Source organism: Bradyrhizobium guangzhouense (genome assembly GCF_004114955.1).
GTDB lineage: Bacteria > Pseudomonadota > Alphaproteobacteria > Rhizobiales > Xanthobacteraceae > Bradyrhizobium > Bradyrhizobium guangzhouense.
On the sequence record NZ_CP030053.1, the window covers coordinates 341,351 to 566,275 of the forward strand.

Annotated in this window: 218 protein-coding genes and 2 tRNA genes (2 of these 220 only partly in view); 111 read left to right on the top strand and 109 right to left on the bottom strand. The window is 63.4% G+C overall.

Going from position 1 to position 224,925, the window contains the following annotated elements:
- Together XH91_RS01670 and XH91_RS01675 are read left to right on the top strand one after the other, a co-directional pair.
- Positions 1 to 320 carry the final stretch of a hypothetical protein gene (locus tag XH91_RS01670; RefSeq protein WP_206736849.1) on the top strand. Its footprint begins 670 nt before the window's first position, so only the last 320 of its 990 coding nucleotides appear in the window; its start codon lies beyond the left edge, outside the window; its stop codon occupies positions 318 to 320.
- A gap of 173 nt (positions 321 to 493) precedes the next feature.
- Positions 494 to 4,936 (top strand): NACHT domain-containing protein, encoded by a 4,443-nt coding sequence (locus XH91_RS01675; protein WP_128948978.1) that lies wholly within the window; start codon positions 494 to 496, stop codon positions 4,934 to 4,936.
- A 40-nt stretch (positions 4,937 to 4,976) separates the two neighbouring features.
- Here the strand turns inward: XH91_RS01675 and XH91_RS01680 are convergent, their stop codons facing one another.
- The 3 genes from XH91_RS01680 to XH91_RS01690 form a co-directional block, all read right to left on the bottom strand.
- Positions 4,977 to 5,255 carry a hypothetical protein gene (locus XH91_RS01680; RefSeq protein WP_128948979.1) on the bottom strand — a complete coding sequence of 93 codons (279 nt, stop codon included), beginning with the start codon at positions 5,253 to 5,255 and terminating at the stop codon, positions 4,977 to 4,979.
- An 82-nt stretch (positions 5,256 to 5,337) separates the two neighbouring features.
- On the bottom strand, positions 5,338 to 6,216 hold the full coding sequence (locus XH91_RS01685; RefSeq protein ID WP_206736850.1) for an SDH family Clp fold serine proteinase: 879 nt from the start codon (positions 6,214 to 6,216) through the stop codon (positions 5,338 to 5,340).
- Positions 6,217 to 6,244: 28 nt separating this feature from the next.
- Positions 6,245 to 6,445, bottom strand: a complete 201-nt coding sequence (locus XH91_RS01690; protein ID WP_128948981.1) for a hypothetical protein — start codon at positions 6,443 to 6,445, stop codon at positions 6,245 to 6,247.
- A gap of 684 nt (positions 6,446 to 7,129) precedes the next feature.
- On the opposite strand from XH91_RS01690, the gene XH91_RS01695 reads away from it, so the two are divergent.
- Complete coding sequence (locus XH91_RS01695; protein ID WP_128948982.1) at positions 7,130 to 7,981, top strand: hypothetical protein; 852 nt, start codon at positions 7,130 to 7,132, stop codon at positions 7,979 to 7,981.
- A 259-nt stretch (positions 7,982 to 8,240) separates the two neighbouring features.
- On the opposite strand, the gene XH91_RS01700 is transcribed toward XH91_RS01695, so the two are convergent.
- The 4 genes from XH91_RS01700 to XH91_RS01720 all read right to left on the bottom strand — a co-directional run bounded on the left by XH91_RS01700 (position 8,241) and on the right by XH91_RS01720 (position 12,832).
- Positions 8,241 to 8,813 (bottom strand): hypothetical protein, encoded by a 573-nt coding sequence (locus tag XH91_RS01700; protein ID WP_128948983.1) that lies wholly within the window; start codon positions 8,811 to 8,813, stop codon positions 8,241 to 8,243.
- Between the two features lie 40 nt (positions 8,814 to 8,853).
- Positions 8,854 to 9,747 (bottom strand): DUF4238 domain-containing protein, encoded by an 894-nt coding sequence (locus XH91_RS01705; RefSeq protein WP_128948984.1) that lies wholly within the window; start codon positions 9,745 to 9,747, stop codon positions 8,854 to 8,856.
- A 1,510-nt stretch (positions 9,748 to 11,257) separates the two neighbouring features.
- Entirely contained in the window at positions 11,258 to 11,935 is a 678-nt protein-coding gene (locus tag XH91_RS01715; RefSeq protein ID WP_128948986.1) for a MarR family winged helix-turn-helix transcriptional regulator, read from the bottom strand.
- A 225-nt stretch (positions 11,936 to 12,160) separates the two neighbouring features.
- The gene (locus tag XH91_RS01720; RefSeq protein WP_164938239.1) at positions 12,161 to 12,832 is read right to left on the bottom strand and encodes a DUF2303 family protein; all 672 of its coding nucleotides are present in this window, start codon (positions 12,830 to 12,832) and stop codon (positions 12,161 to 12,163) included.
- Positions 12,833 to 12,913: 81 nt separating this feature from the next.
- On the opposite strand from XH91_RS01720, the gene XH91_RS40070 reads away from it, so the two are divergent.
- The 4 genes from XH91_RS40070 to XH91_RS38645 all read left to right on the top strand — a co-directional run bounded on the left by XH91_RS40070 (position 12,914) and on the right by XH91_RS38645 (position 16,063).
- A complete protein-coding gene (locus tag XH91_RS40070; RefSeq protein ID WP_128948988.1) occupies positions 12,914 to 13,105 on the top strand; it encodes a ribbon-helix-helix domain-containing protein in 192 nt (63 codons plus the stop codon).
- Positions 13,102 to 13,731, top strand: a complete 630-nt coding sequence (locus XH91_RS01730; RefSeq protein WP_128948989.1) for a hypothetical protein — start codon at positions 13,102 to 13,104, stop codon at positions 13,729 to 13,731. The genes XH91_RS40070 and XH91_RS01730 overlap by 4 nt, the downstream gene beginning before the upstream one ends.
- A 1,029-nt stretch (positions 13,732 to 14,760) precedes the next feature.
- Complete coding sequence (locus tag XH91_RS01735; RefSeq protein WP_128948990.1) at positions 14,761 to 15,054, top strand: hypothetical protein; 294 nt, start codon at positions 14,761 to 14,763, stop codon at positions 15,052 to 15,054.
- A gap of 847 nt (positions 15,055 to 15,901) precedes the next feature.
- Positions 15,902 to 16,063: a hypothetical protein gene (locus tag XH91_RS38645; protein ID WP_164938240.1), complete on the top strand. Its 162-nt coding sequence runs from the start codon at positions 15,902 to 15,904 to the stop codon at positions 16,061 to 16,063.
- Between the two features lie 576 nt (positions 16,064 to 16,639).
- Here the strand turns inward: XH91_RS38645 and XH91_RS01740 are convergent.
- The gene (locus tag XH91_RS01740; RefSeq protein ID WP_128948991.1) at positions 16,640 to 17,215 is read right to left on the bottom strand and encodes a DUF2939 domain-containing protein; all 576 of its coding nucleotides are present in this window, start codon (positions 17,213 to 17,215) and stop codon (positions 16,640 to 16,642) included.
- Positions 17,216 to 17,792: 577 nt separating this feature from the next.
- Here XH91_RS01740 and XH91_RS01745 point away from each other — a divergent pair.
- Positions 17,793 to 18,464 (top strand): hypothetical protein, encoded by a 672-nt coding sequence (locus tag XH91_RS01745; RefSeq protein ID WP_128948992.1) that lies wholly within the window; start codon positions 17,793 to 17,795, stop codon positions 18,462 to 18,464.
- A gap of 175 nt (positions 18,465 to 18,639) precedes the next feature.
- On the opposite strand, the gene XH91_RS01750 is transcribed toward XH91_RS01745, so the two are convergent.
- The 3 genes from XH91_RS01750 to XH91_RS01760 all read right to left on the bottom strand — a co-directional run bounded on the left by XH91_RS01750 (position 18,640) and on the right by XH91_RS01760 (position 20,602).
- Entirely contained in the window at positions 18,640 to 18,909 is a 270-nt protein-coding gene (locus XH91_RS01750; protein WP_128948993.1) for a hypothetical protein, read from the bottom strand.
- A gap of 90 nt (positions 18,910 to 18,999) precedes the next feature.
- Complete coding sequence (locus XH91_RS01755) at positions 19,000 to 20,025, bottom strand: tail fiber protein (protein ID WP_164938241.1); 1,026 nt, start codon at positions 20,023 to 20,025, stop codon at positions 19,000 to 19,002.
- Positions 20,026 to 20,425: 400 nt separating this feature from the next.
- Positions 20,426 to 20,602, bottom strand: coding sequence for a helix-turn-helix domain-containing protein (locus XH91_RS01760; RefSeq protein WP_206736867.1), 177 nt, complete (start codon positions 20,600 to 20,602; stop codon positions 20,426 to 20,428).
- Between the two features lie 818 nt (positions 20,603 to 21,420).
- Here XH91_RS01760 and XH91_RS01765 point away from each other — a divergent pair.
- Complete coding sequence (locus tag XH91_RS01765) at positions 21,421 to 21,693, top strand: hypothetical protein (RefSeq protein WP_128948996.1); 273 nt, start codon at positions 21,421 to 21,423, stop codon at positions 21,691 to 21,693.
- A gap of 314 nt (positions 21,694 to 22,007) precedes the next feature.
- The gene (locus tag XH91_RS01770; protein WP_128948997.1) at positions 22,008 to 22,367 is read left to right on the top strand and encodes a hypothetical protein; all 360 of its coding nucleotides are present in this window, start codon (positions 22,008 to 22,010) and stop codon (positions 22,365 to 22,367) included.
- Positions 22,368 to 22,441: 74 nt separating this feature from the next.
- On the opposite strand, the gene XH91_RS01775 is transcribed toward XH91_RS01770, so the two are convergent.
- A complete protein-coding gene (locus XH91_RS01775; protein ID WP_128948998.1) occupies positions 22,442 to 23,509 on the bottom strand; it encodes a polysaccharide deacetylase family protein in 1,068 nt (355 codons plus the stop codon).
- A gap of 253 nt (positions 23,510 to 23,762) precedes the next feature.
- On the opposite strand from XH91_RS01775, the gene XH91_RS01780 reads away from it, so the two are divergent.
- Together XH91_RS01780 and XH91_RS01785 are read left to right on the top strand one after the other, a co-directional pair.
- Positions 23,763 to 24,056, top strand: coding sequence for a hypothetical protein (locus XH91_RS01780; RefSeq protein WP_128954679.1), 294 nt, complete (start codon positions 23,763 to 23,765; stop codon positions 24,054 to 24,056).
- A gap of 196 nt (positions 24,057 to 24,252) precedes the next feature.
- Positions 24,253 to 24,468: a hypothetical protein gene (locus XH91_RS01785; RefSeq protein WP_128948999.1), complete on the top strand. Its 216-nt coding sequence runs from the start codon at positions 24,253 to 24,255 to the stop codon at positions 24,466 to 24,468.
- A gap of 137 nt (positions 24,469 to 24,605) precedes the next feature.
- On the opposite strand, the gene XH91_RS01790 is transcribed toward XH91_RS01785, so the two are convergent.
- The gene (locus XH91_RS01790; protein WP_128949000.1) at positions 24,606 to 26,294 is read right to left on the bottom strand and encodes an MFS transporter; all 1,689 of its coding nucleotides are present in this window, start codon (positions 26,292 to 26,294) and stop codon (positions 24,606 to 24,608) included.
- Between the two features lie 149 nt (positions 26,295 to 26,443).
- On the opposite strand from XH91_RS01790, the gene XH91_RS01795 reads away from it, so the two are divergent.
- The 7 genes from XH91_RS01795 to XH91_RS01830 all read left to right on the top strand — a co-directional run bounded on the left by XH91_RS01795 (position 26,444) and on the right by XH91_RS01830 (position 34,307).
- Positions 26,444 to 27,814 (top strand): hydrolase, encoded by a 1,371-nt coding sequence (locus tag XH91_RS01795; RefSeq protein WP_128949001.1) that lies wholly within the window; start codon positions 26,444 to 26,446, stop codon positions 27,812 to 27,814.
- Between the two features lie 35 nt (positions 27,815 to 27,849).
- Complete coding sequence (locus tag XH91_RS01800) at positions 27,850 to 29,217, top strand: cytochrome P450 (RefSeq protein WP_128949002.1); 1,368 nt, start codon at positions 27,850 to 27,852, stop codon at positions 29,215 to 29,217.
- Between the two features lie 52 nt (positions 29,218 to 29,269).
- On the top strand, positions 29,270 to 30,679 hold the full coding sequence (locus XH91_RS01805; protein ID WP_128949003.1) for an adenylate/guanylate cyclase domain-containing protein: 1,410 nt from the start codon (positions 29,270 to 29,272) through the stop codon (positions 30,677 to 30,679).
- Positions 30,680 to 30,975: 296 nt separating this feature from the next.
- On the top strand, positions 30,976 to 31,464 hold the full coding sequence (locus XH91_RS01815) for a tellurite resistance TerB family protein (RefSeq protein ID WP_128949004.1): 489 nt from the start codon (positions 30,976 to 30,978) through the stop codon (positions 31,462 to 31,464).
- A 229-nt stretch (positions 31,465 to 31,693) separates the two neighbouring features.
- The gene (locus tag XH91_RS01820; protein WP_128949005.1) at positions 31,694 to 32,473 is read left to right on the top strand and encodes an SDR family NAD(P)-dependent oxidoreductase; all 780 of its coding nucleotides are present in this window, start codon (positions 31,694 to 31,696) and stop codon (positions 32,471 to 32,473) included.
- 127 nt (positions 32,474 to 32,600) lie between these two features.
- Positions 32,601 to 33,395 (top strand): glutamine amidotransferase, encoded by a 795-nt coding sequence (locus tag XH91_RS01825; RefSeq protein WP_128949006.1) that lies wholly within the window; start codon positions 32,601 to 32,603, stop codon positions 33,393 to 33,395.
- A gap of 99 nt (positions 33,396 to 33,494) precedes the next feature.
- The gene (locus XH91_RS01830) at positions 33,495 to 34,307 is read left to right on the top strand and encodes an enoyl-CoA hydratase (protein ID WP_128949007.1); all 813 of its coding nucleotides are present in this window, start codon (positions 33,495 to 33,497) and stop codon (positions 34,305 to 34,307) included.
- Positions 34,308 to 34,420: 113 nt separating this feature from the next.
- On the opposite strand, the gene XH91_RS01835 is transcribed toward XH91_RS01830, so the two are convergent.
- Positions 34,421 to 34,496, bottom strand: a tRNA-Ala gene (locus XH91_RS01835).
- Between the two features lie 186 nt (positions 34,497 to 34,682).
- Between XH91_RS01835 and XH91_RS01840 the strand changes: the two genes are divergently transcribed.
- Genes XH91_RS01840 through folD form a run of 3 tightly spaced genes read left to right on the top strand, consistent with a single transcriptional unit; the run spans position 34,683 to position 36,199 of the window.
- Positions 34,683 to 34,973, top strand: coding sequence for a YggT family protein (locus XH91_RS01840; RefSeq protein ID WP_128949008.1), 291 nt, complete (start codon positions 34,683 to 34,685; stop codon positions 34,971 to 34,973).
- 6 nt (positions 34,974 to 34,979) lie between these two features.
- Positions 34,980 to 35,318: a DUF167 domain-containing protein gene (locus tag XH91_RS01845; protein WP_128949009.1), complete on the top strand. Its 339-nt coding sequence runs from the start codon at positions 34,980 to 34,982 to the stop codon at positions 35,316 to 35,318.
- Complete coding sequence (gene folD / locus XH91_RS01850) at positions 35,315 to 36,199, top strand: bifunctional methylenetetrahydrofolate dehydrogenase/methenyltetrahydrofolate cyclohydrolase FolD (RefSeq protein ID WP_128949010.1); 885 nt, start codon at positions 35,315 to 35,317, stop codon at positions 36,197 to 36,199. The genes XH91_RS01845 and folD overlap by 4 nt, the downstream gene beginning before the upstream one ends.
- A 144-nt stretch (positions 36,200 to 36,343) precedes the next feature.
- Here the strand turns inward: folD and ppa are convergent, their stop codons facing one another.
- Positions 36,344 to 36,880 (bottom strand): inorganic diphosphatase, encoded by a 537-nt coding sequence (gene ppa, locus XH91_RS01855; protein ID WP_128949011.1) that lies wholly within the window; start codon positions 36,878 to 36,880, stop codon positions 36,344 to 36,346.
- Positions 36,881 to 37,091: 211 nt separating this feature from the next.
- Complete coding sequence (locus tag XH91_RS01860; protein WP_128949012.1) at positions 37,092 to 37,601, bottom strand: GNAT family N-acetyltransferase; 510 nt, start codon at positions 37,599 to 37,601, stop codon at positions 37,092 to 37,094.
- A 265-nt stretch (positions 37,602 to 37,866) separates the two neighbouring features.
- Between XH91_RS01860 and XH91_RS01865 the strand changes: the two genes are divergently transcribed.
- Genes XH91_RS01865 through XH91_RS01880 form a run of 4 tightly spaced genes read left to right on the top strand, consistent with a single transcriptional unit; the run spans position 37,867 to position 40,956 of the window.
- A complete protein-coding gene (locus XH91_RS01865) occupies positions 37,867 to 38,757 on the top strand; it encodes a dienelactone hydrolase family protein (protein WP_128949013.1) in 891 nt (296 codons plus the stop codon).
- The gene (locus XH91_RS01870) at positions 38,754 to 39,221 is read left to right on the top strand and encodes a DUF2269 family protein (protein ID WP_128949014.1); all 468 of its coding nucleotides are present in this window, start codon (positions 38,754 to 38,756) and stop codon (positions 39,219 to 39,221) included. Before XH91_RS01865 ends, XH91_RS01870 begins: the two co-directional genes overlap by 4 nt.
- 8 nt (positions 39,222 to 39,229) lie before the next feature.
- Positions 39,230 to 40,549: an SDR family oxidoreductase gene (locus XH91_RS01875; protein ID WP_128949015.1), complete on the top strand. Its 1,320-nt coding sequence runs from the start codon at positions 39,230 to 39,232 to the stop codon at positions 40,547 to 40,549.
- Positions 40,549 to 40,956 (top strand): thiol-disulfide oxidoreductase DCC family protein, encoded by a 408-nt coding sequence (locus XH91_RS01880; RefSeq protein ID WP_128949016.1) that lies wholly within the window; start codon positions 40,549 to 40,551, stop codon positions 40,954 to 40,956. Before XH91_RS01875 ends, XH91_RS01880 begins: the two co-directional genes overlap by 1 nt.
- Before the next feature lie 153 nt (positions 40,957 to 41,109).
- Here the strand turns inward: XH91_RS01880 and XH91_RS01885 are convergent, their stop codons facing one another.
- The 3 genes from XH91_RS01885 to XH91_RS01895 all read right to left on the bottom strand — a co-directional run bounded on the left by XH91_RS01885 (position 41,110) and on the right by XH91_RS01895 (position 45,419).
- A complete protein-coding gene (locus XH91_RS01885) occupies positions 41,110 to 42,354 on the bottom strand; it encodes a flavin monoamine oxidase family protein (protein ID WP_128949017.1) in 1,245 nt (414 codons plus the stop codon).
- Between the two features lie 174 nt (positions 42,355 to 42,528).
- A complete protein-coding gene (gene typA, locus XH91_RS01890) occupies positions 42,529 to 44,355 on the bottom strand; it encodes a translational GTPase TypA (protein ID WP_128949018.1) in 1,827 nt (608 codons plus the stop codon).
- 293 nt (positions 44,356 to 44,648) lie between these two features.
- Positions 44,649 to 45,419 (bottom strand): Crp/Fnr family transcriptional regulator, encoded by a 771-nt coding sequence (locus XH91_RS01895; RefSeq protein WP_128949019.1) that lies wholly within the window; start codon positions 45,417 to 45,419, stop codon positions 44,649 to 44,651.
- A 186-nt stretch (positions 45,420 to 45,605) separates the two neighbouring features.
- On the opposite strand from XH91_RS01895, the gene XH91_RS01900 reads away from it, so the two are divergent.
- Positions 45,606 to 45,989, top strand: coding sequence for a response regulator (locus tag XH91_RS01900; protein ID WP_245470679.1), 384 nt, complete (start codon positions 45,606 to 45,608; stop codon positions 45,987 to 45,989).
- 7 nt (positions 45,990 to 45,996) lie between these two features.
- On the opposite strand, the gene XH91_RS01905 is transcribed toward XH91_RS01900, so the two are convergent.
- Positions 45,997 to 47,544 (bottom strand): alkaline phosphatase D family protein, encoded by a 1,548-nt coding sequence (locus tag XH91_RS01905; protein ID WP_128949021.1) that lies wholly within the window; start codon positions 47,542 to 47,544, stop codon positions 45,997 to 45,999.
- A gap of 103 nt (positions 47,545 to 47,647) precedes the next feature.
- On the bottom strand, positions 47,648 to 49,093 hold the full coding sequence (locus tag XH91_RS01910) for a TAXI family TRAP transporter solute-binding subunit (protein WP_128949022.1): 1,446 nt from the start codon (positions 49,091 to 49,093) through the stop codon (positions 47,648 to 47,650).
- A gap of 151 nt (positions 49,094 to 49,244) precedes the next feature.
- Between XH91_RS01910 and XH91_RS01915 the strand changes: the two genes are divergently transcribed.
- Positions 49,245 to 49,547 (top strand): 4a-hydroxytetrahydrobiopterin dehydratase, encoded by a 303-nt coding sequence (locus XH91_RS01915; RefSeq protein WP_128949023.1) that lies wholly within the window; start codon positions 49,245 to 49,247, stop codon positions 49,545 to 49,547.
- An 89-nt stretch (positions 49,548 to 49,636) separates the two neighbouring features.
- Positions 49,637 to 50,029, top strand: a complete 393-nt coding sequence (locus tag XH91_RS01920) for a YkvA family protein (RefSeq protein WP_128949024.1) — start codon at positions 49,637 to 49,639, stop codon at positions 50,027 to 50,029.
- 161 nt (positions 50,030 to 50,190) lie between these two features.
- Here XH91_RS01920 and XH91_RS01925 read toward each other — a convergent pair whose 3' ends face one another.
- Positions 50,191 to 51,165 (bottom strand): NADPH:quinone oxidoreductase family protein, encoded by a 975-nt coding sequence (locus XH91_RS01925; RefSeq protein ID WP_128949025.1) that lies wholly within the window; start codon positions 51,163 to 51,165, stop codon positions 50,191 to 50,193.
- A 211-nt stretch (positions 51,166 to 51,376) separates the two neighbouring features.
- On the opposite strand from XH91_RS01925, the gene XH91_RS01930 reads away from it, so the two are divergent.
- The 6 genes from XH91_RS01930 to argG all read left to right on the top strand — a co-directional run bounded on the left by XH91_RS01930 (position 51,377) and on the right by argG (position 57,444).
- A complete protein-coding gene (locus XH91_RS01930; RefSeq protein WP_128949026.1) occupies positions 51,377 to 52,216 on the top strand; it encodes an SDR family oxidoreductase in 840 nt (279 codons plus the stop codon).
- A 114-nt stretch (positions 52,217 to 52,330) separates the two neighbouring features.
- The gene (locus XH91_RS01935; protein ID WP_128949027.1) at positions 52,331 to 52,990 is read left to right on the top strand and encodes an invasion associated locus B family protein; all 660 of its coding nucleotides are present in this window, start codon (positions 52,331 to 52,333) and stop codon (positions 52,988 to 52,990) included.
- 173 nt (positions 52,991 to 53,163) lie between these two features.
- Positions 53,164 to 54,366: a dual-specificity RNA methyltransferase RlmN gene (gene rlmN, locus XH91_RS01940; protein WP_057740555.1), complete on the top strand. Its 1,203-nt coding sequence runs from the start codon at positions 53,164 to 53,166 to the stop codon at positions 54,364 to 54,366.
- A gap of 131 nt (positions 54,367 to 54,497) precedes the next feature.
- Positions 54,498 to 54,992: a hypothetical protein gene (locus XH91_RS01945; protein ID WP_128949028.1), complete on the top strand. Its 495-nt coding sequence runs from the start codon at positions 54,498 to 54,500 to the stop codon at positions 54,990 to 54,992.
- A 243-nt stretch (positions 54,993 to 55,235) separates the two neighbouring features.
- Positions 55,236 to 56,021: a phosphatase PAP2 family protein gene (locus XH91_RS01950; RefSeq protein WP_128949029.1), complete on the top strand. Its 786-nt coding sequence runs from the start codon at positions 55,236 to 55,238 to the stop codon at positions 56,019 to 56,021.
- 85 nt (positions 56,022 to 56,106) lie between these two features.
- Complete coding sequence (gene argG / locus XH91_RS01955; RefSeq protein ID WP_128949030.1) at positions 56,107 to 57,444, top strand: argininosuccinate synthase; 1,338 nt, start codon at positions 56,107 to 56,109, stop codon at positions 57,442 to 57,444.
- Positions 57,445 to 57,539: 95 nt separating this feature from the next.
- On the opposite strand, the gene XH91_RS01960 is transcribed toward argG, so the two are convergent.
- From XH91_RS01960 to sdhC, 10 genes are all read right to left on the bottom strand, one after another.
- Positions 57,540 to 59,645, bottom strand: coding sequence for an OmpA family protein (locus XH91_RS01960; protein ID WP_128949031.1), 2,106 nt, complete (start codon positions 59,643 to 59,645; stop codon positions 57,540 to 57,542).
- 188 nt (positions 59,646 to 59,833) lie between these two features.
- Positions 59,834 to 60,082: a hypothetical protein gene (locus XH91_RS01965; RefSeq protein WP_164934268.1), complete on the bottom strand. Its 249-nt coding sequence runs from the start codon at positions 60,080 to 60,082 to the stop codon at positions 59,834 to 59,836.
- A gap of 72 nt (positions 60,083 to 60,154) precedes the next feature.
- Positions 60,155 to 60,541, bottom strand: coding sequence for a VOC family protein (locus XH91_RS01970; protein ID WP_128949033.1), 387 nt, complete (start codon positions 60,539 to 60,541; stop codon positions 60,155 to 60,157).
- Positions 60,542 to 60,556: 15 nt separating this feature from the next.
- Complete coding sequence (locus XH91_RS01975; RefSeq protein WP_128949034.1) at positions 60,557 to 61,414, bottom strand: FkbM family methyltransferase; 858 nt, start codon at positions 61,412 to 61,414, stop codon at positions 60,557 to 60,559.
- Positions 61,415 to 61,456: 42 nt separating this feature from the next.
- On the bottom strand, positions 61,457 to 63,415 hold the full coding sequence (locus tag XH91_RS01980; protein ID WP_128949035.1) for an ABC transporter ATP-binding protein/permease: 1,959 nt from the start codon (positions 63,413 to 63,415) through the stop codon (positions 61,457 to 61,459).
- Between the two features lie 39 nt (positions 63,416 to 63,454).
- Entirely contained in the window at positions 63,455 to 65,608 is a 2,154-nt protein-coding gene (locus XH91_RS01985) for a hybrid sensor histidine kinase/response regulator (protein ID WP_128949036.1), read from the bottom strand.
- A 193-nt stretch (positions 65,609 to 65,801) separates the two neighbouring features.
- Positions 65,802 to 66,584 carry a succinate dehydrogenase iron-sulfur subunit gene (locus XH91_RS01990; protein WP_128949037.1) on the bottom strand — a complete coding sequence of 261 codons (783 nt, stop codon included), beginning with the start codon at positions 66,582 to 66,584 and terminating at the stop codon, positions 65,802 to 65,804.
- A 24-nt stretch (positions 66,585 to 66,608) separates the two neighbouring features.
- Complete coding sequence (gene sdhA, locus XH91_RS01995; protein ID WP_128949038.1) at positions 66,609 to 68,444, bottom strand: succinate dehydrogenase flavoprotein subunit; 1,836 nt, start codon at positions 68,442 to 68,444, stop codon at positions 66,609 to 66,611.
- Between the two features lie 3 nt (positions 68,445 to 68,447).
- On the bottom strand, positions 68,448 to 68,852 hold the full coding sequence (gene sdhD, locus XH91_RS02000; RefSeq protein ID WP_128949039.1) for a succinate dehydrogenase, hydrophobic membrane anchor protein: 405 nt from the start codon (positions 68,850 to 68,852) through the stop codon (positions 68,448 to 68,450).
- On the bottom strand, positions 68,849 to 69,247 hold the full coding sequence (sdhC, locus tag XH91_RS02005; protein ID WP_128949040.1) for a succinate dehydrogenase, cytochrome b556 subunit: 399 nt from the start codon (positions 69,245 to 69,247) through the stop codon (positions 68,849 to 68,851). The genes sdhD and sdhC overlap by 4 nt, the downstream gene beginning before the upstream one ends.
- A gap of 518 nt (positions 69,248 to 69,765) precedes the next feature.
- Here sdhC and XH91_RS02010 point away from each other — a divergent pair.
- On the top strand, positions 69,766 to 70,626 hold the full coding sequence (locus tag XH91_RS02010; RefSeq protein WP_164934270.1) for a sulfite exporter TauE/SafE family protein: 861 nt from the start codon (positions 69,766 to 69,768) through the stop codon (positions 70,624 to 70,626).
- A gap of 127 nt (positions 70,627 to 70,753) precedes the next feature.
- On the opposite strand, the gene XH91_RS02015 is transcribed toward XH91_RS02010, so the two are convergent.
- Positions 70,754 to 71,263, bottom strand: a complete 510-nt coding sequence (locus XH91_RS02015) for a hypothetical protein (RefSeq protein WP_128949041.1) — start codon at positions 71,261 to 71,263, stop codon at positions 70,754 to 70,756.
- 29 nt (positions 71,264 to 71,292) lie between these two features.
- Positions 71,293 to 72,822 carry a malonate--CoA ligase gene (locus XH91_RS02020; RefSeq protein WP_128949042.1) on the bottom strand — a complete coding sequence of 510 codons (1,530 nt, stop codon included), beginning with the start codon at positions 72,820 to 72,822 and terminating at the stop codon, positions 71,293 to 71,295.
- 96 nt (positions 72,823 to 72,918) lie between these two features.
- On the opposite strand from XH91_RS02020, the gene XH91_RS02025 reads away from it, so the two are divergent.
- The 4 genes from XH91_RS02025 to XH91_RS02040 all read left to right on the top strand — a co-directional run bounded on the left by XH91_RS02025 (position 72,919) and on the right by XH91_RS02040 (position 76,201).
- The gene (locus XH91_RS02025) at positions 72,919 to 73,680 is read left to right on the top strand and encodes an SDR family oxidoreductase (RefSeq protein ID WP_128949043.1); all 762 of its coding nucleotides are present in this window, start codon (positions 72,919 to 72,921) and stop codon (positions 73,678 to 73,680) included.
- 307 nt (positions 73,681 to 73,987) lie between these two features.
- On the top strand, positions 73,988 to 74,542 hold the full coding sequence (locus XH91_RS02030; RefSeq protein ID WP_128949044.1) for a fasciclin domain-containing protein: 555 nt from the start codon (positions 73,988 to 73,990) through the stop codon (positions 74,540 to 74,542).
- Positions 74,543 to 74,717: 175 nt separating this feature from the next.
- Positions 74,718 to 75,347, top strand: coding sequence for a cytochrome b/b6 domain-containing protein (locus tag XH91_RS02035; RefSeq protein ID WP_128949045.1), 630 nt, complete (start codon positions 74,718 to 74,720; stop codon positions 75,345 to 75,347).
- 71 nt (positions 75,348 to 75,418) lie between these two features.
- Complete coding sequence (locus XH91_RS02040) at positions 75,419 to 76,201, top strand: molybdopterin-binding protein (RefSeq protein WP_128949046.1); 783 nt, start codon at positions 75,419 to 75,421, stop codon at positions 76,199 to 76,201.
- A gap of 95 nt (positions 76,202 to 76,296) precedes the next feature.
- On the opposite strand, the gene XH91_RS02045 is transcribed toward XH91_RS02040, so the two are convergent.
- Complete coding sequence (locus XH91_RS02045) at positions 76,297 to 77,490, bottom strand: YbfB/YjiJ family MFS transporter (protein WP_128949047.1); 1,194 nt, start codon at positions 77,488 to 77,490, stop codon at positions 76,297 to 76,299.
- A gap of 241 nt (positions 77,491 to 77,731) precedes the next feature.
- Between XH91_RS02045 and leuB the strand changes: the two genes are divergently transcribed.
- Together leuB and XH91_RS02055 are read left to right on the top strand one after the other, a co-directional pair.
- Positions 77,732 to 78,844, top strand: coding sequence for a 3-isopropylmalate dehydrogenase (leuB, locus tag XH91_RS02050; protein WP_128949048.1), 1,113 nt, complete (start codon positions 77,732 to 77,734; stop codon positions 78,842 to 78,844).
- Positions 78,845 to 78,999: 155 nt separating this feature from the next.
- Complete coding sequence (locus XH91_RS02055; protein ID WP_128949049.1) at positions 79,000 to 79,638, top strand: DapH/DapD/GlmU-related protein; 639 nt, start codon at positions 79,000 to 79,002, stop codon at positions 79,636 to 79,638.
- 75 nt (positions 79,639 to 79,713) lie between these two features.
- Here XH91_RS02055 and XH91_RS02060 read toward each other — a convergent pair whose 3' ends face one another.
- Together XH91_RS02060 and XH91_RS02065 are read right to left on the bottom strand one after the other, a co-directional pair.
- Entirely contained in the window at positions 79,714 to 80,094 is a 381-nt protein-coding gene (locus XH91_RS02060) for a hypothetical protein (RefSeq protein WP_164934271.1), read from the bottom strand.
- A gap of 155 nt (positions 80,095 to 80,249) precedes the next feature.
- Positions 80,250 to 81,038, bottom strand: a complete 789-nt coding sequence (locus XH91_RS02065; protein WP_128949051.1) for a hypothetical protein — start codon at positions 81,036 to 81,038, stop codon at positions 80,250 to 80,252.
- A 116-nt stretch (positions 81,039 to 81,154) separates the two neighbouring features.
- Between XH91_RS02065 and XH91_RS02070 the strand changes: the two genes are divergently transcribed.
- Positions 81,155 to 82,189, top strand: coding sequence for an aspartate-semialdehyde dehydrogenase (locus XH91_RS02070; RefSeq protein WP_128949052.1), 1,035 nt, complete (start codon positions 81,155 to 81,157; stop codon positions 82,187 to 82,189).
- 123 nt (positions 82,190 to 82,312) lie between these two features.
- On the opposite strand, the gene XH91_RS02075 is transcribed toward XH91_RS02070, so the two are convergent.
- Positions 82,313 to 82,957 carry a carbonic anhydrase gene (locus XH91_RS02075; protein WP_128949053.1) on the bottom strand — a complete coding sequence of 215 codons (645 nt, stop codon included), beginning with the start codon at positions 82,955 to 82,957 and terminating at the stop codon, positions 82,313 to 82,315.
- Positions 82,958 to 83,067: 110 nt separating this feature from the next.
- Here XH91_RS02075 and XH91_RS02080 point away from each other — a divergent pair, with 110 nt between their 5' ends.
- The gene (locus tag XH91_RS02080; protein WP_128949054.1) at positions 83,068 to 83,949 is read left to right on the top strand and encodes an HpcH/HpaI aldolase/citrate lyase family protein; all 882 of its coding nucleotides are present in this window, start codon (positions 83,068 to 83,070) and stop codon (positions 83,947 to 83,949) included.
- Between the two features lie 231 nt (positions 83,950 to 84,180).
- A complete protein-coding gene (locus XH91_RS02085; protein ID WP_128949055.1) occupies positions 84,181 to 84,933 on the top strand; it encodes a hypothetical protein in 753 nt (250 codons plus the stop codon).
- Between the two features lie 23 nt (positions 84,934 to 84,956).
- Here the strand turns inward: XH91_RS02085 and XH91_RS02090 are convergent, their stop codons facing one another.
- The gene (locus XH91_RS02090) at positions 84,957 to 85,370 is read right to left on the bottom strand and encodes a CopD family protein (protein WP_128949056.1); all 414 of its coding nucleotides are present in this window, start codon (positions 85,368 to 85,370) and stop codon (positions 84,957 to 84,959) included.
- A complete protein-coding gene (locus XH91_RS02095) occupies positions 85,367 to 85,840 on the bottom strand; it encodes a DUF3817 domain-containing protein (protein WP_347338612.1) in 474 nt (157 codons plus the stop codon). The genes XH91_RS02090 and XH91_RS02095 overlap by 4 nt, the downstream gene beginning before the upstream one ends.
- Before the next feature lie 42 nt (positions 85,841 to 85,882).
- Here XH91_RS02095 and XH91_RS02100 point away from each other — a divergent pair, with 42 nt between their 5' ends.
- A complete protein-coding gene (locus XH91_RS02100; RefSeq protein ID WP_245477375.1) occupies positions 85,883 to 86,803 on the top strand; it encodes a helix-turn-helix domain-containing protein in 921 nt (306 codons plus the stop codon).
- A 16-nt stretch (positions 86,804 to 86,819) separates the two neighbouring features.
- Here the strand turns inward: XH91_RS02100 and XH91_RS02105 are convergent, their stop codons facing one another.
- From XH91_RS02105 to XH91_RS02120, 4 genes are all read right to left on the bottom strand, one after another.
- Positions 86,820 to 87,239, bottom strand: a complete 420-nt coding sequence (locus XH91_RS02105; protein ID WP_128949058.1) for a DUF6455 family protein — start codon at positions 87,237 to 87,239, stop codon at positions 86,820 to 86,822.
- Positions 87,240 to 87,564: 325 nt separating this feature from the next.
- On the bottom strand, positions 87,565 to 88,350 hold the full coding sequence (locus tag XH91_RS02110; RefSeq protein ID WP_128949059.1) for a glycosyltransferase family 32 protein: 786 nt from the start codon (positions 88,348 to 88,350) through the stop codon (positions 87,565 to 87,567).
- A gap of 138 nt (positions 88,351 to 88,488) precedes the next feature.
- Positions 88,489 to 89,094 (bottom strand): 3-isopropylmalate dehydratase small subunit, encoded by a 606-nt coding sequence (gene leuD, locus XH91_RS02115; protein WP_084808657.1) that lies wholly within the window; start codon positions 89,092 to 89,094, stop codon positions 88,489 to 88,491.
- 87 nt (positions 89,095 to 89,181) lie between these two features.
- Positions 89,182 to 89,751 (bottom strand): pyridoxamine 5'-phosphate oxidase family protein, encoded by a 570-nt coding sequence (locus XH91_RS02120; RefSeq protein WP_128949060.1) that lies wholly within the window; start codon positions 89,749 to 89,751, stop codon positions 89,182 to 89,184.
- A gap of 100 nt (positions 89,752 to 89,851) precedes the next feature.
- Here XH91_RS02120 and XH91_RS02125 point away from each other — a divergent pair, with 100 nt between their 5' ends.
- Positions 89,852 to 90,655: a helix-turn-helix transcriptional regulator gene (locus XH91_RS02125; RefSeq protein WP_164934272.1), complete on the top strand. Its 804-nt coding sequence runs from the start codon at positions 89,852 to 89,854 to the stop codon at positions 90,653 to 90,655.
- Positions 90,656 to 90,659: 4 nt separating this feature from the next.
- Here XH91_RS02125 and XH91_RS02130 read toward each other — a convergent pair whose 3' ends face one another.
- Complete coding sequence (locus tag XH91_RS02130) at positions 90,660 to 91,058, bottom strand: metallopeptidase family protein (protein ID WP_128949062.1); 399 nt, start codon at positions 91,056 to 91,058, stop codon at positions 90,660 to 90,662.
- A 156-nt stretch (positions 91,059 to 91,214) separates the two neighbouring features.
- Here XH91_RS02130 and XH91_RS02135 point away from each other — a divergent pair, with 156 nt between their 5' ends.
- From XH91_RS02135 to XH91_RS02145, 3 genes are all read left to right on the top strand, one after another.
- Entirely contained in the window at positions 91,215 to 91,508 is a 294-nt protein-coding gene (locus tag XH91_RS02135) for a hypothetical protein (protein ID WP_164934273.1), read from the top strand.
- A gap of 32 nt (positions 91,509 to 91,540) precedes the next feature.
- A complete protein-coding gene (locus XH91_RS02140; protein ID WP_128949063.1) occupies positions 91,541 to 91,801 on the top strand; it encodes a hypothetical protein in 261 nt (86 codons plus the stop codon).
- 146 nt (positions 91,802 to 91,947) lie between these two features.
- The gene (locus XH91_RS02145) at positions 91,948 to 92,448 is read left to right on the top strand and encodes a hypothetical protein (protein WP_128949064.1); all 501 of its coding nucleotides are present in this window, start codon (positions 91,948 to 91,950) and stop codon (positions 92,446 to 92,448) included.
- Between the two features lie 62 nt (positions 92,449 to 92,510).
- On the opposite strand, the gene XH91_RS02150 is transcribed toward XH91_RS02145, so the two are convergent.
- The 7 genes from XH91_RS02150 to ffh form a co-directional block, all read right to left on the bottom strand.
- A complete protein-coding gene (locus tag XH91_RS02150) occupies positions 92,511 to 92,720 on the bottom strand; it encodes a hypothetical protein (RefSeq protein ID WP_128949065.1) in 210 nt (69 codons plus the stop codon).
- Between the two features lie 92 nt (positions 92,721 to 92,812).
- Positions 92,813 to 94,219 carry a 3-isopropylmalate dehydratase large subunit gene (leuC, locus tag XH91_RS02155; protein WP_128949066.1) on the bottom strand — a complete coding sequence of 469 codons (1,407 nt, stop codon included), beginning with the start codon at positions 94,217 to 94,219 and terminating at the stop codon, positions 92,813 to 92,815.
- 426 nt (positions 94,220 to 94,645) lie between these two features.
- Positions 94,646 to 95,026 (bottom strand): 50S ribosomal protein L19, encoded by a 381-nt coding sequence (gene rplS, locus XH91_RS02160; protein ID WP_092233923.1) that lies wholly within the window; start codon positions 95,024 to 95,026, stop codon positions 94,646 to 94,648.
- 111 nt (positions 95,027 to 95,137) lie between these two features.
- Positions 95,138 to 95,893: a tRNA (guanosine(37)-N1)-methyltransferase TrmD gene (gene trmD, locus XH91_RS02165; protein ID WP_128949067.1), complete on the bottom strand. Its 756-nt coding sequence runs from the start codon at positions 95,891 to 95,893 to the stop codon at positions 95,138 to 95,140.
- A gap of 126 nt (positions 95,894 to 96,019) precedes the next feature.
- Positions 96,020 to 96,574, bottom strand: a complete 555-nt coding sequence (gene rimM / locus XH91_RS02170) for a ribosome maturation factor RimM (RefSeq protein ID WP_128949068.1) — start codon at positions 96,572 to 96,574, stop codon at positions 96,020 to 96,022.
- Positions 96,575 to 96,584: 10 nt separating this feature from the next.
- A complete protein-coding gene (rpsP, locus tag XH91_RS02175) occupies positions 96,585 to 96,917 on the bottom strand; it encodes a 30S ribosomal protein S16 (RefSeq protein ID WP_014438992.1) in 333 nt (110 codons plus the stop codon).
- A gap of 85 nt (positions 96,918 to 97,002) precedes the next feature.
- The gene (gene ffh / locus XH91_RS02180) at positions 97,003 to 98,550 is read right to left on the bottom strand and encodes a signal recognition particle protein (RefSeq protein ID WP_128949069.1); all 1,548 of its coding nucleotides are present in this window, start codon (positions 98,548 to 98,550) and stop codon (positions 97,003 to 97,005) included.
- A gap of 392 nt (positions 98,551 to 98,942) precedes the next feature.
- Here ffh and XH91_RS02185 point away from each other — a divergent pair, with 392 nt between their 5' ends.
- Positions 98,943 to 99,935 (top strand): MBL fold metallo-hydrolase, encoded by a 993-nt coding sequence (locus tag XH91_RS02185; protein ID WP_128954683.1) that lies wholly within the window; start codon positions 98,943 to 98,945, stop codon positions 99,933 to 99,935.
- 164 nt (positions 99,936 to 100,099) lie between these two features.
- Here the strand turns inward: XH91_RS02185 and XH91_RS02190 are convergent, their stop codons facing one another.
- Positions 100,100 to 100,813 (bottom strand): SIMPL domain-containing protein, encoded by a 714-nt coding sequence (locus XH91_RS02190; RefSeq protein WP_164934274.1) that lies wholly within the window; start codon positions 100,811 to 100,813, stop codon positions 100,100 to 100,102.
- 5 nt (positions 100,814 to 100,818) lie between these two features.
- Positions 100,819 to 101,580, bottom strand: a complete 762-nt coding sequence (locus XH91_RS02195) for a GyrI-like domain-containing protein (protein ID WP_128949071.1) — start codon at positions 101,578 to 101,580, stop codon at positions 100,819 to 100,821.
- A gap of 205 nt (positions 101,581 to 101,785) precedes the next feature.
- Here XH91_RS02195 and dapF point away from each other — a divergent pair, with 205 nt between their 5' ends.
- Together dapF and mtaB are read left to right on the top strand one after the other, a co-directional pair.
- A complete protein-coding gene (dapF, locus tag XH91_RS02200; protein ID WP_128949072.1) occupies positions 101,786 to 102,661 on the top strand; it encodes a diaminopimelate epimerase in 876 nt (291 codons plus the stop codon).
- The gene (gene mtaB / locus XH91_RS02205) at positions 102,661 to 103,914 is read left to right on the top strand and encodes a tRNA (N(6)-L-threonylcarbamoyladenosine(37)-C(2))-methylthiotransferase MtaB (protein WP_128949073.1); all 1,254 of its coding nucleotides are present in this window, start codon (positions 102,661 to 102,663) and stop codon (positions 103,912 to 103,914) included. Before dapF ends, mtaB begins: the two co-directional genes overlap by 1 nt.
- Before the next feature lie 128 nt (positions 103,915 to 104,042).
- Here the strand turns inward: mtaB and XH91_RS02210 are convergent, their stop codons facing one another.
- Together XH91_RS02210 and XH91_RS02215 are read right to left on the bottom strand one after the other, a co-directional pair.
- Positions 104,043 to 105,152: a DUF2336 domain-containing protein gene (locus XH91_RS02210; protein ID WP_128949074.1), complete on the bottom strand. Its 1,110-nt coding sequence runs from the start codon at positions 105,150 to 105,152 to the stop codon at positions 104,043 to 104,045.
- A gap of 102 nt (positions 105,153 to 105,254) precedes the next feature.
- Positions 105,255 to 105,956 (bottom strand): RluA family pseudouridine synthase, encoded by a 702-nt coding sequence (locus XH91_RS02215; RefSeq protein WP_164934306.1) that lies wholly within the window; start codon positions 105,954 to 105,956, stop codon positions 105,255 to 105,257.
- Positions 105,957 to 106,016: 60 nt separating this feature from the next.
- Between XH91_RS02215 and ftsY the strand changes: the two genes are divergently transcribed.
- Together ftsY and XH91_RS02230 are read left to right on the top strand one after the other, a co-directional pair.
- On the top strand, positions 106,017 to 106,961 hold the full coding sequence (ftsY, locus tag XH91_RS02220; protein WP_128949075.1) for a signal recognition particle-docking protein FtsY: 945 nt from the start codon (positions 106,017 to 106,019) through the stop codon (positions 106,959 to 106,961).
- A gap of 127 nt (positions 106,962 to 107,088) precedes the next feature.
- Entirely contained in the window at positions 107,089 to 107,691 is a 603-nt protein-coding gene (locus XH91_RS02230) for a septation protein A (RefSeq protein ID WP_128949076.1), read from the top strand.
- Positions 107,692 to 107,891: 200 nt separating this feature from the next.
- Here XH91_RS02230 and XH91_RS02235 read toward each other — a convergent pair whose 3' ends face one another.
- From XH91_RS02235 to ccmA, 5 genes are all read right to left on the bottom strand, one after another.
- Positions 107,892 to 108,485, bottom strand: coding sequence for a DsbE family thiol:disulfide interchange protein (locus XH91_RS02235; protein ID WP_128949077.1), 594 nt, complete (start codon positions 108,483 to 108,485; stop codon positions 107,892 to 107,894).
- Positions 108,482 to 108,679, bottom strand: a complete 198-nt coding sequence (gene ccmD / locus XH91_RS02240; RefSeq protein WP_128949078.1) for a heme exporter protein CcmD — start codon at positions 108,677 to 108,679, stop codon at positions 108,482 to 108,484. The genes XH91_RS02235 and ccmD overlap by 4 nt, the downstream gene beginning before the upstream one ends.
- Positions 108,676 to 109,461, bottom strand: coding sequence for a heme ABC transporter permease (locus XH91_RS02245; RefSeq protein WP_128949079.1), 786 nt, complete (start codon positions 109,459 to 109,461; stop codon positions 108,676 to 108,678). The genes ccmD and XH91_RS02245 overlap by 4 nt, the downstream gene beginning before the upstream one ends.
- Before the next feature lie 76 nt (positions 109,462 to 109,537).
- The gene (gene ccmB / locus XH91_RS02250) at positions 109,538 to 110,206 is read right to left on the bottom strand and encodes a heme exporter protein CcmB (protein WP_128949080.1); all 669 of its coding nucleotides are present in this window, start codon (positions 110,204 to 110,206) and stop codon (positions 109,538 to 109,540) included.
- Positions 110,207 to 110,438: 232 nt separating this feature from the next.
- Positions 110,439 to 111,041 carry a heme ABC exporter ATP-binding protein CcmA gene (ccmA, locus tag XH91_RS02255; protein WP_128949081.1) on the bottom strand — a complete coding sequence of 201 codons (603 nt, stop codon included), beginning with the start codon at positions 111,039 to 111,041 and terminating at the stop codon, positions 110,439 to 110,441.
- Between the two features lie 241 nt (positions 111,042 to 111,282).
- Here ccmA and acnA point away from each other — a divergent pair, with 241 nt between their 5' ends.
- The 3 genes from acnA to XH91_RS02270 all read left to right on the top strand — a co-directional run bounded on the left by acnA (position 111,283) and on the right by XH91_RS02270 (position 116,054).
- A complete protein-coding gene (gene acnA, locus XH91_RS02260) occupies positions 111,283 to 114,003 on the top strand; it encodes an aconitate hydratase AcnA (protein WP_128949082.1) in 2,721 nt (906 codons plus the stop codon).
- Positions 114,004 to 114,324: 321 nt separating this feature from the next.
- Positions 114,325 to 115,104, top strand: a complete 780-nt coding sequence (locus tag XH91_RS02265; protein WP_128949083.1) for a DUF1223 domain-containing protein — start codon at positions 114,325 to 114,327, stop codon at positions 115,102 to 115,104.
- Between the two features lie 578 nt (positions 115,105 to 115,682).
- Entirely contained in the window at positions 115,683 to 116,054 is a 372-nt protein-coding gene (locus XH91_RS02270; protein WP_128949084.1) for a DUF2794 domain-containing protein, read from the top strand.
- An 87-nt stretch (positions 116,055 to 116,141) separates the two neighbouring features.
- Here the strand turns inward: XH91_RS02270 and XH91_RS02275 are convergent, their stop codons facing one another.
- From XH91_RS02275 to XH91_RS02290, 4 genes are all read right to left on the bottom strand, one after another.
- Positions 116,142 to 116,672, bottom strand: a complete 531-nt coding sequence (locus tag XH91_RS02275; protein WP_128949085.1) for a GNAT family N-acetyltransferase — start codon at positions 116,670 to 116,672, stop codon at positions 116,142 to 116,144.
- 119 nt (positions 116,673 to 116,791) lie between these two features.
- Positions 116,792 to 117,583, bottom strand: coding sequence for a Bax inhibitor-1/YccA family protein (locus XH91_RS02280; protein ID WP_164934304.1), 792 nt, complete (start codon positions 117,581 to 117,583; stop codon positions 116,792 to 116,794).
- A 282-nt stretch (positions 117,584 to 117,865) separates the two neighbouring features.
- A complete protein-coding gene (locus XH91_RS02285; RefSeq protein ID WP_128949087.1) occupies positions 117,866 to 120,436 on the bottom strand; it encodes an ABC transporter permease in 2,571 nt (856 codons plus the stop codon).
- The gene (locus tag XH91_RS02290; protein ID WP_128949088.1) at positions 120,433 to 121,155 is read right to left on the bottom strand and encodes an ABC transporter ATP-binding protein; all 723 of its coding nucleotides are present in this window, start codon (positions 121,153 to 121,155) and stop codon (positions 120,433 to 120,435) included. Before XH91_RS02290 ends, XH91_RS02285 begins: the two co-directional genes overlap by 4 nt.
- Positions 121,156 to 121,210: 55 nt before the next feature.
- Between XH91_RS02290 and XH91_RS02295 the strand changes: the two genes are divergently transcribed.
- Together XH91_RS02295 and thpR are read left to right on the top strand one after the other, a co-directional pair.
- Positions 121,211 to 121,846: an arylesterase gene (locus tag XH91_RS02295; protein WP_164934305.1), complete on the top strand. Its 636-nt coding sequence runs from the start codon at positions 121,211 to 121,213 to the stop codon at positions 121,844 to 121,846.
- A gap of 174 nt (positions 121,847 to 122,020) precedes the next feature.
- The gene (gene thpR / locus XH91_RS02300; RefSeq protein ID WP_128949089.1) at positions 122,021 to 122,557 is read left to right on the top strand and encodes an RNA 2',3'-cyclic phosphodiesterase; all 537 of its coding nucleotides are present in this window, start codon (positions 122,021 to 122,023) and stop codon (positions 122,555 to 122,557) included.
- 18 nt (positions 122,558 to 122,575) lie between these two features.
- Here the strand turns inward: thpR and XH91_RS02305 are convergent, their stop codons facing one another.
- Both XH91_RS02305 and XH91_RS02310 read right to left on the bottom strand, forming a co-directional pair.
- On the bottom strand, positions 122,576 to 122,980 hold the full coding sequence (locus XH91_RS02305) for a type II toxin-antitoxin system VapC family toxin (protein WP_128949090.1): 405 nt from the start codon (positions 122,978 to 122,980) through the stop codon (positions 122,576 to 122,578).
- Positions 122,980 to 123,234, bottom strand: coding sequence for a type II toxin-antitoxin system VapB family antitoxin (locus XH91_RS02310; protein ID WP_128949091.1), 255 nt, complete (start codon positions 123,232 to 123,234; stop codon positions 122,980 to 122,982). The genes XH91_RS02305 and XH91_RS02310 overlap by 1 nt, the downstream gene beginning before the upstream one ends.
- A gap of 195 nt (positions 123,235 to 123,429) precedes the next feature.
- Between XH91_RS02310 and zapE the strand changes: the two genes are divergently transcribed.
- The 10 genes from zapE (at position 123,430) to XH91_RS02360 (ending at position 135,998) form a co-directional block, all read left to right on the top strand.
- Complete coding sequence (gene zapE, locus XH91_RS02315; protein ID WP_128949092.1) at positions 123,430 to 124,617, top strand: cell division protein ZapE; 1,188 nt, start codon at positions 123,430 to 123,432, stop codon at positions 124,615 to 124,617.
- A 262-nt stretch (positions 124,618 to 124,879) separates the two neighbouring features.
- A complete protein-coding gene (mdh, locus tag XH91_RS02320; RefSeq protein ID WP_128949093.1) occupies positions 124,880 to 125,848 on the top strand; it encodes a malate dehydrogenase in 969 nt (322 codons plus the stop codon).
- 214 nt (positions 125,849 to 126,062) lie between these two features.
- The gene (sucC, locus tag XH91_RS02325) at positions 126,063 to 127,259 is read left to right on the top strand and encodes an ADP-forming succinate--CoA ligase subunit beta (RefSeq protein WP_128949094.1); all 1,197 of its coding nucleotides are present in this window, start codon (positions 126,063 to 126,065) and stop codon (positions 127,257 to 127,259) included.
- A gap of 4 nt (positions 127,260 to 127,263) precedes the next feature.
- Positions 127,264 to 127,743 carry a DUF1579 family protein gene (locus tag XH91_RS02330; protein WP_128949095.1) on the top strand — a complete coding sequence of 160 codons (480 nt, stop codon included), beginning with the start codon at positions 127,264 to 127,266 and terminating at the stop codon, positions 127,741 to 127,743.
- 36 nt (positions 127,744 to 127,779) lie between these two features.
- Entirely contained in the window at positions 127,780 to 128,664 is an 885-nt protein-coding gene (gene sucD, locus XH91_RS02335; RefSeq protein ID WP_092234007.1) for a succinate--CoA ligase subunit alpha, read from the top strand.
- A gap of 136 nt (positions 128,665 to 128,800) precedes the next feature.
- Complete coding sequence (locus XH91_RS02340; RefSeq protein WP_128949096.1) at positions 128,801 to 131,758, top strand: 2-oxoglutarate dehydrogenase E1 component; 2,958 nt, start codon at positions 128,801 to 128,803, stop codon at positions 131,756 to 131,758.
- A 158-nt stretch (positions 131,759 to 131,916) separates the two neighbouring features.
- Positions 131,917 to 133,158, top strand: a complete 1,242-nt coding sequence (odhB, locus tag XH91_RS02345; protein ID WP_128949097.1) for a 2-oxoglutarate dehydrogenase complex dihydrolipoyllysine-residue succinyltransferase — start codon at positions 131,917 to 131,919, stop codon at positions 133,156 to 133,158.
- A gap of 55 nt (positions 133,159 to 133,213) precedes the next feature.
- A complete protein-coding gene (locus tag XH91_RS02350; protein ID WP_128954686.1) occupies positions 133,214 to 133,975 on the top strand; it encodes an SDR family oxidoreductase in 762 nt (253 codons plus the stop codon).
- Positions 133,976 to 134,032: 57 nt separating this feature from the next.
- Entirely contained in the window at positions 134,033 to 135,433 is a 1,401-nt protein-coding gene (gene lpdA / locus XH91_RS02355) for a dihydrolipoyl dehydrogenase (RefSeq protein WP_128949098.1), read from the top strand.
- Between the two features lie 34 nt (positions 135,434 to 135,467).
- Positions 135,468 to 135,998: a hypothetical protein gene (locus XH91_RS02360; protein WP_128949099.1), complete on the top strand. Its 531-nt coding sequence runs from the start codon at positions 135,468 to 135,470 to the stop codon at positions 135,996 to 135,998.
- 147 nt (positions 135,999 to 136,145) lie between these two features.
- Here the strand turns inward: XH91_RS02360 and XH91_RS02365 are convergent, their stop codons facing one another.
- On the bottom strand, positions 136,146 to 136,739 hold the full coding sequence (locus XH91_RS02365; protein WP_128949100.1) for a DUF4337 domain-containing protein: 594 nt from the start codon (positions 136,737 to 136,739) through the stop codon (positions 136,146 to 136,148).
- 114 nt (positions 136,740 to 136,853) lie between these two features.
- Positions 136,854 to 137,819: a tyrosine recombinase XerC gene (locus tag XH91_RS02370; protein WP_128949101.1), complete on the bottom strand. Its 966-nt coding sequence runs from the start codon at positions 137,817 to 137,819 to the stop codon at positions 136,854 to 136,856.
- A gap of 122 nt (positions 137,820 to 137,941) precedes the next feature.
- Here XH91_RS02370 and XH91_RS02375 point away from each other — a divergent pair, with 122 nt between their 5' ends.
- Positions 137,942 to 140,152 (top strand): primosomal protein N', encoded by a 2,211-nt coding sequence (locus XH91_RS02375; RefSeq protein WP_128949102.1) that lies wholly within the window; start codon positions 137,942 to 137,944, stop codon positions 140,150 to 140,152.
- A gap of 248 nt (positions 140,153 to 140,400) precedes the next feature.
- Here XH91_RS02375 and XH91_RS02380 read toward each other — a convergent pair whose 3' ends face one another.
- Positions 140,401 to 140,910, bottom strand: a complete 510-nt coding sequence (locus XH91_RS02380) for a septal ring lytic transglycosylase RlpA family protein (RefSeq protein ID WP_128949103.1) — start codon at positions 140,908 to 140,910, stop codon at positions 140,401 to 140,403.
- Between the two features lie 647 nt (positions 140,911 to 141,557).
- Between XH91_RS02380 and XH91_RS02385 the strand changes: the two genes are divergently transcribed.
- From XH91_RS02385 to XH91_RS02410, 6 genes are all read left to right on the top strand, one after another.
- Entirely contained in the window at positions 141,558 to 142,118 is a 561-nt protein-coding gene (locus tag XH91_RS02385; RefSeq protein ID WP_128949104.1) for a F0F1 ATP synthase subunit delta, read from the top strand.
- On the top strand, positions 142,118 to 143,647 hold the full coding sequence (atpA, locus tag XH91_RS02390) for a F0F1 ATP synthase subunit alpha (RefSeq protein ID WP_128949105.1): 1,530 nt from the start codon (positions 142,118 to 142,120) through the stop codon (positions 143,645 to 143,647). Before XH91_RS02385 ends, atpA begins: the two co-directional genes overlap by 1 nt.
- 146 nt (positions 143,648 to 143,793) lie before the next feature.
- A complete protein-coding gene (locus XH91_RS02395; protein ID WP_128949106.1) occupies positions 143,794 to 144,666 on the top strand; it encodes a F0F1 ATP synthase subunit gamma in 873 nt (290 codons plus the stop codon).
- An 81-nt stretch (positions 144,667 to 144,747) separates the two neighbouring features.
- Complete coding sequence (gene atpD, locus XH91_RS02400) at positions 144,748 to 146,181, top strand: F0F1 ATP synthase subunit beta (protein WP_025032831.1); 1,434 nt, start codon at positions 144,748 to 144,750, stop codon at positions 146,179 to 146,181.
- A gap of 88 nt (positions 146,182 to 146,269) precedes the next feature.
- The gene (locus tag XH91_RS02405; RefSeq protein WP_128949107.1) at positions 146,270 to 146,677 is read left to right on the top strand and encodes a F0F1 ATP synthase subunit epsilon; all 408 of its coding nucleotides are present in this window, start codon (positions 146,270 to 146,272) and stop codon (positions 146,675 to 146,677) included.
- A gap of 225 nt (positions 146,678 to 146,902) precedes the next feature.
- Positions 146,903 to 148,573, top strand: a complete 1,671-nt coding sequence (locus XH91_RS02410; RefSeq protein WP_128949108.1) for an adenylate/guanylate cyclase domain-containing protein — start codon at positions 146,903 to 146,905, stop codon at positions 148,571 to 148,573.
- A gap of 111 nt (positions 148,574 to 148,684) precedes the next feature.
- Here the strand turns inward: XH91_RS02410 and XH91_RS02415 are convergent, their stop codons facing one another.
- The 9 genes from XH91_RS02415 to XH91_RS02455 form a co-directional block, all read right to left on the bottom strand.
- On the bottom strand, positions 148,685 to 149,185 hold the full coding sequence (locus tag XH91_RS02415; protein ID WP_128949109.1) for an RNA pyrophosphohydrolase: 501 nt from the start codon (positions 149,183 to 149,185) through the stop codon (positions 148,685 to 148,687).
- 167 nt (positions 149,186 to 149,352) lie between these two features.
- Positions 149,353 to 149,859, bottom strand: coding sequence for an RNA pyrophosphohydrolase (locus XH91_RS02420; RefSeq protein ID WP_128949110.1), 507 nt, complete (start codon positions 149,857 to 149,859; stop codon positions 149,353 to 149,355).
- A 64-nt stretch (positions 149,860 to 149,923) separates the two neighbouring features.
- Entirely contained in the window at positions 149,924 to 151,156 is a 1,233-nt protein-coding gene (locus tag XH91_RS02425) for a divergent polysaccharide deacetylase family protein (RefSeq protein ID WP_128949111.1), read from the bottom strand.
- 157 nt (positions 151,157 to 151,313) lie between these two features.
- Positions 151,314 to 152,675, bottom strand: a complete 1,362-nt coding sequence (locus tag XH91_RS02430; RefSeq protein ID WP_128949112.1) for a S41 family peptidase — start codon at positions 152,673 to 152,675, stop codon at positions 151,314 to 151,316.
- Complete coding sequence (locus XH91_RS02435) at positions 152,672 to 154,039, bottom strand: murein hydrolase activator EnvC family protein (protein ID WP_128949113.1); 1,368 nt, start codon at positions 154,037 to 154,039, stop codon at positions 152,672 to 152,674. The genes XH91_RS02430 and XH91_RS02435 overlap by 4 nt, the downstream gene beginning before the upstream one ends.
- Positions 154,040 to 154,071: 32 nt before the next feature.
- Entirely contained in the window at positions 154,072 to 154,554 is a 483-nt protein-coding gene (rlmH, locus tag XH91_RS02440) for a 23S rRNA (pseudouridine(1915)-N(3))-methyltransferase RlmH (protein ID WP_128949114.1), read from the bottom strand.
- 112 nt (positions 154,555 to 154,666) lie between these two features.
- Complete coding sequence (rsfS, locus tag XH91_RS02445) at positions 154,667 to 155,023, bottom strand: ribosome silencing factor (protein ID WP_128949115.1); 357 nt, start codon at positions 155,021 to 155,023, stop codon at positions 154,667 to 154,669.
- 213 nt (positions 155,024 to 155,236) lie between these two features.
- Positions 155,237 to 155,881: a nicotinate-nucleotide adenylyltransferase gene (locus XH91_RS02450; RefSeq protein WP_164934279.1), complete on the bottom strand. Its 645-nt coding sequence runs from the start codon at positions 155,879 to 155,881 to the stop codon at positions 155,237 to 155,239.
- A 23-nt stretch (positions 155,882 to 155,904) separates the two neighbouring features.
- The gene (locus tag XH91_RS02455) at positions 155,905 to 157,200 is read right to left on the bottom strand and encodes a glutamate-5-semialdehyde dehydrogenase (RefSeq protein ID WP_128949116.1); all 1,296 of its coding nucleotides are present in this window, start codon (positions 157,198 to 157,200) and stop codon (positions 155,905 to 155,907) included.
- A 179-nt stretch (positions 157,201 to 157,379) separates the two neighbouring features.
- On the opposite strand from XH91_RS02455, the gene XH91_RS39855 reads away from it, so the two are divergent.
- Positions 157,380 to 157,511: a hypothetical protein gene (locus XH91_RS39855; RefSeq protein WP_283813049.1), complete on the top strand. Its 132-nt coding sequence runs from the start codon at positions 157,380 to 157,382 to the stop codon at positions 157,509 to 157,511.
- A gap of 50 nt (positions 157,512 to 157,561) precedes the next feature.
- On the opposite strand, the gene proB is transcribed toward XH91_RS39855, so the two are convergent.
- Positions 157,562 to 158,683, bottom strand: coding sequence for a glutamate 5-kinase (proB, locus tag XH91_RS02465; RefSeq protein WP_128949117.1), 1,122 nt, complete (start codon positions 158,681 to 158,683; stop codon positions 157,562 to 157,564).
- Positions 158,684 to 158,881: 198 nt separating this feature from the next.
- Here proB and XH91_RS02470 point away from each other — a divergent pair, with 198 nt between their 5' ends.
- Positions 158,882 to 159,847 (top strand): Bug family tripartite tricarboxylate transporter substrate binding protein, encoded by a 966-nt coding sequence (locus tag XH91_RS02470; protein ID WP_164934278.1) that lies wholly within the window; start codon positions 158,882 to 158,884, stop codon positions 159,845 to 159,847.
- A 147-nt stretch (positions 159,848 to 159,994) separates the two neighbouring features.
- On the opposite strand, the gene XH91_RS02475 is transcribed toward XH91_RS02470, so the two are convergent.
- The 3 genes from XH91_RS02475 to XH91_RS02485 form a co-directional block, all read right to left on the bottom strand.
- A complete protein-coding gene (locus XH91_RS02475; protein ID WP_128949119.1) occupies positions 159,995 to 161,629 on the bottom strand; it encodes an alkaline phosphatase family protein in 1,635 nt (544 codons plus the stop codon).
- A gap of 239 nt (positions 161,630 to 161,868) precedes the next feature.
- The gene (gene obgE / locus XH91_RS02480) at positions 161,869 to 162,909 is read right to left on the bottom strand and encodes a GTPase ObgE (RefSeq protein ID WP_128949120.1); all 1,041 of its coding nucleotides are present in this window, start codon (positions 162,907 to 162,909) and stop codon (positions 161,869 to 161,871) included.
- 86 nt (positions 162,910 to 162,995) lie between these two features.
- Entirely contained in the window at positions 162,996 to 163,478 is a 483-nt protein-coding gene (locus XH91_RS02485; protein WP_164934277.1) for a MaoC family dehydratase, read from the bottom strand.
- 287 nt (positions 163,479 to 163,765) lie between these two features.
- Here XH91_RS02485 and XH91_RS02490 point away from each other — a divergent pair, with 287 nt between their 5' ends.
- Complete coding sequence (locus tag XH91_RS02490; RefSeq protein ID WP_128949122.1) at positions 163,766 to 164,680, top strand: DMT family transporter; 915 nt, start codon at positions 163,766 to 163,768, stop codon at positions 164,678 to 164,680.
- 174 nt (positions 164,681 to 164,854) lie between these two features.
- Here XH91_RS02490 and XH91_RS02495 read toward each other — a convergent pair whose 3' ends face one another.
- From XH91_RS02495 to rplU, 3 genes are all read right to left on the bottom strand, one after another.
- Positions 164,855 to 165,448 carry a GNAT family N-acetyltransferase gene (locus XH91_RS02495; RefSeq protein ID WP_164934276.1) on the bottom strand — a complete coding sequence of 198 codons (594 nt, stop codon included), beginning with the start codon at positions 165,446 to 165,448 and terminating at the stop codon, positions 164,855 to 164,857.
- 156 nt (positions 165,449 to 165,604) lie between these two features.
- Positions 165,605 to 165,874: a 50S ribosomal protein L27 gene (gene rpmA / locus XH91_RS02500; RefSeq protein ID WP_092234086.1), complete on the bottom strand. Its 270-nt coding sequence runs from the start codon at positions 165,872 to 165,874 to the stop codon at positions 165,605 to 165,607.
- A 103-nt stretch (positions 165,875 to 165,977) separates the two neighbouring features.
- On the bottom strand, positions 165,978 to 166,364 hold the full coding sequence (gene rplU, locus XH91_RS02505) for a 50S ribosomal protein L21 (RefSeq protein ID WP_128949123.1): 387 nt from the start codon (positions 166,362 to 166,364) through the stop codon (positions 165,978 to 165,980).
- A 331-nt stretch (positions 166,365 to 166,695) separates the two neighbouring features.
- On the opposite strand from rplU, the gene XH91_RS02510 reads away from it, so the two are divergent.
- The 3 genes from XH91_RS02510 to XH91_RS02525 all read left to right on the top strand — a co-directional run bounded on the left by XH91_RS02510 (position 166,696) and on the right by XH91_RS02525 (position 170,537).
- Entirely contained in the window at positions 166,696 to 167,808 is a 1,113-nt protein-coding gene (locus XH91_RS02510; protein WP_128949124.1) for an ROK family protein, read from the top strand.
- A 644-nt stretch (positions 167,809 to 168,452) separates the two neighbouring features.
- Positions 168,453 to 168,542 (top strand) — tRNA-Ser (locus tag XH91_RS02520).
- A 279-nt stretch (positions 168,543 to 168,821) separates the two neighbouring features.
- On the top strand, positions 168,822 to 170,537 hold the full coding sequence (locus XH91_RS02525; protein ID WP_128949126.1) for a site-specific integrase: 1,716 nt from the start codon (positions 168,822 to 168,824) through the stop codon (positions 170,535 to 170,537).
- Between the two features lie 412 nt (positions 170,538 to 170,949).
- Here the strand turns inward: XH91_RS02525 and XH91_RS02530 are convergent, their stop codons facing one another.
- The 13 genes from XH91_RS02530 to XH91_RS02595 form a co-directional block, all read right to left on the bottom strand.
- Positions 170,950 to 171,999 (bottom strand): coiled-coil domain-containing protein, encoded by a 1,050-nt coding sequence (locus tag XH91_RS02530; protein WP_128949127.1) that lies wholly within the window; start codon positions 171,997 to 171,999, stop codon positions 170,950 to 170,952.
- Positions 172,000 to 172,053: 54 nt separating this feature from the next.
- Entirely contained in the window at positions 172,054 to 172,575 is a 522-nt protein-coding gene (locus tag XH91_RS02535) for an ATP-binding protein (protein WP_128949128.1), read from the bottom strand.
- Between the two features lie 119 nt (positions 172,576 to 172,694).
- On the bottom strand, positions 172,695 to 173,786 hold the full coding sequence (locus tag XH91_RS02540; RefSeq protein WP_128949129.1) for a dsDNA nuclease domain-containing protein: 1,092 nt from the start codon (positions 173,784 to 173,786) through the stop codon (positions 172,695 to 172,697).
- 294 nt (positions 173,787 to 174,080) lie between these two features.
- Entirely contained in the window at positions 174,081 to 175,355 is a 1,275-nt protein-coding gene (locus XH91_RS02545; RefSeq protein ID WP_128949130.1) for a DUF2130 domain-containing protein, read from the bottom strand.
- A gap of 151 nt (positions 175,356 to 175,506) precedes the next feature.
- Positions 175,507 to 177,075 carry an AAA family ATPase gene (locus XH91_RS02550; protein WP_128949131.1) on the bottom strand — a complete coding sequence of 523 codons (1,569 nt, stop codon included), beginning with the start codon at positions 177,073 to 177,075 and terminating at the stop codon, positions 175,507 to 175,509.
- Positions 177,072 to 177,338, bottom strand: a complete 267-nt coding sequence (locus XH91_RS02555; protein WP_128949132.1) for a hypothetical protein — start codon at positions 177,336 to 177,338, stop codon at positions 177,072 to 177,074. The genes XH91_RS02550 and XH91_RS02555 overlap by 4 nt, the downstream gene beginning before the upstream one ends.
- A complete protein-coding gene (locus tag XH91_RS02560; RefSeq protein WP_128949133.1) occupies positions 177,338 to 177,985 on the bottom strand; it encodes a hypothetical protein in 648 nt (215 codons plus the stop codon). Before XH91_RS02560 ends, XH91_RS02555 begins: the two co-directional genes overlap by 1 nt.
- A gap of 31 nt (positions 177,986 to 178,016) precedes the next feature.
- Positions 178,017 to 178,976 carry a DUF4357 domain-containing protein gene (locus tag XH91_RS02565; RefSeq protein WP_128949134.1) on the bottom strand — a complete coding sequence of 320 codons (960 nt, stop codon included), beginning with the start codon at positions 178,974 to 178,976 and terminating at the stop codon, positions 178,017 to 178,019.
- A gap of 179 nt (positions 178,977 to 179,155) precedes the next feature.
- Positions 179,156 to 179,341, bottom strand: coding sequence for a hypothetical protein (locus XH91_RS02570; RefSeq protein ID WP_128949135.1), 186 nt, complete (start codon positions 179,339 to 179,341; stop codon positions 179,156 to 179,158).
- A gap of 424 nt (positions 179,342 to 179,765) precedes the next feature.
- Positions 179,766 to 180,098, bottom strand: a complete 333-nt coding sequence (locus XH91_RS02575; protein WP_245470888.1) for a response regulator — start codon at positions 180,096 to 180,098, stop codon at positions 179,766 to 179,768.
- Positions 180,099 to 180,156: 58 nt separating this feature from the next.
- The gene (locus XH91_RS02580; protein ID WP_128949137.1) at positions 180,157 to 180,555 is read right to left on the bottom strand and encodes a response regulator; all 399 of its coding nucleotides are present in this window, start codon (positions 180,553 to 180,555) and stop codon (positions 180,157 to 180,159) included.
- 476 nt (positions 180,556 to 181,031) lie between these two features.
- Positions 181,032 to 181,637: a glutathione S-transferase family protein gene (locus XH91_RS02590; protein WP_128949138.1), complete on the bottom strand. Its 606-nt coding sequence runs from the start codon at positions 181,635 to 181,637 to the stop codon at positions 181,032 to 181,034.
- Positions 181,638 to 181,689: 52 nt separating this feature from the next.
- Complete coding sequence (locus tag XH91_RS02595; protein ID WP_128954689.1) at positions 181,690 to 183,009, bottom strand: DUF3422 family protein; 1,320 nt, start codon at positions 183,007 to 183,009, stop codon at positions 181,690 to 181,692.
- Positions 183,010 to 183,271: 262 nt separating this feature from the next.
- Here XH91_RS02595 and bchI point away from each other — a divergent pair, with 262 nt between their 5' ends.
- From bchI to XH91_RS38650, 7 genes are all read left to right on the top strand, one after another.
- Positions 183,272 to 184,252 (top strand): magnesium chelatase ATPase subunit I, encoded by a 981-nt coding sequence (gene bchI, locus XH91_RS02600; RefSeq protein WP_206733213.1) that lies wholly within the window; start codon positions 183,272 to 183,274, stop codon positions 184,250 to 184,252.
- The gene (locus tag XH91_RS02605; RefSeq protein ID WP_430648530.1) at positions 184,237 to 185,982 is read left to right on the top strand and encodes a magnesium chelatase subunit D; all 1,746 of its coding nucleotides are present in this window, start codon (positions 184,237 to 184,239) and stop codon (positions 185,980 to 185,982) included. Before bchI ends, XH91_RS02605 begins: the two co-directional genes overlap by 16 nt.
- A gap of 152 nt (positions 185,983 to 186,134) precedes the next feature.
- On the top strand, positions 186,135 to 187,097 hold the full coding sequence (locus tag XH91_RS02610) for an alpha/beta fold hydrolase (RefSeq protein WP_128949139.1): 963 nt from the start codon (positions 186,135 to 186,137) through the stop codon (positions 187,095 to 187,097).
- Between the two features lie 54 nt (positions 187,098 to 187,151).
- Positions 187,152 to 188,051, top strand: a complete 900-nt coding sequence (gene bchO, locus XH91_RS02615) for an alpha/beta fold hydrolase BchO (RefSeq protein ID WP_128949140.1) — start codon at positions 187,152 to 187,154, stop codon at positions 188,049 to 188,051.
- A gap of 55 nt (positions 188,052 to 188,106) precedes the next feature.
- Positions 188,107 to 189,648 carry a phytoene desaturase gene (locus XH91_RS02620; RefSeq protein ID WP_128954692.1) on the top strand — a complete coding sequence of 514 codons (1,542 nt, stop codon included), beginning with the start codon at positions 188,107 to 188,109 and terminating at the stop codon, positions 189,646 to 189,648.
- Positions 189,645 to 190,679 carry a phytoene/squalene synthase family protein gene (locus XH91_RS02625; protein ID WP_128949141.1) on the top strand — a complete coding sequence of 345 codons (1,035 nt, stop codon included), beginning with the start codon at positions 189,645 to 189,647 and terminating at the stop codon, positions 190,677 to 190,679. The genes XH91_RS02620 and XH91_RS02625 overlap by 4 nt, the downstream gene beginning before the upstream one ends.
- Positions 190,676 to 190,819 carry a hypothetical protein gene (locus XH91_RS38650; protein ID WP_164934045.1) on the top strand — a complete coding sequence of 48 codons (144 nt, stop codon included), beginning with the start codon at positions 190,676 to 190,678 and terminating at the stop codon, positions 190,817 to 190,819. Before XH91_RS02625 ends, XH91_RS38650 begins: the two co-directional genes overlap by 4 nt.
- Here the strand turns inward: XH91_RS38650 and XH91_RS02630 are convergent.
- Together XH91_RS02630 and crtD are read right to left on the bottom strand one after the other, a co-directional pair.
- A complete protein-coding gene (locus XH91_RS02630) occupies positions 190,816 to 191,655 on the bottom strand; it encodes a hydratase (protein ID WP_245470887.1) in 840 nt (279 codons plus the stop codon). The genes XH91_RS38650 and XH91_RS02630 overlap by 4 nt on opposite strands.
- Positions 191,656 to 191,681: 26 nt before the next feature.
- On the bottom strand, positions 191,682 to 193,211 hold the full coding sequence (gene crtD / locus XH91_RS02635) for a 1-hydroxycarotenoid 3,4-desaturase CrtD (protein ID WP_128949142.1): 1,530 nt from the start codon (positions 193,209 to 193,211) through the stop codon (positions 191,682 to 191,684).
- Positions 193,212 to 193,325: 114 nt separating this feature from the next.
- Between crtD and XH91_RS02640 the strand changes: the two genes are divergently transcribed.
- The 12 genes from XH91_RS02640 to XH91_RS02695 all read left to right on the top strand — a co-directional run bounded on the left by XH91_RS02640 (position 193,326) and on the right by XH91_RS02695 (position 203,804).
- Positions 193,326 to 194,195 (top strand): polyprenyl synthetase family protein, encoded by an 870-nt coding sequence (locus XH91_RS02640; RefSeq protein ID WP_128949143.1) that lies wholly within the window; start codon positions 193,326 to 193,328, stop codon positions 194,193 to 194,195.
- Between the two features lie 18 nt (positions 194,196 to 194,213).
- Complete coding sequence (locus XH91_RS02645) at positions 194,214 to 195,350, top strand: methyltransferase (protein ID WP_128949144.1); 1,137 nt, start codon at positions 194,214 to 194,216, stop codon at positions 195,348 to 195,350.
- 84 nt (positions 195,351 to 195,434) lie between these two features.
- Positions 195,435 to 196,373 (top strand): chlorophyll synthesis pathway protein BchC, encoded by a 939-nt coding sequence (bchC, locus tag XH91_RS02650; protein WP_128949145.1) that lies wholly within the window; start codon positions 195,435 to 195,437, stop codon positions 196,371 to 196,373.
- Positions 196,370 to 197,368, top strand: coding sequence for a chlorophyllide a reductase iron protein subunit X (locus tag XH91_RS02655; RefSeq protein WP_128949146.1), 999 nt, complete (start codon positions 196,370 to 196,372; stop codon positions 197,366 to 197,368). The genes bchC and XH91_RS02655 overlap by 4 nt, the downstream gene beginning before the upstream one ends.
- A 14-nt stretch (positions 197,369 to 197,382) precedes the next feature.
- On the top strand, positions 197,383 to 198,966 hold the full coding sequence (bchY, locus tag XH91_RS02660) for a chlorophyllide a reductase subunit Y (protein WP_128949147.1): 1,584 nt from the start codon (positions 197,383 to 197,385) through the stop codon (positions 198,964 to 198,966).
- Positions 198,966 to 200,414 carry a chlorophyllide a reductase subunit Z gene (bchZ, locus tag XH91_RS02665; RefSeq protein ID WP_128949148.1) on the top strand — a complete coding sequence of 483 codons (1,449 nt, stop codon included), beginning with the start codon at positions 198,966 to 198,968 and terminating at the stop codon, positions 200,412 to 200,414. Before bchY ends, bchZ begins: the two co-directional genes overlap by 1 nt.
- Positions 200,415 to 200,450: 36 nt before the next feature.
- Positions 200,451 to 200,675 (top strand): hypothetical protein, encoded by a 225-nt coding sequence (locus XH91_RS02670; protein ID WP_128949149.1) that lies wholly within the window; start codon positions 200,451 to 200,453, stop codon positions 200,673 to 200,675.
- A gap of 115 nt (positions 200,676 to 200,790) precedes the next feature.
- Positions 200,791 to 201,021: a light-harvesting antenna LH1, beta subunit gene (gene pufB / locus XH91_RS02675; protein WP_128949150.1), complete on the top strand. Its 231-nt coding sequence runs from the start codon at positions 200,791 to 200,793 to the stop codon at positions 201,019 to 201,021.
- A 14-nt stretch (positions 201,022 to 201,035) separates the two neighbouring features.
- Positions 201,036 to 201,224 (top strand): light-harvesting antenna LH1, alpha subunit, encoded by a 189-nt coding sequence (gene pufA, locus XH91_RS02680; protein WP_128949151.1) that lies wholly within the window; start codon positions 201,036 to 201,038, stop codon positions 201,222 to 201,224.
- Positions 201,225 to 201,325: 101 nt separating this feature from the next.
- Positions 201,326 to 202,171 carry a photosynthetic reaction center subunit L gene (pufL, locus tag XH91_RS02685; protein ID WP_128949152.1) on the top strand — a complete coding sequence of 282 codons (846 nt, stop codon included), beginning with the start codon at positions 201,326 to 201,328 and terminating at the stop codon, positions 202,169 to 202,171.
- A gap of 12 nt (positions 202,172 to 202,183) precedes the next feature.
- Positions 202,184 to 203,110, top strand: coding sequence for a photosynthetic reaction center subunit M (gene pufM, locus XH91_RS02690; RefSeq protein WP_128949153.1), 927 nt, complete (start codon positions 202,184 to 202,186; stop codon positions 203,108 to 203,110).
- A gap of 55 nt (positions 203,111 to 203,165) precedes the next feature.
- Positions 203,166 to 203,804 (top strand): biliverdin-producing heme oxygenase, encoded by a 639-nt coding sequence (locus XH91_RS02695; protein ID WP_245477267.1) that lies wholly within the window; start codon positions 203,166 to 203,168, stop codon positions 203,802 to 203,804.
- On the opposite strand, the gene XH91_RS02700 is transcribed toward XH91_RS02695, so the two are convergent.
- Positions 203,805 to 205,982, bottom strand: a complete 2,178-nt coding sequence (locus XH91_RS02700; RefSeq protein ID WP_128949155.1) for a GAF domain-containing protein — start codon at positions 205,980 to 205,982, stop codon at positions 203,805 to 203,807. It lies immediately after the preceding gene.
- 23 nt (positions 205,983 to 206,005) lie between these two features.
- Positions 206,006 to 207,361, bottom strand: coding sequence for a transcriptional regulator PpsR (gene ppsR / locus XH91_RS02705; protein WP_128949156.1), 1,356 nt, complete (start codon positions 207,359 to 207,361; stop codon positions 206,006 to 206,008).
- A 304-nt stretch (positions 207,362 to 207,665) separates the two neighbouring features.
- Between ppsR (XH91_RS02705) and XH91_RS02710 the strand changes: the two genes are divergently transcribed.
- Positions 207,666 to 208,124 carry a c-type cytochrome gene (locus tag XH91_RS02710; RefSeq protein ID WP_128949157.1) on the top strand — a complete coding sequence of 153 codons (459 nt, stop codon included), beginning with the start codon at positions 207,666 to 207,668 and terminating at the stop codon, positions 208,122 to 208,124.
- 9 nt (positions 208,125 to 208,133) lie between these two features.
- On the opposite strand, the gene XH91_RS02715 is transcribed toward XH91_RS02710, so the two are convergent.
- From XH91_RS02715 to XH91_RS02740, 6 genes are all read right to left on the bottom strand, one after another.
- Positions 208,134 to 208,412, bottom strand: coding sequence for a hypothetical protein (locus tag XH91_RS02715; RefSeq protein WP_245477268.1), 279 nt, complete (start codon positions 208,410 to 208,412; stop codon positions 208,134 to 208,136).
- A 2-nt stretch (positions 208,413 to 208,414) separates the two neighbouring features.
- Positions 208,415 to 209,617 carry a geranylgeranyl diphosphate reductase gene (locus tag XH91_RS02720; protein ID WP_128949158.1) on the bottom strand — a complete coding sequence of 401 codons (1,203 nt, stop codon included), beginning with the start codon at positions 209,615 to 209,617 and terminating at the stop codon, positions 208,415 to 208,417.
- Positions 209,614 to 210,957 (bottom strand): BCD family MFS transporter, encoded by a 1,344-nt coding sequence (locus XH91_RS02725; protein WP_128954694.1) that lies wholly within the window; start codon positions 210,955 to 210,957, stop codon positions 209,614 to 209,616. The genes XH91_RS02720 and XH91_RS02725 overlap by 4 nt, the downstream gene beginning before the upstream one ends.
- Positions 210,957 to 211,859 (bottom strand): chlorophyll synthase ChlG, encoded by a 903-nt coding sequence (gene chlG / locus XH91_RS02730; RefSeq protein ID WP_128949159.1) that lies wholly within the window; start codon positions 211,857 to 211,859, stop codon positions 210,957 to 210,959. The genes XH91_RS02725 and chlG overlap by 1 nt, the downstream gene beginning before the upstream one ends.
- A gap of 6 nt (positions 211,860 to 211,865) precedes the next feature.
- Positions 211,866 to 213,308 (bottom strand): transcriptional regulator PpsR, encoded by a 1,443-nt coding sequence (ppsR, locus tag XH91_RS02735; protein ID WP_245477269.1) that lies wholly within the window; start codon positions 213,306 to 213,308, stop codon positions 211,866 to 211,868.
- A 61-nt stretch (positions 213,309 to 213,369) separates the two neighbouring features.
- On the bottom strand, positions 213,370 to 214,269 hold the full coding sequence (locus XH91_RS02740; protein ID WP_128949160.1) for a cobalamin B12-binding domain-containing protein: 900 nt from the start codon (positions 214,267 to 214,269) through the stop codon (positions 213,370 to 213,372).
- A 368-nt stretch (positions 214,270 to 214,637) separates the two neighbouring features.
- Here XH91_RS02740 and bchF point away from each other — a divergent pair, with 368 nt between their 5' ends.
- The 8 genes in view from bchF to puhA are tightly spaced (at most 18 nt apart) and all read left to right on the top strand, a layout consistent with a single transcriptional unit that may run on beyond the window.
- Positions 214,638 to 215,111, top strand: coding sequence for a 2-vinyl bacteriochlorophyllide hydratase (bchF, locus tag XH91_RS02745; RefSeq protein WP_430644595.1), 474 nt, complete (start codon positions 214,638 to 214,640; stop codon positions 215,109 to 215,111).
- The gene (locus XH91_RS02750) at positions 215,108 to 216,379 is read left to right on the top strand and encodes a ferredoxin:protochlorophyllide reductase (ATP-dependent) subunit N (RefSeq protein WP_128949161.1); all 1,272 of its coding nucleotides are present in this window, start codon (positions 215,108 to 215,110) and stop codon (positions 216,377 to 216,379) included. The genes bchF and XH91_RS02750 overlap by 4 nt, the downstream gene beginning before the upstream one ends.
- Positions 216,380 to 217,936, top strand: a complete 1,557-nt coding sequence (bchB, locus tag XH91_RS02755; protein ID WP_128949162.1) for a ferredoxin:protochlorophyllide reductase (ATP-dependent) subunit B — start codon at positions 216,380 to 216,382, stop codon at positions 217,934 to 217,936.
- On the top strand, positions 217,911 to 221,498 hold the full coding sequence (locus tag XH91_RS02760) for a magnesium chelatase subunit H (protein WP_128949163.1): 3,588 nt from the start codon (positions 217,911 to 217,913) through the stop codon (positions 221,496 to 221,498). The genes bchB and XH91_RS02760 overlap by 26 nt, the downstream gene beginning before the upstream one ends.
- The gene (gene bchL / locus XH91_RS02765) at positions 221,495 to 222,403 is read left to right on the top strand and encodes a ferredoxin:protochlorophyllide reductase (ATP-dependent) iron-sulfur ATP-binding protein (protein ID WP_128949164.1); all 909 of its coding nucleotides are present in this window, start codon (positions 221,495 to 221,497) and stop codon (positions 222,401 to 222,403) included. Before XH91_RS02760 ends, bchL begins: the two co-directional genes overlap by 4 nt.
- Positions 222,403 to 223,104: a magnesium protoporphyrin IX methyltransferase gene (bchM, locus tag XH91_RS02770; RefSeq protein ID WP_128949165.1), complete on the top strand. Its 702-nt coding sequence runs from the start codon at positions 222,403 to 222,405 to the stop codon at positions 223,102 to 223,104. Before bchL ends, bchM begins: the two co-directional genes overlap by 1 nt.
- Entirely contained in the window at positions 223,101 to 224,531 is a 1,431-nt protein-coding gene (locus XH91_RS02775; protein ID WP_128949166.1) for a BCD family MFS transporter, read from the top strand. The genes bchM and XH91_RS02775 overlap by 4 nt, the downstream gene beginning before the upstream one ends.
- Before the next feature lie 18 nt (positions 224,532 to 224,549).
- Positions 224,550 to 224,925, top strand: partial view of a photosynthetic reaction center subunit H gene (gene puhA, locus XH91_RS02780; RefSeq protein WP_128949167.1) — the start only. The gene runs 401 nt beyond the window's last position; 376 of the gene's 777 nt are visible here — the first part of the coding sequence; the start codon lies at positions 224,550 to 224,552; its stop codon lies beyond the right edge, outside the window.

The following is a 224,925-nucleotide window of genomic DNA, read 5'->3' on the forward strand; positions in this document are numbered from 1 at the left end:
GCGGCGTTGGCAGGTTCTGCCGGGAGCGTGAAGCGGCTGTCACGGAGCGCCGCCAGATCCTCGACGCCGAAATGGCGTCTGTCGGGCGAGTGGCGGACCCTCAAACCGAGGCAGCCATCAGGCTCGTCGCCTGGAGCACCCGCGGCGGGCTGCGGCCGGCGCCCGAAGACTTCGCCATGGTCAGGCTCATCCTATTGGCCCTGCTGCCGCAGGTCGGCGGGATACTGATGATGGTCGGGTGCAATTCCCGTCCCACTTTGTCGCGCAAAAATCTCGCGGGGGCCAAACCCCTTGCGCGAAGAAATTCTGAATGCAGTTAGGACTTCCCTGACCCCGCTTCGGGCGTTATTCGTCTCGCTGAAGAATGTTGCGGCGGAGCGGGACGCCCGCGGGTGCTGTCCTATGGACATTGCCCGGCCGGGGTCTCTCCGTGCTGTCACCTTTGCCGCCGTGCGGGGGGCAAAAAGGTTTTCGCCCCTCTCGGTGCAATTAGATGACCAGGCGCGACGAATTTCTTGCTGCAACGATCCGAACGCTGGCTAACCGGGCGGGTCACCGGTGCTCCAATCCCGACTGCCCGCGTCCCACTTCCGGTCCCGCATTGGAGGAAGACAAGTCCGTCAGCGTCGGGCAAGCGGCGCACATCACTGCGGCGGCACCGGGCGGCAAGAGGTATGATGCTTCCCTGAAGCCGGAGGAGCGGCGCGCAGCAAACAATGGCATCTGGCTGTGCCAACTCTGCGCCAAGCTGATTGACACCGATGAGGCTCGCTTCACGGTCGAGCTTCTGCACAAATGGAAGCGTGACGCGGAAGAGCGCGCGTTTCGGGACATCGCAACAACGGCGCCGGGAGGCTATCGGCGATCGGCGCTCGTGGTGGAACTTGACGATGAAGACCGCGCCTTCCTCCTCTCGCTGGCCCTGCCGCAGGAAGACCAGCTCGACGCAGTGGTCTCGCGCATGCTGCCGGCGGCCCAGCGCGATATTGCCACCTTCCGGAACGCGAAGGAGTGGCCATCCCATGCCGTGGCTCTCAACCTGACGCTTCGCGGGAGCGGAGGCAACGGACACGCGGTGACGATCGAAGGCTTGGCCAATGGCCTCGATGCCGCCGAAACGCTGAATATCGTAGCACCACCCGGCACCGGTAAGACGACGACGCTTGTCCAACTCGCTGAAACGCTGGTGCAAGCTGGCAAAGTGGTTGCGGGATTCGTGCCGTTGGGCGAATGGTCCGATCATCGCGAGGATTTCTTCACCTTCCTGACGCGACGCAATGCTTTTGGAACCTTCCGAACGCAGCATTTCATGCAGCTGGCCTATCACGGACGCTTTGTGCTGCTGCTGGACGGGTGGAACGAACTCGATCCGACGGCGCGGGTCGCGGCGACACGATTGTTGAAGGCGCTTCGGCGCGACTTTCCGCTGCTCGGCATCGTGATCGGGACGCGGCGCCATCTCCTGCCTATCTCCGGCGCGGTCGTGGAAGTTGAGCCGCTTTCGGAGAGCCAGCAGCACGAGCTCGCGCGGACATTGCGGGGGAGCGAAGGCGAAGCGCTGGTCGATCAGGCATGGCGCACGCCGGGCGTGCGCGATCTTGTGGCCATCCCGCTCTATCTCACGGCCCTTCTTCGCAGCACGCGGGGCGCGAGATTCCCGCAAACAAAAGAAGAGGTCTTGCGGCTCTTCGTCACGCAGCACGAAGAGGAGCCCGAAAAGGCGGCGATCCTGCTAAAGGAACTGCTCGGGTTCCACGAGAACATGCTGACGGGCCTTGGCATCGAGGCAAACCGCGTCGCGAACACGGTGCTCTCGAATACGTCCGCAAACCGTGTCATCGCGAACGTCGCAGCGCAACTATCCGCCCAAGGGCAGCTCTCAAGCCCCCTGCAGCCAGCCGCCGCGATCGATATTCTCGTGAGCAGCCATCTTTTGATCCGTGCCTCGTCCGGCGGCATCTCGTTCCAGCATCAACAATTCCAGGAATGGTACGCGTCGCTCGACGTCGGCGGAATTATGCGAGAGGCAGCGGATGGCACCGCGGAAGCGCGAACAAGGCTTCGGACCGAGATCCTGAACTGGCCCGCCTGGGAGGAATCGGTCCTGTTTGCGTGCGAGCGCTTGTCGCGCGAGAACGCTGGCGGCGCACAAGCGATCGCGGGCGCTATACGCGAGACGCTTGGGATTGATCCGATGTTGGCCGCCGAAATGATCTTTCGCTCGGCGCCAGAGGTTTGGACGCTAATCGGTGCCGAAATCACTGCCTTCGCGGCGCGCTGGCACACGGCCGGCAAGGTTGATCGCGCAGCGCGCTTCATGATGACAACCGGTCGGCCAGAGTTCGCGCCGCAAGTCTGGCCGCTGGTTTCCAATCCCGACCAACAGGTCTATCTCGCTGCCGTGCGGTCGCCCCCGCGCTTCCGGCCGTCGGTCTTGGGCGACGGTGCCGAGCAAAAGCTTGCGGCCTTGCCGGTGGAAATGCGCAAACATGTCGTGGCGGAAATCGCGAGCTACGGCGGTTTCGATGGCATGGAGCTGGCCGTGCGTGTGGCGAAAGCCGACCCCAGCGCGGATGCGGTGCTCGAAGTGCTCCAGGCGCTGCAATTCCGGCGCGCCGACCAGATGGTGAAGGATATTCTGCAAACCGCGTCCGATGAAGTCTGGCAGCTTGCGGCCCTCGCCAGTTATCCCGACGAGCTTGCCGATCCGGAGCAGAACGAGAAGCTCGCCGAGCTTCGGCGGACACACGCCGAAGCGGAGAGCAATCCCGTGAAGAGCCTGAAGAGCCTTGCAGCGCGTCAGGCCAAAAACGCGGAAACCGAAACTCGGATCGAGGAGCTGATCGCGGCAACGAGCTTTCCCGCAAGGAGCGATGGGGCGGCGCATGCACTTCAGGAGGCGCAGGCGACCTACCCCGGACCTGTACGGAAGGGGATGCAGCGGCGCATCGCGGCGCGCTTGGAATTGCCATTCCGCGCCCGCGACCTCCTGATTGGAGGCGACGCCCTTGACGATGGTCCTGTCGTGGAAGCACTGCTAGATTCAGGGACGTCAGAATCCGTCGCGCGGGCCGGCTTCGTGGTCGTCGGCCCCAAAACGGTCGGAGTGGTGATCGACCGGCTGTTCGAGCTGCATGTGGCCCATCGGCGCGACAGCAATGCTTGGGGACGCCCGGAACATGAGGCCGAACGCCAGGAATGGGGCCGCTTGCGGACCGCCATCGAGGCGTCGCGCGAAGACTCATTCCTGACAGCACTCTTGGAGCGCGCAGAGACCGACGATCCGTCCCATATCGAGTTTATGGCCGATCTCCTGCGTTGGCACGGCCGGCCTGAAAAGGCCCAAGAGCCCTCCGGCGTTGGACATGAGCTACGTTTCGCGGTGGTTGGGACCCTTCAGCGTTGGATGAATGCATTGCTGGAATCGCCACAGGCCAACCGGCATCAACTCGCCGCGGTGGCCGGCGCAATGGCGCGCTTTCCCACTCCACAATTTGTTCCCGGATTGCGGCAGATGCTAGCGCGAGACCTCGCGGATTGGGCGCGGGCACGCGAAGAATACGCAAAGGCGATCAATCGCAGTCCTATCTCACCGGACGTGAATTACGACCACACTCTCGAATACCAGAGAGCCTTCGCCGCGATTGGAAACGATGCTGCGGTCGCCCTGAAGGAGCATCTGCCGGATCCGCGCTTCGGCGTGCGGGCGGCTGGCGCTCTTTTGGAGATCTGGAACCGTGACCATCCGTCGGGAAAAGCGCCGATTGCTGCGTTCGGGCAGGACTATTCCCGCGCGAAGCAGCTCGAGAAGCAACGACGCGAGACCCCTGAAACGCTCGCGACCTGTGATTATGCGGAAGCGATTTTCGAGGTCGTCAGATCCATCGGGACTAGCGCGGCGGAATCTGGCACTCAACAGCATGCTATCGCCCTCGCGGTCATGGGCCTCGGTATGCCGCACGGCTCAAAGCGCGCCGAGATCGACAGTCTACTCGCGCTCTCGGTGCCCTCCGCGGGTAAGCAACGACTGCTCATCGGGAGCGCAATGGCCGGAGAGGTTCTTCGTTCCGATATGCTCGTCGCGGGATTCGACGAACTGCTCGAAGCCGGCAAGACGGAGCCGTGGCGGCTGGAGGAAAAGCGCGGCGAGCTTATGAATTGGGTTGAGCTGTTCGCATTCTCTGACCATCCCGACGCCGTGCTCGCCGTGATTGACCGGCTGCCCGAGGAATACGGCTATCCAAGCTCGCTGGATCGCCTACTGTCGGCGCTCGCGAAGAGCCCGCATGAAGGCGCCCTCGATCTGCTCCAGGCGCTCGCGCGCCGCGATCCACGGCTCTTGGCCCAGCACGATTGGGCGCAGGCCGTCATCAAGGTCGGCACGGAAAAATCCGGCCAAACCCTTCTCGCGCTGGTCTGCGATGGCGAGCTCGGCAACGCGGGCGGCGCCGATACATTTCACCTGTCGAGACAGCTTGCTCACCTCGGTGAGGAGTTCCCGGCGCTCAAGGGAGACATGCTGCAACGCTATCAGCGCCTGAATAGGGGACGCGCGAAATCCACCCTCGAATCGGCGCTCATCGATCTCGCCGACGCGCCGGTTATCCGCACGCTGGTTCGCGGGTATGCGGCGGACCACCGATCTTACGACGGGGGCCTTGCGCAGGCCTTGCGCAACGCTGCGCTCGGGCGACGACCAGTCGAAGGCTGGATCGCAAATGCCTACGAGGAGTTCAGCGTATCGCTCGCTGAACTTCGCCGGGAGCTGTTCGGGCTGGCTTTAGCTAGCGATGCGCAATCGCCGTTGGCCAAAAGCTGTCTTATCGAGATCGAGGAGCTGCGGGACGAGCATGGCCGCGTGGATGACGAGCCGCGACATCCTGATATTTCCTTGGGCCGATCCTGGCCCATAATCGATCCGCGGAGTGGCGGCTGAACGGCAATTCAAGCTCCGCGCTGTTAATCGCGGCAGCCGCTCACGAGCCATGCTGCTTACGCTCGTGCAAGTACGAACGAACAGCGGCCAGAACGATGAGCACGCTCGTCGCCATAGCGCTGGTGATCACCAGGAGCGGCTCGGCAGGGCCCTCAGCGAGTGATCGAGCAAAATCGAAAACGTGCTGTGCGATCTCCATGACAAATTCTGAACGTGACATGGCTTTTCCCTTTTTGATCCCTGCTGTCCGGTATGGCAGCGCTGGCGTCGCGTCAGGAAAAGACGTCGGGCGGCAACTGTCGAGAACTTCGCTGCGCATTGTCGAAAATTAAAAATCGGTTGACGTCGCGCTGCGGGTCTTGCGGCTTGCCAAGGGCGCCCATCAGCGTCCCTGCGCACGGCTAAGCCATCCGCATTCCTTGCGTCGGCATTAGCATCGGTTGCAACGCGTTTATCGAGGCAACACCCTGATCATTCTCAATGATCTTGATAGCAGGCGTCATGCCAAGACTGATGATACAGGCGTGGTGCACAGAAAGAACAGCATCTTGAAGAGCTTGATCGGCTTCTAGCTCCACGATCTTAAGGCCAAGATCCTTCGCAGCCTTCATCGATATGTGCCGCGCGTGCGATTTCGTGATCGCATGATCACCAAGTTCTTGAACGACCCTTTCAGCTTTCGCGACAGCATCAGGATCCCCGGCGAACATGCCGTCGATCAACCACTGACGCGTCATCTGATCGGCCCAGCTTATGACCTTGATGCTCTCACTGATCTGCGATGCGCCGTATTTCGAGAGAACAACCTGCCAAATCGGCGCGGTCGACGGCGCAGCCTGGACTTCCTGCAAGGCACGCTCAAATTCTTCCTTGATCGCGTGAGCCGCAACACCGGCAAACTGAGGATCAATTGGGCCCAAATTGGAGTGCTTGCCCATAACGATCTCTTTGCAGGCAAGCGCGATCATGGTGCCACCCGACATCGCGATCTGCGGGACGAAGGCGCGGATATCGGTGCCGAACATTTGACGAAGGTAATCGACTAGCGACTCCGTCGCGGCCATATCTCCGCCAGGCGTGTGAAGAAGGATATCAAGCCCCTTCGCGCGATCCATCTGGTGGATCGTCGCCATCAATCCATTTTTGTCGGCGTCATTCAGCATGAACTCCCACGTCTGCTGACGGAAGAGTTCTGATTTCTGAAGCCAGCCGGAGTAGTAGACGATGACGTTGCGCTTTGTTTTCGCCGCCAACTTCTTCAAGTAGCGACGGCGCACCATGTCATGCGTACTACCCGAACGAGTCGTCTCAGCGAGGATATCGTTCCAATTCGGCATGCTGGCTGGAATCGCCTATCGTGACTCGGAAATTCATCGACGGCTTGTCAGCCGAATGCGAAATGTCTTGCTGAAATGGTATCGACGTCGGAAGCTGCGGTTGGGCCTGCCCGACACCGATCAGCCTCAACGCGTCGGCGACACGTTGATCAATCTGATCATTCAAGGTCATGGTCATCTCCGGCAAATAATCCGGGGAACCTTGCACTATTCGACCCGCTTCGCAACCCTTAGGTGCGTTTGGTGAACAAAAAGTTAACGCAGGCTGCAATGCACCGCAAAGATCCGACGGGCCTCGTCAACCGCCGCCCCCGGACCTGCGCTGGCCATCCGCCACATAGCGCGCGACGGGCCCGAAACTTCTCGGCCAGTTCGACCATCTTGGCACTGAGATCAGTCCCATTCCGCTCTCCAGTGACCTGAGAAAAGCTCAGGCCAAAAGCGTTCGGTAGGCAGAGGGACTGCACGACACCTTCTTTGAGCAGTCCAAACGGAGCGCCGCCGAGGCTAGGATCCGCGAAGCCGACAGATTGGATGAAGCCTAAAATGCGGTGACGGGGGCGTGGACCACAGCAGAGATGAGGCCAGTAATTGACGATCAGCCGTCGGCGGGCAAGGCCAGCGACGGGAAACGGCGAAAACCATGACGAGATTCAGCCCAGCTCGATTTTGCAATATAGATGGTTTTTGCCATTCTGCATTGCCCTGCCAGTGGCGAACACGCCGAGCCTTGCTACCGGCTGCTCCTGTCGTGATGCAATTCCAGCGGATCCATCGGGCAATGCTACGCGCCGACGAAGCCGCGCAAACCGTCTTTGTCTACAGCCGTAACGATACGCTGGCCTCGGACTGACGCATGCGTTTAACCGACGAAGGAAAGCTTGGTATAGTTCTCGGCCTGCTCGGCGTCGGGGGAAGCGGCCTGATAATGGTCGCTCCAGAATATCTTTCGATCGGCTGGACTTTCGTTGCAACGGCGGCGGCTGGATTTGTGGCGCTGCTCGCTCATGAGTGCTTCCCTAGATTCCGCGATAGGAGGGGCTTTATGCTTGTGCTCGTTGGCATCAGTTTCGTGACGTTTGGCTCGATTATCGGTTTGGTGGGTGCCTTTCAAATGGATGCGAAGAAACCATCTCCGCCACCAGACCTCTCCAAGAACGAAGGAGTCCTCGTACCTGCGGAGCAACAGATGCCGCCATTGCCTCCACACTGTGATCTGCCACAAGGCGCGGTCGCGGTCTTTCTCGGCACCGATGTGGCATGGGCGACGAGATTCCCCTATGTCGCGCTCCAGGCCGCTAAAGACGAGATGCTTACCATTGAGAAGGATCCGGCTAGCGGCGAAATTTCAATCGCCACGCTTAGAATTTACGGAGCGGACAATAAGGTCATTGCAAGCATTAGAGATGGAGAGTTTTGGGTTTCTGGCGCTGTGCGGAAAAAGAGGCCCGATGCCAGTACACTGATCGTCTATGACGAAAAAGACGCGGAGGTTTTGCGGGTAGTGTATTTGAACCGTCGTGCCATTGTTGTTACGGGAATATTTAGGCATCCGGACATCTCGCCAAGAACCTACGTCGTTACAAGAGAGGGCACGAAGATACTGCCAGGTCAGGGAGAGGTGGGCGGAAATTGTCTCGGAAACGGCAGCTTTCTATTGGATAGAAATGCTTTTGGTATTGGAATCGTCCAACCGCGAAAAGGCTAAGCTTAGTCCGTTAAGCCCGTCTGCTCTTGCGCTGCTCTCCTGGCGGATTACGTTCGGCGAGACGCGCTGCGTGGTGTCTTGGTCTGCTGCCATTGCGGGCATCATGTTGCCCTGGATCCCGATCGCTCACTCACCATAAGCAGCATCGCGACCATCTCTGTGACCCTCGCGCGAGGAGCGAGCGGAGCCGGCCAGCATGAACCGGCGGTGTCCGCGCTCTAGTTGGACCGTATCTATCGGAACTCGCGCTCCGCACGAGCTACGTCCTCCTATGCGTGAGCTGGTAGTCTGGCGCGGACAATCCCAATGGCGTGTACAGATAGCTAACCACTAGAGACGGCACTCCTCGACTTGCAATCTCAATTAGGCGCCCGTGCTCAGGATTGTCCAATAAGTCCTCTGTTACGTGAGCAATACCCTTGTTCGTGATCTGGAAGACGGCGAGCAGGGCTTTTTCAGCTTCCTCTTTACCCCCGTCGTATCGGGTAAGTGCGGCCTCGGGGCGGACCATCGAGAGTCTACCGCTCGCATTTGAGAAATTCTCAATTCCAATGTCGGTGGGGCGGCGTCGATCGACGTTGACGATGCGACCATGGCGATTCGCGCTCAGGCCGAGAAATTCCAGCAGCGCGCGACAGTGAACCAAGCCCGCCTCGATAGCGGGATTGGTAAAAGCAAACAGATTTCCTTCAATGCGCAATTTGCCATCGATATAGATCTGAATTGCTTTTGGCTTGTCCACGTCCGCTCCCAGGCTAGTTGCCAAGTTGAGCGCGCTGACTGCGGACATTCGATAGGGGATGATTTCTTTCAATAATCTGTCGAGATCCATTGCTGTTTTCTCCTGAGATGTCGCGGAACGACTGGCCGCACTATAAGCTGGGAAAAAGCGGCGACGGTTCCAAGGCGATCCCGAAGTACTTTTCGATGAGCTTTGCGTTTGCTTCCCGCGATTGCGTGTAGACGTATCGCCGGGCCTGAGCGGCGATCCGCTTATTCACCTCAGAGACGACCCTCGTTGGATTAACGTGCAGCAAGTCATTCAGGACTCGAGGACTGTTGGCGGCAACAAACAATTTGCGTGGGGCAATGGGAAGCGAGATGAAGCCGTGCTCCTCTCTCAGGCAGTAGTAGTGAACAGGTCGATCGGATGTTATCAAGTCGTGCCTTGAGCCCTTCACCTCAAAAACGCGCCAATGCATTCCGTTGATGTGTGTTCCGATCTCGACATTTTCTATGGCTCGCATGATCATATTGACGCTCACCTTGTCCATGACGTGAGGATCGCGGCGGGCAATAAATTCTTCGAATGTCCCGGGATCATCAGGCTTGCGCAGCCGCTCGTATCCTGCTTGCGAAGCAGCACTCCCTCGGTTCCACGCGGTGGGGATGGCCGCTTTCAATTCGTTCATCGCATCAGGATGTCGAAGCCTGACGCTCAAGAGGAATCGCGACCAGCCGCTGCGATGTTCAGGAGTCCATGGATTCGGATCACGTTCCAGCAGGCGATGCAGAGCAATTGCGCCTTCATCGTCAACAAGCTTGAAGAATCGGTTTTCAAGGTACTGGTCGTAGCCTGCCGAGCCCAGGGTGGGGAAAGCATACAGATCGCGCTGGAAACCGGTCGCGGTCGCGCTTACTTCCTTCTGCGCAATCCGGCCGTCGTAAACGCGCTTGTGCTCAAAGAGCTTCTTATTCCCGTTGTGCCATTGGCGGAGATAGAACACCGGTACAAAATGGTGATCTCGAGGCTTTCCGTCAGACATGCCGACCTAATCTCGTGCTTTACTATTCTCCGTCCGGCTTCAGAAACTGTACCGATGACGAACAGTTTTCGCGCTTTGCGGATGCGCAGATTTGTCGAGCCGATTCCAATTGATTCCGTCCCGACGTGATCATGCCGTAAAGAGCCGGCGGAGCGCGAGTCGCAGCAGTCGGGCTGCCTCGCGGAATTACCGCGAAAGCGGTAGATCCCAGTTCGCGTAAGCGTTGGTCGGCCTTGAATTTGACTCCCGGATTAAGCCAGCATCCAGCCCGGCGAACTACTGATTCGCCACCCCTGACCTGGACCCAAGCGACCGGAACGCCCTGATAGCCGCGGGGTGCGAAGGCGCCCCGGGAAAGGGGGTGATGAATATGTTTCATTCGCCCACTCTAACCGGCGAGAAAACCGTCTACGTGCGGGACTATCGCCGGTTCAGAAACGGCAAATGGGAGCACGTATGCTCCCATTTCCGTCGACCACCTGTCCGTGGCTGAAAAATTGCTCAGTAAACTCGGCCCCCTCGGGGGCCGCTTTTTTGCGCTTTCGCACAATGCGTAATGCATACAACCGCCAGGGGGTCTGAGCAACCAACTCGCGCTAGAGTTAAGTCGTCGGAATCGTCGAGGTTGCATTAGAATCATTCGGGCGGGGGATCAGTCCAGATACGATTCTGAGTCACCGACATCCAGCAAGATGGGCCGCGCGGCGGAATGTCACTTGGACCGCCTGCGATTCTCCACCTCTAAGGCGTTTTTTATCCCTCTCATGTACGGATCGGCATCCTCTTCCGCCGTTCCGCCCAAGGAGGCAAGGGCTTGTTCCACCGCAGTCCATGACCACCGGACGCAGCCGGCGGATAGCTTGAGGGGTTTTGGCAGAACGCCTCTGCGTACCATCTCGTCGACGGTGCTCTCGGCCATGTCGAGCTCATGCGCCAGGCTTTTCTTGCTGAGATAGGAAGGTCTAGTCATCCGCAACGCCACTCCCCAACCTAGTGGCGTCGCTCGATTTATTGCCCAAGTTCTTCGTGGCGTCCGTGCCGTTCGATGCACTTTTCGATGCTGCGCCTCTGTTCTTCCGCGACGGAGCGCCTAGGAGTTCCGCTAGTTCTTTCAGGCCTGAGCCCGAAGTATCTGCCTCACGCGGAGATGCAAGTACGCGGGTAGCTCCCATGCCTCTCGAGTTAGGACCCGACCTTTTTGAGGTGTTCAAGAGCGACGGATCGTTTGTGAGTTCCGCTGCTAACCTCCACTCGGACTCCGAGGTACATTCCACGGATTTCGTAGTTCGGCGTTTTGCCGGCGCGCGAAGGTGAAAATTGGAGCGTCTCTTCAACTCCTCGCGAAGGTGGGCTTCGATCCGGGCAATGTCGGTTGAGCTCAAGATCTTATCCCGCCCGGCTGGAGTGAAGAATGGTTCACCTTTCGCATCCACCGGGTGAGATCTAAGCCACTCGTTGAGCCATCGCTTCGTCTTGCGTAATTCCTTAGCCGCTTCTTCGATGGTGAATCTCATGATGCGGGTCCCTTGTGCTCCGCTCCGCCCGTCAGTCGGAGCCACTCTGCTTCGCCAGCCGGCGTGATGCCATAATACGGTTCTCGTCCATCTTCGCGGGTTTGAACAACTTGGACAAATCCTCGGGCCTCCAATCGCTCAATGGTACGAGGGCCCGCACCTCTCTCGTAACTGATCGTTCCTTTCCTCTCGAAATAGGCCTCGAGTGCAGCGCGCTCTAACCTGTTGAGTGGTTGGCTTCGGACAATCGCTTCCCATTCCCCCACGGCATATATGCGCATGCCATTGGGATAGCGGCCAGGCGGAAGCTGATCGAACGTGATCTCACCACGCATAAATCGGTCGTATGCAGCGACAAGCGGATCGGAGACAGGATCTGTCTGCTGGCGCTGTTCATCTTGCCGCTTTGGTGCATCGCGCCCGCTCGCTCGTTTGTCGTCCCATTTGGAGGCAGGAGCATCTTCAAAATCATCCCATGATGCCGCTCCGCCGGCCTCGACGCCGTCAACGGCGGCGATTCTCTGGGGGGCGGCAAAAGTGCTGATGTCGAGCGGCTTGTCTCCAATAATCAGGGTTCCATCAAAGCGCGCGCCGATCACAAATTTGCCAGCGCTCTCAATCCCCCTAATCAATCGACGGATCGAATGCTCGGTGAATGGAAGCTTCTTGCTCATATCGATCATCCGGCGCGGGCATTGATCCTCAGCTAGAGTGAGGCTTTCGAATCGCGCACTTGCGAAGACCTGTTACGATGGAGTCCCCGCTATACCCGTAGTTCACCGTCACGAAGCCAGGCGAGCAGCTCGACGCCGTTGCCAGCTCCATGGCGAATAGTGCCCCCGTCCGGAGCTCGGCGGGGCACTTTGTGCTCTCCACCGTGCTGCGAAACTGATTGCTGTCTAATCCCTAACTGATCCGAGGATTACCGGGACAGAGGTTGCCGACGCGACGATGTTGGCAATGCGAGCCATCTCAGCCTCAACGATGATGCGCGCGCGCACCAACTCAAGACCGACGGTGGTCTTGCCCATTCCACCGGCCTGCGTATCGGTGATTGCCTTAACGTCCACTTTGGGTTCTCCCGCAAACACGGGAATGGTCAACGTCACCAGAGGAGGCAGCGCGGTAGCGTCCGAGCCAAGACGGACGATAGCCTCTCGCAGCACCGAAACTAACGGCGAAGCGATGTCCTCCGCGTTGAAGTCGATGATGCGGGCGAACGCCTTCGGGTCAAACATGTGGCCGGAGATCGCATTCCACGTATCCCACTCATGGGAATGTGCGAGGGTGAGCACCGCGCGGTGCTCGGCCAAACCGCGCTTTGCGCTGCCGGCGGGATGGTAGTCGATCACGGCATGCACTTCGAGCTCATCGACGTCCGCGAAGATCACGGTGTCGGCGGTTTTGAAACGATTGACGTAGGCGACTAGCGAAGCTGTCTGGTCGATATTGACGAGCTGATCGATGAAGGCGGGCTTCGCAGCGATCTCCCTGATCGGCTTCACCGTGAAGCGCTTATGATAATGAACGAAGGGGAAAGGTGTGATAGTTGCACTGGTAGCCTGGTCCATGGAGCACTCCATTGGCTTGGGTTAGAGCCGGGGCGGAAGTAGCAGCTTCCCTCCGGCTTGCATTTTAGGTATACCTATTTCATGGCGAAGTCAATTAAGGTGCACCCAAAAAAACGGAGAGGCCGTCCTGCCACTGGGAAGGACCCGCTAGTCAGCGCTCGGCTTCCTCAAGAGCTCGTCGAGAGCGTGGAGGCTTGGGCCACTGAAAACGGTGTGTCGCGCTCCGAAGCTGTGCGCCAGTTAATCGAGATAGGATTGAAGGCGAAGGGATGACTGGCCGTGCGGAAGCCAAGCTGCTGAATAGCGCTCGCACCAATCCGATTTTGGCTAGGCATCTGACGCGTCGGCTTGAGAAAGAATCCAAGTTCGTGGAGGCATTGCGGACCTCGGCCGAGGCGCTCTTGGTGGAGGCCATGAACGATACGGAATGGGCTCCGGGGCTTTTGCGAAAGCTCGCGACACTACCCGACGTCCCCGATTCCTCCCGCGCTATGATGCTGTCTGCATGGATCCGTTGGGGTGATAGTTGGCGAAACAATGTGAACAACGACGTGTTGCTGATTGATACGCTCCGCAATCTACTCCCTCCCTATCGCGGAGGTGAAGTCCGCTTGTTCAGGGGCGATAGCGCGTTCAATCGGCGTCGCCGGACCTACGGCATGTCTTGGACCGTCGACCGGATCGTCGCGGAGTCTTTCGCCGAGGGCAACGCCTCGATGTACGACGGCGGAACGGTTGTCTTGGAGACACTGGCACCGTCGACGGCGATCATTTGCGTCCCGCACGATCACATCGAGCATGCATACGCTGGGGAAGTGGAGTATCTTGTCGACCGACGCCGGCTTGGCGATGTCAATCTCGTCAAGCGCTACGGGGCTCCGGCCGCTCTCGCTCAATAGACCCCTCGCAGCAGCTCCTTGGCTGGCTCGTTACCATCGGCATCGGCGTTCGCGCTTTCGTGTTGACTCAACTTCAAATCAGGCTTGGAGCCGAGCAGATTGCGTTTCAACAGCAGCAAATTGACGATGCGAGACTCCAGCTTCGTGAAAACACGTATGAGCGGCTAGCGGCGGCTACAACTCAAGCTGTACGAAGTTGAAAAGCTTCAACGTGCCCAAGCCTACCTAAGTCAATTCTAGCGGCTGTTTCGGTGCTGTCCTAATTCGGAGAGTCGCAAAGTTAATCTAGGACACCTTACATATGTTAGCGCGCGGGATGAATCCGAAGACGGAGGATGTCCATGAGCGCTCAGCGTTGAGTCGGTGCGCTCGCGGTCCCGTCGCCCTCCTCACAAGACAGCCCCGGAGGCGTTCGGGGCCGCTCCCAATCGTTGTTTGCAAATAGGACAGTGAAACTATCCTATCGCGCCCCGTATCTGGCCGTGACGGCTGCAACCAAAATCGCAAATCCGCAGCAGCCGTCCGGTCCCGGCGTTTACTCGCGTGCGCCGGGACCGTTATTTGCACCCGCAGAGGCGGATTAGGACACTGAATGAAGATGGGGCGAAGTCTCTCACCTCCGTCCCATCGGAAAACTCTAGCCAGCCCTTTGAACCTTTAAGCGGCCTTAAGCGTCCGCGACAGCAGCAGGTGCGGCCGGCGTCTTCGACCAATCAGCTCCACGTGGCCCGGCTGTTTCCTTTTGCCACTTTTCGTGAGTTGCCTACACTGGCGTCCGCAGAGATACTGATCCAGCTATGGTGGTGTTGTGGATCACGGGCAGTATCGGCGTCTTGGCTATCGGTGCCACATTCGCGGTAATCACGTATCTTGATGCTCGCGCCGAACGCAGACGACAACGGTAGAGGCCGGTCAGGGCCCGCGCGCGATCTCTTTGTGCCCACCCACGACACCCAGTGGCTCGCGCGCGCATTGAGACACCAGTAATCGACAATTTGACTCTCGCAGGCGCCGAGTTTCGATGGCGCCATGACTCGCCAGCAACGCAAAGACCGCACTGAGCCTGACGGCCGTCCGCTCAAGATCATGCTGGGCGATCTGCGGTCGACGGGCGTGCGTGATCTCATCGTGTTCTGCCAGGACTATCGCTGCAGCCATAACGTGAAGCTCTCAGCCGAGTATGTCGACCGATGGCCTGACGACATCAGGATCTCGCAGCTTGAGCCGCGGTTCGTCTGCACGGCATGCGGCATGCGCGGGTCCTGCATTGTCGCTGGCAGCAACGGCAACGAAATGGCCATCATGCCGCGAAAGGTGCGCTGACGCGGCGGAATTGGCACTCGGGCTGCAACCGTCGTCGTTCCGCCGTGTTGTCATCTCATGGGACCTAACGTTTGGTATCAAAGAACTAAGTTCGGCCGAAGGTTCAAAGGATAGCGAATTTGGTGGACACCGGGTGGCTACTGCTTTCAGCGTTGAAGTTACCGCATTGGCTGATGATTGCCGGAGGCTTGCTTGTCATCGTCGGCTGTCTAGGCATGCTGCTTGGGGGTAGGAAGGAAGAGGATGTCAACGCTCCCGAGCGGCCAATCGAACCTCTTCCCAAGCAAATGCCACCCCTACCGAAACTCCTTAGCTCTCAAAAGAAAGCTCGGACCTCGGACTCGCGACGGTGAGCCGCTGAACTAAGAAGTCTCGCTGGCTGGCCGCCAGCTGGCGGAGCGGGCCCCGGCCGATCTCCCCCGCGCCCCTACGAGCCGGGGCCGTCTCTCCGCCCTGCCGGCTCTCTCGTGGGAGTGGTCGCGCCCACCACGCAGCACGGGAAGGATCAACCGCCGAGAGCGAGCAAAACCGGCCAGAGTTTCGCGAGGAGCCAGAGCATCAGGGCGAAAGACGCCCAAATGCCCATCAAAGTTAATACGGCCCGAGGATTCCGGAATATCATCACAGTGCCAGCTTAGCACTCGTCGAAGATCTCCGCACCGAGCTAATGGCCCGCCAGCCTGAACCGACGGTCCGTAGATGCCTGGCAGGGAGAGAGCATTAACCTAAGGTCGTAGTCTCGAAAGCCCCCCACCAACGAATGATGTGGCGGGAGCTTCTAGTAATCGTATATACTGGAAGTTGAGCAACTGCATTTGCTGTCGTTGTCTTGGGAATGGGGAAAGCATTGAGCCGCGAACTACGGGAATTTCGTAGGCTGGAGCGCGTTTGCCGCGAATCCGCAGCGGTTTCTACATTGGCGATCGAAAGAGAAGCTCTTCTCTCGGTGGTCGATGATTTGCGTAAGGCCATCGAGGCCCGCGAGCACGCCCAGCAGCGCGACGCCTAGGTGGGCCACCCGTAAAATTCCCAATGATCGCCCGTCTCGCCCCGCTACTCGGCTTGCTCTTGGCAGCGTGTTCAAGTTTTGGTTTGTGGCCAGACACTTCTTCGACTCCGCCGCCCGGTCCGCCGCCAGCGGCGGGACCACCAAGCCAAGACGCAGTGCAACGGGGTATCGAAAAGGTTATGTCGGATGCAAAGCTGACCAAGCCTGTAGAGATATCGGCACTTCGTACAGCCGAGCACGGCCCCGCTGTTTACTTTTTGTGCCTTAGAGAAGCTAATCCGCCTCCGGACCAAACACGCCGTATATATTCGGTTTTCTTCAATTCCGCCTACGCGGACTCCCGGCTGTCAGTCATCCTCGAAGAATGTGAGCAGCAGCGATACACGTTGATGAACTGAGACGGACAAAGATGCGGAGCACCGAAGTTTTGAGGCCCGCCAGCCTGAACCGGCGGGCCTGGGCCGTCTCAGCGCCGCAACCGCCGACGGTGCATCGTGAGCCGCTGCCGGTCGCGCTCTCTGTGGATTGGCTGCTCCCAGCTCGCGCAATGCCCCGCGTTGGTGCCCGCACTTCCTGTCATTTCGCCGGAAGCGATGCGGCTAATTGGCGAACGACGCTTCTTGGGAGATCGATGCCGGATAGCTTCCAGCTCGAACCTTCAAAATGAAAGCTGACGGCCGAGTAATTGTCCCGATCGGCTGTTTGGCTCGTGCGAACCGCAAACTCCACGGGCTTCACCCACCTTACCCGGCCGAGCAATTCCGCAATGTTCGACGTATTGATCGACAAAACATTTGGGACAATCGACGTTGGAACGTTGGGGCCAGCTACAGTTCCTGTCTGAAGCAGCTTAGTCAGATTATCTGCAGTGAGCATCTTTTGCAGCATCGCATCAGCGATCGACGCTCCGTAGGTCTGCGCCAGTAACCGCCCCAATGGCTTATCCTTCCTTCCGGTTCGTTCGAGATAGGCCGAAATGATCTGGTCGACGAGCGATCGGCGCAGCCGCTCCATGTTGGTACGTTCGAGAACTTCAGCAGCATTTCCGACCCTTGCTGCCTGCACCAATCGCTCAATCGAGATCACAGCCGATGTCAGATAGAGAGCGCTCGCGACAACAACGGCGAGCAAAATTCCGACACCCCAGCGCATCCATACCTCCGCAGTTCGCGTGAAGCTAATTTCGTTGGAGTACCGGTGGGATGTTACGGTGCACTATCCTCACAGGTTGGTGAGACCTGGATTTGAGAGCGGGGCGCGGGGATCAAAACCCCGCACCCCTGTGGTCAACGCCCCCTTCAATTGGCGAACTGCTGCCGCAACGGTTCGCCCGGATCTCCGCCGACAGACTCGATCAGCAGTCTTCGGGCATTTCGACATCCCGACGCGCAGCAGCCTGGGCCGCGGGTCCCGTCGCATCGGTAATCGACAATTTGCGAGACGCGCGGGATGCCGCTTTGATCGCGGCATGACTGTCCGCCTCGTCAAGCACAAAGCCGTGCCCGGTACACTCCAAATACCCCCAGCCGGCCTTGGGGTGCCGCTCACAGAAGCGGAGGATAATTACGGCGCGCAATTGACGAGCAGCGTATCCGCCCCACCCCAGACGCGGGACCACTTTAAGGGTAGGCGCGCCGTTTCTTTGATGGCGAGGGTTTTAGCTAATTCCGCAAGGCTACTTTTGTCGTCATGACCTAGGATCCCGGAAATTGAGCTTCGGGAGACTTCCATGGCCACCGTTCTGAGCTTCCTGTCTTTCTTCGGCATCCTGATCGGATTAACGTCGGTCGTCTTTCCGCTGCGTTTTCTGTACATCCGCAACCGCAAGGCAGGGTCTATAGTGCTGGCCGTCTCTGTCGTGACGTTCCTACCGGCGGCTGCCATCGACGGCGCAAGACAACAGGCCGCTGCACTTCAGGAGCAGACGACGCCTGTCCCGACGCCGAAATCGCCAGCCGAATTGGCCGGGGAGCTCTGCAAGGCTTCCGGAGCCATTCCCAACTGTAGAGAAGTCCTCACTAGGCAAATCGCTGAGGACAGGGCGCATCCCAAGTCACCGGAGGTGGCCGCGACGGTGGTTACGCCCAGCGGTTCTTGTAAGACCGATTGGCGCCGCTGCTCCAGCAACGCTGAACTCGTTAACAGTTTCGACGATATTGGATACGGTTCCGTATCATGCTTATACGCGGCAAAGAAGCTCGCAAAATACGGCACGCCGTCATTTCCATTTCTTTCATTTAGCGACTTCCGCAGCGATAGCGACTTTGTCAGAACCGGAGTGGCGACGCTCGTCGAGCCGAACGCTGAGTTTCAGAACGGCTTCGGTGCAATGGCACACACCATCGTCACCTGCAAATATGATCTGGCTAGCCATCGGGTTGTGGACCTAAGCATCGACTGACTTTGTCTTGCGGTCCACCGCCGTGGGGCAGCCGATGAGAGGAGCCGACGATGCTTGCCCGTATCGGCGTCGTGCGAGCGCTGCGGCGTCACAGGAGCGTGAGCAATCGTGCGTTGATCGGTCTCACTTGACATTGACCGCGAGCCCCGTCGGGCAGAGTTTATGGGAACGCACATCAAAATTTCCCGACCCGGATGGAGGCAAGGTTTTCCGAGAGGTCGCTCAGCAATTCATCGAGATAGGCCTCTCCGGCTCTAAGCACCTCGGCTTCGTGGATCGTGCCGGACATGCGTCTCTTGGCGACTGACCTGATGGTGTCCATGGCCGAAATCGCCATTCGGTTATTTGGGTCACTGCTGGCAGTGATAGCGAAAACGATTGCCAATGTGTTCATGGCCACCACCTCAAGCACTGCGAGTTTGGCCTTCATCTCGACGTCGTTCATGACTAGTCTCCAAAAGTCGTGGAGCCCGCGGCAGCGGAAACGCACTCCACTTGCACGCGGTCGATTGTGAGCTCGCTGAGCCCCGGCATGCTAGTAACGGATGCCGAAGAGGACCACCGCAGATTCCGGTCGAGCTTCGCTGCCGCCCTGCGAGGCGATGATCTGAGCACCCGCTATTCCAGAGACGCTGTGCGTGTGTGTGCCAGCGCTATTTATTGTGGTGGAAATAACGGCTGTTGCCGACAAGCTATTGGCAGAATTTAACTGACCACCATTATTCGAGCCCTGAGAGACGGTTGTAGTAACGCCCGATCCGTTGTTAGCAAAGCCCTGTACAGGCAGTGCGTGAGAGTGACCCGAATCCGTTGATGTCGCGGAGTGAGTATGAGATCCTTGACTATCAGTCGCTCCTGTTACGGATGAAGAGGACGCCGTATGCGTGTGCGAAGCATTTTGGTTTGACTGGTACGTCCCAACAGACAGCGAACCGGACGAAGATCGCAGATAGCGAGCGGTGTCTGTGAGGTCCGGCACCGCGAAATGCAGGCTGTCAGCGCTACCCCAGGTCGTACCGATCGCGTTGAACAGGTCGGGATATTCGGCGCGAAGCAGCGAAGCGCCGTTGCAGGCAAGGGTGCCAGCCGGCACATTCTGGCCAGCGTGATGCACGATGTTTCCGACATTGGCACGATCCTGCCGGAAAAGAGTTCCTGCCCCGTTGCACATCACGAGGATGGCCGTTCCCTGCGGGATCTGAATAAGACCGCCGCCGCCGGAAGTGCCCCCTGGCACCTTGACGAACATGCTCTGGCTGCCCGACGTAATGTTCGCAAACCACCACGTTTTGCTGATGTTCGGGACAATGACAGTGAGATCGCTGACCAGCGTTCCCGTGAAATATTGGATATGGTCGATGTCCTGACGCAACCCAGCAGGCGGTACGGTGCCCGATAGATCGATGGTACCGCCGGTCGAACTCTGAATGTTCGCGCCTGCGATCGCCCGATCGGTCGGCGCGAATACGAAATTGTTCGCGTTGGTGCCCCAGGTATTGTTGTTGTTGCCGGTCCCCATCAGCAGGAGACCGAGGTTGCTCGAGTAGGTGTCAGCGGTCACGTTGGTAGGCCCTTCCGGTGGGCCCAGCGTTGCGTGCGACGTCGAAGCCGCGGTAGATCGGGTCGCATCTCGCCGAGCGAGTTCATTGCGCCAGGGCGTTCGCAGTTCGACCACGCGCCCATTGAGCCTGAGCCGCGGCTCAAGCACCTTCACAAACAGAAACCGATTTGCGGGCTGAGGACGAGCGTCGAGATACAGACGGTAGGGACATTTCCACTGTCTCAGGTGTCTCATGTTTCGTTTCATAGAATCACGAAATAGATTCCAGCGTGAAACACGCGAGGCGAAACACCCCCTCAAGCAATGAGGCGCTGCTGCGAGGAAGCGGTTTCATGTGAAACCGCCCGTGAGAATACGGAAGTTGGTCCCTAGGAAGCACGAAGAAGCGCGCTTGACTCAGCTAGTCTTGAAACAACGCAGTGACGGGCACGCGCAGTCCTTTGGCAATACGCGCGATGTTGTCTATCGATACGTTGCGCTCCGAGCGCTCGACGCCGCTCAGGTAAGTTCGGTTGATCCCACATTCATGAGCCAAGGCCTCCTGGCTGAGTCCACGGGCAGCCCGAAGACGGCGCATGTTTCGCGCCAGAACGTCTCGCAACGGCCCCTTGTGTGTCTTCTTCACAGGGCCATTTCGGCCACCTGTCGCTTTTAAGGCGACCGCTTTTAAGTTACATTCGGCTCAGCCGGGCAGAAGCTCTCTGGTTGGGGCCATGAGGTGACCATGAAAGGCAACCTATTCGGGGCGCTCGTAGCTTTGGCTACCGCTGGAGGGGCAGCCGCACAGGATCTCTCGTCATTCGGCACCCCTGTTGAAACGACGGGCCCGGCGCATCCAGCTGTCCGATCGAAAGTACACGCGAACAAGCTTTGGTCGGCCGAGGTCTGTGCCGAGATACAACGGATCGAGAACGTTGTTACGTCGGGTCCTCTACGGCCGGCCGATCGAGGGATGGCGCGCGGCGGCCTACTGCTGCTGGAGCAGCTTCATTGCGGTATCGACGTCAGCGGGAAATTCGCGGCCGATCAAGCCGTCCTAGAAGACGAGGAACGGGCGGCCCAGCGCGCCTATCAAGAGAACATGGAGGCGGCCGTGCGGGCGGCGGAGCGCGCGGCGTCTGCACCTCGAGAGCCAATCATCGTACAGGTCCCCCAAGCCTCTCCTGCTCCCTCGCTTCCCGATCCGCCGCGCCCTCTGAACTGCTTTACCACTCGTTTGGGAGGCGGCATGTCGAGCACTAGCTGCCGATAGACGTCTCCCGCGGTGGGCACGCGAATTGTTGGGGAGCGCTTCCCCACCACTTCCCGCCCAGCGCCGAACTGGTTCTCCTCTGTGTGAGAGCTCGGGGTTCGTGTACAGTGAATGCCTGCCCACGATCACGATGAGCATTTGCTATGACGATTGATCGCGACCGCGCTTTCCTGACCGAGATGCGTGCCATCACGACCGACGCAGACGGCCGGGAAGTTCTGGTCGGCCTCTCGGCAGACGAAACCGATTGGTATTTCGCCTATAGCGCTCGACGACTGTCCGGCGAGCCCAGAGGGCCAAATCACTCCGCGGACCGTGAGCGATATCTCGCCCTTCACGACAGGCATGAGCGAACACGTCTTGAGGTGCTCGGCGCCGAGATACAGCAGCGAACCGATAAGCCAACAGCTCACTAATGACCGATGCCGCCGGGCGGCTTGCAGCGCAATTGCGTGGTGCTTTTAGTGGTCTCTTTGAAAAATCGCGCAAAAAAACTATAATTTGTTCAATGTGATGCGACCATAGTGCGACGCCCTCTTGCGCACCAGCCTTCGCAGGCTGCGCCTGCTTCGGCTCGGCAAGCCGCTTCGAAGCGACGGCGGGCTCCCCCATTTTTGTCGATTGGTACATGCCAGCTTCAAGGCCGCGCCTGCGCTTACGTGATTTTTCTCACATAAGCACGCGCGTCTCTCCTCTAGTGTCGCCTCACGCAAACACGGGGAGATTTCACATGCGCAAGATCATTCTGGTTGCCGCCATGGTTCTGGTCTCTGCATCGGCCCAGGCGGGCGGCGCGCGCAGCCTCTCGCTGGCAGCAGTCAACGATCAGGCTCCGACATCGCAAGCCTCTGTCGCGCCGGCGACGACCACGCAGGTGAGCGAAGTCGCTCCAGTCGCTACGACTCCGGTCTATGTCGATCGACCGGCGGCGGTTTCGACCACCGCGCCAGCTGCGACCGCGCCAATATCAACGCCTGCTGCGGCCCAGCCTGCGCCGAAGACGGCGGCGAAGGCGGACAAGCCCAGGCACAAGACCTGGACCGAAGGCCGTATCATCAGCGAACTGCATCGCCACGGCATTTACTGGTAAGCAGCGGCGCTCTTCCCAAAGCAAAATGGCCGGGCTGAGCCCGGCCATCGCATTCTTACCGTGCCTCAAGACGCCTAGCGCTGCGAGACGGTCTGCACCACGCTCGAGACCGGGCGCGCATTGGTCGCGCTGCTGGAGGCCGGCACTTTCAGCTCCTTGAGGATGGCTTCGTCATACTCCGGCAGCGATTCGAACGTCGTCTTCGCCTTGATCTGCACGACCTTGTAGCCACCGGCCTTGAGGCGCGCGAGCAGCGTCGGCAGTGCTTCGCCGGTGCGCTTCTGGAAGTCGTGCATCAGGATGATGCCCTTGCCGAGCTTGTCGAGCTTGGTCATCACGTTGCTGATGATCTTGTCCGGCGTGCTCTCCTTGCGGAAGTCGAAGGAGTCGAGGTCGGTCGAGAAGATCCCGATATTGCGGCTGCCGAGATAGCTCACCAGCGCCGGATTTTGCGACAGCTGAGGGAAACGGAAGAACGGCGACGGATTGGTGCCGAGCGCCCATTTCACGGCGCTGAAGCCCTTCTCGATCTCGTCCCTCGCCTGCTGCTCCGTCATCTTCTTGCCGGCAAGATTGACGTGCGACCAGGTGTGCGTGCCCACCGTGTGGCCCTGGGCCAGAACCTGGCGCAGGATTTCCGGATGCCAGCTGGCATGCTTGCCGACCGAGAAGAACAGGCCCTTGGTGCATTCATCGGCCAGGGCCTTCAGCACCGCCGGCGTATTGTGCGGCCAGGGGCTGTCGTCGAAGGTCAGCACGACCTCCTTGTCGGCGAGGAAGTCGAACTGCTTGTACTGCTCGAAGCCGAAGCCCGGACCGCCGGTTGTGTCGATCTCGACCACGCGCGAGACGCCGAGCGCATTCGGGTTGGTGCAGGTCGTGTCCTGAACCGGTGCCACCGCCGGTGCCGGCGCGGGAGCAGGTGCTGCGGCAGGAGCGGCGGGCTTGCCCGCAATCGCCGCAGTGGTCTCGACCTCGTCATTGGCGGCAAGCTTGGCCTGCGCCGGCAAAGGATCGGCGGCACTGGCGGCTGTTGTCTTGGGGGCGCCCTGGTCGGCGCGCGCGGAATAAAAGTACCAACCTCCGGCGATCACGATCGCCGCAACCACACTGGCCAGCATCAGGCCCAACGCATTACGCATCGCTACTCTTTCCAAATACGCAACCAAACCAGCGGAATTTCCCGCGTCGCGAGCCATTAATGCGAAGGAACAGTTAACGTGACACCAACACGACGGCGGTTGCGGAGGAATTTCAGGCGGGTGCGCCAAAGTGACCGAGGTCACAGTGGGTGGGGTGCCCGTGACCATCATCACAGTGGAAACGGTTTTGCTGGAGCATGGTCATTCCCATCAACAACGGGCCCCGCTGCGGCGGCGCCAATGGGAGCTGCAAATGACCAAGTCGTTCACTGCCAATATCCGCGACACCAGCCTGGCTCTGGGCTTTGCCGCCATCGTCTCGATCGTCTCGACGACCTCGAGCTTCGCCTTCTCGGCCGAGGCACAGCAGATGTGCACTGGCGACGCCTTCCGCCTGTGCTCGTCAGAAATCCCGAACATTCCGAAAATCACGGCTTGCATGATACAGCACCGCTCAGACCTGAGCGCCGGCTGCCGCGCGGTGATGGACAAGGACCTCGCCAAAGGCGCGTCACGCAAGGTTGCTGACGCCCGGGACGGTCAGTAAGAGACCGCCAGCAAGCGCGCGGCGATCTCGATTGCTGCGTCGCCGAGCTCCCTTCGCGATGTGCCCCGGCGCCATGCCGGGGCCGCGCGGCGGTGCCAGTCAACCTGCACCGCATGTCTCCCAATAAAGCCGTTGCGGCCTTGGGATCGTCGCACTAGCTTCGCCCGCACATCTTGAGGGTATGAGGCATTCGGCGATGACCAGATTTCTTTTCGTCATTCCTTTGATTCTGTGCGCATCAGGCGCCTCGGCGCAGCAGCAGCCCGGTCACGATGCCTGCGCGCGCGACGTCACGCGCCATTGCCGCGCCGTGATGAGTAACGGCGATAGCGCCGTGCTCGCCTGTTTGAAAGAGCACCGCGCACGCCTCAGCAAGGCCTGCGACAAGGTGCTGACGGAGCACGGACAGTGACCGTCATTCCGGGGCGCGCGAAGCGCGAACCCGGAATCCGCCGAGCAGCATACGCCTGGAGCAATGGATTCTCAGGTGCGCAATTGCGCACCATAGTTCGCGCCTGACGGCGCGCCCCGGAATGACGGGGTGAGCACCTACGTGCTGCTTCCCGCAGCTGTCGCGACAACGGGCAGCACTTCGCTTGCCGCGCGATCCGGCGTCTCTTCCTTCCAGCGCACCGAGCCGAAGGGCCGCTCCAGCATGCGGCGGATCCGCACCGGATCAGGACCGATGTGGAAATCGATCGCCTGCTGGTGCAGCGCGCGTTCGGACTGGGTCGAACGGTTGCGCTGGCGCAGATAATCGAACCAGGTCGGGCAGTGATAGCGCTCGGTCCACAATTCCGGATCGGCAATGTCGCGGGCGATCGACCAGCCATAGGCGCCGTTGCGCTGCCGGGAGAGCTGCACGTCCTGCATCACGTTGTGAAAGGCGCGCGCGTTCTCCTGGGCAACGCGATATTCGATCTCGACCACCAGCGGGCCGCTGCGCCCGGTCAGCGACAGCTTGACTTCAGGGTCGGCCAGCACGTCGGCATCCTCGTTGCGGGCGCCGACGCGCGGCATTGCAAGCCAGATCCCCAGCAGCGGTGAGACCAGCATCAGGCCGGCGGCCGTGAGCAACGCGACCTCGACGCCGGCATAGTCGGTGAGATGGCCCCAGCCCCAGGCGCCGATCGCGATGCCGCCGGAAATGGAGGCCTGGAACGCGGCGAGCGATCGACCGGCGACCCAGCGCGGCGCCGAGAGTTGCACGCCGATGTTGAACAGCGCCACCGCCGCCATCCAGACCGCGCCGGCCAGCACCAGCGCGGCCGCGGTCAGCACCGGCTCGGTGCTCAAGGCAATCGCGGCCATCGCAAACGCCATGGAGATGGTGCAGGCGCGGATCGCGGCCTCGCCGCTCATGCGCTTGCGCAGCTCATGGATGTTGAGCGCGCCGACCACCGCGCCCATGCCGAACGCGCCCAGCATGATGCCGTAGGTTTGCGCGCCGCCATGCAGCAGGTCACGCGCGACCAGCGGCATCAGCGCCATGATCGCGCCGCCGATCAGGCCCATCACCAGCGTGCGCAACAGCACGATCTTGATCGGCGGTGAGTTGGTGATGTAGCGAAAGCCCGAGACCATGGCGCGGTTGAGCTTCTCCCGCGGCAGCCGCGACGGCTCGACCACGCGCCGCCAGAGCAGCAGCACGACCAGAAGCGGAAGATAGAGGATCGCGTTGCAGGCGAATGCCGCGACCGCGCCGGCTGCGGCGACGATGACGCCGCCGACCGCGGGTCCGAAGCTGCGCGCGATGTTGTAGCTGATGCCGTTCAGCGCCACCGCCGAGGGTAGCGCGTCCGGCGGCACCTGCTCGCTGACCGAGGATTGCCAGGCCGGGCCGAACAGCGCATTGCCGCTGCCGACCACGAAGCAGAAGGCGAGCAGCGATTCCGGGGCAATGAGCTTGAGGCCGGCCAGGATCGTGAGAGCGGACGCGCCGCTCAGGGCGATCATGAGAGCCACCAGCGTCACGATGCGGCGGTCATACATGTCCGCAATGGCGCCGGCCGGCATCGAGATCAGCATGATCGGCAGCATCAGGGCGGTCTGCACCAGTGCCACCTTGTCGGCAGAGGCGGCCATCTGCGTCATCGCCCAGGCCGCACCCACGCCCTGGATCAGGAGGCCGAGATTGGAGAGCAGGCTTGCGAGCCAGATGCGCCGGAATATGGTGTACCGCAGGGGGGCGGTGATGCCGTCGGCGGAACGTCTCTGACGGTTCGTCTGCTCGGTCATATACCCTTCCAAGTCGTCTGGCAGAAATGGCTTGAATAATTCCGGCAGACTTAGTGATGCCCGCGAAAGTCCTTCGCTGTCCAGTGGTTAGGCCGCTATAAGCGGTGCAAAGACATAGGTTTTAATTGGGTTTTATCGGGGAGGATCGGATGAGACTGTCACGACGGACAATTCTGCAGGGTGCAGCTAGCCTGCCTTTCGCGGTTGCGAGCTTGCGGATGGAGGCGCTGGCGCAAACCGCGTCCGCGGCCAGCAGTTCCGAGGTGCCGCCGATCCTGTTCGTCCACGGCAATGGCGACTATGATGCGCTCTGGATCACAACGCTGTGGCGGATGGAATCCAACGGCATCGCGCGCGATCGCATGATGGCGATCAATTTCACCAATCCCAGTGCGCGGACCGACGACGCGGTCGAGCAGGCCAGCCGGTCCTCGACCGAGGACCAGCGCCGCGAGCTCGCTGCTGCCATCGCTGAACTGAAACGTCGCACCGGCGCGGCGCGCGTGGCGCTGGTCGGCAATTCGCGCGGCGGCAATTCGATCCGCAACGTCATCAAGAATGGCGGCGTCGGCGATGTCAGCCACGCGGTGCTGTGCGGCACGCCCAATCACGGCGTGTTTGCGCTCGATGCCCTGCTCGGCAGCGAGTTCAACGGACGCGGGGCCTTCCTGCGCGGTTTGAACGCAGGCGACAGCGAGGTGACGCCGGGTGTCGCCTTCCTCACCTTGCGCAGCGACGGCATGGACAAATATGCGCAGCCCGACGGCCGCTTCATGGGCAAGCCGGGCGTGCCGACCAACGTCACTGCCGAGGGGCCCGAGCTGAAGGGCGCGACCAACCTCGTGCTCGGCGCGATCGATCATCGCGAGACGGCGTATCATCCGCGGGCGTTTCGCGAGATCTACAAATTCATCGCCGGCCGCGAGCCCGCGCGCATCGCTATCACGCCGGAGCGGACGGTCCGAATCAGTGGACTGGTCACGGGCACCGCGGATGGCGTGCCGACCAATCGCCCCGTGGCCGGCGCCACGGTCGAGATCTACCATGTCGACCGCGAGAGCGGGGAGCGCAAAGGCGAATTGACATATCGCTTGACCACTGCGGCCGACGGACGCTGGGGGCCGGCCGAGGTCGATCCCGCCTCGCCGCTCGAGATCGTCCTGACCTCGCCGGACGCCCCGACGACGCACTTCTACCGCTCGCCCTTCCCGCGCTCCTCCAATGTCGTGCATTTGCGCGCTGCGCGGCCTTTCCTTCCGGCAGAAAAGGATGCAGGTGCAGTCGTGATCATGTCGCGCCCGCGCGGCTATTTCGGGCTGCCGCGCGACACCGTGCTGCTCGATGGCCGCGAGCCTACCGACGTGACGCCGGGAGTGCCCACGGATGCGACAGCAACCCTGCGCCTTCCGGCCAGCGAGGTCGGACGCAGCGTCGTGGCCGAGTTCAACGAAGAGCGAATTGTGGCGCGCGCCTGGCCCGCCTCCGAGAACAGGATTGCGGTTGCCGAGCTGACTTACTAGCTATTGGCCTGCGTGAGGTCTCACGGGAGAGAGCCATGAACATCGCCAGTGTGCGCCGGCCCATCATCCCGCCGACCCCGCCGCGCGCGCCCGACGACATGTCGTTCTTCGGCCGTATCGCGGTGATCAAGCAGAACATGATCGCGACCTGGGGGCAGCGCGCCTATGAGGAAGAGGTCATCCAGGGCCGCTTCTTCCTGCACAAGAGTTTCATCCTGAACCAGCCGGACGCGATCCGGCACGTGCTGCTCAGCAACTACCAGAATTACATGCGAACCCCGGCGGGCATCCGCATGCTGCGTCCGGTGCTCGGCGAGGGTCTCCTGCTCGCCGAAGGCCACGCCTGGACATTTCAACGGCGTACGCTGTCGCCGGCTTTCACGCCGCGTGCCACCGCCAATCTCGTGCCGCACATGACGGCGGTGCTCGACGAGACCATCGCGAAGCTGGAGACGCGAACAGGCGAGCCGGTCGATCTGCGCGAGATCATGCAGCGCATGACGCTCGAGATCGCCGGACGGACGATGTTCTCGTTCGGGATGGACCGGCATGGTCCGACCTTGCGCAACTTCGTCATGGAATATGGCGAGCGGCTCGGGCGGGCCCACTTCCTCGACATGGCGCTGCCGGTGTCGTGGCCGACGCCGATGGATCGGGCCCGCGCCCGCTTCCGCAAGCGCTGGGTCGAATTCGTCGCGATGCTGATCGCCGAACGGCGTGCGGTGGGCAAGAAGGACGGCGCGCCGCCGCGCGATCTGTTCGATCTCATGGACGAGGCGCGCGATCCTGAAACGGGCAAGGGCTTTTCCGACGAGCAGCTCGTCGACGAGGTCGCGACCATGATCCTGGCGGGCCATGAGACCACCGCGACCGCCCTGTTCTGGGCGCTCTATCTGCTGGCGCTCGATCCTGACACGCAGGAGGAGGTTGCTTCCGAGACGAGAGGCGAGCATCTCGACAGCATGGCCGATATCGACCGGCAAAAATTCACCCGCGCCGTGATCGACGAGACCATGCGGCTCTATCCGCCGGCCTTCCTCATTGCGCGCGCCGCGCGTGACAAGGACGTCGTGGCCGGAGCCGAGGTCAACAAGGGCGACATCCTCATGATCGCCCCCTGGCTGCTGCACCGGCACGAGAAGCTGTGGGATCAGCCGAACGCCTTCATCCCGAAACGCTTCATGTCGAAGGAGCCGCCCGATCGCTTCGCTTATCTGCCGTTCGGTGCCGGCCCGCGCGTCTGCATCGGCGCACCGTTCGCGCAGGCCGAATCCGTGCTGGCGCTGGCGCGATTGATCGGCGCGTTCCGCGTCGAGCTGGCGGACACAGCGCCGGTCATTCCATTTGGCGTCGTCACGACCCAGCCGGACCACTCACCCATGTTCCGCATCACGCGCCGGTGACAGGCCGTCAGCCTGGACGCCGGCGTGATTCCACCCCAAATAGAGTTGCGCCATGAGCGACATCCAGGCCCAGTTTTCCGTTCTGAAGCAGACTGCCGACACCAAGGTGGCCGATGCGATCGCGTCTCTCATTGAAGACGGTGAGGATCACGAACTCAACCGCGTCAATGTGCTCGACTTTGCCAGGCAGCATGGCGTCGACGAAGAGCGCGCGATTTCCGCTTTCCTGCACTCGGCACGGCTCGGGCTGTTCGATCTCGGCTGGAACGTGCTGTGCCCCGGCTGTGGCGGTGTGCTCGGTGCTCATACGACGCTGAAGGCGCTCAAGCCGGACGACTACCATTGCGCGCTCTGCGCCTGCGGCTACAAGGCCTCCGTTGACGATCAGGTCGAGGTCTCCTTCACGGTGAATCCGCGCGTCCGGCGGATCGCCGCGCACGATCCCGACACGCTTCCGGTGTGGGAGTATTTCAAGCAGGTGTTCTGGAGCTCCGGCGTCGACTTCAATAAGGAATCCTTTGCGACGCTCGCCAATGAGGTGACTCTCGATACGATGGAGCTGCCAGCCGGCGAGAAGGCGACCATGTCGCTGCAACTGCCGAATGACTTCATCATCATCTTCGAGCCCGTGACCCACGCCGCCCATTTCATCGACGTCCAGGGCGAGCCGACCAAGGAGCGCCAGCAGCTCGCCATCATGTACAACAAGGTGCAGGCCCCGACGGGAACTACGACGATGCGGCCGGGGCCGCTGCGGTTGTCGCTGGAGAACCAGGCCGGCGTGCGGGTGCTGCCGTCGGTGTTCATCGCGGCCGAGGCGCTCCATCACCTGATCGGCCAGCGCAAGCCGTTCCTCACCGCCAAGCGCATGCTGTCGAACCAGACGTTTCGCGATGTCTTCAAGGCGGACAATCTCAGCCTCGACCAGCGGCTCCAGATCACCTCGCTGACCTTCCTGTTCACCGACCTGAAGGGCTCGACCGCGCTTTATGAGCGTGTCGGCGATCTTGCCGCCTTCGATCTGGTGCGCGCGCATTTCCGTGCGCTGCTGGAGATCATCTCGTCCGAAAAGGGCGCGGTGGTGAAGACCATCGGCGATGCCGTGATGGCGACCTTCATCCGTCCCGAGCATGCTATCGTCGCGGGCCTGCGGATGCGGGCGGCGATGGACGAGCTCAACAAGCAGCGCGGCACGGACGATCTGATCGTCAAGATCGGCATCCATGAAGGTCCATGCCTTGCAGTGATGCTCAACGAGCGGCAGGACTATTTCGGCCAGACTGTCAACATCGCCGCCCGCGTGCAGAGCCTGTCGACCGCACAGGAGATCCACATCACCGGTCCGGTGCTGGACGCGCCGGCGGTGGCCGAGATCCTCGAGCGGCGCGAGATCAAGCCGATCCAGAAGCAGGCGGCCCTGCGCGGCATCGCCGACAAGATGGTGGTTTACGAGATACCGTGAGGGAGGCGATGGTGCATCCTCATCGTCGTCCTGGCGAAAGCCGGGACCCATACCGCGGAACCTAGCGATCATCGGCGGTGGGCGTACCGAACGACGAGTCTTAGCCAAATTGCTCCCTGGGGTCATGGGTCCTGGCTTTCGCCAGGACGACACCGAGGGTGCGACGAGAATCAGATTGCCGAAACGTAATGCAGCGCGCGGAACGGATGCACGTTGCGCCGGTTGGGTTTCCCGCTCATATAAGTCTGGTAGCGGCCGCGCTTCCCCCGTGGCGTCATCGATTCCGGTAGGACCTTATGCTCGACGGCCTGCGTCAATTCATCGCCGACATTGTTGCCCCCCAGGCCCAGGACCGCGCCTTCGGCGACAGCGACTACCGCTTGGCGGCAACCGCGCTGCTGGTCCACGTGGTTTCGCTGGACGGCCAGCCGACGCAGGCCGAGCAGCACAAGCTGCACAGTCTGATCGAAAGCCATTTCAAGCTGGACCGCGGCACTGCTGACCGGCTGATCGCGGATGCCACCCAGGTCGAGGGCGAAGCGGTCGATCTCTACCACTTCACCAGCGTGATCATGCGTTCGCTCGATGAAGCGGGCCGCAAGCGCATCGTCCAGATGATGTGGGAGCTGGTCTATGCCGACGGTCAGGTCACCGAGTTCGAGGACAATGTCGTCTGGCGCGCCTCCGACCTGCTCGGGATTTCGCAGCGCGACCGGATCGACCTGAAGCACGCGGTTGCCGAGCGTGCCGGCGGTGAGGTCAAGGACGATGCGCTCGGCGGCTGAGCCACCGCAGGCCCGGCGTGATTGCTGGTTGTATCGACCACATGACGAAACTTTAATGTAGCCGCCGGAACGTTCCGGTTCCGGACTTCCCTGTAAATTCGCGGTTTTCTCGCCTTCCCTGTTGCCCGCTCAGGCCGCCATGCAGCCGGCGCCGCTTGCTTGTCGCGCGCGGCCTATGCTCAGTTCCGCTGTTCCGGGGCCAAAAAACTTACATCAAGAGACTGCGATCGTGACTGAGCGGGTAACGTTGATCACCGGTGCTTCGGCGGGCATCGGCACGGAGCTGGCGCGTGTGTTTGCCGCGAACGGGCACCGCCTCGCGCTGACGGCGCGACGTGCGGACCGGCTCGAGGCGCTCGCGAACGAGCTCGCTGCGACATGCGGCAAGAAGCCGATCGTGATCGCCTGCGATCTCCAGCAAGCCGCTGCCGGCGAAAGGATCGCCGCCGCGCTTGCTGCGGAAGAAGTCGAGCTCGACAACCTCGTCAACAATGCCGGTTTCGGCGTGTTCGGTGATGCGATCGAACGCGACCGCGACGAGCAGGTCGGCATCGTCGATGTCAACGTCCGCGCACTGACCGATCTGTCGCTGCGCTTCGCCGACCAGCTCATCAGGAACAAGGGCGGCCTTCTCAATGTCGGATCGGTCGCGGGCTTCCTGCCCGGTCCCGGCATGGCCGTCTATTACGCATCCAAGGCTTATGTGATTTCGCTCACCGAGGCGTTGCGGGCGGAGCTCGCGCCGCGCGGCGTGCGCGTGACCGTGCTGTGCCCGGGTCCGGTGCAAACCGAATTCCAGGGGCGTGCCGGCGTTGGCGACGGGCACGATACGGCCCTTCTCAACGTCTCGGCCGCCGACGTTGCGCGGCAGGCTTATCGTGGGTTGATGGCGAATAAACGGGCAGTGCTGCCGGGTCTCGGCATCAAGATTGTTCCGTTCGCGCTCCGCTTCTTCCCGCGCGGCTTCATCCTGTCCGCCACCAGCCGGTTTCAGCGGCGGCGGCACTGAAGCAAGCCCAATGCACCCGTAGTGGCCCGGAGCTTGCTTCAGCACGGGCGTGTGTGCGCAAACTCACACGATGTTAACCTTCGCTTAGCTATGCTGGCGGCTTGAACCGATAGCACTCGCAGAGGCCATGTCGTTTCGGACGGACAGGTTTGGTAGCGCAGAATTGGTGCCCTTCCGGAGGAGGACGCCGCGCGCGGCCGCCTCCGAACCGCGTCTTCCGGTTCTGATCGTTCTTCATCAGGAATCCTCGACACCCGGCCGCGTCGGCAATGCGCTGCGCGCGCTCGGCCATCGTCTCGACATCCGGCGTCCGCGATACGGCGATCCCCTCCCTGATACGCTCGACCAGCATGCTGGCGCCGTCGTCTTCGGCGGCCCGATGAGCGCCAATGATTCGGACGACTACGTCAGGCGCGAGATCGACTGGATCGAAGTTCCGCTGCGCGAGCAGCGGCCGTTCCTCGGCATCTGCCTGGGCGCTCAGATGCTGGCCATGCAGCTTGGCGCGCGCGTCGCGCCGCATGCGCAGGCGCTGACACAGATCGGCTATTACCCGATCCGCCCGACCGCGGCAGGCCGCGCGCTCTGTCCGGACTGGCCGGCGCAGGTCTATCACTGGCATCGCGAGGGTTTTGAGCTGCCTGACGGCACCGAATTGCTGGCGGAAGGCGATGATTTCCCCAACCAGGCATTCCGTGCCGGCAATGCCTTCGGCGTGCAGTTTCATCCTGACGTGACCTACGCGATGATGCATTGCTGGACCACGCGCGGCTATGACGGTCTCAGCGCACCCGGCGCCCGCGAGCGGCACCATCATTTCGCAGATCGTGCCGTTTACGATGCCGCGGAGCGTGCCTGGCTCGATCATTTCATCGACGGCTGGCTGGCGCGCCGGCCGCTACTGGCGCAAGCCGCCGAGTAATCGCGCCTTCACGCAAGCCCTCGCCCCATCCCTGACTATGCTAGGCTCGCTGCCGTTGAGCGCGCGCGAACGCGTGCCGGCGAGCAAAGGGAGAGCGCGATGGCCTATGAGCACATTCTCTATGAGGTGAGCGATGGAATCGCGACCATTACGCTCAATCGCCCCGACCGCATGAATGCGTGGACGCCCGTCATGGAGCGCGACGTGCGGCATGCGATGGAAACCTCAAATGCCGATGACAATGTCCGCGTCATCGTGCTGACCGGCGCGGGCCGGGCGTTCTGCGCCGGCGCCGACATGGATGCGCTGAAAGGGCTCGATCCCAACGACGTCAGGCGCGCCTCGAACCTGCCGCCCTTCGACATGAACCGCCGGCCCGACTGGCAGACGCGCTATGGTTTCTATCCGTCGATCGGCAAGCCTGTCATCGCCATGCTCAACGGCGCGACCGCCGGCATCGGCCTCGTGCATGCACTGTATTGCGACCTGCGCTTTGCCGCCGACAACACCGTGTTCACGACGGCCTTCGCACGGCGCGGCCTGATCGCCGAGCACGGCATCAGCTGGATGCTGCCGCGCATCGTCGGCCACGCCAACGCGATGGATCTCTTGCTCTCGGCCCGTCGCGTTGGAAGCGAGGAGGCGCTGCGGATCGGCCTGGTCAACCGGCTCTGCCCGCCCGAAAAGCTGCGCGAGGAAACCTACGCCTATGCGCGCGATCTCGCCGATTTCGTCTCGCCGAGCGCGATGGCCGTGATCAAGCGGCAACTCTACGAAGTGCCGTTCCAGACGTTGGCCGAGGCGACGATCGAGGCCAACAGGGAAATGATGGTGGCGCTGAACGGCAGCGATTTCCGGGAGGGCGTTGCGAGCTTCATGGAGAAGCGACCGCCAAGGTTTACGGGGAAGTAGGGGTGAACTCGGGGTATCTAAGTCCGTCTTCGCCCTTTGGGCTTTGCCGGACACCACGCTTCACCCTTTGGGCTCCTCGTGGCTGCGCCACGCGTAGCCCAAAGGGCGAAGCGTGGTGGAGCCAGGCGGGATCGAACCGCCGACCTCGTCATTGCGAACGACGCGCTCTCCCAGCTGAGCTATGGCCCCTTTGCTGGCCGCTCTGGTAAAAACGCGGCCGACAACCGGGCGCCATTTAAGTCCCCGCCAAGGTCAAGTCAAGGACGGGTGTAACGGGGTTTTCGCCATCCGGGCATCGACTTCCCTTGTTTGGGCCCGGGGGAACCGATATCTAGCGAAAGCGATACACAGCGCCATCGGAGACGAGCCCACTTCATGAAGCCCATCGTCTATGTGCTGATTCAAATCATCAGCCTTTACAGGTATATACTGATCATTGCGGCAATCTTCTCCTGGTTGGTTGCGTTCAATGTCGTGAACACGCGCAATCAGTTCATCTCCGCCGTCGCTGAATTCCTCTACCGGATCACCGAACCGCTCCTGGGCCCGATTCGCCGTCGCTTGCCTAATTTCGGCGGATTGGACATCTCGCCCATTATTCTCTTCTTCCTGTTGTTGCTGATTGAGATCTATCTGTCGGATTACGTCTATCCGTACGTGCCGTAGAGGCTGATGGAGCCCTGGCGCAACTCGGCCGACGGGATCAGCATCGCGCTGCGGGTGACGCCGCGCGGCGGGCGTGACGGCATCGATGGGATCGAGCAGCTTTCCGACGGTCGCTGCGTGCTGAAGCTGCGGGTGCGGGCCGTCGCCGATGGCGGTGAGGCCAATCGCGCTGTCCTGGCGTTGCTGGCGAAATCGCTTGGCGTGCCCAAGGCCAGCGTCAGCCTCCTGTCGGGAGCGACGTCCCGGCTGAAGCACGTCGCCATCGCGGGCGATCCGGCACGGCTCGCTGACGCGTTGCGTGGGCTCGCGCCAGTCAAATCGATAGACCAGGGGAAACTGACATGACGGCCAAGATCATCGATGGAAAAATCATCGCGGCGGACCTTCGCGCTCGCGTTGCCGACGAGGTCGCCCGCGTCAAGCGCGAGCACAATCTGGTGCCGGGCCTTGCTGTCGTCCTGGTCGGCAACGATCCCGCCAGCGAAGTCTATGTCCGCTCCAAGCATACGCAGACCCAGGCCGCGGGCATGGCTTCGTTCGAGCACAAGCTACCGGCAGATGTTTCGCAGGCCGAGCTGATGGCGGTCGTCGCCAGGCTCAACCGCGACCCCGCCGTGCACGGCATTCTCGTGCAATTGCCGCTGCCGAAGGGGCTGAACACCGAGGCCGTGATCAACGCCATCGATCCCGCCAAGGACGTCGACGGGCTGCATCCGAACAATGCCGGCCGGCTCGCCGGCGGCTTCGAGGCGCTGTCGCCCTGCACGCCGCTCGGCTGCATCATCCTGACCAAGAGCGTGCATCCCTCCCTCGAAGGCATGAACGCCGTCGTGATCGGCCGCTCCAATCTGGTCGGTCGCCCGCTGGTGCAATTGCTGCTGAACGAGAACGCGACGGTGACGATCGCCCATTCGCGCTCGCGTGATTTGCCCGGGATCGTGAAGCAGGCCGATCTCGTCTATGCCGCGGTCGGCAGGCCCGAGATGGTGCGCGGCGATTGGCTGAAGCCGGGTGCGACCGTGATCGACATCGGCATCAACCGCATTCCGAAGGACGACGGCAAGACCCGTCTCGTCGGCGATGTCGCCTATCAGGAAGCGCTTGGTGTCGCCGGCGCGATCACGCCGGTGCCTGGCGGCGTCGGCCAGATGACGGTCGCCTGCCTGCTCGTGAATACGCTCCGCGCGGCGTGTGCGATCGCAGGCTTGCCGAAGCCGGCGGTCTAACGCGGGCTCTCGTGCCCCGGACGCCACCGGCGCGTTTACGCGCGTCTTCGACGCGCTATGGCAGCGCTTCTTCAGCGTCGCGTCACACCGGACGATGCTAAGCATCGCCGGGACATGCCGCGCCGCATCCGGGACACGGATTCCTCAGCCCCTCTTTTTCTTCTCGCGCTCGATGCCTTCGAGGATCAGCTTCGCGGCTTCCTCGGGGCCGCCCCAGCGCAGGATCTTCACCCACTTGCCCTTCTCGAGATCCTTGTAGTGCTCGAAGAAGTGCTGGATCTGCTGAAGCGTGATGTCGGGCAGGTCGGAATACGATTTCACCTTGTCGTAGCGCTGCGTCAGCTTCGACGACGGCACTGCAAGGATCTTCTCGTCGCCGCCGGCCTCGTCTTCCATGAACAGCACGCCGACCGGGCGCACGCTCATGACGGCGCCGGGAATGATGGCACGGGTGTTGACGATCAGCACGTCGCAGGGGTCGCCGTCGTCGGACAAAGTGTGCGGAATGAAACCGTAATTACCGGGATAGCGCATCGGCGTGTAGAGGAAGCGATCGACGACGAGCGTGCCGGCCTCCTTGTCCATCTCGTATTTGATCGGCTCGCCGCCCACGGGGACTTCGATGACGACGTTGACGTCGTGGGGGACGTTTTTTCCGATCGAGATAGCATCGATACGCATTAGAAAGGCTCCGTTGTTGCCGAGGTTAAATCGCGCCCGGCAGCGATTTTGGCGCTGTCATACGCGCGCTTGGCCCCTCGATCCATCGTGTTTTTGCGAAATAATGAATCCCGCGATCACCGGCTCAAACGCTGGCGGTATCGACGGGTGGAAAGGCTGCCGGCTAAGATTTCAGCAGCTTAATTGGCCCAAATCTTAGTTGGTCCAAACCTTAATTGGTCCAGGCGAAGGCAACCTTGTCGAGCGCCTTGGGTCCGAATCGCTCCGAGGAGCGCGCCACCATGCGGCCGCCCAAGGCCCGATAGAACTCGGTCGCCGGGTCGTTGTCCGAGAGCGCCCACACCACCATGCTCTTCAGATTGCTCTGCATGAGATCGCGGCGGGCGGCGGCAAACAGGCGGCGGCCGAAGCCGAGGCCTTGAAACTCGGGACGCAGGTACAGCTCGTAGATCTCGCCGTCGAAATGCAGGCTGCGGGCGCGGTTGCGGCCGTAGTTCGCATAACCCGCGATCTTGTCGCCGAACACGAGCACGCTGACGCGGCTGCCCTTGCGGATTGCGCTGTCCCACCATTGCGGGCCGCGGCGGTTGATCAGCTTCTCCAGCTCAGCGCCGGGAATGATGCCCTGATAGGCGGAACGCCAGGCTTCGTCATGGGTGGACGCCACCGCAGTTGCATCTGCAGCTTTGGCCGGCCGAACCTCGATCAGGGTTGTGCTCATGAACGCGATCAAACCAAGTCGCCGCGCCGGCGGCAAGACCTATCGTTAATTATCGGTTAACCTGTGGACTTTCTGCATCAGTATTTTAACCATGTTGTACCGAAAAAAGACAAGCGGCCGTTTCGAACGGCACCTGCGTGCCATCTGTCGGTGCAAAAGTGCTTGCGGCAACGAATGAACGGCAATGGCAGCGCAGAAAGTCCGCCCCAAATGATTCGTTCCTACTAGTGTGGCCGTCGCCGTCCGTGCTCGCTCCCGGCAACTCATGCGACTGTTCAACGTCTCTGCACTCCTGGTTCTGCTGACTGCGTCGCCTGCGTGCGCGCAGGTCACGTTTGGGGCATCGGGACCGAAGGGCGAGCCGTTTCGCCGGCAGGAATGGCGCGTGCCGTCACCGGATACCGATATTGCCGCGCGCGCCCTGCTGTTTCGTCCCTCGGGCCCCGGTCCATTCCGGCTTGCGGTGATTGCACATGCCTCGACGCAGAATGTGCTCCGTCGCGCGCAAATGCCGCAGCCGGAATATCGCGCGCTCGCAGCGTTTCTCGTCGCGCGCGGGTTTGCCGTGCTGGTGCCGGAGCGGCTCGGCCATGGCGCGACCGGGGGCCGCTATGTCGAGGATCAGGGCGGCTGCGACGAAGCGGATTATGCGCGCTCCGGCCGCGCCACCGCGGAGGAAATTTCCCTCGCGCTGGACTATCTGCAAAAGCAGGATTTTATTCGCAGGGATGCCGCGGTCGTGATCGGGCATTCCGCCGGCGGCTGGGGCGCGCTGGCGCTCGCGAATGCCGATCCGAAAGCGATTGCCGCGATCATCGCCTTTGCACCCGGGCGCGGCGGTCATGCCAATGACGAGCCGAACAAGATCTGCGCGCCGCACACGCTGGTCGCTGCCGCGGCTGAATTCGGCAAAGGGGCGCGCATTCCCGTGACCTCACTGGTTGCAGCCAATGACAGCTATTTCGCGCCGGCATTTTCGAAGGCTTTGGCCGATGCATTTCGCAGCGGCGGCGGCAAGGACGATGTTCGTACGCTGCCGGCCGTCGGGAGCGAGGGTCACTGGATGATCGAGCTCGATGCCGGCGTCCAGGCTGCAAGCAGCGAGCTCGCGCGCGCCCTGAACCTGCCGAAACCCGTGGCGACCAAGAAACCATGACGCTGTATTTTCTGGTCAAATATCTGCACGTGCTCGGCGCCATCGTCATCCTCGGCACCGGAACCGGCATCGCCTTCTTCATGCTGATGGCGCATCGCACCGACAATGCCGAGTTCATCGCGCGCACGGCGTCGGTGGTGGTGATTGCGGATGCGATCTTCACGCTGTCGGCCGTGATCCTGCAGCCGGTCACCGGCGGCCTGCTGATGATGCTTTCGGCGACGGCGATCACCGAACGCTGGATCCTCGCCTCGCTCGCGCTCTATGCCATCGCAGGCCTGTTCTGGATTCCCGTCGTCTTCATGCAGATCGAGATGCGCGATCTCGCGCGCGAGGCCGCCGAGCAGCACGTCGCGCTGCCGGAGCGTTATTTCGTCCTGTTTCGCCGCTGGTTCGCGTTCGGCTTTCCCGGCTTCGGCGCGACGATGGCGATCCTTTGGTTGATGATTGCAAAGCCGTTTTGAAAGCAACGATGAACCGTCGAACGATCCTGGTGCTCGGCGCCTCCGGCCTGATCGGTCGCTTTGTCACCGATGATCTGCGCGCAGGAGGATTTCGCGCGGTCGGCGTCGCGCGAAGCCTGTCGCCGGCCCAGACGATGAGCGCGCTCGACATCGAGCTGCCGATCCTCTCGCTCGACGCGGCTGCGCTGACGCGCCTGCTGAGCGAGCATGAAGTCGACGTCGTCGTGAACTGCCTCGGCGTGCTCCAGGATGGCCCCGGCAGCGACACCAACGCCGTGCATCGCGATTTCGTCGCGCGCCTGCTTCAGGCGATTGCCGATAGCGGTCGTGCGATCCGGCTGGTGCACATTTCGATTCCCGGCAGCGCTGAAGCCGATCGCACCGCCTTTGCCACGACCAAGCGCGAGGCCGAGCGGCTGATTGCGGCTTCCGCCATTCCTCACGCCATCCTGCGGCCCGGCTTTGTGGTCGCGCCGTCGGCCTATGGCGGCAGCGCCATGCTGCGCGCACTCGCAGCCCTTCCGCTGGATCTTCCGGCCAAGGAGATGGCGACACCATTTCAGCCCGTCGCAGTCGAGGATATCTCGGCGACCATCGCCTGGCTGACCGCGCGTGAGATCGACGATGCCTCCGTCAGGGCGGTGAGCTGGGATCTCATGCAATCCGAGCCTGTCGCGATGACCGGCGTCATCAAGCAGTTCCGGCTCGCCTTCGGCACGGCGGGGTGGCCGCATCTCGCGATGCCGCCCTTCATGCTCGATCTCGGTGCAAGACTGGGAGATTTCGCCAACATGCTCGGCTGGATGCCGCCGATGCGCTCCACCGCCATCGCCGAGCTGCGCCGCGGTGTCACCGGCGATCCCTCGGCGTGGAGCGCCGCGACCGGCATCGCGCCGAAGACGCTGACGGAAGCGATCGGACGTCATCCCGCCACCATTCAGGACGTCTGGTTCGCCCGGCTGTTCCTGATCAAGGCGCTGATCATTGCCAGCCTGGTCGTGTTTTGGCTTGTCTCCGGTTTCATCGCGCTGTTCGTGTCCTATCGCGCCGCCGCCGCCATCCTGACCGCCCACAACTTTCCGCCCGCCCTGGTCGATCCCGTCACGACAGCCACCAGCCTGATGGACATGAGCATCGGCGTGCTGATCGCCTTCCGCCGCACCGCTGCGATCGGACTGGTTGCAGGCATCGTCGCCTCGCTCGGCTATATGTTCGGCGCCGCGATCCTGACGCCCGACCTCTGGATCGAGCCGCTCGGCGCGCTCGTAAAAACGGGGCCCGCGATCGTTCTGATGCTGGTCGCGCTACTCATGTTGGACAATCGCTGATGCCAACATGGCCCGACGACGATGTGATCCTGTTCGACGGCATCTGCATCTTCTGCTCGCGCTGGGTGAGGTTCGTCGCGGCGCGCGACACCGCGAAGCGGTTTCGCTTCACACCGATCCAGTCGGATTATGGTGCGAAGCTGGCGCGCACGTTCGGGATCAATCCGGACGACCCTGACACCAACGCCGTCGTCCATGGCGGCGAAGCGCTTATGAAGTCGGATGCGGCGCTGACCGTGCTGTCGCAGCTTCCGGGCTGGGGCTGGGTGCGGATACTGTTCGCTGTGCCGAAGCCGCTCCGCGACCCCTTCTATAGCTTTATCGCGCGCAACCGCTACCGCATCTTCGGCAAGTATGAATCGTGCTTCGTGCCAGATAGGGACTTGAGAGCACGGGTGATCGAGTGAGTTGAGTTGGACAACTCTCTCACGACCGTCATTGCGAGGAGCCCGCGACAAAATTGCGAAGCAATTTTGTGCTGGTGCGACGAAGCAATCCATAATCCTTCTGCGGAAAGATTCTGGATTGCTTCGCTGCGCTCGCAATGACGGAGTTTGCCGCTAGGGCCTGCTCATAACCGCCAAAACTTCCTTGGCCGCCCGCTCCCCACTATCCCTTGCACCATGCGCCGTCGTGAAGAAATTCGGCGACGTCGCTTCACCCGCAAAGAACAGCCGTCCATCCACCGGCGCAGCCAGCACCGCGCGATCGCCGGCATGCCCGGGCAGTGCGTGCGAATAAGAACCGCGCGCAAACGGATCATGCCCCCAGCGCGACTCGCACAGCGGCTTCAACTTGCGGCGGATGTCGTTGCCGAGGAAGCCTGATATCTCGTCGATGCCGTGCGCCGCGATGGCGCCGTCGCCGGCATCCTCCAGCGCGCGGGCAAAACTGCCGCCGAAAAAACCTTCGATGCAGGGCTGGCCGAACGGGCGGATGTGATAGGTGCCCATCTCGGTCCGCATCGTGGCGCCGCGCAAGTTTCCTTCCCTGGGAAAGGCTTCAGCCCCGTCGAGCGCGAGCGTCACCTTGTCGTCGATGCCGAGCGGCAGGCCGGCTGCGGCATCGAGCTTGGTCGGCAGCGGCGGCGAGAAGCGGATCGCTTCATCCGCGATGAGATTGGTCGGCACGGTGACGATCACCTTGTCCGCGGTCAGCGTGCCCCTTGATGTCTCGATGCGGACGCGCTTGTCCGCATGATCAATCAGCGTGACATTGCAGTCCAGCGCCACCGGGCAGGGCGCGCCATAGGCCGCGATCAGCGCGCCATAGCCGCGGCGGACGCGCCAGTTGAGTTCGCTGTCCTCATAGGCATCCCAGTCGAGCGTCGACATGTCCTCGAGTTCGCAGCCGTTGATATAGGTCGAGATCGCGTCGATCATGGCATTCCAGCGATTGCCGGGCTCGAGGCTCAGGCTGGCGGGCTCGTCCTTACCCTTTTGCGCGGCCTGCCAGAGCCGATCATAGAATGCGTCCATCGCGCGCATGAATTCGTCGCGCTCGGCTTGCGGAAACGCATTGCCGTAGGCGCGCTCTCGCCAGGGCGGCAGGTCCTTGTTGAGCTCGAAACCGAGCCCACGTGCGATCGGGACGAAAGAGTTTCTGTCCGCCGAGTGCAGCCAGCCGCAGCCGACGTCGAAGGTCACCTCGGGCGAGGCCTGCACGGTCCAGGCGCGGCCGCCGAGCCTGTTACGCGCTTCCAGCACGATCACGGAGAGGCCAGAGCCGTGCAGCGCATGCGCCGCGCCAAGGCCGGCGGCACCGGCCCCGATGATGGCGACGTCGACGGAGGAGGGGAGGGACATGGGTGGGCTCTAGCACGTCTCTGATACGCGCTAAAGGCACCACAATGTGAGCTATCATCGCCCGCGCAGGCGGGCGATCCAGTATTCCAGACGCAGCTGTTGTAGAGCCGAGAGGCCGCGGCGTACTGGATTCCCTGCCTTCGCGGAGAATGACAGCGAGCGAGTCCGGCAGCCTTACGCCACCGCTTCCTTGGCCTTTTCCGCGCGCTTGCGCTCGTTCGGGTCGAGATGCTTCTTGCGCAGCCGGATCGACTTCGGGGTGACCTCGACCAGCTCGTCGTCCTCGATATAAGCGAGCGCCTTTTCCAGCGTCATGCGGATCGGCGGGGTCAGGCGCACGGCTTCGTCCTTCGAGGTCGTGCGGATGTTGGTGAGCTGCTTGCCCTTGAGCACGTTGATCTCGAGATCGTTGTCGCGGGTGTGCTCGCCGACGATCATGCCCTTGTAGACCTTCCAGCCGGGCTCGATCATCATCGGGCCGCGGTCCTCCAGCTTGAACATGGCGTAGGCCACCGCTTCGCCCTGGTCGTTGGAGATCAGCACGCCGTTGCGGCGGCCCTGGATCTCGCCCTTGTACGGGGCATAGCCGTGGAACAGGCGGTTCATGATCGCGGTGCCGCGGGTGTCGGTGAGCAGCTCGCCCTGATAGCCGATCAGGCCGCGGGTCGGCGCGTAGAACACCAGGCGCAAGCGGTTGCCGCCCGAGGGCTTCATCTCGACCAGCTCGGACTTGCGCTCGCTCATCTTCTGCACGACGACGCCGGAGTGCTCCTCGTCGACGTCGATCACGACCTCCTCGATCGGCTCCAAGGCGCCGCCGGTGGCTTCGTCCTTCTGGAATACCACGCGCGGACGCGACACCGAGAGTTCGAAACCCTCGCGGCGCATGGTCTCGATCAGGATCGCGAGCTGCAATTCGCCGCGGCCCGAGACTTCCATCGCGTCCTTGTCGGCGGCCTCGACGACGCGGAGCGCAACGTTGCCCTCGGCTTCGCGCAGCAGACGATCGCGGATCATGCGGCTCGTCACCTTGTCGCCTTCGGTGCCGGCGAGCGGGGAGTTGTTGACGATGAACGACATCGACACGGTCGGCGGATCGATCGGCTGGGCCGGCAGCGGCACCTCGACGGTCGGATCGCAGAAGGTGTCGGCGACGGTGCCCTTGGTCAGGCCCGCAATCGCGACGATGTCGCCGGCTTCGGCTTCCTCGAGCGGCGTGCGCTCGAGACCGCGAAACGCCAGGATCTTGGTGATGCGCCCGGTCTCGACCAGCTTGCCGTCGGCATGCAGCACCTTGACCTGCTGGTTCGGCTTGAGCACGCCCGACGAGATGCGGCCGGTGATGATGCGGCCAAGATAGGGGTTGGCCTCGAGGATGGTGCCGATCATGCGGAACGGACCTTCCTCGACCTTCGGCGGCGCGACGTGGCGCAGCACCAGGTCGAACAGCGGCTCCATGCCCTTGTCCTGCGGACCCTCGGGGCTCTCGGCCATCCAGCCCTGCTTGGCCGACCCGTACAGGATCGGGAAGTCGAGCTGCTCCTCGCTGGCATCGAGCGCCGCGAACAAGTCGAACACCTCGTTGATGACTTCGGTCGGGCGCGCGTCGGGGCGGTCGACCTTGTTGATGACGACGATCGGCTTGAGGCCGACCTTGAGCGCCTTGGAGACCACGAACTTGGTCTGCGGCAGCGGGCCTTCGGCGGCGTCGACCAGCACCAGGGCGCCGTCGACCATGTTCAGGATGCGCTCGACCTCGCCGCCGAAATCAGCGTGGCCTGGCGTGTCGACGATGTTGATGCGGGTGTCTTTCCACTGCACCGAGGCCGCCTTGGCCAGAATGGTGATGCCACGCTCGCGCTCCAGATCGTTGGAGTCCATGGCGCGATCCGTCACCTTCTGGTTCTCGCGGAACGTGCCGGACTGCTGGAGGAGCTTGTCGACGAGGGTCGTCTTGCCGTGGTCGACGTGGGCGATGATGGCGACGTTGCGGAGATTCATGAGTGAGCTTCTTTGCGGTCGGACAATGGGTTAAGCGCGATCTCGCCGGTCGAGCCGGGACCTCTTCACGGACAACGCTGGAAACGTGGAAAACGGGGCCTGCTACGCCCAAAAAGGAAACCCGGCCATATCGACCGGGTAGCCTATGCGTTTGCGCCGCAATATAGGCAAAAAACGCCAAAAAACAATGCGTTCTTTCGGGGTTGGTTGATTGAATTTTGCCCGGGAATCCCCGGGGCTTAGGGGTATCCAGGGCCAAACCGGCCCGATGTCCGCGAACCCGGCGGTCCCGATCAGCTTGCGCGGATCTCGGGCTCCTCGGTCGGATAGACGCCGCGCAGCACCTCCTCGAAATGCTGCTTCACGGCGTCGTTGCAGAGGCAGGCGCGCAGGCGCAAGCCGTCATGGTTGCGGACCAGGATCGCGCCGCGCCGCGTGTCGAGCACGCCCTCGGCCTTGAACGATTGCAGCACGCGGCTGGCATAGCTGCGCCCGACGCCAAGCAAGGTGGCGAGCTGCTCATGCGTCAGCGGCACGCTGTGCGCGTCGCCGGTCCGCTCCATCGCCGCCACGATCCACTTCGCCGTGCGCTGCTCGATCGAGTGGATCGCGTTGCAGGCTGTTGACTGGAAGATCTGCGCCAGCATGCAGTCGGCATAGCGGGCGAAGATGTTGCGCAGCGACGGCGAGCGCGCTTTGGCCGCCTCGACCTTGCCGACGTGAATGCGCGCGAATGGTCCGCCGAATTTCACGCAGATGCGGGTATAGGCCGGCAGAAATCCTTCGCTGACGATGCCGCCGACGGCGCCTTCGCGGCCGACCAGAATAGTCTCGACGTCGCGGCCGTCTTCGTTCGGAACGAGGAAGGTCGCGAGCGATGGTCCGCAGGGAAAGTGCACGACCTGGACATCGTCGCCGGGGCTGTAGAGCAGATGGTTCGGGCCGACCTCGTCAACGGTGACATGGGGGGCGAGCAGCGCGTAATCGGCCGCGTTCAAGCGCCGCAGCAGATTGTTGGCGGGGCGGCTGTCGATCTCGCTCGTCTTGCTGATGTGTGCATCCATCGTGAAATCCCCTGTCCTCCCCTCCACACTAGCGATCTCCGTCCACGGCCTGTGTGCACATGTGGACAGACGTCAAAACTGTTCTGTGGTGAGTTTCGTTCCGGGAACCCTCCGATGCGCTGGGCGCAGGTGTCGGGAGAGGCTGTCCTGCCCGGTGACAACATACAGCCCTCGATAACCCGCATCATGATACCTGCCTCCCCGGACGGCGCGGCCGACATCCCTGCCGATGTGCTGATCGTCGAGGACGATCCGATCATCGCGATCGACTTCGAGGATCGCCTGCTCGGATTCGGCGTGAAGAGCGTGCGCACCGTGGGTTCGGTGGCGCAGGCGCTGAACGCGATCGATGCACGCGCGCCGGATTTCGCGCTGCTCGATGTCGAATTGATCCGCGAGAAGAGCTTTGCGATCGCCGAGCGGCTCGCCGCGCTCGGCATTCCCTTTGTCTTCGTCACCGGCTATGGCGCGGAGACCGGCATTCCGCCGGCGTTTGCGACACGGCCGCGGCTGCAAAAGCCGTGCTCCAGCGATGCTCTGGAGGCGGCATTGCAGGCGCGCGGCGGCTAAATCAGCTTCAGGCGAGCTTCGGATCGAGCGTGGTCGACCACAGCGCGACGTCGGCGCGGTCGCGCAACGTCACCGTCATCTGGCCGGAGGCGCCGTCGATCTTGACGTGACCGAAGAATTGCATGCCCGCCGACGGCGGCAGGTTCTGCTTGTCGAGGCCCGGCGCCTTGACGAAGCGCACCTCGGGACCAAACGTGTTGTCGAGCTCGTTCGGGCCGAACGTTCCTGCATGCAGCGGACCCGAGACGAATTCCCAGAATGGCTCGAACTCCTGGAATTGCGCCTTGTCCGGATTGTAGTAGTGCGCGGCGGCGTAATGCACGTCGGCGGTCAGCCACACCGTGTTGCTGATCGGCGCCATCTTGATGAAGCGGAGGATGTCGGCGATCTCGAGTTCGCGGCCGCGCACCGGACCGTCGCCCTGCGCGAAGGCCTCCGAGCCTTTCTTGTTGGCGGCATCGTCGTAGACGATCAGGCTGAGCGGCATGTCGGAGGCGATCACCTTCCATGTCGCGCGCGAATTGAGCAGGCCGCGCTTCAGCCAGGCCATTTGCTCGGGTCCGAGGAAGTAGCTGGCAGGGCCATATTCCGTCTCGAGATTGGCACCGTTCGGGCCGCGATAACTGCGCTCGTCGAGCACGAACACGTCGAGATGCGGGCCGTAGCAGATCTTGCGATAGACCCGGCCCGGCTCATTGATGCTCTCGCGCATCGGATACATCTCGTGGAAGGCGCGGCCCGCGCGCGCCGCGAGCAGCGCGATGTCGCGCACCTTGTAGGTCGCCGGCAGATCCTTCGACAGCGACCAGTTGTTGGTCACTTCGTGATCGTCCCACTGCACGAAAACAGGCACCTCGGCATTGAAGGCGCGGACATTGTCGTCGGTGAAATTGTATTTGTGCGCGGCGCGGAACTCGTCCAGCGTCTCCGCGACCTTGGCCTTCTCGGGGATGGTGACGTTCTTCCAGATCTTGCCGTCGGCAAGCTTGACCTCGGAGGGGATCACGCCGTCGGCATAGATGGTGTCGCCGGAATGCAGCAGGAAGTCCGGGCGGTGCTTGCGCATCGTCGAGAAGGTGAGCATGCCGCCGTCGTCGGGATTGATGCCCCAGCCCTGCCCCGCGACGTCGCCGCCCCACACGAAGCTGACGTCACGGCGATCGGCCGGCGCGGTCCGGAAGCGGCCGACCACCGGCTCTCCTTCGATCGCGGTGTGCGAGAGATCGCGGAAGCGGACGCGGTAGAAGATGTCCTGTCCGCCGGGCAGATTGTCCACCAGCATCTTCGCGGTGAAATCGCTTTCCGGCAGCGCCGCGATCGGCGGCAGCGCGCGGGCGTCCTTGAAGGTATCCGTCGTCGCCACCTCGACCAGCATCTGCGAGGGCCGGTCGGACCGCGCCCAGACCACGCCGCCGTCGACGGTGACGTCGCCGGACTGCACGCCGTGGGTGATCGCGGGCCTGTCGGCCGCGCGCGACAGACGCGGCATCGCGATCGCGCCGAGCGCGCCGGCACTGGTGGTGAGGAAACGACGGCGGGAGAATTTGACCTTCATGGCGATGCTCTCGATATCGCGCGGCGCCCGCCGAGGCGGCGGTCGCGGGGATGAAGTCAGGGATATTGAGACAATGTGACGCGACAATTACGAGCGCAGGCGCTTATGCGTTGCCAGCGGCCCGGAATTGCGCGCCGGCGCGTTGCAGGTTTTGCGGCAGGCTGGAGAGTACGGCTTTGCGATCGGCGACCGCGGTGTGGAATTGGTCGAGCGCGATGTTGAAGGCGGTCAGCGCGCCCTCTTCGATGGCGCCGTGATCGTAGCAGCGCAAGGTGTCGCGCAGGATCTCGTCGGCCTCGGCCTGCATCTGATCAAGTTCGTCGATCGTCTCGCTCTTGCGGGCCGTGGTGAGCATGTCGAGCAGGCGTTCGCGCAAATGGCTGTTGTTGTCACGCTCGTCCTTCTTCAGATAGCCCGCAAACCAGGCGCCGATCGAGCCCGTGGCCGAGAGCGCCATCAGGCTCCACCAGATGTAATCGCTGTATTTGTCGAGGAAGGTCTTCTCCTCGCCGTCGACGAAGGCGGCGGCGCCCGGATGCGCGGGGATCACCGCGTCCTTGTCGGTGTCGGGCGTCTCGATCTTCGCGGCCTGCGGGAAATCGGTCAGCAATTGCTGCCGCACGGCGAAGAGCTGCCGGGTGAAGGCCGCAACCGTGGTATCGGACAGGCCTTTGCGCGCCACGATGTGGTGCGAGAAGCTGATGGTCTTGACCTCGTCCTCCGGTCGATCGGGCGAGCCGCCATAAGTGCCGGCGGGGATTTCCGAGGCTTCATAGACCGGATGGTTCTGCGCGATGGCGTCCGCCGAATCGATCGCTAGGAAGGTCGGCGAGCCGCCATCCTTGGCGGAGGCGGCAATCGCATCCGCGGTGATCTTGCTGTTGACCGGGCCGGCCGCGAGATAGACGTCCGCCTTCTGGGCCTTGATCGCCTCTGCGACTTCGCTTGCCGGGAATTGCACGATCTCGACCTTGGCAGGGTCGACGCCGTATTGCTGCAGGATCACCTTGAGCAAATTGACGTTGGCCGCCGTACGGCCGACCACGCCGACGCGGCGACCGGCGAGCTGCGAGATCTTGGTGATCTTCGCGCCCTTCTTCTTGCCCTTGCCGGGCACCGACCACAGCACCACGACGTTCTTTCGCAGCGTTGCGACGGCTTGCGCATTCTTGGGGACATCGAGGTCGCCGCGGACGATGGCGAGATCGGCTTTGCCCTCGGCGAGCTGATCCGCACTGGCAGTGGCACCGTCGGTCTGGATCGGGCGCAGCCGCACAAAGCCTTTGCTCTGTGCGAAGGCCTGGGTCAGGGCCTGCACCACCTTGACGTCGTCGCTGTTGGCGGGACCGACCGCGATCTTCAAGGTCACCGGTCGCATCGCGAAATAATAGCCGCCGGCGAGCGCACCGACGATGGCGAGCACCAGCGCCAGAGACACGAGCGCGGTCTTCCGCGCCGCGGATCGCGGCGAAGGCGGAGGGGGCGCTTCGGCCAGGTTTGGATCCCCGGTCATCGATCTCCCAAACAGGCGCTTCAGGCTCAGTTTCATCTCGGCCGGCGATTTACCCCCGCAATTGTAGCAAATTTCTTGTCCGCCGGGGTTACATCTCCGTCATGGTTAGCGGACCGGCGAAATCCGAGGGTGAACCCGGACCGTAAGCACGGTGTTAGGGTAAAGTTCCCCTGAAACGGAGGTCATCATGGCAGAACGACTATCGGCGGACGCACGCAGGCAGGCGCTGGGCTCCCTCCCGGGCTGGACCGAGGTCCAGGGCCGTGACGCCATCGCCAAGACCTTCGTCTTCAAGGATTTCAACGAGGCCTTCGGATTCATGACCCGGGCGGCGCTGGTCGCCGAGAAAATGGATCACCACCCGGAATGGCGTAATGTCTACAAGACGGTGGAGGTGGTTCTGTCGACCCACGATGCCGGCGGCCTCACCAAGCTCGACATCGAGCTTGCCACCACGATGAACGCGATTGCCAAGCTGACGCAGGCCTGACGTCTTGCGGGTCCGGACCGCATCCCCATCTTGTGATCGTGGCTGGATGCGGCCTTCTGCCGCGCCGCCTTGAGCAGGAGCTTTGAGAGATGGCTGCCGAACAGAGCGTCGGCTTCGAGCCGGCCGATCGGCTCGCGGAAGATCGTGACAGCGTGCGCCGCCGATTCTGGCGCAAGCTGAAGCGCGTCGCCGCGCATCTGCCGTTCACGGAGGATCTGCTCGCGGCCTATTACTGCGCGTTCGACCGGCAAACGCCGCGCCACGTCCAGGCGTCGCTCTTGGGCGCGATCGCCTATTTCATCCTGCCGTTCGACTTCATTCCTGACGTGATGCCGGTGCTCGGCTTCACCGATGACGCCGCCATTCTGGCCACTGCGATCCGCATGGTCGCCAGCCACATCACGCCAGAACATCGCGAAGCCGCGCGCGCCGCGCTGAAGCGCGGCGTGGAGGAGGCGGAGGAGAAGGCGGAAGCGGCGTAGGGTACTTACCACGCATTCCGCTGTCATGCCCCGGCTTGACCGGGGCAACCAGTACGCCGCGGCCTCTCGGTTCTATCGCTGTCGTCTCTGGAATACTGGGTCGCCCGGTCGAGCCGGGCGACGACAGTTGAGTGTGTGGCGCAGGTCGCGACGCTCCACACTCACGGATGCAGGATCACCTTGCCCATGGCCTGACGTCCGGCCAGCACCTTCAGCGCGTCCGCGGTCTGCGCCAGCGGGAAGGTGCGGTCGACATGGGATGAGATCTTTCCTTCGGCCGTCCACTTCACCAGCTTCTCGAGATTGGCGCGGTTCTTTTCCGGATTCTGTCGGGTCCAGGCGCCCCAGAACACGCCTCTGATGTCGCAGCCTTTCAGCAGCGCCAGATTCAGCGGCATCTTCGGAATGTCGCCGGCGGCAAAGCCGATGACGAGGAAGCGGCCTTCCCAGGCGATCGAGCGCAACGCCTGTTCGGCATAGGCACCGCCCACGGGATCGAAGATGATGTCGACGCCCTTGCCGCCGGTGAGCTTGCGCAGGCCTTCCTTCAGATCTTCCTTGGCGTAGTTCAGCGTCAGCTCGGCACCGTGCGCTCTGGCGAATGCGAGCTTCTCCTCGGACGAAGCGCAGGCGATCACCTTCAGGCCCATCAGCTTGCCGAGCTCGCACGCGGCAAGACCGGTGCCGCCGGCAGCGCCGAGCACCGCGAGCGTCTCGCCCGGCTTCGGGCTGGCGCGATCCTCCAGCGCATGCAGCGCCGTGCCGTAGATGATGATGATTCCGGCTGCGCGATCGTAATCGAGATTATCGGGAATCTTCACGATCCCTGCCGCCGGCAGCGCGATCTTTTCGCGCGCGCCATTGTGGCCGCAGGATGCGACCACGCGATCGCCGACCTTCAGATCGGTGACACCAGGACCGATGCTCTCGATCACGCCGGCGACTTCGGCGGCCGGCGAGAACGGGAACGGCGGCTTGATCTGGTACTTGCCCTGGATCATCAGGATGTCGAAGAAGTTCAGCGCCGCCGCCTTGATCGCGATCACGGCTTCGCCGGGACCCGCCACCGGATCCGGCACATCGGCGAGCACGAGATCGTCGGGCTGGCAATATTGCGAGCAGAGGATGGCTTTCATGGCGACACCTTGGGGCGTTTCGAGTGGCGTTATCGTTGGGTCGGTTTTGCCGGATTTAGCGTGACCCTACAATCAGGATTCTTTGTCTGAGGAGCGCACTGTCCTATCCTCGTCATTGCGAGCGCAGCGAAGCAATCCAGACTATTTCCGCGGTGCGGACTCTGGATTGTTTCGCTGCGCTCGAAATGACGAAGAACGGAGGATTCAAACGATGTTTGAAACGGGTCTGCTCAGGGACAAGCGTATCCTCGTCACCGGCGGCGGCTCGGGCCTTGGTGCGGCGATGGGACGCCGCTTCCTCACGCTCGGCGCTGAGCTCGTGATCTGCGGCCGCAAGCTTGACCGGCTCGAAGCAACGGCGAGCGAGATGCGCAGAGAGACCGGCGGCAAGGTCACGACATCAGCATGCGATGTCCGCGATGGTGCCGCTGTCGACGCGATGATGGACACGATCTGGCGCGAGGCACCGCTCGACATCCTCGTCAACAACGCCGCCGCGACGTTCATCGCCCAGAGCGAGCATCTGTCGTTCCGCGCGGCCGATGCGATCCTCGCGCCGACACTGCATGGCGCGATGTACTGCACGCTCGCGGCCGGCAAGCGCTGGATCGACGGCAAACACAATGGCGTCGTGCTCTCGATTCTCTCGACCTCGACCATCACCGGCCGTGCCTTCACCGTCCCTTCCGCGATGGCGAAATCGGCGGTGCTGGCGATGACCAAAAGCCTCGCCGTGGAATGGGGCCCGAAGGGCATCCGCACGGTGGCGATCGCGCCCGGGCCGTTCCCCACATCAGGCGCCTCGGGGCAGCTCCGTCCCGAGGGCCGCGACGAAGGCTGGACCACCCGCAACCCAATGGGGCGCGTCGGTGAGCATAGCGAGCTTGCGGACCTCGCCAGCTTCCTGGTCTCGGACCGCGCTGCCTACATCAACGGTGAGATGGTGGTGATCGATGGCGGCGCGCATCTGCGCAGTTCCGGCGCCGAAGATCTGTTGCGATGGACCGACGCGCAATGGGTCGAGCAGCGCGCCGCGCGGTCCAAAAGCTGACCGTCTGATCCCGCTAACTGCCTTCCCAAACTGGACTTTCCCGGTTATCCCTGCACGAAGACAAATCGCCGCCGGGCCATCTTCCAGTCACAATATTGAGGGAACCACTCCAGCATGTGGCGGGCGCTCTTTTTGGCTTTGATGACTGGCGTGGTGGCGTGGGGATGGAGTGATTCCGCGCGCGCCCAGACGGCGCAACCGGCGCCAAAGGCGGCGGCAAAGCCGGCCGCGACTGCTGCAAAGACAGCGGCCAAGACGGCAGCCAAGACGGCAGCCAAGCCCGAGAGCAAGCAGGCTGCCCCTGCCGCGGCGGTTGCGGGCGGCGCTGAGCCGACCTTGATCGGCCAATTCGGCACCTGGGGCGCCTATACGGCGACACCGAACGGCAAGAAGGTCTGCTTTGCGCTGGCAAAGCCCTCCTCGTCGAAGACCAATCCGCCGAACCGGCCGCGCGATCCCGCCTATGCCTTCGTCTCGACCCGGCCGGCTGAAAAGGTGAACAACGAAGTTTCGGTCATGATCGGCTACGCGCTGAAGCCGGGCTCGGAATCGACCGTCGAGGTCGGCGGCGCTTCCTTCGCGATGTACACGCAGGGCGACGGCCTCTGGATCAAGAATGCGGCCGAGGAGGAGCGCATGGTGGAAGCCATGCGCAAATCCGCCGATCTCGTGGTCAAGGGCACCTCGGCCAAGGGCACGGAAACCACCGACACGTTTTCGCTGAAGGGTCTCGCCCAGGCCCTGGACAAGATCGCGCAGGATTGCCGGCGGTAAGGCTAAGTAATGGCCACGGTCGCAATCGGCGGTCCCGGTTGCTATATAGGGCCGGTTCCAGATTTCCTCCGTCATTCCGGGGCGATGCGCAGCATTGAACCCGGAATCTCGAGGTTCCGGGTTCAGCTCTTCGAGCTGCCCCGGAACGACGACAACAAATTCCAGGCCCATAGATGCAACCGACGACCGAGCCGCACAACGCAATCCTGGTGGAGAAGACACCGCTCGAAACCTATGTGCCGCCGGCAAAGCCGTCGCTGATCGGTCTGTCGCGCACCGAACTTGCCGATCGTCTCGGCGAGATCGGCGTCGCGCCCGCACAGCGCAAGATGCGCGTGCAGCAACTGTGGCACTGGCTCTATTTCCGCGGTGCCCAGAGCTTCGACGACATGACCTCGATCTCGAAGGGCATTCGCGCCGAGCTCGCCCAGCATTTCACCGTCGACCGCCCCGAAGTCGTGGCCGAGCAGATCTCCAACGACGGCACCCGCAAATGGCTGCTGCGTCTGCCGAGCGGCGACGTCGTCCAGAAGGCGCATGAAGTGGAGTGCGTCTACATCCCCGAGACCGATCGCGGCACGCTCTGCGTCTCCTCGCAGGTCGGCTGCACGCTGAATTGCTCCTTCTGCCACACCGGCACGCAACGCCTGGTGCGCAACCTCACCGCCGGCGAGATCGTGGGCCAGATCATGGTCGCGCGCGACCGCCTGAACGACTGGGCCGATCGCGAGGACGGAACGCGCCGCGTCACCAACATCGTGATGATGGGCATGGGCGAGCCGCTCTACAATTTCGACGCGGTGCGCGACGCACTGCTCATCGTCGGCGACAATGAAGGCATCGGCATCTCCCGCCGCCGCATTACGCTGTCGACCTCGGGCGTGGTGCCGAACATCGTGCGCGCCGGCGAGGAGATCGGCGTCATGCTCGCGATCTCGCTGCATGCGGTGCGCGACGAGCTGCGCAACGAGCTGGTGCCGCTCAACCGCAAATATCCGATCAAGGAGCTGCTGCAGGCTTGCCGCGACTATCCCGGCGCCTCGAATGCGCGCCGCATCACCTTCGAATATGTGATGCTCAAGGGCGTCAACGATTCGCTCGACGATGCCAAGCTGCTGGTGAAGCTGCTCAAGGGCATTCACGCCAAGATCAACCTGATCCCGTTCAATCCCTGGCCTGGCACGGCCTATGAGTGTTCGGACTGGGACCAGATCGAAAAATTCTCCGAATACATTTTCAACGCCGGCTATTCCTCGCCGGTTCGCACCCCGCGCGGCCGCGACATCCTCGCTGCCTGCGGCCAGCTCAAGTCGGAGACTGAAAAGCTCAGCGCCCGGGAACGCCAGGCGCTGCGTGCCATGGCGATGACGGATTAGCTAACGATGTGCGCGCTCTCGCCTCCTCGTCATTGCGAGGAGCGCAGCGACGAAGCAATCCAGACTGTTTCCGCAGACGCATTTCTGGATTGCTTCGCTTCGCCCGCAATGACGACCACGGTGACTTTCGCATGTCCCTGATCGGCCGCCTGATCGTCATCTTCTTCGGCTTTCTTGCCGCCTGCTTCGTCGGCGGCATGATCGTCGTCGGTGCGCTGCTGTTTCTGGAGTTTTCCGATCTTGGCGCAGGTCCGGTCGATCAGGGCACGATCGACATCCTGCTTGGCTTCGGCTTCATCTTCGTCTCGGGCTTTGCCTTGGTGCCGGCGGCAGTGATCGTGGCGATCACCGAGGCGCTCTATATCCGCAGCGCGCTGGCCTATGCTACCGGTGGCGGCCTTGTCGGGCTTGCCTGCTATCTCGGTCTCATCCCGTTCCACCCCGACACGTTTCAGTTCGAAGGCATCGTGCGCCGGCATCTGGAGATCATGACCGGTGCCGGCATCGTTGCCGGTGTCGTCTATTGGCTGATCGCCGGCCGCAATGCCGGCGCCTGGCGCATCCCGCCGGCCCCGCGCAGGCCACCTCCGCCGCTGCCGTCGCATTCAAGGCCGGATGTACCGTGACGGCACCGCATACCCGGTGTCGTCCCGGCGAAGGCCGGGACCCATACCGCGGAATCCATCCATGGCTAGCGGTAGGTATACCGAACGACGAGTCTTCGCCAAACTCCTCCCTGGGGTTATGGGTCCCGGCCTTCGCCGGGACGACTGTGTGGAGGCATTGCGTTTCGACAACATCGTGATCGCCCGCGTCCGCGGCCGAATCCTGGGTTCCCATCCCCGTCCCACTCCGCTAAACCGCGCGCCATGAACCGGACTGGACTCTTCATCGCCCTGGCGCTGTGGCTCGTGATCGGCGTCGTTTTCGGCCTCTACCCCGAGCTCGATCTCAAGCTCGCTGCGCTGTTCTTCGATCCCCAGACCAAGACCTTTCCGCTCAAATCGAGCGACTGGGCCGGCTTCGCACGCGACGCTGCGATGTGGGTCTCGTGGGCCTTTGTGCTGCCGTCGCTCGTTGCGCTCGTGGTCAAGATGATCAGGCCCGATCGTCCCCTGATGGTGTCGGGGCGCGCGATCGTGTTCCTGCTGGTCACGATCATCCTGTCGGCCGGCATTCTCACCAACCTCACCTTCAAGACCTATTGGGGCCGGCCGCGGCCGGTGGTGGTGACCGAGTTTGCCGGCGATCAGCAGTTCGTGGCGTGGTGGGATCCGCGTGGTGGTTGCGCACGCAATTGCTCGTTCTTTTCGGGCGAGGGTGCGACGGCGTTCTGGACCCTGGCGCCTGCTGCCCTGGCACCGCCGGCGTGGCGACCGCTTGCCTATGCGGGTGCGGTGGTGTTCGGCGCCGTGACCAGCGGGCTCCGCATGGCCTTCGGTGGCCACTTCTTCACCGACGTCGCGACTGCCGGCCTCGTCACCTTCGTCGTGATCTGGTTCGCTTACGCGCTGATCTACCGCTGGCCGCGGACCCGGTTCTCGGATGAGGCGGTCGATGCCGCCCTGACCCGGCTGAACATGCCCGCCTACCGGCTCCGCAAGCGCCTGTTCGGCGGCAAGACGGGGCCCGGCAGCGTCGATTTGAGCCATTAAATGGGTGCCGAGCCTCACGAAATTTGATATTCGCGCGGTCAGGTTCACCCTCATATCAGCCCCTTGAGACCCGATTGGAAGCCCCATGACCACGATCCTGAAAAGCCTGCCCAAGGGTGAGAAAGTCGGCATCGCTTTTTCGGGCGGTCTCGACACGTCGGCGGCGCTGCTCTGGATGAAGCAGAAGGGCGCGCGCTGCTACGCCTATACGGCCAATCTCGGTCAGCCCGACGAGGCCGACTACAACGAGATCCCGCGCAAGGCGGAAGCATTCGGCGCCGAGAAGGCCGTGCTGGTCGATTGCCGCACGCAGCTGGTGCACGAGGGCATCGCCGCGATTCAATCCGGCGCGTTCCACATCTCCACCGGCGGCATCACCTATTTCAACACCACGCCGCTCGGGCGCGCCGTGACAGGCACGATGCTGGTGGCGGCCATGAAGGAAGACGGCGTCAACATCTGGGGCGACGGCTCGACCTTCAAGGGCAACGACATCGAGCGCTTCTACCGCTACGGCCTGCTCACCAATCCGTCCTTGCGCATCTACAAGCCCTGGCTCGACCAGCAGTTCATCGACGAGCTCGGCGGCCGTGCCGAGATGTCGGCGTTCATGACCGCGCAGGGCTTTGCCTACAAGATGAGCGCCGAGAAGGCGTATTCGACCGACAGCAATCTGCTCGGTGCCACGCACGAAGCCAAGGATCTCGAAAGCCTCGACAGCGGCATCAAGATCGTCAACCCGATCATGGGCGTGCCGTTCTGGCGCGAGGACTGCGCCGTGAAGGCCGAGAAGGTCGTGGTGCGTTTCGAGGAAGGCCAGCCCACCGCGCTGAACGGCAAGACTTTCTCTGATCCCGTCGCGCTGTTCCTCGAAGCCAATGCGATCGGCGGCCGCCATGGCCTCGGCATGAGCGACCAGATCGAGAACCGCATCATCGAGGCCAAGAGCCGCGGCATCTACGAAGCGCCGGGCATGGCGCTGTTGCACATTGCCTATGAGCGTCTCGTCACCGGCATCCACAACGAGGACACGATCGAGCAGTACCGCATCAGCGGCATGCGCCTCGGCCGCCTGCTTTATCAGGGCCGCTGGTTCGACTCGCAGGCCTTGATGCTGCGTGAGACCGCGCAGCGTTGGGTGGCGCGCGCCGTCACCGGCGAGGTCACGCTGGAGCTGCGCCGCGGCAACGACTACTCCATCCTCAACACCGAGAGCCCGAACCTCACTTATGCGCCCGAAAGGCTCAGCATGGAGAAGGTCGAGGACGCCGCCTTCACGCCCGCCGACCGCATCGGCCAGCTCACCATGCGCAATCTCGACATCGCGGACACACGCACCAAGCTCGGTCTCTATTCGAAGACGGGTCTGCTGTCGGGCAGCGAAGGCTCGCAGATTTTCAAGCTCGAGAGCGACAAGGGCTGAGATCGTAAGGTGGGTTACGCCTTCGGCTAACTCACCTGCGAGAAAACTAAAATGGCCGGGATCGCTCCCGGCCATTTTGCTTTGTGGCTATCGCCTCAGCGCGGCGGCGTGACGCCGGGCGGGGGTGGCGGCAGCGAGGCCTGCCCGCCGTTGAGCAGCGGCGTGATGCGACGGATGGTGACGCGCCGGTTGATGCGGCTCGGACCGTCGGTCTGCTCCTTCAGGTACTGCTTGCCGTAACCCTGCGACGTCAGGTTCTCGGCGGGAACGCCGAACTGCTGAGTCAGCAATTCGGCCGCCGACTGCGCACGGCGGTCCGACAGCGACAGATTGTCGACGTCGTTGCCGACCGCATCGGTGTGTCCTTCGATCAGGAACACCTCGCGGGGGTTGCGCTGGATCGCGCGGTTGAGACCGTCGGCGATCACCTGCAGCCGCGCTGCCTGGTCCGGCGGAATGGTCCACGATCCCGTCTCGAAGTTGATCGTGTTGACGTCGATGCTCGGCATCGTCATGCGGACGTTCGGCGAGTAGCGGATCTCGTCGAGCGAGTAGCGCCGCTCGATCCGCTGCACCGGCGGTGCCTCCATGGTCTCGTAGATCACGTCCGGCGAGGCTTCCTGTGCGTCGACGATGTAGCGATCGTAGGGGATGTTCACGACCGGCGGCGGCACGTCGACATAGAAGCCGCCGACTGCGCGCGGATCGCGGTAGGTGTTGTCGATGATGATGATCTCGCGCCCGCCGGGGTCTCTGCGGATACGGCGCAGCAGCGAACCATCAGGACCGACCACGGTGATGATCTCGCTGCCGTCGGGACGGATCACGACCGTGCGGGTTTCGCCGCCGACAGTCTCGGTGCGGATATCGCGGGCGCCGTAACGGAAGCGATAGAGATCGTTGCCGCGGACATATTCCTGCCCGCTGGGGTCGCGGATGATGATGCGGTCCGGCTCGGTATAGATGGTACGGCCACCTTCGACGACCTCCTGCCGCTGGTTGCGATAGTCGGCGATGGTGGCGCCGATCACGGCACCGGCCACCACGCCCGCGCCGAAGGCAAGCGGCGTCAGGTCACGCTGCGGCGGACGCGGCGGCGGCGGCAGCGGAGCGGCCACTGTCGGCGCGGCGCGGAATGCCGGCGCAACTGTCGGCGGCGCGTACTGAGCCTTGTTGGGCGGCGGTGCTGCGGCCGGCGTGGCAGGAACGACCGTCGGAGCTGCGACGCCGGGCGGAGGAGGCGGGGGACGCTGCACGGCGCCCGCTTGCGGTGCCGCCGGTGGCGTTCCGGCAGCAGGCGCACCCGCGGACGACGTTCCACCCTGACGTCCGGGAGGCGTCGTCGCGCCACCGGGCGCCGGCGTTGCCGCCGGAGCGGGGGTTGTGCCCGGAGCCGTTGTTCCTGCGGCCGGCGGAACGCCGGGACGTCCGGGCGGCGTCGTGCCAGGTGTTGGCGTTGCTGTCGGGGTCGGAGACGGCGTCGGTCGACCCGCCGGGGCGGCGGGCGTCGGCGAGGCTGTCGGGGTTGGAGACGGCATCGGCCGGCCGGCCGGCACTGCAGGCGTTGGCGTTGGCACGGGCGTAGCCGCGGGCCGGGCCGCGGACGGCGGCGTGGCTGTGGGCGGCGGCGCAGTCACAGCCGGATGAGCCGGTGTTGCGGTCGGCGCCGGGAGTGGCGCGGCGGGAGCGTGCTGCTGCGGAGCCGCAGCCGGCGGCGTCGGAGCGTGCTGCGGCGGAGGAGGTGGCGGCGGCGTCGGGGCGTGCTGCTGCGGAGGTGGAGGCGGCGGTGTTGGCGCATGCTGCTGCGGGGCCGGAGGCGGCGTCGGCGGCTTGGGTGCGGCTGGGGGCGGCGGAGGAGCCTGATGGGTTGCGGGCGGCGGGGGCGGCGGCGTCGGGCGCACCGGCGCGGCAGCCGGCGGAGGTGCAGCTGGCAGGTGCGGCGGTGCGGCCGCCGGCGGCGGCGCGGCCGGGGGCTTGGGCGCAGCTGGCGGCGCGGGAGGCGGCGCTGCCGGGCGCGCAGCGGGCGGTGGTCCCTTTGGCGCTTCCTTCGGAGGCTGCTTCGGTTTTCCGTCAGGGCCCGTCTCTTCTTTCTGGGCCTGTGCGACCACGAGCGGCGCGCTTTGCGCATGAGCTGCGGAGCCTGCAAATTGCATCGCGGTCAGGGCCGTCGTGGCGAGCAGCACGAAACGAAGGTTGGTCATGTGGTTGAACTTCCCCGGAAGGTTCTTTGACGATGTGAAGTCGGGTGATGAACAGCTACGCGTTAGGCCGGATTGTGGCGGGCGAAGACATTGCGTCGCGATTTATTTCTGCATGCAAATCATGTCACTAGAACAACGTTCATTACGCATTCAGGCGTGAGTCGCAATCGCCTCGCATGTGATTGCTCTCATCGCACGTCCGACCCCTGCGGCGAATTGGCATCCGTCGCGGGATTGGGTGTCAGCGGACCGTTCGGCCCGCGCGACGGAATCTCCTCGGGCACGCGACCGGGCAATTCATCGGGCTGCGGTGATTCGCCGGGCTCATGCACAGGCGGTGCGATTTCAGGCTGCGGATTGCCTGCGGGAATGCCGGGCGGCGGCTCGGTCGGCGTGCCCGGTGTCGATGGCGGTATCTCGGGCGGTTCGATCGGCATCGGCATCATCAAGATCCGTTGTGAAGAGAACGACAACGATGATGCCGCGCCGATGTTCCCCGTTGCGCCGCGCTATTCCGGCGCGTGGCAGACCGCCTCGATGTTGTGGCCATCGGGGTCGAGCACAAAGGCACCATAGTAATTCGCGTGATAGTGCGGGCGCAGGCCGGGCGACCCGTTGTCGCGGCCGCCTGCCGCCATCGCGGCCTTGTAGAATGCGTCGACCGTGGCGCGGTCTCTCGCTGCTATCGCGACATGCACCGGCTTGTTCATCGCACCTTCGCCGCTGATCCAGAAATCCGGCTTGCCGTCGGCGCCGAATCCGGCTGCCGCGGCGTGGCCGGTCTGCTCTTCCGTCACTTCCATGATCAGGCCGTAATCGAGCGGCGCCAGCGCCTTGCTGTAAAACGTTTTCGCCGCCTCATAGTCGGAGACGGAGAGGCCAAGGTGATCGATCATCGCAACCTCCGTGGTTCAGCGTGACAGGAACGTATTGCTGCGCGTCTTGCGCGCGACGGTAAAGCCGCGCGCGAGCATGTCAGCGATACAATCTTGCTGCCATTCGTTTTGTGACAGATGCTCGATCACGACCGCACGTGGCCATAGCGATGGCGGCGCGTCGCGGAAGAAGCCGATCAGCACGCGGTCCTCGAAACCCTCGACGTCGATCTTGAGCGAATCGACCTGGGTCACGCCCGCCTCGTCCAGAATGCGCGCGAGCCGCAGCGACGGCACCTTGATGGCTTCCGCGCTGGCCGCGCCGGTGACGACATGCGTGGCGCCGAGATTGCCGCCGCCGCTCTCGATCATCAGCTCGCCGTCAACATCGCCCGCGGCGGCTTGCACCAGGCGAACCTGCGTCGCTTTCGAAGCGGCATGGTTGAACGAGAGCCGCCCGAACGTGAGCGGATGCGGCTCGATCGCGACAACCTTGCCCGAGGGGCCGACCTGCCGCGCCATCACCAAGGCAAAGGTGCCGACATTGGCGCCGACGTCGACGAACGTGCCGCCGCCAGGCGTGTGCTGGCGCAGGAAGTCGAGCTCGTCGATGTTATAGTCGGGGTTGAACAGCGCGCCGCGCTCGGTGGCGCTGCCCTGGTGGTAGAAGCGAAACGAAGCGCCCTGATATTGCACGTCGACCGGCCCGTCGCGCAGCAGATTGACCAGTCGCGACATCCAGGGCCGGAACGCGCCGCGCTTCAGCCTCGACCCTTGCACGAGGCGGATAATCGCGGCCTGCGATGCATTCGGTGCAAACGCGCCGAATGGGGCGGTCGAAAGGGAATTGTCGGGCGTCAAGCAGGCGGTCCTCGTTGCAGGCGGCGCATGCATAGCCGGTTTTGGTGGGGACTCCAATGTTGCGGGCTACGAATCTCACGCCGCCTTCTTCGGCGGCGCCTTCCGCTGTCGCAGGAATCGCCCGAGCAGCTTGCGCTTGCCCTTGCGCGGGATCAGATCGATGTCGCTGACGAGCTTGGCGCCGTCCTTGTGGCGCTCCAGCACGATCTTGCGGCTGTGGAAGGCCTCCAGCTCGACGCGATGCGCGACGCTGACGACGGTCGCCTGCGGCAGCTCGTCGGTGACCATCTGCATCATCTTGTCCTGGCTCTTCTCGTCGAGCGCCGAGGTCGCTTCATCCAGCACGACGATATCGGGAGAGTGCAGCAGCAGCCGCGCGAAGGCAAGGCGCTGCTTCTCGCCGCCCGACAGCGTCTGGTCCCACGGTCCCTCTTCCGCGATCTTCTCCTTGAGATGGTCGAGGCCGACCTTGTGCAGGGCCTCGCCGATCTGCTCGACAGTCCAGGCCTCCTCGGCGCCGGGATAGGCGACCGCGCGGCGCAGACTGCCCGAGGGCACGTAGGGCCGCTGCGGCAGCATGAACAGCCGCCGGTCGGGATGGAAGTTGACGCTGCCGCCGCCCCAGGGCCACAGGCCTGCGATCGCGCGCACCAGCGTGCTCTTGCCGGTGCCGGATTCGCCGGCGACCAAAAGCCGCTCGCCCGGCTCGATCACGACTTCGGTCTCGCCGACCACGGCGGTGCCGTCGTCGAGCGTGACGGAGAGATCGCGCAGCTCCAGCATCGCATCGTTGCTGGTCTCGCCGCGCTTGATGCGGCCGAGGCCGTCGCCCTGCTCGGCGCGCTCGAGCCCGTCGAGCGACATCATCAGCGAGGCGATGCGCCGTGCGCAGGCGTTCCAGTCGGCGAGCCGCGGATAATTGTCGACCAGCCAGCCGAACGCGCTCTGCACGATGGTGAAGGCTGAGGCCGCCTGCATCACCTGTCCGAGGCTCATGCTGCCGTCGAGGAATTTCGGCGCGCAGAGCAACAGCGGCACGACCGGCGCGACCAGGCTCGAGCCCTGCGATACCAGCGTGGTCCGCATGTGCTGTCCTGCGAGCCGCGCCCATTGCCTGAGCACGCTAGTAAAATTGCGGTCGATGCCGCCGCGTTCTTCCTCCTCGCCGCCGAGCAGCGCGATGCTCTCGCCGTTCTCGCGCACGCGCGTCAGGGTGTAGCGGAAGTCCGCCTCGGCCTGGTTCTTGTCCTCGGAGACCTGCACGAATTGGCGGCCGATCACCAGGATCGAGCCCGAGGCGATCGCGGCATAGAGCATCGCGGCGATCACGAGGAAGCCGGGAATGGTGATGGCGGAGCCACCCAGCGTGACCGTCAGCGCGCCGCCGATGGTCCAGAGCACGACGATGAAGGTTGCGGCCGACAGCAGCGCCGAGGTCACGCCGGCGAGAAAATCGACCGGCGAGTCGGTCGCGATGCGCAAATCCTCGGCGATCCGGTATTCCGGATTGTTGTGATCGCCGCCGACGAGGTTGAGCTGGTAGTAGCGCCCGTTCGCGAGCCAGCGTGTCAGCACGCTATTGGTGAGCCAGGCGCGCCAGCGCCGCTGGATGCCCATCCGCGCAAACACCTGGACGACACCGAGCCCGATGCTGCCGATGGCAAGCGGGAAGAACACAGCAGTGAGGTGGAAGACGGTGGTCGCGTCGCGCTTCTCGATGGCATCGAAGATTGCCCTGTTCCAGACGTTGATGCCGTATTGGAAGCCGACGGCCAGGACGATCAGCACGACGAGGCCGATCGAAAACGGCCAGGCGAGGCGGTCGCCCTTGCGGCTCCAGAAGCCCCGCGCGCTGATCCAGAAGCGCGTCAGCAGATAATCCTTGCGCGCCTGCTCGATCTCTTCGGGCGAAAGCCCGGGATCGGGCTCGAGCACTTCCGGCGGCGGCGGCGCGACTTCATCCCCGGTCTCGCCGGTGATCTTCACGATGGGCGGCGTCTTGCCCTGCTCATTTTTCCGGAGTGGCTTCTGCATGAGGCGACAACGCGACCGGGTTCCCTCGGGTTCCCGCTCTCACTCGGCGGCGCCGTCCCGCACCCGTTTCAGCCGCGCGGCGCGATGCAGCACCCGCGACAGCTCTTCGATCGAATAGGGCTTTTGCACCAGCTCGAAGCCGGCGACACCGTCCTGGGACAACGCTTGGCTGTAGCCCGTGGTCAACACCATGGGAACGCTGATGCAGCGATCGCGCATCGCCTGCGCCAGATCGAGCCCGGTCATCCCGGGCATGACGACATCGGAGAACACGACGTCGAAGCGATCGGCGTCGCCCACCAGTTCAGTGAGCGCGTCGGCGGCGTTGTCGACCAGCGTGATGCTGTAGCCGAGCTCGGTCAGCCCGTCGGCGGCAAAATTGCCGAGCTCGATATTGTCTTCGACCACCAGCACCGACATGCCGCTGCCGGCGACAGCCGGGGCCGTGGTCGGCGCCTGGCTCCGCGGCAACAGATCGGCCGGCACGCGCGGCAGATAGAGCGAGAAGGTGCTGCCCTGGCCGACTTCGCTGACGACGGTCACTTCGCCGCCGGATTGCCGGGCGAAGCCGAACACCTGCGACAGGCCAAGGCCGGTGCCCTGGCCGACCTGCTTGGTGGTGAAGAACGGCTCGAAGATGCGGCCCAGTTGGGCAGCGGGAATGCCGACGCCGCTATCGCTGACGGTGACGCAGACGAATCCCGGATTTTTCAAGGTCTGGCTGCCGGGGAGATGCGCGAGCATATCGGGCACGGATGTCGCCGCGTGCACCGTGAAGACGATCCGGCCCTTGCCCTGCATGGCGTCGCGCGCATTGGTCGCCATGTTGATCATGGCCGTCTCGAACTGGCCGGCATCGGCGCTGACGAGGCAGGGCTCGGTCGGCAGCTGGGTGACGATCTCGATCGCAGGTCCAAGCAGCGTGGCGAGCATGTCGCGCAGCGATCGCATCCGGTCGCCGACGTCGAACACTTCGGGCTTCAAGGTCTGGCGCCGCGCAAAGGCCAGCAGTTGCGAGGTCAGCTTGGCGGCGCGCGCGACGGCTTCCGCGATCGCCGTGATGTAGCGCTGCCGCCGCTCCTCGCTCAGTTGCGGGCGGTTCAACAGATCGACCGACGCGCGGATCACGGTGAGCAGATTGTTGAAATCATGCGCGACGCCGCCGGTGAGCTGGCCCAGCGCCTCCAGCCGCTGGCTGTGCTTGAGCGCCTCCTCGACCTCGCGCCGCTTGGCGGCCTCGATCTGGAGATGCTGGGTGCGCCGGAAGGCGAACACGAGCAGGATGAACAGCAGCGCGGTGGCGGGCACGCCGAACACCAGATGCTGGCTGATGGTCGCGAGCCAGCGTGCGCGGATCGCCGAGGTCTCGAGGCCGGCGCTGACATAGATCGGATATTCGGCGACGCGCCGGTAGCCGATGCGCCGCTCGATTCCGTCCGTCGGCCAGGCGATCGTCATCAGCCCATGATCGGGATGGGTTGCGATGCTGTGGCCGATCGGGCCGTTCGGATCGAGCCGGACATCGCGATCGAGCCGCGGGAAATGCGCCAGCAGCACGCCGTCGGCGCGGCCCATGGCGAAGAAGCTGCCCGGATCGGTGCCGATCCTGGCGTAAAAGCTCTCGAAATACTCGGGCAGAACGGACGCCTGGATCACGCCGACGAAGCTGCCGTCCTCGGACGAGCGGCGGCGGCTGACGCCGAAGAAGCGCGCACCCTGGTAGGGCGGGCGCGGCGTCAAGGTGGCGCCGATGAAGCTGCCGATGCTCTGATCGACCTGGGCATAGAAATAGTCGCGGTCGGCAAAGCTCTGATCCGGCGGCGGCGAGGCCAGGCTGTTGACCAGCGCCTTTCCGTTGGCATCGAAGATCCAGACCGATTTGAGCTGCGGCAGCGATTCGGTAAGCTGCTTGAGGCGCTTGTGCAGCGCGCCTTCCCGCGACCGGATCTGGTCGTCGGACAGGCCGCGCACGACCTCGTTGAGCTCGGCCAGGCTCCGGTCGATGGTCTCGAACACCTTGAGCGCGTGCTCATGCGCGACATCGAGCGTCCGCTCGATCTCGCGGTCAGCGGTATCGAGCGTCGAATTGTAGGAAATCACGGAAACAATGACGAACAGCGCAATGGGCAGCGCCAGGGATGCCGCCATCATCCACTGCAACAGTCTCAGCGAGTTGCGTTGTGCGCCCTGCACGGTCGCTCCGGTCCCCCGACCGGAGAGCTTACTTGAATCTCGCGTCGGGAAGGAAGCGGCTTGTGACGGGAACCGGAGGTTGTGGGCCGTCGATTCGCCCGCGACACGCGATGAAGCGAATTTAGCCGAAATTGTTCCGGTCGCAGATGGCCCCGGCCGCTCGGGCCGGGGGCAGAGCGAGTCTCAATGAGGCCTAGATCTGGCGCTCGACCATCTTGAGCTTGAGCTCGGCGATGGCCTCGGCCGGGTTCAGGCCCTTCGGGCAGGCCTTGGCGCAGTTCATGATGGTGTGGCAGCGATACAGGCGGAACGGGTCTTCGAGATTGTCGAGCCGCTCGCCGGTGGCCTCGTCGCGCGAATCGGACACCCAGCGGTTGGCCTGGAGCAGCGCGGCCGGGCCGAGATAGCGGTCGCTGTTCCACCAATAGCTCGGGCAGGAGGTCGAGCAGCAGGCGCACAGGATGCACTCGTAGAGGCCGTCGAGCTTCTCGCGGTCCTCGTGGCTCTGGCGCCATTCCTTCTGCGGCGTCGGCGAGGTCGTCTTCAGCCACGGCTCGACGGAGGCGTATTGTGCGTAGAAATTGGTGAGGTCGGGAACGAGGTCCTTTACCACGGGCTGGTGCGGCAGCGGGTTGATCTTCACCGCGCCCTCCTTCACGTCGTGCATCGAGCGAGTACAGGCCAGCGTGTTCTGGCCGTCGATGTTCATGGCGCAGGAGCCGCAGACGCCTTCGCGGCAGGAGCGGCGGAAGGTCAGCGACGGGTCGATGTGGTTCTTGATCCAGATCAGGCCGTCCAGCACCATCGGACCGCAATCATTGACGTCGACGTAATAGGTGTCGACGCTCGGATTCTTGCCGTCATCGGGATTCCAGCGATAGACGCGAAACTCGCGCGTCTCGGTCGCGCCCGCGGGCTTCGGCCAGGTCTTGCCGCCTGAAATCTTCGAGTTCTTGGGAAGTGCGAATTCAACCATTTCGATAAAGCTTTCGCTGTTCGCTCAATACACGCGCGCTTTCGGCGGGATGTACTGCACGTCGTTGGTCATGGTGTAGTCGTGAACCGGGCGATACTCGATCTTGACCTTGCCCTTGTCGTCGAGCCAGGCCAGCGTGTGCTTCATCCAGTTCTGGTCGTCGCGCGCGGAGAAGTCCTCGCGCGCATGGGCGCCGCGGCTCTCGGTGCGGTTCGCGGCGGAATTCATCGTCACCACCGCCTGCGAGATCAGATTGTCGAATTCCAGCGTTTCGACGAGATCCGAATTCCACACCAGCGAGCGGTCGGACACGGCGATGTCGGTGATGCCGCTGTGGACCTTCTCGATCAGGTTCTGGCCTTCGCTCAGCACGTCGCCGGTGCGGAACACGGCGCAATTGCTCTGCATCACGTGCTGCATGCCTTCGCGCAGCTTCGCGGTCGGCGTGCCGCCCGAGGCGTAGCGATAATGGTCGAGACGGCCGAGCGCGAGTTCGGCCGAGTTGGCCGGCAGCTCCGGCTGCTTCGCGTTCGGCGTCAGCTTCTCGGCCAGACGCAGCGCCGCGGCACGGCCGAACACGACGAGGTCGATCAGCGAGTTCGAGCCGAGGCGGTTGGCGCCGTGCACGGAGACGCAGGCCGCTTCGCCGATCGCCATCAGGCCGGGGATGATGGCGTTGTCGTCGCCGTCCCGCTTGGTCAGCACTTCGCCGTGATAGTTCGTGGGGATGCCGCCCATGTTGTAGTGCACGGTCGGCACGATCGGGATCGGCTCGCGCGTCACGTCGACATTGGCGAAGATCTTGGCGGATTCGGAGATGCCCGGCAGGCGCTCGGCGAGCACGGCGGGATCGAGATGGTCCAGATGAAGGAAGATGTGATCCTTCTTCTTGCCGACGCCGCGCCCCTCGCGGATCTCGATGGTCATCGCGCGCGAGACGACGTCGCGCGAGGCGAGGTCCTTTGCCGACGGTGCGTAGCGCTCCATGAAGCGCTCGCCCTCGGAGTTGACGAGATAGCCGCCTTCGCCGCGCGCGCCTTCGGTGACGAGACAGCCCGAGCCGTAGATGCCGGTCGGGTGGAATTGCACGAACTCCATGTCCTGGAGCGGCAGGCCGGCGCGCAGCACCATGCCGCCGCCATCACCGGTGCAGGTGTGCGCCGAGGTGCAGGAGGCATAAGCGCGGCCGTAGCCACCGGTGGCGAGGATCACGGTCTGGGCGCGGAAGCGGTGCAGCGTGCCGTCGTCGAGCTTGAGCGCGATGACGCCGCGGCAGGTGCCCTGGTCGTCCATGATCAAATCGATGGCGAAGAACTCGATGAAGAACTCGGCCGCATGGCGCAGCGACTGGCCATACATCGTGTGCAGCATGGCGTGGCCGGTACGGTCGGCAGCGGCGCAGGTGCGCTGCGCCTGGCCCTTGCCGTAGTCCATGGTCATGCCGCCGAACGGGCGCTGGTAGATCTTGCCGTCCTCGGTCCGCGAGAACGGAACGCCCCAATGCTCGAGCTCGTAGACCGCGTCGGGCGCGTTGCGCACCATGTACTCGATCGCGTCCTGGTCCCCGAGCCAGTCCGACCCCTTCACGGTGTCGTACATGTGCCAGCGCCAGTCGTCCTTGTGCATGTTGCCGAGCGACGCCGAGATGCCGCCTTGCGCCGCGACCGTGTGCGAGCGGGTCGGAAACACCTTGGTGATGCAGGCCGTCTTCAGGCCGGCCTCGCTGCAGCCGACCACGGCGCGCAGGCCGGCGCCGCCGGCGCCGACCACGACGACGTCATAGGTGTGGTCTTCGATCGGATAGGCTTTGCCGTTGGTGGCGGGAGCGCCGTTGCCCTTGCCATTCGTCTCGTTGGCCATGGCTTACACTCCGGAAGAAAGCTTGAGGATCGCGTAGGTCGAGGCGAGCGCCACGGCGATCGAGAAGAAGTTGTTGAGCATGACCGAGACGAGCTTCAGCTTCTCGTTATGGACATAGTCCTCGATCACGACCTGCATGCCGATCTTCATGTGCCAGGCGCTGGCGAAGATGAACAGCAGCAGGATCACGGCGATCGGCAGCGAGCCGAGGATCTGCGCGGCGCCGGCCTGGTTGCGGCCGAGCAGCATCATGATGATCACGATGACAGGGATCATCAGCAGCGTCATGGCGACGGCGGTGAGGCGCTGGCGCCAGAAGTCGGACGTGCCGGAATGGGCGGCGCCGAGATTACGGACGCGGCCGAGCGGGGTGCGCATGCTGCGCTTCGGCGTATCTGACGCGCTCATCGTCCACCTCCGATCGCGTAGGCGATGATCCAGATCAGCACCGTCAGGGCGATGCCGCCGATCGCGGCGCCCCAGGTCAGCGCCTCGCGCTCATTGGCCTTGAAGCCGTAGCCGAGATCCCACACGAAGTGCCGGATGCCGCTCAGCATATGGTGCATCAGCGCCCAAGTGTAGCCGAACACGATCAGCCGGCCGATGATGCTGCCGGTGAAGGCCTGCACGTTGGCGTAGGCGGCGGGGCCGGAGGCCGCTGCAACCAGCCACCAGACCAGCAGCAGGGTCCCGACATAAAGGGCGATGCCGGTGGCGCGATGGACGATGGACAGCGCCATCGTCAACGTCCAGCGGTAGATTTGCATGTGTGGTGAAAGCGGTCGTTCGATCCGTGCGGTCATGGGCTTTTGATGTTTATGGCGGCCCAGCGGGGCGCGCGCGGGGATCGCGAAAGGTCGGCTCTATTTACGGAGTCGATTTCACCTGCGCAATCACCAAATCGCCATAAATCGAACCGGCATTCAGCTCTACGACATTGATGCAACAGGCCAATCAGGGGCTTGGTATACCAGACTGATGGTGCACCGACGAAGAAGAGAACATTAATTCATCTTTTGTGATGACCGTCGAGGCGCATTGAAATTGCTATTGGAACGGCTCTAAGCCGCTGACTGGCGGCCTTGGTTCGAACCAGTCAGTTCATGGCGCGGAGCATGCTTGAGCAAGCTCGCGTGCCGCCGCCTCTTTCCGCGGGACGCATCGATTTTCCACGCGACGGCGGATATGCGCCATCTGCAATCCACCCAAGACGGCCACCGCAGCGTGTCGACCGCACAAACCGGATCGCCTACAGCTTCGCGCGTAGCTCGTCTGGTCGTGCGGATCGAACAAGTTGCGGCAAGCTGCGGGGCAGGTCCTGATGATCGCAGGTCTTGATATCAAGGAGCTCGTCGAGCTCGCGCTGCTGCTGATCGCGGTCGGTGCGCTCTCCGGCTTTCTCGCCGGCGTGTTCGGCATCGGCGGCGGCGCGATTCTCGTGCCGGTGTTTTACGAATGCTTCCGCATCGCCGGCGTGCCGCTCGAGGTGCGCATGCCGCTCTGCGTCGGCACCTCGCTCGCGGTGATCATTCCGACCTCGATCCGTTCGTTCCAGGCGCATTACAAACGCGGCGCGGTCGACATGTCGATCCTGCGCGTCTGGTGGCTGCCGATCGTCGTCGGCGTCGTCGCGGGAAGCGTCGTCGCGCGCTACGCGCCGGAGCGCCTGTTCAAGATCGTCTTCGTCGCCGTCGCCTATTCCGCTTCAGCGCGCCTCATCTTCGGACGCGAGAGCTGGAAGCTCGGCGATGACCTGCCGAAGGGCCCGTTGATGCGCGTCTACGGCTTTTGCGTCGGCATCCTGTCGACGCTGATGGGCATCGGCGGCGGTCTGTTTTCCAACCTGCTGATGACGTTCTACGGCCGACCAATCCATCAGGCCGTCGCGACCTCATCGGCGCTCGCCGTGCTGATCTCGATCCCCGGCGCACTCGGCTACGTCTATGCCGGCTGGCCGGCGGCCGCGACGTATCCGTCCGTTGTGGCCCTGCAAATCCCGTTCGCACTCGGCTACGTCTCGCTGATCGGCGCCGTGCTGGTGATGCCGATGAGCCTCGTCACCGCACCGCTCGGCGTGCGCGCCGCGCATGCGATGTCGAAGCGCACGCTGGAGGTCGCGTTCGGGTGCTATCTGTTTATCGTCGGAAGCCGATTTGTGATGAGCCTGGTCGGCGGGCAGTAAGTTTGGCTGCGTAGGGTGGGTTAGCTCGCGGTCGCGCGATGCGCGATCCGCAGGCGTAACCCACCGCTTCTGTCACCGCGCAAACCAAAGCGGCGGGTTACGCCTTCGGCTAACCCACCTACGAACGTTAATTGACGGAACGATCCTTCAGTCTCACCTCACTGTGGCCCCACATTTGAAGGTTGCCTTGCGCTTCCAGGAGATCGACGTCGACCAAAACCTGAATGCGGGCTGCAAAGACCTCAAAATCGACTGGGGCTGCCAGTGCTTTTTCTTCCTCGACCTTCTCAACCGCGCTGTGCAGGATCATCGCGAGCTTCCGCCATTGTGGCTTCACGACAGAAAAAATCACGCGATCCAGATCGGCCGCCAGCACTGACGATGGGAGTGAGACATCTTCCCATCGAAGTGTGCTGCTGATCGTGGGAGGCGGACCCGGCGGCTCGAGATCTGGAAATCGCTTGTAGATCAGCCGCAGAAGCTTGAAGTGCAGTTGGAAAACAGCCGTTACGAGTGGTTCTGCAAACAGCTTTCTGCCATCGTCGCCAACCTCGACGATTGCGGCCTCCGCTTTCCGGTATGCCTTCGCAGCTTCGAGCAAGTGCTTCTGGATTTTCTTCGCCTGCTCTCGATTCACGCCCCAATCCTCCCCCGGAGCATACGCCCCTATTTCTTCGCGTAAATATCCTTATACGTGTCCCGCAGCACGTTCTTCTGCACCTTGCCCATCGTGTTCCGCGGCAGTTCGTCGACCACGAACACCCGCTTGGGCATTTTGAATTTTGCGATGCGGCCGTCGAGCGCCTTCAGCACCGCCGCTTCGGTCACGTCGGCGCCCTTGTTGCAGACCAGCACGGCCGTGACGCCCTCGCCGAAATCGGCATGCGGCACGCCGATCACGGCGGATTCGATCACGCCGGGCATGGCGTCGATCTCGGTCTCGATTTCCTTGGGGTAAACGTTGAAGCCGCCTGAGATCACCAGGTCCTTGCCGCGGCCGAGAATGTGGACGTAGCCCTTGTCGTCGATCTTGCCGAGATCGCCGGTGATGAAGAAGCCGTCGGGCCGAAATTCCGACTTGGTCTTTTCGGGCATGCGCCAGTAGCCTTTGAAGACGTTCGGGCCCTTCACTTCGATCATGCCGACTTCCTCACGCTGCAATTCCTTGCCCGTCTCGGGCTCGGTCACGCGCACGGAGACGCCGGGCAGCGGGAAGCCGACCGCGCCGGGGACGCGCTCGCCGTCATAGGGGTTCGACGTGTTCATGTTGGTTTCGGTCATGCCGTAGCGCTCGAGCACGGCGTGCCCGGTGCGTGCGGACCATTCGCGGTGGGTTTCAGCCAGGAGAGGCGCCGAGCCGGAGATGAACAGCCGCATGTGCCTGGTCGTCTCCTTCGAGAGCGAAGGATTCTGCAGCAGACGCGTGTAGAAGGTCGGCACGCCCATCAGCACGGTCGCGCGCGCCATCAGCTTGATGATCAATTCCGGATCGAGCTTCGGCAGGAAGATCATCGAGGCCCGCGCAAACAGCGTGACGTTGGTCGCCACGAACAGGCCGTGGGTGTGATAGATCGGCAGCGCGTGGATCAGCACGTCCTTGTCGGTGAAGCGCCAATAGCCGACGAGCGAGAGCGAGTTCGACGCGAGATTGTCGTGACTGAGCATCGCGCCCTTGGAGCGGCCTGTCGTCCCTGATGTGTAGAGGATCGCTGCGAGGTCGTCGTTTTCGCGCGGCACGGTGGCAAAGTCGCTGCTCGCCTTGGCGGCAGCGTCGGTCAGCGAGCCCCTGCCGTCAGCGCCGAGCGTCTCGACCCTGGCCTTCACCTTGGCGGCGACAGGGGCGAGCCCTTCGGCCTTGGAGGGATCGCAGACCACCAGCGCCGGCTCGGCATCGCCGATGAAGTAGTCGAGCTCGTTCAGCGTATAGGCGGTGTTCAGCGGCAGATAGACCGCGCCGGCCCTGACCGTGCCGAGATAGAGCACGATGTTGGCGACCGACTTCTCGACCTGCACCGCGACGCGATCGCCGGGCTTCACGCCGCGCGCGACCAGCACATTCGCCATTTGGCCCGCCCGCGCAATCAGATCGCCATAGCTGATATGGGCGCCGTCCTGGGTCTCGATCGCAAGACGTTTGGGATCGTCGAGGCCGTCGAACAGGCGGGAAAACAGATTGGCGTTGGCTGCGTGGTTCATGCAAGATTTCCTCGACCGCAGGACTGACAAGGCCGGTCAAAACCGAGGGCTGGATTAGCAAAAACCGCCCCGATGAAGCAACGGAGACAGTTCGCAATGGCAAAAAACGGGAAACGCGTGGCCTGGGTGACGGGCGCAGGCAGCGGGATCGGGGAGGCCGGCGCCGAGGCGCTGGCGGCCGACGGCTGGATCGTGGTGGCCTCGGGCCGCCGCAAGGACGCCCTGGAGGCCGTGGTGGCCAAGATCACCAAGGCTGGCGGGACGGCCGAGGCCATTGCGCTCGACGTGTCCAACGCGGCTGCGGCCCAGAAGGCCGCCGATCAGATCGTCGCCAAGCATGGTCGGATCGACCTGCTGGTGAACAATGCCGGCATCAATGTCCCGAAGCGGAGCTGGAAGGACATGGAACTGGAGGGCTGGGACAAGCTGGTCCAGGTCAATCTCAACGGCGTGCTCTATTGCATGCGCGCGGTGCTGCCGACGATGCGCAAGCAGCAGGACGGCTCGATCATCAACGTCTCGTCCTGGGCCGGCCGTCACGTCTCGAAAATGCCGGGCCCGGCCTACACGACCACCAAGCACGCGGTGCTGGCGCTGACCCATTCCTTCAACATGGACGAATGCGTCAATGGCCTGCGCGCCTGCTGCCTGATGCCGGGCGAGGTGGCCACCCCGATCCTGAAGCTGCGCCCGGTGGTGCCGAGCGAGGAAGAGCAGGCGAAGATGCTGCAACCCGAAGATCTCGGCCGCACCATCGCGTTCATCGCGTCGATGCCGCCGCGCGTCTGCATCAACGAGCTCCTGATCAGCCCGACGCATAATCGCGGATTCATTCAGACACCGTTGAGCAGGGATTGAAGCGAAGTCGCAGCCGAGAATTCGTCATTGCGAGCGTAGCGAAGCAATCCAGAAATGTATCCGCGGAGATAGTCTGGATTGCTTCGTCGCAAGGGCTCCTCGCAATGACGGTGGGGCTGCCACACGGCCACGTCGCACCATAGTTTCACGCATCACAAAGAATTTTTGTTCGAAACCGCCTCGCGAACCCTCCCGTAGTTCGGCCAACGACGCGCTGCTGCCTCACGTCAAACTGTCGCAGACGCCGTTGTTGCCCCAACGCAAAGGCCGGTCATCGCCGGTCATCATCGAAATCGGGAGTTTCTCCATGTCGAAGCGCATTGCCTATCTCACCGCTGCTGCCTTCAGCGCGCTGGCCATCACCGCATCAGTCATCGCGCCCGCTCGCGCCGAAGAAAAGACCGTCATGGTCGGCGGCGCCGCGATGTTCCCGTCGAAGAACATCGTCCAGAACGCCGTCAATTCGAAGGACCACACCACGCTGGTGGCGGCCGTGAAGGCGGCCGGCCTGGTGCCGACCTTGGAAGGCAAGGGCCCGTTCACGGTGTTCGCGCCGACCAACGCCGCCTTCAGCAAGCTGCCGGCCGGCACCGTCGACACCCTGGTCAAGCCCGAGAACAAGGCAACCCTGACCAAGATCCTCACCTACCATGTGGTGCCGGGCAAGCTCGAGGCCTCCGACCTCACCGACGGCAAGAAGCTGAAGACCGTCGAGGGCGAGGAACTCACCGTCAAGAAGCAGGACGGCAAGGTCTGGATCGTCGACGCCAAGGGCGGCACCTCGATGGTGACGATCTCCAACGTCAACCAGTCGAACGGCGTGATCCATGTGGTCGACACCGTGCTGATGCCGGCGACGTAACACCTGATACCCCCCGGTTTCATCCCCGGAGGATGCAGCGAAACAGCGAGCCGGGGCGACCCGGCTCGCTTTATTGTGACCGCCAGGGCCCGCGATTCGGTTTCCGGTCCGGCGTAACGAAAGCGGGCGGACCGGCGTATAATCGGTGATATCAGACGTTCAGGACGGAACCATCATGTCGAGCCTTACCGTGACCGACGAGCAGATCAGCGCCAGCAGGCCCAAGGTGATCCAGCCGGCCTGGGTCCGTGTCATGCACTGGACCAATGCGGTCGCGATGATCCTGATGATCCTGTCGGGCTGGCAGATCTACAATGCCTCGCCGCTGTTCGGCTTCAGTTTTCCGCGCGACTATACGCTGGGCGGCTGGCTCGGCGGCGCGCTGCTCTGGCACTTTGCAGCGATGTGGCTGTTGATGGTTAACGGCCTCGCCTATCTCATCACGGGTCTCGCATCCGGCCGCTTCCGGAAAAAGCTGCTGCCGATCACGCCTTCAGGCGTGCTCCACGACGTCAGGGCGGCGCTCACCTTCAAGCTCGCGCATGACGATCTCACCGTCTACAATTACGTGCAGCGCCTGCTCTATGCCGGCATCATCGTCGTCGGCGTGCTGATCGTGCTGTCGGGCCTGTCGATCTGGAAGCCGGTGCAGCTGTATTATCTGGTCAAGCTGTTCGGCGATTATCCGACCGCGCGCTACGTGCATTTCTTCTGCATGGCCGCGATCTGCGCGTTCCTCGTCATTCACGTGCTGCTTGCGCTGCTGGTACCGAAGAGCCTGCGCGCGATGATCATCGGTCGCTGAGCATGATCCGGAAAAGTCGGTACCGGTTTTCCGACAAAGATCATGCTCAAAACAAATAAGTGAGAATAGCGATGGCCAAGCGTTCATTTCTGATCCCCGGCGTCGACAAGCGTCTGCTGATCAAGGACTCCCTCAAGGTGATGCCCGATCTCACCCGCCGCCGCTTCATCGCCGGCGGCGCCAGCCTCGGCGCGCTGACCTTGCTCACCGGCTGCGATGTGGTCGATTCCTCCTCGGCGGATGCGTTGCTCGCGAGGGTCTCGAAATTCAACGACGCCGTGCAGGACTTCATCTTCAATCCCGACGCGCTGGCGCCGACGTTTCCCGAGAGCGCGATTACAAAGCCGTTCCCGTTCAATGCCTATTACGATCTCGACGATGCGCCCGATGTCTCGGCCGCGGATTGGAAGCTCGAGGTGCGCGGCCTGGTCGACAACAAGAAGTCATGGACGCTGGACGAGCTCTACAAGCTGCCGCAGTTCACGCAAATCACCCGCCACATCTGCGTCGAAGGCTGGAGCGCGATCGGCAGCTGGACCGGCACGCCCTTGCGCGATTTCCTCAAGCTCGTCGGCGCCGACACGCGCGCCAAATACGTCTGGTTCCAGTGCGCCGACAAGGACGGCTACAATTCGCCCCTGGACATGCGCACCGCGCTGCATCCGCAGACGCAGATGACGTTCAAATATGCCAACGAGATCCTGCCGCGCGCCTACGGCTTCCCGATGAAAATTCGCGTGCCGACCAAGCTCGGCTTCAAGAACCCGAAATACGTGGTCTCGATGGAAGTCACCAACGACTACAAGGGCGGCTATTGGGAAGACCAGGGCTACAATTCGTTTAGCGGGAGCTAGCCCCGCTGCCGTAGGGTGGATTAGCGAAGCGTAATCCACCATGCGTCCGCGTTTGCCGAACGAAGTTGGTGGATTACGCCTTCGGCTAATCCACCCTACGGCACCGAACTCTTCGGCACCTTCCGCTGCAGCAACGCCAGCACCGCCCCCAGCGCCAGCAGCGCCGCCGAGACATTGAGCGCGTAGCTCAGGCTCCCCAGCGCATCGGTGATCGCGCCGACCACGATCGGCCCCAGCGTCTGGCCGACGCCGAACGAGATCGTCATCGCCGCGATCGCGGTCGGCCACATCTCCGGCGGATAGTTGAAGCGCACGAAGGCGGTGGTCGAGCCGACCACGGCGAAGAAGGCGACGCCGAACACCACCGCCGAGATTCCGAGCCAGGCCGGCGAATGGCCGAGGATCGGCAAGGCCGCACCGAGCGCGTTGGTACCGAGGATGATCGCGGTGGCGAGACCGCCGCGGTCGAGCGCCAGCACGCGGCGCCAGGCCCACGGCGTGACGAAGGCGCTCATGCCGATCAGGCCCCAGAATGCGGCCTGCGCCGCGGCTCCGCCGCCACCGTCGCGCACATAGGCGATCATGAACGTCATGTAGGCGATGTAGCCGGCGCCGAACAGGAAGTAGGCGGCGAGATAGATCAGCACGGGAAGAATCGCGAAGGCGCCGTGGCTGCCTTCGGAAAACCGCGCGCCGCTCTCGATGCGGACCATGAACAGCGGCACGGTCATCGCCGCCGACAACAGTGTCATCGCCCACCACACGATCCACCATGAGCCCGGGCCGAAATGCTGCAGCGTGAATGGCGCGATCAGCCCGGAGGCGAGAATGCCGATGCCGGGTCCGGCATAGAAGAGACTCAGCAGGAAATTGGCCCGTTCGGGGCGCGACTGCGCGATGGTCGCCGCCAGCGCGCCGCCGGCAACGAAGCCGGCTGCCGCGCCCAGGCCCAGCACGAGGCGGGCGAGGCTCAGCGCGATGAAATTCCCCGTCAGTGCGCAGGTGGCAAGCGCGGCGACGCAGGCGACGGTTCCACCGCGGATCGCGGCCGACCAGCCGACGCGCTGGATCAGCCGCGACGCCAGCAGGGCGCCGACGAGGTAGCCGACGGCGTTGATGGTGTTCATGAAACCCGCCGCCGAGTAGGTCCAGCCGAGGTCCTCCCGCATATCGGGCAGCACCAGCGCATAGGCAAAGCGGCCGATGCCGAGCCCGACGGTTGCGGCCAGCGACAGGGTCAGGATCAGCCGCGCGGGCTGCGCGACGGGTGGGCGGTCAGGGGCGAGCAAGGGGTACTCCGGCGTCGCCAGTGTGGCAGGCCCCGCCCCCCTTGCACACCCGCGGCGCGGCAATGGTGTCTTGCCAAGCGCGCAACGCCGCTCTAGCACTCCGGCCGACCGTCATTCCGGGGCGCGCAAAGCGCGAGCCCGGAATCCATTTCCCCGCTTGCGCTGTGGCCCGATGGAGTCCGGGCTCGCTCGCTTTGCTCGCGCCCCGGAATGACGAGAGAGGATCTAAGAGGAAACGGATATGGCGACCCACAAATTGCTGCTGCTCCCCGGCGACGGTATCGGCCCCGAGGTGATGGGCGAGGTGAAGCGGCTGATCGATTGGCTCAATAGCGCGGGAATCGCCAAATTCGAGACCGATACCGGCCTGGTCGGCGGCTCCGCCTATGACGCCCACAAGGTGTCGATCTCCGAGGGCGACATGGCCAAGGCGATGGCTGCCGACGCCATCATCTTCGGCGCGGTCGGCGGCCCGAAATGGGACGCGGTGCCTTACGAGGTGCGCCCCGAAGCCGGCCTCCTGCGCCTGCGCAAGGATCTCGCTTTGTTCGCCAACCTTCGCCCCGCCGTCTGCTATCCCGCGCTGGCCGATGCCTCGAGCCTGAAGCGCGAGGCGGTCGAGGGCCTCGACATCGTCATCGTGCGCGAGCTCACCGGCGGCGTCTATTTCGGCGAGCCCAAGACCATCACCGATCTCGGCAACGGCCAGAAGCGCGCCATCGATACCCAGGTCTACGACAGCTATGAGATCGAGCGCATCGGCCGCGTCGCCTTCGAGCTTGCCCGGAAGCGCAAGAACAAGGTGACGTCGATGGAGAAGCGCAACGTGATGAAGTCGGGCGTGCTCTGGAACGAGGTCATGACCGCGGTCCACAAGCGCGAATATCCTGATGTCACGCTCGAGCATCAGCTCGCCGATTCCGGCGGTATGATGCTGGTGAAGGCGCCGAAGCAGTTCGACGTCATCGTCACCGACAATCTGTTCGGCGACATGCTGTCCGACATCGCGGCGATGCTCACCGGCTCGCTCGGCATGCTGCCTTCGGCCTCGCTCGGCGAAGTCGACGTCAAGAGCAAGAAGCGCAAGGCCTTGTACGAGCCCGTGCACGGCTCGGCGCCCGACATTGCAGGCCAAGGCCTCGCCAATCCGATCGCGATGATCTCGTCCTTCGGCATGGCGCTGCGCTATTCCTTCGACATGGGCGCGCTCGCCGACAAGGTCGACGCCGCGATCGCGGCGGTGCTCGCCAGCGGTCTGCGCACCGCCGACATCAAGTCGGAAGGCACCACCGCCGCCTCGACCACGCAGATGGGCGAAGCGATTCTGAAGGAATTGCAGAAGCTGCACGCGTAACCGCAAGCATCGAATCGTAGGGTGGGTTAGCCGAAGGCGTAACCCACCTCTCCTGTCTCCGCGGAAACCAAGGTGGTGGGTCACGCCGCACGACGGCGCTTCGCGCAGCCGCGTGGCTAACCCACCCAACGGCACCTGCTCTCGGAGTTACATTCATGGATGCATCGCCCCGCCCCAAGATCGCGGAAACCTTCATCCATGAAACGGTGCGCCAGCGCGAGGCGCGGATCGGGCGGCGCTGCGAGATCCTCGGCCATACCCGCATCGAATATGCCTCGCTCGGCGATTACTCCTATCTCGGCGAAAACTGCGACGTCGCCGACGCCGTGATCGGCAAGTTCACCGCCATCGCCAATTCGGTACGGATCGGCGCGCCCAATCATCCGATGGGCCGCGCCTCGCAGCATCGCTTCACCTATGTCCCCGAATATTACGAGGCGAGCGCGAGCCGCGACCGCGACTTCTTCGCCGATCGCCGCGGCGACCGCGTCATCGTCGGCAATGACGTCTGGATCGGCCACGCCGCGATCCTGCTGCCCGGCGTCACGGTCGGCGATGGTGCGGTGATCGGCGCCGGCGCGGTCGTCAGCCGCGATGTCGCGCCCTACACCATCGTCGGTGGCGTTCCCGCGCGCCCCATCCGCAAGCGCTTCGATGATTCGGTTGCCGCAAGCCTGCAGCGGATCGCCTGGTGGGAGTGGCCGGACGAGCTCATCTTCGAGCGCCTGGCCGATTTTCGCGCCGAAGCGATCGAGGAGTTTTGCCGGCGATATGACCCGGCCGCGAATGCGTAATCCACCCAACGGCACCTGCTGAAAAAAAGGCCGGGCGTGAAGCCCGGCCTTTTTGATTCGGAAGATGTATCGCGTTCAGTACAGCGGGAAAGCCCGCGGATAGCCGCCGACATCGGCCGGGGTCGCCAGCGGCTGGCGATCGATCGGGCGGTTGAGGTTTTCGCGCGCAAAGGAGGGATAGCCGACGTCCGGCGGGAAGGCGTAGTCGCTGAACTTGCGGTCGCCCGGATTGACCTCGGTGCCGCCGTCGAGCCAGGAGCGCTTGCTCACATAGATGCGGGTGCGCCCCTGCTGGTAGACGGTATTGGGTCCGTTCGGGCCGTAATAGTGCCGGCCGCGATCGTCAAAGCGCTGCTTGGTCCTGGTATCGGCCGACGCCGGCGCAGCGAAGGCCACAGCGACAACAGCGCCAGCCGCAAGCCAGGCCGCCAGTTTGGCAGAGAAATTCAAGCTCATCACGTCCCCTTCAGGCGGCAAGCCGCCGGTCGATTTCATCCCATATTAGCCCGGCCGGGGGGACCGGAACTAGGTCTATTCAGTCACACCGCGCCGGAATAATCGTGCTCGCCAGCAAAAGTTGCATGGATACAGCGGCTTGGGCTTGATGCGGCTCAAAGCGTCCCGCGCAATTGCGCATTCGCTGCGCCCAGCAACCAGTCGGCCGAGCCCTGCGGCTCACAGGAGCGGCGCTTGAGCTCCGCATGGGCGAACATCTCCGCCAGCTTCGGCTCGTTGCCCGAGGCGAGCTGCGTCAGCCGGTTCAAGGTGCAGGCGATCGCGGCGCGCCGGGCCGGCATTGTATCGCCCTGGCAGGAGAAGCCGGAGATCTGCAGCGCCGGCTCCTCGTTGCGCTTGAGGTAGCCAAGGCACGCGGCCGACCCATCCGCCGTGCCCGATGGGCGGTACAGGGCGACGGGGCCGAATTTGGTGTCGATCAGGCCGGCCTGCTCCAGCGCGGTCGCCGCATCCAGGCCCATCCGGGCGGCGAGGCCTGACGTCGCTGGCTGCGTCACGTCGAATTCGCCGCCTTCCCGGTAGATTTCGAGCTCGGCCACCAGCTTGTCGGCGTCGCCAGCCCAGCGCATCACGTCGCGCCGGCCGCCCTCGGGATGCCGGAATATGGTGTAAGAGGCTGTTTTCTCTGATGGATCGAGCCGGCTGAGGGCGAAGGCCGGGTGCGAACGGTCCGCGATCGCCCAGCCGGGCTTTGCGGCAGGCTCGTCGTCGCGCAGATCGGGCAGCTGGCCGAGGCCGGCGAGCCCCAGGATGGCAAACAGGGCCAGTGCCCCCACATAGGCCAACAGGCGCGCCAGCGTGCCGACGACCTCGTCGGCGAAAGTGGCGAGCGCCAGATGGATCTGGGTGGGGTTTACGGCCGTGCCGGCCTCAGGCGACTGCATCCACGTCCCAAAGGCATGGTCGAACGTTGTCTTGGGGCCGGTTCTCGCATAGAAGCGCTGCTCTTCCTGTTTAAGCGTCAGCTTCAGGAACGGGCTTTTTCATCGGAGAGTGAACGATGGGTTACAAAGTCGCAGTCGTCGGCGCGACCGGCAATGTCGGACGGGAAATGCTCAACATCCTGGATGAGCGCAAATTTCCCGCGGACGAGGTCGTGGCCCTGGCGTCACGCCGCAGCGTCGGCGTCGAGGTCTCCTATGGCGACCGCACCCTGAAGGTCAAGGCGCTCGAGCACTACGACTTCTCCGACGTCGATATCTGCCTGATGTCGGCGGGCGGCTCGGTGTCGAAGGAATGGTCGCCGAAGATCGGCGCCGCCGGCGCCGTTGTGATCGACAATTCCTCGGCCTGGCGCATGGATCCGGACGTGCCGCTGATCGTGCCCGAGGTCAACGCGGCCGCGACCGAAGGCTTCAAGAAGAAGAACATCATCGCCAACCCGAACTGCTCGACCGCGCAGCTCGTGGTCGCGCTCAAGCCGCTGCACGACAAGGCCACCATCAAGCGCGTCGTGGTCTCGACCTATCAATCGGTGTCGGGCGCCGGCAAGGATGCGATGGACGAGTTGTTCTCGCAGACCAAGGCCGTCTACACCAACAGCGAGTTGATCGCGAACAAGTTCCCCAAGCGCATCGCCTTCAACGTCATCCCCCACATCGACGTCTTCATGGAGGACGGCTACACCAAGGAAGAGTGGAAGATGATGGCGGAGACCAAGAAGATCCTTGATCCCAAGATCAAGCTCACCGCCACCTGCGTGCGCGTGCCCGTCTTCGTCGGCCACTCCGAGGCCGTCAACATCGAGTTCGAGAATCCGATCAGCGCCGATGAAGCGCGCAACATCCTGCGCGTGGCGCCCGGCTGTCTCGTCATCGACAAGCAGGAGCCCGGCGGCTACGCCACGCCGTATGAGGCGGCCGGTGAGGACGCGACCTATATCAGCCGCATCCGCGAGGACGCGACGGTGGAGAACGGCCTCGTGCTGTGGTGCGTGTCCGACAACCTGCGCAAGGGCGCCGCGCTGAACGCGATCCAGATCGCGGAAGTCCTGATCAACCGCAAGCTGATCAGCGCGAAGAAGCAGGCGGCGTAAGCCGAGCTGCCGTAGGGTGGGTTGGCCGAAGGCGTAACCCACCTCTTTCGTTTCCGCGGTGGCAGAAGTGGTGGGTTACGCTTCGCTAACCCACCCTACGAATTCACGGCCAAGCCGCGAGAGTTACACCACGCTCCGCGCGCTCTTGAATTCCTTGCTCGCCTTGTCCAGCACGAACAGCGTTCCCTCGGCGACGCCGAAATAGGCGCCGTGCAGCTGCATCTGGCCGCTCTCGACGGCCTTGCGCACGAACGGGAACGTCATCAGGTTTTCGAGGCTGCGGAACACCGCGGCCTTCTCGATACGCTCGACGAACTGCGCCATGGTCTCGTGGTCGCGCTGCTCGACCACCTCGCCCGGCTTGATGAACATCTGCATCCATTTGCCGATGAAGTCGCCCGGCGTGAGCGGCTCGATCTTGTCGATGAAGGCGCGGATGCCGCCGCATTGCGCATGGCCGAGGATCACGATGTGCTTCACCTTCAGCACCGTGACGGCATATTCCAGCGCGGCCGAGACGCCGTGCGCATTCGCATCGGGCTGATAGGTCGGCACCAGATTGGCGATGTTGCGGACGACGAACAATTCGCCCGGACCGACATCGAAGATCGCCTCGGGCGCGACGCGGCTGTCGCAACAGCCGATCACCATCACTTCGGGCGACTGTCCCTTCACCGACAGTTCGCGATAGCGGTTCTGCTCGGCCGGCAACCGGTTGGTGGCGAAGGCGTTGTAGCCTGCTAGCAAGGACTTCGGGAATGTGATCATGGCCTATGCCTAATCATAGACCGGTAGGCTGAACAAGCCTTTCGAATAGGCAGGCCAGATGCTATCGCCTCCAGCTGGAACAAGTCCGAGCCGTCAGGAAGGAAGGCAGCATGACCCGCCCGCGCCGCAGCCATCTGTTCATGCCCGGCTCCAACCCTCGCGCCCTTGAAAAGGCAAGGAATCTCGCCGCCGATGGCCTGATCCTCGACCTCGAGGATTCCGTTGCTCCGGATGCCAAGGCGGTGGCGCGTGACGGCATCGCCGCCGCGATCGCTGCCAAAGGGTTCGGCCAACGCGAGGTCCTGATCCGGACCAACGCCCTCGACACGCAATGGTGGGCCGAGGACGTCACGATGGCCGCCAAGGCCTCGCCCGACGGCATCCTGGTTCCAAAAGTTTCAAGCATCGAAGATCTCAAGACCATCGGCCGCGATCTCGCCCATCTCGGCGCCGCGCCATCCGTGAAGGTCTGGGCGATGATCGAAACCGCGCGCGCGGTGCTGCACGCAGAGGAACTGGCCGAGGCCGGTCGCGATCCATCGTGCCGCCTCGCCGGCTTCGTGTTCGGCCCGAACGACATCTCGCGCGAGACGCGGATCAAGATGTTGCCCGGCCGCGCGGCGATGATCCCGATGATCACGCATTGCATCCTGGCGACGCGCGCCGCCGGCCTCGAGATCCTCGATGGCCCCTATAGCGACATCGCCAATCCTGATGGCTTCGCCACCGAATGCGCGCAAGGGCGCGATCTCGGCTTCGACGGCAAAACGCTGATCCACCCCTCGCAGATCGAAGCCTGCAACGCGATCTTCACGCCACCCGAAGAGGACATCGCGCGCGCGCGAAAAATCATCGCGGCGTTCGAGCTGCCGGAAAACGTCTCGCGCGGCGCGATCCGTCTCGACGGCGCCATGGTGGAACGCCTGCACGCCGACATGGCGCGCCGCACCATCGAGATCGCGGACGCGATCGCCGCGATGAGCAAGGGCTAAGGGCTGAGCCTGCTCCGCCAACAGCCGCAAGTGACGGAACACGGATCATTTTCGCGGCTGGAAAGTCGCTTATGCATTAAATTGCCCAACGCCGCAGCGCCGAGCGGTTTCCGATCACGACCGCGCGAAAATTCCCCGCGGTCGCTGCCGTTGACTTGCACGAGGTCCACGTCGCAAGGTAATGCCAGCAACAATTGAAATATTGGGCCCAACCTGGTGTGAGGTATCCTCATGACGGCTCTTGCAGAAGTGGCTGCTCCGGCCAATCTCGTCGACGAACTCACTGGACATGCGGTGCGCAGCATCGAGGCCGCTGAGCACTCGGCGTCACCATTTCCCCACATCGTCTTTCGCGATTTCTTCCCGTCGGATTTCTACCGGGACATGATCCGCAGCGTGCCGACCCAGGGCTACGATCCGATCACCGGTACGGGGACACGGATGGCGCTGCGCCTCTACGGAGAAAATGTCGACAAGATCGAGCCGTCGCTGCGCCCCGCGTGGGCTGCCGTCTCGGCCATGCTGACGTCCAAGCCCGTCGAGCAGGCGATACGGAACCGGCTGTATGACGGGCTCGAGATTCGCGCCCGCGGCGACAAGGTGGCCAAGCCTGAGGATCTGACGCTGGTCGCAAAGCCGGTCGTGTATGTCGACAGGGACGGCTATCAGATCAAGCCGCATCCGGACACGCGCAAGAAGGTCGTGACGATGCAGCTGTATTGTCCTGCCGACGACAGCCAGGAAGCGCTGGGAACGACGCTCTACAAGGCCTCGTTCAAGGGCCTGTTTCACGTCGGCTCGTACTGTCTCGAGCCCGTGAAGACGATCCCGTTCCTGCCCAATGTCGGCTACGCCTTCGTGGTCCTGAAGGCCTATCACACCCTGACCAGGATGAGCTGGCACGGCCGTCCGCAGATCCATACCGATCGTGACAGGGTCACCATTCTCAACACGTTCTACGTGAACGAGAAGGTCGGCTTCTAAAGCTTGGGCTGAAGCCGTCGTGCTCACGGCTTCGCAACGGCAAGGAATGCGATCGCGACCGCGGCGAACAGAACGAGCGGCAGCGATCGCGCCGTTGCTGGGGCCGCGCCGGCCTCGATCCTCCGCAGGCGACCGCTCTGGAGTCCGTGCAGGGCTGATATCAGCACAACGAAGCCAAGCTTGATGGTCAGCCAGCCCTGGCCGAACCAGGAGCCGGATATGGCAAGCCGCGTTCCGAGCAGCCAGACCGCGACCATCGCCGGAACCGTCACCCATCGATCGTAACGGCGCACGCCCGCGACAAATCGTTCGTGGCCGCGAGGCAGCCTCGCTAGCAAGGCAAGCGTCAACGAGGTCGCGACAACGCCGCTGACAAACAGCAAGGCCGCGGCGACGTGAAGGGCCTTCAGCCAGACATAAGCGTCAGCGAAGCTCATCTCGCGGACGATTCCCGCGGCAGGGCCTCGATGCGTCGCTGGATGTGACGCGACGCGAAGAATCCGGCGAACGGCACGAAAGCCGAAGCGGCGAGCAAGGCGGTCTGACGCCGCTGCCAGAGTCCGGCGCCGGCGGCCTGCAACAGCGTCCAGCCATAGAACAGGAAGGCAAGGCCGTGCACCGGGCCCATCGCGCGCACGCCTGTGGGCCAGCCCCAGAGATGCCTGAGGGGGACCGCAATGCAGACCAGCAGGGCCAGCGTGGACGCCTCGATGATGGAGGCGAGCTTGAGCCGGCTGAGCAGGGAGATGTCGAGCTTGAATTCATTGTCCATGGCCTGACCGCTTATGGCACGCAGCAAGCGCGCCGATGCTGGATAGCGGATCCGGCCCGCGATCCATGAGTGGCGCTCCTGCCTATATCCGCTCGATTCCTGCCAAAGCATGCTATTGCCCGTCCGAAGGCTCATCGGGAACGAGACGTCATGGTTCACAGGGTTTGCATTGTCGCGATGGATCAGGTGATCGCGTACGATTTGACGCTTGCCTATGAGGTGTTCGCGCGTCTCAGGGACGATCGAGGCAAGCCGTTCTACGACGTCCGCGTGTGTGCCGAGACAGCGCGCGTCGATGCCGGCGCGTTCGGCCTGGTGGTGCCGTTCGGGCTCGAAATTCTCGCCCGTGCGCACACCATCATCGTGCCCGGCATCGAAAATCCCCTCACGATGCGATCGAAGGTCGTGCTCCGCGCGTTACAAAGAGCCTACCGCCGCGGCGCGAGGCTCGCCTCGGTCTGCTCCGGTGCCTTCGTCCTCGCCGAGGCCGGTCTCCTCGACGGGCGGCGGGCGACCACCCATTGGCTGGGTGCGGATCGGCTCGCCAGCCTCTATCCGCAGGTGAAGGTCGATCCGAACGTTCTCTACGTGGACGACGGACAGATCGTGACATCGGCGGGTGCGTCTGCGGGAATGGACATGTGCCTTCATCTGGTCAGGCGCGATTTCGGTCAGGCCGTGGCAGCGCATGCCGCGCGGCTGGCCGTTGCGCCCATCAATCGGGAAGGCGGTCAGGCGCAATTCATCCGGCGCGATCCACCGCGCTCAAACGGTTCGCTCGCACCGCATCTCGAATGGGTTGCGGCCCATTTGGGAAAGCCGCTCACGGTCGCACGCATGGCGGCTCAGGCTCGCATGAGCGAAAGGAGCTTTGCGCGCCATTTCCGTCAGCAGATGGGGGTCACGCCGATGCAATGGCTGCTGAACGCGCGGATCCGCCGGGCGCAGGAGCTGCTGGAGAGCAGCACGGCCTATGTGGACCAGATCGCTGAAGCCTGCGGCTTTCAATCGACCGTCACGTTTCGGATGAGCTTTCGCCGGATCGCCGGGATCAGCCCCGGCGACTATCGGCGCCGATTCAACGACGCCCGATCATAGCAGATATCCGGGCGCATCAGTGCGACGCGACCTCATTGCGATCGAGCGATTCCAGCGTCGCGGCGTTGCCGCAATAGCCGTGATATTTCTCAGCCGCGGTGCCGTCCGCAAGATCGCGGTCGCACTGGCCCTTGTGACCGCAGAGCGAGCAGACCCGCTCCATGTCGCGCAGCAGCAGTGGCTGTGCGCGCCCGAGCGCCTCCGCGTCGATGCCGAGCTGCTCCATCATCTTCGGGAGTTCGTCGGCGGCATGCTTGCCGTGGCGAACCAGCTCTTCCAGATCGTCGGGCGCGATCCTGAGATCGTTCGCGATCCGGTCGAAGTCGGAGCGATCGAGCTGCCGCATCTCGGCCATCTCGCGACGATGCTTCAGCCAGCTCGCAAAGGACTCGATGAGGTCCTGGACGATGGGATAAGGCCTGCTTGCGGTGCTCATGAAAAGCTCCCTTCGAACGTCGGAACTGGAGCGACACTAGGCACAATGATGCAGGAGCGCGTTGCGCTGGATCAAATTGGGAATGAATGGAGGCGGCGGCCTCCATGGCACCTCTCCCGCGCAAAGGCAGGGTGATCGCAATATGGATTTCACGAGGATTGTCTGCGGGCTTGCTCCGCCTCTCCCGCTTGCGGGAGAGGCCGCCACGCTCGCAGAGCGTGGCGGGTGAGGGTTCTTTCCTCTTGGGGATTGTCCCGACGCGGAGACACCCTCTCCCCAACCCTCTCCCGCAAGCGGGAGAGGGAGTGCACCGCCTGCGCGGCGGCTAGCGAAACCGCTCCACCGCCCAGGCGAACAAGCTGCCCGGAATCGGCGGTTGCAGCGAGCGGCCCTTGCCGGAGATGTGCAGGCCGAGCACATCAGGGTCGCTGACGATGCCGAGATAGCTCGAGGGATCGAAGAACAGTTTTGGCTCGGAATGCACCGCGTAGAAGGATTTCTTCGGCAGCGCCTTTTGAAGATCGCCCGAGCGCTTGGCGAGGATGGTGAGGGCCGGTGGGCCAAAGATGGCGATGCGCAGGTCGGACAGGCGCTGCGAGCCGCCGCTGAGGCGCTTGATCGCAAAGCTCAGGCGATGGCTCAGCGACAGCCATTCCGGCGTCAGCTCCTCCTGCTCCATGAGGTCCTCGAACGCGCGAACGATCTGATGGTCCTGTGGCAGATAGAGCACGGAGTTGCCGAGCCGGCGGGATCGCTCCCAGGCAAAATAAGGTTTTGCCGGATCGATCGCGACGGGCTTGAGCAGCAGCACGTCGGCGTCGAGCCAGAGGCCGAGATTCCTGGCCATCAGCTTCATGCGGAAGAAGTCGCTGAACTGCAGCGTGGTCCAGTCGCGCCAGCTGCCGTCCGGCTGCGGCGGCCGCAGGCGTTCGGAGAAGGCGTGCGGCAGGATCGCTTCGGCGTCCGCATTCTCGATACCGGCCGGAAGACCCGGAATGGTGTCGAAACTATAGACCGTGACCTTGTGGCCGGCCGCCAGCTGCGAGCGCAGGCAGGTCTGGCGCAGCGCGTCCATCGGGCCATGCCAGAAGGTGACGATCTCGGGAAGCATGAGGCGAGCTTAGAGCACGATCCGGAAAAGTGTGCAGCGGTTTTCCGAGAAGATCATGCTCAAAAAAATAGAGGGAAAACGAGGGCAAAGAAAAAGCCCCGGCGCTGATAGCACCGGGGCTCGAAAGATATTCCGAGATCAGGCCCAGGCGCGTTCGCGCTTGAGCTTCTCTTCATAGGTGTCGATCGAGGACTTCTTCTCCATCGTCAGGCCGATGTCGTCGAGGCCGTTGATCAGGCAGTGCTTGCGGAACGGGTCGATCTCGAACTTGACCTTGCCGCCGTCGGGGCCGCGGATCTCCTGGTTCGGCAGGTCGATCGTCAGCGTCGCGTTGGCGCCGCGCTCGGCGTCGTCGAACAGCTTGTCGAGGTCTTCCTGGGAAACGCGGATCGGCAGAATGCCGTTCTTGAAGCAGTTGTTGTAGAAGATGTCGCCGAACGAGGTCGAGATCACGCAGCGGATGCCAAAATCGAGCAACGCCCAGGGCGCGTGCTCGCGGCTCGAGCCGCAGCCGAAATTGTCGCCGGCGACCAGCACCTTCGTATTGCGATAGGCGGGCTGGTTGAGGACGAAATCCGGGTTCTCGCTGCCGTCGTCCTTGTAGCGCTGCTCGGAGAAGAGCCCCTTGCCAAGGCCGGTGCGCTTGATGGTCTTGAGGTACTGCTTCGGAATGATCATGTCGGTGTCGACATTGATGATCTTCAGCGGCGCCGCGACGCCTTCCAGCGTGGTGAACTTGTCCATTTCAAGCTTCCCGGTTTGCAGTCAGGGGAGGTCTGTTTAGCCCGGTTGGAATACAAATCCTAGGCCGGATTCGGCAATCTTGCTCTGTCAGCTTGGCGGAGCCATGCTGTCGGGGACGAAGCCGGTCGGCAGGCCGTCGATGCTCTTGTTGTTCTTCAGGCCCCAGTATTTTCGCAAATTACCAATGCCCTGCGCCGTCCAGTAGCGGATGAGGCTGCCGCGCTCTTGCTTGTAGTCGAACAGGGGCACGCCCATCCCGCATGAGGTCTGCACGAGGTCGACCGAGAGGCGCACGATCTGGCGGGCACCGGCCATGTCCTCGAACCCGGAGGCGAGCTCGGCGTAGTCAGGCGTGCCGCGCATCAGCGACCGCCCCTGGCCGTAGAGCCGCAGGATCATCGGAGGGCCCTCGAACGCGCAGAACATGATGGTCAGGCGCTTGTCGTCGGAGGCCATCAGGTGCGCGCGGGTCTCGCTGCCGCTGCCGGTGCAATCGAGATAGGCGACGTCGTTCTCTCCGAGCACCCGGAATGAGGACATTCCCTTGGGCGACACATTGATGCGTCCCTTCGGCGGCGCGCTCGCGACGAAGAAGATGTTCTGCCGCTCGATGAAAGCCCGGTGCTCGGGTTCGATCCCAGTGAATTGCTTGCCCATGTCCGTGCGATCCTCGCCTCGGCAAGGAGCCGAGGTCAAAACGCTAGCACACCCATGGTACCGGTTTAAGAACACAAGATATGCTGGTATAAAAACTACCATGAAAGGAACTCATCCGATCGCTCCAGCGCTCTCCCTCAGCGCCTTCCTGCGGGCGCTCCGGGAGCGCCAATCTCCGGCAGACTTCGGCCTCGCCGCGGGACCGCGGCGGCGCACGCCCGGCCTCCGGCGCGAGGAGGTCGCCCAGCTCTGTGGATTGAGCGTCACCTGGTACACTTGGATCGAGCAGGGGCGCGATGTGTCCGTCTCAGCGTCGGCACTGGCGCGCCTCGCCCGCGGATTGCGGCTGTCGTCCGCCGAGCGCGGTTATCTGTTCGAAGTCGCGGGCAGGCGCGATCCCGAGCGGCCGGGCCACAGGGACGATCCGCCCGAGGAGATCCTGGCCTGCGTCGATGCGATCGATGGTCCCGCCTACATCCTCGATCGCACATGGAGCGCGCGCCGCTGGAATGCGAAAGCGTCGCTTCTGTTTGCAGGATGGCTCGACGATGACGGCGAAAAGAATCTTCTGCGCTATATCTTCGTCAGGCCCGAGGCGCGAAGCCTGATCCTCGACTGGAGCTCGCGTGCGCAGCGCGTCGTCGCCGAGTTCCGTGCGGCGGTGACGGCCTATTCCGACGATCCGGACATTCGCCGGCTGGTGGAGGAACTGAGACTGGGAAGCTCCGACTTCGAGCGCTGCTGGGAGACGCAGGGGGTTCTGGCGCGCGAAGGCGGCGAACGCGCGTTCAATCATCCGACCGTGGGACTGCTGCATTATCAGCAGGTGTCGCTATCGCTCGCGGGCTGGCCCGACTATCGGCTGACGATGCTTCTGCCAGCGCCCTCGCTCCGCGATCGATGACGTCCTACTCGGCCTGAGCCTCGATCGCTTCCATGTCGTCGTCCGAGAGGCCGAAATGGTGGCCGATCTCGTGAATCAGGACATGGCGGACGATATGGCCGAGGCTTTCGTCGTGCTCGGCCCAATAATCCAGGATCGGGCGGCGGTAGAGCCAGACCATGTTGGGCAGCCGGGCCACGTCGCCAAGGCTCTGCTGCGGCAGGCCGACGCCCTGGAACAAGCCGAGCAGGTCGAACTCGCTCTCGCAGTCCATCTCGTCGAGCACCTCCTCGGTCGGGAAGTCGTCGACGCGGATGATCAGGCCCTCGCACAGCCCGCGAAATTCCGCCGGCAGGCGCTCGAATATCTCGTGCGCCGTCACCTCCATCTCGGCCAGCGAGGGCGCTTTCAGGTCCGTCCACATGGGCCTGTCTTAGCGCGGGTTTCGTAGCGATGCATCCGGCTTTATAAGCGCGCGAGGTTGACGGGCGCCGCCAAAACGGGGAGCGTGGGGCTCAGGTCGAGGGTGATCCAGGTGGGCGATAAAATGCGAGCAAAAACAGCGGCGGCTCTACTGTGCATGGGGTTGTTTTCGCAAGTTGGCATGAGCGCCCAGGCGCAGACCGCAGCCCACACGGCTGGCGCTGTCGTCCGTATCGCCCAGGCAGTGTCGCCCGACGACGTGCCGCCGCCACGCAGGCGGCCGCAGACGCGCCTGCGCGTCACGCCCTATTACAGCCCCGACGGCGTCTATCCGCGCTACAACCCGGGTCCCGACGCGGTGCGCGAGTGCAGCGTTGCCTATGTGCAGGAACACAGGCCCAGCGGCACCGTGATCACACCGCATATGAGCTGCTACTGGCGTCGCGGCTGATAAGGCTCCCCGATGCTGCGGCGGAGGTCGTCATGACGAGATGGATCGCATTGGCCGTCGCTGTCGGGCTTGCCGCGACCACGTCAAGCGCGTCGGCCGCGCAGAGAGTGACGAAGCTGCCGGATGCCTCTGCCGGGCGCGCGGTGTTCGATGGGCGACGGCACGTGCGATATGATGCGACGCGCTACGTTCGGCGTCCCGATCCGCATTATGACGCGCGGCCGGTCTATTATCGCCCCTATCCTTACGGCGTGCCCGCGCCATTCGTGCTCGGCTACGGTCCGTTCTGGTGATGCGCTAGCCTGGGCGCGCGCGGAGCGTCGTTCATTCATGGTGGGTTCACGCCACTGTCTCTAGCTTCATCTCGGGAGCGACTGCAAATGGACGGCGCGGGACGACTACGCCGCAACGACGCTGTCCAGACTCAGGGAGACATTCGATGCTGAGGATAATGCGTCCCAGGACAAGCGCGCTGCGCCTGCTCGGACTCGCCGCTGTTGCCGTTCTGATGTTGTCATCGGGAAGCGCGCGCCGCGCTGAAGCGATGACGCCGGTCAATCCGACCGCGCTGCCCGCTGCGAAGGCTGCAAGCGACGACATGATGATCCAGGTCCACGGCGGTGGACATGGCGGTTTCCACGGCGGCGGCGGACATTTCGGCGGCTTCCATGGTGGTGGAGGCCACTTCGGTGGCTTCCATGGTGGCGGTTATCACTATGGCGGCTTCCACCGCTTTGGCGGATATGGCGGCTATCATCGCCACTGGGGCGGCTACTATCGCCCCTATTACGGCTATCGCCACTTTCACCGGCGCTATTATTACGGCGGCTATTATCCCGCCTATCACTATCCGCGCCGCTGCCGGATCATCTGGACCTATTACGGCCCGCGCCGCATCTGCCACTGGCACCGCTGGCACTATCCGTACCGCTATTGGTAAGTCGAGCCGCACTGGCTGACATGAAAAGGGCGCCTCGAAGGCGCCCTTTGCTTGTCGCTGGCTCACAGCCAGTCTTTCAGTTTCAACGACGCCGATTTCCACCGCATCAGCGTCTCGACCTTCCACTGCTTGAGCATCGCCGGCGGCCAGCGGCTGAGCTTGGAGGTCTCCTCGACCTCCGGCTTGGCGACGATGCGCAAGCGTGGCGCGCGCCGCCGGTGCTGGCGCGTCGCCTCGCTGATCAGATCGACATAGTCAGGCTTGTTGGCCATGAGGGGTGTCCCCGCGAGGTCGTCGCGAGGACACTGTCGGCGCTGCGGCTTAACGGCGGTTTGCCGCGTTCGTTCAAATTGCAGGAAGCGGCTTAGCGCCAGTCCCTGACATCGACGAAGTGGCCCGCGATCGCCGCTGCTGCCGCCATTGCCGGCGACACCAGATGCGTGCGGCCCTTGAAACCCTGGCGGCCTTCGAAGTTACGGTTCGAAGTCGAAGCGCAGCGCTCTTCCGGCTTCAGCTTGTCCGGGTTCATGGCGAGGCACATCGAGCAGCCCGGCTCGCGCCATTCGAAGCCGGCCTTGATGAAGATCTTGTCCAGACCCTCGGCTTCGGCCTGCTCCTTGACGATGCCCGAGCCCGGCACGACCATCGCGTTGACGCTGGCCGACACCTGCTTGCCTTCCGCGATCTTGGCGGCGGCGCGCAAGTCCTCGATGCGACCGTTGGTGCAGGAGCCGATGAAGACGCGGTCGAGCTTGATGTCGGTGATCTTCGTGCCCGCCGTCAGGCCCATGTATTTGAGCGCGCGATGCTTGGAGAGGCGCTTGGCCTCGTCCGCGATCTTGTCAGGATCGGGCACGATGCCGGTCACCGAGATCACGTCCTCGGGGCTGGTGCCCCAGGTCACGATCGGCGGCAGTTTTGCGGCATCGAGGCGCAGCTCGTGGTCGAAATGCGCGCCGTCGTCGGAGCGCAACTTCTCCCAATAGCGCATCGCCGCATCCCAGTCCGCGCCCTTCGGCGACTTCGGACGATCGCGCAGGAAGTCGTAGGCCTTCTGGTCGGGCGCGACGAGGCCGGCGCGCGCGCCGCCTTCGATCGACATGTTGCAGACCGTCATGCGGCCTTCCATCGAGAGCGCGCGGATCGCATCGCCGGCATATTCGAGCACGTAGCCGGTGCCGCCGGCGGTGCCGATCTCGCCGATGATGGCCAGGATGATATCCTTGCCGGTCACCCCGTCAGGCAGTCTGCCGTCGACGGTGACACGCATGTTCTTCGCCTTCTTCTGGATCAGCGTCTGCGTCGCCAGCACGTGCTCGACCTCTGACGTGCCGATACCGTGCGCGAGCGCGCCGAATGCGCCATGCGTCGAGGTGTGGCTGTCACCGCAAACGATGGTGGTGCCGGGCAGCGTAAAACCCTGCTCGGGGCCGATGACGTGGACGATGCCCTGGCGCTTGTCGAACTCGTTGTAATACTCGATGCCGAATTCCTTGGCGTTCTCGGCGAGCGCCTTGATCTGCTCGATGCTCTCGGGATCCGGGTTCGGCTTGGTGCGGTCGGTGGTCGGCACGTTGTGGTCGACGACGGCGAGGGTCTTCTCGGGTGCATGGACCTTGCGGCCGGTGGCGCGCAGGCCTTCGAATGCCTGCGGCGAGGTCACCTCGTGCACCAGATGGCGGTCGATATAGAGCAGGCAGGTGCCGTCGTCGGCCTCGTGCACCAGATGGTCGTTCCAGATCTTGTCGTACAAAGTGGTCGGCTTGGACATGAGCTTGAGCTCCGAGGGAATGTTTGAAGCAGGTGAGCGCGGCTTGCGCGGGGGGCAACGAAATCGTCAGCGCAGCTTTTAGGCTGCGCGGGTAAGCTCTGACGTTGCCGAGGTCGCGAAGCGTCCGAAGAACCGGCCAGGCAGCCGCGAGCGATCGTCGATGACGACGCGCTGGGGGCTTACGAAGCTGGTCAGATCTGGAAACATTCTAGAGGCTATATAGCACGCGGGAGTTAAAGCGCGAGAGCCTAGCGGCATCGTCATTGCGAGGAGCCCTTGCGACGAAGCAATCCAGACTATCTCCGCGGAAAGACCCTGGATTGCTTCGCTGCGCTCGCAATGACGAGATCGGGGAGGGCACCTGGGCCAAACAAAAAGCGCGGGGTTTTGCCCCGCGCTTCTCGAAACTGGTCTGGTCGCGAAAGCTTACTCGTTGACGGCCTTGGCGTGCTCAGTCTTCTCGACGATGCGGGCCGACTTGCCGCGCAGGTTGCGGAGGTAATAGAGCTTGGCACGACGCACCTTGCCGCGACGCACCACCTTGATCGAGTCGATCATCGGCGACATCACCGGGAACACGCGCTCGACGCCTTCGCCGTAGGAGATCTTGCGGACGGTGAAGCTCTCATTGAGGCCACCGCCGGAACGGCCGATGCAAACGCCCTCATAGGCCTGCACGCGGGTGCGGTCGCCTTCGACGACCTTCACGTTGACGATCACGGTGTCGCCGGGACCGAATTCCGGAATGTCCTTGCCGGCGGACAGCTTGTCGAATTGCTCTTGCTCGAGCTGCTTGATCAGGTTCATGGGTAAATCTCCATCGGCGCGCCCAGCCTTCGAGAAACGGGGGCTGCGCGAAATTCGTCTATCCAGCCATTGCGGATGTGGGCGCTCCTATAAGGCAAGCCGGAGCGTTTGTCACCCGTCTGTCTTGTTTTTTGGCGTTTTTTGGCGGCCGGGCCGATTCGGGGTTTTGGGTGGGATTTGGGCCCACAAATCAGGCCGCCGCGCCGCCGTGAGAGCCTCGGATTGCGCCCGCCGCCAGGCGGCGACCTTGGCATGATCGCCGGAGGTCAGGATCTCCGGGATCGGAACCCCTTCGAACAGCTGCGGGCGGGTGTATTGGGGATATTCGAGCAGGCCGTCCGAAAAGCTCTCCTCGGTTCCCGAGGCTTCCTTGCCCATGACCCCGGGCAGCAGCCGGACGCAGGCGTCAATGAGGGCCATCGCGGCGATTTCGCCCCCTGAGAGCACGTAATCGCCGATCGAGACCTCCTCCAGGCCGCGGGCGTCGATCACCCGCTGGTCGATCCCCTCGAACCGCCCGCAGACGATCAGGGGGCCGGGGCCCTGGGCGAGCTCCACCACGCGGGCCTGGGTCAGTGGCCGACCCCGCGGGCTCATGAGCAGGCGAGGCCGCTCGGGACCGATCTCGGCGGCATCGATCGCTGCCGCCAGCACGTCGGCGCGCAGCACCATGCCCGGCCCGCCACCGGCCGGGGTGTCGTCGACGCTGCGATGGCGATCGGTGGCGGAGGCCCTGATATCCCGCGCCTCGATCTGCCAGAGGCCGGAGGCCAGGGCCCGGCCGGCGAGGCTCACGCCGAGCGGCCCCGGAAACATCTCCGGAAACAGCGTCAGCACCGTTGTGCGCCAGGGTGAGGGATGGGTCATTCGATCTCAGTTATCCGTCGTCCCGGACAAGCGCGCCTCAAGCGCGCGTAGATCCAGGACCCATACCACCGCAACCAGTCTTGCGATGGCTGGAGCGACTAGCTTAGCCAAAACCACGTCCTGTGGTTATGGGTCCCGGCCTTCGCCGGGACGACTCGTCGAAGGAGCGTCGCGACTGTCCGCCTCGACCTCCTGCGGCAGCGCGATCACGACGCGGCCGCCTTTGAGATCGACCTCCGGCACCACGGCATTCGAGAACGGCAGCAGCATCGTCGCGCCCTTGAGCGGGGCGATCTCGATGATGTCGCCGGCGCCGAAATTATGGATCGCGAGCACGCGGCCGAGCGCATCGCCGTCAGTGGTGACGGCGTCGAGCCCGATCAGGTCGGCGTGATAATATTCGTCCTCATCGGTCGCGGGCAGCTTTTCGCGCGCGACATAGAGATCGATGCCGTTGAGGCGCTCGGCCTCATCGCGAGTCGCGATGCCCTTGAAGGTCGCGACCAGATGGTCTTTCGCCTCGCGGACCTGCGCCAGTTCGAACTGGCGCTTGCCGTCCTTGGAGAGAAGCGGACCGTAGCGCTTCACGGCAAAGGGATCTTCAGTGAAGGTCCACAATTTCACCGCACCGCGCACACCATGCGCGGCGCCGATCCGCGCGACGCAGATCAGCGCCGACATGATCTAGCCCTTAGCCCTTCGCAGCGGCTTCGGCCTGCGCCTTGCGCTCCTTGCGCGGCACGGCCTTCTCGGGGTTGTTGCGCGCTTCGCGCTTCTTGACGCCGGCGGCATCGAGGAAGCGGGACACGCGGTCCGACGGCTGCGCGCCCTTGGCGAGCCAGGCCTTCACCTTGTCCATGTCGAGCTTCAGGCGGGTCTCGTTGTCCTTCGGCAGCAGCGGGTTGAAATAGCCGAGACGCTCGATGAAGCGGCCATCGCGGGGGAAACGCGAATCGGCGACGACGACGTGATAGACGGGACGCTTCTTGGTGCCTGCGCGGGCGAGGCGGATAACGACGGACATCTAGTTCTCCTTCAAAGTACGTTTTGTTCGGTTGATTGGTATTCCGCGTCACGCGAGATCGATGCGATCCCTCGCGACGAATTCCTCATTTCTTCTTGCCCGGGAAGCCGCCGAGGCCCGGCAGCGTCGGCTTGCCGCTCAGCCCGGTCAGTCCAGGCAGGTTCGGCAGGCCGCCGCGAAGACCAGCCGGCAAATCCTTCGGCAGGCTCGGCAGACCCTGTCCGCCGCCGCCCTGCATCTTCTCCTGCATCGCCTTCATCTCTTCCGGCGAAGGCATCTTCATGCCGCCGCCAAAGCCCATCGCCTGCGCGATGCCGGCGAGCGGACCGCGCTTGCCCGACCCCATGGCCTTCATCACGTCGGCCATGTTCCGGTGCATCTTCAGGAGCTTGTTGACGTGCTCGACGCTCTGGCCGCTGCCGGCGGCGATGCGCTTCTTGCGGCTGGCTTTCAGCAGATCCGGATGACGGCGCTCGTCGCGCGTCATGGAATCGATGATCGCGACCTGGCGCTTCAGGATCTTGTCGTCGATCCCGGCGGCGGCGATCTGGTTCTTCATCTTGGAGATGCCGGGCATCATGCCCATCAAGCCGCTGATGCCGCCCATGTTCGACATCTGCAACAGCTGCTCGCGCATGTCGTTGAGGTCGAACTGACCCTTGCGCATGCGCTCGGCGGTGCGCGCGGCCTTCTCGGCGTCAATGTTCGCCGCGGCACGCTCGACCAGCGACACCACGTCGCCCATGCCGAGGATGCGGCCGGCGATACGGTCGGGGTGGAAATCTTCCAGCGCGTCGGTCTTTTCGCCAGTGCCGATCAGCTTGATCGGCTTGCCGGTGACCGCGCGCATCGACAGCGCCGCGCCGCCGCGGCCGTCGCCGTCGACACGCGTCAGCACGATGCCGGTGAGCCCGACGCGCTGATCGAACGAACGCGCGAGATTCACCGCGTCCTGGCCGGTGAGGCTGTCCGCGACCAACAGCACTTCATGCGGATTGGCGGCGGCCTTGATGCTAGCTGCTTCCGCCATCATCTCTTCGTCGAGCGTGGTGCGGCCGGCAGTGTCGAGCAGCACGATGTCGTAGCCGCCGAGCTTGCCGGCTTCCAGCGCGCGTTTCGCGATCTGCGGCGGCTGCTGACCGGCGACGATCGGCAGCGTCGGAATGTCGAGGTCGCGGCCAAGCACGGCCAGCTGCTCCATCGCCGCCGGGCGATAGACGTCGAGCGAGGCCATCAGCACCTTGCGCTTGTCGCGCTGGACCAGGCGGCGGGCGAGCTTGGCGGTGGTGGTGGTCTTGCCTGAGCCTTGCAGGCCGACCATCATGATCGGCACCGGCGGCACGGAATTGACGTCGATGGTCTGGCTTTCGGCGCCAAGCGTATTGATCAGCTCGTCATGGACGATCTTGACCACCATCTGGCCCGGCGTGACCGACTTGACGACGGTGGCGCCAATCGCCTGCTCGCGCACGCGCTCGGTGAAGCTGCGCACGACTTCGAGCGCAACGTCGGCTTCGAGCAGCGCGCGGCGCACCTCGCGCATCGCGGCATCGACGTCCTTTTCGGTCAGCGCACCGCGCCCCGTCAGACGATCGAGAATGCCACCAAGCCGTTCCGACAGATTGTCGAACAATGAAGTTGTCCTGTTGCTGTCTTCCCGATGGGAAGAACGCTCCGCTACTCCTACCGCTGTCATGCCCCGCCTTCGCGGGGGATGACCGCACTCTCGAACGCGACCTTCCAAACACCTTTACGCCCGAGGGCGCATCGCGCTGTCGGGCGTTGACCTCCGGCCTCCAAGGGCCGGTCGGCGGGTCGAAAAGAAAGCCTTTCCGAGAAAGTGGCGGGGTTAAACGCCGCTCACGCCCAAAAGTCAAGGAAAGTTAGGGTGCGAGGACGCTTTTTCCAGGATAAGCCCTTGAAAGCAGACGCTTTTCGCCGACGGGTTCCTTTTTCGGCCGTCCTGCCCATATAGCCGGTGATGTCTTACCGCCGCAACCAGCCCTGAGCCCCGTCGTGCCGATCATCCGCCGCCGCCTGAAAACCCATGACGGCCCCGTCTCCGACCATTTCAACGGTCTGCATTTCTTCGATCCGGACGGCTCGCCGCCAAGATCGCTCCGCGAGGTGTTGCGCTGGCAATTCAGCGGCGGGCGGGAGCGGGCCAAATGGCCTGTGTGGGCGCCGAGCCCTCATGCCGATACACCGCCCGAGCGGGTCGACGGCGAAAAGGTGCGGCTCTCCTTCGTTGGCCATGCGAGCTGGCTGATCCAGGCCGGCGGCCTCAACATTCTCGTCGATCCGGTCTGGTCCTCGCGGGTCTCGCCGGTCAGCTTTGCGGGGCCGAAGCGGCACAACGATCCCGGCATCGCTTTCGAGAAGCTGCCTGACATCGACGTCGTGCTGGTCTCGCATGGCCATTACGATCATCTCGACATGGCGACGCTGTCGCGGCTTGCCAAGAACTTTGCCCCGCGCGTGGTGACCCCGCTCGGCAATGACGTGACGATGCGCCGCGCCGATGCCACGATCAAGGTGGAGGCCTTCGACTGGCACGATCGCGTCGAGCTCGGCGGCGGCATCGCCGCACATCTGGTGCCGACACGGCACTGGACCGCGCGCGGCATGTTCGACCGCAACAAGGCGCTGTGGGCGAGCTTCGTGCTGGAGACGCCGGCCGGAAAAATCTACGTGGTCTGCGATTCCGGTTATGGCGATGGCCGGCATTTTCGTCGCGTCGCCGAGAAGCACGGGCCGCTGCGCCTGGCGATCCTCCCCATCGGCGCCTACGAGCCGCGCTGGTTCATGCGCGACCAGCACATGAATCCGGAAGATGCGGTGAAGGCGCTGGGCGATTGCGGGGCCGAGCAAGCGCTCGGGCATCATCACGGCACGTTCCAGCTGACCGACGAGGCGATCGATGCGCCGGCCAAGGCGCTGGTGGAAGCGCTCGATGCGGCCAAGATTCCGCAGGAGCGGTTCGTGGCGATGAAGCCCGGGCAGGTGGTGGAGATTTAGCCACCGCAGCCTGCACCAATATTGCTCGTCGTCCCGGACAAGCGCGCCTTAAGCGCGCGCCGATCCGGGACCCATAACCACTCCCTGTGGTTATGGGTCCCGGCCCTCGCCGGGACGACGCCATTATTGGCGTGGCAGCGTGCGTGCTACGATGCGACCGAGACCTACTGCGCCGGCTTGATCGCCCAGCTCACGTTCACCGTCACCGAAAGCGTTTCCTCGCCCGGCGCAACCGCAGCCGGCGCGGCCATCGGGGCTGCGGTCATTCGCGCCTTGAACAGCGGCATTGGCGCGCCGCCTTCGGAGACGCTGAGGGGCGCACCCAACGTGACGCCGGTAGCCTTGGCGTAGATCTCGGCCTTGCGGCGGGCATCGGCCACCGCCTGCTCGCGCGCGTCGTCGAGCAGCTTGGAGGCCTGCGTCACCTCGAAGGAGATGTTGCCGATGTCGTTCGCGCCGGCGCTGACCAGTGTGTCGATGACGCCCGCCACCTTGGTCACGTCGCGAATCTTCACCGTGACGCGGTTGGAGGCGCGGAAGCCGACCACGGGGTTGGCGCCGGTTGAGCGGTTCGGCGCATATTGCGGTTGCAGCGACAGGCGCGAGGTCTGGTAATCCTTCTCCGGGATGCCGGCGCCCTTCAGCGCCAGCAGCACCTTGCCCATCGCCGCGTTGTTGGCATCGGACGCTTCCTTCGCAGACTTGGCATCATTGGCGACGCCGGCATCGATCTGCGCGAGGTCAGGTGCGGCCGAGACGGTCGCCTCGCCGCTCACGGAGATGGCGGACGGGAAATCATCGGCAAGCGCGGGCATTGTCAGCATCACGGCCGCGGAAATTGCGGCGAGCGAGGCAGCGACGGCGGCAGGTTTTTTCATCGGTCTCACTTCAGCGGTACGAACACATTGATCACGAGCTTGTCCTCGGCCGTCTTGAGCGGATCGGTGACGTACTCCTCGATGAAAGTGTCCTTGGCTTCCAGCTTCTTGTCGTCGAGGTGATTGGTGATCGCCTCATAGGTGTTGTCCATGTTGTCGTAGGAGCCGCGATGGACGAATTTCAGCGCCTTGCCTTCCGGCGATTTGCCGATGCTCATGTCCTTGGGCAGGTTCTTCGGATCCTGGTCGACAGGGATTTCGGCGAAGAAGGTGAAGCCGGTGTCGTCGGTCGAGGTGTAGACGATCATCGCATTGCCGGCGTGCTTGATGCCCTGCTTGTCGAGCACCGCATTCAGCGCCTTGAAGGCGTCGATCAGCGTGTCGAAGGCCGAGTCCCAATTGGCGGTGCCCTTGACCATCAAAACCTTCCTGGCCTCGAGCGTGGTCTCCAGGCCGAAGGGATCGGCGGTCTGAACCGGGGCGGGCGTGGCGGCGGCAGCGGGCGGCGGTGCCGCCGGGCTCGGTGAGGCGCTGGCCGCAGGGGTCGGTGTTGCCGCGGGCGCAGGCGAGGCGCTGGCCGCCGGCGACGGCGTTGCTTCGGGCGAAGCGCTTGCGGCCGGAGATGGCGAGGCCGACGGGGCCGGTGAGGGGCTGGCAGATGCGGCGGGCGCCGGGCTCGGGGTCTGCGCGAGGGCATCTGCCAGCCCAAGCGACACGGCCGCTGCCGGGATCAGCGCGGCGAGAGCGAGACGACGAAACCCAATCATTCTATTCTCCCCAAGGCCTTAATGACGAAGGCCAAATCCGATCGCGCGTCCCTCTTCGCGCGAACTTTCGCCGTTCTAACACGCGAGCGCCGAATTCGTCCCATGACGTCTGCGTCATGGCAGGCGCCCCGGCCCCGCGGGGCGCAAATCACTGGCCAAGCCGGCAATGATCGCCATATAAGACAGGCGAAATTCAGGAATTTTCATGAGCGCCCTCGCCAACCACGCATTTGCCAAGATGAACGGCATCGGCAACGAGATCGTCGTTGTCGACATGCGCGATTCCGCGGGCCGCATCACGCCTGATGATGCCCGCGCCGTGGCGTCCGCGCAGGGTGGTGTCCCCTATGACCAGCTCATGGTGCTGCAGAAGCCGCGGCTTGACGGCACCGAAGCCTTCATCAGCATCTACAATAATGACGGCTCCGAAGCCGGCGCCTGCGGCAATGGTATGCGCTGCGTGGTGCGCCGCATCTTCGAGAAGAGCGGGCAGACCACGGCGACCTTCCAGACCGCGGCTGGCCTGCTCAACGCCTGGCAAGGCCCGGCGCCCGACCTTTACACTGTGGACATGGGCGCGCCGAAGTTTGGCTGGCAGGACATTCCGCTGGCGGAGGAGTTTCGCGACACCCGCTACATCGAATTGCAGATCGGGCCGATCGACAATCCGATCCTGCATTCGCCCTCCGTGGTCAGCATGGGCAATCCGCACGCGATCTTCTGGGTCGATGACGTCAACGCCTATGATCTCGAGCGCTTCGGTCCGCTGCTGGAAAATCACCCCATTTTCCCCGATCGCGCCAACATCACGCTCGCCCATATCGTCGATCGCGAGCACATCACGATGCGCACCTGGGAGCGGGGCGCGGGGCTGACCCGCGCCTGCGGCTCGGCCGCCTGCGCGACCGCCGTTGCGGCGGCGCGGCTGAAGCGCACCGAGCGCAAGGTCGAGATGACGCTGCCCGGCGGCAAGCTCGGCATCGAATGGCGCGAGCGCGACGACCACGTGCTGATGACGGGCACGGCGACCTTCGAATATGAAGGCAATTTCGATCCGGCGCTGTTCGCGCCGGTCGGCTGATGTCCGTCGACGTCGTCACCTTCGGCTGCCGCCTCAACGCGTTCGAGGCCGAGGTAATCCGCGGCAAAGCCGAGGGCGCCGGTCTTTCCGACACCATCGTCATCAACAGCTGCGCCGTCACCAATGAGGCGGTGACGCAGGCGCGCCAGTCGATCCGCAAATTGAAGCGTGAGCGGCCCAGTGCACGCATCGTCGTCACCGGCTGCGCAGCGCAGACGCAAAGTGCGATGTTCGCCGAGATGGCCGAGGTCGACCGCGTCGTCGGCAATGACGACAAGATGCGAAGCGAAGCCTGGCGCGCGGCGCGCGATGCTTTCGATCTCGGCGACAGCGAGAAGATCGCCGTCAGTGACATCATGGCCGTGAAGGAGATGGCGCCGCATCTGATCGACGGCCGTGCGAGCGGCCTGCCACGGGTGTTCGTGGAGGTGCAGAACGGTTGCGATCATCGTTGCACCTTCTGCATCATCCCCTATGGCCGCGGCAATTCGCGTTCGGTGCCGATGGGTGCGGTGGTCGATCAGGTGCGCACTTTGGTGGAACGTGGTCATGCCGAGATCGTGCTGACTGGCGTCGATCTCACCAGCTATGGCGCGGATCTTCCGGGCGCGCCGAAGCTCGGCATGCTGACAAAGCAGATCCTGCGGCATGTGCCGCAGTTGAGGCGCCTGCGCATCTCCTCGATCGATTCGATCGAAGCAGATAGCGATCTGCTCGATGCCATCGCCGACGACGTCAGGCTGATGCCGCATCTGCATCTGTCGCTCCAGTCGGGCGACGACATGATCCTGAAACGCATGAAGCGGCGGCATTCGCGGCAAGATGCGATCGCGTTCTGCGATCAGGTCCGCCGCCTGCGGCCGGATGTCGTGTTCGGCGCCGACATCATCGCGGGCTTTCCGACCGAGACCGAGGAAATGTTTGCGCGTTCGCTCGATCTGGTCGAGGCGTGCGGCCTGACGTTCCTGCATGTCTTCCCCTATTCGCCACGCCCCGGCACGCCCGCGGCGCGGATGCCGCAGGTCGCGGGCGGCGCGATCAAGGAGCGCGCGAAGCGGTTGCGTGCGGCGGGTGAAGTGGCATTGCGGCAGCGGCTGCAGGCCGAGATCGGCGCAACGCGCGAGGTGCTGATCGAGAGCGAGGGCCAGGGGCGGACCGAGCATTATCTGCCGGTGGCGATTGCGGGCGAGCGTGTGGGGAGTGTTGTGCCGCGAATGATCATTGGCAGCGATGGCGAGCGGCTCGCCACCTAGTCAGTGTCGTCGCCCGGCTGGACCGGGCGACCCAGTACGCCGCGGCTTTTCCGTATCCCACAACCGTCTCTGGAATACTGGATCCCCCGCTTTCGCGGGGGATGACACCGTTTGGCGAACAGCGCGCTCTACGACGCCCGCACCTGCCAGAACCTGAGCGTGCGCCGCGCATTCTCCGCCGTCATGCGCGCGAAATTGCTCTTCGCCCTCGCAACATCCGCCGGCTTCATCGCGCCGGTGGCAAAGCGGCTCTCGAGCACGGCGACCGTCGTTTCCCAGCTCAGCTGCGCCGCCTTGCAGGGCACCAGCAGGCCGTCCTCGCGCAGGCTCTGCATCAGCGGACGGATCACCTCGATGGTCGATCCAGACAGTGCCGCCAGCGCGGCCACGGCTTCCTCGTAGCGCCGCTGTCGCGCGAAGTTCAGCAGTGTCGCCTCGTTGAGCTGGCCGGACGCCTTGAGATTTCCGACCGCGCGCTTGGCGCCCTCGAAATCGCGGACAGCGGACATCTCGCGCTCGACGCCGACAGTGACGGCGGCGATCGCGCTCTGGATCTCCTCGAACAGATCGGGCGGCGCACGTGACAGCAGACGGGTGCGAACGGCGTCAGTTGCGGAACGCAGCAATCGCCGACGCAGGTCCGACGGCAGGTCGACGCGGATGCCGATGCTCACTGCGAGCTCGGGATCGAGCTCGGCCTGTCCGACGATGACAGTGAATCCCTTTCCGGACATGCGCGCGCCGGGATTAGCGGCGAGACGCCTGCTGACGCTCGGATAGCGCCGCGCCAGCAGCGCGTCGGTGACGATCTCTTTCAACCACCAGCGGCCGGCGACCGCGAGCAGATGCGGCTCGCCTTTGCTGGAGGCGATCTCCACCAGCTCGCCATCGTCAAGACGCGCCGATTCCTGCAGCACGGGACCGGCGATACGGATCTCGTCATTGTTGGCGAGGCGGCGGATCACCGAGGGCGGCGCCTGCGCGATCGGCGCCAGCTGGGCGCTGATCTCGGCGAGCGCGACGCGCGCGCCCAGATCGGCGATGGCGCGCAGCTCGATGGTGCCGATCAGGCGCTCGAGCACGTCGTCGAACAGCGCGATCTGCTCGTCGTTGAAGCTTCCGGCGGAGGAGAGGAACAAGTCAGTGACGCGCCGGGCAGTCTCCAGGCCCTTTTCCGCCGAGCCGGTCCGGATCGCGGATTCGACCTCGTCGATGATCGATAGCTGGGCCGTGGACATGACGCGTTGCTCGTCCTGAGCGGATGGGAGGCTTGTTCTAAGCAACCGCCATCATGACCGACGAGCACTGAACGTTTCGTAAACCATGCCTCCGGGCCGCCACTATTCCCCGTTCCAGCCGCAGGCGCGGAGCTTGTCTTGCATGTGGGGCGGGGCCGGTGCGACCACGCGGACCGGCTCCTTGTTCCGGGAGATCGGCACCACGATCTCGCGGGAATGCAGATGCAGCTTCGGCTCGCCGAAGCGCGGGCCGTTGCCATAAATATTATCGCCGAAGATCGGCCAGCCGGTCGCCGACGAATGCACCCGTAATTGATGGGTGCGCCCCGTGACCGGTTCCATGGCGATCCAGGTAAAGCCATCGCCCCGGCCCATCACTTTCCAGTTGGTGATGGCCTTCTGGCCCTCCGGATCGGGCTTCTGCCACCAGCCGCGCTCGGCGTTCAGCCGGCCGAGCGGCATGTCGATGGTGCCCTCGTCCTCGGCCGGGCCGCCCTCGACCACGGTCCAGTAGGTCTTGCCGATCTTGCCATGCTTGAACAAAAGGCCGAGCGAGGCGGTGGCCTTGCGATGACGGCCGAGCACGAGGCAGCCGGAGGTGTCCTTGTCCAGCCGGTGGGCCAGCACCGGCGGCCGCGGCAGGCCGAACCGAAGCGCGTCGAAGGAGTCCTCCAGATTGGGCCCGCCCTTGGGGCCGCGATGCACCGGCAGCCCGGCCGGCTTGTCGATCACCAGCATCAAGCCGTCGCGGTGGAGCACGCGGCCCAGGATCTCCTCAGCGGTCAATTCGGGAACATCGAGCAATTGCGAGACTTTCGGACAAGACTTTCGTTTGACCGCGGGAACGGCTAACACACCGCCACCATGAACGATACCACTGACACCCCCAAGCTGAGCTGGTGGCGCCGCCTGTCCAACGGGCTGAAGCGCACCTCGTCCTCGCTCGGGACCGCGGTCGCCGATCTCGTCACCAAGCGCAAGCTCGACCGCGCCATGCTCGACGACATCGAGGACGTGCTGCTGCGCGCCGACCTCGGGACGTCAGTCGCAGCGCGGATCGCCGACGCCGTCGGCACCGGGCGTTACGACAAGGCGATTTCGGCCGACGAGGTCAAGGACGTGGTCGCGACCGAGGTCGAGAAGGTGCTGGCGCCGGTGGCCAAGCCGCTCGAGATCGATGCGGCCAGGAAGCCGTTCGTCATCCTCGTGGTCGGCGTCAACGGCTCCGGCAAGACCACGACGATTGGAAAACTCTCGCAGAAATTCGCATCCGAAGGCCGCAAGGTGATGCTGGCCGCCGGCGACACGTTTCGTGCAGCGGCCATCGAGCAGCTCAAGGTCTGGGGCGAACGGACCAGGACGCCTGTCGTCGCCGGCGCGCAGGGCTCGGATTCGGCGAGTCTCGCCTTCAACGCGCTGACGGCGGCGAAAGAGCAGGGCATCGACGTGCTGCTGATCGACACCGCCGGTCGCCTGCAGAACAAGGCCGAGCTGATGAACGAGCTCGAAAAGGTCGTGCGCGTCATCCGGAAGGTGGATGCTTCGGCGCCGCACGCGGTGCTGCTCGTGCTGGATGCGACCGTCGGCCAGAACGCGCTGTCGCAGGTCGAGGCCTTCCATCGCACCGCAGGCGTCACCGGCCTCGTGATGACCAAGCTCGACGGCACCGCACGCGGCGGCATCCTGGTGGCGCTTGCAGAAAAGTTCAAATTGCCGGTGCATTTCATCGGCGTCGGCGAAGGCGTCGACGATCTCGCGCCGTTCACCGCGCGCGATTTCGCCCGCGCCATCGCCGGAATCGAAACGTAGGTCCCTTTCGTCATCCCCCGCGAAAGCGGGGGATCCAGTATTCCGAGGCGCCTGTGGTCTACAACCAGCGGCGCGGCGTACTGGATGCCCCGCCTGCGCGGGGCATGACAACAACAAAGGTCAGGTAATGGACAAGACCCAGCCGCATCCGCTGTTCAAGCTTGCGACCGAGCTTGGTCCGCTGCTCGTGTTCTTCTTCGTCAATGCGAAGTTCAATCTGTTCGCCGCCACCGGCGCCTTCATGGTCGCGATCGTGGCGGCAATGGCCGCCTCCTATGTGGTGACGCGTCACGTCCCGATCATGGCGATCGTGACGGGCGTGATCGTGCTGGTGTTCGGCACGCTGACGCTGGTGCTGCACGACGAGACCTTCATCAAGGTCAAGCCGACCATCATCTACGGCCTGTTCGCCGCGATCCTCGGCGGCGGCCTGTTGTTCGGTCGCTCCTTCATCGCCGTGATGTTCGACCAGATGTTCAATCTGACGCCGCGGGGCTGGCGGATCCTGACGTTGCGTTGGGCGCTGTTCTTCGCCGGCATGGCGGTGCTCAACGAGATCGTCTGGCGCACCCAGAGCACCGACTTCTGGGTGAACTTCAAGGTGTTCGGGGTCACGCCCATCACCATGATCTTCGCCATCGCGCAGATGCCGCTGACCAAGCGCTATGGGGTCGAGCCGGTGTCGCTGGAGACCAGCGAGGCCGAGGCGGGGGACGTGCGGAAAGGGTAAGCTCTCTCAGTTCGTCATTGCGGCTGACGCGCATCCACATACTCAACTGTCATCGCCCGGCTTGACCGGGCGATCTAGTATTCCGGAGACAGTCGTGAGATGCGGAGAGGCCCCGGCGTACTGGATGCCCAGGTCAAGTCAGGTCAAGCCGGGGCATGAGAGCCGTGTGGAGGCGCTTCTCCGCTTACATGGGCCCGGCGTCAGCTCCCTGCCTTCAACGCCTTTTCCATCTGCGGCAGCAACACCGTCCGGAAATTCTCCGGCGTGATCGGGCCAACCAGCTTGTAGACGATGGTGCCCTCGCGGCCGACGACGAATGTCTCCGGCACACCATAGACGCCCCATTCGATTGAGGCGCGGCCGTTGGCGTCGGCGCCGACACGGCCGAACGGGTTGCCGTAGCGGCCGAGGAAGCGACGGGCGTTGTCGGGCGTATCCTTGTAGTTGATGCCGACGAGCTGGAAGCGCTTGTCCTTGGCAAGTTCGGTCAGGAGCGGGGCTTCATCATGACAAGGCACGCACCAGGACGCCCAGACATTGACAAGGCTGACCTTGCCCTTGAACGCGGCGGGGTCGAGCCCGGGCACCTGCGCGTTGTCGGCCTGCAGTCCCTCCAGCGGCGGCAGCGTGGTCTGCGGTGCGGGGTGGCCGATCAGCGCGGACGGAATCCGCGAGGGATCACCGCTGCCGAGCCGAAACCAGAACAGCACCGCAAGTCCGATGAAGGCGAGCAGCGGCAGCACCATCAGGAAAGTGCGGCGCTGCGGTGGTGCCGAGGTCGTTTGATCGCTCATGTCGTTGTTCTTGGCGTGCCCGTCGCGGTGCGGCCCGAGCGGCGCGTGACGCCGCTACGCTCGAGCTCGCGCAGGCGTCCGGTTTGATTGCGGTAGTCGATGATGACCCAACCGATCAGGAGTGCGACCACGATGCCTGCGGCAGCATAGGACGTCACGATGAAGGACGCATAAGGGCCAAGCGACATCGTCATGCAACCCCTTTCGATGCGTTTTCTTGCCGAGAACCGCTTCCTGCCTCGCTCGAAAACGCGACGCGGCTCGCCTGCATCATCTGCAAGGAGCGCACGCGCCGGCGCAAGATCTCATTGCGCATCGCCGCCACATGCAGCGTGACGAACAGCAGCGTGAACGCGACCGCCATCACCAGCAGCGGAACCAGAAACGCCTTGTCAAGCGTCGAGCCGCCCATGCGCATCACCGAGGCCGGCTGGTGCAGCGTGTTCCACCAATCGACGGAGAATTTGATGATGGGAAGATTGAGCGCGCCGACCAGCGTCAGCACCGCCGCGGCACGCGCCGCGCGCGAGGGATCTTCCACCGCGCGCCACAGCGCCATCAGGCCGAGATACATCAGGAACAGGATCAGGACGGAGGTCAGGCGCGCATCCCATTCCCAATAGGTGCCCCACATCGGCCGGCCCCATAGCGAGCCCGTCAGCAGCGCGAGGAACGTGAAGCTGGCGCCGATGGGAGCTGCAGCTTTCGCCGCGACGTCGGCGAGCGGATGCCGCCACACCAGCGTGCCCAATGACGCGACGCTCATCACGCCCCAGACGAACATCGACAGCCACGCATTGGGCACGTGAATGAACATGATCTTCACGGTCGCGCCCTGCTGATAATCGTCGGGCGCAAGGGCGGATTGATAGAGGCCGATCGTGAGCAGGATGATGGTCGCGGCCGCAAGCCACGGCAGAACCCGCGCCGAGAGCGCGAGGAACCGTGTGGGGTTGGCGAGGTCGATCAGCGACATGGTATTCTGATAATCACAGGGAGACGCTCACGCAATCAGCATGAAAGCGCGCAGCGAAAGTTGATCGGGGTCAAGGTCAATCCAGCCCATGCTTCAGGCTCGCCGCCGCCGCGAACGGGCCGATCACGAGGCTGACCAGCGACAGGGCGCAGAGGATCGAGAAGGGCGCGCCGAACGACGATGGCCCCGTGATGGCGGCCTGCGAGGCGGCAACCCCGAAGATCAGCACGGGGATCGACAGCGGCAGCACCAGCACGGCCATCAACAGTCCGCCCCGATGCAGCGTCACCGCCAGCGCCGCACCGATCATGCCGGTGAAGGTCAGGGCAGGCGTGCCGGCCAGCAGCGTCAAAGCCACCGCGCCGGTGGCGACCATGTCGAGGTTGAGCAGCAGCCCGAGCACGGGGGTTGCGACGATCAGCGGCAGGCCGGCGGCCAGCCAATGCGCCAGCGCCTTGGCGGCGCAGGCCAGTTCCAGCGGCGTCCGGCTCATCGTGATCAAATCGAGCGAGCCGTCCTCATGATCGGCCATGAACAGCCGGTCCAGCGTCAGCAGGCTTGCCAGCAGCGCCCCGAGCCACAGGATCGCCGGCCCCAGCCGCGACAGCTGCGCCAGGTCCGGGCCCACGGCGAACGGCATCAGGACGACGACGGTCAGGAAGAACAGCACGCCGATCAGCGCCCCGCCGCCGACGCGGAGCGCGATCTTGATGTCCCGGCGGATCAGGGCGGCGAGGGCGGTCATAGGGGCCTCCCGACATGCCCAGCGGGCGGTGTGCTCCCTCCCCCGCTTGCGGGGGAGGGTTGGGGAGAGGGTATCTCGGCAACGACGACTCCCCCAGAGGAGAGAACCCTCACCCGGCGCTGCGCGCCGACCTCTCCCGCAAGCGGGAGAGGCGAGGGAGCCCGTGGCCACGGCTGCGCCCAAGGCGCCACAGCGCCGCCTGGCCGCTTGAAAAGCTGAGGGTCCCTCCGCTTCACGCCACACCCCCGATCCGCAACTCCCGCGAATCGATCCCCAGCGGTCCATGGGTCGCCGCGATGATCATTCCGCCCCTTGCGAGATGCTCCCGCATCAGCCCGCCAAACATGTCCTGGCCGGCCGCATCCAGCGCGTTGGTCGGCTCATCCAGCAGCCAGATCGGCCGTCGGACCGTCAGCAGCCGGGCCAGCGACAGCCGGCGGCGCTGTCCCGCCGACAGGAAGCCCGCAGGCAAATGGGTGGCATGGTCGAGGCCGACGGTGGCGAGGCTTTCAGCCGCGTCACTGCGCTCGCCGCCCAAGAATTCGGCCCAGAATGACAGATTTTCCGTCACGCTCAGCGCCGGCTTCAGCGCATCGCGATGGCCGAGATAGTGGCACTGCTCGGGCAACGTCATGTCGGTGTCGCCCCCGTCCAGTACGATCGTGCCGCCAGCCGGAATGAGCAAGCCCGCGATGAGCCTGAGCAGCGAGGTCTTGCCTGATCCGTTACGGCCGACGACTGCCACGGCCTCGCCCGAGGCCGCCTCGAAATCGAGCCCGGAAAACACCTCGCGGCCGCCGCGCACGCAGGTGATCCCGCGTCCGGCCAGCTGCATCTTGACTGGTACTAACCCGTTCACAGCCGGGCCTCAGGAAATCTTGGGGTAGCGCATCAGAATTTTTGGCTCGCGACTTGCTCGGTATTGTTGTGGCTGTGGCGGCGCGGTTAGAAAGCTTCTATAAGCCCGGAACTACTTGATGCAGCAACTCAACCTGCCCCTGCAAGCGACCCAGCCCTGCTACGCTGACGGTGTTAAAATACCCTGCCGGGTATAACTAACAATTGGGATTTCCTACATGACCTCGCTCGACAGCTTCAAATGCAAAAAGACCCTCAAGGTCGGCGCCAAGACCTATGTCTATTACAGCCTGCCCACGGCCGAGAAGAATGGTCTGAAGGGAATTTCGAAACTTCCCTATTCGATGAAGGTCCTGCTCGAGAACCTGCTGCGCAACGAGGACGGGCGCTCGGTCAAGAAAGAGGACATCGTCGCGGTCTCGAAATGGCTGCGCAAGAAGTCGCTGGAGCATGAGATCGCGTTCCGCCCCGCCCGCGTGCTGATGCAGGATTTCACCGGCGTTCCGGCCGTGGTCGACCTCGCTGCGATGCGCAACGCGATGCAGAAGCTCGGTGGTGATGCCGAGAAGATCAACCCGCTGGTGCCGGTCGACCTCGTCATCGACCATTCCGTGATCGTGAACTTCTTCGGCGACAACAAGGCTTTCGCCAAGAATGTCGCGGAAGAGTACAAGCAGAACCAGGAGCGCTACGAGTTCCTGAAGTGGGGCCAGAAGGCATTCTCGAACTTCTCGGTCGTGCCGCCCGGCACCGGCATCTGCCACCAGGTCAATCTCGAATATCTCTCCCAGACGGTCTGGACCAAGAAGGAGAAGATGACGGTCGGCAAGAAGACCGGCACCTTCGAGGTCGCCTATCCCGACTCGCTGGTCGGCACCGATTCCCACACCACCATGGTCAATGGTCTGGCCGTGCTCGGCTGGGGCGTCGGCGGCATCGAGGCGGAAGCCTGCATGCTCGGCCAGCCGCTGTCGATGCTGCTGCCCAACGTCGTCGGCTTCAAGCTGAAGGGCGCGATGAAGGAAGGCGTCACCGCGACCGACCTCGTGCTGACCGTGACGCAGATGCTGCGCAAGCTCGGCGTCGTCGGCAAGTTCGTCGAGTTCTTCGGCCCGGGCCTCGACAACCTCTCCGTCGCCGACAAGGCGACCATCGCCAACATGGCGCCCGAGTATGGCGCGACCTGCGGCTTCTTCCCTGTCGACGCCGCTGCGATCGACTACCTCAAGACGTCGGGGCGTGCCGCGCCGCGCGTCGCGCTGGTGCAAGCCTATGCCAAGGCGCAAGGGCTGTTCCGCACCGCCAAGTCGGCCGATCCGGTGTTCACGGAAACGCTGACGCTCGACCTCGCAGACGTCGTGCCGTCGATGGCCGGCCCGAAGCGTCCCGAAGGCCGCATCGCGCTGCCGTCGGTTGCCGAAGGTTTTTCGCTCGCGCTCGGCACCGAGTACAAGAAGGCCGAGGAGCCCAACAAGCGTTTTGCCGTCGAAGGCAAGAACTACGAGATCGGCCATGGCGACGTCGTCATCGCCGCCATCACGTCCTGCACCAACACCTCGAATCCGAGCGTGCTGATCGGTGCAGGCTTGCTTGCACGCAATGCCGCCGCCAAAGGCCTGAAGGCAAAGCCGTGGGTGAAGACCTCGCTGGCTCCGGGCAGCCAGGTGGTCGCGGGCTATCTCGCCGATTCCGGTCTGCAGGCCGATCTCGACAAGGTCGGCTTCAACCTGGTCGGCTTCGGCTGCACCACCTGCATCGGCAATTCCGGTCCGCTGCCGGAGGAGATCTCGAAGTCGATCAACGACAACGGCATCGTCGCCGCCGCCGTGCTCTCGGGTAACCGCAATTTCGAAGGCCGCGTCTCGCCTGACGTGCAGGCGAACTATCTGGCCTCGCCGCCGCTGGTCGTCGCGCACGCGCTCGCCGGCAGCGTCACCAAGAACCTCGCGGTCGAGCCGCTCGGCGAAGGCAAGGACGGCAAGCCGGTGTATCTGAAGGACATCTGGCCGACGACGAAGGAGATCAACGCCTTCATGAAGAAGTTCGTGACCGCGTCGATCTTCAAGAAGAAGTATGCCGACGTGTTCAAGGGCGATACCAACTGGCGCAAGATCAAGACGGTCGAGAGCGAGACCTATCGCTGGAACATGTCGTCGACCTACGTGCAGAACCCGCCCTATTTCGAAGGCATGAAAAAGGAGCCGGAGCCGGTCACCGATATCGTCGAGGCGCGCATCCTCGCCATGTTCGGCGACAAGATCACCACCGACCACATTTCGCCGGCCGGTTCGATCAAGCTCACCTCGCCCGCCGGCAAATACCTCAGCGAGCACCAGGTGCGTCCCGCCGACTTCAACCAGTACGGCACGCGCCGCGGCAACCATGAAGTCATGATGCGCGGCACCTTCGCCAACATCCGCATCAAGAACTTCATGCTGAAGGGTGCGGACGGAAACATCCCGGAAGGCGGTCTGACCAAGCACTGGCCGGACGGCGAGCAGATGTCGATCTACGACGCCGCGATGAAGTACCAGCAGGAGCAGGTGCCGCTCGTCGTGTTCGCCGGTGCCGAATATGGCAACGGCTCCTCGCGCGACTGGGCTGCGAAGGGCACGCGTCTGCTCGGTGTTCGCGCCGTGATCTGCCAGAGCTTCGAGCGCATCCATCGTTCGAACCTGGTCGGCATGGGCGTGCTGCCGCTGACCTTCGAGGACGGCACCTCCTGGTCGTCGCTCGGCCTCAAGGGCGACGAGAAGGTCACGCTGCGTGGCCTGGTCGGCGACCTCAAGCCGCGCCAGAAGCTGACCGCGGAGATCGTGTCCGGCGACGGTTCGCTGCAGCGCGTTTCGCTGCTCTGCCGCATCGATACGCTGGACGAACTCGATTACTACCGCAACGGCGGCATCCTGCACTACGTGCTGCGCAAGCTCGCGGCCTAGAGCATGATCCGGACCCGAAGGCCGCGTTAGCGCAAATTGTGCAGCGGTTTTCCGGAAAGATCATGCTCCAACAACAATCTAAAGTGCGCTCGGCGCACTTTAGCGCGCGAATTTGTGAACGGTGGCTCACCGCGACGTGAGTAGAAGGAAAAACGAAGGCGGCCTATCAAAAGGCCGCCTTCGTACGTTTGCGGTATGTTTCGGATGGGCCCGGCCGGCAAAATCCTGCTCTGGACGGTTGAATGTACTGCGCCCGTAAGACTACGGTGACCATCAGGCGATAAGATCTTCCCGCAACGAGCTACCTGTGTGACGTTCAACATGACTGGTATGATGGCTTCTAATTTCGTTTCGCGATGGTCCGGAGCATTCTGGTCAGGAGCACTCGGCATCTGCGCCATCGTCGCCGTCATCCGCCCCGCCCAGGCCGATCCCCGCGCCGTGGTCGAGCTCTTCACCTCCCAGGGCTGCTCCTCCTGCCCGCCTGCCGACAAGGTCATCGGCGATCTCGCCAAGGACCCCTCGATCATCGCGCTGAGCATGCCGATCGACTATTGGGATTATCTCGGCTGGAAAGACACGCTGGCGGATTCACGTTTCTCGGCGCGGCAGCGCGCCTATTCGCGCATGCGCGGTGACCGCGAGGTCTACACGCCGCAGGTCGTGGTCAACGGCGCCGCGCATGTCATCGGCAGCGACCGCTCCGGCATCGAGAACGCGATCGACAAGACCGACACGAGCGCGGGCATCATGAGCGTGCCGGTGACGATGTCGCTCGCGGGCAAGCAGATCAACGTGTCGGTCGCCGCGAGCAAGGAGCCGACGGTCTCGCATGGCGAGGTCTGGATCTGCTCGATCATGAAATCGGTGCCGATCGAAATCGGCCGCGGTGAGAATCGCGGGCAGCAGATCACCTACCACAACGTCGTACGCAATCTGCTCAAGGTCGGCGACTGGCACGGACATCCGGAAAGTTGGGCCGTCCCGATCGAGAATTTGACGTCGCGCGACAGCGTCGACGGCGCGGTGGTCTACGTCCAGGACGGCAGCCGCGATAAGCCCGGTCCGATGCTCGGCGCGGCGTACACGTCGCTGCACTAGACGCAAGCCTGGATCGTCTCCGCAAAATCAGTCTTCGTCATTCCGGGGCGCGCCTCCTGGCGCGAACCCGGAATCCATCGATCCACGATCCGAGCTGAGAAATGGATTCCGGGCTCGCGCTTCGCGCGCCCCGGAATGACGGAAAGAGCGGAAACATCCCGCCACAAACAAAAAAGGACCAACTCGCGTTGGCCCTCCTTGTCGCGCGTACAGACCCGATCCTGTTCGACCCCGGGGGGCTGGGGGCTGAGGAATCCGGAACCGAAAGGACCGGGTCAACGCACACTCATCTTTTCGCAATGCAGGGCGGCAGGCGGTGGGCGGAAAAGCGGCGATCCTGTGATTCCTGCTAACGATCCCGTGACGGTTTGCCGCTGAGAAGTTCCACCGTTGCGTGTGTCATGATTCGCTGCCGCTCAGTGAGGTGAACCCAGGTCCGCAGGGGGCGCGCTTCAGGAGTCCCTTGCAAGAGCCCCTTGCGGCGGGGAACAGTTGGCGCAATCATGCAGGTGTCATGATCCGCGGCTCCGGGGACGGTCTTCGCGGAGGCGGTCATGCTGACGCGATGGAGGCGCCCCATGAGTTTGACGTCGGAGGATGCCGATCCGAGCGAGCAGCGCGCAGTGGCGCGCCCCGCCGCTGCGAATGCCCAACCCGGCCGGGTGACGTTCAACCGGCTCGAGCTGCACCGAATTCTCAATCTCTATGGCCGCATGGTCGCCGACGGCGAGTGGCGCGACTATGCGATCGACTTCCTGAAAGACCGCGCGGTGTTCTCGGTCTATCGCCGCGCCTCCGAAGTGCCGATCTACCGCATCGAGAAAGATCCGCGGCTCGCGCGCAAGCAGGGCATGTACAGCGTGATCTCGGCGACCGGCCTGATCCTGCGCCGCGGCCACGAGCTCGAGCGCGTGCTGCTGGCGATCGATCGGAAATTGGCGGTGGTGTAGCGGCACAGATAGTGCCGCAAGGTGGGTTACGCCTGACGGTTTGCGCTTTGCGCAATCCGCGAGGCTAATCCACCCTACGAGACCGGATTACTTTTCCGGCACCGTCTCCGCGCCCTGGCCGAGATCGCGCTGCATCATCACCGTATCCAGCCAGCGGCCGAACTTCAGGCCGACATTGGGATGCGTGCCGATCATCTTGAAGCCGCCCCTGGTGTGCACGCCGATCGAACCGGCATTGGCGGAATCGCCGATCACGGCGATCATCTGGCGAAAGCCCCGCGCCTCGCATTCGCGGATCAGCCGCTCCAGGAGCAGTGAGCCGATGCCGCGGCGGTGGAAGGCGGGATCGAGATAGATCGAGTTCTCGACCGTGAAGCGATAGGCCGGGCGCGGCCGGTAGGCGCCGGCATAGGCATAGCCGGCGAGGCGGCTGTCGATGGTGGCTACGAAATAGGGATAGCCCCCGTCGACCAGCGCGCGATAGCGGCGCGTCATCTCGGCGAGATCAGGCGGATCAAGCTCGAACGTCGCGGTGCCCTCGCGGACAGCCTGCTGGTAGATGGCGGTGATGGCGGGGAGGTCGGCCTCGACAGTGGGCCTGATTTCAGGTGTGGACATGGAGGCGAGATTAGCAGGGGCTTTGGTGCGAGCAACGGCATTTCCGCATGGCGAGATGCCGCAAACAAAAACCCCGGCCTTTCGGCCGGGGCTCGTGTCCGTTCCCTCGGGTCTATCGCTTAGTCGCGCTGGCCGAGGAGCTGCAGCAGCAGCGTGAACAGGTTGATGAAGTTCAAGTACAGCGACAGCGCACCAGAGATCGCCGCGCGCTCGGCGATGTCGCCGCCGGCCGAGGCGTAGCCGTAGATGTAGTCGTTCTTCAGCCGCTGGGTGTCCCAGGCGGTGAGGCCCGCGAACACCAGGACGCCGACCACCGACACGATGAACTGCAGCGCCGTGCTGGCCAGGAACAGGTTCACCAAGCTCGCGATGATGATGCCGATCAGGCCCATGAACAGGAACGAGCCCATGCCGGTCATGTCACGCTTGGTGGTGTAGCCATAGAGGCTCAGCGCGCCGAACGTCGCCGCGGTGATGAAGAACACCCGCACGATCGAGGTGTGGGTGTACACCAGGAAGATCGAGGACAGCGAGATACCCATCAGCGCCGAGAACACCCAGAACAGGATCTGGGCGGTCGAGGGAGCCAGGCGGTTGATGCCGGCCGAGATCACGAACACCATGGCGAGCGGCGCCAGCATGAACAGATATTTCAGCGGGCTCACGAACATCGCGTAGCCGAACGGCGTCAGGAACAGCTTGCCGACACGGACGGCTTCCGGGGTCGGAACGTCGGTGACGGCAGCCATGTAAACTCCGAGCGCGGCGAGGCCGGTGATGGCGAGGCCAATGCTCATGTAATTGTAGATGCGCAGCATGTAGGCGCGCAGACCGGCATCGACCGTCGCGGCGTCAACACGCCCGGCGGCCCGGCCGAAAGGAGAAGCGTAATTGCGGTCTAGGTCCGACATGGTCGAATTCCCGTTGGTTGCCCGGTCTGGCATGGGGGTCGCCATGCCGCCGGTTCGTCAAATTCTATCTCGGATACCGATGCCTGCCGACATTAAATTTGGCTAACAATCGGGGCTCCGAACCCATCCGATATGTGGGAAACTAACACATCCGCTGCAACGGTCCACGCGCGGCCGAATGTCGCCCTTCCCGCGCAATCCTGACGTGAGCCTGACAAGCAAACGTGGTTAACCGCGGGAATCGCGCGATTCCGCTCCCGTGCGGCTGGTCGCTACCTTTTGTCACAAATTCCGCAACACCGTGGCGGGCTTTTTGTTCAACGCCAGCAGCGTTCCCGCAAGGCCGAGCCCGACGGTGACGACCAGGGCGGCGGCCACCACGCCGGCGGCGCTTGCGGCCTGCCAGACGAAAGTCAGCGTCATCAGCCGCGTCACGATCAACCAGGCCGCGATGCTGCCGGCGATCACGCCGAACACGGCAGTGGCGAACCCGATCAGCAGATATTCGAGCGCATAGGCGCCGAGCAGCCGCAACCGCGTCGCGCCCAGCGTCTTCAGGATCACCGCATCATAGACGCGGTGGCGATGGCCGGCGGCGAGTGCGCCGCCCAGCACCAGGATCGCCGAGATCAGCGTCACGGCGCTGGCGCCGCGGATCGCGAGCGCGAGATTAGTCACGACCGCGCCGACCGTCTCCATCACCTCGCGCACGCGAACGCTCGTCACCATCGGGTAAGCATCCGCGACCTGCTTGATGATCTTGCCGTCGCCGGTCGCATTGCCGCCGGCTTCGGTCAGTGTCGCGATGTGGGTATGCGGCGCGCCTTTGAAGGCATTGGGCGAGAACACCAGCACGAAATTGATGCCGAGTCCTTGCCAGTCGATGGTCCTGAGATTGCCGATTTTCGCCGGGATGTCGCGGCCGAGCACGTTGACGACGATTTCGTCGCCAAGCTTCAGGGAGAGCCCGTCGGCGATCCTCTTTTCCATCGAGACCAACGGCGGGCCGGAATAGTCGGCGCCCCACCATTCGCCCTCGACCACCTTGGAGCCCTTCGGCAACTCGCCGGTATAGGTCAGGCCGCGGTCGCTCTGCAGCACCCATTCGGAGTCCGTGGTGGGCTTGAGGTCCTCGGCACGGACGCCGCGGGCGGCGACGATGCGTCCGCGCAGCATCGGCACATCCTCGACCTTCGCGCCCGGCGCGATCTGGCGCAGATAATCGTCGAACGGGCCGGCCTGCGTGCTCGGAATGTCGATGAAGTAGAACGACGGCGCGCGGTCTGGCAGCGCGGCGAGGAACTGCCGGCGCAGATTGCCGTCGATCTGGGTGATGGTGACGAGCACGGCGAGGCCGAGGCCGAGCGACAGCACGACGGACGGCGTCAGCGCGCCCGGCCGATGAATGTTGGCGATCGCCAGCCGCAGCATGGTGAAGCGCGTGCGCGGCAGTTTTCGCGCGATTGCCATCAGCAGCGCGGCAACCGCGCGCAGCACCGCGAACACGACGACCGAGGAGACCACGAACACCGCAGCGATGCGCTTGTCGAAGGACAGGCCGATCACCACGGCAACCAGCAGCGCGACGACGACACCCATGAACACGAGATAGCCCAGCCGCGGCCGGTGCCATTCGGCGGCGATGGTGTCGCGGAACAGCGCCGCCACGGGCACGTCGTGGACGCGTCCGAGCGGCCACAGGCCGAAGGCGAGCGCGGTCAAAAGACCATAGACGAAGGCCAGCGCGAGCTCGTTCGCATGCACGGCCGGCACCACCGGCAGCGGCAGCAGCTTCCCGAACAGGCCGACGATGGCGAAAGGCATCGCAGCACCCAGCGCGAGGCCGATCACCGAGCCGATCGCGGCGAGCAGAACGACTTGCGCGAGATAGATGCCGAACACGTCCCGCCCCGTGGCGCCGACGGCCTTGAAGGCCGCGATCACCTCGAGCCGGCGGTCGATGTGGCTCTTCACGGCGTTGGCGACGCCGACGCTGCCGACCAAAAGCGCGGCGAGGCCGACCAGGGTCAGGAACTGCGTGAAGCGGCTGATATTGCGTTCGAGCTGCGGCGATGCATTGGAACGGCTGCGCACCTCCCAGCCGGCCTCCGGCGCGGCGTTGCGCGCGTCCGCGATGAAGGCGTCGGTGGCGCGGTCGCTGTTGGCGGTGTCAGGCAGTTTTACACGGTAGACCCAACGCACCAGGCTGCCGGGCTGGATCAGACCGGTGGCGCGCAGGGCGGCCTCGCTGATCAGGAAGCGCGGACCGAAGCCGATGCCCCCGGCGAGCTTGTCGGGCTCGGCCTCGACGGCGCTGCGGATCTGGAAGGTGGCCGAGCCGATGGTGACGCGGTCGCCGATCTTGAGCGACAGCCGCGCCAGCAGCGTCGGATCGGCGGCCGCTCCGAACGCGCCGTCCCTCTCCGCGAGCAGGTCGTTCAGCGGCAGCTGTGGCGCCAGCGTCAATTGGCCGAGCATCGGATAGGTGTCGTCGACGGCCTTCATCTCGACCAGCGCCAGCTTGCCGTCGGCCGAGCGCGCCATGCCGCGCAAGGTCGCGGCCACGGAGACGGTGCCGCGCGAACGCAGGAAGGCGACTTCTTCGGGTTTCGCTTCGCGTTGGAACAGCACGAACGACACATCGCCGCCGAGCAAGGTGCGGCCCTCGCCGGCGAGACCATCGCTGAGGCTCGCCGACACCGAGCCGACGCCCGATATCGCCATCACGCCGAGCGCGATGCAGGCGATGAAGACGTAAAAGCCGCGCAAGCCGCCGCGCAATTCGCGCAAGGCATAACGCAGCGACAGCGCGACGCCGTTCGGCTTCGCAAACGGTTCGATGGCGACGCTCATGCGTTGGTCGTCTGCGTGTCGATGCGGCCCGAGCGCAGGCGGATGACGCGATCGCAGCGATGCGCCAGCGAGGAATCGTGCGTGACCAGCACCAGGGTCATGCCGCGCTCCGCGTGCTTGGTGAAGAGCAGATCGACGATCTGTTTTCCCGTGGCTTCGTCGAGATTGCCGGTCGGCTCGTCCGCGACGAGGATGGCGGGATCGGGCGCCAGCGCGCGCGCCAGCGCCACGCGCTGCTGCTCGCCGCCCGAGAGCTGCGTCGGATAATGATGCAGGCGATCACCGAGCCCGACCGATTGCAGCTCTTCGGCCGCGCGCTTGTTGGCATCAGGGTTGCCGGCGAGCTCGAGCGGCACCGCGACGTTCTCCAGCGCCGTCATGGTCGGGATCAGATGGAAGGACTGGAAGACGATGCCGACCTGGCGGCCGCGGAAGCGGGCCAGCGCGTCCTCGTCGAGGGCATTGAAAGGCGTGCCTGACACCACCACCTCTCCACTATCAGGACGCTCCAGCCCCGCCATCACCATCAGCAGCGTGGATTTGCCCGAGCCTGACGGGCCGATCAGGCCGATCGTCTCCCCCGAGCCGACGCGCAAGCTGATATCCTTGAGGATGTGAACGCGAGCTGCCCCCGACCCCAATGAGAGGTTGACGTTGGAGATGGCGATGGTGTCCGCGGTCGTCGCGGCAAGCGAAGAAGGAGAGATGTGAGTGTCCATGGTCCGGTCATATGGCAAGTCCGATAGCGCGGTCGAGAGGCGTTACGGATTGTTCATGCACATAGCCGTGTTGATGCTCGCTTTGATGACGCTCGCCGATCCGGCCCGGGCCGACGTGGCAAAACCGATCAAGCTTGTCGTTCTCGGCGATTCCTTGAGTGCCGGTCTTGGCCTGCCGGGCCAGGACGCGTTTCCCGCCAAGCTGCAAAAAGCCTTGCAGGCCAAGGGCATAGTGGTCGACATGACCAATGCCGGTGTGTCGGGCGACACCGCGTCCGGCGGCCGCGACCGGCTCGACTGGTCAGTGCCCGAGGGAACCGAGGGTGTGATCGTCGAGCTCGGCGCCAACGATGCGATGCGCGGCATCGACCCTGACTTGACGCGGGCGGCGTTGACCGACATCGTTCAGCGTCTCAAGGCGCGCAAGATCGCCGTGATGTTGTGTGGCATGCTGGCGCCGCCGAATTTCGGCGCGGACTACGGCGCGCGCTTCAATTCGATTTATCCGGAACTGGCGAAACAGTTCGACGTGCCGCTCTATCCGTTTTTCCTCGACGGCGTCGCGGCAGATGCCAAGCTCAATCAGGCCGACGGCATTCATCCGACCGCTGAAGGCGTCGACATCGTCGTCGACAAGATGCTGCCCACCGTGGAGGCATTCGTGCGCACGATCGGCGAGCAACGCCGTTGAAAAGCAGGCAATGCTAACCCTAACACCCGGGGTTTTCCCGGTGTAGCCTTGGCAACACTTCGCAGAGTCACACAACTGCGATAGGAATCAGGGTACCGGTGATTCGTCGCCGGCTCTAATTTGGATAGGGTCCTTTCCCAGAGGACTGTACCCAAGCATCGGGAGTACGAAACGATGCCGCGTTTGTTCACTGGTCTGGAAATTCCGGCCGAGATCGGCCAGTCGCTTTCCAACTTGCGAGGTGGCCTCCCCGGCGCCCGGTGGATCGATCCCGAAAATTATCACGTCACTCTGCGCTTCATCGGCGATATCGATGGCGCCTCCGCCAACGAGATCGCGTCGATGTTGTTTCGCGTCGATCGCAAGCCCTTCGAAGTGAAGGTGCAGGGCTTGCAGAGCTTCGGCGGCCGCAAGCCGCGCGCGGTGGTCGCCACCATCGCACCGAGCAAGCCGCTGATGGATCTGCAGGCCGAGCTCGAACGCATGATGCAGCGGATCGGTCTCGATCCGGAAGGGCGCAAATTCATTCCGCATGTCACGCTGGCCCGGTTGCACGACGCCACCGACCGCGACGTCGCCGACTATCTCTCGATCCGCGGCTACTTCCCGAGCAAGGCCTTCATGGCGGAGCGTTTCGTGCTGTTCTCCTCGCGCGCATCGACCGGCGGCGGCCCGTATGTGGTCGAGGACGCTTACGAGCTGTGTGAGTGAGCTCTTTATCTCGGCCCACTAGCGCCGTGGCGCCACGCTCGATCGGCTGACGTCGGTCTTCGCAAAGTCCGCGCCTTTGAACAGCAGCGGTTCGCTGCGCGTCACAGCCAGCGCGTAAGAGAAGCAATCCCCATAGTTGAGCGATGCAACATGTCGCCCTTTCCCGTAGCGCCGCCAAGCTCGCCGTGCTGCATCGGCCTGGCCGGCATCGACTGCCACGATCTCGGCGCCGACCTTGACGAGCCACAGATCGAACTCGCGCCCGCCCGCATCACCTAGCCGAGTCTCGATCACCATCGTTGCTTCAAGCACCGTTGCTGCAGAGATCAGGCGGACCGGATCGTCCACGATCAGTCGCTCCATATCCGCTGCATCGTCTTCGTTGAACGCGATTGCCACGATCGCCGACGTATCGATTACCATCAGCGCGGCAATCCATTCTCATCGTATCCGACGATCTCCTCAGACGTGCGGTCATCCAGGACGCGCATTTCGCTCCAGCGCTTCCTGATTTCGGCCATGTCTTGAAGCAGCGCGTCTTTGTGAGTTTGACCGCCGAGCCGACGCAACCGCTCCTCGATGGCCCGCTTGGTCGCTGTCGTGATGTTCTCGCCGGTCAATTGCGCCAGACTCCGCGCCAACTGCTCCGTTTCAGGGTCCTTGATGCTAAGCGCCATGAGAGGTTCCTTGGTTCCTTAATAGGTATATTCTACCCAAGCTAAGCGCAAGAATTGATCCGTCGGCCGGACCTCGTGATGCACCCGCGCGAGGCTTCGCATCCATGCAGGATCTGTCCGCTGAGGGCAGGTGCGCATGAGCCGTTGCGCCAATACACTGTTGCAATTTCCGCCGGTCTCTGGCGGTAAAGGGCGATGCTCTCCACCCCAGACTCCTCCTTCAGCGAAGCTTATCAGGCCCAGATCGCGTCCGGAGCGATCGAGGCCGATGCCGCGCAGGCCGAAGTCGCCGAAGCCTATACGGCGCTCGACCTGCGGCTCGCGAACTACAGCCCCAAGCGCAAGCAGGGCCTGCTCGCCCGCCTGTTCAGCGGCGGCGATAAGGACGAGGCGCCGCGCGGGCTCTACATCCATGGCGAGGTCGGACGCGGCAAGACCATGCTGATGGACCTGTTCTTCCAGCACTCGAATGTCGAGCACAAGCGGCGCGCGCATTTCCACGAATTCATGGCCGACGTGCACGAGCGCATCTACGACTACCGCCAGAGTATCGCGCGCGGGCAGATCCCCGATGGCGACGTCATCGCGCTGACGGCGCAAGCGATCTTCGAGGAGAGCTGGCTGCTCTGCTTCGACGAATTCCACGTCACCGACATCGCGGACGCGATGATCCTGGGGCGCCTGTTCGCAAAACTGTTCGAGCTCGGCACCGTCGTTGTCGCAACCTCCAACGTCGCGCCCGATGATCTCTACAAGGGCGGTCTCAACCGCGCGCTGTTCCTGCCCTTCATCAAGCAGATCACCGACCACATGGACGTCTCGCGGCTCGACGCGCGCACCGACTTCCGGCTGGAGAAACTGCAGGGCGTGCCGATGTGGCTGACGCCTGCCGATGGCGATGCCGACGCCGCGCTCAATCGTGCCTGGGCGAAAATGACGGGCAATGCCAAATGCAAGTCACGCGACATCCAGATCAAGGGCCGCATCCTGCACGTGCCGTGTTCGGCCCATGGCGTGGCGCGCTTTGCCTTCGCCGATCTCTGCGAGAAGCCGCTGGGCGCATCCGACTACCTCAGGCTGGCGCACGACTATCACACCATCCTGGTCGACCATATTCCAGTGATGGACTTCTCCCAGCGCAACGCCGCCAAGCGTTTCATCACGCTGATCGACACGCTCTATGACAATGCCGTGAAGCTGATGGCCTCTGCCGATGCGAACCCGATCTCGCTGTATCTCGCCCATGAAGGCACCGAGGCCATGGAGTTCAAGCGGACGTCGTCGCGCCTGATCGAGATGAGCTCTGAATCCTATCTGGCGCTGCCTCACGGCCGCAAGGATTCCACCGCCAGCGGCTCCACCAAGGGCCTGGTCGAGACTTAAGTCCTATTCTCGCCGAAGGTACCGCTGTCATTCCGGGGCGCGACGAAGTCGCGAGCCCGGAATCCATCGCGCCACAAACTCTGCCGCCCGATGGATCCCGGGCCTGCGCCTGTCGGCGCATCCCGGAATGACGGAGCGGGTATGCTGCTCGCGATCTCGCCAAGCCCGACAATTGGGCATTGGGCGACTTGAACGGGGGAGGCGAAAGGGATAACCACCCATTCAGTTTTTCCCTCCTCACGTGTCTAAAGGACAGGTTCACATGGCGCGCGACAAGATTGCTTTGATTGGCTCCGGCCAGATCGGCGGAACGCTGGCTCACCTCATCGGCCTGAAAGAACTGGGCGACGTCGTGATGTTCGACATCGCCGAGGGCGTGCCGCAGGGCAAGGCGCTCGACATCGCGCAGTCCTCGCCGGTCGACGGTTTTGACGCGCACTACACCGGCGCGAATTCCTACGAAGCCCTCGACAACGCCAAGGTCTGCATCGTCACCGCCGGCGTGCCGCGCAAGCCGGGCATGAGCCGCGACGACCTCCTCTCCATCAACCTGAAGGTCATGGAGCAGGTCGGTGCCGGCATCAAGAAGTACGCTCCCGACGCATTCGTCATCTGCATCACCAACCCGCTCGACGCGATGGTCTGGGCGCTGCAGAAGGCATCGGGCCTGCCGCACAAGAAGGTTGTCGGCATGGCCGGCGTGCTCGACTCCGCGCGCTTCCGCTACTTCCTCGCCGACGAATTCAACGTCTCCGTCGAAGACGTCACCGCCTTCGTGCTCGGCGGCCATGGCGACACCATGGTGCCGCTGGTGAAGTACTCGACCGTCGCCGGCATTCCGCTGCCCGACCTCGTCAAGATGGGCTGGACCTCGCAGGCGCGCCTCGACGAGATCGTCGATCGCACCCGCAACGGCGGCGCCGAGATCGTCAACCTGCTCAAGACCGGTTCGGCCTTCTACGCCCCGGCCGCCTCGGCCATCGCGATGGCCGAGAGCTATCTGCGCGACAAGAAGCGCGTGCTGCCCTGCGCCGCCTATCTCAACGGCGAGTACAGCGTGAAGGACATGTATGTCGGCGTGCCCGTCGTGATCGGCTCCAAGGGCGTCGAGCGCGTCGTCGAGATCGAGCTCGCAGGCAAGGACCGCGAGGCCTTCGACAAGTCGGTCGGCGCGGTGCAGGGCTTGGTCGATGCCTGCAAGAAGATCGCGCCCGATCTTCTCGGCCGCTAAGACGCAAACAATCCCGCCGAAGACCGAAGTCAGGTCTTCGGCGGTTTCACTTCCGGACCCGGCTGCAACCCTTGCTGAAGGCTGGGCGGGTTCCGGACCCGAGATTTCCGATGTCAAAGAATCCAGGTTGCAGTTCCTGTGGTATATGGTATGCCAGCCACAAGACTGAGGTGGGCCCATGGGGTCACCGCCCGCGGGTTCAGGGAGCGACCATATGAATATTCATGAATATCAGGCCAAGGCGCTGCTGGGTGAGTTCGGCGTACCGATCTCCAAGGGCGTTCCGGTTCTCAAGGCTGCTGACGCGGAAGCCGCCGCGAAGGCGCTGCCCGGTCCGGTCTATGTGGTGAAGAGCCAGATCCATGCGGGCGGTCGCGGCAAGGGCAAATTCAAGGAAGCCTCGGCTGGCGACAAGGGCGGCGTCCGCATCGCCAAGTCGGCCGCCGAGGTCTCCGAATTCGCCAAGCAGATGCTGGGCGCGACTCTCGTGACCGTGCAGACCGGCCCCGCCGGCAAGCAGGTCAATCGCCTCTACATCGAGGACGGCTCGGACATCGACAAGGAATTCTATCTCTCGATCCTGGTCGACCGCGAGACCTCGCGCGTCTCCTTCGTCGTCTCGACCGAAGGCGGCGTCAACATCGAGGACGTCGCGCACAACACCCCCGAGAAGATCGTGACCTTCTCGGTCGATCCCGCCACGGGCATCATGGGCCATCACGGCCGCACCGTCGCCAACGCGCTGAAGCTGTCGGGCGATCTCGCCAAGCAGGCGGAAAAGCTCACCGCGCAGCTCTATGCGGCCTTCGTCGCCAAGGACATGTCGATGCTGGAAATCAACCCGCTGGTCGTGACCAAGCAGGGCCAGCTCCGCGTGCTCGACGCCAAGGTGTCGTTCGACGACAACGCGCTGTTCCGTCATCCCGAAGTGCTCGCGCTGCGCGACGAGACCGAGGAAGACGCCAAGGAAATCGAGGCGTCCAAGTACGACCTCAACTACGTCACCCTCGACGGCAATATCGGCTGCATGGTCAACGGCGCCGGTCTTGCCATGGCGACGATGGACATCATCAAGCTCTACGGCATGGCGCCGGCGAACTTCCTCGACGTCGGCGGCAGCGCCAGCAAGGAGAAGGTCGCGGCCGCGTTCAAGATCATCACCGCCGATCCCAACGTGAAGGGCATCCTGGTCAACATCTTCGGCGGCATCATGAAGTGCGACGTGATCGCCGAGGGCGTCACGGCTGCGGTTCGTGAAGTCGGCCTCAGCGTGCCGCTGGTGGTTCGCCTCGAAGGCACCAATGTCGAGCTCGGCAAGAAGATCATCCGCGAATCCGGCCTGAACGTGGTGCCGGCGGACAATCTCGACGACGCCGCGCAGAAGATCGTGAAGGCCGTCAAGGGAGGCTAAGGCCATGGCCCAGGACCATCTTTCCGCATCATCCCCACTTGCAGAGCATGCGCGTCTCGCCGCGTTCGCCGGCGAATGGAATGGCGAAGAGATGGTCTTCCCGTCGCGCTGGACTGCGGGCGGGCCGGCCACTTCGCGTACCGTCGCGCGCATGGATCTCAACGGGTTCTATTTGATCCAGGACTCGGTGCAGATGCGCGACGGCAAGCAGGCCTTCGCCACCCACGGCCTCTTCACTTACGACCGCGACGACCGGACCTACAAATTGTTCTGGTACGACTCGCTCGGTTACACGCCGCCCTCGCCCGCTTCCGGCGGATGGGTCGGCAACACCCTGACGCTGGTGCGCGGCTCGCTCCGCGGCAATGCGCGCCACGTCTACGAGATCATCGACGATGTCTCTTACTCGTTGAAGATCCAGTTCTCGCCGGATGCGGAAGGCTGGACCGACGTGCTCACCGGCGTCTACCGCCGCATCCACTGACCCTCTCACTCCGTTAGTTTCGCGAAAGCAGACCTCATGTCCATCCTGATCGACAAGAACACCAAGGTCATCTGCCAGGGCTTTACCGGCAAGAACGGCACCTTCCATTCCGAGGCTGCGATTGCTTACGGCACCAAGATGGTCGGCGGCACCTCGCCGGGCAAAGGCGGTTCGACCCATCTGAACCTGCCGGTGTTCGACACCGTGCGCGAGGCGCGCGAGAAGACCGGCGCGGATGCGTCGGTGATCTACGTGCCGCCGCCGGGTGCCGCGGACGCGATCTGCGAGGCCATCGACGCCGAGATCCCGCTGATCGTCTGCATCACCGAAGGCATCCCCGTTATCGACATGGTGCGGGTGAAGCGCTCGCTCGCCGGCTCGAAGTCGCGCCTGATCGGGCCGAACTGCCCGGGCGTCATGACCGCCGGCGAGTGCAAGATCGGCATCATGCCGGCCAACATCTTCAAGACCGGCTCGGTCGGCATCGTCTCTCGTTCGGGCACGCTGACCTATGAAGCCGTGTTCCAGACCTCCCAGGAAGGTCTCGGCCAGACCACCGCGGTCGGCATCGGCGGCGACCCGGTCAAGGGCACCGAGTTCATCGACGTCCTCGAAATGCTGCTGGCCGACCCCAAGACCGAGTCGATCATCATGATCGGCGAGATCGGCGGTTCCGCCGAGGAAGACGCAGCCCAGTTCCTCAAGGACGAGGCCAAGCGCGGCCGCAAGAAGCCGATGGTCGGTTTCATCGCGGGCGTCACCGCACCTCCCGGCCGCCGCATGGGCCATGCCGGCGCGATCATCTCGGGCGGCAAGGGCGATGCCGGCTCCAAGACCGAGGCGATGAAATCCGCAGGGATTACAGTGTCTCCGTCGCCGGCCCGCCTCGGCCATACGCTTGCCGAAAAATTGAAAGGCTAATTCACTCCTTCGTGCTTTTCCGGGCGAAGTTTCGCAGCAAATAGGGTAAATGGTGCCAATCGCGTCGGGCCTCTGCCGGGGAGCCCGACGCCAGCGCCGTTTGTTATGCGCGAACCGAAATCGCCAGGAACCCAGTATGTCTCGCCAGGACGCGAACGCAGCCTTTGCCCTCTCTTCGTTTTTGCAGGGCACCAACGCCACCTACATCGACGAAATCTACGCCCGCTACGAGAAGGATCCGTCCTCGGTCGACGCCGAGTGGCAGGAGTTCTTCAAGAGCCTCAACGACCAACCCGCCGACGTCCGGAAGAACGCCGAGGGCCCGTCCTGGGAGCGCGACAACTGGCCGCTGACCCCAAAGGACGACCTGACCTCGGCGCTCGACGGCAACTGGGCCGAGGTCGAGAAGGCGGTCGGCACCAAAATCGCCGCGAAGGCGCAGGCCAAGGGCGCCGACATCTCCTCCGCCGACCTGCTTCAGGCAACGCGCGACTCTGTCCGCGCCCTGATGCTGATCCGCTCCTACCGCATGCGCGGCCACTTCCACGCCAAGCTCGACCCGCTCGGCATCGAGGCCCCGCGCAACCGTGAAGAGCTCGATCCGCGCACCTACGGCTTCACGGAAGCCGATTTCGACCGCAAGATCTTCCTCGATCACGTCCTCGGCCTCGAATATGGCAGCCTGCGTGAGATCACCGCGATCTGCGAGCGCACCTACTGCCAGACGCTCGGCGTCGAGTTCATGCATATCAGTAATGCCGCGCAGAAGGCGTGGATCCAGGAGCGCATCGAGGGTCCGGACAAGGAAATCTCCTTCACCCGCGAAGGCCGGCGCGCCATCCTGATGAAGCTGGTCGAGGCCGAGGGCTTCGAAAAATTCTGCGACACCAAGTTCACCGGCACCAAGCGCTTCGGCCTCGATGGCGGTGAATCGCTGATCCCCGCGCTCGAGCAGATCATCAAGCGCGGCGGCAATCTCGGCGTGAAGGAAATCGTGCTGGGCATGCCGCATCGCGGCCGCCTCAACGTGCTGACGCAGGTGATGGGCAAGGCCCATCGCGCGCTGTTCCACGAATTCAAGGGCGGCTCGGCCAACCCCGACGCGGTCGAAGGCTCCGGCGACGTCAAGTATCACCTCGGCGCCTCCTCGGACCGCGAGTTCGACGGCAACCGCATCCATCTGTCGCTGACCGCCAACCCCTCGCATCTCGAGATCGTCGATCCCGTCGTGCTCGGCAAGGTGCGCGCGAAGCAGGACCAGCACGGCGATCCGCCGGATCAGCGCATCTCGGTGATGCCGCTGCTCATGCACGGCGACGCGGCGTTCGCGGGCCAGGGCGTGGTCGCCGAATGTTTCGGTCTGTCGGACCTGAAGGGCTACCGTACCGGCGGCTCCGTGCACTTCATCGTCAACAACCAGATCGGCTTCACCACCTATCCGCGCTACTCGCGCTCCTCGCCGTATCCGTCCGACGTCGCCAAGATGATCGACGCGCCGATCTTCCACGTGAACGGCGACGATCCGGAAGCGGTGGTGTTCGCGGCGAAGGTCGCGACCGAGTTCCGGCAGAAATTCCACAAGCCCGTCGTCATCGACATGTTCTGCTATCGCAGGCATGGCCACAACGAGGGCGACGAGCCGGCGTTCACCCAGCCGGTGATGTACAAGAAGATCGCGGCGCATCCGTCGACGCTCGAGCTCTACGCCCGCCGCCTGATCAGCGAAGGCGTGATGACCGAGGGCGAGGTCGACAAGGCCAAGGCCGACTGGCGCGCGCGCCTCGATGCCGAGTTCGAGGCCGGCACCTCCTACAAGCCGAACAAGGCCGACTGGCTCGACGGCAAGTGGGCGGGCTTCAAGATCGCCGATCAGGAAGAGGATGCGCGCCGCGGCGTCACCGGCGTCGATCTGCCCGTCCTCAAGGACATCGGCCGTAAGATCACCAAGGTGCCGGATGGTTTCCGCGTTCACCGCACCATCCAGCGTTTCCTGGAGAACCGTGCGAAGGCGATCGACAGTGGCAACGGCATCGACTGGGCGACCGGCGAAGCGCTGGCGTTTTGCACGCTGCTTGCGGAAAACCACCACGTCCGCCTGTCCGGCCAGGATTCGGAGCGTGGCACCTTCTCGCAGCGCCACTCGGTCCTGATCGACCAGGAGGACGAGAGCCGTTACACGCCGTTCAACCATCTCGGCAACGAGCAGGGCCATTACGAGGTCATCAACTCGCTGCTGTCGGAAGAAGCCGTGCTCGGCTTCGAATACGGCTATTCGCTCGCCGAGCCGAACACGCTGACCTTGTGGGAAGCCCAGTTCGGCGACTTCGCCAACGGCGCGCAGGTGCTGTTCGACCAGTTCATCTCCTCGGGCGAACGCAAATGGCTGCGCATGTCCGGCCTCGTCTGCCTCTTGCCGCACGGCTATGAGGGCCAGGGACCGGAGCACTCCTCGGCGCGCCTCGAGCGTTACCTGCAGATGTGCGCGGAAGACAACATGCAGGTGGTCTATCCGACCACGCCCGCGAATTACTTCCACGTGCTGCGCCGCCAGCTGCATCGCGAGATCCGCAAGCCGCTGATCATGATGACGCCGAAGTCGCTGCTGCGCCACAAGCGCGCGGTCTCGCGGCTCGAGGAGCTGGCGAAGGGAACGACCTTCCACCGCATCCTCTATGATGACGCCCAGATGCTGCCGAACGAGCCGATCAAGCTCGTTCCGGACGAGAAGATCCGCCGCATCGTGCTCTGCTCGGGCAAGGTCTATTACGACCTGTACGAGGAGCGCGAGAAGCGTGGCATCGACGACATCTATCTGATGCGCGTCGAGCAGCTCTATCCGGTGCCGCTGAAGGCGCTGGTGGCCGAGCTGTCCCGCTTCAAGAAGGCGGAAATGATCTGGTGCCAGGAAGAGCCGCGCAACATGGGTGCCTGGCACTTCATCGAGCCCTATCTGGAATGGGTGCTGAACCAGGTGAACGGTGCGAGCCGGCGTCCGCGTTATGTCGGCCGCGCCGCTTCCGCCGCGACCGCCACTGGTCTGATGTCCAAGCATCAGGCGCAGCTGAAGGCGTTCCTGGACGAAGCATTGAGCTGAGAAGTTTTTAAGACTGTCATTGCCCGCGAAGGCGGGCAATCCAGTACGCCGTGAACTTCGTGATCAGAACGAACGTCGCGGAGTACCGGATGCCCCGCCTTCGCGGGGCATGACGTATGAATTCCTGTCCGCGACTGCGATCCCTTAAGGAAAAGACCATGACTGAAATTCGTGTGCCGACGCTCGGCGAATCCGTCACCGAGGCCACCATCGGCCGCTGGTTCAAGAAGGCCGGCGATGCCGTCGCCGTCGACGAGCCCTTGGTGGAGCTCGAGACCGACAAGGTGACCATCGAAGTCCCGGCGCCCTCGGCCGGCACGCTGAGCGAGATCATTGCCGCCGATGGCACGACCGTCGCGGTCGGCGCGCTGCTCGGCCAGATCACTGATGGCGCCGGCGCGGCCAAGCCCGCCGCCGCGCCCGCCAAGCCCGCTGCTGCTCCGGCGCCCGCCGCTGCGGCTCCGGCTGCTGCCGCCGCGGCGAAGGCGCCGCCGGCCGATGCGCCGCTCGCCCCGTCCGTGCGCAAGATTTCGGCCGAGAGCGGCATCGACGCTTCGACCGTTCCGGGCTCCGGCAAGGACGGCCGCGTCACCAAGGGTGACATGCTGGCCGCGATCGAGCGTGCGGCTTCCGCGCCGACCCCGGTCAACCAGCCCGCCGCCTCCGTGCAGGTGCGCGCGCCGTCGCCGGCCGATGACGCCGCCCGCGAAGAGCGCGTCAAGATGACCCGGCTGCGCCAGACCATCGCGCGCCGCCTCAAGGACGTGCAGAACACCGCGGCCATGCTGACGACCTTCAACGAGGTCGACATGACCAACGTCATGGCGCTGCGCGCGCACTACAAGGATGCGTTCGAGAAGAAGCACGGCAGCAAGCTCGGCTTCATGGGCTTCTTCACCAAGGCCGTCGTTCAGGCGCTGAAGGACATCCCGGCCGTCAATGCCGAGATCGACGGCACCGATCTGATCTACAAGAACTACTATCACATCGGCGTCGCCGTCGGCACCGACAAGGGGCTCGTCGTTCCCGTGGTGCGCGACTGCGATCACAAGTCGATTGCCGACATCGAGAAGGGCATCGCCGATTTCGGTCGCCGTGCCCGTGATGGCCAGCTCAAGATCGACGAGATGCAGGGCGGCACCTTCACCATCACCAATGGCGGCATCTACGGCTCGCTGATGTCGACCCCGATCCTGAACGCGCCGCAGTCCGGCATTCTCGGCATGCACAAGATCCAGGATCGTCCAATGGTCGTCGGTGGCAAGATCGAGGTCCGCCCGATGATGTATCTCGCGCTGTCCTACGATCACCGCGTCATCGACGGCAAGGAGGCCGTCACCTTCCTGGTTCGCGTCAAGGAGAGCCTGGAAGATCCGGCGCGCCTGGTGCTCGATCTCTGATCCCCAATGCTTTGAAGACGCCGTCGCCTGAAGGGGCGACGGCGTTTGTCGAATGATGGAGGCTGACGTGACCGATAAAGTCGTTGTCATCACCGGCGGCAGCCGCGGCATTGGTCGCGCCACTGCGCTTGCGGCGGCCGCGCGCGGCTATCGCGTCGTGGTCGGCTATGCCAGCAACAAGAAGGCCGCCGACGAGGTGGTCGCTACGATCGAGGCCAGCAACGGCAAGGCGATCGCAGTGAAGTGCGATGTCGCGGAAGAGCGCGACATCATCGATTTGTTCAAGGAGGCCGACAAGTTCGGCACGCTGGGCGCGCTCGTCAACAATGGCGGCATTGTCGGCCAGAGCGGCGTGCGCGTCGACGAGATGTCGGCCGAGCGCATCCAGCGCGTGCTGGCGGTCAATGTCACCGGCTCCATCCTCTGCGCGCGCGAAGCCGTCAAGCGGATGTCGACCAAGCATGGCGGCAAGGGCGGCGTCATCGTCAATCTGTCATCGGTCGCTGCCAAGCTCGGCGCGCCGAATACTTATGTCGATTATGCCGCGTCGAAGGGCGCGGTGGATTCCTTCACCATCGGCCTCGGCTATGAGGTCGCGGCCGAGGGCATTCGCGTCGCCGCGATCCGCCCCGGCCTGATCGACACCGAAATTCACGCTTCCGGCGGCGAGCCCGACCGGCATCATCGCCTGGCCCATGTGGTGCCGATGAAGCGCGTCGGCACCGCGGACGAAATTGCCAATGCCATCGTCTGGCTGATGTCGGACGATGCCTCCTACGTCACCTCAGCCATTCTCGATGTGTCCGGCGGACGCTGACGCGCCGCGCGGACGCTGACACATCCTCATCACGCTAAACTCACGGGACTTTCTCTCATGGCTACCTACGATCTCGTCGTCATCGGCACCGGACCTGGCGGTTATGTCTGCGCGGTGCGCGCCAGCCAGCTCGGCATGAAGGTCGCCGTGGTCGAAAAGAACGCAACCCTCGGCGGCACCTGCCTCAATGTCGGCTGCATGCCGTCCAAGGCGCTGCTGCACGCTTCCGAGATGTTCGAGGAAGCCGGGCACTCCTTCGCCAAGATGGGCGTGTCCGTCTCCGCGCCGAAGCTCGAATTGCCCGCGATGATGAACTTCAAGCAGCAGGGCATCGACGGCAACGTCAAGGGCGTCGAGTTCCTGATGAAGAAGAACAAGGTCGACGTGCTCAAGGGCACCGGCAAGATCATCAGTGCCGGCAAGGTCGAAGTCTCCGCCGACGGCAAGTCGCAGGTGATCGAGACCAAGAACATCGTGATCGCCACCGGCTCCGACATCGCGCGCCTGAAGGGCATCGAGATCGACGAGAAGCGCATCGTCTCCTCGACCGGCGCGCTGTCGCTGGACAAGGTGCCGGGCAAGCTGCTGATCGTCGGCGCCGGCGTGATCGGCCTCGAGCTCGGCTCGGTGTGGAAGCGGCTCGGCGCGGACGTCGTCGTGGTCGAATTCCTCGACCGCATCCTGCCCGGCATGGACGGCGAGATCGCAAGGCAATTCCAGCGCATCCTCGAGAAGCAGGGCTTTGCGTTCAAGCTCGGGGCCAAGGTCACGGCCGTCGACACCTCGGGCAAGACGCTGAAGGCGAGCATCGAGCCCGCTGCCGGCGGCGCGGCCGAGACTGTAGAGGCCGACGTCGTGCTGGTCTGCATTGGCCGCGTGCCCTACACCGACGGTCTCGGCCTGAAGGAAGCCGGCGTCGCGCTCGATCCGCGCGGCCGCGTGCAGATCGATCCGCATTTCGCCACCAGCCTGAAGGGCGTCTATGCCATCGGCGACGTCGTCGCCGGTCCCATGCTCGCGCACAAGGCCGAGGATGAAGGCGTCGCCGTTGCGGAGATCATCGCAGGGCAAGCCGGCCACGTGAACTACGATGTAATCCCAGGCGTCGTGTATACCACTCCGGAAGTGTCCTCCGTCGGCAAGACCGAGGAAGAGCTGAAGCACGCCGGAATCGCCTATACTGTCGGGAAGTTTCCCTTTACCGCCAACGGCCGCTCCAAGGTCAACCAGACCACCGACGGCTTCGTGAAGATTCTCGCAGATGCGAAGACCGATCGCGTGCTCGGCGTCCACATCATCGGCATCGAGGCCGGCGAAATGATCCATGAGGCCTGCGTTCTCATGGAGTTTGGTGGCAGTGCGGAAGATCTTGCTCGCACCTGCCACGCCCATCCGACCCGCTCGGAGGCCGTCAAGGAAGCCGCGCTTGCAGTCGGCAAGCGGGCCATCCATATGTAGGTCACGCCGCGAGCCGAATCGGGCGGGACATCACATGCTGCGCCGCCTTCTTCAACCCGTCTGGGTCCTGCTGGCGATCATCTTCCTGATCGAAGCCTGGCTGTGGGACCATCTCGAGCCGATCGTCGCGCGGATTGTCGCACTGATCCCGCTCGCCCGCGTCAAGCAATGGCTGGCCGACCGCGTCGATGCGCTGTCGCCGGCGATGACGCTGATCGTGTTCGTGGTGCCGATCATCCCGCTGTTTCCGCTCAAGCTGATCGGCCTGTGGCTGCTCACCCATGAATACTGGCTGAGCGGCGTCTCCACGTTCCTGTTCGCCAAGATGCTCGGCGTCGGCGTCACCGCCTTCGTGTTCGACGTCACGCGCGACAAGCTGCTGGAGATGCACTGGTTCGAACGGCTCTACGAGCTGGTGCTGCGGCTCCGCGCCAAGGCGACTGATATCGTCGAGCCGGTCAAGAGCCGCATCCGCGAGCTGCTCAAGGGCAACGGCGAAGGCTGGTCCTCACGCACCCTCCGCCTGATCCAGCGCTTCCGCAAGAGCGTGCACGAAGCGCGCTGAGCTGCCTGCTACATACTCGCTGTCATCGCCCGGCTTGACCGGGCGATCCAGTATTCCAGAGACGTCGAGATTAGAAACGAGGCCGCGGCGTACTGGATGCCCCGGTCGAGCCGGGGCATGACAGCGGTGTACGTGGCGGCTCCTTCTCTACCCGTGCAGATGCAGCAGATGCGGCGCGAACGCGCCGAGCACGGTCATGCCTAATCCGGCGAGCGTCAGGAGGCCGGCGATCCAGGCGAGCGGCAGCATGCCGGTGATGATCGTCGCCGAGGCCAGCACGATGCCGATCTGGAAGGCAGCGGAGGCCAACTCGAAATGATGATATTTCGCGGTCGCCTCGTCGCGCTGGTGCTCGGCTTCCTTGGCCTTCTCGGCGAGCTGCTCGGTGCCTTCGCCGGTCTCGGGCTCGGAGCGATAACGCGCCGCGGTCTTCTGCCACTCGTCGATCTGCTTCTGCACCGCGGCCCTCATGGCGTCGTCGGTGGCGGCGCCCAGCGTCAGCTTGCCCTGGTCGGCCGCGGTCTGGACCACGGTGCGGCGGATGCTCTTGGCCTGGAAGAATGCCCACAGGTTGGAGGCTTCGACGTTCTTGCTGATCGATTCGGTCTGGGCGCCCTTGCCGAGTGTTTCCGAGATCGCCAGGAACAGCGCAAGCACCGCAATCAGCAGGGCGATCTTCTTGTTCTCGCCGGATGCGTGCTCGGCATGCTCGGCGTGCTCCATGCTTTCGTGTGCGCTCATGAAATCCCTCCTGTCTCGGTTCCGCAACGATTGACCGAACCGCGCGGCCTGCGCAAGAGGCATGCGTGGCAAGAGGCAGCCATGACAGCTTGATGTCAGGATTCAGCGAGCCCTTCAGCGCCTGGGATGCGCGCTCGCATAGACTTCCAGCAGCCGCTCGGAATCGATGCCGGTATAGATTTGCGTGGTCGAGAGTGAGGAATGGCCGAGCAATTCCTGGATGGCGCGCAAGTCTCCGCCGCGCGACAGCAGATGCGTGGCGAAGGAGTGCCGCAGCGCATGCGGCGTGGCGCTGTCGGGCAGGCCAAGCGCGCCGCGCAGCCGCTCCATCGCGAGCTGGATGATGCGTGGGCTGAGCGGCCCGCCGCGTGCGCCGACGAAGATCGGCCCTTCGGGCGGCAATGCGTGCGGGCACATCGCGGCATATTCGTCGATCAGCGCCAGCACGTTCTGCAGCACCGGCACCATGCGCGTCTTGTTGCCTTTGCCCGTGACGACCAGCACGTCGCCTTCGCCTGCCTTCGGCACCTCGCGGCGCTTCAGGCCGAGCGCCTCGGAGATGCGCAGGCCCGATCCATAGAGCAGCGCCATCACCGCGGCGTCGCGCACCAGGATCCAGGTCTCGCGCTCCTCGCCGGCGCGCTCGTCGGCGTCGGCCAGACGTTTTGCCGACGCCATCGGCAGCGGCTTCGGCAGGCTTTTCGCGACCTTGGGCGCGCGGATCGCCGAGAGTGCCCCGACCTTGCCCTTGCCCTCGCGCTCCAGGAAGCGGCCGAACGAGCGCAGGCCCGCCAGCGCGCGCATCAGTGAACGGCCGGCAATATCGTCGGCGCGCCGCATCGCCATGAAGGCGCGGACGTCGGTCGCTTCAAGCGCGGCGAAGCGTTCCAGCGTCACGCGCTCGCCCCAATGCGCGCAGAGGAAATCCAGGCACTGCCGCAAGTCCCGGCCATAGGCTTCCAGCGTCTTCGGCGACAGCCGCCGCTCGGCGCCGAGATGCGACAGCCAGCGCGCCATCTCCTGCGCGATCGAGGGATCGGCGCTGGCGAGCTCGATGTGTGGGACGGCCGCTTTGCTCATGCGCTCTGGACGTGATGATTCCGCACAGTATATCGCATCACACCAGTTTACTGTTCGCTAAGGCGGCGCCACGGCGCTAGCCTCACGGCCCCAAGGTTCCGATTCTCTCCAAAGATTCATTGATGGATCATCCGTCGCGCAGCTCGACCGCCCCCGCCAACGCGACCCGCATGGTCGACGTGCTGGTGCCAGTCGCGCTCGACCAGACCTATTCCTACAAGGTGCCTGTGGGCATGGAGCTGAAGGCGGGCGATCTCGTCGGTGTGCCGCTCGGGGCCCGCGAGGTGCTCGCCGTGGTCTGGGGCGAAAACGCCAATCCCGATCCGCGCCTGCACAACCGCCTCAAGGAGGTCAGCGAGAAGCTCGACGTCGCGCCCTTGAAGGGCGAACTGCGCTCCGTCGTCGACTGGGTCGCCAATTACACGCTGAGCCCGCGCGGCATGGTGCTGCGCATGTGCCTGCGCATGGGCGAGAACCTCGGCCCCGAGCGGGTGCGCGCCGGCGTGCGGCTAACAGGCGATCCGCCGCGGCGGCTGACGCCGGCGCGGGCGCGCGTGATCGAGGTGCTGTCGGACCGGCTGCTGCACGGCAAGTCCGAGGCCGCCAAGGAGGCCGGTGTCTCCGCCGGCGTGATCGACGGCCTCGTCGATGAAGGTACGCTGACGGTCGAGCCGATGCCGCCGCCACCTCCGCCGCCCGCGCCCGATCCGGAGTTCGGCCGGCCGGATTTCTCGCCGCTGCAGCGCGCCGGCGTCGATGCGATGCGCGCGCTCGCCGCCAACGGCACCTTTCATGTCGCGCTGCTCGATGGCGTCACCGGCTCCGGCAAGACCGAGGTCTATTTCGAGGCCGTCGCCGAAACCATCCGCCGCGGCAAGCAGTCGCTGATCCTGATGCCGGAGATCGCGCTGACCGGCCAGTTCCTCGACCGTTTCGCGCAGCGCTTTGGCGTCCGCCCGATCGAGTGGCATTCCGAGCTGACGCCGCGCACCCGCGCGCGCAATTGGGCGGCGATTTCCGAAGGCACCGCGCCGGTCGTGGTCGGCGCGCGCTCGGCGCTGTTTCTCCCCTACGCCAATCTCGGCCTCATCGTGGTCGATGAAGAGCACGACCAGGCCTACAAGCAGGACGAGGGCGTGCATTATCACGCCCGCGACATGGCGGTGGTGCGCGCGCATATCGCAAAGATCCCGATCGTGCTGGCGTCCGCCACACCGTCCGTCGAGTCCGAGGTCAACGCGCGCAAGAACCGCTATCAGCGCGTCGCGCTGCCGTCGCGCTTCGGCGGCCAGCACATGCCTGAAATCGAGGCCATCGACCTGCGCCGCGAGCCGCCCGCGCGCGGCCGCTACATCTCGCCGCGCCTCGCCTCAGAGATCAGAAAGGCGATCGAGAAGCGCGAGCAGGCGCTGCTGTTCCTCAATCGCCGCGGCTATGCGCCGCTGACGCTGTGCCGCGCTTGCGGCCATCGCTTCGCCTGCACCATCTGCGATGCCTGGCTGGTCGATCACCGCTTCCGCCAGCGCCTCGTCTGTCACCATTGCGGCTTCTCGATGCCGCGGCCCGCAACCTGTCCGCATTGCGCCGCCGAGGAATCGCTGGTTGCCGTCGGCCCCGGCGTCGAACGCCTGCAGGAGGAGGCGGCCGCGCTGTTCCCTGATGCCCGCACCATGGTGCTGTCGAGCGATCTCATCACCTCGATCGAGACGATGCGCAGCGAGCTCAACGAGATCGCGGAAGGGCGCGTCGATATCATCATCGGCACGCAGCTCGTCGCCAAGGGCCACAATTTCCCGCGGCTCAATCTCGTCGGCGTGATCGATGCGGATCTCGGCCTTTCCAATGGCGATCCGCGTGCGGCGGAACGGACCTGGCAATTGCTCAACCAGGTGATCGGCCGCGCCGGGCGCGAGCAGGGCCGCGGCGTCGGCTACCTGCAGACGCATCAGCCGGACCATCCCGTCATGAAAGCGCTGATCGCCTGCGATCGCGAGGCCTTCTACGACAGCGAGATCGATTTGCGCGAGAAGACGCTCTATCCGCCGTTCGGGCGCCTCGCCAGCCTGATCATTTCCGCCGGCGATCGTCCGAGCGCGGAAGGCCTCGGCCGCAAGCTCGTGTCCCTCGCGCCGCGCGACGAGCGCGTGGTGGTGCTCGGCCCCGCCGAAGCCCCGCTCGCCGTCATCAAGGGCCGCTACCGCTTCCGCATCCTGGTCAAATCGGCGCGCGGCTTCGATCTGTCGGATTACTTGCGCAACTGGCTCGCCGTGTGCCCGAAGCCGAAGGGCAACCAGAAGCTCGAGGTCGATGTCGATCCGCAGAGCTTCTTGTGAGCCTCCGCTCTCTCTCGTCATTGCGAGGAGCTCTTGCGACGAAGCAATCCAGAATCCCTCCGCGGAAAGACTCTGGATTGCTTCGCTCCGCTCGCAATGACGGAAGAGATCCGGGCTACGAAAAACCAAACAAAAAGCCCGTGGTCCCCCAAGACCACGGGCTTGTTTCACGCGCGCATCAAACTGCTCATGTCCTCGAGGGACGATGATGAAAACTGCGCGTGTGGGCTGAGGCGCTTCTCGCGCCGTTAGGAGACGACTTCCGCGGTGACGCGGCCGACGCCGGCACCGGTGAGGCCGATGGCGCGGGCTGCGCCCGTGGAGAGGTCGAGCACGCGGCCGCGCACGAACGGGCCACGGTCGTTGATGGTGACGATGACGCTCTGGCCGCCATGGGTCACACGAACCTTGGTGCCGAACGGCAGGGTACGGTGCGCCGCGGTCATGGCGTTCTGGTTGAAGCGCGCGCCCGAGGCGGTGCGGCTGCCGGACTCGTTGCCGTAATAGGAGGCCATGCCGGAGAAGCTGCGACCGGTGCCCGACGACGGCGTCATCGATGCATTGGCGTTACGCCAATCGGAGGTCGCGCTGGAATCGTCCTGGGCGTGGTGACGGTGGTGGTGAGCACCCCGGTAGTGATGATGCCTGGATTTGGCGGAAGCTTCGGTGGCAGTTCCACCGACGAGGAGAGTTGCAGCGACGAAAGCGATCGCCGTACGCGGCCGGGTCACAGTGCCCAGCGTCTTCAAAGACAGCATTTAGTGGTCCCTACGCTAGTATTGCCACATATGTGGCTAGTGGAGCCCCCATCAGTTTGTGAGCGGGTTGGCGTTTCGATTCTCAATGAGGCGTGAATTAGGCAGTAAATCCGATCCGTGTCGTCTTGAAATATCTTGTGATCTGAATCGATATTCAGGCGATATTCCGTAATCTTTCACTTTAACGATTCGTTAACTGATTCATTACTTGCGAATACTGTAAAGCGAAGTTGTTAGTTTTCGCATTTAGAATTCGGTAAGTATTCGGCGCGTGGGGGCGGCCCGGCCGGAGTCACGCCTCAGCGATCCGTGTTCATGGCCGCTATGCGCTGAGGGCAGGAACGAACGGGCGCGCGGCCGACGAAAGCCTCGCGGCAATTCCGTGGCATGGCAGGCCGTCGCACGATCGCGACGAGGCGGCGGCGACGTGCGACGAACTTGCGACAGAAGGTCGTGCCTTTAATTTGGCGTCATGTTGCACGTGCGCGCCTGCTATGTTAGCAAAGCCGCGATTTTAACGAGCCCGGCACCTCCCGTGTCGGTCGAAAATCGAAGTCCCGCTTGAATTCCAAGGGCTTGGATCGCTAGGCGCCGCGTTGTGGCGACGGTTTTTCCCTTGCGAATTTGACAGCTAAAAGAGCGCGTCTGTGGCTGCAGAAGATACGTCCGTTTCCGGTGTGTCGGGCCGTTATGCAACGGCCTTGTTTGAACTGGCCCGCGACCAGAAGGTGGTCGACGAGGTCAAGGCCGACCTCGACAAGTTCGAGGGTCTGCTGAACGAAAGCGCTGATCTCAAGCGCCTCGTCCGCAGTCCGGTCTTTGCGGCCGACGCCCAGTCCAAGGCCCTCTCGGCCGTGCTGGACAAGGCCGGCATCGCCGGCATTACCGCCAATTTCCTCAAAGTGCTGACCGCCAACCGCCGCCTGTTCGCGGTGGCTGACGTCATCCGCGCCTATCGCGCCCTCGTCGCAAGGTTCAAGGGCGAGGCGACGGCGGATGTCACGGTCGCGGAAGCGCTCTCGGACAAGAATCTCGACGCCCTCAAGGTTGCCCTGAAGTCGGTGACCGGCAAGGACGTCGCGCTCAACGTGAAGATCGACCCCTCGATCATCGGTGGCCTCGTCGTGAAGCTTGGCAGCCGCATGATCGATAGTTCGCTTCGCACCAAACTCAATTCGATCAAGCACGCGATGAAAGAGGCAGGCTGATGGACATCCGCGCCGCGGAAATTTCCGCGATCCTCAAGGACCAGATCAAGAATTTCGGCCAGGAAGCTGAAGTCTCCGAAGTCGGACAGGTGCTGTCCGTCGGCGACGGTATCGCTCGCGTCTACGGTCTGGACAACGTCCAGGCCGGTGAAATGGTCGAGTTCGAGAACGGCACCCGCGGCATGGCGCTGAACCTCGAAACCGACAACGTCGGCGTCGTCATTTTCGGTGCCGACCGCGAGATCAAGGAAGGCCAGACCGTCAAGCGCACCCGCGCCATCGTGGACGCGCCGGTCGGCAAGGGCCTGCTCGGCCGCGTCGTCGACGCGCTCGGCAATCCGATCGACGGCAAGGGTCCGATCCAGGCCGACAAGCGCATGCGTGTCGACGTCAAGGCGCCCGGCATCATTCCGCGCAAGTCGGTGAGCGAGCCGATGGCGACGGGCCTCAAGGCGATCGACGCCCTGATCCCGATCGGCCGTGGCCAGCGCGAGTTGATCATCGGCGACCGTCAGACCGGCAAGACCGCGATCGCGCTCGACACCATCCTGAACCAGAAGCCGCTCAACGCGCAGCCCGACGAGAACATCAAGCTGTACTGCGTCTACGTCGCGGTCGGCCAGAAGCGTTCGACGGTTGCCCAGTTCGTGAAGGTGCTGGAAGAGCAGGGCGCGCTCGAATACTCGATCGTCGTCGCCGCTACCGCCTCGGATCCGGCGCCGATGCAGTACATCGCCCCCTTTACTGCCTGCACCATGGGCGAATTCTTCCGCGACAACGGCATGCACGCGGTCATCATCTATGACGATCTGTCCAAGCAGGCCGTCGCTTACCGCCAGATGTCGCTGCTGCTGCGCCGTCCGCCGGGCCGCGAAGCCTATCCGGGCGACGTGTTCTATCTGCACTCCCGCCTGCTCGAGCGCGCGGCGAAGCTCAGCAAGGACCATGGCTCGGGCTCGCTGACCGCGCTGCCTGTCATCGAAACCCAGGCCAACGACGTGTCGGCCTACATCCCGACCAACGTCATCTCGATCACCGACGGCCAGATCTTCCTGGAAACCGACCTGTTCTTCCAGGGCATCCGTCCTGCCGTGAACGTCGGTCTGTCGGTGTCGCGCGTCGGTTCGTCGGCGCAGACCAAGGCCACCAAGAAGGTCGCCGGCAAGATCAAGGGCGAACTCGCGCAGTACCGCGAAATGGCGGCGTTCGCGCAGTTCGGCTCCGACCTGGACGCCTCGACCCAGCGCCTGCTCAACCGCGGTTCGCGCCTGACCGAGCTCCTCAAGCAGCCGCAGTTCGCGCCGCTGAAGATGGAAGAGCAGGTTTGCGTGATCTGGGCCGGCACCAACGGCTATCTCGATCCGCTGCCGCTCAACAAGGTGCGCGCGTTCGAGGACGGTCTGCTTTCGCTCCTGCGCGGCAAGAATGTCGACATTCTCAACGCGATCCGCGACAGCCGCGACCTCTCCGACGACGTTGCCGCCAAGCTGAAGTCGGTGGTCGAGGGTTTCGCGAAGTCCTTTGCGTAAAACTGCCGTCATGGCCGGGCTTGTCCCGGCCATCCACGTCTATCGACGTGTGAGGCAGCTACGGGATGTCCGGGACGAGCCCGGACATGACGAATGGATAGGGTTGCGGTCAGGCCAGAGAGTCCGACCGCCGGGGTGAACGAAGAATGGCGTCACTTAAAGACATGCGCGTCCGCATCGCCTCCACCAAGGCGACGCAAAAGATCACCAAGGCCATGCAGATGGTCGCGGCCTCGAAGCTGCGCCGCGCGCAGACCGCCGCGGAAGCTGCACGTCCCTATGCCGACAAGATGAGCGCGGTGATCTCCAACATCGCCGGCGCTGCCGCGGGCTCGCCAGGCGCGCCGACGCTGCTGGCCGGCACCGGCCGCGACCAGGTTCATTTGCTGCTGGTCTGCACCGGCGAGCGCGGCCTGTCTGGCGCCTTCAATTCGTCGATCGTGCGCCTCGCCCGCGAGCGCGCGCTGGCCCTGATGAACCAGGGCAACGAAGTGAAATTCTTCTGCGTCGGCCGCAAGGGTTACGAGCAGCTCCGCCGCCAGTTCGACAAGCAGATCGTCGAGCATCTCGACCTGCGCAGCGTGCGCCAGCTCGGTTTCGGCAACGCCGAGGACATCGCCAAGAAGGTCCTGGCGCGCTTCGAGGCCGGCGAGTTCGACGTCTGCACGCTGTTCTACTCGCGCTTCCGTTCGGTGATCGCGCAGATCCCCACCGCCCAGCAGATCATTCCGCTGGTCGTCGAGGAAGGCGCCGCCGCCAGCACGACGTCCTACGAATACGAGCCGGAGGAGGACGAGATCCTCACCCGTCTTCTGCCGCGCAACCTCGCGGTCCAGATCTTCCGCGCGCTGCTCGAGAACAACGCCTCGTTCTACGGCGCGCAGATGAGCGCGATGGACAACGCGACGCGCAACGCCGGTGAGATGATCCGCAAGCAGACGCTGGTCTACAACCGCACGCGTCAGGCGCAGATCACCAAGGAACTGATCGAAATCATCTCGGGCGCCGAAGCCGTCTAGCCAGGACGCATCGGTACCCATCAATGCAACATCCCGGTCAGCTGACCGTGGCTTACTAGTTCGGATCGAAGGAGACATTCAATGGCAGCCCAGGTCGGTCGCGTCACCCAGGTCATCGGCGCCGTCGTCGACGTGCAGTTCGAAGGCCACCTCCCGGCCATTCTCAATTCGCTCGAGACCAAGAACGGCGGCAATCGCCTGGTGCTCGAAGTCGCCCAGCATCTCGGTGAATCGACCGTCCGCACCATCGCGATGGACACCACCGAAGGTCTGGTTCGCGGCCAGGAAGTGACCGACACCGGCGCTCCGATCCGCGTTCCCGTCGGTGAAGGCACGCTCGGCCGCATCATCAACGTCATCGGCGAGCCGATCGACGAAGCAGGTCCCGTCAAGACCGAAGGCCTGCGTGCGATCCACCAGGAAGCGCCGACCTACACCGACCAGTCGACCGAAGCCGAAATTCTCGTCACCGGCATCAAGGTCGTCGATCTGCTCGCTCCGTATGCGAAGGGCGGCAAGATCGGCCTGTTCGGCGGCGCCGGCGTCGGCAAGACCGTGCTGATTCAGGAACTGATCAACAACGTCGCGAAGGCGCACGGTGGCTACTCCGTGTTCGCCGGCGTCGGCGAGCGCACCCGCGAGGGCAACGACCTCTATCACGAGTTCATCGAGTCCAAGGTCAACGCCGATCCGAAGAATCCGGATCCGAGCGTGAAGTCGAAGTGCGCGCTGGTGTTCGGCCAGATGAACGAGCCCCCGGGCGCCCGCGCCCGCGTCGCGCTCACCGGTCTGACCATCGCGGAAGACTTCCGCGACAAGGGCCAGGACGTGCTGTTCTTCGTCGACAACATCTTCCGCTTCACCCAGGCCGGCTCGGAAGTGTCGGCGCTCCTCGGTCGTATTCCGAGCGCCGTGGGTTATCAGCCGACGCTCGCGACCGACATGGGCGCGCTGCAGGAGCGCATCACCACCACGCAGAAGGGCTCGATCACCTCGGTGCAGGCCATCTACGTTCCGGCCGACGACTTGACCGACCCGGCGCCGGCGACCTCGTTCGCGCATCTTGACGCGACCACCACGCTGTCGCGCTCGATCGCCGAAAAGGGCATCTATCCGGCGGTCGACCCGCTCGACTCGACCTCGCGCATGCTCTCCCCGCTGGTCGTCGGCGAGGAGCACTACGCGGTCGCCCGTCAGGTCCAGCAGGTGCTGCAGCGCTACAAGGCGCTGCAGGACATCATCGCCATTCTCGGCATGGACGAGCTTTCGGAAGAGGACAAGCTGACCGTGGCCCGCGCCCGCAAGGTCGAGCGCTTCATGTCGCAGCCGTTCCACGTCGCCGAAATCTTCACCGGCTCGCCGGGCAAGTTCGTCGACCTCGCCGACACCATCAAGGGCTTCAAGGGCTTGGTGGAAGGCAAGTATGACCACCTGCCGGAAGCCGCCTTCTACATGGTCGGCACCATCGAAGAGGCGGTCGAGAAGGGCAAGAAGCTGGCGGCCGAGGCGGCCTAAGGCGCGAATGGCTGACAGGGAGTAGCGAATAGACGCGCTGCTCTCTTCGCCACTCGCCATTCGCTACTCACCATTCGCAAGGTTTCTCATGGCCACCTTCCACTTCGATCTCGTCTCTCCGGAAAAGCTCGCATTCTCGGGCGAGGTCGACCAGGTCGACGTCCCCGGCTGGGAAGGCGATTTCGGCGTGCTCGCCGGGCATGCGCCCCTCGTGGCTGCGGTGCGGCCGGGCATTCTGACCATCATCAGCGGTGGCCAGAAGCAGAAGGTCATCGTGCTTGGCGGCCTTGCGGAAGTGTCCGACGATCGTCTCACCGTGCTCGCTGACGTCGCGACCTCGCTGGACGAACTCGATCGGGCGCAGTTCGCCGACAAGATCGCGGAAATGCAGGACAAGCTGTCGGAGCACGAAGGCTCCGAGCTCGATCTCGCGATTGCGCGGCTCGATCACTACAAGAGCATCCAGCAGGAGCTCAACACGACGGCGATGCACTAACGCCCACGTTGCACTTGCGATCCCCAGGGTCGCACTTGCGATCCCCAGGGTCGCAGTTGCGATCCCCAGCGTCGCACTTGCGATCGCCCGGTCGCGTCGGCCTTTCAGAATTCTGTAATAAAATCAGCGCTCGTCACAGACCGTGGCGGGCGCTGAAACTTTGTTGCACCGCGCCGGAGATAACGGCATTCTGCGCTCGCGGATTTGTTCCGGGGCGGGTAGCAGATGAAACGCAAGATCGCGGCGATTTTCGCAGCCGATATTGCCGGTTACTCAAGGCTGGTCGCGGAGGATGAAGAGGAGACGCTACGGCGTCTGGCCTCCTATCGTTTGGTCATCGACGATTTCATTGCCAAGGCCAGTGGCCGCATCTTCAACACCGCCGGTGACGCGGTGCTCGCGGAATTCCCCAGCGCAGTGGAAGCGGTGCGCTGCGCGATCGACATCCAGGAAAGCTTGCGAACCCGCAACATGGCCTATCCGCCGAGCCGGCAGATGTCGTTCCGCATCGGCATCACCATCGGCGACGTCGTCGAGCGCGACGGCGATCTGCTCGGCGACGGCGTCAACATCGCAGCTCGGCTCGAGGGGCTCGCGGAAGTCGGCGGCATCTGCGTCTCGCGCGCCGTGCATGAGCAGGTTGCCAACAAGCTGTCGGTGCAGTTCGCCGATATCGGCGCACAGGAAGTGAAGAACATCCCGACGCCGGTGCACGCCTACATGGTGGCGATGCGGCGCGAGGACGGGACTTACGCGACGCCGCAGGTGAAGAAAGTCGCCAAGGCTGCGCCTGCGCCGAACTGGATGTGGCCGCTGGTGGTCGGCGTGGTCTCCGTCGTCGCCATCGGCGTCGGCGGCTTTCTCTATTTCACCAAGCTCGAGACGGCACAGGTCACGTCCAGCCCGGCAACGTCCATCGCTGCCGCGCCCGCGCCTGGTCCGATCGCTGCGCCGTCACCCGGTCCGACGTCCACGATGGCTGCGAAGGCGGCTGCGCCGATGCCGACATCGTCGCCGACCCAAATGGCGGCCGCGACACCGATGCCAATCCCGTCACCATCAACTGCATCCCCCGGCAAGATCGCGGTGGAGGCGGTGCCGTTCATCGGCGAACGCCAGCGTGCCTTTCTCGGCAACGAATACGCGGCTGCCGGAGATTACAAGGCCTACGCCCTGAACATCGGCGGGTTCTTCGGCACGGCGCTCAATCAGCCGACCGAGGAGGCCGCGCGCAACGGCGCGGTCGACCAATGCCAGAGGCGCGCGGACGCCGCCCAATCGCCGCGGCGCTGCGAGCTCTATGCTGTCGGCAACAAGGTGGTCTACAGCCACGGCGCTCCGCCGATGCCGCCGCAGCCCTGGTTTCGGCACGACGCCATCACCGAGCGCGCGTTTGTGCCGAAGGATTTGCCGATGGTGCGTGAGCAGGCCAGGACCCGGCTCGAAAACATCTACGTGCAGGCGGCGAAATCGCGTTCGGTCGCGCTCGGTCCGGGCGGACAATATTTCTGGGCGCTGGGAGCAACCTCGGTCGACGATGCGGCGCGGCGATCGCTGGAGTCCTGCGGCGCGTTCGCGGGCTCGGCCTGTATGACCGTGGTGGTCGACGACGTCTTCGTCGTGCCGATCCCGACCAAGCTCAGGGCCAATGGCTTCTTCCACGCCGCGACCAATCCATCGATCGTGGCCGATGGGCGCGACGAGGTCGTGCGCAAGCTCGGCGACGCCACGGGCTGGAACGCGGTCGCGGTCGGCACCGCCGGCCGCCCCGGCCTCGGCCTGAAGGCCGCCGACGAGCAGACCGCAATCAACGGCGCGCTCGCCGATTGTGCCAAGCACGACAGCGACTGCCACGTGATCGCGATCGGCCCGTTCACGGTCGGGCCGATGAATTGATGCCTCGGGACTCGAGCTCACGCGCCGCTAAAGCTGCGTTTCCGCCCCTTTGTAAAATTGTCTAATCAATTCAACCCCCGTTCTACTGTGCATGGGGTTGTTTTCGTGGTTTCAGTTGGCGAAGGGTGCGAACTGCTCGGCCACCGCCCGATAAACGTCGCGGCGGAACGGAACCACGAGATCCGCGACACGGTCGAGCCGCTCCCAGCGCCACGCATCGAACTCCGCGGGCTGGCCGTTGCGCGGCGTCAGCGGGTCGATCTCGTCATCCTTGCCGGTGAAGCGCAGCGCGAACCATTTTTGGCGCTGGCCGCGAAACTTTGCGAGCCGATGCGTCTGCGGTCCGTCATAGGGCGGGAATTCGTAAGCGTACCAATCGGTCTCGCCGAGATAGTTGGCGCTGACGACGTTGGTCTCCTCCCACAGCTCGCGCAGGGCCGCATCGCGCAGGTTCTCGCCTTCGTCGACGCCGCCTTGCGGCATCTGCCAGTCGAGCCCGGGCAGGATGATCTCGGGGCCGTCGCCCTTGAAGCGGTGCCCGATCAGCACACGGCCGTCGGCATTGAACAGCGCGATCCCGACGTTGGGACGGTAGGGCTTTTCGTTGGTCACTTGCAAATATCTCTTGTCGTCATTCCGGGGCGCGCGAAAGCGCGAACCCGGAATCCATAGCCACAGGCGGCAATTGGTTGAAAGGCCGTGGTTGCCATCCGCCGCTTCACTTCTGCCTGGGGGTATGGATCCCCGCCTTCGCGGGGATGACATCGAGGGTGTGGCGACTAGCCATCCGCGAGTGCGGAAAATTCCTTCACCACGCGCTCATAGACCGGGCGCTTGAACGGGATGATCAGTTCGGGAAGGTTCTTCATCGGCTCCCAGCGCCAGCTGACGAATTCGGCCTTGTGGCCGCCGCCGCCAGGCTTCTCGACATTGATCTCGCTGTCCTTGCCGGTGAAGCGCACCGCGAACCATTTCTGGCGCTGGCCGCGGTAGCGGCCCTTCCAGGCGCGCCCTGCGACCGTGCGCGGGATGTCGTAGATCAGCCAGTCCGGCACCTCGCCGAGCCGCTCGATCGAGCGCACGCTGGTCTCTTCATAGAGCTCGCGCTTGGCGGCTTCCCAATTGTCCTCGCCGGGATCGACCCCGCCCTGCGGCATCTGCCAGACATGGCTGTCGTCGACATGTTCGATGCCGCCGGCGCGGCGGCCGATGAACACCAGTCCTTCAGTGTTGAGCAGCATCACCCCGACGCAGGTTCGGTAGGGCAGATCCTCATAACGCGCCATTCCGCCAAACCTCTCGCCTGCTGCCGGCCGGGCTGGTGCAGCCGTGCCGTACCAATTCTTTGATTTAGCTGGATTTTGATTTCAGCATCGCGGTTGTCAATGGCACCAATAGGATACCCCGGTCGTTCAATGTCTTGATCCAGGCGCCGATCCGCTCGATCGAGACAGGCAGGGCCGAGGCCGTGCCGATCGCGACGCCGCGTTCCCGCGCCGTCGCTTCCAGCTTGTTCAGGGCGCGGTCGATCTCGGTCGGGGTCGGCACCGCGTCCAGCGCGATATCGCCCTTGCCGAACGGCACCGCAAGGCTCCCGGCGGCCTGGGCTGCGATGCTGCGCGGCGAGGAGCCGTCATCGAAGAAGCCGAGGCCGCGCCTGGAGGCCTCGCGGATGATCGGCTGCATCGCCGGGTCGGTCGCGATGAAGCGGGCGCCCATGAAGTTGGTGATGCCGGCATAGCCCTGCATCCGGCTGAGGTGCCAGTACAGGCGGTCGGTGTTCTGGTCGGGGGTGAGCGAGGTCAGCAGCGTCTGCGGCCCGGGATCGTTATCCGGGAAGTCGTAGGGCTCCATCGGGATCTGCAGGAAGATCTCGTGGCGCTGGGCGCGGGCGCGCTCGGCCAGCTTTCCGGGATCGGATCCATAAGGCGTGAAGGCCAGCGTCACCGCGCCCGGCAGCTTCATGATCGCATCGGTGGTCTTGGCGGCGCCGACGCCGAGGCCGCCGATCACGATCGCCACCACAGGCATTTTCGCGGCCTTGGCGCGGTCGGCCTCGGCGGCATAGACATTGAAGGGCTTGAGGTCGCCCGAGATCGCGGGGATCATGCCGTAGCGGGACTTCTCCAGCAGCTTTGGATCGATCCCGTTCATGACGGGCGGCGGCGTGGAAGCCGCCTCGCCTTTGTCTGCAGCTTCGCCGGCGCCGATCACCACGTCGTGGCGTGCGCCGGTGGAGCCGTCGATCATGGTGACGGTCTTCTGCTCGCCTGGGGCAGCTTCTTTCGGCGCATCCTTGGCCGGGTGCTTGCTGTCTTGCCCGTGCTCCTCGCCGTGGCCGGCCGCTGCCTTCTGCTCGCTCGCCTTGTCGCCGCCTTTGGAATCGCGGATCGCAATCCGCGTCATCGGCTCGCCGCCGAGCGGGTCCTTGTTGAAGATCGCGAAGCCGGCAAAGGTGACCAGGAACAGGCCGAGCATGACGGCGATCAGTTGCATGGCCGTAAACGGCAGCCGCAGCCGCCGTTTCCGACGCGGCTTGTCCTGTCCGAGCGGGGCGCTCAGATCATCGGCCGTTTCAGTCATGCGAGATCCCGAATCACTCGAGCCGACGATACCACGCCAAGGTCAAGTGGCGGCAGGCCGGGATAGGCCGGGGAGATCAGGAGTTCCCAGGCAAAAGGGCGGCAGCAAAAAAGGGCGGCTCTGGGAGCCGCCCTTTTCGTCAGATCGGATGTCGCGCCTAATTGGCCGCCTTGGGCTTGTCCGCGGGCGCGGCCTTGTTGTCGCCGCCCGGTGCGGGCGCTGCGGAGGCGCTGTTCTTGATGCCGTGGAGCAGGTCGTCGGCCATCTTGAGCGCCTTGTCGTCCTTGGCGTCCGGCGGGACATAGGACTGCGAACCGGTCTTCTCGTCGCCGTCGTTCTTGAGGTGGCCGCGCAAGGAAGCTTCGCCCTTGGTGTCGGTGCGCGACTTCAGCTCTTCCGGCACGTCCTGCAGCACTTCGATGTCGGGCACGATGCCCTTGGCCTGGATCGACTTGCCCGACGGCGTGTAGTAACGCGCCGTGGTCAGGCGCAGCGCGCCGTTGCCGCTCCCGAGCGGGATGATGGTCTGCACCGAGCCCTTGCCGAACGAACGCGTGCCGACGATGGTCGCGCGCTTGTGGTCCTGCAGCGCGCCGGCGACGATTTCCGAGGCCGAGGCCGAACCGCCGTTGACGAGCACGATGACGGGCTTGCCCTTGGTGAGGTCGCCCGCATGCGCGGTGCGGCGCTGGGTCTCCTCGGCATTGCGGCCGCGGGTCGACACGATCTCGCCCTTCTCGAGGAACGAGTCGGACACGGTGACGGCCTCCTCGAGCAGTCCGCCCGGATTGTTGCGGAGGTCGATGATGTAGCCTTTGAGCTTGTCGCCGATCTGGGTCTGGAGGTTGGCGACCTCCTTCTTCAGGCCCTCTGTGGTCTGCTCGTTGAAGGTGGTGATGCGGATATAGGCGATGTCGTCGGCCTCGACGCGCGCGCGCACCGAACGGACGCGGATGTTGTCGCGCACCAGCGTGACGTCGATCGGATTGTCCTGACCCTTGCGGATGATCTTGAGCTTGATCTTGGTGTTGACGGGGCCGCGCATCTTCTCGACCGCCTGGTTCAGGGTCAGGCCCTGCACCGCTTCATCGTCGAGATTGGTGATGATGTCGTTGGCCATGACGCCGGCGCGCGAGGCGGGCGTGTCGTCGATCGGCGAGACCACCTTGATCAGGCCGTCTTCCATCGTGACCTCGATGCCGAGACCGCCGAACTCGCCGCGGGTCTGCACCTGCATGTCGCGGAAGCTCTTGGCATCCATGTAGCTCGAATGCGGATCGAGACCTGACAGCATGCCGCTGATCGCGGATTCGATCAGCTTGGTGTCGTCGGGCTTCTCGACATAGTCGGAGCGCACGCGCTCGAAGACATCGCCGAACAGATTGAGCTGGCGATAGGTGTCCGCGGTCGCGGCTCGCGCGCTGGATCCCATGAACACCGCGCGCGGCTGGGTCACGAACAGCGTCAGCGCCGCACCGGTGGCCGCGCTGAGGAGGATAACTGAAGTCTTGCGCATCATCCGCGAACCTTCTCGCCTTCATTTGCGGCCCACCATGGGCCTGGATCGATTGGAGTGCCGTCTTTGCGGAACTCGACATACAGCACAGGTTGACTCGCGTTGGTCGCGAGAATGGAGGCGACTTGAGATGTCGACCCCATGGTCGCGACCGGCTCCCCCGTGAGCACAAACTGTCCGATGTTTACCGAAATGCGCTCCATCCCGGCGATCAAGACATGATACCCGCCCCCGGCATTGAGGATCAAGAGTTGTCCATAGCTGCGGAACGGGCCGGCGTAGACGACCCAGCCGTCGCACGGCGTCGTGACCTGGGAGCCGGGCTTGGTGGCCAGCGAAATGCCCTTCTGGACCCCGCCGACCCCGTCGGAACCGCCAAAGTCCCTGATCTTGTTACCGTTAACCGGCAACGGCAGGAGCCCCTTGGCCGAGGCGAACAGGATGGCCGGGCTGGTCCGGGAGCGGTCCTTGAAGACCGCCGGGCCGGGTTTGGCGCCGGCGGCCGCGTTCGCCGCTGCTGCCTTGGCCTCCTTGGCCTCGGCCTGCCGGGCGGCTTCGGCGGCCTTCTCCGCTGCCTTGGCGGCGCTTTGCAGGTCCTGCTCCATCTTGGCGATCAGCCCCTGGAGATCGCCGACCTGCTTTGACAGCGCGATGGCGCGCGTATTCTCGGCGTCGAGGTCCTTTTCGCGCGACGCCTGCTGGCGCTGCCGCTCGTCGACCAGTGCGGTGAGCCGGGTCTGGTCGCTGCGGCTCTTGTCGCGGTCGGAGGCGAGCTGGTCGCGCTCGGCGGCGATGGTCTTGCGCAACGCCACGAGCTCGCCGAGCTCGCCGGCGATCTTTTCCGCGCGGCTGCGCAATTCCGGCACGACGGCGCCGAGCAGCATCGCCGTGCGCAGCGATTGCAACGCATCTTCGGGCCGCACCAGCAGTGCCGGCGGCGTGCGCCGTCCGGCGCGCTGCAGGGCCGCCAGCACCTCGACGATGTCGGCGCGGCGCGAATCAAGCGAAGCGCGCGCCTGCTGCTCGCGGCCGTTCAGCGTCTTCAATCGCGCCTCGGCCTCGTCGATCTTGGTCTCGACGGTGCGGACATTGGCGGCGGTGTCGATCAATTGCTGATTGAGCTGGGTCCTGTCCTGGCCGAGCGAGGCGATCTCGGCCTTCAGCTTGGCCTGCGCCTCCGCCGCGCTCTTCTGGCTGGCGCGCGCCGCTTCCAGCTCCTGCTCGCGCTGCTTGATCGCGTCGGGCGAGATGGCAGCGGTCTGAGGCGCCGGTGCTGTTTGAGCTTGTGCGAAGCTTACGCAAGCTTGCGCGACGCTTGCGCCGGCGACGCTCGCGATCATCAGCAGGTTGAGGGCAGGCGCTCGCATCGCTTTAGGCAAGGTGCTCGTTGTGGCGCGAATCACGCGCGATGATAGGGGTGGCCGGCCAGAATGGTGGCGGCCCGATACAGCTGTTCCAGAAGCATGACGCGGACCATTTGATGCGGCCAGGTCGCAGAGCCGAACGCGATCGCGAGTTTGGCCTTACGGCGCAATTCGGGCGAAAGTCCGTCCGCCCCTCCGATCACGAAGAGTGTATGACCGGCGCCCTCGTCGCGCCAGCGTCCGAGATTCCGTGCGAATACGGTGGAATCGAGGTTTTGCCCGCGTTCGTCCATCGCCACCAGAATCGACTTTTCCGGAATATGCGCCGAGATCGCCGCGGCCTCCTCGGCCATGCGCGTTGCGGTGTCGCGCGCGCGGCTCTCGGGGATTTCGTGGATGGTCAGCTCGCGAAATCCGAGCTTGCGGCCAGCCTCTTCGAACCGCGCGAAATAGCGGTCGGCAAGCTCCCGTTCGGGGCCCTGCTTCAGCCGGCCCACCGCAATGACTGCAACACGCATGAGGTTTCAGAGTCGTGATTTCATGACCGCGCGCATTCTGCGCGCGCACCACGCTAGCATGCGCGTCAGCCGATTCGAAATCGGCCAGGCAGGCAGGCCGACCAGGTCGAGCCTAGATCGCCTTCGCCGCCCCTGGGCCCTGCGTGTACAATCTCTCGAGATTGTAGAACTCGCGGACCTCGGGTCTGAACACGTGCACGACCACATCGCCGGAATCGATCAGCACCCAGTCGCAATTGGGCAAGCCCTCGACATGGATGTTCTTGATGCCGGTTTCCTTGAGGCTCTTCGTCACGTTCTCCGCGATCGCGCCAACGTGCCGGTTCACACGGCCCGTGGTGACGATCATGTAGTCGGAGTATGCCGATTTGCCGCGAAGGTCGATGGTGACCGTCTCTTCCGCCTTCATGTCCTCGAGGCGGGAGAGGATCAGGCTCAGCGTCTTGTCGGCGTCGGGTTGCGCCTTCAAGGCCGCAGCTTGGGTCGATGTTTTACGCGTCGGTTTCGTAGCCTTGGGTAAAACAGACTTCGTCGAAGCTGACTTGGACAATACAGACGTGGCCAGGGACCATTCCTTTCACTGTATCGCGAAGACCGAATCCGGCCTTCGCTGGTTACACTACATCATGTGGGGTTAAGGGTTTCAATATGCCAGAGAGCCCGTAAATCCCCACACTCCGTCTCACTTCGTACCTTTCCAGCTCCCGTCCGGGTTCCTTAAGCCCGTCGAGGAGAGGTTGAGTTTCAAGCCGGTCAGGAACACCCAGGCCGGCGCCGGCCGATCCGCGAGCAATCCTGCCTCATTCTCCGGCACGCGATAGCGCGCGAGCGCCTGGGCGGCCGGGGAGGCAAGGGCGCGAAAACTCTGCGGCGGACGGTCGATCACTGCCATCGGGACCTGGGCGGCGATGCGCCGCCAGTCCTGCCAACGATGGAATTGAGCGAGATTATCGGCGCCCATAATCCAGACAAAGCGCAAGCCCGAGAAGCGGCGGCGCAAGGTGTTGATCGTGTCGATAGTATAGCGGGTACGAATGACGGATTCGAGACAGCTCACCTCGATCCTGGGATCGTCAGCGACGTCGCGCGCGGCCTGCATCCGCTCGCCGAGCTCATGCAGATTGCCGTTCTCCTTGAGCGGATTGCCTGGCGTCACCAGCCACCAGACGCGATCGAGTTGCAATCGCATCAAGGCGAAGCGGCTGATCGCGCGATGGGCCTGATGCGGCGGATTGAATGAGCCGCCGAGCAGGCCGATGCGCATGCCCTCGCTATGGGGCGGGACCGCTTGCGCCACGAAGCGCGGCACGACGAAATTGCTACTCAATGCCCCGCGCCTCGCGACGTTTCTTACGGCCGCGTCTGTCCCGTGCCGTGAACGCGATATTTGAAGCTCGTCAATTGCTCGGCACCGACAGGACCACGCGCGTGGAAGCGGCCGGTGGCGATGCCGATCTCGGCGCCGAAGCCGAACTCGCCGCCGTCGGCGAACTGTGTCGAGGCGTTGTGCAGCACGATCGCGGAATCGACTTCGCTGAGGAATTTCTTCGCGGTGGCATCGTTCTCGCTCACGATCGCATCGGTATGGTGCGAGCCGTGGTCCTGGATATGCGCGATCGCGCCGTCGACGCCGTCCACCACCTTCGCCGCGATGATCGCGTCGAGATATTCGGTGTCCCAATCGTCTTCGCTGGCGGGCTTGACGCGTGCGTCGGTCTTCTGCACGGCGTCGTCACCGCGCACTTCGCAGCCGGCCTCGAGCAGCATCTCGACCAGCGGCTTCAGAGCCTTGCCGGCCGCGGCGCGATCGACCAGCAGCGTCTCGGCGGCACCGCAGACGCCGGTGCGTCGCATCTTGGCGTTGAGCACGATTTCCTTCGCCATGGCGAGGTCGGCGCTGGCATCGACATAGACGTGGTTGACGCCTTCGAGATGCGCGAACACCGGCACGCGCGCTTCCTGCTCGACGCGCGCGACCAGGCTCTTGCCGCCACGCGGCACGATGACGTCGATCGAACCGTTCAATCCCGACAGCATCATGCCGACAGCCGCACGGTCGCGTGTCGGCACCAGCGTGATCGCGGCTTCGGGCAGTCCGGCTTCGCGCAGGCCCTGCACCAGACATTCATGGATCGCGCGGCAGGAGCGGAAACTATCGGAGCCGCCGCGCAGGATCACGGCATTGCCGGACTTCAAACAGAGGACGCCGGCGTCCGCGGACACGTTCGGCCGGCTCTCGAAGATCACGCCGACGACGCCGAGCGGCACGCGCACGCGCTCGATGGTCATGCCGTTCGGCCGCTGCCAGCTTTCGGTGACCATGCCGACGGGATCGGCGATTCCGCGCACGATGGCGATGCCTTCGGCCATGCCTTCGACCCGCGCCGGCGTCAGCGTCAGACGATCGATGAAGGCAGAGGTCGCATTGCCGGAGGCACGGGCTTCCGCAACGTCCTCGGCATTGGCGGCGAGGATTGCCGCGGCATTGGCGCGGATTGCCCGTTCCATGGCTTCCAGCGCCCGGTTCTTCTGCTCCGGCGGCGCCAGCGCCAGCACGCGCGCGGCGGCGCGGGCACGGGTGGCGAGATCGGACATCAGCGCCTGAAGATCGGCATTGCCGTCAACGGCTTTGAGGGGGGTGGCCATAGGAGTTCAACCTTATGCTAAGGCGGTGTCCTAGCACGGAAATCCCGGTTTTGCGAAGGGCGGGCAGGGTATGGCAGGGCTTCGGGAGTCGCCGCCGGGTCGGCCAACGGCCGAGTGGGGCGGGAGTTGCGGGACGCCAAAATATCTCGGAATATCAATGCCCAATGATGGAGCCTGCGATGCCGACCGTCGAAGAGCGACGAAAGGCCAAGCTTGAGGTGCTAAGGGCGGAAATCCAGAAGGGTTTTGACAGCGGGCCGATGGAGGAGATCGGCGATGTCCATGAATGGTTCGAAGGTATCAAGGCTTGAGGACGCGAACGGTTAGCTGCGCAGAGGCCCAACAAACAGGTTTGACCCGGCTACCCGCCCACCACCAGATCATCGCGGTGGATCATCTCCGAACGGCCGCTGATGCCGAGGATGGCCATCACGTCCGGGGAGGAGCGTCCCTTGATCTTCTCGGCGACCTCGGTGTCGTAGGCGATCAGGCCGCGGCCGACCTCGCTGGTGTCGGGGCCGCGGACGATCACCGCATCGCCGCGGGCGAACTGGCCCTCGATCTTGATGACGCCGGCGGGCAGCAGGCTGGCGCCGGCGCGCAGTGCCGTCACGGCGCCCGCATCGATCGTCAGCGTCCCCTTCGGCTCGAGCGTGCCCGCGATCCAGCGCTTGCGCGAGGTGATGGGATTGGCGGGGGTCAGGAACCAGGTGCAGCGGCCGCCATTGGCGATTGCCTGGAGCGGATGCTCGATCTTGCCGGAGGCGATCAGCATGTGCGTGCCGCCCGTCGTGGCGATCTTGGCCGCCTCGACCTTGGTGCGCATGCCGCCGCGCGACAGCTCCGACTCGGCATCCCCAGCGACGGCCTCGATCTCCGAGGAGATGCTGTCGACCACCGGGATCAGCTTTGCGTTCGGATTGTTCTTCGGCGGAGCGTCGTAGAGGCCGTCGATGTCTGACAGCAGCACCAGGAGATCGGCGCTCGCCATGGTGGCAACGCGCGCGGCGAGGCGGTCATTATCGCCGTAGCGGATCTCGGCGGTCGCGACCGTGTCGTTCTCGTTGATGACGGGGATCGCACGCCACTCCAGCAGCTTGCCGATGGTGGAGCGGGCATTGAGGTAGCGGCGGCGCTCCTCGGTATCCTGGAGTGTCACCAGAATCTGGCCCGCGCCGATGTCGTGCGCCCCGAGCACTTCCGACCAGATCCGCGCCAGCGCGATCTGGCCGACGGCGGCGGCGGCCTGGCTCTCCTCCAGCTTCAGCGGTCCGCGCGGCAATTTGAGGCGGCTGCGGCCGAGCGCGATCGAGCCCGAGGACACCACGAGGACATCGCGGCCCTCTTTGTGCAGCTTGGCCATGTCGTCGGCGAGCGCAGCCAGCCACGACGCCCGCACCTCGCCCCTGTCGGAATCGACCAGCAGCGCGGAGCCGACCTTGACGACGATGCGGCGGAATTGACTGAGTTCGGGGCTGGCCATGTGCGTATATTTTGGTGCGTGCGACGAATTGCTTTGGGAGGTGGCGGCGCGACAGACGGCGCCGATGAGGTCTGCTTTTGCAGCAGGACGATGGCCGGCGCAAGGCGGCGGGCCCGGTAAACGGCGAAGGTCGGTCTTGTCTTGAGCGCTGGCCCGGTTCTAATGCCGCTAACCAATAACGGGCTGGAGGGGAAACGAATGGACCGCCGTAAGTTCATGGCTGGATGTCTCGGTCTGCCGCTATTGGCGCAGGCCGGCGAGGTGCAAGCGCAGGCTGGCCTCACCAAAATCATCTTCCCGTTCGCGGCGGGCGCCGGCGGCGATACGCTGTGCCGGCTGATCGCCCAGGAAATCGCCCCGATGCTGCAGCGGACCGTCGTGGTCGAAAACCGCACCGGCGGCGACGGCCTGATCGGCATCAAAGCGGTGAAGGGCGCAAGCCCCGACGGCGGCATGGTTCTGGTGACGACCGGGCCGACCATGTACCTGCTGCCGATGGTGGAGACGACGCCGAGCTTCGACACGGCGAAGGACTTCATGCCCGTGTCGTTGCTGGCGCGGTTCGAGTTCGCGCTCGTGGTTGGCCCAGCCATGGATGTCGCCGATTTCAAGGGCTTCGTCGCCTGGCTGAAAGCGCATCCCGACAAGACCTCGTTCGGCGTGCCGAGCAACGGCACCATTCCGCATTTCATGGGCTCCAAGCTGGAGAAGGATCTCGGCATTCCCCTGACGCGCGTGCCTTATCGCGGCAGCGCGCCGATCCTCAACGACATCATCGGCGGCCACATCTCCTTCGGTATCACCACGCTGGCGGATGCGCTGCCGCAGCACCGCGCCAAGAGTTTGACGATCATCGCGGTCTCGAGTGCGGAACGCTCGCCGTTCGCGCCGGAGGTGCCGACGCTGAAGGAGAGCGGCATCGATCTCGTGGCGGACGCCTGGTACGGCATGTGGCTTCCCGCCGGCAGCCCGCCGGAATTCGCCGGCAAGCTCGGCGCCGCCGCGAGTGCGGTGCTCGCCAAGCCCGAGGTGAAGGAGAGGCTGACGGCGATCGGGCTGATCCCGGTCGGCAGCAGCGCGGATGGGCTGACCAAGGAGCTCGCCGCGAACACCGCCTTCTGGCAGCCGATCGTGAAGGCGACGGGATACAAGATAGAAAACTAGTCTCTCCTCCCGTCATTGCGAGGAGCTCTTGCGACGACGCAATCCAGAGTCTCTCCGTGGAGAGCTTCTGGATGGCTTCGCTGCGCTCGCAATGACGGCGCGGATGGACGTTCGATTGTATCGATGATGCAGACTCGTGTGAGCAACTCACATCTTCGCGCGCTGCGCGATCCCGTCCTTGATTGCCGCAAGCTCGGCTTCGTCCCAAATGCCGATCAAGATCCCGCCCTTCACCTGGAGCTGGTTGTCGGCATAGTTGGCGATCTTCTCGCGCGGCGTGGTGATGTGGTCGTTCGGATGCAGCGCCCAGTCGAACAGCTCGGCCTGGAGCCTTGCGATGATGCCAGCGCATTCAGGGTCATCGCCGCGATCGACGTATTCGTCGGGATCGGTCTCGAGGTCGTACAGCATCGGGCGGAAGCCGGAGGCGTGGATGTATTTCCAGCGGCCGTCGAACACCATGAACAGGCGGCAGCGCTCGATCGGCTGGTTCAGTTTCAGCCTGACATCCTGCATCGCGTAGTCATATTCGGAGAACGCCACCTTGCGCCAGTCGCTCGGTGTCGGTCCGCGCAGCAGCGGTAGCAGTGAGCGTCCCTCGAGGATGTGGCCCGGCACCTTGCCGCCGAAATAATCGACGAAGGTCGGCGCGAGATCGATGCCTTCGACCAGCGCATCGCTGCGCGTGCCGCGCGTCGCGTCCGCTTCGTTCGACGGATCGATGATAATAAGCGGGATCTTGGCCGACTGTTCGTGGAACAGGTCCTTCTCGCCCATCCAGTGATCGCCGAGATAGTCGCCGTGATCGGAGGTGAACACGATCATGGTGGTGTCCGTGAGGCCGCGTTCCTCCAGAAACTTCATCAGCACGCCCATCTGGTCGTCGATCTGGGTGATCAGGCCCATATAGGTCGGGATCACCTTCTCGCGGGCCTCGTCGCGCGCCATGTTGCGGGAGTAGCGCATGTCCATATAGGCGCCGAACACCGGATGCGGGTTTTGCCGTTCGCGCATCGAGCGGATCACCGGGATCATGTCCTCGGTCGAATACATGCTGGCGTAAGGCTCGGGCGCGATGTAGGGCCAGTGCGGCTTGATGTAGGACAAATGCAGGCACCACGGCCGGCCATCGGTCTCGGCCTCGCTGATGAAATCCATCGCGCGGCGCGTCATGTAGGGCGTCTCGGAATGCTCGTCCGGCACGCGCGCGGCCTTGTCGGCGTGCACCAGCAGCCAGCCGTTCTGCAAGCTGCCGTCGTCCGCGGCGCCTGAATTGGCCCAATGCTCCCAGGGATTCGTCGCTTCATAACCTTGGCTGCGCAGATACTCATCGTATTTCGGGCGCGGCCGGCCGGTCGGATGCAATCCGTCGTCGCGCTCGTACGGCTCGAAACCGCATTCGGCGACGTGCACGCCGATGACGGATTCCGGCGGTATGCCGAGCGCCTTCATGCCTTCGAGGTCGGGCGCCATGTGGGTCTTGCCGACCAGCACGTTGCGTACGCCGATCTTCTTGAGATGATCGCCCAGCGTGGGCTCGCCGACGCGCAAGGGCCAGCCGTTCCAGTGCGAGCCGTGCGAGCGCATGTAGCGGCCGGTGTAGAACGACATCCGCGACGGGCCGCAGATCGGCGATTGCACATAGGCCTTGGTGAAAAGCACGCCGCGCCTGGCCATGGCGTCGATGTTCGGCGTCTTCAGCCGGGGATGGCCGGTGCAGCCGAGATAATCATAGCGAAGTTGGTCGCACATGATCCAGAGAACGTTCTTCGCGCGCGCCATGCGTCATCCCTGAAGTTTCTTGGTTAAGCGATGCTGCGCTATCGAGGGCGCGATGGCAACTGTCAGTGATGCGCGCAGCCGCCACTGCACAATCGATGTCGTCCCGGCGAAGGCCGGGACCCATACTCCTCAGAAGAAGTTATGGTGCAAGACGACAATGACCAATCTTCGCCAAATCGCGTTCGGTGGTTATGGGTCCCGGCCCCCGTGCGCAATTGCGCACTAGGCCGGGACGACATTCAGGCCGACCACGGCTCCGCTTCGGCCGCGCTCTTGGCCTTGGCGGAAACAGGGCTTTCGCCGATCACCTCGACCAGCGCGCGGAGCGCTTCCTTGACGCCCTGGCCCGTCGCGCCTGACAGCAGCAGCGGCGTCTTCTTGGCGGCGCGCTTCAGGCGGTCCTTCTGCTTCTTCAACTCGTCCGGCTCGACCGCGTCGATCTTGTTGAGCGCGACGATCTCGATCTTGTCGGTGAGCAGGCCGCCATAGGCATCGAGCTCCTTGCGGACCGTCTTGTAGGCCTTGCCGGCATGCTCGCAGGTCGCGTCGACCAGATGTAGCAGCACGCGGCAGCGCTCGACATGGCCGAGGAAGCGGTCGCCGAGGCCGGTGCCTTCATGCGCGCCTTCGATCAGGCCGGGAATGTCGGCGAGCACGAATTCGCGGCCGTCGACGTTCACGACGCCGAGCTGCGGATGCAGCGTGGTGAAGGGATAGTCCGCAATCTTCGGCTTGGCGGCGCTGACCTTGGAGAGGAAGGTCGACTTGCCGGCATTGGGCATGCCGACGAGGCCGGCGTCCGCGATCAGCTTCAGCCGCAGCCAGATCCAGCGCTCCTCGCCGACCTGGCCGGGATTGGCGTTGCGCGGCGCGCGGTTGGTCGAGGTCTTGAAATGCGCGTTGCCGAAGCCGCCATTGCCGCCCTCGGCCAGCACGAACTTCTCGCCGACATCGGTGAAGTCGTGGATCAAGGTCTCGCGATCTTCGTCGAAGATCTGCGTGCCCAGGGGCACCTTCAGCACGATGTTCTTGCCGTTGGCGCCGTGGCGGTCCGAGCCGGAGCCGTTCTCGCCCTTCTGGGCCTTGAAGTGCTGCTGGTAGCGGTAGTCGATCAGCGTGTTGAGGCCGTCCGCGACCTCGATGATGACGTTGCCGCCGCGGCCGCCATTGCCGCCGGAGGGACCGCCGAACTCGATGAACTTCTCGCGGCGGAACGCCACGCAGCCGTTCCCGCCGTCACCGGAGCGGATATAGACCTTTGCTTCGTCGAGGAATTTCATGGGCCATAGGTAGGCCAGCCGGGCTGGCGCGGCAACCCGGATAGACCCGCAAATCGGCCGAAATTTCAGCGATTTTCGGTCCTTGCTTAACCAGCCGGCCGGCGCCGGATCAGGAATTTCTGTGTGCCTTCCAGCACCAGCTCCTTGCGCTGGTTGAACACCGTGCTCGTCAGCGTCACGACGCCGGTGGTGCGGCCCGGCACCAGCTCGGTGACCTCGAGCGCCGGATAGATCGTGTCGTCGGCGTAGACCGGTTTGAGGAACCGGCTCGACTGCTCCAGGAAACCGACCAGCGACTCCTCGACCATGAACGGAAACAGGCCGGCGCCCGGCGCGGTGTGGATCAGCGTCTGGAAGCCGTGCGCCAGCAGATGCGGCATGCCGCGGGCGCGGCAATATTCGACATCATAATGCACCGGATGGGTGTCGCCGCTCGCGGTCTGGAACGCCGCGAACACCGCCGTAGTCTGGGTGCGGCTCGGCAGCACGAAGCGTTCGCCGACCACGAAATCCTCAAACCAGCGTTGCGCGGATATCATGCGGTGCCGGGCCGGGTCGAAGTCGGTCATGTCTGGCTCTTTCTCTTGGCTCTTTCTCTGGCTCTTTCTTGCGAGACGCCTATCGCTACCGCGCCGCGAGGAGTGCGACAATCCGTTCAATTCGGCTTGCGCGGGCTTGTCCTGCGCGTCCACGCCATTAAAACGGCCGCAAGCAACTTGATCGTCGCTTTCCGCCGCTCTCTCCGCCGTCATTGCGAGGAGCTCTTGCGACGAAGCAATCCAGACTGCCGCTGCGGAGGCAGTCTGGATTGCTTCGCTGCGCTCGCAATGACGAGCCCCAAACTCAGCTCGTGGTAATGCCCCTCTTCAAGAACCTCTCCGCCTATGACGACCGCTCGGCGCGCCTCGCCGGCATCGGCCTCATGGTGCTGTCGATCTTCATGTTCTCGTTCGGCGACGCCACGGGCAAATTCCTGGTCGGGACCTATTCGGTGGGGCAGCTCCTGTTCCTGCGCGCCTGCGCCGCGCTGCTGCTGCTGTCGCCGATGATCTGGCGGCAGCGTCATCTGTTCCTGCATCTGGAGCGGCCGCTTCTTCAGCTCATCCGCGTGGTGCTGTCGACGCTGGAGGTCGCCGCCTTCTTCCTGGCGACCGTGCATCTGCCGCTCGCCGACGTCATCACCTATTATCTCGCCGGTCCGATCTTCGTCACGGCGATGTCGGCGATCTTTCTCGGCGAGAAGGTCGGCTGGCGGCGCTGGACCGCGATCCTGATCGGCTTCTGCGGCGTGCTGATCGCGCTGCGCCCCTCGGCGCAGATGGTGAGCCTGCCGGCGCTGATCGCGCTCGGCGGCAGCCTCTCCTTCGCAACCCTGATGCTGATCACCCGCAGCCTGCGCAAGACGCCCGACATCGTGATGGCGTCCTCGCAATTCATCGGCACGTTCTCGCTCGGCGCGGTGCTGTCGGCCTTCCACTGGGTGCCGCCGACGCCAGGCAGCCTGGTGTTCTTCGCGCTGGCCGGATGCATCTCGGTGACGGCGCTGTTCTGCGTCAACCGCTCGCTCAAGCTCGCGCCGGCGAGCGTGGTGGTGCCCTACCAATATTCGATGATCGTCTGGGCCGTGATCTTCGGCTTCGTCGTGTTCGGCGACGTGCCGCAGCTCGCCACCCTCATCGGCGCGGTGATCATCATCGGCGCCGGGTTCTACATTTACTTGCGCGAGCGCGATCTGGGGCGGGCGAGCGAAGAGGTGACACCGCCGGTGTAGCTCCGTCGTCGTCCCGGGGCGCGCAACGCGCGAGCCCGGGACCCATACCCACAGGCGGTCATTTTGCGAAGACTCGGAGTGGGCATTTTGCCCCACACTCCGTCCTGGGATTATGGATCCCGGGCTCGCGACTTCGTCGCGCCCCGGGATGACGGTTGTGTATGCCGCCGCGCCCTACCTCACCCGCCGCGCACTGCTCCAGCTCTTCAGCGACGACCACACCCCGCGGGACAAGCGGAAGCAGTCGACCGGCGTCGAGGAGCCCAGCGCCAGGAAGCGATGCAACTGCACGCCGCTCCATTGGAAGCCGCACTTCTCCAGCACGTTGCGCGAGGCCGGATTGGTGACGCGCGCGCCCGCATAGAGATGATCGTCCTCGAACTCCTCGAAGAAGAAATCGATCGCGCCGCGCGCGGCCTCGGTGGCAAAGCCCCGGCCCCAATGCTCGACGCCGAGCCAATAGCCGAGCTCGGCATTGTCGGGCGTGGTGCAGTCGATGCCGACCATGCCGATTGGGCCAGAGTCGTGCTCGATCAGGAACACGGTCTCGGCTCCGACCGCTGACGTGGCGCGGATGAAGGCGACGGCGTCGTCCTGCGCATAGGGATGGGGGAGGCGGCGGGTGTTCTCCGCGACACGGCGGTCGTTGGCGAGGCGGGCGATGGCGTTGGCGTCGGCAAGGGTCGGCCGCCGCAAGGTCAGCCGTTCGGTGGCGACGACGCTGGGTCTCGCCTCGGCTAAGGTCGCGCTCGAAAAGTCCTGCAACATGTCCGGCTCCGTCAAAGTCACCAAGTCAAAAAGTGAACACGACAAACGAAAAGGGGAGGCCGGTTTCCCCGCCTCCCCTGGAGCCTTCGATCTCTTGAGATCTCTGGACTCCGCCGGTTCGGTCAAGGACCCGGCGGACTCCAAATGATCCACCGTCTATTCAGCAGCCTCTGCAAGCGGGAGTACCGCTACGAAGGTGCGTCCGTTGGCTTTGGCCTGGAATTCGACACGACCCTCGATCTTGGCGAACAGAGTGTGGTCCGTGCCCATGCCGACGTTGAGGCCGGGATGCCAGGTGGTGCCGCGCTGACGCGCAATGATGTTGCCGGGAATCACGCGCTCCCCGCCGAACACCTTGATGCCAAGGCGCTTACCCTTTGAATCGCGACCGTTGCGCGATGAACCGCCTGCTTTTTTGTGAGCCATGGCTCGTCTCCGAAATCCTGAATATCTCTAGGTCAATTCCTTGACGGAATCATTTCAAAACGTCTCACGCCTCAATTCGTGAATGGGCGTGATCGGTCTTGCGTTACTCGGCAGCTTCCGCTGCGGGCGCCTTGGCAACCTTGTCCTTCTTCGGACGCGGGCCCTTGGTGGGCTTGGCGCCGTCGGCCAGGATCTCGGAGATGCGGAGCACCGTGATCTCGTCGCGATAGCCGCGCTTGCGGCGCGAATTCTTGCGGCGGCGCTTCTTGAACGCGATGACCTTGGGTCCGCGCTTGTGGTCGAGCACCTCGACCGCAACGGAGGCGCCGGCCACCGTCGGAACGCCGAGCACCGGCGTGTCGCCGCCAAGCACCAGAACGTCATTCAACTGCACGATCGAGCCGACTTCGCCTTCGATCTTGCCTACTTCGAGAACATCATCCGGCACGACGCGGTATTGCTTGCCGCCGGTTTTGATGACTGCGAACATCGTTTTTTCTCCGTGTTCAATCCCGGCCTCCAGACATCAGTCAGGGGTCGGCTTTTTGATCAGTCGCTATGGGTTACTTGCGAGCTTTGTGCGGGCGGAGATTATCCCCTTGAAAACCCACGCAAAAACATGCGGCGCGAGAAACGCCCCGCGCCGGTTGTGCGGACTTATAGCCGCGAGCGCCGAAGAGTCAAGGAAAAGCGGGCGAAAAGCGCCCGGATTCGAAGGATTTGGGCCATTTCCGGCCCCGCAGCTGAATCTCGGCCCGCATTGCAACCAACGGGTTCCCGCACCGTTGTCCCCGCAATCTGGCATTCGGGCAAGGGCATCCATGGCAACGGACGAACTGGTCAAGACGACGGGCATCGCCCATCACGGCGCCGAGCGGCTGCCGTCGGTCGACATCGACAGCTTCAACATCGAGATGAAGGACGAGGACGGTTTTCTCGGCGACCGCGCCAGCAAGGGCGCGTTCCGCGAGATCCTTGACCGCTGGCGCAAGCCGCTGCGCAAGACGGGCGAGGACCCGTTCGGCAAGGAGCCGTCGGAGAACATCAGCAAGAAGACGCTGGACGCGATCCTGGTCAGCGACGACGTCGAGGCCTCCGCCGTGGTGCACAGCGCCATCGAGGATTTCGCCCAGGAGCTCGCTTATGTCACGCGGCGTTTCCTCAAGACCAAGGCCTGGGCCAAGACCGAGCGCATCGTGGTCGGCGGCGGCTTTCGCGATTCCCGGCTCGGCGAGCTCGCGATCGCGCGCACCGACATCATCCTCAAGGCCGAAGACTTCAAGATCGATCTGGTGCCGATCCGGCACCATCCTGATGAGGCCGGCCTGATCGGCGCGCTGCATCTGGCGCCGTCGTGGATTTTCGAGGCCTATGACAGCATCCTCGCGGTCGATATCGGCGGCACCAACATCCGCTGCGGCCTGGTGGAAACAGGCTGGAAGAAGGCCAAGGACCTCTCCAAGGCCAAGGTGGTGAAGTCGGAGCTGTGGCGGCACGCCGACGACGAGCCGACGCGCGAAGGCGCGGTGAAGCGGCTCACCAAGATGCTGAAGGGGCTGATCGGCGAGGCCGAGAAAGACGGCTTCAAGCTCGCGCCCTTCATCGGCATCGCCTGTCCCGGCGTCATCAACGCGGACGGCTCCATCGAGAAAGGCGCGCAGAACCTGCCGGGCAATTGGGAGAGCAGCAAGTTCAACCTGCCGGCGAGCCTGATCGAGGGCATCCCTGCCATCGGCGAGCACGACACCGCGATCCTGATGCACAATGACGGCGTGGTTCAGGGCCTCTCCGAGGTGCCGTTCATGCAGGACGTCGATCGCTGGGGCGTGCTCACCATCGGCACCGGCCTCGGCAACGCCCGCTTCACCAACCGGCACAACGGCAAGGACCGGGATTCCCAGGAGAACGGCAAGAAAAAGAGCAAGGGCGACTGAAGCGACGGAAGGTCGAATCGCCGGCTGCGGCGGCCCTTCACCTCTCCCGCAGGGAGAGGTCGAATTGCTCCCGGCGATGCGAAGCATCGTCCGGCGCAATTCGGGTGAGGGGTTTCGGTCCCCCCGGGGGCTCCAGGGTAACCTTGACCGGTTAGGTTAAGGACCGGATTGCGTTGCGGCGCGGCAGCCGCACGCTAGGGTCGAGCCGTCGCGTCAAGCAGGCCTGCGAAGCCGCCCTTCCTGGCCAGCATTTCGATTGAAGCGGCACGGGACCGCCAGTGTTTACCGCGTCTGGCGGTCCCACCCGTTTTTTCAAGCATGATGGGAATGAGACTCGCACCCGGAAAAAGGTGCGTTCCCTCCCCCCTTGTGGGGGAGGGTTAGGGAGAGGGGGTAGCACAGCAAAAGGTGTCGGTTGTCGACGTCGCGGTGCGACGGAGAGAATCCCCGTGTGGCACCCCCCTCCCTGTCCCTCCCCCACAAGGGGGGAGGGAGCGGAGAGAGCGCGGCTGTCGGAACTGGGATTCTGGTGCGGGTGGCAAAACAACCCCCCGATTTTCCCCTTTCGCGCCTTGCCCGGCCCGCCATCCTCGCTTATGAACGCCCCCAACCACAGGGGCCCCTGCCTCTACATGGCGCCTTCAGGAGAGGTGGCAGAGTGGTTGAATGCACCGCACTCGAAATGCGGCATAGGTGCAAGCCTATCGGGGGTTCGAATCCCTCCCTCTCCGCCAGTTTCGAAATCCTATCCGCCACTTTCTGCTCGCAGAAAACCTAGAAAAATCGCGTGTCCGGCTTGCGTGAGTGTGCAAGTGCCGAAGCGTGTATCCCCCGAGGTAGTCCATCAAGTAGTCCACGGTCATGCCGAACCGAAGAGAGGCCGCAGCAGCCGCCGGCGAGGCGCGCCGACCTACGTTGTTCGCCGGCTTTCCACGTATTTCTTCCAGATCCGGCCACCCCGCGATCTTGCGGGTGACGGCATCCCATGCGCTCCTATCCGGGTGAGGCTCGGCGTGCTGCCCAAGAGGGAGGCGCACCGCCGCGCCGCCTGGCTGGGGACCCTGGCCCAGGCCGGGTTTGGGGAGTGGAGGCGGCACGTGGAAGGTTACGCGTACAGCGAATTTCCGCCGAGCGAGGTCGGCTTCCCGAAGGGCGACAGCCCCGAGGAGTTCTTTGCGAACATGATGGCCTTCCTCAACGAGGCCGCCGCGAAACTGGAGAGGCCTGCGCCGTCGCCGGTGTTCTCGCCGGCCTCCATGCGCGACCTCGCCTCTATTCAAGAGGCGGTGGCGATCGAGCAGGAGGTCAAGAAGGGGGACGCAGGCCACCCCACCGTGACCGCACGGGCCGACCTGCTCCGGAAGGACGTTTGGGACCGCTGGCGCGCCGGTGAAGGGTTGCCCCAGGTTCGCGAACCCCTCGCCGAGGCCATTGGCAAGCTGGCGGAGGTTGCCGATCGGCAGCTTGCGCTTCTCCAGCAGGGCGTAACGATCCACCCGCCTTCAGCGATCCACGCGGCCGTTTCAGAAGCGGTTGATCGCCGCGTGGTCCCGCCCGACCCAGCGGCCCCACTTCCCGCCCAGCACGAGGCCGTTGGGCCGTCTCCGCTCTTCAGCCAGATCGAGGACGAATACATCACGATCCGCAAGAACGGTGGTGCGTCCGACGGTACGATCAGCACGGCCCGCTGGCGTACCCATGTCTTCAAGACCCTCGTGGGTGACCGGCCTCTCCATGCGTACATGCCGATCGACCTGCAGAACTACGTCAACGAGCTCCAATACCTGCCGCTGCAATTCTCGCAGAAAGGCGATCAGACCGAAGAGCTGCTCGCCATGGGCATCCCTGCGGCGATCGCCAAGAACAAGAAGGACCGTTGCTACGAGCCGATCGCGCTGAAGACGATGCAGGATGGCTACGTGCAGATCGTGCGCGCCATCATCCACGCTGCAACCGGCCTTCACCGTTTGCGCGACCCTTTCCAGGGCTTCCGCGTGCGATGGCCCGATAATGCCAAGCCTTCGGTCAAGCGTGAGAGCATCGATTATGAGACGCTGAACCGCGTGTTCCGGCTGGGCGTGGACTCGGGCTATCTGGATGACGCCATGCTGGGTCCGCTGTGTCTGCTCTCGACGCGCCGGATCGGCATCCTGCCGTGGATCCGCGGCAGCGATTTCGGGACGAAGCACGGGGTGGACATTATCCGCGTCAACGGGATCGTGTTCGACAAGACGGACGGCATCTATCGGCGCGTTCCCTACAAGACCGACGAAAGCCTTCGCTTCTTCGTTCTCCACAGCGCCTTCCGCAAATGGGGCTTCGTGGACTGGGCGATCGAGCAGGGTGACAATTTCCTCTTTCGCTTGCTGCAGACCTGCAAGGATCCTTCTGATACGGCGTCTGACCGGATCAACAAGCTCCTGAGGCGTGGCGGCGCCGCTGGCATGAATATCGAGGTCGGCCAGTCGCTCCGGCACGGCGGCAAGGACATGCTGATCGAGGAGGATGTCGACACCACGACGACCCGGCTTCAGATGGGTCACCGCGCAAGCGACCCTCATGCCGGCTACGGCACACGCGCCGAGTTGCGCCGCAAGCAGTGCCAGGAGTTGGCGAATTTCGAACTGCCCAAGGAGATCGACTGGTCGATGTTCGAAGGGCTGGATTTCGAACGGATGGCGTCGACGCCGAGGAGAGCGGGTCGGCCCAAACGGGAGGCGACTCCTTAGTTGACGTAGCGTTGCGCCGCTTGTCCGGGCATAGAATTAGCGGTACTTCTCTTGCTCTGCGCAGCCGCGGCCCGATAGCAGTAGGGAGCCGGGGCACTGCCCGGTAGAACAACTTAGTCAACGAGCGTTGTCACCATATTTTTCAGAGGAATCGGCCGACAAGAGGCGCCGCGTGAGTCAAATCGACTCAGGCAGCGTCGGACTGAAGCATCATAATGCGCGGGCGATGCGCGGTGATGGGTGCATTGATCGTGGTGCTGAATGATGCCTCAGAAATTGGAGGGGCCATGGAGGAAAGCTCGCAGCCGACGCCACGAGGTGAACTCTGAGATTTTGCACCCCTGCACAGTTCTCGCCCGGGTCTCTCATCGCGCGGCATCAAGCGGCACAGAACGCTATGGCGGTGCGTCGCCTAGAGAACCAGCTGCGCAAGATAGGGCCGCAAATGTTCGCTAACAGTTGCAAACTGATTGTCGTCAAGTAGCTGGCGTTTCTGGACCCCCACGCCGACGATATCCGCGTCATCGGCTGTGATGCCAACCGCATCTTCTACGCCAAGTATCAGTTGCGCGTTCTCAGGGCGCTTTTTGACAAGGAATGAGATAATCGCGGGCAGATGCTGTCCGTCTTGTCCTTGCTGATTCGGGGCATCGATCACGATCGGACAAAATGTCGACGATCCAAATTCCTTGGCCGTGTGCAAGAAAGCGTAGAAATAGGCGGTGAGACCGCGCGGCCCTTCACTGCCACGAGCTAAATGCGCATTCGCGATTGAACCTGACTTAGAGCTCTCCACCCTCACATCGAGGCTCATCGAAAAGCCTGTGAGGCGACTGAAGAAGAAATCGGTAATCGCGGCAGACCTCTTACGGTCGAGTGATTTCCGCATCGCAAGCTTAAGCTCCTCGATACGGGCGCTAAGTGCTCCCACCTTGCTTTCAATTTCGGTCACGCGCTCTCGCAGCACACGGCTTGCCGCATTGCGGCCCTCCGCAGCCATCACCTCTTCCAGGCTGACATCATTCTTACGGGTTGAGAGAATCGCCCTAACACGGGAAAGCGCAGTCTCGACATCGCCCAGCTCCCTTTGAGCGGCGTCGATTTGCTTCTGAAGCTCGTCCTTTTGTTCTTTAGCTTGGTGGAGGATGCCGATCAGAGCTTCGGTGTCTGCCGCAATGCCGAATCGTTCAGCGATATCGTTTGTGTAGTGTTCTCCGCATGTGGGGCATTCAACGTCAGCAAGGTGCCCAATTGCGCTCTTGAATACCTCATCAAGTTCCGCGAGGGCCGCTTTTGCGATGTCTATCTGTGTCGTCCACAATGCGCGAGTATCAATCAATTCTGATAATTTTGCCCGGTGGGAATTTTGTCGGTCGAGAAGCTCCGAGCACTCGGCCAAGAGACTGTTCGTTTCAGCCTCGAAATCCTTCAGGTTGAAATAAATTCCCGTTTCGGGTTGCACGGAACGAATTTGCTCCAGTGCATCTCGGAACCCTTGAAGCTTTGCTTGCGCTTCTTAAAGTTCGACGGCTAGTCGATCCCTCTCAGCCCTCGCAACGTAATAGGCGTTGGGTTTAAGGCCGGAGTGATACTCGGCGAGACTTGCGGCTGAATTCGGAAGATACATCCCACGAAAAGGCTTCCATGGTTCGGACCAGCTCTTATCTTGATCGATACAAAAAGGGGCGAATGCGTAAGCCGGCGGTGGGATAAGCACCTGCTCGCGCTTGTCGGTCATTAGGAGTCGAAAATCGAGAAGGTCGGCCATAAAAGGCGATAGCTCCCGCGTCACCGAGGTCGTCTGGAGGATCTTCTGCCCGGTAGCGTCGAACACCATGTAGGTGCCCGCGATCTTCATGGCGGTATATGCCTTGCCAGCTACTTCGAAATCGACTGCGGAAATAGCATGCGCCTTACGCCAACTTTCGTCGATCCGATGCGGGTCGGCGCCAAAAGTATCATAGAGGCTCTTTATCAGGGCCGACTTTCCGAAGCCGTTTCCCGCCGCCAGCACTGTTGCGCCCGGACTGAACTCCATCGTGAAGGCTCGTCGCTCTTCTTGCGATAGAAGAAAGACTCTCTTGAACCTCATCGTGCGCACGCCGCTTGCCCCCACCAATATTCAACAGCAATCGTCGCAGTCCCAGCCCGCGCCGTTTATTTTCCATTCATGGCCTCAAACAATTCGACCAATATGGCGGCATCAATTTCGATTGCGTCATAACTAGACAGCTCGGACATCTGTAACTGAGCTTTGACCGTCTCGACGACCGGCAGCAGCTTGTCACATTCCACCAGGGCATTTCCGATTGTCGCGAGAGGTTTGTTTACTATTTCGGCGAGCGTCACCGATCTGGCACTGCGATTTGTACAGCCGCGAAGATGGGTAATTGTCTGCGTCTTCAGCCTAACTCGAAATGCGATCGAGCGGCCAGCATCCTTGAGTTCATCTTCAATGATGGACCAGCTATCGAGAATGCCCCGTCTATTCTCAGCAGCAGAAATAACGTCTGCCAGATTTTTCCGAGACAGCGCCTTCCGAGCATATATATCTTCAATGCTACTGTATTCCGTCGCGTCATTGGTTCGCGCTGTAACTTCCTCAACGAGAGTTCGATATAAAGCGCTAATGGCCAGTCCGTCTGTGTTTTCGAGCATCTCGACCAACTTGCCCTTCACCATCGTGTCATAACCCGTCACGGGCACGTCAGTGCGCTCGTAGTGCAGCACGATGCTCTCGTTAGGTGATCGGGGCGGCGCAAAATCGAGATCGAGTGCCTTGGCAATCACTTCGCTGTCCTTTTGACCAAGGTTCGCATGCGCAATGTTTCGATGGTCGCTGCTAGTTTTGGTGCCGTCCGCCAGCGTGAAGTTGAAAGATGCGTTTGTTAGGAACGTGCAGCGCGTAACGGCCGATCCAAAAATGGTCGTGTGATGATACATTTTGCCAACCGGCGTGCAGGGGCTCTCGCCTTCCTTTTTGGCGAGTTTGGCAGCGGTCCATGGCCCTGACTGATTGCCCTTGATCTGGAAGAATGCGATCTTATCGGGGTCATCGGGGTCATCGGGGCCTGTGATAACCGCGAGGTCATCGAAATGATCGAAGACAGCGCGATAATCGGAGCCCGCTACATGCCAATCTAGAACTTTGGCTAAACAAACGTGCACCTGAAAAGCATACCTTGCGCCTGTCCGGGGGCCAGACTTCTCGCGCGGCTTCGCTGTAACAAGCGCTGTCGCTAGCGTCATACGTTCCCCACCGCCCAAGGTTTCGCTCCCAGATCGATGCTACTTTGTAGCCCAACCCGCGCCAAGGGCTCTTTCTCTTCAGATGGATAGAGGCAACGAGCCTTTAGGATAACTCGGATGCATCCTAAGTTCCGTCAGCACTGTCAGGGAACTTCACTGTGTAACAAGGTCTAGGCGGGAAGAAAATTATACTGTAAAATCAATGGCGAGTGGGCGATCTTTCGCAATCCTTTCCTGGGCACCAGAAGCATTCTGGCGCACCAGTACCAACCCTGTTCCGGCCGTTTCTAACGGCTATTCCGCAGCCTCGCCCCTCGACTCGATCATCAGCACATCCAAGCTCTCGATCTCCTGCATCGCGCGGCCGGCGATGCCCTGGATGTCCCCGTACAAGCCGGCAGTCGATTCCAGCACGCCCCTGAGCTGCTCCTCGCGCTTGGCCCAAAGGCGCGACATGGTGGCGCGCTTGCGATCGAGGTCCTTCTGCATGTCGGTGAACTTCTCGACAATGGCCTCGATGCGGTGACGAAAGCGCGGACCGGTCAGGTAGCTGTACACGATCTCGGTCTTGGTCTGCTGACCTTCCTGTGCCTGGCGGCTTGTGGCGACGTCGATCAGCAGCTGCCGAAGTGCGACAGCGAGGGGAATTGCAAAGCGCGGCCCTGCCACCCAGACGTTTTCGACCAGATCGAAACCCTCGACGTCCTTCGGCAGAACGGTTGAGACGATCAGCGCGAGCTCCGCTTTCGCTGCGCGCTGGTCATCCCGCAATTTGCTGAGCCATGCCGGATTCCAGGCCTTCGTCCGCTTCAATTCCCACAGAATGGTGCCGCAGCGCTGGCCGCTGGCGGAAACCACGCCGTGCACCACGTCGCCGCCGAACTCGCCCTTGGGCACCGGCTCGATCAGGTCGCCGTGAAAGCGGGCCCGGAGCAGGGACTCGAGCTCTGCTTCGAGCGATTCACCCTGAAGCTGCTGCGACCCCTGGCCCGCCTTGCGGCGCAGATCTTCGATTTGACGCTGCATGCCCGCGAGCTGGGCCTCCTTCTCGGCGACCTTCGCCTTGAGCGCGTCTTCAGCCTCGAGCCGCGCTTTGTCGCGCACCGCAACGAGGTTCTCCTGCACTTTCTTCTCAATGGTCAGCTCGACCTCGCGCTTGGCGACGTCGAGTTCACGCTGCTTGCGGAGCATCTCGGCCTGAGCCTGTTGAGCTTCGGCAAGCTTGGCGTCGTTCGCGGCGAGCAGGTGCTGCAGGTCGGCAAGCTGTTGATCCCGACGGCAGAGATCATCAGCCAGCGCCAAGCGGGCTCTCTTAGCCTCGGCCTCGGCGATGACGGTGCGTTCGACTGCCATCCTGGCCGCGATCTGCTCGTCGACGGTCTCACGGGTCTTCGCGAGCTCGGCTTTCGTTTGCTGGAGCTGTGCCTCGCGGCGGCTGAACTCGGATTCCTTGGCCGCAAGCTGCGCCTCAAACTGCTCGCGCGCGGCTACGATCAGGGGCGCCGCGAGGGACTCCGTCAGCTTGATCTCAGTTCCGCACTTCGTGCAGGTGATCTGGGGGTCGCTCACGAGATGGGTCCTTTGATGGTGAGGCGTGAGTGTATCTTTGTTTCCGGCATGATCCGGAGGCGAGGGCGGGGTTATCCCCGGCAATCGCGGCAGCCGCGGAAGCGGCGGTTTTCGGTGGGCAGCGGGGTTCTCGTTGGCTTCACGGCTCATATTAGTTCCTCGTGGCACTCAGATCGCGTTCGCGCAGGATGACCTCGACGATGCGGCGCAGCCGGCGCACGGAGCCGCCCTGCCAAAGTCGGGCAACCGCCGTGTGTTCGGTCTCGTTGAGAGGCCGTATCCAGCGTTCATCGAGCCCGCGCTCCTTGGCGAGGTCGGTCATCACGGCCGGCAACAAGGCGTCCAGGTCCTCGGCGGCTGGCTTGGGGAACTTCACGACCACGAACCGGTCCCGGATCGGGCCCGGCAGCGGATCCAGATTGTTGACGGTCGCGATGAAGGAAAGTCGGGACAAATCGACATTGATCTGCAATGCCGGATCGGGATAGCGCGCGCTCGTTTCGGCCTCGGTGAAGCTCAGTAGGCAATCCCACAAGCGTCCCACCGACAGGTTCGAGCTGGACGGCGCCTTTTCAAGCTCGTCCAGCAGCACCATGGGGTTCGCAGTCTTGCTTCGGACGATCGCGAGAAAGGGGTGACAGGGCTCAGCGGTATGCCAGCGCCGGTCGGTACCCGCAAATGCCGCGTCTGCCCGAGAGCAATCCGTTCGCCAGACGTGCAGACCCAGAGCCTGGCCTATGCAGCGAGCAAATCGAGATTTGCCTCCGCCTGGTTCGCCGACCAGGATAATCGGACGGAGCTGAACGACACGGCGGCCGACAAGATCAGACAGGACCAAGTCGATGACGCGTTCTGCGTAGGGAAACTCGAGCAGCAGTTTGTGGCGCACTTCATGCAACGGCGGCACCGTGACGAGGGGCAGCGGCACGTTGACGACGTTTTTCAGCGGCCCGAGAAGCTCCTTCACTCGGAAGTTCTTCATCTCGTCGGCGCTCAGACGAGCGACGATCACATGATCCGGAGGCAAATTGTCGTCGTCGGATGCGTTTCGAGGCAAAGGCTCCGCGTCTTTCTGTGCGGCATTCGTGGCCGAGCGCAGCGCTTCCTTCTGGGACTCAAAACCCTCTTTCCATGCGGCAGCGATACGATAGTCCACCATGCGGGAGCCGAGGCGAAGCGCATTCGCAGCGGCGGATTCGTGTTCGACGACCATATGCGCGCAAGTTGGCAGAGCCGCCCAACCAAAGACGAACCGCTCGATTTCGCAGCACAGCCGATCATCGCGACTGCGAATATTCTCGAAGGCCAGCAGCAGCGCCTTTGCGACCCGAAAGTAGTGCTTGGAGTGAAGGCCCTCGCGGGGCGCGGGCAAGCACAGCAATCGGACAGAATCTGACAAGCTGCGCAGATTCGGATCGTTATCTTTCACCGCGCGACGATCGAGCTCGGTCGCAAGCGCAAGCCCCGCGTCAACTTCGAGCGGAACGTCCGATCCAACGTTCATCACGAGGTCCGGGCAAAGTTCGTGAATTTCGGCGATGAGGCGTTTTTCGATGTGGCTGGCGTGGTCCCCGATCAGCTTTGCGTACCGCAAAACACGGGGCAACCCTTTCAGCTGATCTTCGGAATCGGCCGAATCTGCGGCCGCGCCCGTCAGCACGTCATCGCTTTCGACCGTCGGCAAGTCGAAATCATCATTCTTGTCGCCGGTGCTGCTCATCCGACTTCGACCACCATGGTATTTGCGGGCCGAGATCCGAGGCCCACTTCGTCTTTGAAGCCACTGCGGTCGCAATCGTATTTGCCGAGCATCATCGGGATCGGGACGTGCAGCGGGATGGTGCGGCGCTGGCGCTCGAAGGCGCGGATCGCGGCGTCCTTGGCATGGTCAGCCGCGATCACAACCCCGAGGTTGGGCGCGATTATGATGGGCTTGATCGGGTGTACACCGGCCTGGAGATCGGACAAGATCTGGATCTTCATTAGGCCGGATCCACTTCAATTGCCGACGTATCGTCTTCCATGTGCGGGACGGGCAAGCGCTCCGTCTTCGTACCCTTAATGGGGCCACACGACAGTCGCCGATCATTCTCCGCGAGCCAGGACGCCGAGAGTTCGACCGCAAAAGGATGATCGAGGCGGGTGTGCCGAATGCCGTAAGACAGGACCAGGGCTGCCGCGATATCGCCGCTCAACGCGCTGACCATCAACGAGCTCATGACGATGTCGACTTCGAGCGTCGCCTCCGCAATCGGCACCAAGTCGAAGGCCTCGGCGATCGCGGCCGCCGGATTGCCGATCAAGGGCATCATGTGGCCGTTACCGGGGCGCATGAGGCTGATCTGGCCGAGGGTGGCGTGCAGCACGAGATTGTCCGCCTCGCGAAGCATTTCGCGGGGCAACGTTCGCCACCAAGCGAGCGCAGAGGCGTCTTTCCGGTAAAACGGCCATGCCGTCGACGACGGCTTGGCGCCGACCGGCGAGACGTTACCCGTCCCGTCGGCGGCGATGGCTGCCGCTCGCCCCGAATGGGACTGGGCGAACTCGTTGGCCACGTGCGACCGGACGCTGCTCGAATTGGTGATCGCAACGGGATCGCGGTGCCGGAGCAAATGCTCCGACACCGGCAAGGACGTGAAGTTCGCAGGCGTGCTCGCCATGTTAGGTGCCCAGGACGAACGGACCCGGGTCGGTAATCGGCACCCACTTGTTGCTGGCGACGTTGGCGCCCGTCACCACCCTCGCGGCGATGGTCGGCGAGGGAAACCAGACCGAGACCGTCAGGCGCTGGCGATCCCTGAGGCCCGGAATATCGGCAAGCACGCCGGCATCCAGCAGCTCCTCCCGGCGGGCGTGGAGGATCGGGTTAACGCTCGGGTTGGTGTCTCGGCGCACCTCCGAGCCCGCCGTGACGACGAAGCCGGCGTCCGCATAGCAGCCGCGGGACCAGAGGTCGCCGTACGCGAGCTGATACTCTTCGGTGCCGGCGGGCCGGGCGAGGACGCCGATCTCGATGGGAACAGCGTCTTCCTCAGAGATCGAGGTGAGCGGCTCGCTCAAGTCCTCCAGCGCCGTGTTCGGGGCCATCGGGTGGTTCTGAAACGCAACGCAGCCAGCATCGAACAAGAGGCGTTCCGCGATCTTGGCCATCTTGAAATAGGTGGTCGCGTGACGCAGAGAGGGGTCGATCGCCTGCGCGCCCGTGCCCTTTTGAACCGTGACAACGCCTGCATCTTCGGCCACACGCGTGAGGTGGGCCTGAAGATACAAAGCCGCCGTCTTGTCGAGCGGGTCGAGGCCACACTTGGTGATTACAAAGACCTCGACGGCGAAGCCCTTGCTCGGATCACAGCTGTGATCGTACAGCCTGCGCCCGATCCGGCTCGATTCGCCCAAATAGATGCGGCGGCGGTTCGAGTGCAAGCCGGAGAGCACGTAGGCCGCCGTCATCATGGCGCGGGCCGGGATGATGTCCCGAACCATCGTCATGGGGAACGCGGTCACCGTGAGACCCGTGAGGTCGTCGATTGCTTCCCGCACGCCGAGGATATCGGAGCCGCTACGGTGGATGAGGGTGGATGTGGCTTCCATCATGGAAGCCGAAGCGCGGAAAAACGACATGACAAAATCCCTTCTCTGCGAGAGGGATCGGTGACCAAGCCAATCGCGATCACGTCATCGACCGTAAGCCGTATGGACATACGGAGACGTTCGCCACCGCGACGCGATGGCGACCGCCAACAGGATCGAAGACGGATCGCGCCGGCTTTTGCGAGCCGGCTAGGCCGATCAATCCGATCTTAGTTGATCGAGGTGACGATGGTGGAGGGCTTGGCCTTCGTGCTCAGGGCACCGCCCGGCTCGGGCGCCGGGTTGCCGATCGCGGTCGACATCGTACCGCCCGGCACGTGGAAATCCGTGCCGGTCATCGAAACAGAGTTGTGGGAGTTCTGCCCCGAATCGGGGCTATAGTTGCGCTTAGCCATGACTGACTTCCTTAGAGTCGGTTGTGGTTAGGCCGTCGTTGGTGCTTCCAACACCAGCGGCGGCCGCCTTCGCAAGGATTGCGATAGCGGATTATGTAGTGCGATCCTCGCTGAGCGCCAGCTCCGGGAGCTCTTATACTTTATATGGTTAACGTTCGTGGGTGACAGGATGCACACTTTGAGCCGTGCAACAATTCTCCTGCAGCAATGCGCAGGATTGAACTGGCTAAAAGCTGAGCGTGTCGGTAGGTGCTGCGCGGCGTTGGGCTTGGACTGGACCGATCGCCCCATTTCACTGAGCGACATGCATATCACCGCCAGATGAAACCATTGACGGGTTGGAACGCGCGTGCTGCTCGATCGACCTGGCCCTGGACCTTCTAACCACGTACCGGCTGCTCTCCGAAGCGGGCAATGGCTGAGTTCACGGCGGGCAGTTTTGCCGCTGAGGCAGCCGCGACAGCGCGGCATCAATCGCTGACTGCAATTCGCCAACCAAGCAGGGCTTTCTCAACACAGGGGTCCCTTGGAATGCAACCGGCACTCCCGATGACCCATACCCGCTAACAAAGAAGAACGGCTTGCCTCGACCTGCAATCTGCGAGGCGATCGGCTCAATCGTGTCGCCGCCTAGGTTTATATCTAGTATGGCGAGGTCGAAGTCCGCGTGAGTTGCAAGGGCAGTGCCCTTCTTGAGGTCGCCCGCTTCCGCAACGACCGAATGCCCCGCCTCTTCGATCATCTCGGCCAACATCATTCGGATAAGAGCTTCATCTTCTATGAGGAGAACCGACGCGGGCACGGATCGCGAAACCTTAGACGGGTCCCGTCTGCTGCGAGCCCGTGTTCAAGAGCTGGGAAACAGCGGCAACCACTTGCGCAGGCGCGAACGGTTTCTGAAGCAGAATGCTGTTTGGTACGCCGAGTACAGGCCACTTATCTGCGGCCCCGCCGGTCATGTAAACCACGGGAAAATGCGGGTCGATCTCACGGGCAGCTCTTGCGATGTCCCAACCATCGAGGCGGCCTAGCAAGTTGACGTCGGTCACAACAGCCCGATACTGCCTGAGGCCGCTCTTCAAGAGCGTAATCGCTTCCTCGCCCGTCTTCACGGTTTCAATGTGGAACCCGCCTTCGGACAGGGCATCCTCAACGATGATTTGGATGGCTTCCTCGTCTTCGATGACGAGAATGATCGGGAGTTCCGTCGCCATGCCTTACCCCTGCTGCTTATTAACCGTTACAAAGTGCACACAGCCGGTTTGTTCCAGCATCGGAACGAACAGCGACGCAATAGGCTAGGAACCCTCGCGCAACGTCTTTGGCATTCGTGCATGTGTCGCATTTCACCTACTTCGTCCGCGAGGCAGCAGCGTCGTCGCTGCGAAAGGCAAAGACGACGACCCAGGACCCCAACATTGCGTCCGGCTTGATCCAGCGAGCGGCCGATCTCGAGGGCTGAACTGAGGCGCCTCCTCCGGGTGACGAAGCAATAGCAGAGAAAAGGTCGAAGCCTCTCACGTGTAACTAAGCTCCTTGTCGCTCATCATAGGGAGCACCGAATCTAATTAGTTACCCGGCGTTCCGTCGAGCTGGGTGAATGACCGCGATGATCAGAAGGCCGAGCGCCCCTGACAACAGTCGGCAGATTGATGTGGATCACGTTACTCGTCACCTTCCTGTCCAGATCTCATTGCGGGAATGGATGCTGCCAGGCATGGAGACTCGCAACCTGATGATACCAATTCTGAATGTGCGGAAACTCGTCTAGAGGAAGCTGAGCTGCTGCAGCGTAGGGAAGCATCGTCGCGATGGAGAAGTCGCAATACGTAAGCTCTCGGCCTAGGACGAAGTTTTTCGATCTCAAGTGATTTTCCAATAGTGAAGAGTACTCTCGGAAAGAACGAGCGGATCTTTCGACTACTGACTGATCCGGACAGCCGTGTAACAGCTGAGGCTTGACCGAATTTTCAAAGTAAAGCGCGGCGCCCGCGTGGGTGAAACATCGCGCATTCCAGGAGAGCCATTGGACAATTTCATGGACCTTGTGAGCGGGCCATAGCTCCGGCGCGAACTCAGAGGCCAAATAGCAGCAGATTGCGTCAGCTTCCCAAAGCGTGACTGGGCCCTCGACAAAGAAGGGGACGTTACCCTGCGGATTCAGCATACGATAGGAAGGGCGGCGATGCTCCCCGGCGGTCAGATCTAAAAAGATGTATTCGACAGGAGCGCCGACATATTGTGCCACCGCGCACGCTAACCTCGGCATCACCGTTTCGGCGTAGTACAGCTTCATAGAGATTTTTCTCGAGTGTCCGGATCCACGCGTCTGGTTCTTAGTTCGCTGCTCACTCTTGAACGCGCTCGAGGATGTGTCGACGGCGGATGCGGTGCAGAATCAGCCAGATCGCGAGCGCAACCACGGGAATTAGCCCGGCCACGGCGACATTCGGGTCGAGCTTGATCCAGCCGCCTTCGTACCCAGCCTTGGCTAGGTAGCTGAGGAGCCCCGTGATGTAATAGGTAATTGCAGCGACCGAGAGGCCTTCTACTGTGGTTTGCAATTGCAGCTGTAGCCGCGTGCGTGCGTTCATCGACTTCAGAAGTTGCTGATTCTGGTGCTCCAGCTCGACATCGACTCGGGTCCGCAGCAGATTGGCCGCTCGCGCGAGCCGAAGCGACAGGTCCGATTGACGCGCGGAGGTGGACATGCAGGTCCGCATTGCGGGCGTCATGCGTCGTGCAAGGAAGGAAGACCAGGTTGGAAAGCCGGCGAGCTTCCGCTCGCCCAGGATTTGAAGCCGCTGCGTCACGATTTCTTCGTAGGCGCGACTGGCGCCGAATCTGAACAGGCTCGCTGCCGCTCCGGCTTCGACGTCCGCCGCCAGCAGCGTCAGTTCATCCAGCATCTGGCTGTTGTCGTTCAAATCCTTGGCCCGGCTCATTCGTGCGGTGACCTCGGCCAGACGATGCTCCGCTCTGCTGATCGAGGGGGAAAGTCGCTGGGCTTCCGGGAGCCCCAGCAGCGCAAGCGTGCGATAGGTTTCGATGTCCAGCAAATGCTGGACGGTGGATCCGGTCTGTTCGGGGCTCATGCTACGGTTGAGAACAAGGATACGCAGAAAGCCCTCGGCGTTGACCTTGAAGTCGGTTGCGTAGAGCGCGTAGTCGTCCAACGTCTCCGCTGCTGCCAGGCTGCTCGTGTCGAAGACCTGGGATAGAATATCGGTGTCGCCGCGATCTTTCATCACGTGTAGATCGACAGCGACGAGCACGGGTCCGGGCTGACGAACCGCTCGCATTGGAGCCGCGATCGACGATGCAGGGGGATGAAAAACACCGGATCTGCTGTCGCCCGGAAGCTCCCAGGTGTAAGTGGTGAACTCGGAGTGCTGCTCCCATCTAAGCTCTGCGCCGCCCAAGCTCACTCTGAAATGCTTGTCTCGTTGCGAGGGAGGCGGAAGCCCCCGCGATTGGCAGAAAGCCGCAAGCTGGTCGCGATCGGCCGCAGCGCGCTCACCGCCCGTATCGAAAGCGAAATGCAGCAATCGCAAGGGTGTCGTGAGGGGATTAAAGGGGCGGGCGTGAACCTCCCCAAGCACGATGGTCCGCCACGGATGCGGCTTCAACCCGTCATCGCCTGATCCAATCATGACGCCGTTGTGCATGATCAAGCATGATGCGAGTTGACAAAACTGTCAATGAAATTTAACGTCAACCTAGATTTACAAAAGGGTCGATCTCGTGTTGGGACGAAGCCCCCAGAGCGACGTGTGCGCAGATTTCGACTCCATCCCGAGCGTAAACGCAGGGACGTCGTCGCCTCCATCCGCCCGAGCTCTTACCCAGTCGGTATCGATTAAGCGGCTGACGCAGACGTCCGCGGCAACGAGAATTTTTCCGTTCTCCGCCATTGTCGGTCAGGACGAGATGAAGCTCGCCTTGTTGATCGCGGCCGTGGATCCGCGGATCGGCGGCGTTCTCGCCTTTGGCGACCGTGGATCGGGGAAGTCGACTGCGATGCGTGCTCTCGCAGCGCTCTTGCCGAGGATGCAAGCCGTGGTGTGCTGCCGCTACAACTGCGATCCCGCCAGTCCATCGTCCTGGTGCGATGATTGCCGGCTGCTTGCCTGCAACGGGAAGCTGAAGTCTCATCGCGTTGCGGTGCCCGTCGTCGACCTGCCGCTCGGGGCAACTGAGGACCGGCTCGTTGGCGCCCTCGACCTCGAGCGAGCGCTCGCACATGGCGAAAAGACCTTCGAGCCGGGACTGCTGGCGCGTGCCAATCGCGGTTTCCTTTACATCGACGAGGTGAACCTGTTGGAGGATCACCTGGTCGATCTGCTGCTCGATGTGGCCGCATCAGGCGAAAATGTTGTCGAGCGCGATGGTCTCAGTATCCGGCATCCGGCCAGGATCGTGCTCGTCGGCACAGGTAATCCAGAGGAGGGCGAGCTGCGCCCGCAATTGCTGGATCGGTTCGGCCTGTCAGTCGAGGTGAAGACGCCGACCGATTTGGCGACCCGAATCGATGTCGTCAAACGGCGGAATGCGTTCGAGACAGATTCGGCCGGCTTCGTCGCGCAATGGGCCAGGGAAGAGACGAAATTGCGCAAGAAGATCCGGTCGGCTCGCGAAAGGCTGGACGCGGTTGGGGTGTCAGATGGCATGCTTGTCGGAGCCGCAAAGCTTTGTATCTCGCTTGGTACTGACGGCCTGCGCGGCGAATTGACACTCATGCGTGCCGCGCGCGCGGTTGCCGCGCTTGAAGGCGCGAAGGCGGTCAATGAAGATCATCTCAAGCGCGTCGCGCCGGCCGCATTGCGTCATCGAATGCGCCACAATTCGTTCGACGAATCCGGCGCAGGCGCGCGCGTGGAGCGCGCGCTCGCCGAATGTTTCGCCACATGAGCCGCGGCGCGCAAAGCTGGTCTGACGCGATGACTGCGGCTGCCTTGTTCGCCGTCGATCCGCTCGGTACTGGTGGCATTTGTGTCCGCGCGGGCCCGGGTCCCGTAAGGGACGGCTGGCTCGCCGTCTTGCGAAGTTGCTTTCCGTCGGCCGTCTCGTTCCGGAAATTGCCGCCCGCAATTTCCGACGAACGGCTGCTCGGCGGCCTCGATCTCGCGGCGACCTTGCACGCGCGGCGTCCTGTGGTCCAACGCGGGCTGTTGGCCGATGCCGATGGTGGGGTCCTGCTGGCCGTCATGGCAGAGCGGCTTTCTTCTGCGACGGTAGCGCATCTGATCGCTGCAATCGATCGCCGCCAGATCGACCTCGAACGCGATGGCATGTCGCGGCGAAGCCCGTCGCGCTTTGGCCTCGTCGCGTTCGATGAAGGTCTCGACGATGAACGCGCGTCCGCCGCGTTGTCCGACCGATTAGCCTTCCAGCTCGATCTTCAGTCGCTCTCCAGGCCGGATGTCACTTCTGAAGAATACGACGTCGACAATGTGATTGCAGCGCGGCGGCGCTTGCCGCGCGTGGACGTCGAGGCCGACGCCGTGGAGGCGCTCTGCCACGCGGCTGGCTCGCTCGGCATCGCATCGCTCCGTGCGCCGTTATTGGCGCTCCGCGTGGCGGTTGCTGCGGCAGCATTCGACGACGACGAAATCGTGCGGCGGGACCATCTGGAGCTCGCCGCACGCCTGGTGCTGTCCCCTCGAGCCACGGCGCTGCCTGCATCACCCGAGCAGGATGCTGAGATGTCGCGCGACCAAGATCCTGAGACGATTGACGACAGGCAGGATCCCGAGGTGCCCATTGAGGACCTGGTTCTCGAGGCAGCAAAGGCCGCCATTCCACCCAATCTTTTCAAGCAATTGCAGGGCGGCAGCCTGCAACGACCTCGCACGATGCGCGCGGGAAAGCAGGGCCTTTCCAAAGCTGGCCCGCGACGGGGCCGTGCAATCGGCGTCCGCCGCGGCGAGTTCGGCGCCGGCAACCAGCTGAATCTGCTGGAAACGCTGCGCGCGGCAGCGCCTTGGCAACCGCTGCGACGGGCCGGCGAAGCGGGCAGCGTAGCCCGCCTGTTGATCCGCAAAGAGGATTTCCGCATCAAGCGCTTCAAGCAGCGTAGCGCGAGCTCGACGATATTCGTCGTTGACGCGTCCGGGTCTTCGGCACTGCAGCGGCTGGCCGAAGTGAAGGGCGCGGTCGAATTGCTGTTGGCCGATTGCTACATACGCCGGGACGAGGTCGCATTGATCGCATTCCGTGGCCGAACGGCACAGTTGATCCTGCCACCGACGCGGTCGCTGACCCGGGTCAGGCGCAGTCTTGCCGCGCTCGCTGGCGGCGGCGGAACGCCGCTGGCGGCGGCTATCGACTCGGCAACCACGCTTGCGGTCGCGGTGCGCAACAAAGGTCAGTCGCCGCTGGTGGTGCTTATGACGGACGGCAGGGCCAACGTGGCGCGCGATGGCTGCGGAGGCCGCGCTGGTGCCGAAATCGAGGCCTATGAAGCTGCGCGGCAATTTTGCGTCACCGGCATCCCGGCCGTCGTCGTCGACACCTCGCCGCGGCCGCAGCCCCAGGCGGAAAAAATCGCCGCAGAGATGAAGGCGCGCTACGTCGCGCTTCCTTACGCCGACGCAACACGGCTGTCGCGGGTCGTTCAGGCAAACATGGCGGTCGGGTAATCAAGAAACAATGGTCGCGAACAAGGTCTCTGGAACGAACGTCGGTCAAGTTGCGTTCCCACTGACTAGTGACAAGTCGTCTTGTCACTGTGGCGCCTCAATGGTGCCACCCGGCCAAGTTTGAGCCCGCCGGGGCAGCGAGAGGACAGTCGATGCAGCAGACCTCGTCCATGGCCAATGCCTCGAATTTTCCAAGAACGGCCGCAATGCCGGCACCGCTCCCGGGGCGGCGTATCGAACTCGCGGATCGGCATACCGGTCAGATCGTGCTCTATGGAGAGCCTGCCACCAGTTCAGGTGCGACGCCACCTCTCTTGCTGGTGCACAGCGTGAACGCGGCGGCGACGGCTTACGAGATGAAGCCGTTATTCGAGCATTATCACGGCCAGCGTGCGGTCTATGCCCTGGACCTTCCCGGTTTTGGCCTGTCCGACCGTTCCGACAGGAAGTATGCCCCGCGCCTGATGACAGATGCTATCCACGCTGCGGTCGACGCCATTCGCCAGGCGCACGGTGATGGCCCCATCGACATCGCCGCGCTGTCGCTGGGATGCGAGTTCGCGGCGCGTGCGGCGACCGAAACGCCGAACGCTGTTCGCAGCCTTACACTGATCAGCCCGACCGGTTTCGATCGGCGTTCCGCCCAGGCCGCGGCGAAAGCGGGCGGCGACGGCACGCGCGCCATGCCGTGGTTGCACGGTCTGTTGAGCGTGCCGCTGTGGAAGCGCGGCTTCTTCTCAGCCCTCACGTCCCGCGCGAGTATCCGCTTTTTCCTGCAGAAGACTTGGGGCGCAAAAGACATCGATGAGGGACTGCTTGAATACGACTACATCACGACGCATCAATCGGGCGCAGAGAATGCGCCATATTATTTCGTATCGGGCTACCTGTTCAGCACCGATGCAATGAAACTCTATCAGAGCCTTTCGATGCCGGTCTGGATGTCCCATGGCGTGCGCGGGGACTTCGTCGACTATGAGCAGAAAGTGAAGGTCGAGGGGTTACCGAATTGGAAGATTTCCGTGTTTCCGACCGGTGCGATGCCTCACTTCGAGAGACCAACCGAATTCGTTGCGCAGTATGAGAAATTCCTGAACGGCTTGGCGGCAAGATGATTTCGTTCCCGAATCCCGTGGATTGAGCGTCGCAGCTTCGTTGGTGACGGCACGATGGGTGCAAAACTATCCTGGCGTGTCGACGGCGCGGATTGGCCCAACCGCGGCGCAAGCCGTTTTGTGGACGCTGCCGGACATCGCTGGCACGTGCAGATCATGGGATCGGGACCGGTCGCGCTGCTTGCGCATGGGACGGGTGCGGCAACGCATTCATGGCGCGCGCTGATGCCGATCCTCGCGCAACACTTCACGATAGTCGCGCCGGATCTGCCGGGGCATGGCTTCACGGAAGCGCCGCCGCGCCATCGCTTGTCGCTGCCCAGCATGGCGCGGGACCTCGCCGCGCTTTGCAGGCAGCTCGACGTCAAGCCGCAGCTTGCCGTCGGCCATTCGGCTGGGGCTGCGATCCTTGCCCGCATGTCGCTCGACCGATCCATTGATCCGGCTTTGATCGTCAGTCTCAACGGCGCCTTCCTGCCGTTCGGTGGCGTGGCGGCGCTCGTGCTTTCGCCGCTTGCCAAGGCGCTGACCTTCAATCCGTTCGTGCCACGGATCTTTGCCTGGCGCGGCAGCGATCCTGCCGCCGTGCACAGGCTCATCGTTGGAACAGGATCGACCATCGACACCGAAGGCGAGCGTCTTTACGGCAAGCTGGTCTCGAGTCCCGAACACGTCACAGCCGCACTCCAGATGATGGCGAATTGGGACCTGCATCCGCTCGTTCGCGACCTCCCCCAACTCGGACCGGATCTCCTGCTGATCGCGGCGTCCAACGATCGTGCCATCCCGGTGGATGTTGCACGAAGAGTTCGAGAAATGCTGCCAAAGGCGAAGCTGGAGTTGGTCCAAGGCTATGGTCACCTCGTGCACGAGGAAGTGCCTGGGCGTATTGCTGCGACAATAGTCGCTGCCGCCGTCCAATCTTGCATCATTGCATTGCAGCACGAATCGTAATTCTGCATTGACGAATTTGGGTGGCCAGATCGTCAATTTAGATTTACAGTTTGATATGCTCGACCTCTCCCCTCGCATCGATGCGCTGCCATTCCGAGCTGACGCCCAACCCCATGCTGTCGTCATCGGCAGCGGATTTGGCGGGTTGGCTGCGGCCGTTCGGTTGGGGGCGCGGGGCTATCGCGTCACCGTGCTGGAAAAGCTCGATGCGCCTGGCGGCCGGGCCTATGTGCACCGTCAGGACGGTTTCACCTTCGACGCCGGCCCCACCATCATCACAGCACCATTCCTGTTCGAGGAGTTGTGGCGGCTGTGCGGACGACGCTTGGCCGATGACGTCACGCTCAAGCCGGTTTCGCCGTTCTACCGCATCCGGTTCGCCGACGGCGCGGTGTTCGACTGCTCCGGTGATGCCGAGGCGATGCGCCAGCAGATCGCATTGGTTTCGCCGGGCGATGTCGCGGGCTACGAGAATTTCCTGAAAGCCAGTGAGGCCATCTTCAAGGTGGGCTTCGAGGAGCTGGGCGACGTGCCGTTCGACTCCTGGACAGCTATGGCGCGCATCGTGCCGGCGATGCTTCGCCTCAAAAGCTACCGCACGGTTTATGATTTCGTTGCGTCCTACATAAGCGACGAGCGGCTCCGTATCGTGCTGAGCTTTCATCCGCTCCTGATCGGCGGCAATCCCTTCACCACAACGTCGATCTACTGCCTGATCGCTTTCTTGGAACGGCGCTGGGGCGTACATTTTGCGCTCGGCGGAACCGGCCAACTGGTCACTGGACTGGTGCGCTTGATCGAAGGACAGGGCGGCGCTGTCCGCTGCGGGGAGGAGGTCGCCGAGATCCTGACGCAGCAAGGCATAGCCACCGGCGTCAAGCTTGCGAATGGCCAAACACTGCAGGCCGACATCGTCGTCTCGAACGCCGATTCCGCCTGGACCTACAAGCATCTGCTTCCGAGCATCGCGCGCAAGCGCTGGACGGATCGGCGAATCGATCGCGCCCGCTACTCGATGAGCCTGTTCGTCTGGTATTTTGGCACGCGTCGCCGCTACGACGATATCGCGCATCACACAATCCTGCTCGGCCCGCGCTATCGCGGGCTGCTCGACGACATATTCGAACGCAAGGTGCTGGCTGAGGATTTCAGTCTCTATCTGCACCGGCCCACGGCAACCGATCCCTCGCTCGCTCCGCCCGGCTGCGACGCGTTTTACGTGCTGTCGCCGGTGCCGCACCTCGAAAGCGGCGTCGACTGGTCAGTCCAGGCAGAGACTTATCGGCAGAGGATCGCGCGAGCGCTCAGCGAAACGGTCTTGCCGAATCTTGACCGTGAGATCGTCACCTCGCGGCTCCTGACCCCGCAGGATTTCCAGGATCGGCTATCATCCCATCGCGGGGCGGCCTTCGGGCTCGAACCGATCCTCACGCAAAGTGCATGGTTTCGCCCGCACAACAGAAGCGAGGAAGTCGAGCGTCTGTTCCTCGTCGGTGCAGGCACGCATCCCGGCGCCGGACTGCCCGGCGTTTTGTCGTCGGCACGCGTCCTCGACGAGATTGTCCCGGATGCCAAAAAGTTGGAGAGGATCGCGTGATCGCAGCTTCCGACATCGTTGCCTGCAGGAAGCTGCTCCGCGGCGGCTCGCGAACCTTTTACGCAGCCTCGCTGGTGTTGCCGCGTTCCGTGAGCGATCCCGCGATCGCGCTCTATGCCTTTTGCCGGCTCGCCGATGACGCCGTCGATGTTGATGGTGGCCGGTTCGACGCTGTCAATCGGTTGAGCGAGCGTCTGGACCGAGCCTATGCCGGTCAGCCATTCCCATTGCCAGCCGATCGCGCCTTTGAAGAGATGGTCGCCCGTTTCGCTATTCCCAGAGCGTTGCCGGAGGCCCTGCTCCAAGGGTTGGCTTGGGACGTCGAAGGCCGCCGCTATGAGACTCTGGAAGATCTTCTGGACTACGCCGCGCGGGTTGCGGGCGCGGTCGGTGCGATGATGTCCTTGTTGATGCGCCGGCGCGAACCAGCCGTCGTCGCGCGGGCCTGCGAACTCGGTATCGCGATGCAGCTCACCAACATCGCGCGCGATGTCGGCGAGGATGCACGGGCCGGCCGGCTTTATCTTCCGCAGCAGTGGCTGCGCGAGGCAGGAATTGATCCCGAGGCGTTTCTGGTCGATCCGCATTTCGACGTGCGCGTCGGCGAAATCATTGGCCGGTTGCTGACCGTCGCCGAAGGTTTTTATCGGCGATCAATCGCTGGCATCGGCGCATTGCCGGTGTCCTGCCGCCCCGGCATCCATGCCGCGCGCTTGATCTATGCCGAGATCGGCCGCGAACTGGAGCGCGGAGGTCTCGATTCGATTTCGCGCCGCGCGGTCGTGTCCGGCTCCCGGAAGCTTCGGCTGATCGCCGACGCGCTCTTGCAGTCTCTCGGCGGGCACGACTTGGTCAGCGACCATATTGAACCCGCAGTTCGTTATCTGGTGGATGCGGTCGCAGCATCCCAACCCGCGGTTATTCTGCCGCAGAGCCGGCGGAAGGGTGCGGTCGAGCAGGCCGTGTGGATGCTCGATTTGTTCGAGCGGCTCGAACGTCGGGACCAGCTGCTGCGTGCCGGTGACGCATGAGCGAACTGGGCGGGCTCGTCGAGCTCTGCCTCGTCGCGATGTTTGCCCTCGGCTGGGGTCTGCTGGAATGGCAGGGGCGTCGACTCGATCGCAAGCGCGCCGAGCGCGAAGCAGCCGAAACACCCGCTGACGATCGCTAAGTCAACCTGCGTGGCATGCGAAACGGAAGCATCGCCTGCACGATCGGCATGCGGAACCGATCGAGCGAGAGGCTTTCGTGCATCATGTCGACCGTCTCGCCAAGCAAGGTCGCCGACAATTGTGAGCGCGCGTAGAACGGGGCATCCTCCAGTGTCCGCGCAACGGTGGCGATCTGCTGCGCATCGCCGCGTGCCGTCCGCGGGACACGCCAACCCGTCGGACGCAATGTGGCTCGAGGCAGCGGCTCGAGCTGTTCTACCTTACCCTTACGGTCGAAGCGCAGAGCAAGAGACGAGCCGTCCTGATTGCGCCCCACCGTGTCATAGGAGATGATGGTTTCTCTGCGCAGAGCAGCGCGCGACCACTCCCAGTTGCGGAATTCTAGCTCGAGCGGCACGGCGCCATAGTTCATGTCGAAATAGCCGTCGCCGAGCCAGCGGATGGCGGGATTTTGGAAGTCGACCTGGACTCGAGAGCAGGGGGCGATCGGGTGCCAACAATGACGTCCTGCGGCGTCGAGCGCGAAGGCATCGCTGGTCAATGCGGACGGATAGGCTCGGACGACGCCCCGCAAACGATGTGGAAATGGAGCGGCCACTTCGTCGATCCGAAACGTCAACGCATCGCCGTCCCAATCGACCGAGCTCGGGCCGATGACGAATTCACGCTTGGTGCGGCCGATCGCATTGCGGCCGCGCTCGGTCATGGCCCAGTGCTTCCGCCGTTCGCCATAGAGTGCAACATTCAACGCGCAATGATTGAGCGGGTCGCCGCGGCCTACGCGGCGAGCGAGCGCATAATAGGGCGAGAAGACGCTGCCGACGAAGGCGATCAAGGTGATGCCCTGCTTGCCGTCGCTGCTCAGCGCATCGACGTACCACCACGCATAGCCGTTTTGCGGGACGGCGCGGTCGAAGCAAGGTCCGCGATCAGGCTCGCCGCCGCCATCCGGCCCGAGAGTGCCGCCATCGGCACTCCCGGCCCCGGATGAGCGCTCCCGCCCGCCAGGTAAAGCCCTGGAAGTTTCGTTCGCGCTCCCGGCCGCTGGAACGATGCCATCCAGCCGTGAGAGCTTCGGCCGTAAAGCGCGCCGCCCGTCCCCGGAAACATCCGGTTGAAGTCGGTCGGGGTCGTGACTTCCGTGAACTCCGGAACTGCCTTGATGGTGAGACCGCACCGCTCCAACATTCCGAAGGTCCGCTTCATGCATGGGCTGATCTCTGCTGGCTCAAATGGATGGCGGTCGCCGATCGCCGGCGCATTCGCGAGGATGAACAAGCGCTCCGGTCCCCCATCTGTTGATGGCTCATTGCCTCGGTCCTGCGCGCAGACGTAGACGGTCGGCTCGTTGGGCATCTGACGGCGACCGAAAATACTGTCGAATTCGGCAAGATAGTCGCGCGAGAAGAACACCGAATGGCGCAGCAGGGGAAATCCGCCTGCTTCGGCGACACAACTCCATGTCATGGCAGAAAGCGAGCGCGCCTTGATGGGAATGATAGCCGTCGTTCGCGCCGCGTCGGCCCCGAACAGACCATTCGCCAGGGCCGCCACGTCGGCCGTCATGACGACACAGCCGGCCGCGAAGCGCTCGCCATTGGCCAACGCGACACCGGATACCCGGCCGGATTGGACGATGATGCGTGATACATCGGTGCAATAATGGAATTGGACGCCGCGGCGAGCCGCGATTTCAGCCATGATCGAAGCGATGCGATGCATGCCGCCATCGACCGCCCAGACGCCGGCGCTTTCGACATGGGCGACCAGCATCAGCGTCGCCGGCGCCTCGAATGGTGACGAGCCGCAATAGGTCGCGTAACGGCCAAATAGTTGCTGCAGGCGCGGGTCGCCAAAATACCCGCCGAGCGCCTTCCAGAACGTCTGGAAGGGCCTGATGGCCAGCAGATCGCGAAAGCCGGAATTGCGGAACAAAGACGTCATGCTTGGTGCCGGCGCGGAGATGAACGGTCCCTTGAGCACGTCGAAAATTTTCTTCGCATCGGCGCTGAAAGCCCTAAAGCCCTCGGCATCGGTGCGGCCCGCGAAGCTGCCGATGGCATCTGCCGTGCGTTCTTGATCGGAGAAGAGATCGAGCTGACTGCCATCGGTCCAGGCGTGGCGTGCAAGTACGCTCAGCGGCTGGAGCGAGAAGTGATCGTCGAGCCGCTCGCCGAACGAATCGAACAATTCGTCGAACACCCAGCGCATGGTGAAAACGGTGGGACCACTGTCGATTCGCCGCTCGCCGACGACAGCCTCCCGCATCTTGCCGCCAGGGCGGCCGGCGCGCTCCACAACGATAACTTGCAGCCCCCGGGCGGCCAGCGAAAGAGCGGCGGTAAGTCCCGCGACTCCCGCCCCAATCACGACCACCCGTTGGCTGCTCATCGCGCGCCTCAGAACAATCCACTTGCAGTCCGGCAGTATCCGTCTATTCTAATTGACATGTCAAATGTCAATTAAAGATGACATTTGAGTGGGACCCTTAGCGGGAGGCGAGCCATGGACGTTGCTGCACGGATCGAGAGTGCACTCACGCAGGCGGTCGGATCCGCCGGGCAGGCAGGATGCCCACCCCGATTGGCGGCGGCGATGCGCGCAGCGGTGTTTCCAAAGGGAGCGCGGGTTCGTCCCCGATTGTGCCACGCCGTCGCCAGCGCGTGCGGCGACGATGAACCCGACGCGACTGCGGCTGCGGGGGCCGCGATCGAGCTTCTGCATTGCGCCTCGCTCGTACATGACGACCTGCCTTGCTTCGACGATGCCGCGATCCGTCGCGGGCGTCCCTCGGTCCACGCCGCGTTCGGCGAGCCGCTCGCTGTTCTCGCAGGCGATGCATTGATCGTGCTGGCCTTCCAGACCCTTGCTCGGGCGGCTTGTTCGCCCCGGCGGATGACGCAGCTGACCGCAACAGTCGGTGCGGCCGTCGGTGTACCCCATGGCATCGTCGCCGGTCAGGCCTGGGAGTGCGAGAACGAGATTGATCTGTCGCACTATCATCGGTCGAAGACCGGCGCGCTGTTTGCAGCCGCGACCATCTGCGGCGCCGCTGCAGCCGGCGCCGACAATCCGGAGGCCTGGCGCAGCCTCGGCGAGAAGATCGGGGAGGCCTACCAGGTCGCCGACGACATCAGAGACGCCGCAAGCGATGAGGAAGAGGCGGGCAAGCCCGTCGGCAAGGACGCCGCGCTAGGGCGTCCCAGTGCGGTGATTCGCTATGGCCTCACCGGCGCGATCTCCTATCTGCACGAGCTTGTTGCCGATGGAATTCGGACCATGCCGGCCTGTGCCAACGCCCACGAGCTCAAGCTGTTGATGGAGCAGGAAGCAAAGCGCCTCGTGCCGAAGCGTCTGGCCCAATTCGCCGCGTAAACATTTGCGAGGCCAGCCATGGCCCTCAGCGATGGGATTGAATCACACCGCGCCTTCAGCGATGGCTGGCGCGGGCTCCGCGACTTTCTGCTGTCCAGCAGGCGTTTTCAGCGCTTCGCGGCAGCATTTCCGCTGACCCGCCCGATCGCGCGGCGCCGCGCCGCCGATCTGTTCGACCTCTGCGCTGGCTTCGTCTATTCGCAGGTGTTGGCAGCCTGTGTCCGACTGGATCTGTTCGCGCAGTTGCGGGGCGGCCCGCTGCCGGTCGCGACGCTGGCGGCGCGTGCGTCGATTCCCGTGGGAGCGATGGTCACGCTGCTCGAAGCAGGGGCCTCGCTGCGGCTCCTCGAAAGACGCGTCGATCAGCGCTACGGCCTTGGTCCACTCGGCGCTGCCATGCTGGGTAATCCCGGCGTCGCCGCCATGGTCGAGCACCATGCCGCGCTCTACACCGATCTTGCCGATCCCGTCGCGCTGCTGCGTGGCGAGCTGGATCAGCGCAAGCTTGGTCGCTATTGGCCTTATGCGGGACAAGCCTCGCCATCCGCTGTGACGCGCGAGGGGGCTTCGTCCTACACCGCGCTGATGTCGGCGTCCCAGCCGATGGTCGCCGAGATGGTGATCGGCGCCTATTCGTTTGCAAAGCATCGCTGCCTGCTGGATGTCGGCGGCGGCGACGGCAGCTTCCTGATAGCCGTCGGAGGGCAAGCTCCGGAGCTCGAGTTGCGGTTGTTCGACCTGCCCGGCGTCGCCTCGATCGCGCGCGACCGCTTCGCTGAGGCTGGGCTTCGCAATCGGATGTCTGTGATCGAAGGAAACTTTCTTGCAGATCCGCTGCCATCCGGGGCCGACGTCATCTCGCTGATCCGCGTCGTGCACGATCACGATGACGACGTGGTGATGCAATTATTCGCGCGCGTGCGGGAAGCATTGCCGAAAGACGGCGTACTGGTCATCGGCGAACCGATGTCCAGCGAATCGGGACCCGATCCGACCAGCGCATATTTCGGCCTCTACCTCCACGCGATGGGCAGTGGCCGTCCACGCAGCTTTGCTGCGTTGCGAGAAATGCTGAAGCAGTCCGGCTTTCGGGATGTTCGCAGTCGCGCGACGCGTATTCCCATGATCGCGAAGGTCGCCGTAGCCCGCGCTTGACGCGGATGTGTTAATTTCAGTTGACACAAAGAATAGTCAGCGTAGCCTGACACTCGATTGTGCAGCCCGCCGGGGAATGGGCAGATGGATGCGTTAGCCGTAGTGCTGGAGAACCCAAGGCAGCTCGCGTTGCAGCGGCTTGCTCTTGCTGAGGCCTCCGGCGGCGACATTGTGGTCGAGATCGAATGGACCGCGATCAGCACGGGTACCGAGCGCCTGTTGTTCGAAGGCCGTATGCCTGCCTTTCCAGGCATGGGCTATCCGCTAGTGCCCGGCTACGAAGCGGTCGGCCGTGTCCAATCTTGCGGCGGCGATTCCGGTTTCCGTAAGGGCGAGCGAGTTTTCGTGCCTGGCGCAGCCGGGTGCTTCGGCGAGGTGCGGAGCCTGTTCGGCGCGGCTGCCTCTCACCTGGTGGTGCCGGCCAAGCGCGTCGTCGCCTGCGATGAGGCGCTTGGCGAGCAGGGCGCGCTTCTTGCACTTGCCGCGACGGCTTATCACGCACTGCGAGGTGGCGATAAGCCCGACTGCATCGTCGGGCATGGCGTGCTCGGACGGTTGCTTGCACGCCTGACCATCGCGCTCGGCGCTGCGCCGCCCGTCGTGTGGGAGCATGACGGTAACCGCGCAAAAGGTGGCCTCGGCTACGACGTCATCGACCCCGCGAGCAACATGCGTCGAGACTATCGGGTGATCTGCGATGTCAGCGGTGACGCATCGCTGCTTGATGACCTGATCGGTCATCTCGCGCCTGGGGGGGAGATCGTTCTCGCCGGATTTTACAGCGCGCCGCTGAGCTTCGTCTTCCCGCCGGCGTTTATGCGGGAAGCGCGCATCCGCGTCGCCGCCGAATGGCGGCACGACGATCTCGTTGCGGTGCGCGATCTCGTCGACAGCGGGAAGCTGTCGCTCGACGGATTGATCAGCCACCGCGCCAAGGCAACCGCCGCGGACGAGGCTTACCGAACCGCATTCCACGATCCCTCGTGCCTGAAAATGGCGCTCGACTGGAGAGCATGCGTATGAACGCCCATCAGAAGCTCAGTGCCATGACGGACAATCTCCGTGCGGAAGCCGCCATCGAGCCGGACGCTCCTGTGACGACCGCGCCGACCAAGATCACGCAGATCATCGCGATCTATGGCAAGGGCGGTATAGGCAAGAGTTTTACGCTCGCCAACCTCTCCTACATGATGGCCCAGCAGGGCAAGAAGGTGCTTCTGATCGGCTGCGATCCCAAGAGCGACACCACCTCGCTGCTGTTCGGCGGCCGAGCCTGCCCGACGATTCTCGAGACCTCGTCGAAGAAGAAGCTGGCCGGCGAGGACGTGAGGATCGGCGATGTCTGCTTCAAACGTGACGGCGTGTTCGCCATGGAGCTGGGAGGGCCGGAAGTCGGCCGCGGCTGCGGTGGGCGCGGAATCATCCATGGCTTCGAACTGATCGAAAAGCTCGGCTTTCACGACTGGGGCTTCGATTATGTGCTGCTCGATTTCCTGGGCGATGTCGTCTGCGGCGGCTTCGGCCTGCCGATCGCACGGGACATGTGCCAGAAGGTGATCATCGTCGGCTCGAACGATCTGCAATCACTCTACGTCGCCAACAATGTCTGTTCGGCCGTCGAGTACTTCCGCAAGCTGGGCGGCAATGTCGGCGTCGCCGGCATCGTCATCAACAAGGACGACGGCACAGGTGAGGCGACTGCGTTTGCCGAGGCCGTCGGCATTCCTGTGTTGTCTTCTATCCCCGCTGACGACGATATCCGGCGCAAGAGCGCGAGCTACCAGATCATCGGCAGGCCAGGCACGCCCTGGGCGGCCCTATTCGAGAACCTCGCGCTCAATGTCGCCGAAGCGCCGCCGCGTCAGCCGAAGACACTCACTCATGATGGCCTGCTGAGCCTGTTCAAGAGCTCTGACGTTGGCCGCGACGTCGTGCTCGAGCAAGCCACGCTGGAAGACATGTGCGGCACGCAGGCTGCGGCGAAGCCGTCGCTCGAAGTGATTTACGACAATGTCTGACTGGACATGATGTGATGACGGACGCAGTTCAGCTTCACCAGACCGATGCCCCGGCCACCGCAGACCGAGCGCTGGCGCCCGGCGCGGATCCCGCATCGATTTCGGCATCGGTCGAAGCCGGCGATGGCTTCGGCTGCCATGCCGGCAGCGATGAGCTGAAGAAGGCCGCCGAATCCGCCGGGAAGAGCGAGACGCTGGCGCGCTACGCCCAGGATTACCCGGTTGGTCCGCATGATCAGCCGCAAAGCATGTGCCCGGCGTTCGGATCGCTGCGCGTAGGCCTCCGCATGCGACGAACCGCGACGGTGCTGTCCGGCTCGGCCTGCTGCGTCTACGGGCTGACCTTCACCTCGCATTTCTACGGCGCGCGCCGCAGCGTGGGTTACGTGCCTTTCAATTCCGAGACCCTTGTCACCGGAAAGCTGTTCGAGGACATACGCGAAGCGGTGTTCAAGCTTGCCGACCCCGATCAGTACGATTCCATCGTCGTCATCAATCTCTGCGTTCCGACTGCGTCGGGCGTTCCGTTGCAGATCTTGCCCAAGGAGATCAACGGGGTTCGCATCATCGGTATCGACGTGCCCGGTTTCGGCGTGCCGACGCACGCGGAAGCCAAGGACGTGCTCGCCGCCGCAATGTTGAACTACGCACGACGTGAGGCCGAGCAGGGCCCGGTCCAGGCTCCTCGCCTCGCCTCGGGCGACCGGCCGACCGTGACCCTGCTCGGAGAAATGTTCCCGGCCGATCCTGTTGGCATCGGCATGCTGCTGGCGCCGCTCGGCTTGGCCGCCGGGCCCGCAGTCCCAACGCGCGAATGGCGTGAGCTCTATGGTGCGCTCGATTGCGCCGCCGTCGCCGCGATCCATCCCTTTTACAAAGCGTCCGTCCGGGAGTTCGAAGCCGCCGGCCGCACCATCGTCGGCTCCGCGCCAGTCGGACGCGACGGAACGGCGGCCTGGCTCGCTGCAATCGGATCGGCGTGCGGCATCGCACGCAGCCTCGTCGACGCCGCGCAGAACGCCGTCTTGCCGGCGATTGCTGGCGCCCTTGCCGCGGCACCGATCAAGGGCCGCATCACCCTGTCGGGGTACGAGGGCTCGGAGTTGCTCGTCGGGCGTCTGTTAGTCGAGAGCGGGGCCGACTTGCGCTATGTCGGCACCGCCTGTCCGCGCACGCCCTGGTCCGACAGCGACCGCGAATGGCTCGTGGCCAAAGGGGTGCGGGTGCAATACCGCGCCTCGCTCGAGCAGGATCTTGCAGCACTTGAGGAGTTTGCGCCTGATCTCGCCATCGGCACCACGCCGGTCGTGCAGAAGGCGAAAGCGAAGGCCATTCCTGCGCTCTATTTTACCAATTTGATCTCAGCGCGGCCATTGTTTGGTGTCGCGGGCGCGGGATCGCTGGCGCAGGTTGTCAATGCGGCGATCGCCGGCAAGGCGCGGTTCGACACCATGCGCGAGTTCTTTGAAGGGGTGGGCGAGGGCGACACGGCCGGCATCTGGCAGGACACGCCGGTGGTGCGACCGGATTTCCGCGAGAAGTTTCGCAAGGCCGCTGCAGCTCAAGCCAAAAAGCGCAAGTCCGAGGAGATGGTGTGATGCTGATCCTCGATCACGATCGCGCCGGCGGCTATTGGGGCTCGGTCTATGCCTTCACGGCGATCAAAGGCCTGCAGGTGATCATCGACGGGCCGGTCGGTTGCGAAAACCTTCCGGTGACGTCGGTGCTTCACTATACGGATGCACTGCCTCCGCACGAACTGCCGATCGTGGTCACGGGTCTCGCCGAAGAGGAGCTCGGTCAGAAGGGTACCGAGCATGCGATGAAACGTGCTCGCGCCGTACTCGATCCGGATTTGCCCGCCGTCGTGGTCACGGGATCTATTGCGGAGATGATTGGCGGCGGCGTGACGCCCGAAGGCAGTAACATCAAGCGCTTCCTGCCGCGAACCATCGATGAGGACCAGTGGCAGAGCGCAAACCGCGCCTTGTCGTGGCTGTGGAGCGAGTACGGCCTTCGCAAGATCCCCGAGCGCAAGCCGCGCGCCGAGGGCGTCAAGCCGCGCGTCAATATCATCGGCCCGATGTACGGCACCTTCAATATGCCGTCCGATCTCGCCGAGATCTGCCGTCTGGTCGAACGCATCGGCGCCGAGATCAACATGGTTTTCCCGCTCGGCAGTCATCTCGCCGAAATCCCCAAGCTCGTCAATGCCGACGTGAATATCTGCATGTATCGCGAATTCGGGCGGTTGTTGTGCGAGACGCTGGAACGGCCCTACCTGCAGGCGCCGATCGGGCTCCACTCGACCACGGCCTTCCTCCGCTCCCTCGGCGAGATTCTCGGACTCGATCCCGAGCCCTTCATCGCGCGAGAGAAGCATACCACTATCAAGCCGCTCTGGGACCTGTGGCGCTCAGTGACGCAGGATTTCTTCGGCACCGCAAGCTTTGGCATTGTGGCCAACGAGACGTATGCGCGTGGCGTGCGAAATTTCCTTGAAGCCGAGATGGGATTGCCTTGCACTTTCGGCTTCGCCCGTACTGCTGGCGCCAAGACGGACAACGAGACCATCCGCAAGGCGGTACATGAGAAGACGCCACTGGTCCTGTTTGGCAGCTACAACGAGCGCATGTACGCTTCCGAAGTCGGGGGCCGCTCAATCTACATTCCAGCCTCGTTCCCGGGTGCGGTGATTCGGCGCCACACCGGTACGCCTTTCATGGGATATGCGGGTGCCACCTATCTGGTGCAGGAGGTCTGCAACGCGCTCTTCGACGCACTCTTTCATATCCTGCCTCTGGCAACGAGCCTCGACCAGATCGAAGCAACGCCTTCGCGGGTTCTCCGCGAACTCGCTTGGGACGAGGCTGCCAAGGTTGCGCTCGACCGCATGGTCGACAATCAGCCCGTGCTGGTGCGGATCTCGGCAGCCAAACGTCTACGAGACGCCGCCGAGCGCGGTGCGCGCCGGTCCGGCCTTGAGCGGGTGACGGCAGAGGTTCTTGCGGCAGCAAGCACGTCGCTCGAGGGGCAGGCCGCATGAGCAGGAAATCGCAATTCCACCGGGAGGGAGAGGCCGATGTCGCTTTATGAAGGCACACATCAGAACGCAGCTTCAGGTTCGAAGGCAGGTCTCGAATATCTGCTGGTCTATGGCGCTTGTTTCGCCGCGTATCTCCTCCCGGTCGCGATGCGACGCTTGAACGGGAGTTCCGACCGCGCAAAGCGACATCGTCATTCGATCCTCGGCGAAACCAGCGCGCTGGCCGCGAACTGCGCCTCGTCGTCGTTCGTGGGCTTGTGACGGAATTCGTGCGGCTCGCCGCACGGATCGCCATGCCGGCAACGGGATGGCGTTCGACGCCGCTCTATCGTTTGGGCGGCATACGGCCGTAAGGCCAACACAGGAGGTACCACACATGGTGGACGTACCAAGACAGGGAGGCTCTCTGTCGGGGCTGACTGAAGCGGAAGCCAAGGAATTCCACAGCATCTTCATGACGAGCTTTGTGATCTTCACGGTGATCGCGATCATCGCGCACATTCTCGCCTGGATGTGGCGTCCCTGGTTGCCGGGCCCCGGTGGGTATAAGGCGGCGATGGATGGAGCAATCCACTACGCCAGCATCGTTGGCTCCTACCTGACCTAGAGAAGGAGAAGACTATGTGGCGCTTGTGGTTGTTGTTCGATCCGCGAAGGACGCTGGTTGCCCTGTTCACGTTCCTGTTCGGACTGGCATTGGTGATTCACTTCATCCTGCTCAGCACGAACCGGTTCAATTGGCTGGAAGGACCTCGTCCGGCGAAGACGTCGTCGATTTCCGAACCGGCGACCCCGCTGAAGCTCGGCTAGGGCTCGATACCTGGAAGCGGGCGAATTCGGTCGACAGAACCGGTTCGCCCGCTCCCAATTCCGATACGAGGCAGCATCGACAAGCACCGGAGGAATGACCGATGGCCATGCTCAGCTTTGAACGCAAATACCGCGTCCGTGGCGGGACGCTGATCGGTGGTGATCTCTTCGATTTCTGGGTTGGCCCGTTCTATGTCGGTTTCTTTGGAGTGACGACGATATTCTTCACCTTTGTCGGGGTGTCGCTCATTCTGTATGCGGCATCATTGGGACCGACGTGGAATATCTGGCAGATCAGCATCAATCCGCCGGATGCCCAATATGGCTTGTCATTCGCGCCCCTTGCGGAGGGCGGCTTCTGGCAACTCATCACCGTTTGCGCGCTCGGCGCGTTCGTTTCCTGGGCCCTGCGCGAAGTCGAGATCTGCCGAAAGCTTGCTATCGGCTATCACGTGCCGGTCGCGTTCAGCTTCGCGATCCTGGCCTATTTCACGCTCGAGGTGATCCGTCCCGTGCTGATGGGCTCATGGAGCTACGCCTTCCCTTACGGGATCATCACGCATCTCGATTGGGTTTCGAACACCGGGTACCAGTTCGGAAACTTCCATTACAACCCGGCGCACATGATCGCGATCACCTTCTTCTTCACCACTTGCTTTGCGCTTGCGCTGCACGGCTCGCTCATCCTCTCTTCGACAAATCCGGGACGTGGTGAAGTGGTCAAGACGCCAGAGCATGAGAATACGATGTTCCGTGATCTGATCGGCTACTCGATCGGCACCCTCGGAATTCACCGCATCGGTTTGTTTCTGGCGCTGTCGGCGGTCTTCTTCAGCGCGGTGTGCATCGTGATCAGCGGACCCGCATGGCTGCGGCCGGAAGGCGCCTTGTGGTCGGACTGGTGGGAATGGTGGCGCAGCGTGCCGATCTGGACGCCGCACGGCTGAATGGAGATCACAATGGCCGAATATCAGAACATCTTCACGCAGGTTCAGGTGCGCAGCCCCGTCTATCCGGGAATTCCTTTGCAGCCGGGGATCTGGGAGCGCTTGGGCAAAGGCGGTCACTATTACTGGCTCGGTAAGATCGGCGATTCGCAGATCGGTCCCGTCTATCTCGGCTTCTTCGGGCTCGCGTCGCTCCTGTCCGGCTTCGCAGCGATCGAGATCATCGGTCTCAACATGCTGGCCTCGGTGAACTGGAGCCCGCTTGAGTTCGTCCGCCAATTTCCGTGGCTCGCGCTGCAGCCGCCGGCCCCGGAATATGGGCTGCAGATATTCCCGCCCTTGCAGGAAGGCGGGTGGTGGCTGATGGCCGGCTTCTTCCTGACGACCTCGATCCTGCTGTGGTGGGTGCGGACCTATCGCCGCGCCCGCGCGCTGGGACTTGGCACTCATGTATCCTGGGCCTTCGCGGCAGCGATCTGGCTTTATCTCGTGCTCGGCTTCATTAGGCCGATCCTGATGGGAAGCTGGAGCGAGGCGGTGCCTTTCGGGATCTTCCCGCATCTGGACTGGACCAACAATTTCTCCATCACGCACGGAAACCTGTTCTACAACCCGTTCCACATGCTTTCGATTGCGTTCCTCTATGGCTCGGCGCTGCTGTTCGCCATGCACGGCGCGACCGTGCTCGCCATCAGCCGCTACGGCGGCGAGCGCGAGATTGAGCAGGTCGTCGATCGCGGCACAGCGTTCGAGCGCGGCGCGTTGTTCTGGCGCTGGACCATGGGTTTCAACGCCACTGCCGAGTCCATTCATCGCTGGGCTTGGTGGTTCGCGGTGCTTTGCCCCTTGACCGGCGGCATCGGTATCTTACTGTCGGGAACGGTCGTCGATAATTGGTTTGACTGGGGCGTGAAGCACGGTCTGGCAATGCCTCGGTAAGCCGCGATGCTGGTGAGATGACATGCTCGAACGGACTGATCGCGCCGGGCTCGATTTGCGCCCGGCGAGCCTGGTAGAGGCGTTGCGGGAGCGGACGCGGGATCTGCATGTTCGGGCAGAACGGTCCGGGATCATCGCCGATATTCTGACGGGGCGTTGCACGCGTGAGAGCTACGCACGCCTGCTACGAAGCCTGTTGCCGGTGTATCAGGCGCTTGAGCGGCAATTGACCATGTGTGCCCGGTCATCGGCGGTTGCCCCGATTGTGTTTCGGGAGCTCGAGCGCGCCGAAGCAATAGCTGCGGATCTGCATCACTTTCCACCAGGCCAGGAAGAGACCTCGCCGGCAGTGGAACGGTATGTCACCGCGATCATCGCGGCTTCGAAAGGCGACGGCAGCAGGCTGATCGCCCACGCCTATGCGCGCTATCTCGGCGACCTCAGCGGCGGTCAGATCCTGAGCCGCCTGCTTGCCCGCTCGCTCGATCTTCCGCCTGAAGCACTGACTTTCTATGCTTTCCCCGCAATCTTCGACGTCGTAGCGTTCAAGTCGGGCTATCGAGCCGCCATCGATCGCGCCGGCGATGAAAGCGAGGATTTCGATGCTGTCGTCGAAGAGGGAGCGCTGGCTTTCGAGTTGAATATCGAGCTTTCGCTTGCGCTGCAGGCGGATGTCGCCCAAAGCGGTTCCTGATCAGCTGTCCGAATGCGAAGTATGCCAGACCAGATGCTCGAGAATGTCGAGCGTCCGGCTGGTCGAGCTGCGAATGCTGTCGAGCATCTCGGGCATCCGGCTGATCTCCGCGCCATGCGTGACCTCGAGCGCTGCAAGCTGCGCGTTTGCCACGGCTGACGCCGCAAGCTCCTGATAGAGCAGGCTGGCGCTCGAATCGAGGCGCAGGCTTGGCCGCCGTGGCCCTTCGATGTCTTCCTGGAATCGGGTCCGCGCGGATTCCGCCGCCTTGCGGTCGCTGAGATCGGAGAAGATCATCACGAAACCGAGTACGCGGTCGTGCGGGCCGATCACCGGGTCAGCACGCAGCATCAGCGATCGAGGCTGAGCCCCCTTGTTGTCGATCTGCAATTCACCCCGCCAGCTGCGCTTGTTGCGAAGCATGTCTTCCAGATTGGCGCGGAAGTCGGCCGGCGAGGTGAAGTAGCTGCCGAGATCGCGAAGGTGAGGCAAGTGGGGATGCGGTGCTCGCAGCTGTTGCTCGAATGCCTCGTTGAGGAGCAGGATGCGGCCTTCCACATCGGCGATGATGACGGGTTGTTCGGATTGAGTGACTTGGCGGCTGATCGTCTCGAGCTGATCCTGCGCAATGACCATCCGCACGGTACGAAATTGCAGGGCGACGTCCGCGACGGTCTCCCCGATCATACGCGCCGAGGATATCTCGGCCAGAGACCAAGGATCGGATTTGCCTTCCACCAACTGGTGCCATTGTGCAAAGGAGCGACGCGGCGAAAGATCGGATGGATCATCGCCGATGATTACCGCCTTGAGCGGATCGCCGCCCCAGGTGACTGTGGTCACGCGTTCCGGTCGGAACCAGATCAGATATTCCCCGGGGCTCGCCGAAAGCGGTACGGCGATGACTCCACTGGCAACCGATCGCAGATCGATGAAAGCTGGCTCGTCGATCGTCAGCGAAGCCGTGACCAGGTTCTCAGGCCGTGAGCTGGCCCGTTCGGTTCGCTTGCTGTCGAGCCAGGTCCCGATTTCACGAATGCGTTGCGTCGCAGGTACGTCGCCGGTGGTTGTGACCTGTCCCTCGAACAACAGCGCGGCGCCGGTCGCACCCAGCGGCTGGAGCAATGACTGCGCTCCGTCGAACAGAGCGGTCTGCCAATCGCCATCGCGCGAAACGGCTTCAATCAATCGCTGCTCGAGCCTGCGGACCACGAGTTCCGATTGGCTCTGCGCGAAGCTTTCGAGCGCAGCAATCCGGATTGCGCAGGCCTCTGCCAGCGCTTCACACACCGCCCTCATATCGAAAGGAATGAAGCGAGGGGAATAATGATGGCAGGCGATGAGGCCCCATAGCCGATTGCACACCATCAGGGAGCAGACCAGCGTCGCGCCGACGCCCATATTCTGCAGGTATTTTTGGTGGATCGGGGACATGCTGCGCAGGCAGCTCAAGGACATGTCGAGGTCCCGGCCGTTCAGCGGCGAGAGGCGTGGCTGCAACGGCACGGGCGTGTAGTTGACGTCCACCAGCAAGCGAACGCGGTTACGCTCGTAAAGCTTGCGCGCGATTTGGGGGATGTCCGATGCCGGATACCGGTTGCCGAGGAATGCTTCCAGGTCCTGGCGTCGTCGCTCGGAAAATATCTCGCCGTGACCTTCCTCGTCAAAGCGGTAGACCATTACGCGATCGTAACCGGTAATATCCTTGAAGATGGCGGCTGTCTCGTCGCAGAGCGCGCGCAGCGAGGATGAGGAGGTGATGCGATGAAAGGCGCCGTCAAGGGCGGGCGTCGGATCAGCCGACGGAGCGGCGGGTTCGAGCTCCAGCATGAGGCCGCCGTTTGACGGTCGATGGATCGTGCAGTCGAACCGCTGTTGCGGGCTGCCAAGGCTGCATCGGACAGTCATCGGCTTCGAATGCAGCGGCCCTCCCAGGTGCGGCAGAATCTTCAGCAGAAGATTGCCGTCGAAGTCGGTGAGAGATCGGCCGACGACGGGGCTGATTTTCAGGATGTCGCTCGCGTTGGCACTTGCTTGAATGACAACGTTGTCAGGCTCCCGAACGACGAGAAGCGCGCCATGAGGCTGGATCGATCCTGCCAGATGGATTTGCTCGCGCTCGCAATTGGCAAGCGTTGCCTGCCCGAATGCGGGCGATGCAAGAGGGACCGAGGTCAACTAACCCCCCTTATGTTTCCTCGCTACCCGGTGCTATCCGGTTCTTCTTGAAGTTTATACCGGTCGAGTTTGGCGTAAAGGCTTTGCCGACTCAACCCCAGGATCTCCGCGGCAGTCGTACGATTGCCCTCGGCAAGTTGCAGTGCGGCACGGACGTAGTGTTGTTCGACGACCTCGACAGTGCTCTTGACCAGCTTTCGCAGCGGCGTCTTGCCGACCGTCTCATTCATGGACGCCAGCGCCGTGCGGAGGCTGTCGCTTTCCGGGCTCGACGACAGTCGGCGCGCCACGTTCCGCAGGATCAGCACGATACGGCTGTCGCCGCCATGCTGATAGCCGGATGCGGAAATCTCGATCTCGGTTTCCGTTCCGAGCTCTCCCAGAACAGTGGTCGACAGCAGGCGAACCACTCCGTGGCGCTGAATGTTGGAAATCAGGACCGGCAGATCGGCGCCGGGCCTGGACAGCCAGCGACCCAGATTTTCGCCCGTCACCGCTCCGGCGGATCCAATTTCGACGAGCTCGGCGAAGGCGCGATTGGCGCGCTTGACCTCACCGTTGTCGTCGATGATCGCAACTGGGTCCGGAAGGCGATCGAGTACGTCCTCGAGGTCTTCCTGCTCCGACACAGCTGCGCCGGTCGATTTCCCGATCGGTGTCATCTGTAAAAGAAAGACCGGCGTCGATTCCTGGGTCATCAGGGAGCCGCGTACAGTCCATGGAGCGCTTTCCGCGCCGAGATGAACCACGATGCCAGGCGCTTTGCCCTGATCACGAACCCGGCGCAGCATCAGCTCAATCGGCTCACGGTCTTTCGCTGCAATCTCCTGTAGGAAGTCTCTCCCGACGGGGCCTTCCTTGCGCCGCGCGGCGCCGGCGAGGGCGGTCGCAGCCGTCCGATTGGCTTCGACAATGCGGAGATCGGCTACTTTTACCAGGAGGACCGCGTCATTGGAGTCTTCGATCACCAGCCGATATCGCGTTTCGATCTCGCGGAGCTTCCAATAATCACGCTCGATCGTCTGCTGTGCGGAGATCAGCCGCGCCTGTAGTTCCGCGACCGCTTGCAGGTTCTTGCCGATCGCAAGCATTCCGGCGCGGCCGCCGAGCAGCACTGTGGTGAACTCCATGGGGAGTTCAAGGCCGCTCGGGAATTTCTGGGTGATCTGGCGAAACGCCGAGATGCCGGTACGCTGGGTGTCCTGCATCATGCGCTGGATCTTGTCGGAAGCGCCGCCCACGACGTCTGACCACGGACGTCCCACCCAAGCGTCGATGTTCTCCTTGGACATGGCGGGAGCCAGCGTCACTTCGCGAATGACGCCGTCCATATCGAGAAGCAATGTCACATCGGGTTGGGGAGCATTGAACTCCGACATCGCACTCTGCACCCAGGTTCCAATTAACGGATTATAGGCTCAGTCCTCACCGGCCCATTGACAGGGGTCAAGGTGAGCTTGTGTTAACACATCACCAGTGGGCCACAGTGACCGTTTGCCCGCCGTCGCCCAAGTGTCAAGCCAAATTTACGCCATCCACGGCCTTCGTGCCTTCTCAATCTGGAGCGGCGCGTCCGGGAACGATCGCGGCTTTCCGAGATTATTGATGACAAGTATAATTGACAATAATATGTGTTAAATAATCATAACGGTGCATCAAGAATGACCTTCGGGAGGTAGAATGATGACAGGAAAATTGGCGGCAATCGCAGCTGGCTTCGCGGCATTCGCCGCGCTGGCACCGTCCACGAGCTTCGCTGCAGGCGAGGGAGCGGGAGGCGACGCTGCAAAGGGAGAGCAGGTTTTCAAGCAATGCATGACCTGTCATCGCATCGGCCCGGAGGCCAAGAACATGGTCGGTCCGGTTTTGACTGGCGTGATCGGTCGCCAATCGGGAACGGCACCCGGCTTCGCCTATTCCGAGCTCAACAAACACGCGGGAGAGAACGGTCTCGTCTGGAGCGAGGACCTGATTTTCGAATATCTGCCCGATCCCAACGCCTTCCTGAAGAAGTTCCTAACTGACAAGGGCAAGGCCGATCTCGCCACTGGCTCGACCAAGATGGTCTTCAAGCTTGCTAACGAGCAGCAGCGCAAGGACGTCATCGCCTACATCAAGACGTTCTCTCCGGATAAGAAGTAGCCTCTCTCGTCAACGCCAGCGTTGCCTTAAATCGGCAACGTTGGCGACCCCCGCAAGCGCCAGGCACGCCGTGTACCACGGCCAGGAATAGTCACTCAAAGACAGCCGTAACGCGAGGAGAAGGAGCGCGCCTGCCACCAGGTTCGGCAGCAATTCCCTGGGAGAAATACCGCGTCGGGTCACGTGCCAGTACAGCGTGATCGCGATGATCTCGGCTGCGACGATCACCAAAATCAGATCAACGGCGTGGACCCCGGATAGGAAATCGATCATCGCAGCCGCTTCCATCGTCAGCTCGCGCGAGCGAGGCCCGTCAGATGTGCAATGTTCTTGAAGAAGATCCGCACATGTGACAGCGGTCTGGCGCGCACAAGGGCCTTGTTCATGTAGGCATCCCAGGTCAGCTGCTGGACGTCACGGTCCCGACAGATGGCGACGAAGCGTTCGCGACGGCTGTCGTTGGTGTACCAATAGCGCTGCATCAGGCCGAGGATCCAGAACACGCCGCCATGCAGGCGCATGAAGCGTTTGCGTGCATTCTTGAGCTGACGCGCATCGCCCGTCAGCAGGAACTTATGGACCGCATCGGCTGTGAGGCGCCCGCAAGCCATGGCGTAATAGATGCCTTCGCCGGACGCCGGCGCCACAACGCCGGCGGCGTCGCCCGCCAGCACGACATCCTGGCCGTTGTCCCAGCGCTTGAGAGGTTCGAGCGGGATCGGGGCGCCTTCGCGCCGGATGGTCGCGGCTTGGTCGAGACCAAGGGTCTGGCGCAATTCGCTTACGGAGCCCCGTAGGGAAAATCCCTTGCAGGCGCTGCCTGTGCCGATGCTAGTCGTGGCACCATGTGGAAAGATCCAGCTATAGAAGTCCGGCGACAGCTTGCCACGATAGATCACGTCGCAGCGTGTGCCGTCGAAGGGGATGCCTCCCTGTTCGGGCGAGCGGACAATCTCGTGATAGGCAAAGACATAGCGAATGTTGTCGGCACCGGGAATGCATTGACGAGCTATCGCCGACAATGCGCCATCAGCGCCGATCACGGCGCGGGCGCGAATCGAAATCATCTGTGTTGCGCCGTCGGCGTCGCGTCTGTCGCAGACGAGCGTCGCCATGCCGTCTCGGTCGCGCAGCAACTCCTTGAACGTGCCGGTCTGCCGCTCGGCGCCCGAACGTGCGGCGCGCTGGCGCAACCATTCGTCGAAGACGTCGCGATCGACCATTCCGACAAAGCCGCCCTCGATCGGCATGTCGACCTGACTATCGGTGGGCGATACCATTCTGGCAGACGAGATTCGCGCGACCAGAAGCTCGTCGGGAATCTCGAACTCGTCGATCAGCCGCGGCGGGATCGCGCCGCCGCATGGCTTGATTCTCCCGGCACGATCAAGCAGGAGCACATCGTAACCGAGCCGAGCCAGATCATTGGCCGCGGTGGCGCCAGCCGGGCCGCCTCCAACGATCGCGACGTCGAATGTCCGGGCTTCGATCACGTCATACTCCCTGCCTGGGCCGCCACGGCCAGCGAACTCTCGGCGTTATCCTTGGACAGCGGCTGGCCGATCCAGATTGCGAGATACGCCGCCGCCAAGAACAGACCGGCTTCGGCCGCAAACACTGCTGCATAGGAGAGTGACGGTGATGGAAGCACGTACCGCGCTGCGTCGCTGGCGAGTGTCCCCAGCAAGCCGCCAAGCCCGAAGGAGATCGCTTGTGACGCGCCCCACACGCCCATGCGTGTGCCTTCGCGGTCGCGCTGGCCGGCACCGACCAAATTCATCATCGCCCCGATCGCCGCGATCGCATAGGCGCCATTGGTGATGCCGAGCGCGAGGACCGACAGCTGCAGCGGCCACGGGGGGCCTACGAGAGCTGCAAGCGCGAGGCTCGACAAGGACAGCGCTGACGCGATGCATCCGCCCACGATCCAGGGCCCGGTGCGCGTTCGCCAGGCTGGCACCAGCATGTTGACCAGCGGGACGAGCATCATGCCGATCAATGCGCCGCTGTGTTGGGTGCCTGACAATCTCGTCGTTTCCCCTGGCGTCATCCCGAACACCGCGCCTGCAAAGGGCTCGAGGATGAGGTCTTGGGCGCTGTAAGCCAGCATCGAGACGAAGATGAAGATCGCGAAGCGGCGAACTTTTGAATCCGCCCAAATTTCCTTCAACTCTCTGGTGAAGGAGGTGCCGCGCGGCGCGATTGTGACGCGCTGATGTGGCAATACCTCGCCTTCGATGTTCCAGATACCAGCGATTGCAAGGAGGAGGGCGATCGCCGACACCGTCGATGACACGATGATGAGCCGTCCGCCCGAATAGGGGTCGAGCGCGCGGCCGGCGATGATCGTGGTAACGATGAAACCCGCGATCATCATGACCCATGCGATGGACGCGGCGGCGCTTCTCCGTTCCGGCGCCGTGCGTTTGGCGAGCAGAACAAGCAGCGATGTTCCGGCTGCGCCAACACCGATGCCGATCATCAAAAAGGCGATCACGGCGAGAACGATTCCGGTAAGCAGCCATGTTGCCATCCAGGCGGTCGCGATTGCCGCGAGTGCGCCGCCCGCTGCAAGCACGGCCATGCCACCGATGATCCATGGAGTGCGGCGGCCACCGAGGTCCGAACCATAGCCGAGACGCGGACGGAAAATTTGCATCGCGTAGTGAAGACCGACCAGCAGACCGGGCAACATCGCCGGCAGCGCGAGCTCTACCACCATGACCCGGTTCAGCGTCGACGTCGTGAGCACGACAATCGCACCAAGGGCGGCTTGGACAAGGCCGAGGCGGACAATGCCGAGCCAGGAAAGTGGACGCAACGTCGCTTCCATCATGCCGTAAGCCCTCCGAGCGCAAACGCCGTGACAAGCATGCCCAGCACATACAGGCTTACGCCCGTTCCGTTGTACCAGGGCGCATGCTCGCGCGGGTTCTGCAGGAGCCGTCGCATCAACGCGAACTGACCAATCAGCAGCCCAAGAACGACTGCCGCGTGAATTGGTCTTTGCCAGGTGCAGAGCAGCCCAACGACGATCGCTTGCGCCAACGCCATGGTGAGACAAGCCAGCAGCGCGGCGCGGTGTGCGCCGAGGTGCACCGGCAAGGAAAAGATCCCCATCCTGCGGTCCCCCTCGATCGATTTGAAATCGTTCAGGGTCATGATGCCGTGGGCGCCAAGGCTGTAAAGCAAGGCCACGCCGGTGATCCGCCAGTCCGGCGCGCCGTTGGTCATGATGGCGGCGGCGGTCAGCCAAGGCAGTCCTTCATAGCAGAGGCCAACAGCACCATTGCCGACCCAACCATTTTGCTTGAGCCGTAGCGGAGGGGCGCTGTAGGCCCATGCCAGGACCAGTCCAAACACGGTCGCGCCGCAGACCCAGGAACCCAGCTGACTAGCCAAGGCGACCGACAACATCGTCCAGATCACCGCGATATTGAAGCCCCAGCGACCGGGTATACGGCCGGAGGGGATCGGGCGGTGCGGTTCGTTGATCGCATCGACATGGCGGTCGTACCAGTCGTTCACAGCCTGGCTCGTGGCGCAGACGAGAGGCCCGGCCAGAACGACGCCTGCAAGGATCGTCGGCCAGCGTCCGGCCGGGCTCTGACCCGACGAGACGATTCCGCAGCCGAATGCCCACACCGGTGGAAACCAGGTAATGGGCTTCAACAGTTCGAGCACGGCAGAAGGCGACGGGCGCCTCAGTGATGATGTCGGAGCGATGTCGGTCATGATGCGTTACTCGATCTTGCCCTCGTCGTATTCGCTGGCCTCTGCAAGGCCAAAGCGCCGCAGCTTGACGTAAAGACTTTGGCGGCTGAGCCCGAGCATCTCGGCGGCGGTGGCACGGTTGTCGCCTGTCAGCTTCAGCGCCGCCTCGACGCACATGCGCTCGATCACGTCTGTGGTCTCACGCACCAGCTCTTTCAAAGGAACGCGTCCGATCAGCTCGGCGAGCTGCTCGCGCGATCGTGGAATTTCCGAACGTGGATCGGAGTTGGTGCCGATGCGCCGTTCTACATTCCGGATGATAAAGCCGAGGCTCGGATCGTCTCGTGGTCCGAGTGCGACGGCCGAAATTTCGACGTTGACGGGCGAGCCGTGTTCGCCGCGGACAACGCTTGAAAACAGCTTGAGTGCTCTGTGCTGCCGCAGATTCGCCAGCAGGATCTCGAGGTCGACGCTGGATTTGCCGATCCAGCGATCGATGTTCTCGCCCTGAACGAGCTTTTCGCTCTCGATTTGGGCGAGCTGCAGGAAAGCGGCATTGGCCCGGAGCAGCCGGCCGTCGCAGTCCGTGAGGATGAGGCCGTCCGGAGCCTCTTCGACAAACTGGAGCACATGCGATGTTTCGTCGGCTTGGTCCGAGGGAGACGCCAGTGTCGGCGCCGATGGCGAGAAACGCAGCAGAAAGAACGAAGAGAGGTCCTGCCTGAAGAACGCGCCATCCAGCGAGAAGTCTCTCCCATTGTCCAAATGCAGCTTGAGTGCCTCTATGCGCCCTTGTGTTCGCAACGCGAGGGAAATGGACTGGCTCGCGGCCGGGTCATCGATCAGGAGCGCGTCCGGGAAGAGCTTTCCGATTAGTTGCGTAGGACCGTCGTCCACAAGAATCGACGCCGCCGGATTGGCTTCGACCACGCGATGGGTCGCGGCATCGACGATCAGCACCGGCTCCGAATACATCTGGAACAGGATCCGGTAGCGCGATTCCACGCTGCGCATCCTAGAATAATCGCGCTCCATGGCGATCTGGGCCTCGACCAACTTTTGTTGGAGCGCAGCGGCCGCACGCACGTCGCGGCCTATGGCGACAAAGCGCTGTTCTCCGGTTGCGACGACCGAACAAAGGATCGGGATGTCGGGACCGCGCGTTGCGGGATAGCGGATCTCCCGCCAGCGCGAGTGCTTTCTCGCTTTCGCTTCCTCGAGCAATTGCTCGATTTTCCTTTGGCTCTCCGCGACGACCGTCGCCTGCCACGAGCGGCCCACCCATTGATCGCTGTACTTCAGCTCCAGCGGCAAATCGACCCTTTGGAAGGCGACATCATGGATCATTCCGTCATTATCCATGGCCAGCGCGATATCGGAAGCGGCGGCCACCAGCGTGGCCGCGACATCCGCATCGAGATCGCCAAGCGATTCTTTCGGAGCCCTGAAAACCCTCACGGACGAAATCACCCTCTGACAACAGCAAACCTCTCGCGGCGAATCTCGTCCAGGCGTCGCTTCACAAGGCCAGCTATCGCCGCTCCGTCAGGAGGTTGACGACGTTCTGTGCTTGTAAGGCTTCATGATTGAAGTCGGAGACGACAGCGTCGCCGCCGACCAGCAGGACGAGTTCAGGCCGTTCGGTGAAGGCAGGACCGCAGACCATGACACCGATATTGCGATTGGACGATTCCCGCCGGATCATGCGGATGCTTGTGGCGAGGTCGTCGAGCTTCTTGTCGCCGCTGGCAAACAATTCGACCACGTCGAACCATTGGGTACGGACTGTTTGAATGAAGGCTGCGGCGGCGGGGTCGGGTTCGATCCAGGTGTCCCAGCCGTCACGCCGAAAGAATTCACCGGCCAGCACCAGCCCGAACATCATGTGAGCGATATCGTGCTTTTCGTCGGGACCTGCGGCGAGCAGGGCGCGCAGCCCTGCTGACTTGGCGCCGGCGTCGGCACAAAATGCGGGGCTGAAATCGCGCAGCAATTGCTGCATGCGCCACAATGCGAGCGTGACGTCGGCGAAGTCCCATTCGTCGTTCATCCAGAGATGACGCAGATGGCGCGCGGCTGGCACCATCAGGTCGAGATAGATCGCCTCAAGGGGCACGCCGCGCTCGCGATAGGACTGGATGAGGTCGGCAGCGCGATTGTTTTCGGTTCCAAGCACTAGCTCGGCGAAATCAGTGACCTCGCCGTCAGCGGTTGGAATCGGCACCGGGGCGCTTTGTTGCACCGCATTGCCGTGCGCCATCACCAGGCGCGGGATGATCTCGATTTCAACAGTTCGGCTGAGATGAGAGAGCGTTGTGCCACGGATGACGAGTGGCGGGAGCTTGCGGTGTAAACCGACTTCTATGCCCGATCGGGAAGGGCGTACGCCAAAGCCGGCCGGCGGAGGGGCGGTTTCATTGAGATCGGTCATCGAATGCCTCCCTAAGCATTTGAACGGAAGCGCGCCAAATCGTCAAGCATTATTGACGTCAGTTTTTATTGACACTCGGAGAGGAGCGGACTAGCCTCTCCTCATCGGGCTCGCACTTCCGGGGTCAAGCGATGCACCAGTTCAAGGCCAAGAAGTCGCAACGCGCTCGTGCCGGCCAAGATGTTTTGCTGGTCACCCCTGTTCCCTCTCCATCGCACCACCCGTCCGACACGTTGTCAAACGATCTTTACAATTGCTGTGATGCACAGTTCACATTTCCCACCCATCTAGGGATCTGGCTCAATCTCGGTGCGGCGGGTGGATCGTGGCCGTCGCAGCCGAAGCAGACCGCGCGGCCGCTCTATTCCATCGAGGAAAGGCGTCGCCGTGACACGACGCCCTGGACCCTGGTGCAGGGCATCCTGGCGCCGGTTCAGTTCGTCGCTTTCGCGATCAGCCTCGTCCTGGTGCTGCGATATCTCCTGTCCGGTGACGGGCTCTGGATCGCCACGTGCTCCATCGTGGTCAAGACACTGCTGCTTTACGCGATCATGATCACGGGCTCGATCTGGGAGCGCGTCGTGTTCGGACGCTACCTCTTCGCACACGCCTTCTTCTGGGAAGACGTCTTCAGCATGCTGGTGTTGGCGCTGCACACGGCCTACCTCGTCGCCATCATCAGCGACATCGGAAGTCCGCGGCAGCAGATGGTGCTGGTCCTCGCTGCCTACACGTCCTATGCGATCAACGCCACGCAATTCCTCCTCAAGCTCCGTGCTGCGCGCTTGCAGGACTACGCGCCGCGTTCCGCGGTCCGGGTCGCTGTCGAGGAGGTCACATGAACACGCGCCTCCAATCCTGCTCGGCCGGCGACAATGTCCTGCGCGAGCGCGGGCAGCGCGAGGTGTTCTGCGGGCTTACCGGCATCGTCTGGCTACATCGCAAGATCCAGGATGCCTTCTTCCTGGTCGTGGGATCCCGCACCTGCGCGCATCTGATCCAATCGGCCGCCGGGGTGATGATCTTCGCCGAGCCGCGGTTCGCTACGGCGATCATGGAAGAACGCGATCTTGCCGGCCTCGTCGATGCCAATGACGAGCTCGACCGCATCGTTGCGCAATTGCTGGCGCGCCGTCCCGACATCAAGCTGCTGTTTCTGGTCGGATCGTGCCCGTCAGAGGTGATCAAGCTCGATCTGTCGCGCGCCGCGCTGCGGCTCTCACGCCAATTTTCGCCCGCTGTGCGCGTGCTGAATTATTCCGGAAGCGGCATCGAGACCACGTTTACGCAAGGCGAGGATGCCTGCCTTGCCTCGCTCGTGCCTGTCCTGCCCGAGGCCGGGCCGAAGGCTCCATCGTCCCTATTGATCGTCGGCGCGCTTGCCGATGTCGTGGAGGATCAATTTCGCCGGCTGTTCGCAGCGCTCGGAATCAGCTTGGTATCGTTCCTCCCGCCGCGGCGCTCGACGGAGCTGCCGACGGTGGGTCCGAGCACGCATTACCTGCTGGCTCAGCCTTTCCTGCACGAAACTGCGCATGCGCTCGAGCAGCGTGGCTGCAAGCGGATCGTCGCGCCTTTTCCGCTCGGCAGCGAAGGCACAACCGTTTGGCTTCGCGCTGCTGCGATACAATTCAGCGTCGACGGGGCACATTTCAATGCCGTAACCACGCCGCTTCGCGAGCGCGCTGATCGCGCCATCGGGCGATACCGGCCACAGCTGACTGGAAAGCGCATTTTTCTCTTCCCGGACTCGCAAATCGAGATTCCTCTTGCGCGGTTTCTGGCGCGTGAGCTGGGTGTGGATCTCGTCGAGATCGGTACGCCCTATCTGCACCGGGAGCACCTGGCGGCCGAACTCGCGCTGCTGCCGCCGGAAGCTCGTCTCAGCGAAGGACAAGACGTCGAGCGTCAACTCGATCGTTGCCGTCAGGCGGCGCCCGACCTCGTCGTTTGCGGCCTCGGTCTCGCCAATCCGCTGGAGGCCGAAGGCTTCGCCACGAAATGGTCGATCGAACTCATCTTCACCCCGATCCAGGGCTACGAGCAGGCTGGCGATCTCGCTGAATTGTTCGCGCGTCCGCTGGTACGCCGGGCAAGACTGGTGGCCTAGATGCAGCTCACGGTTTGGACATATGAAGGACCTCCCCATGTCGGCGCGATGCGGATCGCGACCGCCATGCGTGGAGTGCATTATGTCCTGCACGCGCCGCAAGGCGATACCTACGCCGATCTGCTCTTCACCATGATCGAGCGGCGTGATCGTCGGCCACCCGTCACCTACACCACCTTCCAAGCGCGCGATCTTGGCGGCGACACCGCGGGCCTGCTGCAAACGGCCATGCGTGAGGCCTATGCGCGGTTCGCACCTCAAGCGATGCTGGTCGGCGCATCCTGTACGGCCGAGCTTATTCAGGATGACCCTGCGGGTCTCGCCCAGGCACTCGACCTTCCGATCCCTGTCGTGCCGCTAGAATTGCCGTCTTACCAGCGCAAGGAGAACTGGGGCGCCTCCGAAACGCTGTATCGCATTGTGCGTGCGCTCGCCCACCCTCCCCGGGAAAGCCCCCCTAACCGGCGGACAAAGAGAGCACGTTCAGTCTGCAATCTGCTTGGTCCGACGGCGCTTGGGTTCCGTCACCGCGACGACCTCGCGGAAGTGACCAGGCTGATTGTGGAACTAGGGATCGACATCGGCATCGTCGCACCCTGGGATGCGACCCCGGCCGATCTCTCGCGTTTGCCGGAAGCCGATTTCAACGTGGTGCTGTATCCCGAAATTGCGCTGACGACGGCGCAGTGGTTGCAGCGGCAGTTCAATCAGCCCTACACCAGGACGGTGCCGATCGGTGCCGTCGCAACACGGCAATTCGTCGATGAGGTCGCGCAGCTCGCTGGTATCGATCCGGCACGAGCTTTAGCCGGTGCCGAGCAGCGGTCGTCATGGTACGCGCGTTCAGTCGATTCGACCTATCTCACCGACAAGCGTGTCTTCGTCTTTGGCGACGCGACCCATGCCATTGCGGCGGCGCGCATCGCGGCGAACGAGCTTGGTTTCAAGGTCGTCGGCCTCGGCAGCTACAGCCGGGAATTTGCCCGCGACGTGCGCGAGGCAGCAGCATCCTACGGCGTCGAGGCGCTCATCACGGAGGATTATCTGGAAGTCGAGGCGAGGGTGAGCGAGCTGCAGCCTGAACTCGTGCTCGGGACCCAGATGGAACGCCACATCGCCAAGCGGCTTGGCATTCCCTGTGCGGTTATCTCCGCGCCCTCGCATGTGCAGGATTTTCCGGCGCGCTATTCGCCCCAGATGGGGTTCGAAGGCGCCAATGTTATCTTCGACACCTGGGTTCATCCCCTGATGATGGGCCTGGAAGAGCACCTTCTTGGCATGTTCCGCGAAGATGCCGAATTCAACGACACCGCGCCGTCGCATCTCGGCAGCCAGCCAACGCCGATTGCGGACAGCCCGACGCATGGTCCGATCGCGCTGCCCCCTGCTTTCGCTGGCTCCACTTGGACCGCCGAGGCCGAGCAGGAGCTCCACAAAATTCCGTTCTTCGTGCGCGGCAAGGCGCGCCGCAACACGGAGCGCTTCGCGCAGGAGCGCAACGTCGGCTTGATCACTCTTGAGACCCTGTACGATGCCAAAGCGCATTTCGGCCGCTGACAAGACGCCCATCCGGGTCGTCATCGTGACGATGGACAGCCATTTGGCGTCCGCGGCCTCGCGAGCTCGGGCGGCGCTTCGAGCCGAATTGCCCGGGCTCGATCTCGCAATTCACGCGGCCGACGAATGGAGCTGCAGTCCGGCGGCGCTGGAGCACTGCCGAGAAGATATCGCGCAAGGCGACATCGTCATCGCAACGATGCTGTTTCTCGACGAGCATATCCAGGCGGTGCTTCCTGCGCTCGCTGCGCGCCGGGACCATTGCGATGCCATGATTGGGTGCCTGTCGGCTGGCGAGGTGGTGCGACTGACCCGGCTCGGCCGCCTCACCATGTCCGGTTCTAGCGGCGGTTTGCTGTCTCTCTTGAAACGATTGCGAGGCAGCCGGACCGGCGATTCCAGCGGTGCCGGCCAGATGAAGATGCTGCGGCAGATGCCGCGGCTGCTGCGCTTCATCCCGGGCACCGCACAGGATCTGCGCGCCTATTTCCTGACGCTGCAATACTGGCTCGCGGGATCGGAGCAGAATTTTGCGAGCCTCGTGAAGTTTCTGGTCGGCCGCTACGCCGACGGTGCGCGCTCTTCCTTGCGCGGCAAAGTCTCGGGTGCAGAGCCCATCGTCTATCCCGAACTCGGGCTCTATCACCCCAAGCTCGCCCAGAAGATCGTGACGCACATCGAAGATCTGCCGGTTTCGCCCAAGGCCACAGGTCGCGTCGGCGTACTCGTAATGCGCTCGTATCTGCTCGCCGGCAACACTGCGCATTATGACGGCGTTCTGGACGCGCTCGAAGCGAAAGGCCTCCGCGTCATTCCGGCCTTTGCCAGCGGGCTCGATTCCCGACCGGCGATCGAGCGGTATTTCATGCGGGATGGTGTCGCCACGGTCGATGCGGTGGTGTCACTGACCGGCTTTTCTCTCGTTGGCGGTCCTGCCTACAACGACGTCCACGCCGCCGAAGCGATGCTGGCGCGGCTTGATGTGCCCTACATCGCCGCGCACCCGCTTGAATTCCAGACCGTGGAGCAATGGCGCGAGGATTGCCGCGGATTGACGCCGGTGGAGGCCACCATGATGGTGGCGATCCCCGAGCTTGACGGCGCGATTGCGCCGATGACGTTCGGCGGGCGATCCTCCATCGTCGATGCAGGTCATGATATGGCCGTGCTGCCGGAGCGCGCGGCCATGCTGGCGGCGCGGGTGGAAAAGCTGGTCGCGCTGCGCCGGAGTGCGCGGTCGCAACGCAGGCTGGCGGTCGTGCTGTTCAATTTTCCGCCGAATGGCGGCAGTGCGGGTACGGCCGCCTACCTCTCGGTGCTCGAGTCCCTGCACAACACGATGAAGTCGCTCAAGGTGGCTGGGTATAAGATCGATGTCCCCGGCACCGTAGAGGAGTTGCGCGCGCGCGTATTGAAGGGCAATGCCCAGCGGTTCGGCACCGACGCGAACGTTGCCGCGCGCATCCCGGTGGACGATCACATGCGCCGCGAGCGCTGGCTCCCCGAGATCGAGAAGCAGTGGGGCGCAGCACCGGGCCGGCACCAGACCGACGGCAGCCACCTGCTGGTTCTTGGCGAGCAGTTCGGCAATCTGTTCGTCGGCCTGCAACCTGCGTTCGGGTATGAAGGCGATCCGATGCGTTTGTTGTTCGAACGCGGCTTTGCGCCGACACACGCGTTCGCGGCATTCTATCGCTGGATTCGTGAGGATTTCGGCGCCAATGCAGTTCTGCATTTCGGCACCCACGGCGCGCTCGAATTCATGCCAGGCAAACAGGTCGGTCTTTCCGGTGATTGCTGGCCCGATCGCTTGATCGGCGATCTCCCGAATTTCTATCTCTACGCCTCAAACAATCCATCCGAGGGCACGCTGGCCAAGCGCCGCGGCGGGGCAACGCTGATCAGTTATCTAACGCCCGCGATCGCAAAAGCGGGTCTGTACAGAGGCCTTGCCGATCTGAAAGCTTCGCTCGACAGCTGGCGCACGATGGCGCCGCAGTCGAGGGACGGCGAGCGCGCTGACGCGCTTGCGCTGATCCAGGCTCAGGCCGCGGCCGTCGACCTCGCCCAGGCGACGCCTGCCTGGGGACATGACGCCGCCGAGCGTGTGTCTGCGCTCAGCAAGGCCGTTATCGAGCTCGAATACTCGCTGATACCGCACGGCCTCCATGTTGTCGGGGCGCCGCCTTCGGCTGCGCAGCGAATCGACCTGCTGGACGCCGCCAATATCGCCGAGGACGGGCAGCGTGCGACGCTGGACAAGCTATTGGCCGAGGACCACGAGACGCCTGCCATCATCCATGCGCTCGACGGCGGGTATATCCGTCCCGTCGCCGGTGGTGATCTCCTGCGGAATATCGAGGTGCTGCCGACCGGGCGCAATCTGCACGGTTTTGATCCGTTCCGAATTCCGAGTGCGTTTGCAATGCTCGACGGAGCGCGGCAGGCCGATCGGTTGCTGGCTCGCCACGCGGGCGAAGCTGGCGCGGTGCCGGAAACTATCGCCCTGGTCCTGTGGGGCACGGACAATCTCAAGTCCGAAGGCGGGCCCATCGCCCAGGCGCTGTGGCTGCTCGGCGCCGAACCGCGCCGCGACAGCTATGGCCGGCTCGCAGGAGCGCAACTGATCCCGCTCGAACAACTTGGACGGCCGCGCATCGATGTCGTCATGACCTTGTCCGGCATATTCCGCGACCTGATGCCGCTGCAGACCAAGCTGCTGGCCGAGGCTGCATGGCTCGCCGCGGCGGCGGATGAGCCCACTGAACAGAACTTCGTTCGCAAGCATGCGCTCGATTATCAGTCCAAGCACGGCGGCGATCTCAAGGAAGCGGCATTCCGCGTGTTCGGCAACGCCGAGGGTGCTTACGGGGCCAACGTCAACCATCTGATCGACTGCGGAGCCTGGACCGACGAGCAGGAGCTTGCCGAAGCCTATACGCGGCGAAAAGGGTTTGCCTATGGCATTGATGGCCGGCCAGTCCGTCGCGACGCACTGCTCAGCCACGTCCTTGCCGGCGTCGATGCAGCCTACCAGAACATCGATTCCGTCGAGCTCGGTGTCACTACCGTCGACCATTATTTCGATACGCTCGGCGGCATTAGCCGTGCGGTGAAGCGCGCGCGCGGCGAGGCGGCGCCCGTCTATATCGGCGACCAGACCAGGGGCGAGGGCACCGTCCGCACGCTCTCCGAACAGGTTGCGCTGGAAACGCGCACGCGAACGCTGAACCCGAAATGGTACGAGGCTCTGCTCGCGCACGGCTATGAAGGCGTTCGCCAGATCGAGTCGCATGTCACGAACACTGTCGGTTGGTCGGCCACCACCGGTCAGGTTGCCCCCTGGGTCTATCAGCAGATCACGACGACCTATGTGCTGGATGAATCCATGCGCGAGCGCCTTGCCGCGCTCAATCCAGCGGCGTCGGCCAAGATCGCCAACCGTCTGATCGAGGCTCACGAGCGAAATTACTGGTCGCCCGACCCGGCCATGCTCGACACGCTCCGCAAGGCGGGGGAGCAGCTTGAAGACCGTCTCGAAGGCGTGGGAGTTGCCGCATGAACATTCCGGTTCGACAGCCCTCTGTGTCTGCTCCGGTTCGCCGCCCCGACGGTGCCGGTAGTGTTCAAGTCCAGATGGATCCCAACGTGGTTATCGGATCCGCAAAGGTGTTTTCGGTTTATGGCAAGGGTGGCATCGGAAAGAGTACGACCTCGTCCAATCTGTCCGTGGCCTTCTCGAAGCTCGGCAAGCGCGTGCTTCAGATCGGTTGCGATCCCAAGCACGACTCCACGTTCACGCTGACCAAATGTCTGGTGCCGACCGTGATCGACGTGCTCGAACAGGTCAATTTCCATGCCGAGGAGCTCCGTCCCGACGATTTCGTCTATCGCGGCTACAACGGCGTGATGTGTGTCGAAGCCGGAGGACCGCCGGCGGGAACAGGTTGTGGCGGTTATGTCGTCGGCCAGACCGTCAAGCTCCTGAAGGAGCATCATCTGCTCGACGACACGGACATTGTGATCTTCGATGTGCTGGGAGACGTCGTCTGCGGAGGCTTTGCTTCGCCGCTTCAGCATGCCGACCGTGCCCTGATCGTCGCGGCGAACGACTTCGATTCGATCTTCGCGATGAACAGGATCGTTGCGGCGATCCAGGCCAAATCGCGCAACTATCCCGTGCGACTCGGCGGCGTGATCGTTAACCGAAGCGCCGGCACCGACCAGGTCGACAAATTCAACGAGAAAACCGGACTGAAGACCGTCGCGCATTTTCCGGACCTCGACGTCATCCGCAAGAGCCGGCTGAAGAAGTCGACATTGTTCGAGATGGACCCGTCGCCCGAGGTCGAGGCTGTCCAGAACGAATATCTGCGGCTCGCCGCATCACTGCTGGCGGGAACCGAGCCCCTGAACGCCATTCCGCTGAAGGATCGCGACATCTTTGACCTGCTGGGATTTGACTGATGACAACGGCACGATATCTCGAACGGCGCGGTGAGCTCGAAACCTATTTCGATCGTACGGCGGTTGCGGCCTGGAGCCGGCTGACCTCGGATGCGCCTGTCGGGCGCATTCGCGCGACAGTACGGGCCGGCCGCGACGAGATGCGCCAAACGCTGCTGTCCTGGCTGCCGGGAGACTTACGCGGTGCGCGGATGCTCGATGCCGGCTGCGGAACGGGCGCGCTTTCCATTGACGCCGCGCGACGAGGTGCCGACGTTGTTGCCGTCGACATCTCGCCCAGCCTCGTTCAGATCGCCAGCGGCAGGTTGCCCGGCGATATCAGCCCCCGCGCCATCCGGTTCGTTGCGGGCGACATGCTGGAGCCAAAGCTGGGAAAATTCGATTTTGTCGTCGCGATGGATTCCGTGATTCATTATCGCCCGGATGATGTCGTGCGGATCTTTGCAGGGTTGGCAGCGCGCACGCTGCATGCGCTGCTCGTCACATTTGCGCCACGGACGCCCGCGTTGACGCTCATGCACACGGTCGGGCGCGCCTTTCCGCGCGAGAACCGCGCGCCGGCAATCGAGCCCGTGACAGAACAGCGTCTGAAGAAGTTGATCATTGAACATCCTGATCTCGATGAATGGTCGTTCGGTCGTAGCCGCCGCGTCGCCAGTGGCTTCTACAAGTCTCATGCGTTGGAGCTGCTGCGACGATGACGAGGCGCTCACCATCGCTTGCACAGGGCTGGATGCGACTGGGATCGCGTTTCCTTCCCTTCGCCGATGCAGCGACGCGCGAGCTCCCCCTGCCGCGGCTGATGCGACTGTCGCTGTTCCAGGTATCCGTGGGCATATCCGTGGTGCTGCTGAACGGTACGCTGAACCGCGTCATGATCGTCGAACTCGGCGTGCCGAGCTGGCTGGTGGCCCTGATGGTGGCGCTGCCCCTGGTATTCGCGCCGTTTCGCGTGCTGATCGGCTTCCGCTCGGATCATCACCGTTCAGTGCTCGGCTGGCGCCGCGTGCCCTATATCTGGATGGGGACGCTGCTGCAGTTCGGCGGCCTCGCGATCATGCCCTTTGCGCTGTTGGTGCTGTCGGGTGATGAACCCGGCCAGATCATTGCCGGACGGGTCGGCGCGGCGATCGCGTTCCTGCTGGTCGGTGCCGGGCTTCACACCACGCAAACGGCCGGGCTCTCGCTCGCGACGGACATCGCGCCGGAGAATTCGCGTCCACGCGTGGTCGCCTTCCTCTACGTCATGCTGATGCTGGGCATGATGGCGAGCGCGCTGACGTTCGGTGCGCTGCTCGCGAATTTCAGCGAGATGCGGCTGATCCAGGTGGTGCAGGGCGCGGCCCTGACGGAGATGATCCTCAACATTGTCGCGCTGTGGAAGCAGGAAGCACGCGATCCGGCGCGGACGGCAGCCGCCATCGCGCGGCCGCGCTTCCACGACTCCTGGCGGAGGTTCCAGAATGCGGGCGGCTCGCCGCGCGTGCTCCTTGCCGTAGGGCTCGGGACCGCCGGCTTCACGATGCAGGACATTCTGCTCGAGCCCTACGGAGCCGAGATTTTGCATCTCACTGTTGGCGAGACCACGGCGCTCACCGCATTGTTTGCAGCCGGTACGCTGGCGGGATTCGCCATCTCCGCGCGGCGCCTCGGCAAAGGAGCGGACCCGTACCGGATCGCCGCCGCGGGCGCGCTGGTGGGCCTCGCTGCATTTTCTGCCGTGATCTTTTCCGCGCCGATGGTGTCACCGCTGCTGTTCCGGACTGGCACCACGCTGATCGGCTTTGGCGGCGGCCTGTTTGCCGTCGGTACACTCACGGCAGCCATGTCTCTCGCGCGGGACGGTGCGAGCGGCCTTGCGCTCGGGACTTGGGGCGCCGTGCAGGCGACCGCGGCGGGAGCAGCGATCGCGGGTGGCGGAGTGATTCGTGACGTGATGTCGGCCCTTGCTACCGAAGGGCGTCTTGGCTTGGCGCTCGCAAGTCCCGCGACTGGATACAGCATCGTCTACCACATCGAGATTGGGCTGCTGTTCGCAACGCTCGCCGTGATCGGGCCGCTGGTGCGATCGCGGCATCCAACAGCGCCACAGAAGCTCGAGTTCGGTCTCGCGGAATTTCCAAACTAGGCAACTTGGGAGGACGTCATGCAATCAAATCTCACCGGCTACCTCGACGTCGCGCAAGTGACGCTCTATGCCTTCTGGATCTTCTTTGCCTGCCTGATCTTCTATCTGCGACGTGAGGACAAGCGCGAAGGCTATCCGCTGCAGTATGAGGACGGCGGTCGCGGCCGGGGCACCGGCTTCCCCACCTGGCCCGGCTTCAAGAAATATCGGTTGCGTCACGGTCAAACGGCGACCCTGCCGAATTGGAAGAACGACCGGCGCGACGCGGCCGTCACGCCGATGGCACCGTGGCCCGGTTCGCCCTACGTGCCGACCGGCAATCCGATGCTCGACGGCGTAGGAGCTGCCTCTTACGCGGATCGCGAAGACATCCCCGAACTCACGATGGACGACA

Bases quoted from the DNA above. Each gene is read 5' to 3' on its own strand.
- XH91_RS01675 (WP_128948978.1), top strand. From the start codon at position 494: ATGACCAGGCGCGACGAATTTCTTGCTGCAACGATCCGAACGCTGGCT.
- XH91_RS01680 (WP_128948979.1), bottom strand. From the start codon at position 5,255: ATGCGCAGCGAAGTTCTCGACAGTTGCCGCCCGACGTCTTTTCCTGAC.
- XH91_RS01685 (WP_206736850.1), bottom strand. From the start codon at position 6,216: ATGGTGCGCCGTCGCTACTTGAAGAAGTTGGCGGCGAAAACAAAGCGC.
- XH91_RS01690 (WP_128948981.1), bottom strand. From the start codon at position 6,445: ATGACCTTGAATGATCAGATTGATCAACGTGTCGCCGACGCGTTGAGG.
- XH91_RS01695 (WP_128948982.1), top strand. From the start codon at position 7,130: ATGCGTTTAACCGACGAAGGAAAGCTTGGTATAGTTCTCGGCCTGCTC.
- XH91_RS01700 (WP_128948983.1), bottom strand. From the start codon at position 8,813: ATGGATCTCGACAGATTATTGAAAGAAATCATCCCCTATCGAATGTCC.
- XH91_RS01705 (WP_128948984.1), bottom strand. From the start codon at position 9,747: ATGTCTGACGGAAAGCCTCGAGATCACCATTTTGTACCGGTGTTCTAT.
- XH91_RS01715 (WP_128948986.1), bottom strand. From the start codon at position 11,935: ATGAGCAAGAAGCTTCCATTCACCGAGCATTCGATCCGTCGATTGATT.
- XH91_RS01720 (WP_164938239.1), bottom strand. From the start codon at position 12,832: ATGGACCAGGCTACCAGTGCAACTATCACACCTTTCCCCTTCGTTCAT.
- XH91_RS40070 (WP_128948988.1), top strand. From the start codon at position 12,914: ATGGCGAAGTCAATTAAGGTGCACCCAAAAAAACGGAGAGGCCGTCCT.
- XH91_RS01730 (WP_128948989.1), top strand. From the start codon at position 13,102: ATGACTGGCCGTGCGGAAGCCAAGCTGCTGAATAGCGCTCGCACCAAT.
- XH91_RS01735 (WP_128948990.1), top strand. From the start codon at position 14,761: ATGACTCGCCAGCAACGCAAAGACCGCACTGAGCCTGACGGCCGTCCG.
- XH91_RS01740 (WP_128948991.1), bottom strand. From the start codon at position 17,215: ATGCGCTGGGGTGTCGGAATTTTGCTCGCCGTTGTTGTCGCGAGCGCT.
- XH91_RS01745 (WP_128948992.1), top strand. From the start codon at position 17,793: ATGGCCACCGTTCTGAGCTTCCTGTCTTTCTTCGGCATCCTGATCGGA.
- XH91_RS01750 (WP_128948993.1), bottom strand. From the start codon at position 18,909: ATGAACGACGTCGAGATGAAGGCCAAACTCGCAGTGCTTGAGGTGGTG.
- XH91_RS01760 (WP_206736867.1), bottom strand. From the start codon at position 20,602: ATGCGCCGTCTTCGGGCTGCCCGTGGACTCAGCCAGGAGGCCTTGGCT.
- XH91_RS01765 (WP_128948996.1), top strand. From the start codon at position 21,421: ATGACGATTGATCGCGACCGCGCTTTCCTGACCGAGATGCGTGCCATC.
- XH91_RS01770 (WP_128948997.1), top strand. From the start codon at position 22,008: ATGCGCAAGATCATTCTGGTTGCCGCCATGGTTCTGGTCTCTGCATCG.
- XH91_RS01775 (WP_128948998.1), bottom strand. From the start codon at position 23,509: ATGCGTAATGCGTTGGGCCTGATGCTGGCCAGTGTGGTTGCGGCGATC.
- XH91_RS01780 (WP_128954679.1), top strand. From the start codon at position 23,763: ATGACCAAGTCGTTCACTGCCAATATCCGCGACACCAGCCTGGCTCTG.
- XH91_RS01785 (WP_128948999.1), top strand. From the start codon at position 24,253: ATGACCAGATTTCTTTTCGTCATTCCTTTGATTCTGTGCGCATCAGGC.
- XH91_RS01790 (WP_128949000.1), bottom strand. From the start codon at position 26,294: ATGACCGAGCAGACGAACCGTCAGAGACGTTCCGCCGACGGCATCACC.
- XH91_RS01795 (WP_128949001.1), top strand. From the start codon at position 26,444: ATGAGACTGTCACGACGGACAATTCTGCAGGGTGCAGCTAGCCTGCCT.
- XH91_RS01800 (WP_128949002.1), top strand. From the start codon at position 27,850: ATGAACATCGCCAGTGTGCGCCGGCCCATCATCCCGCCGACCCCGCCG.
- XH91_RS01805 (WP_128949003.1), top strand. From the start codon at position 29,270: ATGAGCGACATCCAGGCCCAGTTTTCCGTTCTGAAGCAGACTGCCGAC.
- XH91_RS01815 (WP_128949004.1), top strand. From the start codon at position 30,976: ATGCTCGACGGCCTGCGTCAATTCATCGCCGACATTGTTGCCCCCCAG.
- XH91_RS01825 (WP_128949006.1), top strand. From the start codon at position 32,601: ATGTCGTTTCGGACGGACAGGTTTGGTAGCGCAGAATTGGTGCCCTTC.
- XH91_RS01830 (WP_128949007.1), top strand. From the start codon at position 33,495: ATGGCCTATGAGCACATTCTCTATGAGGTGAGCGATGGAATCGCGACC.
- XH91_RS01840 (WP_128949008.1), top strand. From the start codon at position 34,683: ATGAAGCCCATCGTCTATGTGCTGATTCAAATCATCAGCCTTTACAGG.
- XH91_RS01845 (WP_128949009.1), top strand. From the start codon at position 34,980: ATGGAGCCCTGGCGCAACTCGGCCGACGGGATCAGCATCGCGCTGCGG.
- folD (WP_128949010.1), top strand. From the start codon at position 35,315: ATGACGGCCAAGATCATCGATGGAAAAATCATCGCGGCGGACCTTCGC.
- ppa (WP_128949011.1), bottom strand. From the start codon at position 36,880: ATGCGTATCGATGCTATCTCGATCGGAAAAAACGTCCCCCACGACGTC.
- XH91_RS01860 (WP_128949012.1), bottom strand. From the start codon at position 37,601: ATGAGCACAACCCTGATCGAGGTTCGGCCGGCCAAAGCTGCAGATGCA.
- XH91_RS01865 (WP_128949013.1), top strand. From the start codon at position 37,867: ATGCGACTGTTCAACGTCTCTGCACTCCTGGTTCTGCTGACTGCGTCG.
- XH91_RS01870 (WP_128949014.1), top strand. From the start codon at position 38,754: ATGACGCTGTATTTTCTGGTCAAATATCTGCACGTGCTCGGCGCCATC.
- XH91_RS01875 (WP_128949015.1), top strand. From the start codon at position 39,230: ATGAACCGTCGAACGATCCTGGTGCTCGGCGCCTCCGGCCTGATCGGT.
- XH91_RS01880 (WP_128949016.1), top strand. From the start codon at position 40,549: ATGCCAACATGGCCCGACGACGATGTGATCCTGTTCGACGGCATCTGC.
- XH91_RS01885 (WP_128949017.1), bottom strand. From the start codon at position 42,354: ATGTCCCTCCCCTCCTCCGTCGACGTCGCCATCATCGGGGCCGGTGCC.
- typA (WP_128949018.1), bottom strand. From the start codon at position 44,355: ATGAATCTCCGCAACGTCGCCATCATCGCCCACGTCGACCACGGCAAG.
- XH91_RS01895 (WP_128949019.1), bottom strand. From the start codon at position 45,419: ATGGATGCACACATCAGCAAGACGAGCGAGATCGACAGCCGCCCCGCC.
- XH91_RS01900 (WP_245470679.1), top strand. From the start codon at position 45,606: ATGATACCTGCCTCCCCGGACGGCGCGGCCGACATCCCTGCCGATGTG.
- XH91_RS01905 (WP_128949021.1), bottom strand. From the start codon at position 47,544: ATGAAGGTCAAATTCTCCCGCCGTCGTTTCCTCACCACCAGTGCCGGC.
- XH91_RS01910 (WP_128949022.1), bottom strand. From the start codon at position 49,093: ATGAAACTGAGCCTGAAGCGCCTGTTTGGGAGATCGATGACCGGGGAT.
- XH91_RS01915 (WP_128949023.1), top strand. From the start codon at position 49,245: ATGGCAGAACGACTATCGGCGGACGCACGCAGGCAGGCGCTGGGCTCC.
- XH91_RS01920 (WP_128949024.1), top strand. From the start codon at position 49,637: ATGGCTGCCGAACAGAGCGTCGGCTTCGAGCCGGCCGATCGGCTCGCG.
- XH91_RS01925 (WP_128949025.1), bottom strand. From the start codon at position 51,165: ATGAAAGCCATCCTCTGCTCGCAATATTGCCAGCCCGACGATCTCGTG.
- XH91_RS01930 (WP_128949026.1), top strand. From the start codon at position 51,377: ATGTTTGAAACGGGTCTGCTCAGGGACAAGCGTATCCTCGTCACCGGC.
- XH91_RS01935 (WP_128949027.1), top strand. From the start codon at position 52,331: ATGTGGCGGGCGCTCTTTTTGGCTTTGATGACTGGCGTGGTGGCGTGG.
- rlmN (WP_057740555.1), top strand. From the start codon at position 53,164: ATGCAACCGACGACCGAGCCGCACAACGCAATCCTGGTGGAGAAGACA.
- XH91_RS01945 (WP_128949028.1), top strand. From the start codon at position 54,498: ATGTCCCTGATCGGCCGCCTGATCGTCATCTTCTTCGGCTTTCTTGCC.
- XH91_RS01950 (WP_128949029.1), top strand. From the start codon at position 55,236: ATGAACCGGACTGGACTCTTCATCGCCCTGGCGCTGTGGCTCGTGATC.
- argG (WP_128949030.1), top strand. From the start codon at position 56,107: ATGACCACGATCCTGAAAAGCCTGCCCAAGGGTGAGAAAGTCGGCATC.
- XH91_RS01960 (WP_128949031.1), bottom strand. From the start codon at position 59,645: ATGACCAACCTTCGTTTCGTGCTGCTCGCCACGACGGCCCTGACCGCG.
- XH91_RS01965 (WP_164934268.1), bottom strand. From the start codon at position 60,082: ATGCCGATCGAACCGCCCGAGATACCGCCATCGACACCGGGCACGCCG.
- XH91_RS01970 (WP_128949033.1), bottom strand. From the start codon at position 60,541: ATGATCGATCACCTTGGCCTCTCCGTCTCCGACTATGAGGCGGCGAAA.
- XH91_RS01975 (WP_128949034.1), bottom strand. From the start codon at position 61,414: ATGCATGCGCCGCCTGCAACGAGGACCGCCTGCTTGACGCCCGACAAT.
- XH91_RS01980 (WP_128949035.1), bottom strand. From the start codon at position 63,415: ATGCAGAAGCCACTCCGGAAAAATGAGCAGGGCAAGACGCCGCCCATC.
- XH91_RS01990 (WP_128949037.1), bottom strand. From the start codon at position 66,584: ATGGTTGAATTCGCACTTCCCAAGAACTCGAAGATTTCAGGCGGCAAG.
- sdhA (WP_128949038.1), bottom strand. From the start codon at position 68,444: ATGGCCAACGAGACGAATGGCAAGGGCAACGGCGCTCCCGCCACCAAC.
- sdhD (WP_128949039.1), bottom strand. From the start codon at position 68,852: ATGAGCGCGTCAGATACGCCGAAGCGCAGCATGCGCACCCCGCTCGGC.
- sdhC (WP_128949040.1), bottom strand. From the start codon at position 69,247: ATGACCGCACGGATCGAACGACCGCTTTCACCACACATGCAAATCTAC.
- XH91_RS02010 (WP_164934270.1), top strand. From the start codon at position 69,766: ATGATCGCAGGTCTTGATATCAAGGAGCTCGTCGAGCTCGCGCTGCTG.
- XH91_RS02020 (WP_128949042.1), bottom strand. From the start codon at position 72,822: ATGAACCACGCAGCCAACGCCAATCTGTTTTCCCGCCTGTTCGACGGC.
- XH91_RS02025 (WP_128949043.1), top strand. From the start codon at position 72,919: ATGGCAAAAAACGGGAAACGCGTGGCCTGGGTGACGGGCGCAGGCAGC.
- XH91_RS02030 (WP_128949044.1), top strand. From the start codon at position 73,988: ATGTCGAAGCGCATTGCCTATCTCACCGCTGCTGCCTTCAGCGCGCTG.
- XH91_RS02035 (WP_128949045.1), top strand. From the start codon at position 74,718: ATGTCGAGCCTTACCGTGACCGACGAGCAGATCAGCGCCAGCAGGCCC.
- XH91_RS02040 (WP_128949046.1), top strand. From the start codon at position 75,419: ATGGCCAAGCGTTCATTTCTGATCCCCGGCGTCGACAAGCGTCTGCTG.
- leuB (WP_128949048.1), top strand. From the start codon at position 77,732: ATGGCGACCCACAAATTGCTGCTGCTCCCCGGCGACGGTATCGGCCCC.
- XH91_RS02055 (WP_128949049.1), top strand. From the start codon at position 79,000: ATGGATGCATCGCCCCGCCCCAAGATCGCGGAAACCTTCATCCATGAA.
- XH91_RS02060 (WP_164934271.1), bottom strand. From the start codon at position 80,094: ATGAGCTTGAATTTCTCTGCCAAACTGGCGGCCTGGCTTGCGGCTGGC.
- XH91_RS02065 (WP_128949051.1), bottom strand. From the start codon at position 81,038: ATGCAGTCGCCTGAGGCCGGCACGGCCGTAAACCCCACCCAGATCCAT.
- XH91_RS02070 (WP_128949052.1), top strand. From the start codon at position 81,155: ATGGGTTACAAAGTCGCAGTCGTCGGCGCGACCGGCAATGTCGGACGG.
- XH91_RS02075 (WP_128949053.1), bottom strand. From the start codon at position 82,957: ATGATCACATTCCCGAAGTCCTTGCTAGCAGGCTACAACGCCTTCGCC.
- XH91_RS02080 (WP_128949054.1), top strand. From the start codon at position 83,068: ATGACCCGCCCGCGCCGCAGCCATCTGTTCATGCCCGGCTCCAACCCT.
- XH91_RS02085 (WP_128949055.1), top strand. From the start codon at position 84,181: ATGACGGCTCTTGCAGAAGTGGCTGCTCCGGCCAATCTCGTCGACGAA.
- XH91_RS02090 (WP_128949056.1), bottom strand. From the start codon at position 85,370: ATGAGCTTCGCTGACGCTTATGTCTGGCTGAAGGCCCTTCACGTCGCC.
- XH91_RS02095 (WP_347338612.1), bottom strand. From the start codon at position 85,840: ATGAGCCTTCGGACGGGCAATAGCATGCTTTGGCAGGAATCGAGCGGA.
- XH91_RS02100 (WP_245477375.1), top strand. From the start codon at position 85,883: ATGGATCAGGTGATCGCGTACGATTTGACGCTTGCCTATGAGGTGTTC.
- XH91_RS02105 (WP_128949058.1), bottom strand. From the start codon at position 87,239: ATGAGCACCGCAAGCAGGCCTTATCCCATCGTCCAGGACCTCATCGAG.
- XH91_RS02110 (WP_128949059.1), bottom strand. From the start codon at position 88,350: ATGCTTCCCGAGATCGTCACCTTCTGGCATGGCCCGATGGACGCGCTG.
- leuD (WP_084808657.1), bottom strand. From the start codon at position 89,094: ATGGACAAGTTCACCACGCTGGAAGGCGTCGCGGCGCCGCTGAAGATC.
- XH91_RS02120 (WP_128949060.1), bottom strand. From the start codon at position 89,751: ATGGGCAAGCAATTCACTGGGATCGAACCCGAGCACCGGGCTTTCATC.
- XH91_RS02125 (WP_164934272.1), top strand. From the start codon at position 89,852: ATGAAAGGAACTCATCCGATCGCTCCAGCGCTCTCCCTCAGCGCCTTC.
- XH91_RS02130 (WP_128949062.1), bottom strand. From the start codon at position 91,058: ATGTGGACGGACCTGAAAGCGCCCTCGCTGGCCGAGATGGAGGTGACG.
- XH91_RS02135 (WP_164934273.1), top strand. From the start codon at position 91,215: ATGGGGTTGTTTTCGCAAGTTGGCATGAGCGCCCAGGCGCAGACCGCA.
- XH91_RS02140 (WP_128949063.1), top strand. From the start codon at position 91,541: ATGACGAGATGGATCGCATTGGCCGTCGCTGTCGGGCTTGCCGCGACC.
- XH91_RS02145 (WP_128949064.1), top strand. From the start codon at position 91,948: ATGCTGAGGATAATGCGTCCCAGGACAAGCGCGCTGCGCCTGCTCGGA.
- XH91_RS02150 (WP_128949065.1), bottom strand. From the start codon at position 92,720: ATGGCCAACAAGCCTGACTATGTCGATCTGATCAGCGAGGCGACGCGC.
- leuC (WP_128949066.1), bottom strand. From the start codon at position 94,219: ATGTCCAAGCCGACCACTTTGTACGACAAGATCTGGAACGACCATCTG.
- rplS (WP_092233923.1), bottom strand. From the start codon at position 95,026: ATGAACCTGATCAAGCAGCTCGAGCAAGAGCAATTCGACAAGCTGTCC.
- trmD (WP_128949067.1), bottom strand. From the start codon at position 95,893: ATGACCCATCCCTCACCCTGGCGCACAACGGTGCTGACGCTGTTTCCG.
- rimM (WP_128949068.1), bottom strand. From the start codon at position 96,574: ATGTCGGCGCTGATCTGCGTCGCGCGGATCGGCGCCGCGCATGGTGTG.
- rpsP (WP_014438992.1), bottom strand. From the start codon at position 96,917: ATGTCCGTCGTTATCCGCCTCGCCCGCGCAGGCACCAAGAAGCGTCCC.
- XH91_RS02190 (WP_164934274.1), bottom strand. From the start codon at position 100,813: ATGAAAAAACCTGCCGCCGTCGCTGCCTCGCTCGCCGCAATTTCCGCG.
- XH91_RS02195 (WP_128949071.1), bottom strand. From the start codon at position 101,580: ATGATTGGGTTTCGTCGTCTCGCTCTCGCCGCGCTGATCCCGGCAGCG.
- dapF (WP_128949072.1), top strand. From the start codon at position 101,786: ATGAGCGCCCTCGCCAACCACGCATTTGCCAAGATGAACGGCATCGGC.
- mtaB (WP_128949073.1), top strand. From the start codon at position 102,661: ATGTCCGTCGACGTCGTCACCTTCGGCTGCCGCCTCAACGCGTTCGAG.
- XH91_RS02210 (WP_128949074.1), bottom strand. From the start codon at position 105,152: ATGTCCACGGCCCAGCTATCGATCATCGACGAGGTCGAATCCGCGATC.
- ftsY (WP_128949075.1), top strand. From the start codon at position 106,017: ATGAACGATACCACTGACACCCCCAAGCTGAGCTGGTGGCGCCGCCTG.
- XH91_RS02230 (WP_128949076.1), top strand. From the start codon at position 107,089: ATGGACAAGACCCAGCCGCATCCGCTGTTCAAGCTTGCGACCGAGCTT.
- XH91_RS02235 (WP_128949077.1), bottom strand. From the start codon at position 108,485: ATGAGCGATCAAACGACCTCGGCACCACCGCAGCGCCGCACTTTCCTG.
- ccmD (WP_128949078.1), bottom strand. From the start codon at position 108,679: ATGACGATGTCGCTTGGCCCTTATGCGTCCTTCATCGTGACGTCCTAT.
- XH91_RS02245 (WP_128949079.1), bottom strand. From the start codon at position 109,461: ATGTCGCTGATCGACCTCGCCAACCCCACACGGTTCCTCGCGCTCTCG.
- ccmB (WP_128949080.1), bottom strand. From the start codon at position 110,206: ATGACCGCCCTCGCCGCCCTGATCCGCCGGGACATCAAGATCGCGCTC.
- ccmA (WP_128949081.1), bottom strand. From the start codon at position 111,041: ATGCAGCTGGCCGGACGCGGGATCACCTGCGTGCGCGGCGGCCGCGAG.
- acnA (WP_128949082.1), top strand. From the start codon at position 111,283: ATGACCTCGCTCGACAGCTTCAAATGCAAAAAGACCCTCAAGGTCGGC.
- XH91_RS02265 (WP_128949083.1), top strand. From the start codon at position 114,325: ATGACTGGTATGATGGCTTCTAATTTCGTTTCGCGATGGTCCGGAGCA.
- XH91_RS02270 (WP_128949084.1), top strand. From the start codon at position 115,683: ATGAGTTTGACGTCGGAGGATGCCGATCCGAGCGAGCAGCGCGCAGTG.
- XH91_RS02275 (WP_128949085.1), bottom strand. From the start codon at position 116,672: ATGTCCACACCTGAAATCAGGCCCACTGTCGAGGCCGACCTCCCCGCC.
- XH91_RS02280 (WP_164934304.1), bottom strand. From the start codon at position 117,583: ATGTCGGACCTAGACCGCAATTACGCTTCTCCTTTCGGCCGGGCCGCC.
- XH91_RS02285 (WP_128949087.1), bottom strand. From the start codon at position 120,436: ATGAGCGTCGCCATCGAACCGTTTGCGAAGCCGAACGGCGTCGCGCTG.
- XH91_RS02290 (WP_128949088.1), bottom strand. From the start codon at position 121,155: ATGGACACTCACATCTCTCCTTCTTCGCTTGCCGCGACGACCGCGGAC.
- XH91_RS02295 (WP_164934305.1), top strand. From the start codon at position 121,211: ATGCACATAGCCGTGTTGATGCTCGCTTTGATGACGCTCGCCGATCCG.
- thpR (WP_128949089.1), top strand. From the start codon at position 122,021: ATGCCGCGTTTGTTCACTGGTCTGGAAATTCCGGCCGAGATCGGCCAG.
- XH91_RS02305 (WP_128949090.1), bottom strand. From the start codon at position 122,980: ATGGTAATCGATACGTCGGCGATCGTGGCAATCGCGTTCAACGAAGAC.
- XH91_RS02310 (WP_128949091.1), bottom strand. From the start codon at position 123,234: ATGGCGCTTAGCATCAAGGACCCTGAAACGGAGCAGTTGGCGCGGAGT.
- zapE (WP_128949092.1), top strand. From the start codon at position 123,430: ATGCTCTCCACCCCAGACTCCTCCTTCAGCGAAGCTTATCAGGCCCAG.
- mdh (WP_128949093.1), top strand. From the start codon at position 124,880: ATGGCGCGCGACAAGATTGCTTTGATTGGCTCCGGCCAGATCGGCGGA.
- sucC (WP_128949094.1), top strand. From the start codon at position 126,063: ATGAATATTCATGAATATCAGGCCAAGGCGCTGCTGGGTGAGTTCGGC.
- XH91_RS02330 (WP_128949095.1), top strand. From the start codon at position 127,264: ATGGCCCAGGACCATCTTTCCGCATCATCCCCACTTGCAGAGCATGCG.
- sucD (WP_092234007.1), top strand. From the start codon at position 127,780: ATGTCCATCCTGATCGACAAGAACACCAAGGTCATCTGCCAGGGCTTT.
- XH91_RS02340 (WP_128949096.1), top strand. From the start codon at position 128,801: ATGTCTCGCCAGGACGCGAACGCAGCCTTTGCCCTCTCTTCGTTTTTG.
- odhB (WP_128949097.1), top strand. From the start codon at position 131,917: ATGACTGAAATTCGTGTGCCGACGCTCGGCGAATCCGTCACCGAGGCC.
- XH91_RS02350 (WP_128954686.1), top strand. From the start codon at position 133,214: ATGGAGGCTGACGTGACCGATAAAGTCGTTGTCATCACCGGCGGCAGC.
- lpdA (WP_128949098.1), top strand. From the start codon at position 134,033: ATGGCTACCTACGATCTCGTCGTCATCGGCACCGGACCTGGCGGTTAT.
- XH91_RS02360 (WP_128949099.1), top strand. From the start codon at position 135,468: ATGCTGCGCCGCCTTCTTCAACCCGTCTGGGTCCTGCTGGCGATCATC.
- XH91_RS02365 (WP_128949100.1), bottom strand. From the start codon at position 136,739: ATGAGCGCACACGAAAGCATGGAGCACGCCGAGCATGCCGAGCACGCA.
- XH91_RS02370 (WP_128949101.1), bottom strand. From the start codon at position 137,819: ATGAGCAAAGCGGCCGTCCCACACATCGAGCTCGCCAGCGCCGATCCC.
- XH91_RS02375 (WP_128949102.1), top strand. From the start codon at position 137,942: ATGGATCATCCGTCGCGCAGCTCGACCGCCCCCGCCAACGCGACCCGC.
- XH91_RS02380 (WP_128949103.1), bottom strand. From the start codon at position 140,910: ATGCTGTCTTTGAAGACGCTGGGCACTGTGACCCGGCCGCGTACGGCG.
- atpA (WP_128949105.1), top strand. From the start codon at position 142,118: ATGGACATCCGCGCCGCGGAAATTTCCGCGATCCTCAAGGACCAGATC.
- XH91_RS02395 (WP_128949106.1), top strand. From the start codon at position 143,794: ATGGCGTCACTTAAAGACATGCGCGTCCGCATCGCCTCCACCAAGGCG.
- atpD (WP_025032831.1), top strand. From the start codon at position 144,748: ATGGCAGCCCAGGTCGGTCGCGTCACCCAGGTCATCGGCGCCGTCGTC.
- XH91_RS02405 (WP_128949107.1), top strand. From the start codon at position 146,270: ATGGCCACCTTCCACTTCGATCTCGTCTCTCCGGAAAAGCTCGCATTC.
- XH91_RS02410 (WP_128949108.1), top strand. From the start codon at position 146,903: ATGAAACGCAAGATCGCGGCGATTTTCGCAGCCGATATTGCCGGTTAC.
- XH91_RS02420 (WP_128949110.1), bottom strand. From the start codon at position 149,859: ATGGCGCGTTATGAGGATCTGCCCTACCGAACCTGCGTCGGGGTGATG.
- XH91_RS02425 (WP_128949111.1), bottom strand. From the start codon at position 151,156: ATGACTGAAACGGCCGATGATCTGAGCGCCCCGCTCGGACAGGACAAG.
- XH91_RS02430 (WP_128949112.1), bottom strand. From the start codon at position 152,675: ATGATGCGCAAGACTTCAGTTATCCTCCTCAGCGCGGCCACCGGTGCG.
- XH91_RS02435 (WP_128949113.1), bottom strand. From the start codon at position 154,039: ATGCGAGCGCCTGCCCTCAACCTGCTGATGATCGCGAGCGTCGCCGGC.
- rlmH (WP_128949114.1), bottom strand. From the start codon at position 154,554: ATGCGTGTTGCAGTCATTGCGGTGGGCCGGCTGAAGCAGGGCCCCGAA.
- XH91_RS02455 (WP_128949116.1), bottom strand. From the start codon at position 157,200: ATGGCCACCCCCCTCAAAGCCGTTGACGGCAATGCCGATCTTCAGGCG.
- XH91_RS39855 (WP_283813049.1), top strand. From the start codon at position 157,380: ATGCCGACCGTCGAAGAGCGACGAAAGGCCAAGCTTGAGGTGCTAAGG.
- proB (WP_128949117.1), bottom strand. From the start codon at position 158,683: ATGGCCAGCCCCGAACTCAGTCAATTCCGCCGCATCGTCGTCAAGGTC.
- XH91_RS02470 (WP_164934278.1), top strand. From the start codon at position 158,882: ATGGACCGCCGTAAGTTCATGGCTGGATGTCTCGGTCTGCCGCTATTG.
- XH91_RS02475 (WP_128949119.1), bottom strand. From the start codon at position 161,629: ATGGCGCGCGCGAAGAACGTTCTCTGGATCATGTGCGACCAACTTCGC.
- obgE (WP_128949120.1), bottom strand. From the start codon at position 162,909: ATGAAATTCCTCGACGAAGCAAAGGTCTATATCCGCTCCGGTGACGGC.
- XH91_RS02485 (WP_164934277.1), bottom strand. From the start codon at position 163,478: ATGACCGACTTCGACCCGGCCCGGCACCGCATGATATCCGCGCAACGC.
- XH91_RS02490 (WP_128949122.1), top strand. From the start codon at position 163,766: ATGCCCCTCTTCAAGAACCTCTCCGCCTATGACGACCGCTCGGCGCGC.
- XH91_RS02495 (WP_164934276.1), bottom strand. From the start codon at position 165,448: ATGTTGCAGGACTTTTCGAGCGCGACCTTAGCCGAGGCGAGACCCAGC.
- rpmA (WP_092234086.1), bottom strand. From the start codon at position 165,874: ATGGCTCACAAAAAAGCAGGCGGTTCATCGCGCAACGGTCGCGATTCA.
- rplU (WP_128949123.1), bottom strand. From the start codon at position 166,364: ATGTTCGCAGTCATCAAAACCGGCGGCAAGCAATACCGCGTCGTGCCG.
- XH91_RS02510 (WP_128949124.1), top strand. From the start codon at position 166,696: ATGGCAACGGACGAACTGGTCAAGACGACGGGCATCGCCCATCACGGC.
- XH91_RS02535 (WP_128949128.1), bottom strand. From the start codon at position 172,575: ATGGAGTTCAGTCCGGGCGCAACAGTGCTGGCGGCGGGAAACGGCTTC.
- XH91_RS02540 (WP_128949129.1), bottom strand. From the start codon at position 173,786: ATGACGCTAGCGACAGCGCTTGTTACAGCGAAGCCGCGCGAGAAGTCT.
- XH91_RS02550 (WP_128949131.1), bottom strand. From the start codon at position 177,075: ATGAGCAGCACCGGCGACAAGAATGATGATTTCGACTTGCCGACGGTC.
- XH91_RS02555 (WP_128949132.1), bottom strand. From the start codon at position 177,338: ATGAAGATCCAGATCTTGTCCGATCTCCAGGCCGGTGTACACCCGATC.
- XH91_RS02565 (WP_128949134.1), bottom strand. From the start codon at position 178,976: ATGTCGTTTTTCCGCGCTTCGGCTTCCATGATGGAAGCCACATCCACC.
- XH91_RS02570 (WP_128949135.1), bottom strand. From the start codon at position 179,341: ATGGCTAAGCGCAACTATAGCCCCGATTCGGGGCAGAACTCCCACAAC.
- XH91_RS02575 (WP_245470888.1), bottom strand. From the start codon at position 180,098: ATGATGTTGGCCGAGATGATCGAAGAGGCGGGGCATTCGGTCGTTGCG.
- XH91_RS02580 (WP_128949137.1), bottom strand. From the start codon at position 180,555: ATGGCGACGGAACTCCCGATCATTCTCGTCATCGAAGACGAGGAAGCC.
- XH91_RS02590 (WP_128949138.1), bottom strand. From the start codon at position 181,637: ATGAAGCTGTACTACGCCGAAACGGTGATGCCGAGGTTAGCGTGCGCG.
- XH91_RS02595 (WP_128954689.1), bottom strand. From the start codon at position 183,009: ATGCACAACGGCGTCATGATTGGATCAGGCGATGACGGGTTGAAGCCG.
- bchI (WP_206733213.1), top strand. From the start codon at position 183,272: ATGAAGCTCGCCTTGTTGATCGCGGCCGTGGATCCGCGGATCGGCGGC.
- XH91_RS02605 (WP_430648530.1), top strand. From the start codon at position 184,237: ATGTTTCGCCACATGAGCCGCGGCGCGCAAAGCTGGTCTGACGCGATG.
- XH91_RS02610 (WP_128949139.1), top strand. From the start codon at position 186,135: ATGCAGCAGACCTCGTCCATGGCCAATGCCTCGAATTTTCCAAGAACG.
- bchO (WP_128949140.1), top strand. From the start codon at position 187,152: ATGGGTGCAAAACTATCCTGGCGTGTCGACGGCGCGGATTGGCCCAAC.
- XH91_RS02620 (WP_128954692.1), top strand. From the start codon at position 188,107: ATGCTCGACCTCTCCCCTCGCATCGATGCGCTGCCATTCCGAGCTGAC.
- XH91_RS38650 (WP_164934045.1), top strand. From the start codon at position 190,676: ATGAGCGAACTGGGCGGGCTCGTCGAGCTCTGCCTCGTCGCGATGTTT.
- crtD (WP_128949142.1), bottom strand. From the start codon at position 193,211: ATGAGCAGCCAACGGGTGGTCGTGATTGGGGCGGGAGTCGCGGGACTT.
- XH91_RS02640 (WP_128949143.1), top strand. From the start codon at position 193,326: ATGGACGTTGCTGCACGGATCGAGAGTGCACTCACGCAGGCGGTCGGA.
- XH91_RS02645 (WP_128949144.1), top strand. From the start codon at position 194,214: ATGGCCCTCAGCGATGGGATTGAATCACACCGCGCCTTCAGCGATGGC.
- bchC (WP_128949145.1), top strand. From the start codon at position 195,435: ATGGATGCGTTAGCCGTAGTGCTGGAGAACCCAAGGCAGCTCGCGTTG.
- XH91_RS02655 (WP_128949146.1), top strand. From the start codon at position 196,370: ATGAACGCCCATCAGAAGCTCAGTGCCATGACGGACAATCTCCGTGCG.
- bchY (WP_128949147.1), top strand. From the start codon at position 197,383: ATGACGGACGCAGTTCAGCTTCACCAGACCGATGCCCCGGCCACCGCA.
- bchZ (WP_128949148.1), top strand. From the start codon at position 198,966: ATGCTGATCCTCGATCACGATCGCGCCGGCGGCTATTGGGGCTCGGTC.
- XH91_RS02670 (WP_128949149.1), top strand. From the start codon at position 200,451: ATGTCGCTTTATGAAGGCACACATCAGAACGCAGCTTCAGGTTCGAAG.
- pufB (WP_128949150.1), top strand. From the start codon at position 200,791: ATGGTGGACGTACCAAGACAGGGAGGCTCTCTGTCGGGGCTGACTGAA.
- pufA (WP_128949151.1), top strand. From the start codon at position 201,036: ATGTGGCGCTTGTGGTTGTTGTTCGATCCGCGAAGGACGCTGGTTGCC.
- pufL (WP_128949152.1), top strand. From the start codon at position 201,326: ATGGCCATGCTCAGCTTTGAACGCAAATACCGCGTCCGTGGCGGGACG.
- pufM (WP_128949153.1), top strand. From the start codon at position 202,184: ATGGCCGAATATCAGAACATCTTCACGCAGGTTCAGGTGCGCAGCCCC.
- ppsR (WP_128949156.1), bottom strand. From the start codon at position 207,361: ATGTCGGAGTTCAATGCTCCCCAACCCGATGTGACATTGCTTCTCGAT.
- XH91_RS02710 (WP_128949157.1), top strand. From the start codon at position 207,666: ATGACAGGAAAATTGGCGGCAATCGCAGCTGGCTTCGCGGCATTCGCC.
- XH91_RS02715 (WP_245477268.1), bottom strand. From the start codon at position 208,412: ATGGAAGCGGCTGCGATGATCGATTTCCTATCCGGGGTCCACGCCGTT.
- XH91_RS02725 (WP_128954694.1), bottom strand. From the start codon at position 210,957: ATGGAAGCGACGTTGCGTCCACTTTCCTGGCTCGGCATTGTCCGCCTC.
- chlG (WP_128949159.1), bottom strand. From the start codon at position 211,859: ATGACCGACATCGCTCCGACATCATCACTGAGGCGCCCGTCGCCTTCT.
- XH91_RS02740 (WP_128949160.1), bottom strand. From the start codon at position 214,269: ATGACCGATCTCAATGAAACCGCCCCTCCGCCGGCCGGCTTTGGCGTA.
- XH91_RS02750 (WP_128949161.1), top strand. From the start codon at position 215,108: ATGAACACGCGCCTCCAATCCTGCTCGGCCGGCGACAATGTCCTGCGC.
- bchB (WP_128949162.1), top strand. From the start codon at position 216,380: ATGCAGCTCACGGTTTGGACATATGAAGGACCTCCCCATGTCGGCGCG.
- XH91_RS02760 (WP_128949163.1), top strand. From the start codon at position 217,911: ATGCCAAAGCGCATTTCGGCCGCTGACAAGACGCCCATCCGGGTCGTC.
- bchL (WP_128949164.1), top strand. From the start codon at position 221,495: ATGAACATTCCGGTTCGACAGCCCTCTGTGTCTGCTCCGGTTCGCCGC.
- bchM (WP_128949165.1), top strand. From the start codon at position 222,403: ATGACAACGGCACGATATCTCGAACGGCGCGGTGAGCTCGAAACCTAT.
- XH91_RS02775 (WP_128949166.1), top strand. From the start codon at position 223,101: ATGACGAGGCGCTCACCATCGCTTGCACAGGGCTGGATGCGACTGGGA.